Genomic DNA, 230,686 nt, shown 5'->3' on the forward strand with positions numbered 1-230,686 from the left:
TTCATATCAAAGTTTCTTTAGACACGATGCTAAGCCGAATCAAAAAACGTGGTCGTGATTATGAACAATTAGAAAGCGATGAAACATTGTACAATTATTATCAACAATTGAATGAACGTTATGATCAATGGTATGAAAACTTTGATGTTTGTCCAAAAATCCAAATTGATGGGGATCAATTTGACTTTGTCGAAGAACCAGAGCATGCGAAAGAAGTAATTGAACAAATTAAGCAAAAATTAGTTGAATTAGAAAAAGCGCCTGCTGGAAGTTATTACACAGATAACAACTTAGCAAAAGGGCAAGAATTAGGATAAATAAAAAAGGCGTCGTGAGAAAATCACGGCGCCTTTTAATGCAATTAATGTGGCTTACTGCTCACTGCTTGAATGTTATCTGTAACATAAGCATCAAAGGATTTAAACGAATCTTGAATCAGTTTATGGCAGTTATCACAAATGCTTAAACTTCCTTGATCGCTAAATTCCGTATGGATGTTTTTATTGCTGGTGCATGTACAATAGTCATGACTATCAAATATATTCATTTTTTTCTCCTTAGTAACCAATCTAACTTTCCCAATATAACAGAAAAAAAGAAAATAGGGAGAAAAATTAAGAGAATTTAACGTGTTCTGAGTCTTTTTGTTTATTACATAAAAAAGGACTGGGGCAAAAGAAGCTTAAATAGAAAAAAAGCCTAAAATTCGTTTTTGAAAACGTTGATTTTAGGCTTTTTTAAATTGAAAAACGTGTGAAGAACGACTGGATTTTTCGTTTTGTCCTAGTCTCAAATCATGTACTGGATCACAATTGTTTAAATACTATAAACGTTACCATCTTCATCTTTTATCTGATAGTTACCAATTTTAGTAAAGACAACGGAAACTTCTTTTTTGTCTGCCATTCCAGTAATTGTATAACTGTCACCTTTTGTGTCAATTTTAATGGAAGTTAAGGTAATGTTCTCACTGGTCTCAGAAGAAGTCGTACTGTCTTCGTTATAGGTACGCAACCATTCCATCTTATCATCGGTAAACGTAATTTTCCCACTAACTAAATTCATGTTCTTACGCATTTTCAAAGAATAAACACTATTTGAAATATCAGTTTTTTCTGCTTTAAGCGTAGAAGATTCGGTGGTTTCGTTTGTTGATTGGTTTGATCCACCCAGCATATTACAGCCAGTTAAGGTAAAAAGTACCAGTCCTAGAGTAAATATAGCTAATAGTTTCTTCAAAATCCTGCCTCCGTCTAATAGGATAAAGAAATTATACCATTTGAATGAACAACAGGAAACTAAGGATTGTAAAAATCTTTTTAAGGAAAACGCTTAAAAAGTAGTTGCAACTTGGAAAAGTGTTTGTTATATTATTTTTGAACCGGTTCAAAAATCGGTGAGCAACTAAAGATACTTCACTAAAAAAAGAGGTGAACAAGTTGAGTTCAATTCGTGAAGTAGCCAAATTAGCAGGCGTTTCTACAGGTAGTGTCTCACGTTACCTGAATGGTCAAACACTAAAAGTAGCCAATATGGAAAAAATCGCTACGGCAATCAATCAACTGAATTACAAAGAAAATATTATTGCTAAAGGGTTAAAGAATAATCGAAGCTTTTCAGTCGGACTGTTAATGAATAATTTGTCGAGTCGACTAAGTGCGGATATCGTAGCAAGTATTGAAGCATTGATGGAAGCAAACGGGTATAGTTTATTTTTAAGTTGTTTTAATGGTGAAGCGCAATTAGTTTCGCAAAAAATCGACTATCTACTTTCGCACTCAATTGATGGACTGATTCTTTTTGAAGCAGATGAAACTTGGCCAGAAATGGAAAAATTAGTAGAGCTAACGATTCCAATCATTTCTTTAAATACGCCTAATCGGTTGGGAAATGTCGATTCGATTTTAGTTAATGATCGCAAAAGTGTCCGCAAAACGATTGAGCAGATGATTGCGATGGGACATCAGTCAATTGGTGTTATCGCAGCGCCACAAACAGAATATGTGGCTAGAGAGCGATTAGCCGGGGCATTGGAAGCCAAGAAATACAGCGAAAAAGAAATAACTATTGACGTTTACACGGGTGATTACTCACGATTGAGTGGCTTTTATGGTGCGAAAGAATTATTAGCCAAAAACATAACAGCTTTATTTGTTTGTAACTATAACATGTCTATTGGAGCACTAGAATATTTTAACAAAAGTGATCAACAAATTGATCAAGAGATTTATTTTGCGCACTACGACTACTTAGATGAGTTACAGACGGTACTTCCTGAACGAATCATCATTCAACAACCCGCTGTGACAATTGGTGAATTGTGTGGGAAACGTTTGATTGAAAGAATGGAAAACCAGCATACAAGTGGTCAAACGATTCTTTTAGAAAATAAAATTTATGGAATGAAACAAAATAACTAAAAAAGAGGACGAGAAGATGACAAAGTATCAATTTCCTGAAAATTTCTGGTGGGGTTCAGCAGCAAGCGGCCCACAAACAGAAGGACGCGTAGCAAATGATGGCAAAGGTGATAATATTTTTGATTATTGGTATGCACAAGAGCCAGAAAAATTTTTTAATGAAGTAGGTCCAGGTAAAACATCACAAGTTTATACCAAGTACAAAGAAGATGTACAGTTAATGAAACAAACTGGACATAATTCTTTCCGTACATCGATTCAATGGAGTCGTTTGTTACCAGATGAATCTGGTGAAGTAAATCAAAAAGCGGTTGATTTTTATAATAGTTATTTTGACGAATTAATCGAAAATGGTATCGAACCGTTTGTAAATTTGTATCACTTTGACATGCCAATGTACCTTCAAGAAAAAGGTGGCTGGTTAAATCGTGAAACAGTTGAAGCTTATGAACGCTATGCAACGATTTGCTTTGAACTATTTGGACAAAAAATCAAAAAATGGTTTACTCATAACGAACCAATCGTTCCTGTTGAAGCTGGTTACTTGTATCGTTGGCACTATCCAGAAGAAGCAAATATGAAACATGCTGTTCAAGTTGGATATCACGAAGCTTTGTCGTCTGCGCTTGCAATCAAAGCATATCATTCTCTAGACTTATCTGGAAAAATTGGGATTATTTTGAATTTAACACCTAGTTATCCACGTGATGAAAATAACCCGGAAGATGTCAAGGCAGCAAAATTAGCAGATGCGTTCTTTAATCGCTCATTCCTTGATCCAGCAGTTAAGGGCGAGTTTCCGAAAGAACTGATTGAGGTATTAAAAGGCTTAGATTTGTTACCTGAAATCAAAGAGGGTGACAAGGAAATCATCAAAGAAAATACGGTTGATATTTTAGGAATCAATTATTACCAACCACGTCGAATCAAAGCAAAGGAAACACCAATTGACAAAGCTCTTTCGCCAATGCCTGAAGACTTCTTTGATAACTATGAAATGCCTGGCAGAAAGATGAATCCTTACCGTGGATGGGAAATCTATGAAAAAGGGATTTATGATATCTTGATCAACGTTCGTGACAATTACGGAAATATTGACTGTTTCATCTCTGAAAACGGAATGGGTGTTGAAGATGAAGCAAGATTTATTCAAGAAGATGGGATGATTCACGATGACTATCGAATTGAATTTGTAACAGATCACTTGAAGTATGTGCATCAAGCAATTCAAGAAGGAGCCAATTGTTTAGGGTATCATATGTGGACATGCATGGATAACTGGTCTTGGACGAACGCTTATAAAAATCGTTATGGTTTTATTTCAGTAAATTTAGCTAAAGATGGCGAGCGTACAATTAAAGAATCAGGTCATTGGTTCAAGCAAGTTTCTGACCAAAATGGATTTGATGCGTAATTAGCGCGAGCAAAATTTTTTAAATTTTACTCAGGTCATCAAAAATAAAATAAAAACTGTGTTTAAATCACGTAAAGATTTAAACACAGTTTTTTTTCGCTAGAAAAAAGTGTTATTGATTACTATGAAATTTTATAGTCAAGTTGTCTTTTCAACGATAGTTTGTTTATTAAAAAAAGCAGCTAGTTATTTATTGTTTTTTTACAGGTTTTTTACCTTTAGATTTCATTTTTTGTATATAATAGAACAGGTAAATTCAAATAGGAGTGGAAGAAGGTATGAGAAAGAAGCGTCCTGTTCTTCTCTTTTGGTTAATTGGTTTTTTCCTTTTGCTTATTCTATCTGTAACGATTTCTGGACGAATCACAACAGAAATAGTTCATACAAAAACGGAAAAAATCGTTGCAAGCAAAGAATCAGTAGATAAATTTAGAAAAGAATTCTCAACTTATTGGTGGGAGGACTATAAATTTGAAGCCGACTATGATCAAGGCGAATTAGTGATTTATTTACCAAAAGGAAAAGAAGACAACCAGTTTACAAATATCGACGATGTTTTAAGTGCGATTTCCTTGAGACAATATCAATTTAAAGATAAACGACTGACCGTTTTACTGTTATCAAATTCGGGAGAGAAGCTAGCCCGATTAAAAAATGGAAAAGTAACAAAAGGGTACTCTGACAAAGTAGATAAAAAAGTCGTGGCCAGTCGCTTAGCGGAATGGAAAAAGACAAATACGCCAACGAAAACAAGTGATTCCAGTCATCCGAAAACAACAACTGGCTCAACGACTGTACCACCGGCAACAAATTCGTCTGAAAGTTCATCCACAAGTAGTCATCTTTCTGGGACGAGCCAGTGATCAAAAAATAGTGAAAAGAAAAGTTGTGACAACTGTCACAGCTTTTTTTTGGAAAAGAGGGAGAAAATGATTTCTTATCGTGCAACGAAAAAACTAACACAACAGCAATTATTAGGGTTATATGAAGACGCTGGCTGGACAGCCTATACGAAAGATATCGAGCAACTACAGCAAGCCGTTCAACATTCCTTATCCGTTATCACTGCGTGGAAAGAGGACGAACTAGTTGGGTTGATTCGTGTCGTGGGCGATGGGCTAACGATTATTTATATTCAAGATATCTTAGTCAAAAAAGTAGTTCAAAATCAAGGAATCGGGTTTGAACTGATGCAGCAAATTTTGTTGAAATATCAAGCAGTTCGTCAAAAAGTATTACTGACGGAAGAGGCGCCAGCTATACGTCATTTTTATGAAAAATGTGGCTTTATTTCGGCAGATAAAGGTGATACAGTCGCTTTTGTTAAACTATCTTAAAATATAAAAATTTATTAAAAAAAATAGTCTTTTAGCTTATTCTCATTTTTTAAGTTCAAAATGTACGACAAAAGTGAATAGAGAGAAGTGATAATCGTGACTCCAATCAAAACGTGGTGTCAAAATCGTTTGTTTATTGTTATTTTGGCAGGTGTATTTTTTTGGTTAAAAACTCTTTTAGCCTACTATATTGATTTTTCCTTGGGTGTCGAGGGAATCATCCAAACATTTATTTTATGGATTAATCCAGTTGCAACGACGCTGTTATTATTTGGACTATCTTTGTATGTAAAAAAAACAAAGCCAGCGCTATTTCTACTATTGTTTTTAGATATTTTGAATACAGCTCTTTTATATTGCAATATTATTTTTTATCGAGAATTTACTGATTTTATTACAGTTAAATCAGTTTTAGGTTTTTCGAAAGTGTCACAAGGACTGTCAGGAAGTTCGTTTTCTTTAATAAAACCTCACGATATTTTATATTGGTTGGATATTCTGGTCTTTCTTGGTTTGCTCATTTGGGTAATTGTCAAAAATGTACCCATTAAAAGTCAACCAGTTAAGAAACCAATGGCGATTGCAATAAGTTGTTTGGCTGTGTTTATTTTTTCTGGAAACTTAGCGTTGAGTGAAGCGAACCGTCCTCAATTGTTACAAAGAACTTTCGATCGTTCTTATATTGTGAAGTATCTAGGAATTGATGCATATACGATTTACGATGGCATCAAAACGGGAATGACAAGCAGTGTTCGCGCGCATGCAAGTAGCAACGGAATCACTGAGGTCTTAGATTATACGAAAGAGCATTACGCAGAACCAGATAAAAGTATGTTTGGAATAGCAAAAGGGAAAAATATTATTGTGCTCCATTTGGAAAGCTTTCAACAATTTTTGATCAATATGAAGGTTGATGGTCAAGAAGTGACACCTTTTCTTAATAGTATTTTTGATAATCAAGCAACAATTAGTTTTGATAATTTCTTTCATGAAGTAGGCCAAGGAAAAACGAGTGATGCTGAAAATATGCTAGAAACGGGCACATTTGGTTTACCACAAGGGTCGTTATTTACTGAACTAGGTTCTGATAATGTTTTTCAAGCTGCACCAGCTATTTTAAAGCAAAGCCAAGGCTACACAAGTGCCGTGTTCCACGGAAATGTTGCTAGTTTTTGGAATCGAGATCATGTGTACAAAAACTTGGGTTATGATAATTTCTTTGACCGTTCTTACTTTGAAGAAGCGGATGAAACTTTAGGCTATGGTATTTTAGACAAAAATTTATTCAGTGAATCAGTCGGCTATCTTGAACATTTGCAACAGCCGTTTTATACAAAATTCTTATCTGTAACCAATCACACGCCTTATTATACTGATGATAAGAATTTTGATTTTCCAGGTTTAAATACTGGTAACAGTACAGTTGATAATTATGTGCGAACAGCCCATTATCTTGACCAATCATTGGAACAATTTTTCACTTATTTGAAAGCCTCAGGTATTTATCAAAATTCAATGTTTGTTATTTATGGTGATCATTTTGGGATTTCAAATTCAGATAACAAAGATTTAGCTACAGTATTAGGCAAAGATGAGAAGACTTGGAGCGAATTCGATGATGCACAGATGCAACGAGTGCCATTGATGCTTCACATTCCTGGATACACAAACGGGAAAGTCAGTCACGCGTATGGTGGCGAGATTGATGTTTTGCCAACGCTACTTCATTTGGTCGGTGTAGATGATAAAAATTATGTTCATTTTGGAACAGATTTATTGTCTGCTAAACATGACCAAGTAGTTGCTTTTAGAAATGGTAATTTTGTTACTCCAAATTACACTGTTTTGGGGAATAAAACGTATGATAATAAATCAGGGCAAATTCTAGATACTGAAGCTCTAGGTATTCAAAAAGAAATCACGAAAGATCAAGACAAAGTGAAGAAAGCTTTAAGCTTGTCAGATAAATTGAATCAAGAAAACTTATTACGTTTTTATGTGCCAGATGGATTTACAACAGTTGATCCACAAAAAATTGATTATCAAAAAGAAGCAGAAAAAAATGAAACAATTGAACAGCAAAAAGGAAAAGCTTCAACCAGCGTTTATTCAAAAAATGGAAATAAAACGACTAAGAACCTATATCCAAAAATTACAGATTCTACTGGGAATTGAATCAGCTACTTTAAACTTCTGAAAAACAAACTTTTGTTTTTCAGAAGTTTTTTTTATGTTTTGATATTTTTTTCCTTTTTTACGTATGTAAATAGTGAACCTAGTGATTTTTTCATTATACGCACCAGAAAAATTGCTAAACCTGTTGGTCATTCATTTAACCGACAGAATAATAATTTGAGGAGGAACAAAGCGATGCATGACGGGAGATTGATTAGGAGCCTTCGGATCAGTAAAAAATTAACTCAAGCTGAGTTAGCGGAGGGGATTTGTTCAAAGACATCATTAGTAGGTCTGGAAAAAGGAACAGTGAGAAAAATCGCATTTACGACATTACAAGCAATCTTGGCTCGCCTAAACGTTTCTTTGGCAGAGTATGAAGTGTTGCGACATAGATTGGAAGAACCAACAAAAAGCAAAAGAACCAGACGCCTGCTTAGTAAGGTACAAGAAGAAAATTTTGATCCGTACAAGGAAGTAGGGAACAATCGAAAACGGTTCAAGCAAACAGGAGATTTATATTACTTAGTTTTGAATATCCACATGTTTTTAAAAACAGATAGTCAACTCCAAAAAGAACTACAGTTTGAATTTTTACGCTATGAATGTAAAAAAATTGAGGATTACTTTATGCGAATACAAGAATACAGCCAATTTGAGATGACGATTCTAGCTGAATTACCCTTTTTATTTAGCGAGTCTTTCATCGAAAGTAATTATGTGAAAATCAAGAAAAGAATGCGGAATTTTTCTCTGACAAATAATCCTGATCAGTATATGGATTTGTTTTTGTTAAATTTGACTACGCATTACATTGCGAAAAAACGATTTAAAAAAGCGCGAAATGTCAATGATGATTTAGCAAGAAGCCTTGCAGCCAAAGCTAAGAACTTAATTATTTACGAAACATTAATGATGAATTATCAAAAACAACTGATTCTTGTTGGATTGGGTGAGTTGATTGATGAGGATGAATGCAATCAACTGTTTTCTGTTTTGGAGTATAGCTTGGGGAGAGAGCAACGTAGGCAGTTGGAAGAGCAATTTCGTGTGCTTTTGCCATAAAAAAGGTTGTGGCTCCAAGCGGTCAGCTTCAAGCAATAAGGATGCTTTTCTAAAAATAGTTTCTCATATTTTTATGAAAAGAGGACTTATTGCCGAAGGAGTTGCTAGGGAACACCGTGAATAGAGGTTGTGGCTTCAAGCGATCAGCTCCAAAAAAATAATGAGCAACTGACAAAAATAGCTTTTCATGTTTTTGGACAGTTATGAATTATTTTGAGGACATCTAGAAGAAGGTTGTGATGCAAAATACTTAGCCCAGAGAAGATAGTGAACAGGCACTCAAAATTGTACTTTATATTTTACAATAGGTTCAAGTTATCAGAAGAACGAATGATCGACTAACTGTAGGAGGGCGCAATTATTTAAGAAAATGTTACTTACATAGATTATTTTGAGAAGTCATTTTAATGGATTTTTATTGGAGAAAAAGCATTGTTGAATGACGCTAATCAGCAGTTAGTTGTGGAAAAATAAAAAAAGCTAGAAGTAGAATATCCTAGCTTTTGATAGCGTGTTTTAAGATGGTAAACTGCTGCTTTCTAGCACAGCTTCCTGTTCATATTGATAATGTGTTGGTGGGAAGAATCGAGCAATCTCATTTTTTGAAGCATCACGAGAATCAGAAGCATGGATAATGTTTGCTGTTCCAGGAACTGCAAAATCTCCGCGAATCGTTCCGGGCAGTGCATCCACAGCCTTGGTTGCGCCAACCATTTTCCGGACGATATCAATGACATCATCGCCCTCTAGTACAAGATAAACAACAGGTCCAGAGATCATGTAGTCGATTAACTCTTGAAAAAAGCTACGACCAGCTAAGTGTTGATAGTGTTCTTTGGCAAGTTCTGGAGTCATTGTTGCTAGTTTCATGTCAACGATTGTTAGCCCTTTTTCTTCAAATCGTTGAATAATGCGGCCAATTAGATGTCGACGGACACCATCTGGTTTGATAATCACAAGCGTGTGTTCCATAAAGATCACTCCTTTTGTCCATTACTATAATTTTATTATAGTAATGGAAAGCTTTTATGACAAATGAAATTCGAAAAAACATTTTTTTTGTTAAATAAATTAAAAAAATGAATACGCTTTATTTAGGGAAAAAGGAAAAATTTGAGAAATAGATTTGACATTTCTGTAAATCGTTGTTACAGTAACCACTGGAAAACTAAATAAGATTTGTTAGGTGAGGCTCCTATACAAACACAGGCTACTGCCCAAAAATGTCGAGAGACGCCAATGGGTAGAACAGGAATTGTCGATCTAAGGCTTTTCATAAGGTAGCTAAAGGCAGAGGTATTTGCTTTTTACGTTGTATAGTGTCAAAACTCAACGATGAGATCGAAATAGCTTCTTTTTGCTGTGCTTATTTCAACCTTTCGCTGAGTTTTTGGTGGAAGGTTTTTTTGTTGCCAACCTAACAGTTTAAATTTTAGTAATCCGGCAAAGTAAGGGAGCTGATTTTTGTTGGGATATTGATGCGACAAGTACGAGTGAATTTTTGTAAGGAAAAAGAACAGATTTATGAAAGCATAAAGGAGATGAGAACAAATGGATGACAGTTTACCGAAACCGAGGGGATTAGAGAAAAGTAAAAGTTTGCTGAAACTATTATCTATCTGTTTTCAGCCCACTTATGTAAAAATGCTTCTCTCTTGACCCAAAAAATACGAAAAACAAAATTGTAAAAGTTTGTTTTTCTGATACAAGGGAGAGAATACAATGGAAAAAAAGAAAGATACACAAAAATTATATGCAAATTTTGCACAAAAAAGCGAACGCGCATTATTTGACTTGTTCCATAGCAGTGAAAAAGGAATGAGCACAGAACAAATCGAACAATCAAAAGAAGTCTATGGAGATAACACGATTTCATATGGAAAGAAAACACCTTTTTTAATTGAAGTGTTGAAGGCTTATATTACACCATTTACCTTAGTATTGATTGCTTTAGGGATTATTTCGTTTATTACAGAGTATTTACTACCAGCTCCAGGTGAGAAGGATCTATTCGGTGTAATTATTATTTTTAGTATGGTAATTGTGAGTGGCACAATGACTTTGATTCAATCAGTTCGTTCAAATCAAGCAGCTGAAAAATTAAAATCATTAGTAAAAGTGACCGCTGCAGTAAAACGTCAAGGCAAATACGAAGAGATTCCAATGGAAGAAATCGTCTGTGGTGACTTGGTTCGATTATCTGCAGGCGATATGATTCCGGCAGATATGCGATTGCTTTCTGCAAAAGATTTATTTATTTCTCAAGCAGCTTTGACAGGTGAAAGCTATCCTGTTGAAAAGAATGCCGTAGTTGCGATAGATGGGAATAAGAATGAAACAAGCTATGAAAACCTAGCGTTTATGGGAAGTAATGTAATTAGCGGAAGTGCCACAGGAATTATCGTAGCTGTGGGAAATCAAACTTTGTTTGGTCATGTAGCACAAACGTTATCTGAAAAACCAATTAAATCCAACTTTGAATTAGGTATCCATAAAACATCTATGTTATTGATCAAGTTCATGGCTTTGATGGCACCCACAGTGATTGTCATTAATGGATTAACTAAAGGAGATTGGCTAGAAGCTTTCTTATTTGGATTGTCTGTTGCAGTCGGTCTAACGCCAGAAATGTTACCAATGATTGTTACGACGAACTTGGTTAAAGGCGCTAGTGTGATGGCAAAAAAAGGGACAGTTATCAAAAATTTGAGTGCGATTCAAAACTTTGGCGCAATTGATGTTTTATGTACTGATAAAACAGGAACGTTAACTCAAGATAAAATTATCTTAGAATACCACATGAATTGTGAAGGCGCTGAAGACAATCGGGTATTACGCCATGCGTATTTAAACAGTTATTATCAAACAGGTTTGAAAAATTTACTTGATGTCGCGATTATTGACGAAGCTGAAGAAACCCTTGATACAACCAACACGCGTTACAGAAAAATAGATGAGATTCCATTTGATTTTGAACGTCGTCGCATGAGTGTCGTTGTAGAAGATGTGACAGGCAAGACACAAATGATTACCAAAGGCGCGATTGAAGAAATGTTGAGCATTTCTAAGTTTATTGACTTAGAAGGAGAAGTTACACCTTTAACGAAGGAAAGAAAACAGGAAGTTTTAGAAAAGGTAACAGCGCTTAATGAAGATGGATTACGTGTAATTGGTGTAGCCCAAAAAACAAATCCTAGTGTAGTTGGAGAATTCTCAGTCAAAGATGAATCAGACATGGTGTTGATTGGTTACTTAGCGTTCCTTGATCCACCAAAAGAAACAACGAAACAAGCATTGCAAGCATTGAAAGATCACGGAGTGGCTGTTAAAGTGTTGACTGGAGATAACGAATTAGTAACACGTTCTGTTTGTCGTCAAGTTGGCTTAGAAATCGATGAGCTAATCACCGGAGAAAAAATTGCTTCTATGGATGATCACCAACTTTCACAGGTTGTTGATGAAAATGATGTTTTTGTAAAACTAAATCCACAACAAAAAGCACGCCTAACAACAGCTCTTAGAAATAATGGACACACAGTTGGGTTCTTGGGAGATGGAATCAATGATGCTCCTGCGATGAAAGTGGCCGATATCGGTATTTCGGTTGATACAGCTGTCGATATTGCAAAAGAATCAGCAGATGTCATCTTATTAGAAAAAGATTTGATGATTTTAGAGCGTGGACTATTAGCGGGTCGGGAAACATTCGGAAATATCATGAAATATATCAAAGCGACAGCTAGTTCAAACTTTGGAAACATGTTTTCCGTTTTGATAGCCAGCACCTTTTTGCCATTCTTGCCAATGTTGCCTTTACAAATTTTATTCTTGAATTTGATTTATGATGTGTCTTGCATTTCCTTACCATGGGATAAAATGGATCCAGAATATTTAGTAAAACCTAAAAAATGGGAAGCTTCAAGTATTGGCAAGTTTATGGTGTATTTTGGTCCAACAAGTTCTGTCTTTGATATTACAACGTATTTATTGATGTACTTTGTTATTTGTCCAGCGGTTATTGGAGGAGATTTCCACACGTTGAATGGCACACAACAAGTAGCATTTATTGCGTTGTTCCATGCAGGTTGGTTTGTGGAATCACTTTGGTCACAAACGTTAGTATTACATGCGTTACGCACACCAAAATTACCATTTATCCAAAGCAACGCAACCTTTGCTATGACAGCAATTACTACGTTAGGCATTGCTGTTGGTTCTGTTTTACCATTCACAAGTTTTGGTGCAGAGCTAGGTTTGATGCCATTACCAGGTAGTTATTGGGTTTGGTTAATCGTAACAGTTTTAGCTTATTTAACACTGGTTACGGTAGTTAAAAAATATTATATCCACAAATTTGGTGAACTGTTGTAATTTAAAGGTTAAGAAAAGCACAAGCATGCGGAGTAATTTTCTCAAGAAAAGTCTTCTGCATTTGCTTGTGTTTTTTAGTTTCAATCAAGTTACAAAACATTACTGGAATGTGTCATTTTTAAATTTCCCTTAAGGCGGATATGTTTTTTTGTTAAAATAAAAGATAGGTGATACATACATCCAATAAAAAATATGAGGAATAAAGGAGAAAAAATGAAAAAAACGAATTTTTTACTTAGTGTGATGGTACTAGGCGGAATCGTTTCAACTGCTGCTCCTGTGAGTTTTGCAGATGAAGTTGGCACAGGCAATGAAGCAATTGCGCAATCAACAGTTAGCACATATGAGAATCAAATAGCTGGAACTGAAACACAAGAGAGTGCACTTGAGACACAAAATAGCTCGACTATTAATACAACAGAGGCAACTGCTGTAGAATCAAGCGAAATAACAGAAGCAACTGGTTCAGCAGTGGAAGAAACAGCTCCTGAATCAGAGGAACAATCTACGGAAGCAACAGAAGCAACAAAGGCTACAGAAACAGTGGAGAATCAGTTGGATGACGGAGAGGTACTTGTTCACACAACGCAAACAGACCTTTCACAATTTGAAGTTTCTATTGCTTCACGCTTTGCACGTTCATCATCAAATACACAACAGCAATTCATTGACAGCGTGGCTCCCTCTGCAAGAACGCTAGCAAGCCAAAATGATTTGTATGCTTCTGTCATGATTGCTCAAGCGATTGTGGAAAGTGGTTGGGGAAAGAGTCAATTAGCTTCTGCACCAAATTATAATTTATTTGGAATTAAAGGTAGCTATAATGGACAATCGGTAACTTTTCCAACAGCGGAGTTTGTTAATGGTCAATGGATTACAGTAAATGCTGCGTTTAGAAAATATCCATCCTATAAACAATCTCTAGAAGATAATGTTCACATTTTAAAAACAACTTCATTCCAATCTGGCGTTTATTATTATTCGGGCGCATGGAAAAGTAACACAAAATCTTACAAAGATGCGACAGCCTGGTTAACGGGACGTTATGCGACAGCACCAAACTATGCAACAACTTTAAACAGTGTAATCGAAACCTATAATTTAACGCAGTATGACAGTCAACCTCAAGTACCTACATCACCAATGTATCGTTTATACAACCCAAATACTGGTGAACATTTGTATTCTCTAAATGAGGGTGAAAAAAATTATTTACCAAAAATTGGTTGGAAATATGAAGGTGTGGCTTGGTTAGCACCAAACAGCGGAACAAAAGTGTATCGGATGTATAATCCAAACAGTGGCGACCATCATTATACGGCAGCCCAATCAGAAATCAATTTCTTGAAAAAACTAGGCTGGCGTTATGAAGGACTAAGTTTTTACTCTGGCGGTTCAAAAGCGATCTTGCGTCTGTTCAATCCAAATGAACAAACAGGAACGCATCATTACACAATGAGTACAAAAGAAAGAGATTACTTAGTGAAATTAGGTTGGCGCTACGAAGGAATCGGTTTTTACGGCAACTAAGCGTTAGGTGTTCGAGCAGAAACTTCAAGAAGAACAAAGTTGCTTTGCAAACATCAAACAAGTAAAAAATGTCAGAAAATAACTACTTAGAGACAGAGTGCATAGGCGCTCTGTCTCTTTTTTGATTTGGAATGAAAAAAATAAAATAATTTTCGTGAAACTTCCATGCAGTCGATGATTTTATGACTGAATCATGCTAAACTAAGGATATTGTTTTTTGAAAGGAACCGTGGGGAAATGAAAGGCGCAATATTTGATTTAGATGGACTATTAGTTGATAGTGAAAGAGCTTATCGTGATGGTTGGGTCTGGGGCTTTGCACAATTTGGGATCGAGATTCCACAAGAAATCGTTAATACTTGGGGTGGAAAGAATTGGAAACAAAGTTTTGATATTTTAGTCCAATTAGCTGGCAGCCCAGAAAAAGTACAAGAAGTACGAGCAAAACGGGAAAAATTTTTTTATGAAAAACTAACGACCGGAGAAATCCAGCTTAAACCATATGCGAAAGAAGTACTGAGTTATTTAAAAGAACAGAATTTTAAACTTGGCTTAGCAACGACAACTGTTACTGAAAGAGCAACAGCCATTTTAAATCAGTTTGAATTAATGGACTATTTTGATACGTTTACTTTTGGGGATGAAGTATCTGAAAATAAGCCTTCACCAGTTCCTTATTTAACAGCATTAGAACGAACTGGATTAGTAGCAAACGAGGCTTTTGCAGTCGAAGATTCATTAGTGGGTGCAACTTCAGCTTCTCGCGCAGGCATGGGCGTATTTCTGATACCTGACTCAAGTTTTGAACGAAATTATTCGGAAAAAGACAAAGAAAACTTGCAAATTATCGAACAAGGAAAAGATTTGAAAATTGTTATTGATTTTGTGAATAAAAAAACAGCAAAAAATTCTTAGAAAAAAAGAATAAATTTTATGCTTGACTTTCATTTGTTCATCCTGTAAATTAATCGTCAACAACCAAATAATTTTTCGATGAAAAGGAAAGTAAACTTGGAGACTGCGTAGAGAGACTCTGGCTGGTGAAAAGAGTTCAGTATAAGAAAAGTTGAAAATGGCCTTGGAGAAAAATTTGTCGATAAGTAGGCAAATTCGGATTCGTTCGACCGTTAAAACGAACACCAATCTCTCATTACAGATGAGACGTTGGGCTGAGGGAAGGAAACTTCCGAATAAAGGTGGTAACACGATACGTCGTCCTTTTACTAGCATTTGCTAGTAAAAGGACTTTTTTTATATATTTTTCGCGATGAAATGGTAAGTACATTGGTAAAGTCTTTAACAGAGAGCTTCGAAATGCTGAGAAGAAGTAAGATTAAACTTTTGGAAAATGGCCATTGAGCGATTCACCCCGAGCAATTTGTAAGGCGGTGACGGCTGCGTCCGATAGCACGCTAGAGTATGTTTGTACTTGAAGAGGAATTGTGCGTGAGTACAGTTCGAACATGAGGTGGTAACACGCAAAAAGGCGTCCTCAAGTAAATGACACTAGTCGTTTGCTTGAGGATGCTTTTTTTTTAGTATCGATAAGGGAGGAGAAAGAATGATTGATTTACGAAATATATCTGTCACCTTTCAACAAAAGGGGCAGGAGATTCGCGCAGTAGATTCTGTGAATCTAACGATTGATGAGGGAGATGTTTTTGGAATTGTTGGTTATTCTGGAGCCGGGAAAAGTACATTGGTTCGAGTAATCAATTTACTTCAACCACCAAGTGATGGTGAAGTTTGGATCAACGATGTGGAACTAACCAAGCTCTCACCAAAAAAGTTACGTGAAAAAAGAAGAAAGATCGGAATGATTTTTCAACATTTTAATTTGATGAACAGTCGGTCAATTTTTGATAACGTTGATTTTTCATTGAAATACACAGGGAAATCTAAACAGGAACGTCAACAAAAAGTGACTGAATTATTGGATTTGGTAGGTCTTTCAGATAAAGCTAATGCGTATCCAAATCAATTATCCGGCGGGCAAAAACAACGCGTGGCAATTGCCCGAGCTTTAGCCAATGATCCTGAAATTTTATTATGTGATGAGGCAACTAGCGCTTTGGATCCAAAAACGACGCTTCAAATTTTAGCTTTATTGAAACAACTAAATCAAAAATTAGGCTTAACCATCGTGCTGATTACTCATGAAATGCAAGTAGTCAAAGAAGTTTGCAACAAAGTAGCGGTGATGGAGGAGGGAAAAATTATTGAACAAGGAAGTAGTATTCAGATATTTAGTCGTCCGAAACAAGCATTAACAAAAGATTTTATCCGAACAGCAACACATATCGATCAGGCGCTAGAAACAATTACTGCTTATCCGGATTTTGCTGAGCAAACCAATGATAAATGGTTAGTGGAACTGTCTTACGTTGGAGAGCAAACCAATGAGCCACTAATCGCCCAACTTTACAGTAAATATCAAGTAACGACCAACATTCTTTACGGAAACATTGAATTGCTTCAAGATGTCCCGCTGGGGAGTTTGATTGTGACTTTGGCGGGTGAATTAAATCAACGACAAAAAGCTTTAGACTTTTTATTTGAACAAGGTGTGACAGTTCAAGTATTGAAGAAGAGTGAACGTAATGAACAAATAAAAGTGATTGAAGGGGGAAGATAACATGACCAAATTCCTAGAAACATATTTACCAAATGCTTCTGCGATTCCTGATGAATTTATTGAAGCAACGAAGCAGACGCTATATATGTCATTTTGGACGGCATTAATTTCTGGAATTATTGGAATTGCGCTTGGTGTGATTCTAGTTGTGACTCGCCCAAATGGATTATTAGCACATCGGTTATTCTATGAAATTTTAGATAAAGCAATCAATATTATTCGTTCGATACCGTTTATTATTTTATTGTCGCTTTTAGCACTTACTACTCGCTTTTTTGTTGGGACGACAATCGGTGCCAAAGCAGCATTAGTTCCACTGATTGTGGGCGTCGTACCATTTTTTGCTAGGCAAATTGAAAATGCATTGTTAGAAGTTGATCCTGGAGTAATCGAAGCAGCAGAATCAATGGGAACGAGCCCATTTGGAATTATCGTACGAGTTTATTTATTAGAAGGATTACCAGGAATTGTCAGAGTATCTGCTTTGACGATTATCAATGTAATTGGTTTGACCACGATGGCAGGCGCGGTCGGTGCCGGAGGATTAGGAAATTTAGCTATTTCTCGAGGGTACAATCGATTCCAAACAGATGTCACGATTGTTGCGACCTTATTGATTTTACTTTTGGTATTTTTAAGTCAATTTATTAGTAATCAAATTATAAAAAAAATTAGTCATTAATTGGGGGAAAAAGAGATGAAAAAAATTATTCGTTTAGTAGCAGTTGCACTTATTGCCGTGGTTTGGTTAGCAGGATGTAGTAAAGGATCAGCTGAAACCACTGATAAATCAAAAGAAACAACCGTTAAACTAGGTGTGATTGGTGAAGATACAGATGTTTGGGATGACGTGAAAGATCGCTTGAAAAAAGAAAATATCAATTTGGAATATGTTAAATTTACCGACTACAACCAACCAAATGCGGCATTAGCAGATGGCTCAGTCGATTTGAATGCTTTTCAACATCAGTTCTTTTTAGATAACTATAATGAAGAACATGGAACAGATTTAGTTTCCATTGGAAATACAGTCAATGCGCCATTAGGTATTTACTCAAATTCACTCAAAAAAATAACAGAGCTGAAAGATGGTGCAAAGGTTGCCATTCCTAATGATGTGACTAATGGTGGCCGTGCCTTATTGTTATTACAAACGGCTGGCTTAATCAAAGTAGATGACTCAAAAGGACCAGCACCAACTGTTTCGGATATTACTGAAAACAAGAAAAATCTAGTGATTTCTGAATTGGATGCTTCACAAACAGCACGTGCATTATCTGATGTAGATATTTCCGTCATTAATAGTGGTGTCGCAGTCGATGCAGGATTTAATCCAACGAGCGATGCAATTTTCTTAGAACCTGTCGATGAAAATGCTCGTCCTTATGTCAACATCATTGTTGCAAGAAAAGAAGATGAAAAAAATAAAACATATCAAAAAATTGTCGACGCATATCAAACAGAAGATACAGCTAAAGTAATCGAAAAAACATCAAAAGGTTCAAGCATTCCTGCATGGGAAACATTTGGACGTAAATAAATCAGCCAAAACTAAGGGAGGAATTTTTTATGAGTACAACACAAACGACAACATCTGTAAAAGAATTTATTGCTGAAAGATTGCCAGAATATCAAGAGTTAGCATTAACGATCCACGATTATCCAGAAGTCAGTAACTATGAATTTTTCTCCTCAGAGGCATTGATTAAACAGCTGGAAAAAGAAGGGTTTACTGTTGAAAAAGAAGTTGCGGGTCATCGAACAGGTTTTGACGCTCGTTATGCTTCAGGAAAACCTGGTCCAACCCTCGTTTTTTTAGCCGAGTTTGACGCATTACCGGGCATTGGGCACGCATGTGGGCACAATTTATTTGGAACGTATTCAGTATTAGCGGCTAGCGCAGTGAAGGAATGGACCAATGAATTTGGTGGGGAGATTCGAGTCTATGGTACGCCTGGTGAAGAAGGTGGTGAAAATGGCTCAGCGAAGGGAAGTTTTGTTCGCGAAGGATTTTTTGAAGACGTGGATGCAGCACTTTGCGTTCATCCAGCCTATCGTTATGGAAAAACCACAGAATCTTTAGCAAATGATCCAGTAGATATCAAATTTTATGGAGTTGCCTCCCATGCTGCAGGAGCACCGGAAAAAGGAATCAATGCACTTGAAGCATTAATTCAAGTGTTCAATGGGATTAACGGATTACGCTTGCATTTACCAAAGGATGTCAATATCCATGGTATTATTACCGACGGTGGAGTTGCTGCTAATGTCATCCCTGAATATGCGGCTGGACGTTTCTACTTGCGGGCAGCTAACCGTGAAACGTTGGACGAAGTATCTCAAAAAGTTGAAAACATTGTGAAAGGTGCGGCACTCAGTACAGGTACCTCTTATGAATTTGGGTTGTTCCAAAATGCAGTCGATGATGTGGTTGTCACCCCAGCGTTTGATGAACTCTTTTTTGAACATCTTCAAGAACTTGGTATTCCAGACGAAGAAATTGAAACTCAACAGCGTACAAGTCTAGGTTCATCTGATGTTGGAAATGTTAGTCAGGTAATCCCGACGATTCAACCAACTGTCTCCATCTCTGATACGTATATTGCAGGTCATTCGACTGAATTCAAAGCAGCAGCAAGAAGCGAAAAGGGACTAGCATCAATTGCGATTGCAGCAGAGCTTTTGGCAAAAACAGCACTTGATTTGCTTCAACAACCAGAAACATTAACCACAATCAAAAAAGAGCATCAAGAACAGCTTGCTAAGAAGAAAGAACAGGGATCTTCTTTCTAAAATGTTATCTTTTATTTTGAGCACAGAAAAATAAATCAGATTTTTTTGTTGACAAATATTTCTTGAGGATGTAAGCTTCATGAAAGTCATCTTTTCAACAGTAGTAGCAGAGGTGTTTTGTTCAGAAAGTCGGTGGTTGCTGCGAACCGATCAAGCCATGCTAACGAATTACATGAAAAGTTCAAAAAATAAAATATGTTATTTAAAGTGAAAAACAGATCTGTTTTTAATTAAGGTGGTACCGCGGAGCAATTCGTCCTTAGTTGAAAACGGGTCTTTTTATTTTTAGCCAGAGGGGGAAGCCAAAATGAATTGTGGCGGGATGATTCGATATTATTTCTTTTTTAGTACCTAATATTTTTAACTAAAAAAGGAGATATTATCATGGAGAAAAAAGCAAATCCGAGTTTTGTAGAAGCAACATTAGTATTAGCAGTCGTCGTATTGAGCATTGCAGTTGGGGTAGTGGGATTGAAAATCTCACCAAATATTGCTATTTTAGCAGCTATCGGGATGGTTATGGTTTACGCTGTTGTAAAGAAATACCCTTCTGAATGGTTGCATGAGGGAATTATTAATGGAATCAAACCAGGAATTATTCCAATTTTTATTTTTATTTTAGTTGGTTCATTGATCGCAGTTTGGATTCAAGCGGGAATTATCCCAACCTTGATGGTGATTGGGTTTGATTTGATTAGTGTCCAATGGTTTGTCCCATCTGTCTTTGTTGTTTGTGCGATTGTAGGGAGTGCAGTTGGTAGTGCTTTTACAGTTATGTCAACAATTGGTATTGCCTTTTTCGGTATCGGAACAACGTTAGGTTTAAGTCCAGCTTTGGTAGTGGGTGCCATTGTTTCTGGTTCTGTCTTTGGAGATAAGATGTCTCCGTTGTCAGAGTCAACGAACTTGGCAGCAGCGATTGTCGATGCAGATTTATTTAAACATATCAAACATATGATGTGGTCAACTGTTCCGGCATTCGTACTTTCGTTTTTCTTATTCATGTTCTTAGGCCACACGGATAAAGGTGCAAGTCTTTCAGCTATCCGTGAAGTCACAAATACGTTAGAAGCCAATTTTACAATTTCATTTTGGTCATTGATTCCACTTGTTTTGATGTTAGTATGTGCATGGAGAAAGGTACCAGCCATCTTAACTATTTTATTGAATATTGCTGTAGCAGTCGGAATGATTTTTATTCAAAACCCGCAGACATCTGTGAATCAATTAGCTTCTGTAATTGAATCAGGATTTGTGGCAAATACTGGAAATGAACAAATTGATGCGTTACTAAGTCGTGGAGGAATCGAAAGTATGATGCCGACCGTTGCATTGATTATCTTGACTTTATCACTAGGTGGTTTGCTAATTGAGTTTGGGTTGATTTCAACTGTGATGGATGTTGTTTCTAAGCGGATGACCAGCACACCGAAGTTAATTTTTACAACATTGTTAACAAGTATCGGGGTCAACGTTTTCATTGGTGAACAATTCTTGTCAGTCATTTTGCCAGGAAATGCATTTAAAGACACGTTCAAAAAGGCTGGACTTGATCCAACTGTTCTAGGACGAACACTGGAAGATGGTGGTACAGTTATTAACTACTTAGTTCCTTGGGGGATTGCTGGTAGTTTCGTAGCAAGTACATTTGGTGTTCCAACATTAACGTACTTACCATTTGTTTTCTTTAGTTTGTTATCACCAGTCTTTTCAATGGTGAGTGCTTTCACTGGTTTAGGTATTTCAAAAATTGAATCAGAAGATGAATCAGAATTAGTTTCTGAATAAGAGCGGCGTATTTAAAAACAGGAAAAATATGCTGTAAAAATAAGATTAGAGGGTAAAATCAAACATCATTGATTTTACCCTCTAATTGTCTAGTAAGGTTGTGGCGCAAAACGTTCAGCTCCGAAAAAATAATGAGCAACTGATAAAAATAGCATTTCATATTTTAGACAGTTGTAAGTTATTTCGAGGAGTTGTTTTGGGAACACCGTGGATAAAGGTTGTGGCGCAAAACGCCTAGTTCCGACAAGATAGCAATCATTAAAATAGTTTTCCATGTTTTGAAATGGATGCAAGCTCTATTGAGGAATTGCTTCTTGAACACTAGTAATTAGAAAAAAGAGAGGTGTCAAAATTTTGTCACCTCTCTTTTTTGCTAGGACTGATCAGATAAGGCGAAGGGTTCTTTGGGTTTTCGATAACTAAAGAAGATAATTAGGTAAAGTAAAGCAGTCAATAAAGTAACACCAAGTATATTGGTCATTAAAATACCAATGAAAATTAAAGACAATGCAATTAGCGCAAATAGGTTGAGACTTTTATCGAACAAAGTACCTTTCTTTAGTGAAAGAACAAAAGCAGCAGAAACAATCATCAACCAAATAACTAATACGGTATAAGAAAGTGAACCTGCTAGATAACCAAATAACTCATCACCGACAAAGTAAGAAAGGATGACACCAAGGTAAAGAACACTGGTGCAAAAGAAAACTGAGCGTTGAGGTACTTGATGTTTATTTAGGACTGCAAAGGTTTTTGCAGCTCCTTTCTTATCTTTCAATCGGAAAAACAGCGTGCGCGAAGCAGCATAGACACCTGAATTGATGGAAGAAAACAAAGCTAGAACAATGACAAAATTGACAATATCTGCAGCAAATGGAATATTCATTTTTTCAAAAACCATTACGAAAGGACTCACGTTACTGTTAGCCAGTGTGTTCCAAGGGAAAATAATCAAAAGTAAAAACAAAGGAATAATATAGAAGGAAACGATTCGTCCCATCACACCTTTGACTGCTTTAGGAATAGCTTTTTTAGGATCATCTGCTTCACTAACTGTAATCGCAATCAGTTCAGAACCACCGTAAGAATAAATTACGACTAACAAAGAATTAATAATTCCTTTCATTCCATGCGGTGCAAAGCCACCATGATTTGTCATTTGTTGTAAGGTGGGAAAAACGCCATGGCCAAACATCTGTTGTCCAACTAAATAAAGACCAAAAAGAATAAGTGCAATAATTACACTGATTTTAGCAAAAGCTAACCAATATTCTGTCTCAGCAAAAAGTCTCACGGAATAGAGATTAATCAGTGTTGTGAGGACTGCTAAAATCAACACGAAGATCCACGCAGGGATATTAGGAAACCAAAGCTGTAAAAAAGATGCAGCTGCTACAGCTTCTGCAATAATGTTGATCATCCATAATGACCAGTAAACCCAATCAATAAAGTCAGCAGAGTGGTCACCAAGATAAGGGCGGATCAATCCAGAAAGGCCATGCTGGTTCTCACCATCTAAAACAAGTTTTCCTAATCCAGTCATAACAATAAATAAAACGATGCCGCCAATAGCAAATGCTAATAAGACGGAGGGACCTGCGATGTTAATTGCTTCACCACTCCCTTTAAATAAACCTGCACCAATCGCGCCACCTAATGCTAGCATCGTAATGTGACGCGAACTCATTTGTTTTTTTAGTTTTGTATTTTCCATAAGCAACCTCTTTTCTGTACGTGTTTCATGAATAAAAAATAACGTTGCTTAATAATACCAAATATTCTGACAATTTCAACTATTCTAAAAAATTTTTTGGATACTTTAATCAAATCGTCATAAAATTGAAAGATAAAAACGAAAAGAATGGATAAAAAGAGAGACTAATTTTATTCATTCAGAGCATAATATTCGCTTTTCTATTTCTATAAGAGCTATGATTAGGAAAATTCTTTATGGGAAAGTGAGGAGAATGAAATGGCTGATACTCATGAAATTTTACTCGTCGCAAAAGATAAAAACTTATATTTTTTTCCTTTCATCGACTCTTTCGAAGTGATTTCTGGAAAAGACTTATTTGATGAACAGTTTTTACGAATGAATGCTGCAAAGTTTCGCCAATATCAACTGATTATTTTTTTGGATTTTGGATTTGAAGTGGCGATGGCTACTCAAGTTCGTCCGTTGACTCAGGCAAAAATAGTTGTTTTCTTTTGGAATCACTTTAAAAAAGAACATTATGAATTATTGGAACAAGTACAAAAGGATTCAGCGATTGATGAAGTTTATCATTTTGATGCGCTGGAAGCACATGAGTTAGGTTTGAAGCACAATAGCTCCTTCTATTCTGTAAATGTCCAACTACCCAAGGAACAAATCACAACAGATTTATTTTTTGGTGCGACTGATAATGGACGAAAGAATCTTGCTGAACAGTACCGAGCAGATTTTTCAGCAAGAGGTGTAACGACTAATTATTTTATTTTACCATTGAGAGGTAACGAACAAGTTGGCTATTTAAGTTACTCGGAATATTTGAGATTAGTGGCAAAAAGCCGGGGAATTTTAGAGTTGCTTCGTGCAGGACAACAGGGCGTAACATTGCGGACATTTGAATCCATGTACTTCCAGAAGAAATTGGTGACTGGAAACGATGTGATTTTTGATTATCAATGTTACCATCCAGATAATATCTTTTTATTGTCGCAACGATCTTTGGATGAATTACCCGAATTTCTTAACCAGCCCTATCAGTCAGTTTCGCCAGAAATTCTTGATTTCTTTGATGCGCCAAACTGGGCTAAGCGCTTCTTGGCTACTGATGAACTACTTTTTGAGCGCTATGAGTACCGGGCAGATTTGCTGGAAAGATTGAAAAAGTGAGGACAACTACAAATAGCTGATACTTAGGGTGAAAATAAAAAGAAATTACGACTTAAATATATATAAGTCGTAATTTCTTTTTTTAAAGTTAGTAGAACTTGCTTTTTCATTCGGTAAGAGAACACTACAGGATAAAATCTTTTTTAGCTCCTTTTTAGAAACTTTATTAGTTATTGGTGCAAAAAGACACATAATAGCAGGATTATTTAAAAGTTGGTTTATTTTCATTGAAAAACATTAATAATGTTTTTTAATGAAAGGATAAGAGTTATTATATAAATATGGTAAGCGCTTGCTTTTGAGATTTATAATAACGATAACAATAGGAAGAAGGATGGTTATGAAATGGACTAAGTTTTTATTACTTTCCATATTTGCAAGTGTTGGATTATGTGTGAGTGTAAGTAAGGATGTTCATGCAGCTGAAAGAATTGGTAAACCATTATCGGGTCCTGTCACTCAAGAAGAAATCTATAATAGATATTCTGATGATGCAAGTATCCTACTGATACCTGATGGTGGATTTCTTCATGGAGAAATGATTGAAACTTCTGCTATCACAGGTGAAGTAGTTGCTTATTACAATAGTGAGACAGATTCCAGTGCTACTACATGGGGGAAATTAAAAGATAAAATGGACCAAGTGCTAGAATCAGATGATTTTGTTGCTCCCCTCAATCTTCAACCAAGAAGAGCTACCCCACCTTCAACAGTTAGAGGTCTTTCTTATGGAGCAAGTTACACATCAGATTACTTTTCAGGAAGTGGTTGGCGATTTGCAGGATATTTATTCAAAGCAATAAATTCTGCAGGACCATTATTACGTTGGGAATCTCATAATGATGGTGGAGTAATCGGAACTGGGACACAAGCTTGGAACACACTAGATTCAGGATTTGCTGAAGGAACATTAATAAACAAGAATGCTTATTTATACTTAAATGGCACACAGTGCTACTTTAATCATAATCCTCAAGACGGAACATATTATTGGGTTGGAAATGTTGATTAAATTCGGCAACTAAGCCACAATACGATTAAGCAATCTATGATAAATTTGTCATAGATTGTTTTTTTATTTGTGGAACTTTTAGCTACTTTATTTCCTCTAATAGAGTGTGTACATAAAGGGAAGGTGAATGTTAGTTGTTAAAGGAAACTTGGTTAGTAAAGAAAGCACAAAAAGGTGATGGAGAAGCATTTGTACAATTGGTTAAGCAATACGAAATAGTATTATATGGGGTTGCTAAACGTTACTTGAACATAGAAGATTCAGCAGATGCCTTACAAGAGACGATGCTCATTGCATTTAAAAAGATAAATGGGTTGCGACAGCCCAAATATTTTTATTCATGGATTACCAAAATTTTGATTAACGAATGCTATAAAATACTAAAGAAAAATAATGTATATTCGTTTCACGATCCAGATTATTCATATGAAAAATTTACGACAGAAAATACTGAAAATGATAAGTTGGGTGATTTAATTACAGAATTGAATCCAATTTATAAAACACCATTATTACTTTATTACTATAGCGGATTTTCTTATAAAGAAATCAGCACAATTATAGATGAGCCATTAGGAACTGTTAAATCACGTATTTATAGGGGAAAAGAGTTGCTAAAAAGAGAGTATTTGAAAGGAGAATAAAATCTAATGAGTCAGAAATTTGAAAAGAAATTGGAAAATTTGAAAAAAGAGGATATAGAAATTCCTTTTTTGGTAAGACATAAAGTAGATGTAGCTTATTCAAAAATCAAGCTTAGTAAAGGTATCAAACATAGATTTACCAAAAAGATTATGTTAAGTGTAGTTTTGCTAATCACCTTGTCAATAATTATTGGAATTTCTCCGATAACACAAGCCATAAATTACTTGAAATTTGGCTCATTCTCGTCCGAAAAATTGAGAGAAGAAAATTTTATTGTTGCTGACAACAGTCACTCGCAAAGTAAGGAAATAAAGATTAGTTTAGAAGAATCATATATGGATAAAAAGCAAATAGGTCTACATTTTAGTATTAGTTTTCCTAAAAATTCAAAGTTACTCTCACCTGAGATTAACTATTACAGTTTAGGATTTTCAGTCAAAGACAAGAGTAATATATTATTTTCCAATGACACGAATGACGGCTCTATGGTAGGGGCATACACTCAAAATCAATTTTTTGATAAAAAAAATCGGACTTTAGAAATTACTTATTTTTTAAATAATTATCAGACTGAATTTTTAGCTGCAGAGGATAAGCAAAAGATAGAAATTACTAAAATCACAGGAACGATTCAAGGAAATACTAAAAAAGTTAAGCAGGGATTTTCACATGTAGAAACTGTAACAACTGAAGGGAAATGGGAGTTACCGCTGAGCACAAGAAATGTAGAAAATTTTCCGGAAATAAGATATACGGGAACGATAGTAGAAAACGGTGAGTTAGTAAAAGGGCAAGCTTTTCCAACGATGTTTAGAGTAGAAATAGATCCTTTTGAGTTTGCTAAAAACACAACAGATATAAAACTTGTTTCAGTAAAAAAGGGAAAAGTGAACGAACACAAATTATTAAATAGCTCTTCAGAAAATGGTAAACTGATTTGGTATTTTGAGTATTCAGATTATGATGAACCGAATGAAGTAAGACTTCAAATAAATAATAACAATGTAGCTACTTTGAGTAAATCTAAAAGTTAGCTTATTCCAAAGTTTGTATAGATTTTTTATGAATAAAGTAAAAATAGAAAAGAGCTGCGACAAAATCAACTGATGTCACAGCTCTTTTTTCTATTTTGCCCCCAAAAGGCCTTCTTTTGCATGAACGAGTTGCGTTAAGAAAGCACAATAAGGTGTTTGAATACCATATTTTTGTCCTTTGCGCCAAACAGCACCATTTATATAATCAATTTCAGTCAAACGATGATTTTTGATTAAGTCTTGATACATTGAAGGGTAATGAAGACCGATATTTGCAGGATCATAAGTTGCTGCAATGTGCTCGTTGACTTCTGGTTGGTCAAGCTGAATCCCTTCTTCAGCAGCAACAGCAGCAAATTCTGCAACAATTGTCTCAACAATCTCATTTGCGACGGGTTGTTCCCCAAAGCCAGCGATGTTGCAGTCTAAAATCGTACATAAGCCATTTAGTGTACCGTTGACACAAGCTTTACGCCAAATCGAATAACGAACATTTCGACTATAGACCGGATTTAGGTTTGCTTCGTCAAAAACACGAACGACTTCATGCGCAAAAGTTTCGCCCTCAGGTTCAAGATTTTCTAATTCGATTTCACCATTTCCCAATAAGGTTACTTTCCCTGGTCCATCCAAACCGGCAGTCCACATTGTGATACCAAATAAAATGTTTTTCTTAGGAACATATTTTTCTAACACATCTTCATGTCCTAAACCATTCAATAAACAAAGAACATGGGTCTTTTCAGTAATAATTGATTGGATTGCGTGGAACATGTCGTCTAATTGATTTGCTTTAGTTAATGCAACGATCAAATCAACTTGTGTTTGACTTTCAATCAATTCTTCAGGTGAATAAATAGGAATTTTGGCAACAACTTCTTCTCCATTGAAGTCTGCAACCAAGCCATGTTCTCGAATAGCTTCAATATGTTCGGGCCAACGATCAATCAAAATCACGTCATTCCCACTTTGATGAAGCATTAGTCCGATTCGGCTACCCATTGCGCCTGCACCAGCGATAGCAATTTTCATGTCAGTTCTCTCCTTTAAAATTCGTTTCTTAAAACCGTTCTATTCTAGTATATAGAAAAAAAGAAAAAATTAGGATTGTTTTGTTTGATAAAAACGAAGAAAAGTGTCTAACTGAAAGAAAGAGAATCTAAAAAAGTATGTCAGGAGGCGAAGTAAATGAATATTTTGGTTGCAATTGATTCCTTTAAGGGAAGCGCGACTTCATTTGAATTAAATCAAGCGGTTGCTCGTGGCTGGCAAGCCGTTCATTCAACTGACCAGTTAATAAACGTCCCCATTGCAGATGGCGGAGAAGGGACAGCACAAGCTTTGTTCTATTCATTAGGTGGGAAATGGCAAAAATTTTCTGGGGGAGACTTGTTATTTAGAAAACATGAAAGTCGCTATTTGATTACCCAGTGGCAGGGGAAAAAAATCGCAGTGATTGAGTCTGCTGAAGTGATTGGTATTGATTTACTGGAACAAGCAACAGATCAAACAATTCGTTTAGCTTCTAGTTTTGCATTAGGAGAAATAATTAAGGATGCGTTAGCACAACGAGTTGATGAAATTATCGTTACACTAGGTGGCAGTGGTTGTTCGGATGGCGGGTTGGGCTTACTGCAATCTTTAGGTGCAAAGCTGGAAGGCGTAAAGGATGGCAACCCATTACTGACAACGGAAAAAGTCAATTTTCAGGCAAGTAAAGCCCACTTTTCTCATACAAAATTACGAATTGCTGCGGATGTAACTAGCCCGTATACTGGCGAAAAAGGAGCAGCAAAATTATTCGGTAAACAAAAAGGAGCATCACCTGAAACAATCGATTTTTTAGAGAAACAGGCAAAAAAACTAGCGAAACAATGGTCCAAAGAATATCAAATTGACCTTGAAAAAATTCCGGGAAGTGGAGCAGCTGGTGGCATAGGTGGTGCGTTATTTTTACTTGGGGCACAGATGATTAATGGCTTTGAATTGATTAGCCAAATGATCGAACTAGAAGCAAAAGTAAAACAAGCAGACTGGATTGTGACGGGTGAAGGGAAAATCGATCAGCAAACAATCCATGGAAAGGTTCCTTATGGTGTAGCCATGTTAGCGAAAAAATACGAGAAACCGATTATTGCTTTTTGCGGCAGTCGCCAGCCCGATTTAGGGGAATTAACCAACTATTTGCCAGCAGTTTTTAGTATTCAATTAGGACCAATTCGATTACGTGAGGCAATGGAGCATGAACGAACAATGGAAAATATTGCTATTTTGGCGGGAAATATTTGTCAACTTATCCGTCGTTAATTTTTTTGATTGACAAAAATTTTAAATCTGTGTTAACGTAATAGACAAATAAACCAAAGTGAGGGATCCGTGCATTGAAAAAATAAGTCAATTGATTGAAGCTGCATTCAGACTGTACCTTGATGAAACAAGGGAGCAGTGTGCAGATTTTCAGAATTGGCTAGTTTTTCAATGGAGGGGTCTTTTTTTGCGCCCGTACCTTTGTGACCAGTTCTGAAAATAGGACTGGTCTTTTTTTACGAGGTGAATTATTGATGTCTAAAATCGAAATAAAACAACTGACTTTTGGTTATGATAACCAAGAAACAACTATTTTTAATGAAGCAAACTTAAACTTTGATACACAATGGAAACTGGGATTGATTGGCCGAAATGGTCGTGGTAAAACAACACTCTTAACGATTTTACAAAACCAATTACCTTATCAAGGACAAATCGTCCATCAACAAGAATTTGTCTATTTTCCGCAAAAAACACAAGACACCAGTCGCTTGACTTATTATGTCTTGAATGATGTAACTGATTTTGAGATTTGGGAAATTGAACGCGAGTTGAACTTGATGGAAACAAATCCGGAGATCTTATGGCGTCCGTTTGATACTCTTTCTGGTGGCGAAAAAACAAAAGTTTTATTGGCATTGTTATTTGTGGACGAAGCCCATTTTCCTTTGATTGATGAGCCAACCAATCATTTAGACTTAGCTGGTCGGCAACAAGTAGCAAAATACTTGAAGAAGAAACAACAAGGATTTATTGTAGTTAGCCACGATCGGGCGTTTATCGATGAAGTGGTGGATCATGTATTAGCAATTGAAAAAACACAGTTAGAACTCTATCAAGGAAACTTTACTGTTTATGAAGAACAAAAACGTCTTCGTGATGAATTTGAACTAGCGCAGAATGAAAAAATCAAAAAAGAAGTTAGTCGGTTGAAGAAAACAGCTGCAGAAAAAGCAGAATGGTCTCGTTCGCGTGAAGGCGATAAAACGAAGAAACGTGTCGGATTTGTTGATACTGAAGATCGCCGAAAAAACCTCGGAGCAATTGGTGCAGACGCTGCTCGAACGATGAAACGCTCCAAGGCCATTGTTAATCGAATGGAAACCCAGATTGGGGAGAAAGAAAAATTGTTAAAGGATATTGAATATATTGATGCGTTGACAATGAATTATCAGCCTTCTTATCATAAACGCTTGTTGAGTGTAGAAGAGTTGCAATTGAGCTATGAGTCACCATTGTTTGAAAAAATTAATTTTACGGTTGAGCAAGGAGAACGAGTTGCATTAGCTGGTCAAAATGGTGCTGGAAAATCTTCAGTAATTTACTACTTGCTAAACCAATTTCAAGGAATAGCCGAAGGAAAAGTGGGCTATCCTCAGAATCTCCGAATTAGTTATGTTCGCCAAAATTATGAAGACAATCGTGGAACGCTTAGTGATTTTGCTGAAAAAAATCAAGTAGACTATCAAGCTTTCTTGAACAATTTGCGGAAACTGGGAATGGAACGTGAAGTTTTTCATAATAAAATTGAACAAATGAGTATGGGACAACGAAAAAAAGTTGAACTAGCTAAATCATTAGCACAACCTGCTGAATTATATATTTGGGATGAACCATTGAATTATTTGGATGTATTCAATCAAAAGCAGTTAGAACAACTATTGCTTACGGTCAAGCCAGCGATGCTTTTTGTTGAACATGATCAAACTTTCTTGAAGAAAGTCGCAAATCAAGTGATTACTTTAACGCCAGTCAACTAGTTTTTGCTTTCTTGAAAGGTGGACGTTGATGAAAGCTTTTGGTATGTTGTAGGTAGTTTATAAAAATCAAAGATGAAGAGCAAAGGGAGTTTTATGACATGTTATATGTAACTAGGCACGGAGAAACTACTTGGAATGTTCAAGGTCTTGTTTGCGGACGAGCAGATGTTCCTTTAACTGAGAAAGGTAGACAGCAAGCAGTCGCATTAGCAGAAAAAGTTGCGACACTCGAGGTACCAGTAACTAAAATTATTCATTCGCCATTACAACGAGCAAAAGATACTGCACAAGCTGTTGCAGATAAAGTGGAGTTACCGTTGACGGCTGACCCACGTTTGATGGAAATGGATTTTGGTGCATATGATGGCATGCCTAGCCATGAAACGATATTTCAAGAAGCACGTTTAGAATTTGGGGTACGATTTCCAGAAGGTGAGTCACTCTTTGACATGTATGCGCGTGTTGTGCCAGTTTTACAGGAATGTCTAGCAGATGAAGAAAATACTTATTTGTTGGTCTGCCACAATGCGTTGATTCGGGCAATCAATGCGTATTTTACGCCAATGCCAAACGAAACCTTTTTTGATTTTTTTGTAGAAAATACTGAACTATTATCTTATAACTAAATGATTGAAAATGGCGTGACCAGGTCAGAGTCACGCTATTTTTTTATCTATCTAAGAAATAAAATTTAATTATTTTTATAAAAGTGTTGAAATTTCATTTCTTAAGCGTTATACTCTGTTCATAGAAATGAAGACGGATACATAAAGCGAGGGATGAACATGTTTGGGTTTTCAATATTCATGAATGAGCCATTAACTCCACAAAAAAAAGCGTATATTCATAAAATGGCAACTAGTGGTTTTATTGGCATCTTTACTTCGATGCATATTCCAGAAGATGATGTCAGTGCTTATCAAGGACGACTAAGAGAACTGGGCGAAGAAGCAAAAAAAAATCAGCTCGAATTAATGGTTGATATTTCAGGAGATGCGTTGAAACGAGCTGGGTTTTCGTTGACCGATTTAACGCCACTAAAAGAAATCGGCGTGACGGGCTTACGAATGGACTATGAATTGTCTAACAAACAGATTGCTGTTTGGTCACATCAGCTGAAAATTAGTTTAAATGCTAGCACGATTACATCGGAAGATATTAGTGAGTTGAAAAAATATCAAGCGGATTTTTCTAATCTTGAAGCGTGGCACAATTACTATCCACGTCCAGAAACTGGCTTAGCCAAGTCATGGTATCAAGAAAAAAATCAATGGTTAGCGGATCAGGGCTTTACAATTCAAGGATTTGTTGCTGGTGACGCTGATTTAAGAGGCCCGTTATATCAAGGGTTACCTACTTTAGAAAAACATCGTGGTGTCCATCCATTAGCAGCAGCGCTAGAGTTAGCCGAGTGTAAAACTGATTTGATTTACATTGGTGATGCAGGTTTGTCAGAAAGAGTACAGCAACAATTCGCAACCTATCAAAATAACCGAATGATTTCATTACAAGTAGAAGTACTTGATGAGGAATTGATTGAATTAGTCTTAGGCACGCATGTCAATCGCCAAGATGAGGCGAGAGATGTCATTCGAAGTGCTGATGCACGATTTAAAAAAATTCCACAAATTTCACCTAAGCAAACGATTGAACGAACGGTCGGGAGCATTACGATCGACAATGAAAACTATCTTCGTTATATGGGTGAGATTCAATTAACCAAAAGAAATTTACCAGCTGATGAAAAAGTGAATGTCGTGGCTCAAGTGGTTACAGAAGACTTACCATTGATTCACCAAATTCATGCAGGCGTCAACTATCAACTAATTCGTAAAGAGGGAAGAAAAGATGAGCAAAATTAATTTAGATAACTTAACAACGGAACGTAGAAATCAAGAAACATTTGGACTAGACGAGATGAGTGTAACACAAGCTGTTGAGTTGATGAATCGTGAAGACCAAAAAGTCGCAGAGGCAGTTGCAAAAGAACTAGGAAGTATTGAACCAGTAATTGCGCACACGATTGACTCATTTAAAAAAGGTGGACGTTTGATTTACATGGGCGCAGGCACAAGTGGTCGTTTGGGCGTACTAGATGCAGCAGAGTGTGTACCAACATTTGGCGTTGAGCCAGAAATGGTGATTGGCTTAATCGCAGGTGGCGAGGCAGCAATGACTGTAGCTGTTGAAGGTGCGGAAGATTCATTCGAGCTCGGAGAAGAAGACTTGATTCATTTAAATTTAACAAAAAATGACATGGTCATCGGAATTGCCGCAAGCGGACGTACACCATATGTTATTGGTGGCTTAGATTATGCTCGCTCAATTGGTGCAGTGACCGCAACGATTTCTTGCAATAAAAATGCTGAAATCAGTAAACATGCTGATTTCCCAATCGAAGTTGATGCAGGCCCAGAATTTTTGACTGGTTCAACTCGCCTGAAGTCTGGTACAGCTCAAAAATTGATTTTGAATATGATTTCAACAATCAGCATGATTGGTATTGGAAAGGTCTTTAATAATTTGATGGTCGATGTTAAACCAACCAACGAAAAATTAGTGGAACGTTCAAAACGAATCATCATGCAAGCAACAGAGGTTGACTATGAAACAGCTGAGCGATACTTTAATGAAGCAGAGCAAAATGTGAAATTAGCAATTGTTATGATTTTAACAAATAGTGATAAAGAAACTGCACAGGATAAATTGGTTGAAGCAAATGGTTTTGTAAAAGGAACCTTATAAGGGGGAGCGACTGATGGCTAAAAATGAATTGACTTTAGAAGAATTAGCAAAACGGATTTATGAAGAAGCTGGTGGGATGGACAATGTTGAGAGCATTGTCCACTGCATGACACGCGTACGAATGAAAATCAAAAATGACGAACTAGTTGACACAGAAAAATTAAAAGCGATTCCAGGTGTCCTGGGTGTTGTTGAAGATGAACAACTACAAGTGATTATCGGCCCGGGGAAAGTAAACAAAGTTGCTCAGCAAATGGTTGATCTTGCGGGTGTAAAACTAGGCGAAAAATTGCCGGAACATGGGACAGCAGAACACTCAGCCAATTCTGGTAAGGATTTGGTAAATGAACGAGCACAAGCAGTGAAAGCAGCTCAAAAATCAAAACAAAAACCATCAAAAATCAAATCAATCTTAAAAGATATTTCTAATATCTTTGTTCCGATGATTCCAGCTTTTGTTGGTACAGGGATTGTTGCGGGGATTGCCGCTGTATTAGCTAACTTAGTCACAGCAGGAAATCTTGATGCAGCAACTTGGCAACAATATATCGATGTAATGAATATCCTGAAAAACGGAATGTTCAGTTACTTAGTTATCTACACAGGGATTAACGCAGCACAAGTTTTCGGTGCTACACCAACTCTTGGTGGGGTAATTGGTGCCGTTGTGATGCTAACGGGAATGAATCCAGAAGCACCATTGAAAAATTTATTTACTGGTGAAGCTTTGGCAGCTGGTCAAGGTGGGATTCTTGGCGTAATCTTTGCTGTTTGGTTACTTTCAATAGTAGAAAAGAAATTGCACAAAGTGATACCGGATTCAATTGATATTATCGTGACACCAACGTTATCTCTAATTGCAATTGGTTTAGTGGAAATCTTCTTGATTATGCCATTAGCTGGCTTTATTTCAGACGGCATGGTTGGTGGAATCGATTGGGTGCTAAATGTCGGCGGAGCATTTGCAGGGTTTGTTTTAGGAACATTATTCTTGCCAATGGTTATGTTTGGATTGCACCAAATTTTGACACCTATTCATGTTCAAATGATTGATGAAACAGGTCGCACACTATTGCTTCCGATTCTTGCGATGGCAGGTGCAGGGCAAGTTGGTGCAGCGCTAGCTTTATGGATTCGTTGCAAAAAAGATAAAGAATTGACAGAAATGATTAAGGGCGCTTTACCAGTTGGTATTTTAGGAATTGGTGAACCATTGATTTATGGTGTGACATTACCTCTTGGCCGTCCATTTATCACCGCATGTATTGGTGGTGGTATCGGTGGGGCAGTGATCGGAATGATTGGTAATGTTGGTGCGATTGCTATTGGTCCTTCAGGTGCTGCATTGATTCCATTAATTTCAGATGGTAAATGGTGGGGCTATGTTCTAGGTTTACTTGCAGCTTACGCAGGTGGATTTGTGGCAACATTCTTCTTCGGAATTCCGAAAGAACAATTAGAAAAAGAAGCGTTAGCAGAAGAAACAAGTGACAATGTAGCAACAACCAATGAAGTTGTCTTAACAGCTGTTGCTGATGGAACAGTAATGTCATTAGAAGAAGCAAGTGATCCTGTATTTGCGCAAAAAATGATGGGTGAAGGATTTTTCGTTGAACCAACAAACGGACAAATTTATTCTCCAGTTGCTGGTACAGTTCAATCTGTCTTTCCAACAAAACATGCAATTGGTATCACGACACAAAATGGTATCGAAGTATTACTTCATATGGGGATTAATACTGTTGACCTTGGCGGTGCGCCCTTTGACGTGAAGGTGACAGAGGGACAAAAAGTTACGACTGATACATTGGTAGCAAATGCAGATCTTGATGCAATCAAGGCTGCTGGAAAAGAAACGTCAATGATGGTTCTTTTAACTAATATGGATCATGTAGAAAATTTTGTTTTGGAAAAAACAGGCGAAATGAAGGCTAAGACGGCTGTGATGGATGTGAAAACTGTGTAAAAAAGGTTGTGGCGCAAAGCGGCTAGCTCCGAAAAGATAGTGAGCAGGCACTCAAAATAGCTTTCCATATTTTGAAGTGGATGCAAACTATCTTGAGGAGTTGCTTTGGGAGCACCGTGAAAAAGGTTGTGGCGCAAAGCAATCAGCTTCAAGTAATAAAAAATGTTTTTCTAAAAATAGTTTTCCATATTTTAAGAAAAGAGGACTTATTGCCGAAGTAGTTGCTTTGGGACGCCGTATATAAAGTTGTGAAAGAAATACTCAGCTCCAATAAATAAGAATAAATTACCAGGAATTACTTCTTGAATTTTTGAGTCATTTAGGCTTCACTCGATTCCTGATTAGAGGACATCAAGGAGTAAAAATGAGTTAGGCTGGAATATCAAGAAATACAACAAAAAGAAGAACTTAGATTCCCACTCGCTTAAAATAGCTAACCAAAAACACGTTGCCAAAATCTTAAGAAAGATTTTAGCAACGTGTTTTTCATTTTTTGAAATAGCAATTCCCCAATAAAGGAATTTTTTAATTGCTTCTGGAATTTCTTTATCAGTTGACTCGCGATTATCAATTTTTCCTAATGCAATCATGTCACTGTAAACATGACAAAATTCTGGGCTATTAAAGCTAAAATTGATTGAAAGTTATCTGTATCCTTATTTTTTAGATAACCGTTGCATTTTTTGTATAAAATGGACAAGTCATGGCGTATTCACAATTATGCTCAAAAATAAATTTTTTTAGATTGTTTTAAATAGCACAAAGTTTTTGAGATATAATTAAAAATGATACGGAAGTTTTTTTTAGAAGTGCAAGAATAAGAAAAAAATAGATCCTTTACCTGCATTACGAGGAGTAAAAAAACTCCTCTTTTTTCTATGAATCAAGAAAGGTAGCGGGCTATGAAAGGGGAATAATGACAATACTATTCAAAATCAAGAATCATAAATTATGGGAAAGAAAATACTCTGTATTTCTGACTGTATTCAGTTTTTTAATCATGCTGATATTTTCCAAATCTTCTCCGCTCTACTTCATAAATGACTGGGTAGATGCCAATGCTTTTTTCTCGGTCGGTAAAGGAATCGCTCATGGGCAAGTGCCGTATAAAGATCTATTTGAACAAAAAGGGATACTCTTATATTTCATTCATACGATGGCTTACAAGTTGAGTGCAACTTCTTTTTTCGGTGTTTATCTATTAGAAAGTATTTCGTTTGCCATTTCGATGATTTTATTTTTTAAAATTTGTAATTATTATTTCTCAGAGAAAATAGCCTTTGCAGTTACTTGTTTATCACCAATAATCTTGCTAAATAAGGATTATTTTCGTGCAGGAGATAGTGCAGAAGAGTTTGCTTTTCCTTTTGTTCTAGGGCTTTTATATTTAATCATATCTATCTCTAATACGGATGAAAGAATAAAAGGGAAGCAATATTTCATTCAAGGCTTACTGATGGGATGTGTATTTTGGATAAAATATACTATGATCAGTCCGTGGATTGCCTTTTTTCTCTTTTTTGGAATCTATTATCTAGTAAGGAAAGATTATCAGCAGTTACTTAAAGCAGTGATTTGTAGCTTGCTGGGATTTTTGTTAGTCAGCATTCCAATCATCATCTATTTTTTAGTCAACCATGCGTTACATGAAATGTATTTTGTTTATTTCAAATTCAATATGGTGTTGTATCCACAATTAGTTGACCAGGGAAATAATGTAAATATAGTTAGCCGCTTTTTTAATACATTAAAGATATTTTTTACTTTGATGTGGCCAAACAAAATTAGTTTAGTTGTCTTGATGATTGGGTCTGTCTACCTTTTATTTACAAAGGCAATCTTTAAGCAAACTCGTTTTAAAGTGTTGTGGCTGTTTATGTTTTTATGCACTAACTTTTTTGTTTTTTATGGTGGAATTCCATTGAACTATTATCTTTTGTTGGACTTAACCATATTATTAGTAGGATTTTTGGGTTTTTGTGTATTGTTGAAAAATTTAGTAATTCGATATAAATTGCAACGGCCTGAAGTAAGTAAATTTTTAATATCAGGGGGCATTATTTTTGGAATCCTATTGATGGTTATTTCAAATGATACTTTTAGAGATATGCGCTTTTTTACTAATCGACCAAGCATTCAAATAAAAAATGCTGCAAATACAAATCCAAATGCAAAAGTACCAGCGCAGTTAGAATTTGCTAAATACTTAAAAGGCAAGGAAGATGTGACTCTGCTAAACTATCGCTTTGTTGATTATGGATTTTCTGTAATCCCCAATATTGTTCCGAGCGTCAAGTATTTTATGAATGTCAATATCCCGTACGAAGTTTATCAAGAAAGTATGGATCAACAAAATAAATATGTAGAAAAAAAGAAAACCGACTACGTCATTGCTGGTCTTGATTTGAATGATGATGTGAATAATTTTGGTACGCCTTGGCTTCACGAGAACTATCATCCGATTGCTGTCCATGTCCAGGAACGTGAGGAAAATATCTTGAAATATGTGCTTTATGAAAAAAATAAAAAATGAATTGATTAAAAAAGAAAAGAGGATTACTTATGGAATTGAAACCAGAAATGCTACCGATTTACAGAGAAATAACGAAAATTGTAATGAACACTATTCCCAAAGAAAAAAAGAAGTAGAGAATCATGATTTAGTGATAAGAACTTTATATTTTGACCTAGTTACTAAAGCTGAAACAATTAGTTTTCTATATGAAAATAAAAAAAGCGATGATATTGGTATGATTTTTCGATCTTTTATAGAGTTATATATGTATCTAAAATATATACTTGAAAAAAATACCGTAAATAAAGCTAGGGCTTGTTTTTATTGGCAAAAACACCAGAACATAAAAATACTAAATAATAATTTGGAATTGATGGATTCTGAAGAAGAACAGTTAGCTTTGAAGGAAATTGATGACAGTCTACGAAATAGTAATAATTCCTACTATGATGATTTGTCTACATACAAGGATTATATTGAGGCACAAATAAATTCTTGTTACACAAATAATATTTCCCTCGGAAAAAGGCGAAATTGGTAGAATGAGTCAGGTGATCAAAAAAGTATCAAATCATTGTTTGAAAATCTCAGCGAATTACAAGTTTATGTTGTAATTTATGCTAAATATCCTGCTTCTTCATACGGATTAAGTGTTCTTGGAAATATGGATGTGACTAAAAATAGCATAGAGATAACAAAACCGTCAGATAAAGATACAGGGCTTACTATTATAAATGGATATCTCTTTGATATGACGCAAATTATTGTTGACTATCATGATATTAGGCAAGAAGTTCCGCCCTCAATATTAGAAATAAAAAATATATTTGGCCAACAGAATTAAAATGAAAATCTAAGTCCAACAGAGTATGCTTGGATAATCAAAAGACAAATTTAGTGTAGATTATTAATTGTACGAGGACATTTAAGTTGAGCATTTAAATTATTGATGCTATAATGTGATTGCGAAATGAGATAAGCTATACACGAATAGCACAAAAGCCAACCCTATTGCGAGTAGGGTTGGCTTTCTTTATGTTCGTTGCGACTCCGAACATGTGGGTTAGAGACAACTTGCTTTAGTTATCGTCTTTCTCGTCTAACCAGTGAGAAACTAGTTCGATGACCAGTCCAACAAAAATTGGTGCGATAACCAATGAGATAAGCTCTTTCACGAAAAACACCCCCAATCAGGGGCAAGTTGCCAAAAAAATTATACCATTAAAAAAGCATAGTACAAAAAAACTCAGCGAATTACTTTTAAATTACACTTATGCTCTAGATCGATTAAAATTTGTGATCAATAAATTATATGGAACTTAAAAAAATAATGCAGATAAAAAAGTTCAATAGGGTATACTCTGTTTCCCTTTAACTTAATCTGAGATTTAAACGAATTGCGGGGCGGTCTTTTGACCTAGGTATTAAAAGGAGAATAGTTGTTAGCAAAGTAATGCACTTATGTTTATAAAATAACTTTTTATGAACATAAATGTATACAAAACTTATTATGATAATCTATATGTGTAAATACATATATTACAAATAAATAAAAAGGAGATCTTAATGATGAATAACTCACTTAACGAAAGTAATCGCTATAAAAATGTGTGGCTTTGGTATTTGTTACTAATGATAGGTACATTGGTCTTATTGTTTTATCCTACAATGATAGCAAAAGCAGATGTTCAAGAATTTCTTACGTTAGATACAACAATATTAAATAAAGAAGATTTACCCTCTGATGTTCCTATAGAAAAAACATTGGAAAATATAACTAAACAAAATAGTAGGACTGTAGAAACAGGTATTTTAGAGTCTCAAAACGATGATCGATCATTAAGAGGAACAACTGTTGTTGGAGCCAACATTATTCGTATGAGTGGCACAACTTGCCAATTATATATTTCTTGGGCTGGAACAGATTCAATCGGTACTTGGCGTGCGAATAATATAAAAGCGACGAATTTGAATTTGATTAGTCCAGTAACATATCTAAATATAAATAACTATAGTAGGGAAACAACTGCTAGTCCAGTGGGAACTTGCTATGTAGGAATCATGTCCATTCCTACTGGAGAAACGAAAGCCAAAGTTTCTGCAACAAACTTACAAGCTTATTACCTTAGTTATGGATGGAGATCAGGTATAATTAATAATGGAACTGTAGTTATTAATTAGTGAGAGGAGAAAGCTTTGAGAAATTTTTCCGAGTTACTGAAAAAGTACCAAGATGCATTTATATATACTGACAAGCGAGAAAAAACAAGTGATATTTTGAAAAAAATTGTTGACGTAGAAGAAAAAAAAATTGACTTTCTTTCGCAAAAACGGATTAAGTTATTAGAAGAAAATATAGTAAATTCGATATATTTTGATGAATCGAATGAGCCTTCAGTAAAGTTGCTGTTTGTGATTAACAATGAAAGGAGTAAAAAATATTATCAACATCCATACTTTATTCAAAGTGTCACAGATCCATTATTGAAAGACGAGCGAATATATGTTTTTTATGATGAATCGGTGGGCATTCTTGAAACGAATAGTAGTCTTTTAGCTTTAGATGTTAGAATACTTACGGGTATTTCCAAAAAGAATGTTGAAAAAGAAGATATAATTTTTAAAGATTACATTTCTGCTTTTGAGCGGAAATTTGATTTAACTTAATTCATATTGATAGTTTTTTTATTATTTTTAATAAAAATCAAGTTAAAAATTCAGTGTGGTATAGATAACTATTAAATTACAATATCCTGTTTTATTCGATAAACTGTCTGTCTAGTAACATTGTAATTTTTCGCAATCTTTGAAATAGCGATACCCTCATTTAAATCCTTAACGATGTTTTCATAAACTAAACGTCGTTGAGGATTTTTTGTGTCTGCGCTATAAAGTTTTGGACGTCCCTTGTAGACACTATTCGCTTTGGCAATTTTTATTCCTTGTGCCTGACGTCGTTTAGATTCAGTACGTTATTGGTACTCTAGAAAAAAATATTCAATGAGATCCAGTTTTGGTTATATGAAAAAGATATATACATTACTGATAAATTTACATAAATAACTGAGTAAGATTCGAAGTATCTTTGATAAAGAATTATCCTGGTTAATCAACGGCAACTAGCTCGTGAATGTTTACACGATATAGAATGTAGTTAAGGAGAAACGAAATAATGAAAAATAAATATTTTAGTTGGGGGATATTAGTGTTAGTAGTCGTAGTCGCTGGTATTTTAGCTTTATTTAAAGCCGAAGAAGGTTGGCTTGGATTTTGGGATGGAATAATAGAATCTACTATAATCTGAAAAATATTATGATAGGTTACGCTTACTTTAGATTAATCCATAGAGTAGTAACAACGCTGCTATTACTCCAACTTTCATTTTTCAATCTCCTTTTCTGATTCTATTTCTCGGATCGCTTGCTTGATGATATCCATAAGCTTCTGATATTCTAAAATTTGATCTTCTATTTTGGATCGCTCGGCAAGCATTTCTCAATAGCCAGCTGAAAGCTGGGTAGAATACCTTTTAATAACACTTGCATGATTAGCTACATCAACTACAGGCTCAACACCTACTCCCAATACTAAGTCGCCGCCCTGAATTTCTCCAACAAACCCCTCATGAGGATTTCCGCGAAGACCATTGTTGTCAATAACAGGAACATAATTTAGGAATTTAACCAGATTATTTTTGTTTGATATCCATAATACTTTATCAGCATATCTGCTTTCACATTATAACAAGTACGGTAAAGAAAAAACTAAAAAAAAATCAAATCAACCCCAACTGCAAGAATAACCAATATATTTAAAACAGAAAGGAATACTCCTAAATATAAAAAACTGTGATATATTTTCAATTTTAGCCTCTTTTTAAACTCCAAAGTTAAATATATCAAAATAAATGCTGCTAATGGAGTAAAGAAAGAAGCAATTGCTACCAACAATAGAAAATAAAAATTTTGATTGTTTATGGCACCGTTCTCTTCCGGAGTAGATTGAAGCATCTCAACGGAATCATCTATAAAATAACTAATTGGAACTTCATAGAATTTACTAATTATCTTTAAGTTTTCTGTATCTGGAATAGAGTAACCTCTTTCCCAATTAGAAATGGTTTGTCTCGAGACATTAATTTTGGTAGCTAGTCCTTCTTGCGTATAGCCGGCTGCTTTCCTTAAATTCCTCAGTTTTTCTTCCATAAATTGCCCTCCAATATTAAATTTCAAAGGTTTGCAAAGTGATTTTGACAGATTATTTCCCGATATTACGCAATACTTATTGAGTAATCCCAATTACTTTATAAAAAACGCATAAGGAGCGATACAGATGAAAAAATCAATTTTTTTAAAAACGAGCATTGTTTTAACCACTATTTTAACACTAAGCACCAGCCTAACACCATTGACAACTTTCGCTGCAGAAAATCACAGCATAGACGAACAGACAGTACCAGCGTCAACCAGTTCAGATTTAAAAGAACAATTTGGTCTCACAGAAAAGGAGTTGAATTCTATTGATAAAACACAAAATTTTACACCAACCGCAGATCAATTAAAACAAATTGACAATTTATTAAACCGTAACCATAATGCCCGTATATTCGGACTTGATGATGTGTTAGAATTAATTGCAATTGTAGGAGTTGGTTATGCAGCTGGTCACTGGGCAGCAAGCGAGGCGCATAAACGCTTTGGCCTATCAGCTGCAAGCTATAAATCAAATAGATGGTGGTGGAGAGCAGGAATCGCTGCTGCTGCAGGAGTTCCAGCTGCGGTAGGATTCGATGATTATTTCTATGGAATCTAAAAGAAATACGAAAGCAAGATTAAAACGTCTTCAATATCTTTTCGTTATATTGATGATCGTAGCTTTAATTAGAGAAGTATACTTTTTAGCATTTAGCTTTGGGATTACATCAAGTATATTTTATCTATTCCAAAAGAACTACAAAGAGAATAATACATAGATCGAGTTATCTCGCTTCTACGTATAACAAAAAGAGCTTGGGACGTAAGTTCTAACAAAAATCCAGATGCCAGTCAAACTGATTGGCATCTGGATTTTTTGTATTAAAATAAAAACACCATTGCTAAAATAAAAGTGACTAAACAAATAAAAAAGCGAGGCGTTCTTATGTTTAAAGTTATACCACAAATCAAGTCGTTCCTCCTCTAGATTTTAGTTTTCAGTTAGAAAAAAATGATATTGCGTTCGCTATTGATGAGTTAATTGAAAGTATTCCTGAAGAGCGTTTCATTCCTTTTCATCCTCAAATGGGGCCGTCTTCCTATCATCAAAAAATGATGATGAAGATGATTTTATGTGCCTACGCACAATCCGTGTTTTCTGGTCGAAAGATTGAAGCATTGACGAAAGACAGTATTCGCATGATGCGGCTTACGCAAAGTTATCAGCCTAGTTATCGAACAATTAATCGGTTCCGTGTGAATCCTTTGGTGAACACACTCCTTCGAGCGTACTTCGTTCAGTTCCGTAGCCAATTGGTCAAGGAACAACTGATTGATGAAAAAGTCATTTTTATCGATGGGACAAAGATTGAAGCCACTGCCGATAAAAACACCTTTGTTTGGAGAAAATAAATTGATAACTTTGAGAAAAGGCTTACTGAAAAATCAGCTTTTCTTTATGATGAATTGGTAAAAAATCAAGTTATTCCTGAAATTGAGCGCGAGTCCACAAAGGAATTCAACTGATTAAGTAAGATTGAGGAACACCTTACTCCTGTTGTCGATAAATTGACAGAAAAAATCGAACAAGAAGATGGCGTGACTCGAAAACAGTTGCGTTCGAAACGAAAAATCCCCAAAAAAATCAGAAAACTATTTCATGATTTCAAAGAAAACTTGCCTATCAAAGACATAGACAAATTCTAGGAAACCGAAATAGTTATTCTAGAACCGACCTAGATGCTACGTTTACGCGCATGAAGGAGGATCACATGAAAAATGGTCAGTTGAAAGCTGACTACAATCTTCAAATCGCCACAAACAGTCAGTATATTTTAGGCTATGAGCTTTTCTCAAATCCAACAGATACACGAACACTGCGTCCTTTTTTACTACTTTAAAAGAGCGTTTCTTTGAACTACCAACCTACATTGTCGCAGATGCCGGTTACGGAGGAGAAGAAAACTATCAAGCCATTTTAGAAGCCCATGAGCGGACACCACTCATTACCTATTTGATGTATCATAAAGAACAAAAGAAAAAATTCAAACAAAACCCATTTCTTCCTGCAAACTGGTCGTATCAAGAATTAGATGATACGTTTCTTTGTCCTAATGGATGAAAAAGGAGGTTTCGCAATTACTCTATTCGTACAGATAAAGATGACTTTAAACGATAGTTAAAACAGTATGAATGTGAAGACTGTTCGAATTGTCTTCTTCAAAGCCAGTGTAAAAAGCAAAGAGTGACAAAAATCGTAAGATTAAAAAGAACATGAACTGGGAATACTTTAAAGCAAAGATTCAACAGCTACTTTCAGAAGAAAAAACTGGTAAAATCTATCGTCAACGAAAAATTGACGTTGAACCAGCTTTCGGACATTTGAAGGCTTGTTTAGGTTTTACTCGGTTCTCTGTTCGAGGAAAACAGCAGACACACAATGAGATTGGCTTTGCGTTAATGGCAGTAAATTTAAGAAAATATAGATTGAACATGCCCACAATCAAGGAAGATTCTTCCAATAATTTCAAAAACAGACGGCTGAAAATCCTTTTTACGATTTTCGGTCGTCTGTTTGATGGTTCTTAGGACTTATGTCCCAAGCTCAACGTGTTTTTGATTTTGGTAGGCCATTTACTGGTTTTGTCCCAGGCCCCGATTCATTTTTATCGTTAATTGGTTAAGATTTTTATATTAACCAATGTTTTTGTTTATTGATTGTCGTTAAACACTTGAGTCAATGTTTGATAAATTTGTGCCACATCAGTTGGCGTACCACGTAATTCATAATCAGCTAAGAAAGGAAAACCAAATTGTTGCGCATATTGTTTAGCAGTTAAGCAATACTGGTTGTTGAAATTTTTATTGCCACTACCAACAACACCTAAACAAAATTGATAATTATTTTGAAAATCCAGATATTCACGCATGGTTTCAGTCAGAATTTCAGTATCACCATTATCAATTCCGTTGCCACCTTCCAAATAAGTCGGAACAAATGTGAAGAAGGGTTCAGTTTCTTGTTCAAAATCACTATTTTCATGGATTTCTTTTAGCGTGATTTCAGGTAAAGTGTTATCTGCTTGATGCTGTTCTTGGGCGTATTCCATCAGATGATGAGCAAAAGCACGCGTGTTACCAGAGATTGATATATATAAAATGTTCATTTGAGTTCCTCCTATTCGTCTGTTTAGTATAGCATGTTTTTAAGGAAACGACAGAAGGAAAAAGGCGAATGTTTATATGGTGTTTTGTGAATAATTAGAAAAAAATGTATAAAATAATAATTTTGTGAGAGTTTTAGTGAAAAGGGTAAAAGCAACAGTGGTTTGTTATAATTTGATAAAAGCGGTTTTTTATTTGGAGGATACTTGCATGAATGAGATAGAGCGACAGAAAAAAGGGATTGGGCTAATTCCACTAGCAGCCATGGTCATTGGTTCAGCTATTGGAGGTGGCGTTTTCGGTATCATGACAGACATCTCTGGTTCAGCAGGAGGTGCAGCGCTCTTTAGTTGGTTACTTGTCGGCTCGGCAATGTTGATGTTATCTTTGTCTATTAACAATTTAAACAAAAAACGTCCGGATTTAGAGGGCGGAATCTTTAGTTATGCTGAAGCGGGATTTGGTCGATTTGCAGGATTTATCAGTGGTTGGGGCTATTGGCTGACTTGTTGGTTAGGAAATGTTGCTTTTGCAACGTTGCTGATGAGTGCATTGGGGTATTTTTTCCCAGTGTTTGCTGGTGGTCAAAATATTCCTTCTGTGATAATGAGTACTCTTTTACTTTGGGGATATGCTTGGTTAGTCAATCGCGGAGTAGAAAATGCAAGTATTGTGAATGCAATCGTGACGATTTGTAAATTAGTACCACTCTTTTTATTCATTGTGGTAGCAATCAGCACATTCTCGATTCAACAATTTATTGCAAACTTTTCAAGTGATATTATTTTAACAGCCAATGGACAAGTTGTTCCATTTTCGAGTCAAATTTTAAGTTGTATTATGGTGATGCTCTGGGTATTTGTTGGAATTGAAGGTGCATCAGTTGTTGGTTCGCGTGCAAAGAAAAAATCAGATGTTGGAAAAGCAACGATTTTAGGGATTCTTGGCTTGATTTTGATTTACGTGTTAGTTTCTATGCTTCCGTATGGAACGATGCCAATGAAAGAACTTCAATCGATTCAGACACAACCGGCTATGGGGTATGTATTTGAAAAAATGGTTGGTAAATGGGGCGCAGTAGTAATTAACGGAGGTTTGATTATTTCGTTATTTGGTGTGTGGCTTTCATGGACGATTTTACCAGTAGAAACGATGCGCAATATGGCACAAGATGGTTTGTTACCAAAAAGTTGGAGTAAGGTGAATGCACAAGGCGCACCAACTTTCGCGATTATTTTAACAACGTTGTGTACAAATGTGTTCTTGTTATCACTTTTATTTACAGACAGTGCGTATAACTTTGCGTATACTTTGGGAACGGCAGCGATTTTCTTTACGTGGTTATTTCTCGGATTGTATCAAATGAAATTATCCTATCAACGTCGTGAATGGGGACAGTTTTTGATTGGCCTGTTAGCCAGTGCCTTCCAAGTTTGGGCAATGTTTGTGGTTGCCTTTAACGAAGTAATGCTTGTCTTGGTTCTTTTCTTGCCAGGTATTTACTTCTATCTGCAAGCTAGAAAAGAGCAGGAACAGCCAGTCGATCATGTGAAAATCGATCGCTTCTTATTGATTTTGGTCACTTTAGTAGGAGTCGTAGCTTTAATCCTATTTGGAACAGGAAAACTGCATGTGTAGTTGATTGCAAGTTCTTTAAAGTAAATAAAATAGTTATTAGTAAAAAAGATAGCTTTAATTTCCAAACCTTCGGAAATTGAAGCTATCTTTTTATGTATATCAAGGTTCCTATTTATAATAAATTGGCACCAACGGCCTATCAAGGTCAACTAGAAGGAACAATGGTTCATTTTTGTGCTTGATAAAATAAGCCACTAATTTTATAGCCAAGCTTTTTGTACATTTCTTTTGGCGTATCGGAATAGTCAGCAACAATAACGATAGTCGTATCTTGATAAAAATTCGCTACATATTGTTGTAATGATTTAGCAACTGTTTGATTTCTAAAGTCTGGCGCAGTATAAATATCATAAATTTCAATATTTGTTGGATGCTTAATGACCGTCGCAAAGCCAATCACCGCTTGATTTGTTGAAGCAATAAATAGATCTAAGATGTCCTCTTTAAATAAAGTTAGGAGAAAGTGTTGATTGATTTTTGCAAATTCTTCACCGTAGATAAGGTCTTGCGTAAATTTGCTATTTAAAAATTCAGTGAGTGTAGCTGTATGTACCTTTGAAATCTCAAATTTGGGGAAGCTTGTTGAGGCTAACTGATTACTTGGAATAGTAAAAATCAACATTTTTTCTGTAGAGAATCCTTGCGTCTCTAAATGAGCTAAAAAAGAATCAGAAGGGGTGAAGTTAAATTTAAACATAGGTGCATCGTTCATCCAGTTTTCCATAAAGTTCTCTTCAATAGCAGCTAATTCATCAATAGAAGGTTCTTTTTTTAACCAAATAAAATTCTGGTCATATAGGTAATTGGAATACGCACTAAAATGTTTCTGAAATAAGTCTGTTTCATAAGAAATCTTAGATCCAGTAAAAAATTGTTTATTCATAAGCTGGTGCTCTCCTTTTAGTTGATAATATTTTTTTAATAGTTGTTCTGTTTTCTTTTTAAAAAAGCCGATTTGCTCGTACATCTATTAACAGCGTAATCCAAATCAGTGAAAATGACAGCTATTTTTTGACGTAACATACGCAAATCGACCCAATTCATTTTTCATTCTTGTTTAATGGCCACTTGTCATTTTGATACCAACGATGCTAATCAACAAAAGCCCGACAAAAAGCCAAGTTGCTGTATTCAGTTTGTCATGGAATAAGACAACTCCAATGATAACGGAACCTAGGGCACCAATCCCTGTCCAGATAGGGTAAGATAAACTCATTGGTAAGTGTTTGATCGCTTTTGATAAAAAATAGAAACTGGCAATCATACCAATAATCGTATAAATCGAATAATTAACTTTTGAAAAGCCATCACTCCATTTCATCATTGTTGACCAAAATACTTCTAGAACTCCTGCTACAATTAATTCTAACCATGCCATAGCCAAATGCTCCTTTCTAAAATTTTGAACACAAAAAAGAGGAGAACCATTCCTTCAAAGACCTAACGGAATGATTATCCTCATATGCTACCCGGTGGCAGCTTTGTATTCGATTAATAGAGTCAGTATAGCACATTTTAAATAGGTTGGCATTTCTAAAGATAAAAAAACACTATCCAACAAAATTGTAAGAGGAATAGTTGCTCTTAAAATGGTTTTGTTTCTTGCGAATTAGTATACTAAAGAAATGTTATTAAATAATGAAAAAGTTGAGGGTTTAAGAGTGAATTTTAAAGGAATAAATAGTTTTCAATTAAAGTGGTTAGCGATTGCTTTTATGGTTGTGGATCATGTGAATAGTTATTTTGGGTCACAGCTAGGTTTTCCTTCATGGGTAGCATGGTTAGGGAGATTTGTTGCACCTTTATTTGTTTTTTTATTAGTAGAAGGATTTAGACACACGCGAAGTCGAGCAAAATATGCAAAGCGTTTGGGGTTGGCTGCATTCGTTACGGTAATCGGTAATGTGGTTTACCAGTTGCTGACGGGAGCCTATATCAATCCTTTGACACATCAGCCTGATTACTTTTTATTTTTAGGCCCGCACAATATTTTTCTTACGCTATTTCTTTTATTTTGTATGATGTGGGTGCTAGCTACGATGAAACAAAGTAGTGTGGGACAAAAAATTATGTTGATCCTGACATTTTTGATTTTATTGGTGCTTACAGCAGCATCAGAAGGAGGCATCTATCTGATTCCAATGATGTTGCTGATGTTTGTTTTCAAAGAAGAGGGACAAAGAAACAAATTGTTAATTGGGATTTTTGTTTATACCATGATTTTACTTGCCCTAGCTATTTCTAGTTACATGCAGACGCCAGTGAATCAAAGTTTCTATGATTATTTAACTTTTGATAACGAGTTTATGATGGTGACAGTTATTCCATTAATTGCATTATACAATGGTCAATTAGGTGGGACTAATAGCAAGTGGAACAAATATTTCTTCTATCTTTTTTATCCTATTCACCTCTGGATCATTTATGTTATCTTCTATTTTGTACGTTAACGCTATCGTAAAAAATACTGTAATCGCTGGGTGACTGATTACAGTGTTTTTTTATTTTGTCGATTAATTGACAGAATTTTCGCACATTGATGTCTTTTCATTCGATTTCAACTATATTTTCATTCAAATTTGTTTTATAATTAAAAAATATCTTGTCATTTGGGGGAGGAAAACAAATGGAGAATTATCTAAGCCTTTTAGGCGTTTTAATTGTTATTATTGGTTTTGCACTAAAATTAGATTCAATTTTGATTGTGATGGTTGCTTTAGTCGTAACTGCTTTAACAGGTGGGCTAGGGATTAATGGCATGCTTGAGTTATTGGGTACCAGCTTTGTAAATAATCGAGGCATGGCTATCTTTATTATTATCATGTTAGCAACAGGAACGTTAGAAAGAAATGGATTGAAAGAGTCTGCTGCGACTTTGATTCAACGATTCAAAAAAGTTTCAGCTGGCATGATTATCGATATCTATGGAGTTTTCCGGATGATTTTTGCTGCGTTTAATGTGAGCTTTGGGGGCGTTGCAGGATTTGTTCGTCCAATTATTTTACCAATGGCATTAGGCACAGTTGAATCAAAAGGACTGAAAGTTCATCCAGAACATGAGGAAGAGCTTAAAGGAATGGCATCTGCTATGGAAAATATTTGTTGGTTCTTTGGACAAGTTTTATTTATCGGTGGTGCGGGCGCCTTGCTGGTACAGTCAACATTGAAAGACTTAGGTTATGAAGTGACCTTAGGACAGCTAGCGCTGGTTGAAGTACCAGTGGCACTGACTGCATTAGTTGTTTCTAGTATTTATTTCTATTTAAAAGAAAAGAAATTAGCAAAGAAATATTATTCTCAAGAAAAGGAGCAATAAGATGAATTTTTTTACGAATCCTGATATTTTATTAAGTGATAAATTACTTGAAATTTTATATATCATCATGGGTCTAGTCTTAGTTTATACAGGGCTACGAAATCTACTTGATAAAACGAATCCACATCGTTATGGCTCAGCCTTTTTTTGGGCAACGTTAGGTGTGGTGATTGCAGCCGGCCGATGGTTGCCACCACTAGTAAGTGGTATCTTGATTTTTGCTATGACGATTCCAGCAATTGCAAAAAGGGTGAGCAAGGGTGATAGTCGTTTGCCTTCAAAAGAATATATGGAAAAAATGTCAAGCAAACTAGGCATGAAGATTTTTATTCCAGCGTTAAGTATTGGGGTATTTGCAATTTTGTTTGCCTTATTCACCAAATTAGGTGCTTTAGTTGGAGTTGGAGTTGGTGTCTTTGCAGCGATGGCGATTTTGATGTTCTTTTCCCGCGACAATCAGCCTACAACGTTCTTAGACGACGCAGCTGATATGTTAGGAACAGTTGGTCCGTTGAGTATGTTACCAATGCTACTTGCTTCATTGGGAGCTGTGTTTACCAGTGCAGGAGTAGGAACGGTGATTTCAAATGCTGTTGGTACAATTGTTCCTGAAGGAAACGTGAATATTGGGATTATTATCTATGCAGTGGGAATGGTTGTCTTCACAGTAATTATGGGGAATGCCTTCGCAGCAATTACAGTCATGACTGTTGGGATTGGTGCACCGTTTGTCTTTAGTCAAGGAGCAAATCCAGCGCTGATTGGAATGGTTGCTTTAACTTGTGGTTTTTGTGGAACGCTCTTGACACCGATGGCTGCAAACTTTAATATTGTTCCAGTCGCTATGTTAGAAATGAAAGACAAGTATGGCGTAATCAAAAATCAATTATTTATTGCTTTATTTATGTTAGTATTCCAAATTGCTTATATGATTTTATTTAAATAATTAGGAGGAACAAAAGATGAAAGTATTAGTAACAGGTTTTGATCCATTTGGTGGCGACAAAGTAAATCCAGCTTATGAAGCTGTAAAAAAAATGCCTGCAGAAATTGCGGGAGCTGAGATTATCAAACTAGAAGTACCAACTGTTTTCGGAAAAAGTAGCCAAGTAGTCAGAGAAGCAATCAAAGAGCATCAACCGGAAATTGTCATTTGTGTTGGACAAGCAGGAGGTCGCTCAGCTGTTTCATTTGAACGAGTAGCAATCAATCTAGCAGAAGCACGTATTCCTGATAATGAAGGAAACCAACCGTTTGATACGGCATTGGAAGAAGACGGACCAGCTGCTTATTTCACTACGTTGCCAATCAAAGCAATGACTAAAAATGTTCACGATCATGGACTGCCAGCATATATTTCTTATACTGCAGGAACATTTGTCTGCAATGATATCATGTATCGTTTATTACATGTCCTTCATACAGAATTTCCAACAATTCGTGGTGGCTTTATCCATGTGCCATTTTCACCTGATCAAGTAATCGAACGTCCAGTGGGTACAGCATCTATGTCATTAGCTGATATTGCCGATTCACTAACGTATGCGGTCGAAGCTGCAATTGAAAATGAACAAGATATTTCTGGTAATGCAGGTACAACTCACTAATAATTAGCAATCAAATAGTAGAGGCTGGCAACTAACGACTCGTTAGATCCCAGCTTCTTTTTTTAGGAGGGAAACGTTATGGAAGAATGGAAAGCAGTATTTGAAGAATGGTTTCCCAAAGAACTAAATAAGAAAAGTTATCCAATCAAAGTATCAAAACAATATACCAGCAATCAACGCTTTGAAATTTATGAACGGTTGACGAAGCCACAACGCAAATTAGTTGATAAATACCGTCGTTACTTAATCAATTCACGTTTTATGGAAGAAAATTATTTGGCTGCTACGGATTGGGTATTTGCTGACTTTAAAATCAACCCTTTTTTTCGAACTTCTCGAAGACAAGAAAAGTTGTATTGTGATTGTGGACGAGAATTAAAGGTTCAATACATCGTTAAATCCCCAAAAACAGGAAAAATTCTAAAACTAGGAATCAATCACTTTGCCGAGCATCTGCATGTTTCACCAGCAATTGCAAATTCAATCCATCAAGGGATGACACAAGTTGATTTAGCATTGGATGAACTATTATGGTTAAAACAACAAAATATCGAATTTCCTGAAGTGTTATGGCAAGAATATCTTTTTTCTTTGTACCATAACCGACGATTGAAACGACCGTATTTACCAGACGTTCATTTGGCTAAACGAGTAGCAGATTTTCGACAAGCTCAGATGCCCATTTACTTAGCAGATTATCAGGCAATAGAACATGAAATCCAAAAAATCAGTGAGCAGATTGCTGATCAGCCAAAGAAAAGTCGAGCAAAGAAGGAATTATTTGAAGATTTTACAGAAGAGTTAACGAGGAACGTTGAAGAATTTTTGACAAATTACCGTACATTTTTACGAAAAGATTGGCAAGCTGTCTTGATGGATACAAAGGAAAAATTACCAAGCAGCTATTTCGACTTGTTGATTGCTGAATTACGTTCGTTCAATCGAGAACAGCCGACGCATCAGTTGACTGAAGCGAAGGTGCGCGCACAACAACAACGTTTTATCCAACCGGCTATTTACATCTTGATTTGGGAAAAATATGCCTATTATGGTTTTACAGAAGGCTTTTTTGATAGTTTGCCGAGAGTTATCCGTAATGGATTTTTAAGAGCCTTACGCCGAGAAAATACGAGTGAGCAACTGTCGAGCATTGAAATCAAATCAACTAGTAAAAAGCTAACTGAACAAGAATGGCAAAGCCTTGCTCACTCACTTCATGGCAAAAAAGTAGCCGAAGTGATTGTTGATTTTGAACAACGGCAGTATGTCTTTTCAGAAGAACAAAAAACAGCGTTAGATTATTATCAAAAATTAGAACACTCTCTTTATTTAGAAAAGCCAGAAGTTAAAGCATTATTGAAAGAATTGCTATAAAAAAAACTACTGTGACGAAAAGTCACAGTAGTTTTTTGTTCGTTGCTTTAAGCTGTTCTTGGTACAACCTTCGCCAATAAGAATTTCTTTTCTAAACTATTTTTAGAAAAATTTCCTTATTGGTTGAAGCTAACCATTTTGCGCCACAACCTTATTCACGGTGTTCCCAAAGCAACTCCTCAAGATAACTTGCATTCACTTCAAAATATAAAAAGCTATTTTGAGAGCCTGCTCGCTATCTTGTCGGAGCTAAACGTTTTGCGCCACAACCTTATTCACGGTGTTCCCAAAGCAACTCCTCAAGATAACTTGCATTCACTTCAAAATATAAAAAGCTATTTTGAGTGTTTGCTCATTATCTGTTCGGAGCTAAACGCTTTGCACCACAACCTTATTCACGGTGTTCCCAAAGCAACTCCTCAAGATAACTTGCATTCACTTCAAAATATGAAAAGCTATTTTGAGAGCCTGCTCGCTATCTTGTCGGAGCTAAACGCTTTGTGCCACAACCTTACGCGTGTTGATGTGTCTGATAATATTCTTCTTCCATTTTTTGCATTCTTTCACGTTCTTTCTGGTTGTACCAAGGAGAAACGGTGAAGGCCAATACATCGTTTAGCAAATAAACAGAGCTGTTAACAAACATTGCTAGACTCGCAGAACCATGTGTAAATGATACATACCAAAGAACCATTTGAGCCAAACCAGATGCTAACCACCAATAATATTGATTGTTGTATCGCAAGAAGCTGATGATACCAGCTGAAAGACTGATTGAAAAGGCAATCGCATCAATCCAAGGACGAGGATCATCAGTATAACGACCAATCAAGAAACCTGAAACAAAATAAACAAGAATAGTACCGATAATTGCGATGAACCAACTTTTACCAGTAAATTTACGAATTTTTGAAGCCATATTGTGATTCCATTCTTTACTTAATAAAACGGGAATATCCAAAGTTACCATATAAGCAATTTGTTCACCTATACTTAAATAATTTTTAGCTGAAAAGCCGACAATGATGAAACACATAGCAGATAAAATGCCCAAAACACCATTAACAGATTTCGCAGCGTTGATCGATAAAATACATAAAACACCTAAATTAGTCCCGATAAAAGCAACAATCGACAGCCAAGTAATGGGGCTATTTACGAGTGTCATGATTTGACAACCCAGACTAAAAAAGAAAAGATAATAATTTTGTTGAGGCCAACCTTTTAGCTGATGAGCTAGAAAATGAAAATATGATTTCATGTATAAGAACTCCTTTAGACACAAAATGTAGTGTCTCTAGATTTTTTTACCACAATCTATTGTATGCTTTTAAATGATAAAATCTAGTCTTACAATTTAAAAAAATCTGTGTTATGATATTTTTATTTCAAATTTCTGCAAAAAACAGAAAAGATTTCAAAGTGTAAATCAAACAAAAAAGCCATTAGTCAATTACCTGACTTTTGGCTTTTCTTTTTCATTGTAGAGAGAATGTCATCTGAACCGGATTATGATCTGAATAAGCAAATTTCGTATCAATTACTTGAATATCTTTAATTGAAAGATTATCAGAAACCAAAAATCCATCAATTAACGTGACGAAAGTTTTGTCTGGTTGATAAGCTTCGTTTAAATTGCGTACAGAAGGAACTGCTTTTTCTGCTAAATCTTTTCGAACGATGTGCATGCCTTTCGGTAAAAGTTCTTCAGGAAACGCATGTGTCCAACTCAAATCTTCTTTTGTTTCGCCAAAAATTTTCTCGCTATCCGGCAACAGAGTGTGATTATAATCACCACCTACAATGATATAATTTTTTTCTGCTTGATCTTTTTTGATTTGTGCGACTAATTTTTTGATTTGTGCTTTTTGAATCGCAGGATCTTTTGTATAAGCAGAGAGATGTAAATTATAAAGTGAAAGAAATCTGCCATTTGCAACAGGAATCTTACTTACCGTAAATGCACGGTCTAAGTCAAAAAACTTATTGAACCCAGTTTCGATGGGTAAAGAATAGCGTGTACTTTCAGCAATCGTTCCTTTACTAAAAGTGACCAACCCAGATTGTGATTTACCAATTGGTTGTGTGATTGGATAAAAAAGATAAGCCGAGTTATAATTTTGACCATAAACAGATGAATAGTCACTAAAATTTTGTGAAAGAGTGGCAACTTCATCAATGTTATATGAACGAGTTGCTTTCTTGTCAACTTCTTGAAAGAAGGCAAAGTCTGGTTGGTGTTCTTGGATAACACCTTGGATTTCCTGTAAGTTATGTTTAACATTTTGTTTACTAAATGCTCGTGACTCAGTGCCGCCATCCATAAAAAAACTATAATCGGGCGGATAGGCCGCATAACCAATATTATAGGTCATGATTTGATAGTCTTGAGCTGTCTGGAGATCTTTGGCTGAACTACTTGACTGAATAGTAAGATCCTGGTTGTCAGCTTCTCGGTGATAGCTTAGATACACGTAACCAACATAGCCTGCTATAATAAGTGCAAGAATTGCGAATATTGATAAAAGTATTTTTAGTAATTTTTTCATTTTCTCCTCCTTAAAATATCTATATCTTAGCAGTAATTTAATTAAGAAGCGAGGAGTTTGTGTTCATGACAACCGGATTAAATCATCAGAGTTCTAAAGATTGTACCAATAAATTTTTTTGAGTTAAGAAAGGGAAAAAGAATGAATTTATCAACCATCCACCATGTAGCAATCATTGTTTCTGATTATCAAAAATCGCGAGAGTTTTATGTCGAAAAACTAGGCTTTGAAGTAATTCGTGAGAACTATCGCACAGACAGAGGTGATTACAAACTAGACTTAAGACTAGGAGAGGCTGAATTGGAGATTTTTGGCATTGCTTCTGCACCAGCAAGACCAAACTATCCAGAAGCTTGTGGGTTGCGCCACTTAGCTTTTAAAGTCGATCAGATTGAAGAAGTTGTAGCTGAACTTCAGCAAATGGGTATTGAGACAGAGCCAATTAGAAAAGATACTTTTACAGGTGAAAAAATGACGTTTTTCTTTGATCCAGATGGCTTACCACTTGAATTACATGAATAGATAACAAAACTGTCACTTCTTTTTCACTTGCTTCGATTTTTCCAAAAACAGAGTCTTGGTATACTGAAAAAAATTGGGAAAAGGGAGTAGGCAAATGAAAAAAATCGTTCTTACTTTGGCTGCTTTAGTGTTTGTTGGCGTTGCGGGTGGAATGGGCTTGTTAAATGCAACTTTTCAACCAGATGATTTGAGTGAGCAAGATTATCAAATTTCTCTGGAAGAAGCAATTTCAATTTTTGAAGAGGAAGCACACAGTCAGAAAGTGACAAGCATTGGCTTTTTTTTACCTGATGAAGTTAAGAAAACTGCTAGTTCAGCTTATAGTTATTTATTTGTAGATAAAGAGCATGAAGTTGTTGTCAATCCAACGACGGGAAAAACGACGACCAAAGCTATCAGCCAACAAAAAAAGCAAAATCAGACACAATTGGAGACGAAAAAGCTGCGTAAAGCTAAGAAACCGCAAGTTGCTATGAAAGAAGCGGTTGCTGTTTCTGGAAACAAGCGGGCAAAAGTCCATGCTTGGGAAATTCTCGAAAAAGAAGGGAAACTTTACTACAATATCCATCTTTTAGCCGAGAAAAAAATCCAGCAATTTTTAATATCAGCATAGTCCAGAAAGAGAAGGTTATCACTTCTCTTTTTTTGTATATAAGAGTAATCTAAAGGTGTGAAAACCGAAAGGAAGTTGAGATTATGGAAAAGATGGTGTGCCCACATTGTGGTAAAAAATTTGCGTATCATGAAGTTAGAAATGTTGTTGAACACGTGGATAAAGAAGTACCAATTGTTTGTCCATATTGCCGTGAAGAAGCAGCAAAACGAGTCTCTCACGGTTACTTTGTTACTCAAAAAATTGAAAATTATTTAAAATAACGAATTTTGCACTTTCTTTTTCCAAATGCTACAATGGCAAGAAAAGGAGAGAGAATAAACATGATTCGTTTTGCAAGAAAAGAAGACGGACCTGAAATTGCACCGTTGATTTTGGTCATTTTAAAAGATATGGAATTACCATTTGTTCAAACCTTTGGCGAGCAAAAAACAATTGAGGTTTTAACTGATGCAATTGCTGATCCGGACTATCGTTATAGCTATACTCGTGGGATCGTTGAAGAAATAGATGGAAAAGTGGCAGGTGTTGCCTTTGGCTATACGGACGAAGAAGAACCTATGATTGATTTACCGTTAGCTGATATTTTAGAAAAACATGAACTTCCACGTGACCAATATTTATTTATAGATAAAGAAACCTTACCTAATGAATGGTATCTGGATACGATTTCTGTTTCTGAAAAATTTAGAGGAAAAGGAATTGGCTCTAAACTATTAGAAGCGTTACCGATGTTAGCAGAAAAAGCGAACCGAACAATCATCGGTTTGAGCGTCGATCAACAAAATCCACAAGCAAAAAAATTATATGAGCGTCATGGATTTGAAGTCGTTGAAGAAACGGAAATCAGCGGGCATCAATATGAGCATATGCAAAAGACAATATAAAAGTTGTTTGTAGATAGACTAAGGGTTAGCCAATAAAAAATGAAAAACAATTAAGCGCCTCAAAACAGCTGTTTTGGGGCGCTTAATGTTACGAAATGGCAAGATTTTCTGTTAAAGAATTAGTTATTCATGCATAACTTGAAATTTTGAATTAGCGAATGCCTATTTAGTCCATCATAAGTAAAAAGCAAAGTATATACCTTCACTTGAGGTCTTTTGCTTAAGTTTGGAGACTGTTTTTTTTACGATTATTTTGGTTCAACAACAACTAAATTACTCGTGGGATTCACGAATAAAATCATGTTTATAATCTCGGACATATTCTTGAATGGTTCGTGGTGGCCGATGTAATACTTGTTCAATTGTATTTGTCACCTTTTTAGCATTACCTAATTGAGTAATCAGATAAAGCATTACCATAACATTGACGTAGTCTTTTGGTATACCACGTTGGATCATCACCCGACGAAAGTTAAATAAAGTTGGCTTGCTGTAAGTAATTTTCGTGTCCAAAATCGTTGTCATCACTTCAGCTATCTCGTCATAAGTTAGTGCGCGTGCTCCAGTAAGTTCTAACTCTTGGTTCAAGTAAGCTGAATTTGTTAAACAAACAGCAGCTACCTCACCAATATCTCTGGTATCAATAAAACTTGTTTTTGAATGTCCTGCTGGAATAAACAAATCATGGTTGTTCTTGATATCATTTTGATGCGTTGTATTTAAATTTTGCATGAAGAAGCTAGGACGAATAAAAGTATAAGGGATCTTTGCTTCACGGATCATTTTTTCAATTTTATGATGAGGAGTCATCGGATTTTTTTCAACACCAATTAAAGAAACGAAAACGATTTGCTCGATAGTTTGTTGTTTGGCATATGCTAGAAAAGGTGCCATGTCTTCTTTTGGTTTAGATAACTGTGGTGGCCGAATAAAGAAGACTTTATTCACACCTTTAAAAGCTTTAGGAAAAGTTTTTGGGTCTAGAAAGTCAAATGGGACAAGTGTTAACTGTTGAAAATGTTGAAATGCTTCTTGAACCTTTGAAACAGTATGAACGCCTACTGTGAGTTTGATTTGATCATTTGTTGCTAAAATTTCAATCAAAGGATAACCAATATTTCCTGTACCACCGATAACAAGTATATGATCCACTATACGTTCCTCTTTTCTATTTGATTGTTTTCCTGATTTATTTTTGTTAGTAAAACATTCAAGGTTGTTTGCTCATCTGTTGATAAAACTGTTAAATAGTTTGCAAGAATTTGTTCGCTAAGTGCTTGGCATTCAGATAAAATTTCATGCCCAGTATCGGTCAATGAAATCAACTGAGAGCGAAGATCTGAAGGATTCTCCGTTTTGATAACTAATCCTTTCTTTTCTAGTCGTTTGATGATTCCGGAAATAGTGGGTTTGTCCATATCCAATGCTTCTGATAATAAGACAGCAGTCCGTTCGTTTTTGAGAAAGAGTTGTTGAATTACTGCCCATTGCTGGACGGTAATTCCTTTTTTATTCAGTACTTGATTTAAATTGTATTTTAATTGCTTTGAAATATTCATTAATAAATAGCCAGTATCCATTTAAGTGCGGCCTCCTTCAATAAAATAATCGATGAACGATATTTAGTTAGTATGCTAACTAAATAAGGGGAGTTGTCAACTTTTTTTGTTTTGGCTGTGGAAAACTACATGAAAATTTAAATTATGAGAGAAATTGATGATTTTTTATAGGTAATTAGTTATTTTAAATGGATTGAAAGTGGTTTTTTTGCTTATTTAAGTTATCTGTTGTTGAGATATGTGAATTAACATTTTTTATTTTTGTTATTTTATGCTAAGCTATTTTTGAAATCAGCTGAATTCAAAAAAATAATACTTACAGGGGGAACAATTATGTCAAAAAAAGTATTTGTACTATTTTCTGTACTGTTAGTTTTACTTAGTGTAGTAGTGCCTATATCGGTTTCAGCTCAAACCATTGAAAAAAATCAGCTATCAAAGGTAGAATTAAGCGGAAGTATGAATTTTCAAAAAGGAATTAAAAAATCAAAAATGGTTTTTGCTAATTTATCTAATCAGCAAAAAAAAGCAGAGATAGATAAAGTAGCCAGTGAATTAGAGTTTATGTTTACACAAGCTTTGTTAACAAATGAACAAGGAGAAATTGTTGGTATTGATTATGCGAAGCTAGAAGAAAAGTATGGGACAAAGTTAACTAGTTCTCAGGGATACTCCGAAATAAAAGATTTCAGTTTAGTACGACAAAATAATTTGGTTCGTGGTGCGTTTTTAGATTGTATGTCAAGCTCGATAAAAGATTTCATTGGTGCAACTTTATGGTCTGCAATTATTAGTGCTGGTGTTATGGGGTTCATTAAACAAATGGCATGGCGTGAAGTGGCTGCTTTAATTGTTGAATTCGCTGGTGCAGAATTTACAGTAATAGCATTGGTGGGAACATTATCCTGGATGGCAATAAACTGTGCATAAGAGTTTCTACTGCTTACCAGTCATCGTTTCGTTTGCTGTTATTTTCGGAGGTTATGGGGGATTTGATCTGATCACTTCTCATACTTATAACATCATCAGATACATAAACTTGTTTATCGCCATAAACATATTCATGACAATTTATATGCTAGCAAAATTATCGAAAGAAGAAAAACAGGAAAAAAAGTGGTTTTTATTTGGGTATCTTTTTATTCTAATTCTTTGTAGCGTATTTGCTTATGCAAAATATGACCATTCAATGGTTCCAGTAGAATCATTTACAAATCAACAGATGTTAATAAATGTAGATAAACGCGACTTGGAACTGACAAAAGAAAATAAACGATTTTATAAGAAACACACAGAGAAATTTACGAACATTTCTTCTGATTTATCTAACCTCAATAAAAAAACTGGCTATCTTTACGTTGGAAGAATCACTTGCGAGTTTTGTCGGTCCTTCATACGCTATACTGCTTATACGAACCAAAAGATAGACCAGCCTATCTTTTATATAGATACTGAGATGTTGACGTTTCAAGAAAAGCAGATAATGTATGCTAAGCTAAAGATTTCTGGCGTGCCATCTTTTTTTAAAATCGAAAAGGGGAGTTACACACGATTTCAGGGCAACACTATCGCTGATTTTAATTATTTTGTTCAGGCTAACTAATTTGTCAAGAATTCGATTTTGAAAGTAGTAGGTAAGGATACCTACTACTCAGACTGTAGACAAAGTCCCAAAAAAGGATGATGTCTGCAGTTTTTTACTCATGACTTTAGTCGGTTTCAATCGGTAAAGCGATTGAAACAAAAAAACCACGCGTACTGCGCGTGGAAGAAGTAGCTTTAGCGATAAAACTCCTTTCGATATACTAGATAAAGGCTACCAACCGTTATCAAATCGAAAGGAGTTTTTATGTCAAATGACGATAAAAGTTTAGCACATACTCGATGGAATTGTAAGTATCATATTGTGCTTACACCAAAATACAGACGAAAAGTCATTTATGGAAAGTTGAGACAAGACATTGGGAAAATATTGAGAAAACTGTGTGAAATGAAAAAGGTAGAAATTATCGAAGCCCATGTGATGCCAGATCATATTCATCTGTTAGTCAGAATCCCGCCTAAACTGAGTGTATCAAGTTTTATGGGCTATTTAAAAGGGAGAAGTGCTGTAATTATACATGAGCGTCATGGGAATCTGAAATATAATTATGGAAATCGATCGTTTTGGGCCAAAGGATATTACGTGAGTACTGTAGGATTCAATCAAAAAACAATTGCAAAATATATACGAGAACAAGAAGCGGAAGATCGAGTAAGAGATAGTATAAGTAAAAGAGAGTACAGCGATCTATTTAGCAAATAAAGACTAGAAAAAAATAGAGAGAGAGCGGTTGGCGGTCTTTTAAAAAAGCTCCCTTGAAGGGAGCAGCAAGTAGTGAGCCCTTCTAGGGTTTTTTACTGAGAGGCGTTAATTCAGATCCAATCGAAAATCAAGTGGATGTTCCTTATTTTTGTTTTTGTGGTAGAGCCAATAATCCAAAACAGCAGCAATACAAATGCAAAGTGGCGCATCTTCATCTTTGGTCACATCTAGTACATAGTAGTCACCAGTAAACAAAGTGGCTTTGTTCATCGCCATAATCGGCTGATTGAAATGATGGATGTGGTAACGGTGATTGTAAATATCCCCTTGAACTGTCCAATGAAGGTGACGAATATAATAAAAATCACCTGGCCAATTAAAAATCTTTTGCATGGTGCCAACTTTTTCAAAATCTTTGTAAAGTTCAAAGCGAGTACCAAATGTCAGGCTGATTTGCTTGATGTGCGCAACGAGTTTTCCATTCATTGAATAAAGCGAAAGTGCATCGCCTTTCGTTCCCCAACGACCAACCATTAAGAAAAGTGATTGACCATCCTCGTTTTTAACGATTGTCCGAGTCGCACGACTAAGCTGTTTTTCTTGAATGAAAAATTCTGACATCGTTATCCCTCTTTTCTAACTAAAAACTATAAGTCTTCAGCAATTGCACGTAAAATTGCCTTGCCAACGCCAGATTCTAAATTCGTCGCAGTTGTGTATTTTGCATATTCTTTCACGTCAATTTCTGCATTCCCCATAGCAAAGCTTACACCTGCTACCTGCAACATACTGACATCATTGAAATTATCTCCAATAGTCATGACGTCATCTAAAGAAATGCCACGGTCGTTTGCAACGTGTGCGACAGCAATTCCTTTTTGAGCATTTTTATGGTTGACTTCAATATTATTTTGACCAGAAGAAGTAACTGTTAGATTACCAAGTTCATCAATTTGTTTGCCGACAGGACCGAGAACACTTGGCCCTTCATTATGGAAACAAATAATTTTCAAAACTTCAATTTCCTCGTCTTGTTGCAAAAGATCACGAATACTATCAATGTAATTAATATGAAGTAATTCTAAATTTGCTGAAGCCATTGCGATGGCCATTTTGTAAGTCAAATGTGGTAAATGTGTAGCAACCATGGAGGCGAAGCTTTCTATTCTTTTTGCTTGGCTTTCAGAATACAAGCCTTTGTTGGTTGAAACTTCATAATAGATTTTATTTTGATCTAAAATATCTAGTACAAGCGCTGCTTCTTGGTGAGGGATGGCAACTGTAAAAAGAGAATTGCCTTCTTTGTCAAAAACTTGTGCACCGTTTAAAGTAATCATCGCACAATCGATACCAACTTCATCTAAAGCGGCACGCGCTTCTTGATAATTACGACCAGTAGCTACCATAAATTCGATTCCAGCTTGTGTAGCAAAGCGAATCGCTTCGGCGTTTTCCGGTGTCACGCTCATGTGTGAATCTAATAATGTACCATCCATGTCGGATGCAATTAGTTTGATCATAATTGTTTACCGTTCCTTTCTAATTCTTCTTCTTAGTTTACCATATTAAGGAGGCAACGCGAGGAAGATTGTCCCTTGTTTAAGAATAATTTGTAGGTTATCCTTTGAAAAGGAGGTGAAGGATTTTGAAAAAAATCATTCATAATAGCTGGCAAGAAATCTTAGCAGATGAATTTGAAAAACCTTATTATCAATCTTTACGTGAATTTTTAAAAACAGAATATCAAACACAAAAGATACATCCCGATATGTATCATATTTATGAAGCATTAGAATTAACGCCCTATGACAAAGTCAAAGTAGTCATTCTGGGCCAAGATCCTTATCATGGTGTGAATCAAGCACATGGCTTATCGTTTTCGGTGCAACCGGGTGTGAAGACACCACCGTCACTTGTGAACATTTATAAAGAAATGCAGTCAGATTTGGGCATCGTGCCAGTACAACATGGAAATCTGGTTTCTTGGGCAAAGCAAGGCGTTTTATTGTTAAATACTGTTTTGACTGTTCGAGAAGGACAAGCGTATTCACATCGTGGAAAAGGCTGGGAACAATTAACAGATCGAATCATTGAAAAATTAAATGAGCGGGAACAGCCAATCGTTTTTATTTTATGGGGCAAACCAGCTCAAGAAAAAATCAAAATGATTGATCGCAGTCGCCATGTCATTTTGGCTTCATCACATCCAAGTCCTCTGTCAGCACATCGTGGTTTTTTTGGCTCGAAACCATTTTCGAAAGCAAACGATGCATTGGTGGCTTTAGGCGAAACACCAATTGAATGGCAACTGCCTGAAACAGTGTAATAAAACAGCGCTTTCCTGTTATAGTGCAGATTTGCAGCTATGTGAAAAACTTCATTTTTATAGCATTTATGACTAATACAGATAAAATAAACTGTTCTTTTTTTTGAGAATAGTGTATGATTGGGTATATAAAATATCTGGAGGTCATCTCGTGGAATTGTTTGATAATTTAAGATTTAAAATTGTTCGTCGTGGTATTAAAATTGTTTTTCCAGAAGCAACTGATGCAAGAATTTTGGGCGCTGCTGCTCGTTTGAAAGCAGAAGAATTGATGGAACCAATTTTGATTGGTAACCCAGAAGAAATCAAAAATGCAGCCCATGCGCGTGGGATTAAAGCTTCAGGATTTACAGTCATTGACCCTGCTAATTATGCACAATGGGATGAAATGGTTGATGCTTTTGTTGAACGTCGTAATGGAAAGGCATCCAAAGAACAAGCACAAGAAATTTTAAAAGATGTCAACTATTTTGGTACAATGTTGACTTATATGGGTATTGCTGATGGCATGGTTTCTGGTGCTATTCACTCGACTGGTGATACAGTTCGTCCAGCTTTACAAATCATCAAGACAAAACCTGGTGTGAGTCGTACAAGTGGTGCGATGATTATGGTTCGCGGAAGAGATCAAGAAAAATATGTCTTTTCTGACTGTGCAATCAATGTCAATCCAACGGCGCAAGAATTAGCTGAAATCGCTGTTGACTCAGCTAAGACAGCTGAATTATTCGACATCGAGCCAAAAGTTGCGTTGATGAGTTTTTCAACAAAAGGTTCTGCAAAAGCAGCTGAAGTAGATAAAGTTGTAGAAGCAACAAAAATTGCGAAACAATTAGCACCTCAATACATGATTGATGGTGAATTACAATTTGATGCTTCATATGTGCCAGCAGTTGCACAATTGAAAGCACCTAATTCAGATGTAGCAGGCCAAGCAACTGTTTTTGTATTCCCAGAGCTTCAATCTGGAAACATTGGCTATAAAATTGCGCAACGTTTTGGTAACTTTGAAGCAATTGGTCCAATCTTACAAGGTCTAAACAAGCCAGTTTCTGATTTGTCACGTGGGGCAAATGAAGAAGATGTTTATAAATTGTCAATTATTACGGCAGCACAAACTTTGATGGACTAATAAGGTTGTGGCGCAAGGTGGTTAGCTTCAAGCGGTCATCTCAAACAAATAAACCAATAAACGTTTTATTTTTGAAAAGTTGATTTTTAGTAAGAGTGTATGGCTTCGGTCGACACTCTTATTTTTTCTTTAAAAATCGGTTGTTCCACGTTATACTTGCACATAGAAACAGGACGAATCATAGAAAGTAGTGAACCAAAAATGATTGAATTAACAGGATTAGACATGACAGAAAAACTTGCGAAGGTAATTGGGCAAGTTGCTGAAGCAGGCGACAATTTAATACTAACTGGTGATCTTGGTGCTGGAAAAACGACGATGACCAAGGGAATTGCTTTAGGATTAGGCATCGATCAAATGATTAAAAGCCCAACCTATACGATTATTCGCGAGTATGGACAAGGACGCTTACCGTTATATCACATGGATATCTACCGCGTGGCAGCAAGTGGTGCTGACTTGGGATTAGATGAGTATTTTGAAGGTGATGGGCTTTCTGTTGTTGAATGGGGAAATCTACTGGAAGAAGCTGTACCAGAAGATTATTTGGAACTGATTTTAGAAAAAAGTGATACAGATTTGGATAAACGCTATGTGAAGTTCCGCGCATATGGCAGTCAAGGAGCAGATTTTGAAAAAAGAATACGAAATGGATGGGAAGAAATCAATGGCTGAGGAAATTAGTGTGGTAATCCGTGAAGCTGCTCCAGAAGATGCCCAAGAAATTTTGACAATGAGTAAACAAGTTGGCAGCGAAACAGAATTTTTAGTGATGGATGAAGAAGGCTTGCAATTGTCACCAGAAGGACTTGCTTTAGAATTAGGTTATTTGGCTGAAAGTGCGAATAATTTGTTATTGGTTGCTTTAGTTGGGGATAAAATTGTTGGGACAGCTTCCGTAAAAGCTACTAGTGAATACCGAATCGCTCACATCGGAGAAATTGGAATTAGTTTACTAAAAGAGTATTGGGGCTTTGGTTTAGGAACATTGCTGATTGAAGAAATGATTGATTGGGCAAAGAACAGTGAAGAAATTTTTCGCTTGGAGTTACAAGTTCAAGTTCGAAATGAACGCGCAGTACATTTATATCAAAAATTGGGTTTTAAAATTGAATCAACGATGCCAAGAGGTGCGCGAAGTGATACGGGTGAATTTTTAGATGTGTATCAAATGAGTTATTTGAATTTATAAGTATAAGATGTGTTTCTAGTAAAATGATTAGGGAATTAAAAAAAGGAACGGCTCATAGTGTGCCCCAAAAGTTAGCTATTCTGGTCTAACTTTCGATGTACACTATAAACTGTGCCTCTTTTTTTGTCTTTAAGTGTTAAAAAATTGTTTGTTTTGATTGTGGTAGTTCAAAATATCAAAAGCTATTTTGAGTGACTGTTCGCTAGCTTGTTGGACTGAACGCTTGGCGCCACAACCTTTATCTACGGTGTTCCCCAAGCAACTCCTCGAAATAATTCATAACTGTCCAAAAACATAAGCAGCTATTTTTGTCAGTTATTCTTTATTTTTTCAGAGCTGAACGCTTGGCGCCACAACCTTATTCACGGTGTTCCAAAGTAGCTTCTTCGGTAATAAGCCCTCTTTTCATAAAAATAGGGAAAGCTATTTTTAGAAAAAATTCATTATTACTTGAAGCTAACCACTTTGCGCCACAACCTTATTCACGGTGTTCCCCAAGCAACTCCTCGAAATAATTCATAACTGTCCAAAAACATAAATAGCTATTTTTGTCAGTTATTCTTTATTTTTTCAGAGCTGAACGCTTGGCGCCACAACCTTATTTCAAAGTAGCCAATTTCTTAAGTGGCTCCGTCCCAAAATGCTTTTCTTGATAAAGCAAGATTTCAGCACAAGCTCGACTATCTTCTAGCGCATCGTGATGATGATCTAGTGAGATAGAGAGATTCTCACAAACCGTATTGAGTTTGTGGTTAGGGAATTCTGGAAATAGTTTGCGACTGCTTTTTACCGTACATAATGATAAATAATTTGGTTGAGTTAGTTGATAGTAGTCTAAACAGCCAGCTAAAACTTTAGTATCAAAAGCGGCATTATGTGCAACAACCAGCCGATTTTGTTGAAAATAATTTTGAATAGTTGACCAAACCTCTGGAAATTTTGGTGCATTTCGCACATCTTCTTGATGAATCCCATGAATTTGAACATTACGCCAGAAAAAAGGTGTTTCAGGCTGGATCAAGGTATAATATTCATCAACGATTTGACTATTTTGGACCATCACTAATGCCAACGAACAAGCACTATATGGTTGATGGTTAGCCGTTTCAAAGTCCATTGCAACGAAGTTCATTTTCATAAAACCTCCTTTTTAAAAAGTATTCTAACATAGATTATCGAAAAATAAACTGTTTCTAGTAATCAAAATAAATCTTTACATTTTTAAGTCTAATTCAACTGGGCAATGATCACTACCGAAAATTTCAGTGTGGATTTTGGCATCGATTAAGTTGCTATCCAAAGAACGACTTGTTAAAAAATAGTCAATGCGCCAACCAGCATTATTTTTCCGTGCATTAAAGCGATAGCTCCACCAAGAATAAATACCTTCTTGCGTTGGGTAAAAATGACGGAAAGTATCAGTAAATCCTGTAGCAAGTAAGTGTGAAAAGGCAGTTCGCTCTTCAATGGTAAAGCCAGCATTTTTTTGATTTGTTTTCCAATTTTTTAAGTCGATTTGTTCATGTGCCACATTTAGATCACCACAAATAATTACTGGTTTTTGTTTGTCTAACTCATTTAAGTAATTTTCAAAAGATTTTTCCCATTCAAGTCGATAAGCTAATCGCTTTAATTCGCTTTGTGAGTTGGGCGTGTAACAGGTAACTAAGAAGAAGTTTGGGTATTCCAATGTAATCAAACGACCTTCTTGATCGTGTTCATCAATGCCCATACCGTAAGAAACAGATAGAGCCTCTTCCTTAGCAAAAATGGCGGTACCTGAATAACCTTTTTTGACTGCATAATTCCAATATTGATGATAACCAGGCAAGTTTAACTCAATTTGTCCTTCTTGTAATTTAGTTTCTTGTAAACAAAAGAAATCTGCATCTAGTTCATGAAAGACCTCCATAAAATTTTTCTTCATAATCGCTCTAAGGCCGTTAACATTCCAAGAGATAAGTTTCAAAATAGACACTCCTTTTTACTTTAAGTACGTCTTTTTTTCTGTTCTCATTGTACTTCAATTTTATCGAAATGAAAAATAGTGTAAGATTGAGTTAAGAAACCGTTATTGGAGGAGAACAAATGAAGATTGGCGTAATCGGTGTTGGCAACATTGCAGAAAAAGCATATCTACCAACGTATGCAAAAAATCAAGGAACATTGACCTTTTATTTTGCAACTAGAAATGAACAAACTAAAAAAAGAATCAAAGAGATGTATGGATTTTCTCATTTGTATGAAACGATTGATGAATTGATTGCAGAAAAAATCGAAGCATGTATGATTCACGCAGCAACAAAAGTTCATTATGAACTCGCAAAAAGATGTTTAGAACAGGGAATCCATGTGTTTATTGACAAACCATTAAGTACTTCGTTGCATGAAGTAGCTGAGTTACAAGCCTTGGCAAAAAAACATCAGGTTGTGCTGATGATTGGGTTTAATCGCCGTTTTGCGCCAATGGTTGAAGAATTGAAGCAATTGCCAAATAAACGTCTGATCCAATTACAAAAAAATCGGATAGCTGCTCAAGAAACAACTGAATTTGTTGTGTATGATCTCTTTTTACATTTAGTCGATACAGCTGTTTATTTATTGGATGAACCAATTACCCAAGTGAACAGTAAAATTATTGAAAAGAATGACTACTTAGAACTTGCTATGTTGCATCTCGAAACGGCGAATCAAACGGCTATTTTAACAATGGACTTGAGAAGTGGTGCGAATACAGAACAGTATCAAGTAACAAGTGAACAAGGGACGTACGAAGTTCGTAATCTGACACAGATGACGATTCAACAGGAGGGACAAACACGCCAAAAGGAGTTTGGGGATTGGACGAACACTTTAGAAAAACGCGGATTTGAACCAATGATTATGGCATTTTTTGAACAGATCCAACACACGCAACCGAACAATCAACAGTTAAAACAAACAGGGGTTTATCAGAGTCATGAACTTTGTGAACAAATGATTCGGACACAGCTTCGTCACTTGCTTTAACATCGAGGGTAGTAACTTTGTTTTAAGCGTGATAGAATAATGTGGATGTTTTAATAGAAAGGAAAATCCTCAGTGAATAAAGAAGAAGTAATGAAGCACTTACCAGAGATAACTTTGCTCTTAGATGAACCGTTGATGAATTATACATTTACCAAGACTGGTGGACCAGCAGATGTTCTTGCTTTTCCAAAGAGAAAAGAAGAAGTCAAAGAAATCGTTGATTATTGCAGAGTAAACCAAATTCCTTGGATGGTTTTAGGAAATGCTAGTAATTTGATCGTTCGTGATGGCGGAATTCGTGGCGTAGTTATTATGTTGACTGAAATGAATGCTGTTCATGTAGAAGATATGGTTGTTGTAGCAGAAGCGGGTGCGAAACTAATTGATACAACTTACGCAGCTTTGGCAGAATCATTAACAGGTTTTGAATTTGCTTGTGGAATTCCAGGAAGTATCGGTGGCGCTGTTTATATGAACGCCGGAGCTTATGATGGTGAAATCAAGGATGTATTTGCAGAAGTAGATGTTTTGCTTGAAGATGGAACGATGCAAACATTGACTAATGAAGAAATGAATTTCTCTTACCGTCATAGCGAAATCCAAAAAATGAAGGCAATCGTGTTAGAAGCACGTTTTCAATTGAAAAAAGGGGATTACCCACAAATCAAAGCGCGAATGGATGAACTAACTGAACTGCGTCAGTCTAAACAACCACTTGAGTACCCTTCTTGTGGTAGTGTGTTTAAACGTCCTGTTGGGCATTACACTGGGCAATTAATCCAAGAAGCTGGATTGCAAGGCTTAAAATGGGGTGGCGCACAAATTTCTGAAAAGCATGCAGGATTTATTGTCAATATTGATCATGCAACAGCAACAGACTATGTGGAATTGATTGGCCATATTCAGCAAGTAATCAAAGAAACGTTTGATGTAAACTTAGAAACGGAAGTTCGAATCATTGGTGAATTGGCTCCAGAAAAAAATTTGACAAAATTTTAAAAGAAGGTTGTGGCTCCAAATGCTCAGCTTCGAAAAAATAATGAGAAACTGACAAAAATAGCTTTTCATATTTTTGGACAGTTATGAATTATTGAGAGAAGCTGCTTGGGGAACACCGTGGATAAGGTTGTGGCTTCAAGCATCCATCTTCGAGTAAATAAGAATAACCAAAAAAATAGTTTATTATCTGTTTGAGTAATTACCTGATAAAGACTTCAAAAAAAGTTGTGACGATTGTCACAACTTTTTTTGTCGATTAAAAATTATGTTATGTTTTTATTTATCAAATACTTGGTAGTGTCTGATTTTTTTAGATGACTTTTAAATTTTTCTCATAGCAGTTGTTATTGTGATTTTGTTCACTTATAATGGGCTTTGGGAAAAAGGAGGAAAAAAATGAAAAAATTATTAGCGAGTTTATTTATTGTTACATCTGTTATCACGATGAGCGCCTGTTCATCAGATAATTCAGCTTCAAAAGAATCATCAAACTCAAGTACAAAAGAGACAACAGATGTGTCTTCTGGTGCATCTGAGCAAGCATATACTGATCCAAAAGAAATGAAAGATTCCTATGATCTAGTGATTGTTGGTGCTGGTGGAGCTGGAATGACTGCTGCAATTGAGGCAAAAGATGCTGGTCTAAATCCCGTGATTTTAGAAAAAATGCCAGTTGCGGGCGGAAATACTTCAAAATCTTCAAGCGGAATGAATGCCTCTGAAACAAAATTCCAAAAAGCAGATGGCATTACAGATTCAAATGATGCGTTTTATGAAGAAACATTAAAAGGTGGCGGAGGAACGAACGACAAAGAAATGTTACGCTACTTTGTTGATCATTCAGCAGACGCTATTGATTGGTTAGACACAAATGGTATTACTTTAGATAACTTAACGATTACTGGTGGAATGAGTGAAAAACGTACACATCGTCCATCTGATGGTTCTGCAATTGGTGGGTACCTAGTTGAAGGTCTTTTGAAAAACGTTCATGAACGTGAGATTCCAATTTTTGTAAACACAGACGTAACAGATATCAAGAAAAATGACGGTACAGTGAATGAAGTAACTGTTCAAGTGCAAGGCGAAAAACCAAAAGAAATCACTGGAAAAGCAATTGTCGTAACAACTGGTGGTTTTGGTGCAAGTAAAGAGTTGATTGAAGAATATCGTCCAGACCTAAAAGGCTATGTAACAACTAACCAAGAAGGTTCAACTGGTGATGGAATCAAGATGATTGAAAAACTTGGCGGACAAGCAGTGGATATGGATAAAATTCAGATTCATCCAACTGTTCAGCAAGATAAAGGTGTTTTGATTGGCGAAGTTGTCCGTGGTGAGGGTGCAATTCTTGTCAATAACGATGGTGAACGTTTTGTAAATGAAATGGATACTCGTGATAAAGTATCAGCAGCAATTACTGCTTTACCAGACAAATCAGCTTACTTAATTTTTGACCAAGGTGTACGCGACCGCGCGAAAGCAATTGATTTCTATGATGAAAAAGGCTATGTTACAGCTGGTGACAGCATTGAAGAGTTAGCCAAAGCAATCAACGTTCCTGAAGAAACATTAGCAACTACAGTTAACACTTGGAATAGTGAAGTAGCAGATAAAAATGACACACAATTTAATCGTACAACTGCAATGGATAATGACCTATCAAAACCAAAATATTATGCAATCAAAATCGCACCAGGAATCCACTATACAATGGGTGGTGTGAAAATTAATACCAATACAGAAGTATTAAATGCAGATAATGAACCAATTAAAGGTTTATATGCAGCTGGTGAAGTAACTGGTGGCTTACATGGAGATAACCGAATTGGTGGAAATTCAGTAGCAGAAATTATTATTTTTGGACGTCAAGCTGGTCAACAAGCAGCTAAATTCGTTTCTGAAAATTAAAAATGAGCTTGGGGTAGCAGTTGCCCCAAGCTTTTTTGTTTAAAATGTTTTTTTATAATCTAGTAATCAGTAGGACAAACGAGACTGGGATAAACCTAAAAGTCCAGTCGTTCTTAACACATTTTTTAATTTAAAAAACGCCTAAAATCAACGTTTTCAAAAACGAATTTTAGGCGTTTTTTCTATTTAGGCGACTTTTGCCCCAGTTCCGTTTATTTTTTACAGGTCTTATAACTAAGTATGTGTGGATAGCTATTTAGAGTAACGGCTCGCTATCTGTTCGGAGCTAACCACTTTGCGCCACAACCTTTTACGGTGTTCCCAAAGTAGCTTCTTCGGTAATAAGTCCTCTTTTCATAAAAATATAGAAAGCTATTTTTAGAAAAGATTCCTTATTACTTGAAGCTAACCACTTTGCGCCACAACCTTTTTTACGATGTTCAAGAAGTAACTCCTTCAAAATAAGTCTAAACTATTCAAAAATGTGAGCAGCAATTTCTGGTAATTTATTCTTATTTATCGGGACTGGACACTTCTTTCACAATTTTTTTAAATGTACATCCAAAACAAACTTACTTTGATTGCTAATAAAATAGGATTTTGAAAATTCAAATGCTCGTCCTTTTTGATCGTAACCAATTTGCTCAATCACCAATACAGCATCATTTTTTTTGATTTTTAAAGAGGCACTAACTTCTTCATTTGCTTGGTCTGCATAAACAATTCGACGCGCATCAACCAGCTGCAACTTGGCTTCATGCCCTAGATAATCATAGACAGATCCTTGCAGTATTTCTTCGGTGATAGGTGCGATTGCAACAGGCATAACAACATGTTCAAAACTATAATACTGACCATTCAATAAACGGACACGCTTAAATTCATAGACAGGGTCTGTTTTATTTAAAGATAAATTTTGCTGTTCTTCTTCTGTAGGCAAACGCGCGTCAAAAAATAAAATATTACTTTTGATTTCTTGATCACGATGAGAGTAAGTTACCCCAACTGGCAGATCTAAAGGGAGTAATTCACTTGTATTATTTTCAATTGTTGGACGAATATATGTACCAGATCCTTGCTTACTAAATATTAATCCCTCGTTTTCTAATAAAGATAGTGCTTTTTTTAACGTAATACGAGAAACATCATATTTTTCTGCAAAAAATTCTTGGGTAGGCAATAAAGTCCCAGCACGATAATGATTTGTTAGAATATCACGCTTGATATCTGAATAAATTTCACGGTATTTATACAATTTGTAAACCTCACTTTTTATTATTTGTATACACATTTTAATATAAAATAGATAATTTGTATATATAATTATGAAATTAAATGTTTACAAATTATCTTAGTTGTATATAATTAAATCAGAAAACGTTTTCTCTAAAAAGTAGAAAAGGGAGTATTACTATGAAATTTGATGTACAAAAACTTCAAGAACCATTGTTAAAAGTTTCAGCTTGGGTTGAAGGCAATACTATTTTACAAGCTGTAAAAAATGCGTTTGTCCGCACCATCCCGTTTACTGTTGTTGGCTCATTTTCAAATTTAATTAAAATGCAGATCGATGCGTTGATTAAAAATCAAGGAATCGATAATGCGATTTTAACAAATATCAGTAATTTATTTGGTTACTTAGGAAATGCTACATTAGGAATCGTTGCTATTATTGTTGTTTTTTCTTCAGCTTATTCTTATGCAATTGAACTAAAACATAAAGAAAAAAATGAACGTTTAAATCCGATTATTGCAACATTACTTGCGTTATCTGCTTACTTTGTAATGGTACCAAATAATGTGAATTATCTCGACTCTAAGGCGGAAATTATCGAAGGATTTGCTTCTTCTTTCTTCAGTTATGAAGGAATGTTTACTGCGTTGATTGTTGGAATGATTGCCGTTGCTTTATTTGCTCGGTTTACACGAAGCAAATTTACAATCAAGATGCCTGGAAATGTCCCACAAAATGTTTTTGATTCCTTCTTCTCATTGATTCCAATCAGTGAAGTATTATTGATTTTTGGTGTTCTTCGCATTGTAATCCAATCATTAGGATATGTTTCATTGTTACAAATGATTTCTGAAGTATTGATTAAACCACTGTTGACTGTTGGAACAGGATTGCCTGCAATCATTATTGTCATTTTATTACAACAAATTTTATGGTTCTTAGGATTACATGGTTTTAATATTGTTTGGGGAGTTGTTTCCGCATTTTGGTTACCAGTTTTCTTAGAAAATGTTGCCAAATTTGCAGAAACACAAAGTTTTGCTGGCATTTCAATTGCACCAAACACAATGACGAATGTCTATGCAATGATTGGTGGTTCAGGGGCAACCTTTGGCTTGATCATCGCCATGTTGATTTTTACGAGAAAAGGTGAGAAAGAACGAGAAGTTGCTAAATTAGCATTGATTCCTGGATGCTTTGGTATTAATGAACCAGTTATTTTTGGATTACCAATTGTTTTAAATCCATTGATGTTTATTCCGTGGATTGTTGTACCAATTGTCAATGCAGTAATTGCCTATGTGGTGACTTCACTTGGCTGGGTCGTACCATTAGTTGTTTTGAATTCAGGAAATGAACCAATTTTTATTAGCACTTGGGTCTTAGGCGCATTCCATATCAGTCCAGTAATCTTGACTTTTGTATTGGTTGTCTTAGACATCATTATGTATGCACCTTTTGTCATTTTGAATCAACGACAAGAACGAGCAGCCGATCAATTAATGGCGCATTCAGCTGAATAATAACATGAATTGTAGAAGAATAGAGGAGTGGCACGCATGAAAGACATTTACACTGTCGCACATACCCATTGGGATTTTGAATGGTATTTTACCCGTCAAGAAGCACGCGTTCAATTTATTTTCCATATGGATGAAGTTTTGGAAGCTTTAGAAACGAATCAGTTAGATTATTATACGTTAGATGGTCAAATGTCGATCATCGAAGATTATTTAGCTTTATTTCCAGAAAAAGAAGTAGAAATCAAAAAATTTGTGACAGCAGGACGTTTATTTATTGGGCCATGGTTTACACAAATTGATGAAATGACTACCTCAGGTGAATCAATTGTTCGTAATCTAAAAATCGGAATTACAGAAGCAAAAGCACTAGGTGGCGTGATGCGAGTTGGTTATCTTCCAGATTCTTTTGGACAAGGACAAGATATGCCCAAAATTTATCAAGGATTTGATATTTCTCATGCATTATTTTGGCGAGGAATGCCAAGAGAAGCGAATACCCGTTATTTTTACTGGTCAAGTAATGATGGTTCAAAAGTCCTAACAGCTAATATTAAAAATGGTTACTATGCTGGTGTGGAATTGGTTGAGCAAAATCAATTTGATGAGCTTGCAGAAAAAATCAGTACACAGACACCGAGTGAGACCCATTTGTTACCTGTTGGTGGCGACCAACGAGCAGTTGACTTTGATTTGAAACAACGAATCAGTTTAGCCAATCAAGAAAGTGAAGAAGCTACTCGATTCATTGAAAGCAACTATCCGGTTTTCTTTAAATCTTTAGAAAACGAATCAGAAAAACTTCCTGAACTTTCTGGAGAATTTATTGAACCATCTGATTCAAAAATTCATCGTGGCATTTATTCTTCTAGATATGATTTGAAACAGGTTTATGATCGATTAGAACGTAGCTTGACTTACCAATTAGAACCACTATCTGTCGTAGCAGCAAATCACGGTATTCCTGTTAAACAAGGACTGATTACCAGTCTATGGAAAATCGTTGCTAGAGGACAAGCTCATGATAGCGCAGGCGGTTGTAATAGCGATAAAACAAATCAAGACATTTATTTGCGTGGGGTTAATGGATTGCAAGAAGCTCAGTCTTGTGTTGACTATTTATTGCGGAAACTAAGTATTTCTTTAAATCACGGACAAGACAATCAAGTTTTTCTTTGGAATCCGTTACCCTTTGAGTTAACAACAATTCGTAAAGTAGCACTTTCAACTAAAACAGCTACTTTTTCATTAGTCGATCAAAAGGGACAACCGGTTGAAGTTGAACTGTTAAGTCAAAAACGAGAAAATGCCGCACTCTTGAGAAGAGATCCTGAGGCAATGAGTGATGAACATTATTATGTAAGTGAAGTAGCAATCGAGTGTACATTACCTTCAATGGGCTGGCTTTGTTTTACGGTCGAAGAAACAACTGCAAGTGTACCACAGCTCACAAAAGCAACGGAGTTAGAAAATGACTGGTATGTTATCCAATTGAAAGAAGGAAAACTGAACCTTTATTCAAAAGAATTGAAGAAATGGTACCATGATTTCTTATGGTTTGAAGACAGTGGCGATGAAGGGGACACGTATGATTATTCGCCAGCGTTTAATGATTGGTTCTTAAAACTTGATTTTTCACAGCATAACCAAGCAATGGTTGAGCAAGGGGACTTGATTAGTCGAATGACGATTGAGGGAGAATGGGCATTACCTTTTGACCTATGTTCACGAAAAGAACAAGTAACAGATGGAACAGTCAGCTATACGATGGTTCTGGAATGCAATAAGCAAACGAACTTGATTGATGTGCATCTAACACTGGATAATCAAGTGCTTGATCATCGCTTACGTTTGATGATTGCAACAAAAACAAAGGCCGTGGTTTCTACAAGTGATACACCATTTGGCATAATAAAACGTCCAATAGAAGAAAAACATTTACCTGATTGGAAAGAAATCGGGTATAAAGAAGAACCGACAAGTATGCGACCAATGTTACATCTTGCCAATCTCCATGATGAAAAAGAAAGCTGGTCATTTTTAACTAGAGGTACGAAAGATTTTCAAGTAATCGACGGCGAAAGGCAGCAATTAGCAATCACTGTTTTCCGTGGTGTGGGCTACTTGGGACGTCCAGATACATTGCGAAGACCCGGAGATGCCTCTGGACTTCAAACAAAAGTTGTTCCAACACCAGATAGCCAATTAGTAGGTACAGTTGTGTTCGAAGGCAGCCTTGTTTTAGATGAATTTTTCGATAGCCAGAAGTTACAAACCAACTATTTAGAAACAACACAAGAAGCACTTGACTATCAGACGCAGGAACTGAATCGTTTTACAACACCAATCCAATATTTCCCAGTCAATCCAAAATCACTTATTGAAGACCCACGTGGAAAAGTAACCATCGATGAACTGACAGTTGTGTTTAGTAGTCTTCAAGCAACGATTGATGGAACAGGGATTGAATTACGTTTGTATAATCCAACAGATGTAGCACAAACAGCACCAGGTAAACTCTCTTTTGATGCACCTACTGAAGTAAAATTACTGAACTTGGAAGGGAAAGTAATTGATTCGGTAAGCGAAAATGTGACTACTTTACCGATGAGTGCTTTCAAGCCAGGTGAAATTCGAACGTATGGCATTTTTTTCAATCAAAAAGAAATGGAGTAGTGACGTGATCAATCAAACAGACTTAATCAATGAAATCCAACAATATGCAATGACTATCAATTTAAAAGATGCAAAAGCAACAAAGTTATTTCAACATGCACTCGTTGATACAATTACGAATACGGTTTCTGTGAGAGAAAATGGCGAAATCTTTGTTGCTACAGGTGATATTCCTGCCATGTGGCTAAGAGATTCAACTTTTCAAGTCTTGCCATATTTAGAAATTGTCCATGAGGTCCCGACAATCAAACAATTGATTCATGGCGTATTGAAGCAACAATTAACGTATATCAAACATGATCCTTATTCTAATGCGTTTAACAAAGAAGTTGGTGGTGGTCATTACAGTAATGACACGTCGAATATTCCAATTTCGCCATTAGTTTGGGAAAGAAAATTTGAAATTGATTCATTATGTGCACCATTTTTCTTAGCGTTTCATCTCTACAAAAAAACGGGTTATGAAGCACATTTGACTCCTGATTTTTGGGCGGTCGCTGAGTTGGCAATTGACACTTTTATTACGGAACAGCACCATGAATCATCAGATTATCTTTTCCAACGTACAAATTGTCCGCCATCAGATACTTTAGCGAGAGAAGGAAGAGGAACACCGATAAATTATACTGGAATGGTCTGGAGTGGCTTCCGTCCAAGTGATGATGCATGCACTTATGGTTACTTTGTTCCAGGAAATCTATTTATTCTAGTTATCTTGGATCAATTGCTGGAATTATTAGCAGTGAAACCGAAAGAAGACCAAGAAGTATTACGTCAAAAAATCCAGAAATTACAAGAAGACATCTCAAAAGGTGTCCAACAATTTGCTATTTTAAATGACGAAAATGGTGAAAGTTATTATGCATATGAGGTAGATGGTTTAGGAAATCATTTATTTATGGATGATGCAAATGTTCCTAGCTTATTATCTTTACCGTTTTTAGGTTACATGAAAGAAGACAATCCGCTTTATCAAACAACACGCCAGAAAATTTTAAGTAAAGAAAATCCTTATTATTATTCTGGAACCTACTTGGCAGGAATTGGCAGTCCACATACACCACCAAATTATGTCTGGCCAATTTCACTTGCGATGGAAGGCTTGACTTCAACGAATCGTAACTTTGTTGAAGAAAAAATTGATCAAATTGCTAAAAACGACGCTGGAACTTTGCAGTGTCATGAGGGAGTTGATGTGGATAATCCCGAGAATTATACGAGAGAATGGTTTTCTTGGGCGAATATGACGTATTGTGGGTTGGTTTTTCACTATTTGAATTTAGGTGGAAAATGAATAGTTAAATGCTGCTTGACGGAATGTTTTACAGAAAAAGAGGAGAAAACAAAATGAAGAAAATGAAGTTTGGATTTGCTGCACTCGTTTTTTTTGCTATGACACTTTTTATTCCTGTAACAGTTCATGGACAAGAACAAGAACATTCAACACAGACGATGGTTTACTATCGAGCTTGGCGCGATAAAACGATGCACGGTGTCAACACTAGTTTACCTGATGAAAATTGGCTGACAATGGATGACATTCCTTATGGGATCGACATTGTAAACATCTTTAGTTATGTACCAAAAGGGGAAGAAGAAAAAGCAGCACCTTTTTTTAAGGAATTGAAAGAACATTATGTACCTAACCTGCATGCACGCGGTGTGAAATTGACCAAGGCAATTGATTATTCAGAATTGCTAAAAGTCCCTTATGCTGGTTCGTTTCCAACAGAACAAGAATTTGATGCGTATGCGAATCAATTACTAGATGAACATGTACGCGCTTATGGTATTGATGGGCTTGATATTGATATGGAAACTTTCCCAAGCGCCACAGACATTGCTCTTTCAGATGGTGTAATCAAAGCATTAGCGAAATACATTGGGCCACTAGCGAATAATGGGACCGTTTTTGTTTACGACACAAATGGTTCCAACTTGGCACCTTTACAAGATGTTGCATCAAGTTTCACTTATTTAGGATACCAACAGTACGGCTCGGATGACACACGAACACAACGCGCAATCAATGATTATACCAATGTCATTGAAAAAGAGCGCTTTATGCCAGGTTTGACATTTCCTGAAGAGCAAGACAACAACCGTTGGTACGACACAAAAGAACCTTATGAAACAAGTAATATCTACAAAGTAGCAAAATTTACCGCAGACCATCAATTATATGGAATGTTTTTATATGCTTTGGATCGAGATGGGCGAACATATAATGAAGATGATTTGAATCATGTTGTGCCGTCAAACTTTTTATGGACAAAAACGGCTATTTTGCAAGCAAAAGGATTTACTTTAGAACAAGCGAAAAATATTGCGATTCATCATTGGAACCGAGTAAGTGAAGAAGGACCAATAAAAAATTCAGTCCTAGAAAAAATCAATTCTGCGCAATCTAATTATGAAGTGAACAAAGTATTACTAGGATCAAGTAATGATTTCGTAAATGACGGTGCAAGTATCACCTATGATCCAATTTATGAATTAACACTTATGAAATAAAAAATAAAGGTATGGCAACTACTCGCCATACCTTTATTTTTTTGCTATTTAGCTAGTGTCTTTGCAATTTCCTCAGTTCCTTCAGAAAGAACAATTGTCTTTCGCGAAAAAGCGGAAGTATCTACTAATTGGCTTAAAAATGCAGCAACTGTTTGGCGACTGATTGTTTTAGCAGCTTGTTCACCAGGCGCAGTTAATTGAATGTGTGAAACTTTTTCTTCGTTGGTCAAAGTAACTGGTTGAATAATCACATAATCTAAAGTCGTTTGATTTTTCAACCACTCATCAGCATAATGTTTTGTAATGTAGTAGTCAATCATTGAATCGGGCCAGTTTGCTGGATTATCTGCAAAAACAGCACTAATCATCAGGTAACGTTTCACTGCAGCTTGTTCTGCTGCACGAATAGTTTTGATTGCACCATCAAGGTCGACTTGTAATAAGTTCTTTCCTTGAGAGCCAGCTGCAAAAATAACTGTATCGATTTCTTTAAAAGTGTTGCTCATTTCTTCTACTGTCCAAGTCAAATCAAATGAAACGTAAGTAACGTTATTTGCTTCAACGAGTGATTGTTTGGCAACATTACGAACACCAGCAGTAACTTGGTGGTCAGTCTTTGCAAGGTCTTCGATTAAATGGCGACCAATTTGACCATTGGCACCGACAACAAAAATGTTCATAGGAATCTTCCTTTCAGTTCAATTTCTTTCGCACCCATAGTAACACGAAGTTATTTAAATGTTCAGTGTTAACCCTTGGAAGGGAATGAAAAAGAAAGATAATATATCAAAGTAGAAAATGAGTTGAATAGTCTAAGAATGTTAGTCTAGACTTAATTTGGAGCCAACAAACTAATAAACTGATATTTATATAAAGTCTAGCAAATTTTCAGTATCCTCTCTGCGTAATTTAATTCTTTCTGACTATGAAATATTACCTTATAATGTGAGTTATTTAATTATAGAAGTAATAGCTGTATGCTATATTTTTTTTGTAAACGTTTACGAAAAATATAGGGGAGTGTTAAAATGAAAAAAGTTAAACTAATTATTACGATGTTGTCTTGTATGTTGCTACTGAGTATATTAGCCCCAGGTACTTCTCAAGTTATCTATGCTTCAGAAAATGATGATAGTATAGAAACAAATAAAATGTTTCAACCAGAGAAGATAACCATACTTGACTCAAATAATTTTTACAAAGCATTTGTTAATGAAATCAATAGTCCAGAAATGAAAGAACAAATAGCTTTTCACGAAGAATCACAAAAAACGATAGACTTGATTCAATCACTTATAGTAAAATATGATGGTGCTGAAGTCAAAATGTGCTATGCAGTTCAAACTCTAGGTGATTATATAGTACCATTAGGTAATGGATGGTCAGAAAAATTTGTGAATGGTGGTATTAATGAGTACGCAACCACTAAGGCAGGTTTAGCAAACTTAAGAGATTATTTAGGCGGTGCCGCTGTAGGATTTGCTGTGAATGGGGCAGCCTATGGAGCGGTAATTGGTGGAGTTATGGGGGCTGTCGTCGGTGTTATTATTGGAGCTGGGATATTAAGTAATCGTTGTAATCAAGGACAGGCTGACATTAAAGTTATGATTAATAAAGGTAGAACAAAAGGTGGTGTTCGACTGACGTTAACAGCAGAATTTCCCATTTGTAGCCTTGATTCACAAACACAATGTGCTATCTGATAATGTAATGATTATAAGATAGATGATAGGAGTTTACGTATATGTTTCCGATGAGAAATTTTCTGATCTTTTCGACTGTTTTTGTAGTAATATTGCTGTTTATAAAATACTATAAAAATAATCGAAGAAAATAGTTTTCGACTATTTGGAAAGTAACTATTAAAAATCAAATACATAATGAACAATAAAAAAACGGGAGTAAAGTTAATCATCTTTGAGTTTCACCGCTAAAGACGGTGGCAAAGACATTCCTATATCAAAAAGAAATAGCTAGTCGTCTCGCTAAAGTGACGGCTATTTCTTTTTGTCGTTTTTAAGCACAGCCACAATCAAACCAATCAATGCGATGGTAAACATACCAAAGCCGAGAATGATTTGAATTGTTTCCTATGCGGACAAAAAGGTTACTCCTTTCGTAGCGTCCAGTACTTACATTCATAAGCACCACCACCTTTCGAAAAGTAACCACCGTCATTCAACTTCACTGTCAAATTTGATTATAGCATAAGCCTTCCTAAACATAAGTAAATGTTTGGGAAGGCTTTCTTTTTTATTGCTTTATTTTGTTTAATGAATGTGAGAAAAGCTAGACTAGTCATTCAGGGTGATCGTTTTCGAAGCTAAACGTTTGGAGCCACAACCTTAACCACGGTGTTCTCAAAATAACTCCTCAAGATAGTTTGCACCCACTTCAAAATATGGAAAGCTATTTTGAGTGTCTGCGCACTATCTTTTCAGAGCTAAACGTTTGGAGCCACAACCTTAATCACGGTGTTCCCCAAGCAACTTCTCGAAATAATTCATAACTGTCCAAAAATATGGAAAGCTATTTTTGTCAGTTGCTCATTATTTTTTCGAAGCTGAACGCTTGGAACCACAACCTTAATCACGGTGTTCCCCAAGCAGCTTCTTCGGCAATAAGTCCTCTTTTCATAAAAATATGAGAAGCTATTTTTAGAAAAGTATTCTTATTGCTTGAAGCTAAACGCTTGGAGCCACAACCTTTTTTTACAATTCTTGCGTAGGGTTCGTCTTAACCAATTTAAGCAATACGCTTGCTACACCAGCAGTAGCAAGTCCCGCAACAATTGCCTCAGGAACACCACTAGTAAAGATCACAGCCAGAATCGCTGAATAGACTGCATTGGTATTCGCACCAATTACTTGCGCATAATCTTGTTGGAATAAAAAATAAATCAAATTCATTACTAAAATCGTATTTGTAAGTGAACCGGCTAATCCTGCGATAAATAATGCGACAGGCGAAGTGTTTCTCTTAGAAAAACGTTTGAATCCCATATAAACAAAATAGGGAACGATTCCAATCAAAACTCGTGGAATAAACACAACTAACAATGCCTTCCAGCTACCTTGAGTAGTACCAATTACAGGGACTAAAGGTGAAAACACAAAGGAAAGTGGTGTTTGAATAATTGTGCTACGAATTAAGCTGATGAAGCCAAAAACGCCACCAAGGAATGCACCCAATCTTGGTCCTAAAACAATTGAAGCAATAATGACTGGGATGTGCATCGTTGTTGCGTTGATTGGGCCAATCGGAATAAATCCAAGTGGTGTGACTGCTAATAAAATCAGAATGGCTAAAAACATTGCGGTTAAAGTGAAATTTTTAGTGTTTTTCATCACTTTTCCTCCTCTACGTTGTTCGCTGATTCAAATGTAATAACACTTGATCAATAATTATTTGGACTTCTGCCAAGGCACCTTTACCAAAGTCACCACAAGCTAGTAGCGATTCTCTTGGTTCGATTTCTTGATAACCAACGGATTTCAAAGTAGCTAAGTTTCGCTGATTGATTGGATTTGTGTACATCGTTGTATTCATGGCTGGCGCAATCAATTTAGGTGTTTTTTCAGGCAAAGCAAGTGCAACAGTAGACAATAGATCATCTGCAATTCCATTTGCTAGCTTGCCGATGATATTCGCTGTTGCCGGAGCAACTAAAAAGAGGTCAGCTTGTTTTGCTAGTTCAATATGGTTGATTACTTTAGGATTTGCTTCTTGCATGACATCTGTATGGATTGGACGTTTGGCTAAAGATTGTAAAGTTAATGGTGTAATGAAATGGGTACTACTTTCAGTCATGATGACTTCGACTTGATAACCTAACTTCATTAATTGGTTAGTGATATCTGCACTTTTATAGGCAGAGATACTTCCAGAAATGCCAAGTAGAACAGTTTTCATTTAATCATCTCCTCTATTTTTTTGAACATTTGCGACAATCAGGTCTGCAATTTCTTTTTTCGTAAAAGCTTCAGCAATGGTTCCATCTGCTGCGAGTAAGTATCCATGATGATGTTCTTGTGAAATTTCGGTTAAGTCATTGGCTAAAATAAAATCAGTTTGATTTTTCACCAAGCTCTGTTGTGCAATCTTTAGTAAGTGTTCTTTTGAAACATCCACAAGTAGCTTAAACCCAACAATACACGCAGTAGGTTGCCAATCCCGCAAATAACTAATAATTTTAGGTGTTTTTTCTAAAACAATGACTAATTGATCTGTGTCAGAAGAAATTTTTTTGACTGAGTTGCTGTCAGCTTGTTTTGTTTGAGTCAACCAGTTATCAAAAGAAGTTTCAGTTACTTTATTTGTACCAAAACTTTCGATAAAATGCTCTTTTGACAAACTGAGGCTTGGAGTGAAATCACTGACGGCCATACTATGGATGATTGCGTCATAGGTTTTTGCTTGCAACAATGTTTCTAAAATCGTTAATAAATCATGGGTCGATTCAATCATATGGAGATGAATCGCGTCACTTGGTTCAGGTAACACACTGTTTTTGGTAGTGACATAATCAATGATTGCTTCGGGATTGTTCGAAAAAGCATCTGCAATTTGTTTGCCTAGTCGACCAGTCGAATGATTGGTTATCGCACGTACTTGATCAATTTTTTCCGTAGTGCCACCAGCAGTTATTAAAATGTTCATTCTTTTTCACCTACATGAACTAAAGTTCTTCCTTGATGTGTTCCAGCTAATAATTGAGCAATCGTTTCTGGTAATTGGGTAAGTGAAATTTCTGTGACCAGCAAGTCATCTGTAATTGCTAGTTCTGCCAAGGATTGCCAAATTTTTTCTCGTTGTTCATGGGGAACATTGACGGAGTCGATTCCAATCAACTGAATATTTCGCAAAATAAAAGGTAAGACGGTCGTATTCAATTCAATTCCGCTAGCATTGCCACACAGCGCAGCCGCACCATTATAAGAAATCAAAGGCAAAAGTTGACTCAATTGAGCGCCACCAACCGTGTCAATCACGTAATCAACTGTTTGTTTCGCTAACGGTTTTGTTTTTTCTGGTAAAAAAGTTGTAGGCTGAATAACCTGTGTTGCGCCTAATTTTGTTAGCCAAGATTCAGCAGTTGTTTTTCGAGAAAAAGCAGTGATAGTTGTAAAACCTAATTTATGCAGCAAAGCGATTGCCACACTACCCACACCACCTGAAGCACCGGTAACTAATACGTGATTCGTTGGTTTCATTCCTTGTTCTAACAACGCATTTACTGCAAGAGCAGCAGTAAATCCAGCTGTTCCTAAAATCATTGCTTGACGTGTACTTAATCGTTCAGGTAACTTAACTAGCCATTCACTTGGAACCGCTTGATATTGACTGTAACCACCGGGGTGAGTAACACCTAGTCCGTAACCAGTAACTAAAACTTTTTCACCGGGCGAGAATTGTTCAGTTGAACTTTTGATAACAGTTCCAGCTAAATCAATGCCAGGTGTCATCGGGTAAGTCCGAATCACATTTCCAGATTCGCTACTAGCCAAAGCATCTTTATAATTAACATCTGAATAAGCAACTTCAACAAGTACTTCATTGTCTGTTAGTTCAATGGGTTCTTGTTCAATAATCTTTGCTTGAAATGTTGGATCCTTTGTTACTTGAAAAGCTTTAAAAGTTTCCATAATAAAATGAAACCTCCCTCAAAATTTTCTTATATCATACCATAAACGCATCATTTTTTTTGGAGTTCTTTCTCTAAGCTTTTTATAAAAAATGAGGAATGCATTCTGAAAAAATTTTTCTATGCTGTAGTTGTAAAATTATTTTTTTCCCGCATTCTTTTTTCTCCAAAAAAATAAACAGAAAGGGTTGCGTTTTTTGTCAAAATTCGTATACTAATACAGGTGATTGTAAACTTTAAGTTTACTATTAGAAAACTTCTGATGGAGGAAAAAATGGAAATCGGGGAAAAGTTACGAAATTTACGAATTCAAAAGAACTTGACGCAAGAAGAACTTGGCGAGCGGACAGATTTATCAAAAGGCTATATTTCTCAATTAGAAAGAGACTTGAGTTCGCCATCAATGGAAACTTTTTTTTCCATACTTGAAGTCTTGGGTGTCTCACCAGAAGAATTTTTCCGCCAAGAAGCATCAAGTTTGCAAATCGTTTATTCAGCAGAAGATCATACGATTTATTTTGATGAAGAAAACGGTTATGAATTAGAATGGTTAGTTTCTGATTCAAATGAAAAAGAAATGGAACCAGTTCTCTTGACGTTTGAGTCAGCTGGTGAGTATAAGACATTTGAACCTTCTTTATCCGAAACGTTTATTTTTGTGTTAGAAGGGGAGTTAGAGTTAACCTTAGGTGAGAAGAGTTATTTTGCAAAAGCAGGTCAATCTGTTTATTATCAAGCGACAAAGCAACATCAGTTGAGAAATCATTTGACGACCAAGACGAAAGTATTGATTGTTGCGACAAAATCGTATTTATAAATTGGAGGTATGAAGAAGTGGGGAACCCAATTATTGCGTTTGATCGAGTAGTGAAACGCTATGACGATGAAACAATTTTAAAAAAGGTTAGTTTTGAAATTGAGCAAGGGAAATTTTATACATTGTTAGGGCCTTCGGGATGTGGGAAAACAACGATTTTACGAATTATCGCTGGTTTTACGGAAGCTACTGAAGGAGATATTTATTTTGAAGGGAAACGACTGAACGATCTTCCCGCAAACAAACGTCAAGTAAATACGGTTTTTCAAGACTATGCGTTATTTCCTCATATGAACGTCTTTGATAATGTTGCTTTTGGATTACAAATTAAAAAAATGCCTAAAAATGAAATTCGAAAAAAAGTGACGGATGCGTTAAGAATGGTTCAGCTTCCTGGGTACGAAACGAGAGAAATCAGTGAAATGTCTGGAGGACAAAGACAGCGTGTTGCGATCGCACGCGCTATTGTTAATGAGCCAAAAGTCTTGTTACTTGATGAGCCATTATCTGCTTTGGATTTAAAACTACGAACAGATATGCAATATGAATTGCGTGAATTGCAACAACGTTTAGGAATCACTTTTATTTTTGTAACACATGATCAAGAAGAAGCTTTGGCAATGAGTGACGAAATTTTTGTTATGAATAAAGGCAAAATTGTTCAAAGTGGTACACCAGTGGACATTTATGATGAGCCGATTAATCATTTTGTTGCTGATTTTGTTGGAGAAAGTAATATTGTTGATGGTGTGATGATTGAGGACAACTTAGTCGAATTTGTTGGGAAACAATTTGAGTGTGTAGATGGTGGAATGCGTCCCAATGAACCAGTTGAAGTCGTTTTACGCCCAGAAGATTTGAATATTACGACACCAGACAAAGGAAAATTAGTTGTTACCGTAGACACACAGCTGTTCCGTGGCGTACACTATGAAATTATTTGTTTTGATGAACAACACAATGAATGGATGGTTCATTCAACGAAGAAAGCCAAAGAAGGAAGTAAAGTAGGTCTTTCTTTTGAACCAGAAGATATCCATGTTATGCGTTTCAACGAATCAGAGGAAGACTTTGATGCACGATTAGAAAGCTATGAAGAGTAAGGGGGTTGTGTAATGAAAACAATGCGGAGAATTTATTCAGTCCCTTATATGTTGTGGCTAGGATTATTTGTAATTGCGCCAGTTATCATGATTATTTACCAATCGTTTTTTGACATGAATGGGCACTTCACCTTAGCCAACTACGCTACGTACTTTACCTCAGGAACGTATCTTTGGATGACCTTTAACTCTGTCTGGTATGCGTTTTTGATTACAGTTTTTGCGTTACTAATTAGTTATCCAACAGCTTATTTTTTGACCAAATTGAAACATAAACAATTGTGGCTGATGCTGATTATTTTGCCAACGTGGGTCAACTTACTGCTGAAAGCTTATGCATTTATTGGTATTTTTAGCATCAATGGAAGTATCAATCAGTTTTTTGACTTCATTGGTATTGGCACGAAACAAATTTTATTTACCGATGTGAGTTTCTTATTTGTTGCGACTTATATTGAGATTCCCTTTATGATCATGCCAATTTTTAACGCGCTAGAAGAGTTGAATCCATCGTTAATTAGTGCGAGCCGTGATTTAGGTGCAAATAATCTAGAAACATTTCGTCGCGTGATTTTTCCTTTATCTTTAAATGGTGTGAAAAGTGGGGTCCAAGCAGTCTTTATTCCTTCACTTTCTTTATTCATGTTAACGCGACTGATTGGAGGAAACCGTGTGATCACTTTGGGGACAGCAATTGAGCAACACTTTTTGGTCACCCAAAATTGGGGAATGGGTTCGACGATCGGTGTTATTTTGATTATTGCGATGTTCGTGGTCATGCTTTTAACCGGTGAAAAGAAAAAAGGAGGGCGATCTTAATGAAAAAATTCAAGTGGTCATATGTTTATCTAGCCATTGTTTTTTTATTGTTGTATTTGCCAATCTTTTATTTGATTTTCTACTCCTTTAATGATGGCGGCTCTATGACAAGTTTTACTGGCTTTACTTGGGAAAATTATCAAGCAGTTTTTGAAGACACGCGTTTGATTATTATTGTATTAAATACATTCATGCTTGCCTTTTTATCTGCATTGTTAGCTACGATTATCGGGACGTTTGGTGCAATGGGGATCTATTACACGAAAAAAAGAAGTTCACGCACAGCTTTGTTGAGTATGAATAATATTTTATTGGTTTCACCAGATGTAATTATTGGTGCCAGTTTTTTGATTTTTTTCACTTTACTGGGCTTTGGTTTAGGATTCCAAAGCGTGTTACTTTCGCATATTGCGTTTAGTATTCCGATTGTGGTACTGATGGTGCTACCAAAGTTACAAGAAATGAACGATTCGATGGTTGATGCCGCCCGCGATTTAGGCGCAAATAATTTTCAGGTAGTAAAAAATATCATTTTACCTTTTCTTTCTCCGGGAATTATTGCGGGGTATTTCATGGCGTTTACCTATTCATTAGATGATTTTGCTGTGACCTTCTTTGTTACAGGGAATGGGTTTACTACCTTATCAGTAGAGATTTATTCTCGTGCACGCCAAGGAATTAGCTTAGAAATCAATGCGTTGAGTGCCCTCGTTTTCTTGTTCTCGATGATTCTAGTGATTGGCTATTATTTTATTAGTAAAGAAAATAGTCCAAAACGGGGTAAAAAAAATCGTCGAGTACGTGAGGAGGTGGCAAAACTACAATGAAAAACTTGCAATCCTTATTTTTTGGTATCGTGATGATTATTGTTGTTTTGTTATTCGGCGTTCATCAATTGGAAAAATCAAGTGGCATGACCAATGCCAAAATTTTAACGATTTACAACTGGGGCGACTATATCGATCCTAGTTTGTTGACTAAATTTGAAAAAGAATATGGTTATAAAGTCAACTACGAAACATTTGACTCAAATGAAGCGATGTTTACGAAAATCCAACAAGGTGGAACGAATTACGATATCGCGATTCCAAGTGAATACATGATTCAAAAAATGATTAAGGAAGAATTACTGTTGCCACTGAATCACTCCAAAATCACAGGGTTGAACAATATCAATCCACGATTTTTAGATTTGGCTTTTGATGAAGGAAATAAATACTCGGTTCCTTATTTTTGGGGAACTTTGGGGATTGTTTACAATGATAAGTTTTTAAATGCAGGACAAATGCAACATTGGGACGATTTATGGCGACCAGAAGTGAAAGATAGCTTGATGTTGATTGATGGTGCCAGAGAAGTGATGGGACTTTCTTTAAATAGTTTGGGTTATTCCTTGAATAGTAAAAATCTTTCAGAGTTACAAGAAGCTGCAGACAAATTAAATCAGCTAACCCCAAATGTCAAAGCAATCGTAGCGGATGAAATCAAAATGTACATGATTAATGAAGAAGCATCCGTTGCTGTAACTTTCTCAGGAGAAGCAGCCGACATGATGTCAGAAAACGACCATTTGCATTATGTTATTCCCACAGAAGGTTCAAACTTATGGTTTGATAACATTGTGATGCCAAAGACCGCAAAGAATACGGAAGGTGCGTACGATTTTATCAATTTTATGCTTAAACCAGAAAATGCAGCACAAAATGCAGAATATATTGGCTATTCAACACCGAATGCTGCAGCAGAAAAATTATTACCAAAAGAAATTTCCGGGGATGAACAATTCTATCCATCAGATGAAACGATTGCCCATCTAGAAGTCTATGAAAATCTTGGTCCTAAATATTTGGGTATCTACAATGATTTATTTTTGGAATTCAAGATGTATCGCAAATGATGGCAAAACTCAGTAAAACTGGCGAAAACTCAAGGTTTAAAAGCCTTTGCTGACGTGCTTTTAAAAGCTCAGTTTTCCAATTTTCTACCAAAAGCGTCTTTTTAGGCGCTTTTTTTGTGTTATTTTATCTTTTCTACCAGTAATTTTATACCAGACAAATAGTGAGCAAAACACTTGGGGTGTCTGACTTTATTCCCTGTTTTTTAAATAGAAAAAAAGCAATAAAAAGGTAGTTAATAACCTAATTATTGCTTTTTAGAAGTTGGCTGATCTAAAAATATTTAATTGAATTTATAAGAACTGTGACAGTTAATCTTCCTCAATGAGTAATTCTTTTCTCAAAATTTTAATTGAATAATATCGTAATAATCATATGAATTATTCTATTTAATCATATACAGAATGAAAGAATTCTTCTAGCTCAATTGCTTTCTTTTTGTTGTCTAAAATATAGAAGATGTTAATCAATTTCTCTATCTTGTTAAAATCGATATTCATTGTTTTTCCTTCGCAAATTGGTGATAGTGTACTAAAAAATTTATAGTAAATTTGCTCATATGTATTTTTAGAATTTACTGCAAGCTTTTCTAAAGGAGATAAGAAAGTAGACAATAAATCTAATGTTTTTCTTTCAAAAGCCAAATAGCATCCATTTATTAAAAATGATGTGTAAAGTGATTGATAAACATTACTAGTATAAAATAATATCATTTTTTCCTCACTATCTTTAAAAAGAAATTTTATAGTTTCAGTTGGGAAAATAAACATTAGGTTATTAAACGTTGATAATTCAAAATAGCCCCAATTTTCTACTCTAAATAGCCTATCTTTAATATACATAATCTCTTTTTCAAATAATTTCAAGTTTAGTAAATTTTTCTCTTTGGCTAATAGGATATTGAACTGAATCAACAAAATATAGTAGTACTCATCATTTGTTTGTTTAAGTAGGAGAAGTAATTGTTCTCTAAAGGTTTCTGCTATTTTTTGTTTGGGTTTTTGATGAATAATTTCTAAAAATTTTTTTGCTGCAATTTCTTTTGTTGTAATTTTGTTGTCATGAAGGTAAAACATAAACTCTGGTAACTTCACATTCATTCTATCTAAATATTTATGGAGAGTTTCAGACGAAAGTTGTGTGTGACGGGTTTCGAATGAACTCAAAGTAGTTCTAGAAGAAATTTGCTCCGTTAAACTTGATTGAGATAGTCTACGTTCAACTCTTAATTTTTTTAATAAGTCAGCTTGATCCATACATACCTCCAAAAAAGAGACGCATTTTTGTTCATTTTATCATACCTCTATATATGCATAGTAAAATAATTTTAGAAAAAATAAAAAGGAGGAGCTATTTATGGATACATATACGTGGGAAATTGAACCACCACTATAAAAGTCAAGCAAACAATTATGAAGAAAATGGAGGAAAATATCATGTTAAAATTTTTTAGTGTAAAAAGAATGATAAAAATAGGATTGTTAGCTATTTTGTTAGCATTATTAGTACCTGTAGTAACTAATAGTGTATACGCTGAAACAGTTAAATACTCTAAAGAAACCATAGCAAATAATCCTGAAAACTTAAATAAATCTTTTAACAAGATGAAAGCAATTGCAAATAAATCACAAGTAATTACTACTCCAGTAATTACTAAAATGATAAAGAGTAAGGCGTTGAATTTCATCAAAGAAAATAAAATAGTTTTGAACGGAAAGAATGCTAACTTACTATGGAATAATTCAAAAATTTTATCTATAGAGGAAGAAAATGCAAACTATAAATCTATCTCTGTACCAATAGAAGGTGAAGAATATAGTTACTTTAGTAATTTAACAATTGTATTTGATGAAAGTGGAAACTTAACCACTTATTCTGAAACTTTGATCACCAAAAATCAATTAAATAAGTTTGTCATTACAAATTATAGTGATGGTGAAAAAGTAAATGAGTACAACACAAATATAGATTACGTAAATAATTCTACGTTAAAAGAAGCTTTAATTAGCCTTAAAAAGGGTGTGAAAGAAAATGTAAATGCTAGAGGAATTGGAGCAATAGCAGGTTGCATAGCTGCAATAGCAGGAATAAATGCTACAGTAGCATATTTGATTGCTGGAACGTGCATCGCAGCCTGCCCAGCTGTTGCCCCAATCTGTGCTGCATGTATAGCAGGTGTGTGTACAATAGGAGCCGCAGATATTGGTGGAATCATTGCTTGTTTCAAATTGTAAAAAGGAAGGAATATTTAAGTTGTGTTAGCAAAAAGAAGAAAGAGTGTTGTTTTATTATTTATTATCTTTTTAATTAGTAGCATAGTATATTTTTATGCTAATCAAAAAGAAAAAAATTTTAATCCTTTGACTAATGTAAATAATGATCAAATTCAAAAATTAATTACTAATGCTAATACTGAATATATTTATGTTGGCAGACCAACATGTGAAGAATGTCAGAATTTTCTTCCTAAATTAAAATCTGTCTTAATAAAAAAAGAACAAAAAATATTTTATTATAACATTGATAATGCACGTGAGGAAAATCAAGACAAATTAGTCCAAGAATTAAACAAATTAGACATAAAAATAGTGCCAACCATCCTTTATGTTGAAAATGGAAAAGTAAGCAAGAAATTGGAGGGGGACATCAATAAAAACAAACTAGAACAGTTTTTAACAGATGGATGAAGTTAATACTTGAGTGGAGGTGCTAGTTCTGAAGAAAATAAATAGCAAAACAACTATTTTAGTTAGCCTTGTGAATTTTTTATTAGCAATCTATTGGTTAGTTTTTCATTTCAATAACATGCATCTAGTAGATGTTTTTATCATTGGCTGGCTTATAGTAAATTTTATTTTACTTTTCAGTAGTGCTGTCAAAAAATAATAAAAATTTGGACATTAGATGTTCTACCAAAAGCGTCTTTTTAGGCGTTTTTTTCTTTTTTTTCCACAATAAAAATGGGTTCTAACATAAATTTTTCGAAGCATTTGCAATGGAAGTTTAAAAAATGAATTGTGATACAATGTGGATAAAATAAAATGGGATGGGAGAGAGTCAGATGAAAAAAGAAGAAAAAATTTCCATTTTGCAAGACCTTATTCGTATTAAATCAGTGAATGGCAATGAAGCTGAGGTAGCATCCTATTTGAAAAAACTTTTGGCTGAGCATGGAATGAAAAGCGAGATAGTTTCTTATGCTAAAGGACGAGATAATTTAGTTGCTACTTACCAAAGTGGCAATGCAGGAAAAGTTCTAGGTTTATCAGGACATATGGATGTTGTTTCTGTAGGTGATGAAGCTGCTTGGACTTATCCACCCTTTGAAGCAAAAATTGAAGGAAATCGTTTATATGGTCGTGGAGCAACAGATATGAAGAGTGGACTTGCAGCAATGGTTCTTGCGATGATCGAGTTAAAGGAAACTGGAAAACCATTTAATGGAAAAATCAAATTATTAGCTACGGTGGGTGAAGAAGTAGGGGAACTAGGTAGTGAACAATTAACCAAAGCAGGCTATGTCGACGACTTGAATGGATTGATTATTGGTGAACCAACCAATTACAATTTGCTGTATACTCATATGGGTTCAATCAATTATACTGTCGCATCTTATGGTAAAGAAGCACATAGTTCTATGCCACAAGAAGGATATAATGCAATTGATCACTTGAATGAATTCATGACAAAAGTTAATGCAGAGATGAAGTGCATTGCAGAAATAGTTGAAAATCCTGTTTTAGGTCGGACGATTCATAACGTAACAATTATTAACGGAGGGAATCAGGTTAACAGCATCCCTAGTTATGCACAGCTACAAGGAAATATTCGTTCGATTCCAGAATTTTCAAATGATAAAGTCATTGAAACGTTGCAAAAGATTGTCGATGTCTTGAATCAAGGGAATGAATATCAACTTAAATTAACAATTGATTTCAATAAAATTCCGGTAAAAGCGAATCCCAAGTCTTCTTTGATCCATAGTATTCAAAAACAGTTTGAAGAGCCATTACCATTATTTGGTGCTGCCGGAACAACTGATGCAGCTGAGTTTACCAAAGCAAGACAGCCATTTGATTTTGTTGTATTTGGGCCAGGTGTACCAACCTTGCCACATCAAGTGAATGAGTATGTTGAAATTGATAATTATTTAGCGATGATTGATAGCTACCAATCAATTATTCTTGATTATTTAGCATAACATCATTATTTTTTTGTGAAGTGTGCTTTGAATTTTTACGTTGTAGAAATTTTCTAGCAGTTTGTAAAGGCTTAGAGGCTGGTTAGTGAATGACTAACGAGCCTTTTTTGTGGCGCTCAGTTCAATTTTTTTCTTGTTAATAAATAGCTGATGTTGACACTCATTAATTTCATTAAAATCGTGATACTCTTGATGTAAAAATAAAGATCATTCAATTAGACAGCGTACATATAAAATGAGAAACTTATCAAAGCATGTAGAGGTGAGTGATAGTAAATGGCAAACAATTGATTTAATACGGTAGCTAGAGAGACTGTATCTTTTTTATTTCTTAGGAGCGCTGTTTTTGCAATGCTACTTGATCTGTTGAGTTAGCTATTTTTTTGCATAGGGAGGATGTTTACTTTTTCTTAAACAAATCCAAAAAAAAGACAAGGTTTCAATCATAATTTCTTCACAATTAAGTTCTATTATAAATACATACCAACAAACAACCCTATACTTTTTCATTTTTACTCCTCAAGTAAAAATAACTCCTAAGGCCGCGGCTACCCACCGCGGTCGTTTTTTTGCTATTTTGCTAGAAAACTGGTTTCATAATGAGAGTGGTTAAAAAAACATTGACAGCGTTTTCTTTATTTGCTATATTGGGCGTATAAATAAAGAGGGTGCAACTATTAAATTAGGCACGACCTAGGAAAAGTACTTTTCTTAGGTCGTTTTTTGTTGTTTTAATAGTAGATCACATAAAATTATTCTTTAGAGAGGATCCGTGCAGCAATGAAAGTTGTAAAAAAAATCAATCATAATGTGGTGCTAATTGATGATGAAGGAATAGAGAAAGTTGCGATGGGAAAAGGAATAGGTTTTTCTACTTCTGTCAATGAACTATTTGATCCGACTGTTGCAGATAAATTTTTTACTTTAGATTCTAAAGAAAAAACGAAGATGTTTACGGAAATGGCTGCTCAGATTCCAATCGAATTTATTGAGTTTTCTGAAGAGGTGATTCAATTTATTTCAAAAAATATCTCATCTCAGCTGGATTCAAATATTTATATCGCATTGACAGATCATATTTATTTTGCAATCCAAAGACAAAAGGAAGATAGTCAAGTAACAGCTATTATGTTGCCTGAGATGAAGTTGCTTTATCCTGATGAATATGAAACAGCAAAAGAAGTCGTTGCTCTTATCAATCAACGGTATGGGACACAATTAGGTGCTAATGAAGTTGGGTTTATTACAATGCATATTATCAATGCGGAATTGGGTGAGCCCAATAGTTTTAATAGCTTGAAAATATTGGAAATGACCAAAGAAATCAGCTTGGCATTGGAAGAAATTTATGGCTATCGCTTTGATACAGACTCCTTGATCTATTCCCGGATGATGATCCATATCAAATTTTTGGCAAAACGGTTAGTTTATCAAGAAGATTCTTCAAGTAAAAATATTGGTTTTTTTAGTAATGCTTTTAAGGAAAGCGAGCCATATCGAGTCGCTTTTGCAATCAAAAAAATGATTGAAGAAAAGTTTCATTTAAACGTTCAAGAAAATGAAGTGACTTATCTCGCAATCCATTTAGCAAGAATTCAATAATTAGGGCGTAACTATCAGGTAGGCGTAACCTTTTGAAACACAAAATTTTTTGTGGTCATGAGGTTGCGTCTATTTTTAGTGAAAAAGAAAGGAAGGAAGAAATGGGAAAAGTAATAATTAATTCAGATGATTTTGGTTATAGCAATGGCGTAAATTATGGAATTGTTGATGCTCATCAGCAAGGGATTCTAACTTCAACAACTTTAATGGCAAATATGCCAGGATTTGATCACGCAGTAAAGTTGAAAAAAGAATTACCAGATTTAGGGGTTGGCGTTCATTTAACGTTGACATGTGGAGAACCACTTTTGAAAAATGTAGATAGTTTGATGGATGGAGCAAACTTCAAAAAATTAGCTTTTTATCAACGGCCTTTTGAAATAGATGGTGACCAGTTATATGAAGAATGGAATGCACAAATTCAAAAGGTTTATCACGCTGGAATCATTCCGACTCATTTAGATAGTCATCATCATACGCATACTTTTGGAATGAATCAGGAAGTTGTTGTGGCATTAGCAAAAAAATATGGGTTACCTGTTCGTGGAAACTTTGAAAAAAGAACAGAAGTTCGGCACGTTGATTATTTTGAACCACATTTTGATGATGTTGGAGAAAGTATTGTAGAAAAACGTCAGATTAATTGTTCAGTAGAAGAGTATTTAGAAGGACTACTAGAAATTTTACGTGAAGAAAAAACTGTTGAAATCATGTGTCACACAGCTTATATTGACCAGTTGCTGTTAAATGGATCAAGTTTTATTTATCCACGAGTCAATCAAGTTGAATTTTTGATTCACTCAGCTTTTGCGAAACAAGTGAAAGAAGATGAATTGATTGAACAAATCACGTACCAAGAATTATAGATAAGGGGGAGAAAAAGTTGCAAAATTTTAAAGAAAGCGTACAAAAACTTGGTAGAGCAATGCTGTTACCGGTCGCTGCAATGCCGTTAGCTGGATTAATCATGCGTCTCTCAGCTGATGATATGTTAAATATCCCAGTGATTGGGGCTGCCGGAAATGCTGTATTTGGAAATTTGGATATTCTATTCGCAATTGGGGTAACGATTGGATTTGCGAAGACGAAAGACAAAGGGATTCCTGCACTTACAGGTTTCTTGGCAATTGCAACGTTGAAAAAAGGATTGGAAATCATGAATCCGGCAGTCAACATGGGGATATTTGGAGGGATTATTTCTGGTTTGATTGCGGCTTGGACGTATAACCGGTTTAAAGAGCAACGCTTACCAATGGTGTTTTCTTATTTTGCTGGTGAAAAATTTCCATTGACGATGATCATGATTTTTCAGACGATCACTGCAGTTATTTTTGGCATTTTATGGCCATTTGCACAAGCGGGGATCGACAGTTTTGCTCGATTATTGGTCAATATGGGTGCTTTTGGTGTCGGAATTTTCATGTTCTTGAATCGTCTACTGATTCCTTTTGGACTGCACCACGTGCTTAATACGTATGTCTATTATGATCTAGGTAGTTATACTGCGCCCAATGGCGAGGTTTTTCGAGGAGAAATGACCCGTTTTATCAATGGTGACCCACAAGCAGGCTTGTTTTTATCTGGATTTTTTGTGGTTATGATGTTTGGGGTACCAGCGATTTGTTTAGCTATTTATCGAGCTGCGTTTAAAGAAAATAAAAAGATGGTGAAAGGGATCATGGGGAGTGGAGCAGCTACTTCTTTTATCTCGAATATCACAGAACCAGTAGAATTTAGTTTTATGTTTATTTCACCAATGCTATACGTTGTTCATGCGGTATTTGCTGGTTTGGCTGGAATGGTTTGCTACTTGTTGAATATTAGGATTGGTTTTACATTTGGTGCTTGTATCGTAGACTATCTAATCAATTTTAAGATTGCGACGAATGCGATTTTGATTCTTCCAGTTGGCCTCGTATTTTTTGGATTATACTATTTTACTTTTTATTATTTAATCAAGAAACGGGACATTCCAACTTTAGGAAGAGAAGTGGCAACGGAATATGGCGCTGAGGCAGTAACTGAGGAAAATGAGTTGGTTTTAGCAAGTAAAAATTATGAATACATGGCAAAAAAAATGTTGCAAGCTTTTGGTGGTTCCGAAAATATTTCTGATGCGTTTAGTTGTAACACACGTTTAAGAGTTGAAGTGGAAAAACCAGAAATTGTTGATGAACAACGTATCAAACAGTTGGGCATCAGTGGCTTGATAAAACCAACAGAAAAAAATTATCAAGTCATTATTGGGTTAGAGGTTACGTATGTAATGGCGGAATTCAATAAATTATTAGAGCAATAGAAAGGAAGAAAAATATGACAAAAAAACAAATTATTACAATTGCTGGTGGAGGTAGCACTTATACACCAGGAATCATTCAAGCAGTATTAAATAATTCAGAACGCTTACCACTCTCAGAAATTCGGTTGTATGACATTGATGCACAAAGAAATGAGGACATGTACTTGATTATTCAGTATATGTTGGAGAAAGAAGGTTTTTCAGATGTCGTAATCTCATCAACAGAAGATCCAGAAGTAGCTTTTACTGGTTGCGACTTCATTTTCTCGCAAATTCGAGTTGGTGGTCTGAAAATGCGTGAAAAAGATGAAAAAATTCCTTTGAGTCATGGTTTGGTTGGTCAAGAAACTTGTGGTTTGGGTGGCTTTGCTTACGGGATGCGTTCAATGAGCGGGCTCTTGGAAATCGTAGGATATGTACAGAAATATGCACCTGAAGCATGGATTTTGAATTATACGAATCCTGAATCAATTGTTTCGGAGGCTGTTCGTCGACGCTATCCAAAAGCGAAAATGATTAATGCTTGTGATATGACAATCTCAATTGAAGAAACAATTGCGATCAACTATGGGTATGATCGTAAAAACTGGATTCCGACATATTATGGATTAAACCATTTTGGTTGGTACACAGCTATTTATGACAAGAAATTGAAGCGTGATGTTATGCCTGAAATCATCAAAAAGCTGAACGGTCAGGAAATGCAGGTTGCAGACTTTAATGCTGGAGATCAAACATGGCAAGAAGCATTTAGTATGATGTCTGTAATTACAAAGAACTTTCCACAAAATATTCCGAATAATTATTTAGAGTATTATTTATATCCGGATATGGTTATTGAGCATTCTGACAAAAACTATACTCGTGCTAATATGGTGATGGAAGGGCGAGAAAAAAATACCAAAGAAATGGCGAAAAAAATTCGGAATGGTGTGACCAAAGATGTTTTAAACTTTAACTTTGGTGAACATGGTCAATATATCGTTGACATGGCAACCTCTTTACTAAACGATGAGCGCCGACGTTTTATGTTGATTGTTCCGAATCAAGGTGCTATTCCTAATTTACGCCCGGACGCCGTGGTAGAAGTTCCTGCTTATGTCGGAGCAACAGGTGTGGAACCCATTTCCTTGAGAGAACCAATTTGTGATTTTCATAAAGGTATGATGGAAGCACAAGTAGCAGCAGAAAAACTATTAGTTGATGCTTATTTTGAAGGTTCATATCAAAAAGCATTACAGGCATTTACACTAAATCAAACAGTTCCTAATGCCAGAGTTGCGAAAAAAGTTTTGGATGAAATGATTGAAGCGAACAAAGAATACTGGCCAGAATTAGTTTAGGAGATGAAAGAATGCTTTTTTTTAAAACGAAGAAGATGTTGAAGTCTGTTGCGAACGGCTATGTTATCCCATTAGAAGAGGTTGATGATGAAGTTTTCTCTTCAAAAATGATGGGTGAAGGCTATGCCATAAAACAACATGATGGTAAGGTTTACGCACCGGTTGAAGGACGCGTGGAGAGTATTTTTCCAACGCTTCATGCACTCACGATTGCATGTAAAACGGGTGAGAAATTATTGATCCATATGGGAATAGATACTGTGGAATTAAAAGGTAAACCTTTTTCAATTCAAGTAACCAAAGACCAGAAAGTAAAGGCTGGAACATTGTTGGCTATTATCGATCTTCCACAATTAGAAAAAGCACAAAAAGAGGCTACACTTATGGTTGTTTTTCCGGGAATGACTAAGGGGAAAATTTTGAAAGAAAAACAAAAAGTTTCCTTACAAGATGAGTTGTTCCAATTTTAGAGCAAAAAGAATATCATTTATTTTTCTCTCATCCGAAGTAAGGAGCATCGTGTACTATAAGGAATTGATCCAACAAACTGAGACAAATTAAAAAAGCACCTCTTGTTGAATTCAAATAAAATGAATTTAACTAGGAGGTGTTTTTTTGGGGGGAATCGAGTCGCTTATCCGATTTCACCTCAAAGAAATGGCTATACAGATGAAACAAAATGAAATTCCTGTAAAAACGATAATGGGAGAATTAGGTATTAAGAACAAAACACAAATAGAAACGTGGCGGCGGTGGCTTACTTTTGTTTTTTTTAGGAATGTATTTTTATAAAAAAGTGGTATTTAAAAATATTGCAGAGTTAGAGGTATTAGAATATTTAAAAAAATCTGTCGTTATTGAATCAAGTGATCCATTTTAAAGCTGGAAATAATTATTTAGTATTAAGAATGAGAATTTTATATAAACTATCGAAATTATTCAGCAAAGAGATATGCTATAATTAAGAGGTAGAAAAGTGAAAAGATGGTGGCTAATCTCTTGAAAAAGGGGTGATGCCTATGGTTCATAGCTTTATCCCTAGAAGGGAGTAGGCACGTGTCAAGTTTTGAAGCAATTCAACTGATGATCGCTTTCGCGACGTTAGTTTTGCTGATTATTGACCATAAAGACCAAAAAAAATAACCATCTAAAACACTTTGGCGAGTAGTTAGATGGTTAAAAAATCAAAACAATAAAAGCATAAAAGCCACCGTCTTTTTAACGGTTCTACATTGGAGCTATGTTAGAGCATAGTTCCTTTTTCTTGTCTTTAGTATATCATAATTCTTTTGAAAAATACAAATACTAGATTGCTAGTAGAAAAAATGTCCGCTAGTATGTTTAATGATTATTTAGAAAAATGGTTGAAAGAACCTAGATTTAAAGTGATGTTTGAAGCTGAAAATGATAAATTGACTAGTGTACTTGATTCTCAAAAAGAATGGACAAAGACTCTGATTTAAGAGAACAGGGTCGAGTAGACACTGATTATTATATTAGGAAAAATGATAACAATATCATTAGTGATAAAGAATTTGAGAAATTGCTAAAAGATGATAGTAATAATTTTGAATTGATTTATGAAGTAAAATAATCAAAGACTAGTTAGCGTATGGAAGTGCAACTACTTTTTGATACAAAATAAAAAGAGCAACTCAATTTGATGGAACTGACCCAACAAACTGAGACAAATTAAAAAAGCACCTCTCGTTGAATTCAAATAAAATGAATTTAACTAGGAGGTGCTTTTTGGGAGAAAAATCGAGTCGCTTATCCGATTCACATCAAAGAAATGGCTATACAGATGAAACAAAATAAAATTCCTGTAAAAATGATAAGGAAGAATTAGGTATTAAGAACAAAACACAAATAGAGACATGGTGGCGGTGGTATCCTAACGATGAGAATCACCGACTGGTCCAATTGGGGCCACAACCTAATTCGCGGTGTTCCCAAAGCAACTCCTTCATATAGCTTACAGTCACTTCAAAATATGAAGAGCTATTTTAAGTGACTGCTTGCTATCATGTCGGAGCTGAACGCTTAGCGCCACAACCTTATTCCTCAATCATCATTGTCTTAATACCAAAACCTGCCAAAATTCGAGCAGAAGTATACGTATTCAACCCTTTTCTAAAAGTAAGAAAGACTTGTCGATCTTTAGGAATTTCATCAATTCGATCACGCAATTCGTTCATCGGAATATTTTTGGTTGCTTCGATACTACCAGATTTTGGCTTATCTGTTTCGCGGATATCTAAGAAGAAACCATTTTTTAATTCTTCTTGGGTTAATTCACTTGCTTTGATTGTTTCCACTGTATTATTCAGTTGATTGATTGCAACGTAACCAGCGATATTCAATGGATCTCTAGTAGTTGAATAAGGTGGAGAGTAGGGCAACTCAAGATCTGGTAAATCAAAGACAGTTAAGTTTCCTGTAATGGCAACAGATAATTCCCCAATTCGTTTATCGACACCATGTTCACCAACTGCCTGCCCACCCAAAATTTTACCAGTTTCTGCTTCAAAAATCAGTTTGAGATTTAGTCGAGTAGCACCTGGATAAAAATTAGCATGATCAAAAGGTGTAATGAAAATTGTTCTATAGTTAGTGATACCTGCGTCTTTTAATTGGTGTTCAGTAAGACCAACATAACTTGCAGTATAGTTAAAAATTTTTGCTACACCTGCACCAATATATCCACGATACGTAAATGGCGCACCATTTACGATATCTGCTAGTAGATGGCCTTGCCGATTTGCCGCACTTGACAACATGCTTGGTGTTGGCTGATGAGTAATAACACTAGTTGTTTCGATAATATCACCAATGGCAAAGATATCAGGAAGATTTGTTTTTAATTGATTATCAACGATAATTTGGCCATGCTCATTCATTGAAATACCAGCAGACTTAATGATTTCATTATTTGGTGCTACACCAGTGGCAAATAAAATCATGTCGGGATGCAGAAGAGCTCCATCTGATAAGTGGACTTCGCTTCCTTGTTGTCGAATTTCATTGATGTGCGTATTTAAATGAACCGTTAAGCCTTGTTCAATTAGTTTATCATAGACTAAATCGGCAATCTCATGATCGTAAGGAAAAGCAACTTGATCTAGCTGGTCGACTAAAGTCACTTCCATACCGCGATGCTTAAAGTTTTCAGCTAGTTCCAATCCCATGACTCCAGCACCTAAAACTAAAACATTTTTCGGAGCATTGTTTTGAATGAAGGATTGGATTTTGTCGGCGTCAGTCACACTACGCAAAACAAAACCATTTTCGGCTTGGTCTGCACCAGGGATTGATGGTAAAGTAGGACGAGCCCCCGCAGAAATAATTAGATAATCATAATTTGTTTGGCTGACTTGGCCAGTTGTTAAGTCATGGATGGTCAACTCTTTTTTATCTGGGTCAATCTTTGTGACTTCGTGTTTTGTAAAGACATCAATATTGTTTTTAACTTTTAAAATTTCAGGTGTCCGCTCGATCAATGAATCACGATCATCAATTACTTGTCCGAGATAATAAGGAAGTGCACAACTAGCATAGGAAATGTGTTCACCTCGTTCATAAATCACAATTTCATGTTCTTCATTTAATCGGCGTAAGCGAGTCGCAAAGGAAGGACCGCCAGCAACGCCACCAATGACTACAAATTTCATAAAAACAACTCCTTTTCTAATTTGAATAGTACTATTTTATTTGTAATCCAGCAAAGAATTGTGCCGGAAGCAAAGCAAGTAATGGAAATGAGCAAAAAGAAAAAAGCATGTGAGACGAAAAAAAGTCGCTACATGCTTTTTTGACAAGTAAATAATTGTTTTATTTTGTGGTGAAGATTTTTAATTTTTTTGTCAGCTTAATGTTGTGTGTCACAACTTTAGCTATAGTGTTCCCAAAGCAATTCCTCGAAATAATTCATAACTGTTCGAAAATATGAAAAGCTATTTTGAGTGCCCGCTGACTATCTTTTCGGAGCTAAACGTTTTGCGCCACAACCTTATTCACGGTTTTCCCAAAACGGCTTCTTCGGCAATAAGTCATTTTTCATAAAAATATGCGAAACTATTTTTAGAAAAATTTTCTTATTGCTTGAAGCTAAACGTTTTGCGCCACAACCTTATTCATACTCTTCCAACTCAATACTCAAGTTTTCCCAATCAACTAGCTTTTCTTCTTGCTCAACTCGCGCATTTTCCAACTGCTGGTTCAAGTCGTTTAATTTTACATGATCGTCAAGAACATCAGGACGAACCATTTCGGCCTCTAGCTGTGCAATTGTTTCGTCCAATTGTGCCATTTCTTCTTCGACTTGCGTAATTTTTCGACTTAAACTACGCATTAATTTTTGTTGTTCTTTACTTTGATAGTAATTTGATTTGCTAGTGGGTGTTTCAACGACTTCTGTTTGTTCTTCTTTTGCCAAGAGTTCTGCAATTTCTTCTTCTTCCTGTTTCTTTTCCAAATAATAATCATAGTCGCCAAGGTACATCTTGCTACCATTTTCAGATAACTCAACAACCTTTGTTGCGATACGATTGATAAAGTAACGGTCATGAGAAACAAAGAGCAGGGTACCATCGTAATCTATCAGAGCATTTTCTAGAACTTCTTTATTATCAATGTCCAAGTGGTTTGTTGGCTCATCAAGAATTAAAAAGTTTTCTTGATTCATCGCTAGTTTGGCTAAAGCAACTCGTGCTTTTTCGCCACCACTTAATAACGGAATCGTTTTTTCAACATCTTCGCCAGAAAATAAAAAAGCTCCTAGCGCACTACGAATTTCTTTTTCCGGTAAAGTAGGATGTTCATCCCATAATTCTGCCAAAATTGTTTTATTTGTGTGTAAGTCTGCTTGTCCTTGGTCATAGTAACCAATTGTTACATTCGTTCCAAGGTGCTGATTCCCTCGAATAAAAGGCAGCTGATGAATAATTGATTTAAGCAAAGTTGACTTCCCGATTCCATTTGGTCCAACGAGAGCAATCGCTTCTTGACGACGAACATCTAAATTAATTGGCTCAGATAATACTTCACCGTCGTAGCCAATTGCAGCATCTTCCACTTGTAAGACAACATTTCCAGAAGGTTTTTCTGCGTGGAAAAGAAAATGCGCTTGCTTTTCATCCCCTTGAGGACGATCTAGGCGGTCCATTTTTTCTAGCGCTTTCCGACGGCTTTGGGCACGCTTAGTTGTTGATGCTCGCACAAGATTCCGCGCAACAAAGTCTTCCAGTTTGTGAATTTCTGTTTGCTGTTTTTCGTATGCTTTCCAATCACTTGCAAGTTGTTCCGCTTTTAGGTCAAGATATTTGGAATAATTTCCTTTGTAATGACGCATCTTTTGACGGCTAAGCTCGTATACTTCAGTGACAACTTTGTCAAGAAAATAACGGTCATGTGAGACAATTAGTAAAGCACCTGTGTAGCCTTGTAAATAATTTTCTAACCATGAAAGTGTTTCAATGTCCAGGTGGTTAGTTGGTTCATCGAGAATCAAGATGTCTGGATGTTGCAAAAGCATCCGAGCTAGTGCAAGACGGGTTCGTTGGCCACCTGATAAAGTATCGATTGTTTGTTCATAAAAAGAAGGATCAAATTTGAATCCATGCAAGACGGAACGAATTTCGTTTTCATAACCATAGCCGTTTTTGTCGGAAAATTCGTGTTGTAATCGATCATATTCTTTTAAAAAAGAGTCGTAAGCAGGTGTTTCAGGGACTCCTTCACTGATTGCAATCTCTAGTTCGCGCATGCGTTGTTCCATTTTGCGAACTTCTGCAAAAGCTTTTAGCATTTCGTTCCAGACGGTTTCATTAGAAGACAAACCGGTATCTTGCGCTAAGTAACCGAGTGTAGCTGTTTTATTTTTGGTAATCGCGCCTTCATCCGGAGCTTCTAGACCTGCAATTATTTTTAGTAATGTTGATTTTCCAGCACCATTGCGACCAACTAAGGCAATTCGTGCGCCAGTGCTGATTTCTAAATGAATATTTTGAAACAAAACGTCCGCACCAAAATGGCGGGCGACTTGGTTGGCTTGTAATAAAATCATCGAATCCTCTTTTCTACTTTGTGAATTCTTCTAGGAATAAAAAGTAATTTTCAACTTGTAGTCTACCATAAATTCATTAAGACTGCGAGATTAGCGACAATGATAAAAAGATGAATAAAGAGTAAAAATTCACAATATCCGAGCAATCAAATTGATTTTTTCCTATAGATACTGCTATGATGGGTAAATCAAAGAAAAATTAGAAACTCGTGGAGGTAAGCAAGTGAAAGATCATATAATTCCAAAGGCAACAGCAAAGCGTTTGCCCTTATATTATCGTTATTTGAGAATTTTAAATAATGCTGGAAAGAAAAAAGTTTCTTCAACTGAATTAAGTGAGGCAGTCCAAGTCGACAGTGCAACTATTCGACGTGACTTTTCTTATTTTGGAGAACTAGGAAAACGTGGCTATGGGTATGACGTGGAAGATTTAATGCACTTCTTTGCTAAAACGCTAAATGATGATCAACTAACAAACGTTGCCTTGATTGGTGTCGGAAATCTTGGAAGCGCCTTGTTAAAATATAAATTCCATCAAAGTAATAGTATACGTGTTAGCTGTGCTTTTGATGTCAATGAAGAAATCGTTGGAAGAATTGTTGATGGAATCCCTGTCTATCCAATGGATGATATGATGGAACAAATCAAGATCCAACAAATCGAAGTAGCTATTTTGACTATCCCAGCTTCAAAAGCGCAAGAAGTAGTAAACCGTTTAACTGAAGCAGGAATCAAAGGGATTCTCAACTTTACCTCTGCGCGATTAAACGCGCCAGCAGATGTTTTGATTCAAAATGTTGACTTAACAAACGAATTACAGACATTGATTTATTTCTTGCATTCAGATGCAACTTTAAACACAATGGATGAAGAATAAGCTAAAGAAGGTTGTGGCGCAAAGCGTTTAGTTCCGACAAGATAGCGAGCAGGCACTAAAAATAGCTTTCCATAGTTTGAAGTGAATGTAAGTTATATGGAGGAGTTGCTTTGGGAACACCGCTGAAAAGGTTGTGGCGCAAAACGGTCAGCTCTGACAAAATAATGAGTAACTGACAAAAATAACCTTTCATATTTTTGGACAGTTGTGAATTATTTCAAGGAGTTGTTTTGGGAACACCGCTTATTCATAAAAAAGAACCTATGGTAGAACTAAAAATAAAACGTTTCTCAATTTAAAACCGCCTAAAATAATCGTTTATAAAAACGAATTTTAGGCGGCTTTTCTATTTGAGCTATTCTTGTCATTATCCCTTTTTTGTGTTGAAAATTTCTTCATAGTTTAGTGCGTCAGTAGTATGGGTTATTTGAGTTAAAAGGAACTCAATTTTTTCTAAGTCAATGAAACGTGCTTGACGTGCAATCTCTTTTCCTTTGTGAAAAATCAAAATCACTGGGACAGTCAAAACTTCAAATGTGCTAGCAACCTCAGGAATTTCGTGAGCATCCAAATGCAAGGCAGGAATATCGAATGAAGTGAGCAACTTCTGTAAACGTGGTTCAATTGCATGACAGACACTACAATGAGGCATGGAAAGAAAAAGGACAACCGTGTCTTCCGTGTCGATGAGTTGTAATGCTTCTGCTAGCTGAGTTGTTTTCTTCATTCAAACGACCTCGTTTCTCTTTTTTATTTTCTGTGACTAATGTAGTTGGGAACGAGTGAATTGTCAATCAAGTTGCTTTTACAAAAAACAAACTAAAAGATAAGAGAATAGTAAACTTTTTTTCTGAACTTGTAATTTTTTAAGGAAAAGCGTATATTATTTTGGCAAATGACGTTGTATTAGAAGGAGAGACAGTATGTTTTCTTGGATACCCAATTCGGTTTTGCAAATGAGCACGATTTTTTTATCCATCGTTATCGAAGCATTACCGTTCGTTTTATTAGGTTGCATCATTTCGGGAGCATTACAAGTTTTTTTGACGCCGGAACGTGTTCGACGTTGGCTTCCTAAAAATAAATTTTTATCTATTTTAGTTGGCTCTGGATTAGGATTCTTTTTTCCTTCATGTGAGTGTGGCATTGTGCCAATCGTCCATCAATTTGTAAAAAAAGATGTTCCCGTACCAACTGCGTTTGCTTTTATGTTGACTGCACCGATTATCAATCCAGTGGTGATCTTTTCAACTTATATCGCATTTGGCAATTCTTGGAAAATGGCGGGCTGGCGTGTACTAGGTGCTTTTTTGGTTGCCCTAGTAGTAGGCATTTGGTTGGCTTATTTTCAAAAGGAATCTGTTTTGAAAGAAAAATTGATTCAAAATCACTTAAATGAACAGCAAAAACATTCACATCATCATGAGTTGCCGATTGAAGACCAGAAGATGAAAGAAAAAAGATTTGCCAACATCCATCGATTAGGTCAGCAAGTATGGCATGTTTTGACTCATGCGATTGATGAATTTTTTGATACAGGTCGCTATTTGATCATTGGTGGACTGATTGCGGCAGCGATGCAAACGTATTTACCAACACGAGTAATGTTGACTTTAGGATCAACTAAAATCTTAGCAATTGTCATCATGTTGTTATTAGCATTTACGATGTCGTTATGTTCTGAAGCAGATGCATTTATCGGTTCTTCCCTATTAAGTTTATTTGGGACAGCACCTGTCGTCGCTTTTTTAGTTTTTGGACCAATGGTGGATATCAAAAACTTGTTGATGATGAAGCGTTACTTTAAAAGTCAATTTATCTTTGCATTGATTTGTGTCATTGCAGTGGTTGTTATAGGTTATACATTACTCATCTAGGAGGGAAAGTGATGATCCGTTTTTTAATTTTATCAGGTTATTTTGAACTGATGATGTATTTACAAGTTTCTGGCAAGTTAGACCAGTATATCAATGTTCATTATCGGTATTTAGCAATCCTTTCGATGATTTTATCTGCAGTACTAGCATTAGTTCAACTCTATTTATGGGGAAAAAATGACCCAGAAAAAGGAACAGATGAGCATCACGATCATGACCACGGATTGACAAAACCAAGCCAGCGTTTGGTTGCTTATGTACTACTAGCTTTACCAATCATAGTAGGAACATTGTTTCCAACGGTTAGTTTGGATACCACGATTGTTGAAGCAAAAGGATTTAATTTTCCTGTTAGTAAAGAATCTGTGGGTGATCCGGAAATGCAGACGCAATATCTGAAACCTGATACAAGTATTTATTTCAATCAGTCTGATTATCAAGAACAGATGAACGAGTTAAAAGCAAAATATGGAGATAAACAAACTATTCAAATCACAGATGAAAATTATTTGGAGATTATGGAGCTGATCTATAATTATCCAAGTGAATTTATTGGGAAAACAATTAGCTATGATGGGTTTGTTTATCAGACGCCAGATAAAGAAAAACAAGATATTTTCTTATTCCGTTTTGGCATCATTCACTGTGTAGCAGACTCAGGTGTTTTTGGGTTATTGACGCAGATGCCAGAAGGAATCACGGTCAAAAATGATGAATGGTATCATGTGGAAGGTGTGATTCAGTCTGAATATTACCAGCCATTCAAGCGGGATATTCCGACCGTACATGTGACGACAGCGAAAAAAGTGACTGCGCCAAAAAATCAGTATGTCTATCGTTCTTTTTAGGGAAGGAATATGAAAGGATTATTCCACTCTAAAAAGAAAAAAACTAGAAATGACTTCTCCCATTCTTGCGTAATTTGACTTTATTTTGAAGAATTACTGCTTGAACATTATAGACAAAGTCATGGCATAAAGCGCCTAACACTAAAAAAATAAGTGTAAAGGATTAAAGCAAAAGAAAACGTCGAGCCCAGTTACGCTCGACGTTTTCTTTATTTTTTTGTCAGGAATTTCTTTTTACGTTTGCTAATCATAGATTCACGCTTTAATTTAAAGTTTCGAATATTGTGATTAAAAACCTCAGATAAAACTAGTCCTAAAGCAATTGCACCAGCAATCATAATTGCTTGTACCGCGTATGTAATCGCGTCTTGATAAGAACTAGTGACTAAATTGCGGACAGCTTGATAAGCTAGCCCCCCAGGAACCAATGGAACCATTCCAGGAATATTAAAAATTGTGACCGGCATCTTGAATTTTTTTGAAAAAACATCGCTAATAAAGGCGACTCCCAGTGAACCAAGTAAGGAGCCAAATGCAGCATTACCACCAAAGGTAATCGTGACCCAGTAGATCATCCAGCCAAGTGCGCCAGAAAAACCACACCAAGCCAATGCGCTTCGTGGCACATTTGTGATAATAGCAAACGCGGCTGTTGCTAAAAAACTAAAAGAAAATTGTATCAGTATCGTCCACATGGGTAAGCTCCTTTTCGATTAAAAAAGTTGAAAGATAAAAGCAATGGCAAAGCCAATCATAGTGGCTGTCATCATAGCTTCTGTTCCGCGAGATACACCTGAAAGGTAATGGCCAGCTAACAAATCGCGAATGGCATTGGTAATTTGAACCCCAGGTACTAACGGCATGACACAACCGATAATAATCAAATCTTGATTGATTCCGATATTTAGTCGAACACTAAGAATAGCCGCTAATCCAATAAATAAAGAAGAAAAAAATTCTGAAAGAAATTTTATTCTGAAAAATTTCAAGCTATATAAATAAATGGCGTATCCTATGCCACCAATGAGTAATGCAATGGGAAGGTCAGCTAATTCGCCACCAAATAAAACCATAATAGTTGCACTGATGATAGCTGCGCTAAAAATTTGTAACCAAACAGGAAAAAAGAAGCGCTCTTTATAAATGCCTTGTAAGGCATCGTAGAGTTCAGTCAATGTTAATTCCTTAGCTACGTATCGTCGAGATAGATCATTGACCTTTACTACTTTTTCAAGATTGATGGAACGATTGGTAATTTGTTCCATTCGAATAGTTGAAGTTCGATCAAGTCCAATAAACAATCCTGTTTGTGTGACATAACTAACTAAACGATAATTGCCAGAAGCTAGAGCAATTCGACTCATTGTATCTTCTACTCGGTACATTTCGGCGTTGCTTTCCATCATGATTTTACCTGCAAGTAAACAAGTATCAAGTAATAAATTCAATTCTTTTTCCGACATACCATCTTCTCCAATAGTTCATTTGTTGTTTTCATTCTACTACAAAAAACAGAAATGAAGTAAAAAACTGAATGAAAAAACACTTGAGCAATGAAAAAAAGAGGCGTATACTTTTTTTAGTCATGCGGGTGTAGTTTAGTGGTAAAATCCCAGCTTCCCAAGCTGATGTCGCGAGTTCGATTCTCGTCACCCGCTTTTATACAAAGGACGTGCTTTTATTGTCGTATAGATGATAACTGCACGTTTTTTTTTGATTGAAGATAAAAAGGGAGTTTCTAAAAAGGGGAACATATGTTAAAGTTTAGAAGAATTGGCAAGAAGAGGAGTAGATAAATGAGTAAGAAAACCACTAAGACTATTATGGGTGTTGTCATCGCAATTTTAGCCGGAGCTTTTGGGATTTCGACAACGCAAAACGATTCGGATATCTTTCAACAGATTACTGCAATTTTCGATTCAGCACCACAAGCAGCAAAGTTAGCAGATGTTCCTGAATACGATGGTAAGCATCAAGAAATAGAAATCAATAATAATCAGCCTGATTTTTCTCAATCAGATCTTAGTTTGGCCAACGGTGTTTGGGAAAAATATTCTGAGGTTGATCGTTTAAATCGAGTAGGTTCAGCAAATGCGATGTTAGGAAAAGAGTTATTTCCAACAGAAAAAAGAGAACCTCTTTACGTAAATCCAACTGGATGGAAGCAAAAAAAACTAACTGATGGTCAATGGTTGTACAATCGTAGTCACTTAATTGGTTTTCAGCTAACTGGTCAAAATAATAACATCAAAAATTTGATGACAGGGACTCGTTCGCTAAACACACCTTATATGTTGGCGCATGAAAATGATATTGCTGCATACATCAAAGAAACAAATCATCACGTGCGTTATCGAGTGACACCTTACTTTGAAGATAGTGAGTTAGTAGCACGCGGTGTTCAATTAGAAGCGCAAAGTATCGAAGACTCTAAGTTGAAGTTCAATGTTTTTATTTACAACGTTCAAGACGGTTACACAATCAATTACCAAACAGGTCAAGCTGTTAAGAGTAAAAAATAAGTAAAATGATGGTAAAGTACAAACTCTCCAGAATGATTTTTTGTACTTTGCCATCACTTTTTTTATTTGAAACAGAAAAACGTACATTTTATCTAAAATAACGTATAATGAACAACGAATGTTTTATTAAAGAAGCTTGTACAAATAAAAAAAGAAACAAAAAACAAATGGTAAATTTCCAATTGTTAAATGTTTTATTATTACTGAAAAAAGTACATAAGATTTATTTGTAGTTTGAGCGTTCTTCTAGTAAAATGAATGTGGATAAGGTAGAATAAATACCTTGCGGGAAAGAGGTGTAGAATCATGGGTTTTACAGATGAAACCGTACGTTTTGATTTTGATGATAATCGCAAAAAAGAAGTCGGTGAAACATTAGCAATCGTTTATCGGGCTTTGGAAGAAAAGGGCTACAATCCTATTAACCAGATTGTTGGCTATTTACTTTCTGGAGACCCGGCCTACATTCCTCGTTATCGTGACGCACGAAATTTAATCAGACGTCATGAGCGCGACGAAATTATGGAAGTAATCGTGAAAGATTATCTTTCAAATCATGGAGTGAATTTATGAGAGTAATGGGCTTAGACGTTGGCTCAAAAACAGTTGGTATCGCAGTAAGTGATCCATTCGGTTGGACTGCCCAAGGTGTAGAAATTATTCGAATTGATGAGGCAGCTGGTGAATTTGGTTTTGACCGTCTAAAAGAATTGGTCGCTGAATATGAAGTGGATCGATTTGTTGTAGGATTGCCCAAAAACATGAATAACTCAATCGGACCAAGAGCAGAAGCTTCCATGGCTTATGGAGAAAAAATCAAAGAACTATTTTCTTTACCGGTCGAATTTCAAGATGAACGGCTAACAACAGTTCAAGCTGAACGCATGTTAGTGGAACAGGCAAATACGTCACGAGCAAAAAGAAAAAAAGTAATTGATAAATTAGCCGCAGTCATGATTTTACAAAACTATCTTGACGGCTCGGGTAAACAACTATTTTAGAAAACGAAAAGAGGAATTGATATGACAGAACATAATCATTCACACGATCATGACCATGAAGGACATGAGCACATCACATTAGTTGATGATCAAGGAAACGAAACACTTTACGAAATCTTATTGACTGTTGATGGGCAAGAAGAATTCGGTCGTAACTACGTACTATTATACCCAGCTGGGGCTTCTGAAGATGAAGATGTTGAGTTACAAGCTTATGCTTACATCGAAAACGAAGATGGTACAGAAGGCGAATTGCAACAAATTGAAACAGATGCTGAATGGGATATGATTGAAGAAGTTTTCAATACATTCATGGCGGAAGAAGAAGAATAGTCCTTTTAAAGAGCAGAATCCTTATTATATAAGGGTTCTGCTCTTTTTCTTCTTTTTTGAATGCCAATCTGAAGGACATTCTTTTGATCTTTAGCTTGATTTAGTGATATCTGTAGTTTTTTCCCTTCTCAAGTTGTTGTTATTCCATAGGTTAGTGTCTGTTGTACTGTAAGCAACATTCATGAATGGAATCAGATTAATTTTTTTGTAGTCTATGATTGTTTGTGTATTCATTTATTTGTTGTTATACTTCCCAATGTATGTCAAGGCATTATGTATGGTTTACCGTTAATATTCGTTCAGGCCTCTCAAATATTGCATCCAAAACAATGATATACTATGAAAAATTTAAAATAAGGAGTACAAGATGATTACACTAAAATCCAAAAGAGAGATTGACTTGATGACTCAATCTGGATCATTATTAGCAGACGTTCATATCCACTTACGAGACTTTATTCAGCCTGGAATTACCAGTTGGGACATTGAAGTTTTTGTACGTAATTACATTGAAACTCATGGCGGAATTGCCGCTCAAATTGGATTTGAAGGTTACGAATATGCTACGTGCATTAGCATCAATGATGAAATTTGCCACGGCTTTCCAAAAAAACAGGTCTTAAAATCAGGCGATTTAGTGAAAGTTGATATGTGTATTGACTTAAAAGGTGGCATTTCTGATTCTTGCTGGGCTTACGTCGTGGGAACAAGTACACCTGAAGTTGACAATTTGATGGAAGTAACCAAAAAAGCTCTCTATTTAGGAATTGAACAAGCACAAGTTGGGAAACGAACCGGAGATATTGGTCATGCAATCCAGACCTATGTAGAAGCTAAAGGATACAGTGTCGTACGAGATTTTATTGCTCACGGAATTGGTCCTAGTATTCATGAAGAACCTTTCTTTGCACATTATGGTGAAGCTGGAAAAGGTATCCGCCTGAGAGAAGGAATGATTATCACCATTGAACCCATGGTAAATGTTGGTGATTGGCGGATGAAGATGATGCCTAATGGCTGGGAAGCAAAAACTCTAGATGGTAGTTTAAGTTGTCAATACGAGCATAGTTTGGCAATCACTAAAGACGGCCCACTAATTTTAACTTCTCAAGGAGAAGAAGGGACTTACTAATACATGATTTACAAATGTTAAGTCCGTCTTAAGGCAGTAGCTTAGTTCCAATTAAATAAATTGAATGAAACAATATGTAATCATCCCTTTGCTTCTTCTGTTATCGCGGGAGTCGGCTTCATTCATGGCAGAAGAAGAATAGTCCAAAGTTGTTCCTGTTCTAGGAACAACTTTTTATTTTGCAAAAAATCAAAGGAAATTTAATAGCAAACCAATCATTGAACATTTAAGTTCCCTTTAAGCTTCACTTCTTACACTATCTGTAACGAGGTGAGTGAGAAGATGAAAAAAATATGTGGCTTATTTTTAGTAGTGGGTGTCTTGTTCATTGCTACAAATCATTTGGGAATCTTTGAACAAAAGACAACAGCTGAACAAACAGGAAGCACCCAAACAACTGAGATAAAAGCAACCAGCACAACGACAAGTAGTCATGAAACACGACAGCAAATCAAAATTGGTAAAGAAGATAGTACGTTATATGCCGATAAAGAATTAACGATAAAACTTGCAACGATTAATGGTGGGGAACTAACGGAATATCTTTCCGAAACAGACGACAGCTATCAAATAAAAACGAATGCAGGGACAACGGGTTATTTAGCCAAGACAGATGGAACAATGCTTGTGCAGAAAACACAAAATCAACCAGCTAGTTTGTCTGACGCAGTGATTGTACTTGATCCTGGACACGGTGGAGATGATGTCGGGGCATTGAGCAATGACGAACAGACGGAAGAAAAGACACTCACGCTGAGTACAGCTAAAAAACTAAAAGCAGCTTTAGAGGCGGAGGGAGCAACTGTTTATTTGACCCATACGACAGATGAATTTATCCAACTTGGTGACATTTGTACCTTCAGCAAAGAAAAATCAGCTGATGTCTTTATCAGTTTGCACGCTGATTCAACAGAAATTGCGAACGAAGCAACAGGAATCACTACTTATTATTATTATGAGAAAAATGAGGAGCTTGCACAAACAATTGCTGATGGCTTTTCTGAGTTGCCTCTGAATTCTCGCGGAATCATGTATGGCAACTATCAAGTGTTACGAGAAAATCTTCAACCAGCTATCTTGGTGGAGATGGGGTATATGAATAATGATTCTGACTTGGCTGAATTAGTAACGGATGATTACCAAGAAAAATTTGCAGAAAGTTTGACAAATTCATTAGTTGCTTATTTTAGTGAGTAACAATTATCAATAAATAAAAATCAAATATAAACTGATTCGTCGCGCGTTTGATTTAGACTGTAAACAAAGACTTTAGTTATCTTCGTTTTAAAAAAGATATCTGAAGCCTTTGTTTATTTTTTCATAAAAAAGCAACAGGAGTACACATTTACTATAGGATTAGATTTATTGTGAGAAAAATAAGTATCGTATGTATCTGATTTTTCAAGTTTTGATATGAGATCTATCGGATGCTGTTTTTTTATATCTGTCAAAAGCTGCTTAATCGTTTCTTCAGTTTTTGTATATCCTTAGACAAAAATTGTGCCTTGGATAAATCTACAAGTGTTGTTATTCTTTTTATATGTTTTCTATTTTGAAGTAGCATTGCTTTTGGTTTTTACAAAATTTGTCATTCACGTAAAAGGTGATACTTCATAATTGTTATACGCTATAATTTTTGTTCCTCTTACTTATTAGGAACAATAGGTTTGATAGACAGATGATATCGGTTTTTTTAGAAAAGTTTAGAGAGAGTCCCCTTTTCATGATACAATTATCTACTGCCACAATGACTTTAAATAAAAAATGAGGAGAAGAAAAACTATGACTAATCAAAGTTTGCTGAAGTTCGAGGACGCTTGGGAGGTTGTGAAGCAAGAACCAACGGTATGGGAATTTATAGAAATAAAAAATGATTCTTTCTACTACAAAATAAATCAGGAAGAATTGTTTCTAAGTAGTTTTAAAAGTAAAAATCTACCGTCATCTCCTTATACATTAACATTTTTGGGTGAAGTGCTAACAAAGTTGAGTCCTTTAGCTAATATCATGTCACGACGTCCAGGGACAGAAGAAGTTACTTTTTATGTTTTACTTAATACACCACAGTCGGGTTTTTTTGGGAAAAAAGTAGACAAAAAAATGTTAGAGGTTGCCGCTCCACCACTTGTTTGGAGGAGACAACAAATCCAAGAAGGAATAAGGCAAAAAATCAAAGAGTACATAGAAAAGAATGAATCTTTTTTCTTTCTTGATATTGGTTCAGGGGCAGGTTTTGATAGCCTTGAGATTGAGCGCCTAATACATAGAATCAACGACTTAACAAATAATTGCTTTAATAAACCTTATGAAAGTCTAAATATTGACATTGATTCAAAATGGTTGAAGAATAATCAACTATTAGCAGAAAAATTATTTGGTTTGAATCATTTTATCACAAGAGAAAATATTTCTTTTTTTGATTTTTTGGAAAAATATCCAAGGGCCACGCTCGGACAATATGATCATTTAATTATTTCTTGTAATGGATTTGCGGAATTTTTATCTGACGTAGAACTTCGAAATCTATATGAAAACATATTTCTGTTTACACAAACATTTGATGGGAATGTCGATATTATCTTGCCTTTTGCGAATAAAAATAAAAAACAAGAATCTCTTGGACATAAGATTGGCTTTAAATTCAAAGCAAAAGAAAAGCAGGAGATAATCAATATGATCAAAGAAATTTTTATAAATTACAAAGTGACGTATTGCGAGAAATATAGCCACATTGTAATGAATGTGCAAAAAGATAGTGATTAATTGAATACGTCAACAGCATAAAATTCAAATCATAACTTAACAGATATGATCTGGATTTTATGCTTTTCTCAATTGTTGTAGCCAATTTTTTACACTCAATCTCAAGGTGGAAAATATCAGTGAGAAACAAAGGATGAACTTTCACAAATGTTAAATACTAGTTTTCTGAACATTGTTATCTAGCAAGAGATGTAGCATTAAGCTCAAATAGCTTATACTTAAAGTAAGCATCAGAAACTCGCTTTAAGAAGAGGTGAAAAATTCAGTAGCTATAATAATTGCAAAAGGAAATATTTTTTGTGAAGGAGTGTTTGGATGAACTTATTACTTAAAGATGTTGACGAGTCTAATTGGCGGGACGTTATTGCGTTGTCTGTTTCAGATAATCAAGTAAATTTTATTGAAACGAATGCCACATCTTTGCTGGAAGCAGCCTATGATGTATCATTGAGGTGGCGACCATTAGCCATGTATGACGGTAAGAAACTTGTTGGTTTTTCGATGATTGGTGCTAAAAAGGAACAGGCTATGTGGTTAGACCGATTGATGATTGAAGCGAACTCGCAGGGAAAAGCATATGGCAGTTTATTTTTGCCTTTACTCATTCATTTGATGAAAGAACAATATGCCGTTGAACGAATTTATTTAAGTGTGCATGACGAAAATGAAAAAATCATACCTTATTATCAACGTTTTGGATTTGTTGATAGTCAAAGGTATGATCCAGAAAATGGTGAACGAATCATGTATTTAGATGTGTAGGTTAAGATCTTCGATTTTTATTTATTTTTTTGTTAGCTTTTTGATAACGAGTACCAATGTTAGAATCACTAACACAATTATCAGAAAGGCAAACAGCATTTCTGATAACACGCCTATCTTGACGATTAAATCACCCATGATTACTTTCCTCCTTTTGATAAGAAACGAATTGATAAATGAGTCTTCGTTTCTGTTCATATTTGAAATGCTAATATTATGTAAAAATCAAAAATTCTTGTTAAGTCAGTAGAAGACTACAAGGAAATTGATTTGTTTTTATCTTATCTTATCTTATCTTATCTTATCTATATTTTAGAAATTCAATCTATTTCGTTCTTTTTATTCTAAAGTTTCAATGTTGTCCCCGCAAAAGGCTGCTTAGTTAAAAGTAGTCATTGCGGGGATCTTTGTTTGTTCAGTATTTTTTCAACATTTTAAAAGGATAATCAAATGAGTTTTTGTGCTTTTTGCGTATTAGCAAAATGCAGCTTCGCATAATTGGCGAGTAGTGGTAGACCACCCTTTTTTAAGATGGTTGCTGCAACTGTATCTGATTTTGTGCCTGCACCAGATGGTAAAGTTATTCCAAGTTCAGCAGAAGCTTTATCAAGTTCTTCTAAAAAACTTGCACGGCTGATGATAGAAGCTGCAGCAACTGCTAGATGATATTGTTCACCCTTTGTCACAAAATAAAGTTTTTCTTGAATTTTATTTTTTTCTAGTCGTGCATACTTTTTGAAATTTGCTTCAGGGGTAAATTGATCAATTAAAATTGCTTCAGGCTTTGTTGGCGAAATTTTTTGTAAAAGTAAATGAATTGCTTGATTATGCAAAGCAACCTTCATCCTAACAGCATTATATTCAGGTTGTATTTCATTGTATTTTTTTGGTGTAAGTACTAACAATTGATAAGGAATCGTTTCCTTTAAAACTTTTGCTAATTGAATGATTTGAGTATCTTTCAGTTCTTTTGAATCTCTAACTCCTAAATTTTTCAAGGTTTTTAAGTGCTCTCGATCAACGTAAGCAGCGCAGACCGTAACAGGACCAAAGTAGCTTCCATTACCCACCTCATCACTACCTAGAACAGAAAGCTGACTAATATTATTAGGCAGTGAAGCAGAATTTTTTGCATTCACTTTTTTTGTAGGTGAGGATGTATTCGTGATTCCCCAGCGACTTGCTTCTTGTTCGGCATTGGCGCCTTGAAACATTACTTTTCCAGATGTATAGGCAGTGATTGTAGTACCATTTTTTTTAGCAGAAAAAGTTGTATAGGGCATTTTTTTTTGAAGCAAGTTTATTTGGTAAGCAGCTTTCATTTCATTCATTTTTGCTTCAGAAACTTTGATTATTACATTACTCATTTTAGGCCTCCATTATTTGCTGTGATCATGATAGTATGATTCGTTTGACAGAATCAAGGTGTCATTGATGGGACATAGCATTTTTTCAAAGTTTATCATATAATAGTAAAGTATGTTTAAGAAAAATGTGCGAAGTACACACGTATAAAAACTTCGTGGTACACTATATAGGAATTTTATTATGGGAAGGAAATGGTTCGTATGGCGCATGAAAAAACACGCTATAAAGCAGTGATTGCTAATCAGACGTATACGATTATTGGTCGCGAAACGAAGCATCATATGGATATCGTTACAAAATTAGTGAATGACCAATTGATGGAGCTAAAACAATTATCGCCACAAATGGATAATGAACAAGCCGCAATTTTAATGGCGGTCAACGCGCTTTCGGATCAGTTGAAAAAACAAGAGCAACTCTTGGAATTAAATGAAGAAGTCGCGCAATTAAAGAAAAAAATGATTAAGTTTACTGAACTAGAAAATCGTGTGAAACGGATGGAAGCCATCGAGAACGAAGCACGTGAAGTTTTGAAAGAAAATGGTCAACCTGATCGTGAAATCAAAAATCATGTTGAAGCACAACAGATTTTGAATGAGAAGCGTAAAGGCCAAATCAAGCAGAAATCTGCTACTTAATCAAACAAAGTTTTTTGACTAAAGCTAGAAGAGAAAGGAACATGGCATGCTAAGTCTATTGATTATTATTTTTTTACTGATTGCCTTTTTTTCTGGTGCGAAAAGAGGATTTGCTTTACAAGTTGTCTATACTGTTGGCTATTTGGTATCTTTTCTTGTCGCACAACATTTTTATAAGCAGTTAGCGAATCATTTGGAACTATACATTCCTTATCCGGCCGTAACGCCAACATCGGATTTGGTCTTTTTCGATCAAACTATTTCTTTTAGTTTAGATCAAGCATTTTATGCAGGTATCGCATTTCTTCTTATTTTAATGGCTGGTTGGTTGATTACTCGATTTGTTGGTATCTTTGTACACAGCTTAACGTACTTGCCTGTGCTGAAACAAGTTGATTGGCTAGCTGGTGGTCTTTTGTCAGTTGTCGTAACTTTTGTCATGATTTTCTTGCTGTTGAGTTTACTTTCATTTGTCCCTTCAGATTTTATCCAAAATCAATTTAGAAGTAGCGGACTTGCTCGATATATTGTTGAAAACACACCAATATTAACGAATAAAATTTATGATTTGTGGATTACGAGGGTGATTGGATAAGGTTGTGGCGCAAAGCGTTAACTCCGACAAGATAGCGAGTAGTCACTTCAAATAGTTCTTCATATTTTGAAGTGACTGCAAGCTATATCGAGGAGTTGCTTTGGGAACACCGTGGATAAGGTTGTGGCGCAAAGCGCTTAGCTTCAAGCAATAAGAATGCTTTTCTAAAAATAGTTTTCCATATTTTAAGAAAAGGGGATTTATTGCCGAAAGAGCTGCTTTGAGAACACCGTGTATGAGGTTGTAAAAGAAGTGCCCAGCTCCAATAAATAAGAATAAATTACCAGAAATTGCTTCTCAAATTTTTGAGTAATTTGGGCTTATTTTGCAGGAGTTACTTCTTGAACACCGTAAATAAGGTTGTAGCGCAAGGCGTTCAGCTTACATCAATAAAAATTTCCCTAAAACAGCATGCATAGTTTTGAACAATTCTGAGTTATTTCGAGAAAAAGATTGTGGTACAAGAACCATTCTTAAAGTGATAAGAAAATTACGAGTTTTTAATGTAGTTAGTAGTATGTGAGTTGAAAAATGTAAAAAGTCTGGGGTTTTTGTTTGATCCCAGACTCCTTTTTATAGTTAAAGTGAAGTAGGTGAAAAAATGAATAAACGAATTTTAGAAACATTAGAATTTGAAAAAGTAAAACAGATGATCCAACAATTTGTCGTGACGGCCCAAGGAAAAGAAGAACTTGCTCGACTAGTTCCAGACAATCAATTGCAAAAGATTACCAATGCTCTTCAGGAAACAGAAGACGGGTTAAAAGTGCAACGATTACGCGGAGGGATTCCAATCCCTAAACTAGAAAATATTCGTCCGCATATGAAACGGATTGAAATTGGCGCTGACTTAAATGGCGTGGAACTGGCGCAAGTTTCTCGAGTGTTATCTACAACAAGTGAATTAGCTCGTTTTATCGACGATTTAAAAGACAGTGAGATAGAGTTTAATCGTTTATACATGTGGGCGGAGCAATTAGTTACAATCCCTGTTTTGAGTCGTCGACTAAAAGAGGCAATTGATGAAGATGGGCGAGTAACAGATGATGCTTCGCCAGAATTAAAAATTATTCGTCAAAATATTCGTCGCAGTGAACAAACGGTTCGTGAACAATTGGATAGCATCGTACGTGGGAAAAATGCGAAATATCTAAGCGATGCAATTATTACTATGCGTAATGATCGTTATGTTATTCCTGTTAAGCAAGAGTACCGCGGTGTTTTTGGCGGTGTTGTACATGACCAAAGTGCTTCGGGGCAAACGTTATTTGTTGAACCAAAACAAATTGTGGATTTGAATAATCGTTTACGTCAATATCAGATTGCAGAACGAAATGAAGTGCAACGAATCTTAAGTGAATTATCTGCAGAATTAGTCCCACATCGACAAGAAATCATTCATAATGCGTATGTTATCGGACAGATGGACTTGATGAATGCAAAGGCTCGATTTGGGAAAGAAATCAAAGCAATCGTGCCAACGATCAGCGAAGAAAACTATGTTGTCTTGAAGCAAGCACGTCATCCTTTAATCGATCAAGAAAAAGTGGTGCCAAATGACATTTCCATTGGTGAAGGGTATCAGGCAATTGTTATCACTGGACCAAATACTGGTGGGAAAACAATCACGTTGAAAACACTTGGATTACTTCAATTAATGGGACAGGCAGGTCTTCCAATTCCAGTTGATGAGGAAAGCCAAATCGGTATTTTTGAAGAAGTTTTTGCGGATATTGGAGACGAACAATCAATTGAACAAAGTCTTTCTACTTTTTCTTCTCATATGACAAACACGGTAGAAATCTTGTCAAAAGTAAATGAAAAAAGTTTAGTGCTTTTTGATGAGTTAGGTGCTGGAACAGATCCACAAGAAGGTGCGGCCCTTGCGATCGCCATCTTGGATGACTTGGGTAAAAAATCGGCTTATGTTATGGCAACGACTCATTATCCTGAATTAAAAATTTATGGGTATAATCGAGCGAACACCATTAATGCTAGTATGGAATTCAACGTTGATACCTTGAGTCCAACCTATCATTTATTGATTGGTGTTCCAGGACGAAGTAACGCTTTTGAAATTTCCAGCCGGTTGGGGTTAGCACAAGAAGTAATTGATGAAGCAAAACAACTAATCGACGACGAAAGCCAAGATTTAAACGAAATGATTTCTGATTTAGAAACGCGTCGAAAAATGGCTGAAACAGAATATTTAGAGATGCGTCATTATGTTGAAGAAGCGGAAGCACTTCAAGCAAACTTGAAAGAAGCATATAGTTATTTCTTTGAAGAACGCGAAAAGGAATTAGAAAAAGCAAAGAAAAAAGCGAACGAAGTGGTTTCAGAAGCAGAGGAAAAGGCAGAAAAAATTATTGCTGACATTCGCAAAATGCAGCAACAAATCGGTCAAACGAACGTGAAAGAGCACCAGCTGATTGATGCCAAATCACAATTAGCTGACTTACATCAAGAAGAGACTCTTAGAAAAAATAAAGTGTTACAAAAAGCAAAACAACAAAAAATCTTAAAAGTAGGAGATGAAGTTTTAGTCACTACTTATGGTCAAAGAGGAACTTTGTTGAAGAAAAATGGGAATCAATGGCAAGTTCAAATTGGTATTTTGAAAATGAATGTGTCAGAAGATGACTTAACACCAGTAGCACCTGAAAAAGAACCAAAACAACGAGTGGTTCATGCTGTTCGTTCTGAATCAAGTAGCCATGTGGCGAATCAATTAGATTTGCGTGGGAAACGTTATGAAGAGGCACTAAATGAAGTAGATCAATACTTAGATTCGGCGATTTTAGCCGGCTACCCACAAGTGACGATTGTTCATGGAAAAGGAACTGGCGCGTTACGTCAGGGAATCACTGAGTATTTGAAAAAACATCGTAGCGTGAAAAGTTTTGAATTTGCACCTGCAAATCAAGGTGGAAATGGTGCAACGATTGTGAAATTTAAGTAAGACTTACTAATGGTAAGCAAATTGTTCGATGGATTGAGTTGAAGGTGTTATACTAGCCAGAGATTAATAAAAACGGAGGTCTTTTTTATGTCACGTGAAATTACAGATCAAACATTTAGCCAAGAAACAGATAAAGGATTAGTTTTAATCGATTTTTGGGCAACATGGTGTGGCCCTTGTCGAATGCAAGCACCAATTTTGGAACAATTACAAGAAGAATATGATGAAGACGAATTTCGTATTGTAAAAATGGATGTAGATGAAAATCCTGAAACACCACAACAATTCGGAATCATGAGCATTCCAACTTTACTTTTGAAAAAAGATGGTCAAGTAGTCGAAAAAGCTGTTGGTGTTCATTCAAAAGAACAATTGCGTCAAATGGTTGACCAATACCTATAAGAAATAAAAATCAAAGAGCGCAATTGCGAGAGGTCGGCAACTAGTCGACCTCTTCTTTTTGACGTTAATTAATAGAAGGGGAACTTTTGTTCTTGACAACCATGTTATAATAAATAAAAGAATAACGAAGAGGGGAGCACCCGATGAACGAAAGAATTAAGAACAAATTAGCTTTGCTTCCTGATCAACCGGGCTGTTACTTAATGAAAGATAAGAACGGGACGATCATTTATGTTGGTAAAGCAAAAATTTTGAAAAATCGAGTTCGTTCATATTTTACTGGTAGTCATAATACAAAAACAGAACGATTAGTCAGTGAAATTGAAGACTTTGAATATATCGTTACAGAATCAAATATTGAAGCATTACTTTTAGAAATTAATTTGATCAAGAAAAATGATCCTAAATATAATATTATGCTAAAGGATGACAAAACGTATCCTTTTATCAAAATCACAAATGAAAAGTATCCACGTTTGGTCATTACCCGAAAAGTTCTCAAAGATAAAGCAACGTATTTTGGTCCCTATCCAGATGTTGGTGCGGCTAATGAAACAAAAAAAATTTTAGATCGATTGTTTCCACTACGTAAATGTAAACCAAGTCAGACAAAGGAACCTTGCTTGTATTATCATCTAGGACAATGTTTATGTCCTTATTTCTTCCATGTTGATCCAGCTGTTTACACAGAAATTGTGGACGAAGTTAAACGATTTTTAGGTGGCGACTATGTAGCGATTGAGACAGAGATTCAACAAAAAATGGAAGTAGCAGCTGAAAATATGGAATTTGAAAAAGCTGCGGAGTATCGTGATCAAATTCGGGCAATTGATACCGTGATGACCCGCCAAAAAATGACAAATACCGACTTGAAGAATCGTGATGTTTTTGGTTATGCTGTTGATAAAGGCTGGATGTGTGTCCAAGTGTTTTTTGTTCGTCAAGGAAAGTTGATTGAACGTGATGTTTCCATGTTCCCTTTTTATAATGAACCTGAAGAAGATTTCTTAACTTATATCGGGCAATTTTATCAAGAAAATGAACACTTCATTCCACAAGAAGTGCTCATTCCAGATACGATTGATAAGCCAAGTGTGGAAGCCCTACTTTCAACTAAAGTTTTGCAACCGCAAAGAGGAGAAAAGAAAAAATTGGTTGAATTAGCCAATAAGAATGCTCGAGTGGCATTAAATGAGCGTTTTGATCTCATTGTTCGAAAACAAGAACGAACAATTGGTGCCGTAGAAAAATTAGGAAATGCAATGAACATTCCAACACCGATTCGTATCGAAGCGTTTGATAACTCAAATATTATGGGAACATCACCCGTTTCGGCAATGGTTGTATTTATTGATGGAAAACCTGCCAAAAAGGAGTATCGAAAATATAAAATCAAAACAGTTCAAGGTCCAGATGATTATGCGTCGATGAAAGAAGTGATCTATCGCCGTTATTCTCGCGTGTTAAAAGAAGGCTTACCACTCCCCGATTTAATTTTGATTGATGGTGGTAAAGGGCAAGTTGATGTTGCCAGAGAAGTGCTAGCAAATCAGTTGGGTGTCGATATCCCGATTGCTGGGCTGGCAAAAAATGATAAACATAAAACAAGTGAGCTTTTATTTGGTCCTGAACTTTCGGTGATTCCTTTAGAACGTAATTCTCAAGAATTCTTTTTACTTCAACGGATTCAAGACGAAGTGCATCGGTTTGCGATTACGTTTCATCGTCAATTACGTAGCAAAAACAGCTTTGCTTCTCGTTTGGATGGAATTGATGGGCTTGGACCTAAGCGAAAGAAAGCCTTACTTAAGGAGTTCAAGTCTTTAAAAAATATCACTGCAGCATCAATTGAAGACTTGCAAGCAATTGGTCTACCAAAGAATGTTGCACAAAATGTACACGATAAGCTAAGTCAAAACTAAGTTAGGGACACTTTACAAACCTTGTAAAGTGTCCTATTATTTTTTATATAAAGAAAAAATGGATTGAAACAAGTTTTTTTTGACCAATATCTTTAAGTCAAGAAAGCTTGTCTCTTTTTGTATCTGTTTCAACTATTTTTATGAATGAAATGAAGAGCAACAGTTTAGGGAAGAAAAGGAGTGAAGTGATGTTAGAGGTTACAGATTTAGTTAAGACATTTGGCGACTATACTGCAGTTGACCATGTATCTTTTCGAATACCAGATGGAAAAATCATGGGGTTGATTGGACAAAATGGTGCAGGAAAAACAACTACGTTTCGTTTGATTTTGGATTTCTTGACTCAAGATCAAGGAGAAATTTTGTGGAATGGTAAACCATTAGGGGAAAAAGAATATGATATTATTGGGTATTTGCCTGAAGAACGTGGGCTTTATCCAAAAGTTACGATTCAAGATCAATTGATTTATTTTGCAGAATTACGTGGGAAAACACGAAAAGAGATTGAGCCCAAGATTGATTTTTGGATGGAAAAGTTTCAAGTTAAAGGAAAGAAAACAGATAAGGTAAAGTCTTTGTCTAAAGGGAATCAGCAAAAGGTTCAATTGATTGCTACATTGATTCATGAACCAAAACTGATTATTTTAGATGAACCATTTAGCGGACTGGATCCAGTGAATGCAGAACTACTGAAAGATGGTATTCTTGAGCTGAAAGCAAAAGGATCATGTGTTATCTTTTCCAGTCATAATATGGATAACGTGGAGAAAATCTGCGATCATTTGATTATGTTGCGAAATGGGAAAATGGTACTTGATGGTAAGGTTCATGAAATTCGTGAGTCTTTTGGTCGAACAAAAATATTTTTAGAATCAGGTTTAACACAAGCTGAAGTTGCTGAAGTTGAAGGTGTTGAAAAAGTCGTTTCGCGTGAAGATGATTCACTTGAAATTACGTTGTCAGACCCCGAGGCAGGTAAAGAAATCTTTACTCGTGCAACACAATTTGGCTATATCCCAATGTTTAATCAACAGCCGCCAACTCTTGAAGAAATTTTCAAACTGAAGGCAGGTGAGTTCGATGCGTAAATTTTGGATTATTACAAAAGATGTTTATTTAAAAAATGTAAAATCAATTTCCTTTCTAGTGATGATTCTGGTTCCATTTATTATGATGGGAATCATGTATGTGGCGGGGAACTTTGCACAGAATAATAGTGAAGTAAATAAAATCGGTATTTTATCAGAGAATCCTCAACTGAGTGAACAGATGAGCCAACTAAAATCAGATGAATTTAGTTTTGAAAAAGTAGATTCTGAAAAATCAGCACAAAAGCAACTTGAAGATGAAAAAATTGATGCCTATCTAGTCGTTACAATGGCTAATAATGAAGTCAAAGGAACTTTATACAGTGAAAATTCACTGGGACAAAGTACTCAATTGTTGATTCAACAACAATTGACAGGTATTCAATCAACTGTTCGTGCTAGTCAACTTGGGCTTTCTGCACAAGAAGTGGCAAGTTTAAGTGAGATGGCTGGGTTGGATAGACAAAAAGTTAGCTTTGATGACCAAGGGAAGATGACTATTGGGGAAGATAATTCCCTTGTGCAATATGTGGTAAGTTATGTGGTCACTATTACGCTATTTATTATCATTTTGACGTATGCACAAATCATTGCTCAAGAAATTGCGTCGGAAAAAGGGACAAGAATCATGGAAGTTATTTTGTCTAGTACGACAGCACAAAAACATTTTTATGGGAAATTAACCGGTGTTTTGTTGGTCGCTTTGACACAGATGGGCTTATATGGCGTTATCTTTGGAGTAGGATATCAACAATTTAAGAATATGGACATGGTCAAAGAAATTTTGGCAGGTATTTCTTTGACGAATATCTTCGGTCCATTCTTGTGGTTCTCATTAGCGTTCATGATTTTAGGGATTCTGATTTTCTCTGTGTTGGCAGCTTTATGTGGCTCATTGGTCAATAAAGCAGAGGATACCGCAAAAGCTATTCTACCTGTAACTTATCTTTCATTAGGTGGTTATCTTTTGGGATTGATTCTTGGCGCATCAGATCCTAATAATATTGTGATTCGGATTACTTCTTATATCCCGTTCCTTTCTTCTTATGTTATGCCAATTCGTTTGGCGAATGATACAGTGGGATTGGGTGGTGCATGGATTTCGTTGATTCTCTTACTCTTGATTACTTTCTTCTTAACAGTCGTTTCAGCAAACATGTATAAATCGAATGTTCTTGTTTATAGTGAAGGTGGCATTTGGAGTTCATTGAAACAATCAATTTCGATTATGAGAAATGAACGGAAAAAAGGGTAAACTGCGTTTGTGAGAAAAAGCAGTTCATCTCTTTCTAACTGAATTTAAGTCAAAGACTCAGACAGTTTTGTCTGAGTCTTTTTTTGGATAGACCAATTATTTGTTTTTATCTATTTTGATTGTTTTAAACTTGTTTAAAAAGTTTATTGGTAATAGAATATGAACTATACCGATTAAGGAGGGTCATTGATGGATCCGTATTTAGAATTATTGTCAGAAAAATTTCCAACGACCGAAGCAGTTTTAACTGAAATCATTAATTTAGAAGCGATTTTACAATTGCCTAAAGGAACGGAATTATTTTTAAGCGATATTCATGGTGAATTTCCGGCTTTCGATCATATTTTGCGAATTGGTTCAGGAAACTTGAAGGAAAAAGTTCGCGAATTATTTGAAAATCAATTATCGGAAGAGGAAAGAAATCAGTTAACTTTGTTTGTTGCTTACCCAGAATATGTGCAACGAACAGCTTGGTACGCTCAACAAGAAAAGGAACAACTAGTCGTACAGTTGATTGATCTCTTGGGATTTACCTCAGTTAAATATACTCGGTCTAAAGTTAGAAAAAGTTTACCTAAAGAATACAGCTATATTATCGAAGAACTTTTGTACTTAGATAATCGGTTACAAGGAAAGAAAGCTTACGCACAAAAAGTGATTGAACAACTTGTACGGTTAGGAGAAGTCGATCGTTTTTTAGAAAAACTTGCGTTAACGATTCAAACGTTAGTGATCGATCATTTACACATTGTTGGTGATATTTTTGATCGCGGAACACAAGCGGCGAAAGTGATGGATCGATTGATGACACAATCATCAATTGATATTCAGTGGGGAAATCATGATATTTTATGGTTAGGTGCATTTTATGGTTCAAAAGCTTGCTTGTTGACTTTACTGCGTATTGCAACACGCTATAATTATTTGTTTGAGTTAGAAAAAGAATACGCGATTAATTTACGACCATTATTTTCGTTTGCCCATCAAACGTATAAAAAAAATGCTGTGTTTACACCAAAAAATAGCGAAACTATGACCGATTCTGAACAAAGTGAATTGGAACAAGTTCATCAAGCATTAGCGATTATGCAATTTAAAGTTGAAGAGCAGTTGCTCATGCGAAGATCAGAATTTGAAATGGACGAGCGCCAACTTCTACACAAAATTGATTATGAAAAAGAAATAATTACTTTAGAAGGAGCAAGCTATTCGATTAAAGGTGCCTGCTTTCAAACAATTTCTCCTGAAACACCTGAACAATTGACAAAAGAAGAGGAGCAAATAATTGATAGTTTGATGTATTCCTTTCAGCACTCGCTACGAATGAAGAATCACATGGAATTTTTATTGGAAAAAGGAGCGATGTATCTCGTTTACAATGACCATTTGTTATTCCATGGGTGTATTCCAGTGGATGAAAAGGGAAACTTTTTAGCGTTAGAGCAAGAGCAAGTTGTTGGAGGAGTTGAGCTGTTAACATTTTTTGAAGAAAAAATTCGTGAAAGTGCAAAGACACCAGATTCTGGTGAAGATTTAGCAACGGATTATATTTGGTATGCTTGGAGTGGGCGGGTTTCACCTTTATTTGGAAAAAGTAAAATGGCAACCTTTGAACGCTATTTTTTAGAAGAAACACAGACCCATGTGGAAAAAAGTAACGCCTACTATCGTTTGAGAAATGAGTTATGGTTTAGCCAAAAGGTCTTGTCCTCATTTGGTATAAAATCGACTGGTTCAGTGATTATCAATGGTCATACTCCTGTGAAAGTTTGTAAAGGTGAGTCACCAGTCAAAGCGGAGGGAACTGTTTTTGTGATTGATGGAGGACTGTCTAAAGCGTATCAGAAAACAACGGGGATTGCTGGCTATTCACTACTTTTGAATTCTTATGGTTTCCAGTTAGTCACTCATTATCCCTTTGTATCAATCGAACAGCAATTAGCGCAGACAGATGAGGGAACCTATGTTAAAAAGGTGATTGATCAACAGTTGCCACGTCGTTTAAATCGAACTACGACTAAGGGAAGAGTCCTTCAACGAGAGATTAATCATCTACATCAATTACTAGAGATTTATCCAACCAGATAATTGAATTAATTAGAAAAAGGAGATGTGACAAAAGTCTTGTCATATCTCCTTTTTTCTAACAAACGGTGTTCCCAAAGCAGCTCCTTCGGCAATAAGTCCTCTTTTCTTAAAATATGGAAAACTATTTTTAGAAAAGCATTCTTATTGCTTGAAGCTAAACGCATTGCGCCACAACCTTATTCACGGTGTTCAAGAAGTAACTCCTGCAAAATAAGCCCAAATTACTCAAAAATTTGAGAAGCAATTTCTGGTAATTTATTCTTATTTATTGGAGCTGGGCACTTCTTTTACAACCTCATACACGGTGTTCCCCAAGCAACTCCTCGAAATAATTCGTAACTGCCTAAAAATAAGGCATGCTATTTTTGTCAGTTGCTCATTATTTTTTCGGAGCTAAACGCTTTGCGCTACAACCTCTTTTTTATAGTTCATTGACAAAGTAATCGAAGAGACTTTGATCCAGTGGATTGACTTGGTGTGTCAACTCAGGGTGCCATTGAACACCAAAAATTTTTTCTTCGGGATTTTTACTTTCGACTGCCTCAATGATTCCGTCATTTGCAATGGCGATTGCTTTCAATGAAGGAGCCAAATCTTTGATTGCTTGATGATGGTAGGAATTAACAAAATAAGATTCTGGTAACAAAGAACCAAGTAGACTATTAGCAGAAACCTTTACTTCATGAGTAGCAAAAGTTGGCACAGTTGGTTGTTGTTCGTGTTTAACTGCCCAATTGGGATAGAGGGAAAGATCCTGATACAAGGTTCCACCTAGTACGACATTCACTAATTGTGTACCACGGCAAACAGAAAAAATGGGTTTCTTTTGTTTGATTGCTTCTTTGATCAATGCTTGTTCAAAAAGATCTCGGTTCAAGTTAGTTTCTTGTAGCTTTGGATGTGGATCTTGCTGATATAATTGAGGGCTGATATCTTGTCCCCCAGCTAATAATAATTTATCGACACGGCTGATAAAGGCAGCTGCGTAGCTTGGTTCAAGTATGGGAAAGACGAGTGGTAAACCACCTGCTTGTTTCACTGCTTGAACAAATCCTTGTGGGGTATAAGTAACTTCATTTCCTTGAAAAGTATCTGTTGCTTTATTTAAATGATTACCGGCAATTCCAATAATAGGTTGCATAGTTGTTCCTCCAGACTGTAACTAAACTGATTGTAACAACTTTTGAAAAAAAGTGGAAATACTTTGAATTTTTTGTGGTACTGAAACCCTGATGCCATTAGGGTTGGCTGGACTTTTTTCGTAAGGCGCCATTAAAAAGCGTCCGAAAATGGTTGAACATTTATCTCATTTTGCTATAATGAAAGACAAATTCAAATAAAAAAGGTTGGGCGCAAGCTTTCAAGGATCAAGTTCTTCAAGGGGTGAGAAGAACAGTTGTTGAAAGTAGCTCGATTACCAGACAGATATCGTTAGAGGTAGCTGCTTTCAATGAACTTGAAAGGCAGTTACCTCTTTTTTTTTATCGAAAGGATGTGAACGATTTGTTAGAAATTTTGGAACAGATTCGTAAAGCGGAAGAAAAAAATGAACAACAGATGCAAGTTTTGCGTACTGAGATGCAACAGTTAACAAAGAAAAAAGAAGATGAGATTCACGTGATTGAGGAAAGAAAAAGACAAGAATTGACTCAACTTCTTTCAGAGAAAAAACAAATCAAAGAAGCAACACTTCAGACCAAACAAAAACAGTTAGATGAGGAAATCCAACAGGTTCAACAAACACTAGCTGAACAATATGCCGAACATCAAGAACATGCAATAGATCTAATTATTGAAAGGGTGAAAGAATATGTCCGTCACTAAGATGGAAAAAGTCACACTCATTTCAGATCAGAAGAACCAAGAAGCTGTTTTACAAGCTATCCAAGGAATTCAACAAGTTGAATTCCGCAATTTATTTCAAGAAACGACTAATAATCATTGGGTCGATACCTACTTTCCACAGACCAAAACTTTTACTGAGAATACGAGTCAACATGAATTAGAACAACGGTTACAATCAATTCGTGAAGCGGTTCAATTTATTGAGCATCATGGTCATTCTCAACAAAAGCTGGTTCATTTAAAACGAACGGAACTTTCTTTGCATGAATTAGAAGCTGCTTATTCAGAAGCTGATTTTTTGAAAAAATTACAAGAAATCTTGGAATTAAAAAAACAGTGGCAGAAGCTAAGTGAACGACGTAAAGAACTAACGGAAGAAGAGGAATATCTTTCAAATTGGCAATACTTGGATGTGATTCCTGCAACTTTTCATAGTCAAAAGACAGTTCTAGTTTTGGGAAGTATGGGAACAACTAGTTTGGAGCCTTTTCAAACAGCTGTAGCACAATTACCTGTTTATTTGGAAGAGATTTATTCTACACCAAAATCTGTTTACTTGGCGTATATTACTTTGCAAGACGCAGCAGAACAGGTAGCAGAACTTGCAGGTCGGCATGGCTTAACGGTGTGTAATTATCCCTATGATGAAGTGCCAAGCAAAGCTTTAACCAAAATCAAACAGCAATTGCTAGAAGTGCAAACTAACCAAAAGGAACTAGCTGCCAAGATTGGTTTGTATCGTGAAAAGATTCGTGAATTTGAATGGGTGGAAGAAGTGACCTTAGCGCTGATTGAACGTGAAAGAGTCAAGCAACAATTTGTGCGTTCAAAGCAACTGATTGTTTTACAAGGCTGGATTGGAATAGATACAAAGGAAGATTTGATGACAGCTTTAGCAGAAAAACTTCCAGCTTCGGCTGTTCATGTTCAATTTGAGTCACCAACAGTCGAAGAAATTCAAATGGAAGTACCAACAAAATTAACCAATCATCCACTAGTCGAGCCATTTGAATTACTAACAGAGATGTATAGTTTACCAAAATACGAAGAAGTTGATCCAACGCCATGGTTCATGCCGTTTTATCTTGTCTTTTTCGGTATGATGGTTGCAGATGTTGGGTATGGGTTATTGTTATTGATTGGTTCGATCTTATTACAAAAATGGGTCACTTTACCACGTGGACTTACAAGATTTGTTAAGTTTTTTGAGATTTTATCTATCCCAACGATTATCTGGGGCTTGATTTACAGTTCATTTTTCGGCATGGCGTTACCAAAAACAATCTTTGGTCTACCACTACCATTTCCTATTTTATCAACAACAGAAGATGTTAATACGATTTTGATTTTATCAGTTATTTTTGGTTTGATTCAAATCTTAGTTGGTCTATTTGTTTCAGCAAAAGAAAACTTGAAGAGAAAAGCGTACTTAAATGCGATTAGCGAAGGATTTGCATGGCAAGGTATCTTAATCGGAATTGTCTTAGCTGTAGTCGGAGCAGTTGTGTTAAAACAAAAACAATTTTTGTATCTTGGAGGCAGTATTGCGATTTTATCGGCGCTTTGTATTGTGATTATTCCAATCATTCAGTCTACTTCGAAAGCGAAAGGGGCTGCCAAGGGCGTATACAATCTATACGGATTAACGAGTTATATCGGTGACCTAGTTAGTTATACTCGTTTGATGGCACTTGGGATTTCTGGTGGAAGTATCGCCGCCGCGTTTAATATGTTGGTAGCATTTATGCCACCAGTAGCGCGATTTAGTGCAGGTTTGTTTTTGATTGTTCTCTTACATGCATTAAATCTATTCTTAACATTATTGAGTGCATATGTTCATGGTGCTCGGTTACAATATGTCGAATTTTTTGGCAAGTTTTATACAGGTGGTGGGCGAGCATTTCAACCACTTAAAACCGCAGAAAAATATGTCAACATCAATCATCGAAAACAAAAAAAGTGAATAATGGAGGAGTTTTAACAAATGATGGATTACTTAATTACAAATAACGGTGGAATTGTTTTTGCAGTATTAGCGATGGGCGTGGCTACGATTTTTTCAGGAATTGGTTCAGCTAAAGGTGTGGGAATGACTGGTGAAGCAGCAGCAGCACTGACAACTAGCCAACCAGAAAAATTTGGTCAGGCACTGATTTTACAATTGTTACCAGGAACGCAAGGACTCTACGGCTTCGTAATTGCTTTCTTGATTTTCATCAACTTGAGTGGCGACCTATCTGTTGTTCAAGGAATGAGCTATCTAGGTGCATCTTTACCAATTGCATTTACAGGATTATTTTCTGGTATTGCACAAGGTAAAGTGGCGGCAGCAGGTATTCAAATTTTAGCGAAAAAACCGGAACATGCAACGAAAGGAATTATTTTTGCTGCGATGGTTGAAACCTATGCGATTTTAGGCTTCGTGATTTCTTTCTTATTAGTTTTAAACGCGTAAACGTAAAGGAGGAGAATCAATGGATGCCATTGAACAAATCATTAAGCAAATAAATGAAGACGCAGCAAATGAACGTGCTGCTTTTGAGACAGCTGAACGTAAAAAGATTGAGCAAGTGTTCAAACAAAAATCAGAACAAGTAACGACTACTTTTCAGCAACAAGAGCGTAAGCAACTCGAGTCATTAGAGCGACACTATCGTCAATTAGAAAATCGTCAGCAAGTCGAAGCTCGACAAGATATGCTAAATCAAAAACAAGCTTTTTTAGATAAGTTATTTGATGAAGCAATTGAGAAAATGGAAGCGTGGAAACCACAAGATGTTCTCGCATTTGTACAGACAGCTTTAAGTCCATTGGCATTAAAAGGAGAAGTAATCTTTCGCGTAGGTGAAAAATCGGCAGATATTTTTACGGAAGAGCAAATAAAAGATTTCTCTCAAAAACTGTCCTTTACATTAGTTAAAGATCCAAAGGTAATCCCAAATGAAGCTGGTTTTGTCTTGGACAGTAAAGGAATTCAATACAATTTTTTGTTTAGTCGGTTAGTGACGGAGTTAAGAGGCTCGATGGGGTATGAGCTAGCACAACAATTGTTTACTTAAGGAGGGGAACGATGAACTATCACGAATTAAATCCTTTGATTCGCGGGAGAGAGCTTGAATTATTGACGAATGAAGATTTTGAGCGTTTGATTCAAGCCCCTTCAATCGACGCATTTGGCGAACAATTGAAAACGACGATTTATCAACCTTATGTTTATGAGGGATTTGAATACGAATTGGAACAAAACTTAGCAAAGGAACAAAGTGAATTGTTTGCATGGCTAAAGGAACGAGTTCCTGAACCAGAGATTCTTTGGATTTATACGATGCGCTTTACTTTCCATAACTTGAAAGTTTTAACCAAGGCAGAGCTAACAGGCAAAAATCTGGATCAGTTATTTATTGATGACGGCTTCTATTCATTAGATATGATGAAAGAAGCGATTCGAACACAAGATTCTGTTGAACTACCGGAGACATTACTTGCCAGTATCCGTGAAGTGTTTGATTATTTTGAAGGGGCAACTATTTTACAGGGAATTGATGTGATTTATGATCGTCATTTTCTAAAAGAACAGCGCCGACTTGGCGAGAAACTCGGGTACAAGGAACTGTTAACGGAAATCATTGCATTGATTGATCTCACAAATATTATAACGATGGCACGTGGACTGAGTCAAAATCGAACGAAAGGATTTATGACAACTGTTCTTTCAAGTGCGGGTGGCATAGAAAAGGAAATCTTTTTGTCTTTTGTTGGTCAAGAATTAGAAGCATATACTCGCTTTTTATTAACAACTGATTATGCAGAAATTATTCGCCCTGCACTAAAAGAAACAGAAATTGATCTAATTACTTTGGAACGTTTGAAGGATGATTACCTTTCCTCCCTTTATCAAGAGGCGCAAACACAGGCTTTTGGTCCATTACCATTACTTGCTTTTTTAAATGCAAAAGAAGTAGAAGGAAAAAATTTGCGTTTGTTAGCAGTTGGTAAACGTAGCCAATTTAGTACAGAACAAATCAGAGAGCGGGTGAGGACAGTCTATGGGACATAAAATTGGTGTAATTGGTGACAAGGCATCTGTCTTACCTTTTCAGTTAGTTGGTTTTGATGTTCACTTTGAAACAAATCCACAGAATGTACGACGACTCGTGGAGCAAATGGCAAAAGAGGGCTATGGTGTAATCTATGTCACAGAACAATGTGCGACTTCCATCCCAGAAGTAATTGCTCGCTACCAAGAACAACTGATACCAGCAATCGTATTGATTCCTAATTATCAAGGAACAGAGAAGATTGGATTAACTGAAATTCAAAACAATGTTGAAAAAGCCGTAGGTCAAAATATTTTATAGTAGGGAAAAGGAGCGAATGATTTGCAAATTGGAAGAATTATCAAAGTGTCTGGACCACTTGTTATGGCTGAAAATATGAGTGATGCTAGCATTCAAGATATGTGTTTAGTAGGAGAACTTGGGGTTATTGGCGAAATCATTGAAATGCGTGGTGATGTAGCTTCAATCCAAGTTTATGAAGAAACATCAGGAATTGGACCAGGTGAACCAGTACGTTCAACGGGCGAAGCACTGTCTGTTGAACTGGGACCAGGAATTATTTCTCAAATGTTTGATGGTATCCAGCGCCCGTTGGATACCTTCATGGAAATCACCCAAAGTAATTTTTTAGGTCGGGGTGTACAACTACCAGCTTTAGATCATGAGAAAAAATGGTGGTTTGAAGCAACAGCTGAAGTAGGAGAGTTTGTCGTTGCGGGGGATGTAATTGGAACTGTGGCTGAAACGAAAGTAATCCAACATAAAATCATGGTTCCAAATGGAATCAGTGGGAAAATCAGCCAATTAGCGTCAGGAAATTTCACGATTGATGAAGCTGTATGTGTTCTTGAAACTGAACAAGGAAGTCAAGAATTAACGATGATGCAAAAATGGCCAGTGAGACGAAGTCGACCAATTAAGGAAAAACGCAACCCAGAAGCGCCTATGATTACTGGACAACGAGTGATTGATACTTTCTTCCCAGTGACAAAGGGAGGAGCAGCAGCTGTTCCCGGACCATTTGGAGCTGGAAAAACAGTTGTGCAGCATCAAATTGCTAAATGGGCAGATGTTGATATGGTTGTTTATGTTGGTTGTGGCGAGCGTGGAAACGAGATGACGGATGTCTTAAATGAATTTCCTGAATTGATTGATCCAAATACTGGTGAATCCATCATGGAACGTACAGTTTTAATTGCAAACACATCAAATATGCCAGTTGCGGCACGAGAAGCGTCGATTTATACAGGCATTACAATTGCTGAGTATTTCCGTGATATGGGCTATGATGTGGCAATCATGGCAGATTCTACTTCTCGTTGGGCGGAAGCTTTACGAGAAATGAGTGGTAGATTGGAAGAAATGCCGGGAGACGAGGGGTATCCAGCTTATCTGGGCTCGCGTTTAGCAGAATATTATGAGCGGTCAGGGCGAGTAATGACTCTTGGTTCAGTGCCCCGAGAAGGTAGCATTACAGCCATCAGTGCCGTTTCTCCTTCAGGTGGAGATATTTCTGAGCCTGTGACACAGAATACATTGCGTGTGGTGAAAGTTTTCTGGGGGTTAGATGCTAACCTAGCACAACGTCGTCATTTTCCATCAATCAACTGGATGCAAAGTTATTCTTTGTATTCGACGGAAGTTGGTCAATATTTGGATCAAGTATTGCAAGCAGACTGGTCAAAAATGGTTACAGAAGGCATGCGTATATTAAAAGAGGAAGAACAATTAAATGAAATCGTTCGTTTAGTTGGGATTGATTCACTTTCTGATAATGATCGTTTGACTTTGGAAGTTGCAAAGTCAATTCGAGAAGACTATCTTCAGCAAAATGCTTTTGATGATGTTGATACATTTACTTCAAGAGAAAAACAGTTCAAAATGTTGCAACTGATTTTAACGTTTGGACAAGAAGCGCGTCGTGCGCTGTCTGTAGGTTCATATTTAACTGAAATTATGGAAGGAACGGTTGTCCTTCGTGACCGAATTGCACGAAGTAAATATATACCAGAAACTGAAATCCAGCAGCTTGATGCACTATTGGTTGAAACGAAAGAAACAATCCAAAAAATCATTGTGGAAGGAGGAATGACTGTTGATTAAAGAATACCAAACGATTGGTGAAGTAGTTGGTCCTTTGATGGCGGTAGAAAAAGTAGCAGGTGTAAAGTACGAAGAGCTGATTGAAGTTCGTATGCAAAATGGTGAAATTCGCCGAGGACAAGTGTTAGAAGTTCAAGAAGACAAAGCAATGGTTCAGATTTTTGAAGGAACTAGTGGTATTAATCTGCGAGATTCTGCTGTACGATTTCTTGGGCATCCGTTAGAACTTGGTGTTTCTGAAGACATGATTGGCAGAGTCTTTGATGGTCTAGGTCGCCCGAAAGATCATGGTCCAGAAATTTTGGCAGAGAAAAAAGTCGATATTAATGGGGAAGTTATCAATCCAGTTGCACGAGATTATCCCGATGAATTTATTCAAACTGGTATTTCAGCAATCGATCATTTGAATACGTTAGTAAGAGGACAAAAATTACCTGTATTCTCTGGTTCAGGACTCCCACATAAAGAATTGGCCGCTCAAATTGCTCGACAAGCAACGGTGCTGAATGAAGCGGAAGATTTTGCTGTCGTCTTTGCCGCAATTGGGATTACATTTGAGGAAGCAGAATTTTTCATGGAAGACTTTCGTCAAACGGGTGCAATTGATCGAAGTGTCATGTTTATGAATCTGGCTAACGATCCTGCAATTGAGCGGATCGCTACACCACGAATGGCATTGACAGCAGCAGAGTATTTAGCTTATGAAAAAGGGATGCATGTCTTGGTCATTATGACAGACATGACCAATTATGCGGAAGCTTTGCGCGAAATTTCTGCGGCACGACGAGAGGTTCCAGGACGTCGTGGCTATCCAGGGTATCTATACACGAATCTAGCAACGTTATTTGAACGTGCTGGTCGAATTCGTGGCGTAAAGGGTTCTGTCACTCAGATTCCGATTTTGACGATGCCAGAAGATGACAAAACGCATCCGATTCCTGATTTGACAGGTTATATCACAGAAGGGCAGATTATTTTATCACGAGAATTGTATAAGAGTGGGATTCAGCCGCCGATTGATGTGTTACCTTCCTTATCTCGACTAAAGGATAAAGGAACGGGTGCCGGCAAAACAAGGGTCGATCACGCAGCTACGATGAATCAATTATTTGCAGCTTATGCGCAAGGAAAGCAAGCGAAAGAACTTGCAATCGTATTAGGTGAGTCGGCGTTGTCTGATGTGGATAAAATCTATGCAAAATTTGCGAACCGTTTTGAAGAAGAGTACATCAATCAAGGATTTACCACGAATCGCTCAATTTTTGAAACCCTTGACCTAGGTTGGGAATTACTTTCGATGTTACCAAGGACAGAGTTAAAGCGAATCAAAGAAGAGTTGCTAGAGGAATATTTACCTGAAAAGGAAGTGCGCTAATGGCAAGACTAACGGTGAATCCAACGCGTATGGAGTTTACTCGTTTAAAAAAACAGTTAACAACGGCTACTCGTGGACACAAATTACTGAAAGATAAGCAAGATGAATTGATGCGTCAGTTTATTCTATTCGTTCGCAAAAATCATCAGCTTCGTCAAGAAATGGAAGCTGAGTTACAGGCTGCCATGGCAAATGTGGTTCTTGCGAATGCATCAATCAATGAAGCCTTCATTGAAGAATTGTTTGTGCTACCTGCCGAAACGATGGAATTAGCAGTGACTGAAAAAAATATTATGAGCGTCAAGGTACCTGTGATGAACTTTCAATATGATGACCGACTGGGAGAAGCGCCGTTAGAATATGGCTACTTAAACTCCAATGCAGAACTAGATCAAGCAATTGAACAATTTACGAGTGTGTTGCCTAAACTGTTAGCATTAACGGAAATCGAAAAAACGTGTCAGTTGATGGCAAGCGAAATTGAAAAAACACGACGAAGAGTAAATGCTTTAGAGTATATGACGATTCCTCAGTTGGAAGAAACGATTTATTACATTCAAATGAAACTCGAAGAAAATGAACGTGCAGAAGTTACTCGTTTAATCAAAATCAAGGATATGGGAAGTAGCCATTCATAGTAGCTACAATTCCGCGTGAGCGAAAAAAGAGAGTTGAGGAAAATCAAGTCTCTTTTTCTCAAAAATGGACTAGCACAAGACGAACAGGAAGGCAGTGAACTTGCTTGAAGACACGATTGATTCAACTTTTTCAAAAATTATCAGCGGTACAATTATTAGCTTTCGGTTTTTTTGCGCTGATTTTTACTGGAGGAAGCTTATTATCCCTGCCATTTTTTAGTCGAAGTGGGGAGGCAACCAACTATCTGGATGCGCTGTTTACAGCGACATCGGCGATTTGTGTTACCGGACTGACTACTTTAAATACTGTCGAACATTGGAATGGTTTGGGACAACTGGTTTTGCTGATTTTAATTGAAATTGGTGGATTAGGCTTTATGATGGTGCCAATTTTATATTTCATGCTTGCTCGAAAAAAGATTAGTTTGAGTACACGTATTGTGTTAAAAGAAGCGTTGAATTTAGAAAAAATGGCTGGTGTAACCGATTTGATGCTTTATATTTTTAAGTTTGCTTTAGTAATCCAGCTAGTAGGTGCCGTGGCATTATCAATCGTGTTTGTTCCTGAATTTGGTTGGATTAAGGGAAGCTGGTATGGTATTTTTCATGCTATTTCTAGTTTTTGTAATGCTGGATTTGATTTGTTAGGCGAGAGCCTGGTTGCACATCAAGAAAATAATTATTTATTACTCGTGATTTCAATATTGATTATTGCTGGTGGATTAGGGTTCATTGTTTGGCGTGACTTGTTGACCTTTCATCAAACGAAAAAAATCAGTTTACACTCAAAAATTGCTTTAAGTATGACGAGTATTTTGTTAGTAGGTAGTTTTTTCGTTTTTCTTTTTACGGAAAAAAATGGAGCAAACTTTTTACAAGGCAATTTTAGTAATCGGATAGTTAATACATTCTTTTTAAGCGTGACACCTCGAACGGCAGGTTATTCGTCGATTGATTATTCTAAGATGAGCCATGCTGGTTTGATCCTAACCATGTTTTTGATGTACATCGGTGGAACTTCTGGTTCAACTGCGGGGGGACTTAAAACAACCACTTTGGGTGTGTTGCTAGCGCAAATGCGTTCAATGTTTAAAGGGAGAACAAGAGCTGAAATTTTTGGACGTACGATACGACAACCAACTATTTTGCGTGCGTTGACTTTATTTTTTTTAACACTGACTCTTTGTGTGGTGGCAGTAATGATTTTATCAATTACAGAATATGTACCAGAAAAAATGGGGCTTGAATATATCGCATTTGAGGTCTTCTCTGCTTTTGGCACGGTTGGTTTGACAATGGGATTGACGCCAGATTTATCAGTTGTTGGGAAAATTTTGATTATGGCATTGATGTATACTGGGCGCGTTGGCGTGTTGACGATTGCTTTTTCATTGATGAAAAAAGTTCATCAGCAAGAAATAAAAATCAAATATCCAGAAGAAAGTGTGATGATTGGGTAAGTCAAATAAAAATAGTACTTTTTTGACGATACTCCAAACAAAAAAGAAACTGGGAAAAAATAAAAAAACCGTCGTTCTTAACACATTTCAAAAAAAACGCCTAAAATCAACGTTTTCAAAACGAATTTTAGGCGTTTTTTCTATCTAGGTTAGCTCTTTTTAAGTGAGTGGATTATCCACGAATAACTTCAATTTTGTAACCATCAGGATCGATAACAAAGTAATAAGAAGGAGCAGTTCCCGGCAATCCTTTTAAGTCAGTTATATTTAAACCAGCAGCTTGGTGTTTCTCATGTAATGCTTCCAAATCATCTGCAGCAATTGCAATATGGCCATAACCGTTTCCTAGATCATATGCTTCATGATCGTAGTTGTACGTCAATTCTAGTTCGTAATCATCTCCCGGCAAAGTTAAGTAAACAAGAGTGAACTTATTTTCTGGAAAATCACGACGGCGACTTTCTTCAAAGCCAAACGCAGTTTGATAAAATTCAAGAGATGCGTCAAGGTCTTTTACGCGGACGCAAGTGTGTGCCATTTTCATAAATAAAAACTTCCTTTCTTTTTTATTCATGATAGCAAAGAATAACAAGAAAAATAAATATTGGTGCTTGTTCATGAGAAAACTCTCATGTAAAATAAAAAGAAAAAGGTGGGAAAATGAATGGATTATCCAGTTTTTGGAGAAAAGAAACAGTCAGCCAGCTATCAAACACGCTATGCTGCATATATCATTGTAGAAAAAGAAACAGAAATAGCTTTGGTTGAGGCACCAAATGGCGCATTTTTCCTACCCGGCGGAGAAATCGAGGGACAAGAAACCAAAGAAGAAGCCATTGCTCGTGAGATGATTGAAGAACTTGGTATCACGGTAGTCATTGATTGTTTCTTAGGACAAGCAGATGAATATTTTTATTCCAACTACCGCGCGACCTATTATTACAACCCTGGTTATTTTTATGTTGCTAAAAGTTGGGAAAAAATTGGGGAGCCTACTGAAACAACAAATCGTATTTGGTGGGTAACTCCTGCGGATGCGATTGTGAAGCTGAAGAGAGGTAGCCATCAATGGGCGGTTAAAAAATGGCTAGAGGACAAATATAAAGTTGAACAAGAAATTGAAACAAAAAATTAAAATCGTAAGTACAGAATTAAGTTGTTTAAAACTTCAACGTCTATTTTAGAAGATTTACTTAACAGATGGTTATTAAACGTTTAGTTCTGGTTTGTGATTCATTGAGGAAAGTAAAAAAGTTGTGGCACAAAGGAGTTAACTTCAAGTAATAAGAACGTCGTTTCTACAAACAACGTTACATAATTTTAGGAAGGGTAGATTTATTACTTGAAATTGCTTTAGGAACGCCATTTATTCAGCAAAAAAGGGCTGTGACAATCCATTTGTCACAGCCCTTTTTGCTGGTTCGACTTACTAATTTTTTGGAATAGTAGTTGCTCAAATAAGTGATGCAGCTGGCTTAGTTTAGCACATATTTTTTGATTGCTTCAGCTACGCCGTGTTCTTCATTTGAAGTGGTCAATGCATTGGCTGCTTCTTTTACGATGGGCAGAGCATTCTCCATAGCTACTCCAAGGCCAGCATATTCGATCATTGATAAATCATTTTCATTGTCGCCAATTGCCATGACTTCGTCTTGTGTGATGCCAAGATGTTGTGCCAAGTTTGCAACTGCGGCTCCTTTATTGGCTTCTTTATTCAAGACTTCAAAGTAAAAAGGTGCACTTTTAACCGTTGTATATTTATCACGAAATTCTTGAGGAAGACGCGCAATTGCTGCATCTAAAATTTCAGGTTCGTCGATCATCATCATTTTGACAATATTCATGTCAGGTGTCATTTCTTCAGGGGTACGATATTTCAACGGCATGTTTACAAGGCCAGACTCATGGACAGAGTAAGGGCTAATATCACGGTTTGGTGTGTAGATTGCTTTTTCATCAATTGAGTGTAAGTGGCTGCCAACTCGACGCGCCATCACTTCGATTTCTAAAAAGTCTTCGTGAGTCAATCCGTGACGCGCGATGATGTTTCCTGTTTTCGTTTGTTGAACTAAAGCACCATTATAAGTGATGACATAGTCTGTGTCTTTGAATAATTCTAATGCTTCGAGTTGTTCTCTGACACCAGGTAATGGACGACCTGTACATAAGACAATATTTACTCCTTGTTTGTCTGCTTGTTGAATTGCTTCTTTGACTTCCGTTGTTAATTCACGTTGATCATTTAACAACGTGCCATCGATGTCGATAGCGATTAATTTGATAGACATAATTTCCTCCAACATTTTTCTTACTTATTTTCAATTAGTGCGCCATTTTGAATGTGACTGGCAAATTCTTGATATGTTTCATCAAAGAGATCATAATGGTTTCTCAAAGTGGGATCAACCATTTCTTTTGGGAAGAAGAACCGTTCGTCACCTTGTTCTTGACCAGCTAAAGCAGCAACTAATTGGCTAACCTTGGATAATTCTATCAAAGTTCCGTCATTTCTCAAAATCTCAATTTGGGTACGATGTCGGTTTTGCTCTGGACGATAGAAATCATAAGGTAAATCATAACTAGAATTGATTGCGGTGTAGTACACAGGATTGTAGCCCACTTTTTCAACTAGTAGAGTGAGTTCTTCGATTAGTGGTGAGTTGCGATCACCGGAAAAAGTGGCAGATTTTAATGGTTTTCGATTTAAAAATCGTTTTGCTAAGTCATTTAAAATCGGATCAGTTGCTTCTGTCCATTGTGTAAAATAAGTACCTAATACGCCATCGTCAAGTTTCAAGTAATCATCTAACGTAAATGATTCAGCCAAGAAAGGAAGCAACAGTTGTGCATGCATTTCAAATGCAGCAGAGTCTTCCAAATAAAGTTCATGTGCCCGATGAAGTAGGTGTTCTAAAATGACTTCCATTCCACGAGAAACTGGATGGAAATAAACTTGAACGTACATTTGGTAACGACTAACAATGTAATCTTCCACAGCGTGCATCCCATTCATTGAAAAGGCGATACCACCTTCGTAGGGACGAATCACTCGTAAAATCCTAGTCAAATCAAAAGTTCCATATTCAGTCCCTGTGTAATAAGCATCTCTCAATAAATAATCCATACGATCGGCATCGATTTGACTAGAAATCATTTGAACAACCTGTGGATTGGGATACGTTTTTTGGATTACACTTGCAACTTTTTCGGGAAAGCCATCTTCCACTCGATTCAAGATTTGATAAACTTCTGTTTCTGGTGAAGTAATTATTTCTACGGTAATTGCTTCATGATCCGTATGGAAAATATGTTCAAAAGTATGTGAGTAAGGACCGTGACCGACATCATGAAGAAGTGCTGCGCAAAGCGTAACTAATCGTTCTTTGTCATCCCAACCATTTTCACCAATTTTTTCTTTCGAGTAGTTCCGTGAAAAGATATCACAAATTCGTCGGGAAATTTCATACACACCTAATGAATGTGTAAAGCGACTGTGTTCTGCACCATGAAAAGTAAATGAAGCTGTACCTAATTGCTTAATGCGTCGTAGTCGCTGGACTTCTTTTGAGTTGATTAAGTCCAAAATAACTTGATGCTGTACATGGACATAATTATGGACAGGATCACGAAATACCTTTTCAATAGGAAGAACTTGGTATTTATAAGGAATTGTCATACTGTTGCTCCTTTAAGATAGAATTTCTGTCAGCCATTCGTGCTAGCTGTGTTTCCCATTCATCTGCTGAAATATAGTTTTGTAACCAATCAGTAGAAGAAAGGGGAATGAGAGGCACAGATTGCCCCATAAGGTTTTGAAAAGCAGTTGCTAAGCGGATTTTAACCTCAGAGACGGTCAATTGTTGCTGTAAAAGGTCGCTAAGATTTGCCATTTTTTCTGGTTGGACAGCAGGATAGCCATCTGTACCAAAAGCTTCTTTTAGTGAGACTTGATAAAAGCTTCGCATCAATTCGCCGCGTGCCTGTTGATTCCCATTGACGCTTAGATACATCATGACGGCAATCCCGTTTTTGATTCGGCGTTGTGCAATTCCAGCAAATTTTTTCCCAGAGATACTTAAATCATACGTTCCAGGACAATAGGAGTCAGAAATTTCAAAAGCTTCAATGGCTGCTTCAGGAAAAGCTTTTCTGGTCAAAGCTAACATTCGTTCGTAACCATCATCAATTGAAATTTTTTTATCATCTGTTTGTGGAAATAGCAAGGAAACATTCAAAATACCAGTATCAGAAACGATACCTAAGCCTCCTGAATTTCGTACGACAGGCGTATATCCCGCTTTGCGAATGGATTGAACACCTTCAGTAAAGAAAGGTGTGCGGGTATCTTTCATTCCAAAAATCACTGTTTTGTTATATTGCCAGAAATGAAGAAATGTTTGTTGCTGTTTCTTCGTTTCAGCGGTTAATAAATCGGTCAATGCAAAAGGGGAAAAGTCATTGCCTTGATAGATGTCTTGATCCAATAAAATAGGAGGATTCATTTCATCAACTCCTTGTTCAGTTAGTTCCCTTATTTCTCTCCTAGTATACCTCAAAAACAGTCAGAAGTTTTTAGGTACGCTTCTTATTAGAAGAACTAACAGCGGCTAAAGAAGGGTGAAAAAAGCAAAAAGATAAAAAATATACAAGTTGGTTGACAAAATAGCAGAAACTGGGAACAATAAGCCTATGAGAAGTAAAGGAGAATGCGAGATGGATTTATCACAAGGAACACCGATTTCAATAAAACTACGTACAAAAGTGAAACAGCAAGGGGAAGTGCAAGACTTTTATTTTGATTTAACGGGTCAAATGGTAAAAATTGGTGATACGTTATACATACGGTATAAAGAAGTTCAAGAAGAAACAGGACAAGAAGTTCCTGTGACGATCAAAATCATTCCTGATGGTCATGTTCAGTTAATTCGTGCTGGGGAAATGCGAATGCGTCTAAAATTTGGCTACAAAGAACGTTTAGAAACAGCCTATAAGACACCTTACGGAATGATTTTGATTCAAACATTTACCAACGAACTGCATGTTAGTTTAAAAGATCGACCGGCCTCAGGAAATATTGTGATTGCTTACGATCTATTTATGGGCGAAGAAAAACTAGGTGAATATCATTTGACCTTAGATTTTACAGCATAATTTAAAAGAAAAGTTTGATTTTTTATCGTTGATTTTGTATGATAAGGGATAGACTGTGAAAGGACGTGTCCTGATTGGAAATTAGTGTATTTGAAGGTGCAAACAAAAACGAATTATCAATGATCGAAGTTGCACATGCGATTTTAGAACAACATGGTGATGTGATGGATTTTTCTGATTTAGTTAATCAAATCCAAAACTATCTTGGCAAAACAGATGGAGATATTCGTGATTCATTAGCACAGTTTTATACTGACTTAAATATTGACGGCAGCTTTATTTCTTTAGGTGACAACCGTTGGGGCTTGCGCTCATGGTATGCAATTGATTCAATTGATGAAGAAGTAAATCATGGAATTGACGAAGAAGATGAAGATAAACCTCGTCGCCGAAAACGCAAAAAAGTGAATGCCTTTATCAATGATGATGAAGATGCAATCGACTATAACGATGATGATCCAGAAGATACTGACTTGTCTGATGAAGATGACGATGATCTATTTGAAGATGATGATGACGACGATGAAGAAATCGCGGCGTACAACTCTGATTTACAAGAAATCGGTGCGGATGACAATAGCGACGATGAAGAAGTATTACCAGGAAACATTGAAGAAGACTTGAGCATTATCGAAGACGATGACGACGATGATGATGAAGAGTATGACAATGAAGAATTTTCTGAAAAAACAGAGTAACAAATCTTTCGCTTGAAGAGCAATGCATTCTAATTGTAGAAATGTATAGAAAGATCAGGACCAACTAGCTGGGAAATAGCTGGTTGGTTTTTTTGTCGATGGTAAAAGAGAACAAACAGAGGCTGTGACAATACTTTTGTCACAGCCTCTGTTTCAATACATGATGTTTCAGACGCGACTTCCTCGAAAGTAAGTCGAAACTCCACAAGAAAAGGAGAAGCCAACTGCTTCTGTCATAACCTCTTCTTTTAAATATAGAAAGCAAAGATGTTTAAATTATGCTAAAATGGCTATTGAACGCGTCCTGAGGGAATCGAACCCCCGTCTCAAGAACCGGAATCTTACGTGATATCCACTACACTAAGGACGCAAGCACTGGCATAATTGTAACCAACCAAAAAATAATTTACAAGGGGATAAGGCAAAAAAATGAAATTTCAACAGAATTTTTCACAAAAACAACAACAAACGCAAAAATTGGCTATGACTCAGCAATTGCAGCAATCAATCCAAATCCTCCAATATAATAGTGAAGAATTATTAGCCTTTGTTGAAAATCAGGCGCTAGAAAATCCTTTGGTTGAAGTAGTCGAGCCTGAATGGCAACCGGACTACAAAAAAACAAGTAACAATTATGATGGAGAAGAGACAAGCTATCTTAATCAAATTCCTGATACAAAAGGCTCGTTGTTTGAATCATTGATCGATCAAGTACATTTGAATTATCGTGACACATTTTTACGTAAAATGATTTTATATTTGATTGAATACATTGATTTAAATGGTTTTTTGACAATTGATTTGGCCGATGCGTCCGAAGACACGGGTGCATCAGCAATCCAACTATTAGATGCATTGACGTTAATTCAACAACTAGAGCCGGCAGGTGTAGGTGCTAGAAATCTTCAAGAATGTCTGATGTTACAAACTGAAAGAGATGATTTTGCTCCAGCTTTAGCTTACATTGTTTTGGAAGAATGCTTTGATGAACTAGTCCAACGAAAATGGAAAGACATCGCACAAAAATTTTCAATCGAACTTAGTGAAGTTCAAAAAATATTTGATTATCTTCAAACTTTATCACCAAGTCCAGGTAGGATCTTTGAAAACAGTAATGAACTGTATATCATTCCAGATGTGAAGGTTTTGGTTCATAGCAACAACGAAGTGCAGGTAGTTTCGAATCGAGCAAGTCAGCCGAATATTCGTTTTCAAGAAACCTATTTCAAACAAATGAATCAAAAAGCAGACAAAGAAACAGCTACGTATTTAAAAGAACGTAAGCAAGAATTTGATTGGCTAAAAAAAACAATGATGCAACGCGGTGATACTATTTTAAAAGTGGCACAAGTAATCGTTTCTCGCCAAAAAGAATTTTTCACCGATGTTAATCGACCAATCAAACCATTGACCTTAAAAGAAGTGGCTTCTGAAATCAATGTCCATGAATCAACTGTGAGTCGAGCTGTTCACGGAAAATATTTGGAAACAACTTTTGGCATTTTTGAACTTAAAAAGTTTTTTACAACCCGCATAGCAAACAACAATACGACTGGGTCGGAAGATTTATCCACAGAAATGGCAAAGAAAAAACTACAAGAGTTAGTTGATCTGGAAGATAAAGCAAAGCCATTATCGGATCAAAAGTTAGTCGAACTTCTAAAAAAAGAAGAAGTTGTGATTTCTAGAAGAACCGTTGCAAAATATCGAGATCTTTTAGGAATCCCGAGTTCATCAAAAAGAAAACGGTATGATAAATAAAAAAAAGAGGGCTAGTAAAAGTATTTTACTTTTCTAGTCTTTTTTAGTTGAAAAGTTAGGAAGAAACTGTTAGACTAACGCATGTGAGGTTGAGGTTTTCCTTTTCATAAAAAAGAAAGTAAAACAATCAATTTTATTTTTTTGTCGTACATGGGTCGTTTTGAGTCTACATTGGACGTTTATCGTCCAACTAAGGAGATCGCTATGCTAGATGAATTGAAAATGATTGAGTCCGTTGCACCAGATATTATCGAAGTTCTTCAAGAACGCTATAAAATTTTACGTAATATTTATTGGATGCAGCCGATTGGTCGACGTAGCTTATCTGAAAGTATGGGGATAACAGAGCGAGTTTTGCGAACAGAAACAGATCTTTTGAAAAATCTTCAACTAATCGATACGTCAAAAAGTGGCATGACGTTGACCACGAAAGGTGAGGAAGTTTATCAAAGTCTTGAAAACTTCATGGATCAGCTTTTAGGAATGCATCAGACAGAAAAAAAACTGGCTGAGTATTTTGGTAATCAACGTTGTATCGTTGTTTCGGGGAATAGTGACGCACAATCAAAAGTGACAGATGCTTTTGGTGAAGCTTTAAACGAATCCTTGAACTTATTACTTCCAGAAGGTGAAAATATCATTGCCGTAATGGGAGGAACCACAATGGCTGTGGTTGCTGAACAGTTGACGAATTTGGAAAACAAGAAACGACATAACTTGTTTGTTCCTGCAAGAGGGGGAATTGGTGAGGCGGTTACCGTACAAGCGAATTCAGTTAGTGCCAGAATGGCAGCTAACACAAATGGGGATCATCGGGCATTGTATGTTCCAGAGCAACTAAGTTTAGCTACCTACAATTCTTTACTCAATGAACCATCTATTCAAGAAGTGTTAAACTTGATAAGTCAGGCAAATTGTGTTATTCATAGTATTGGACGTGCGTTGCATATGGCAGCCCGTCGAAAAATGACTGAAGAAGAGTTAATCATGTTGAAGCAGGCGAATGCTGTAGCGGAATCCTTTGGTTATTTCTTTAACGAAAATGGAGAAGTTGTTTACAAGGTTCCAAGAATCGGCATCGAACTGAAAGATTTAACACGGGTACCAATCATCCTTGCGATTGCTGGCGGAAAAACAAAAGCCAAAGCAATCCGAGCGTATATGAAAAATGCACCAAAACAAACGTGGCTGATCACAGATGAGGCCGCAGCAAATGAGATTTTAAAAGGGGTAACCCTTTAAAATAAAAATTTTTTTGATTTTCATAAGGAGGAAATCTTAAATGACAGTTAAAGTAGGTATTAATGGTTTTGGACGTATCGGACGTCTAGCGTTCCGTCGTATCCAAGATGTAGATGGAATCGAAGTAGTAGCAATCAATGACTTAACAGATGCTAAAATGTTAGCACACTTGTTAAAATATGACACAACTCAAGGACGTTTCAACGGAACAGTTGAAGTTCATGAAGGTTCTTTCAACGTTAACGGTAAAGAAGTTAAAGTTTTAGCTAACCGTAACCCTGAAGAATTACCATGGGGCGAACTAGGCGTAGACATCGTTCTAGAATGTACTGGTTTCTTCACTTCTAAAGCAGCTGCTGAAAAACATTTAACAGCTGGTGCTAAACGTGTTGTTATCTCTGCTCCTGGTGGAGACGATGTTCCAACAATCGTTTATAACACTAACCACGAAACATTAACTGGTAAAGAAACAGTTATCTCAGGTGCTTCATGTACTACTAACTGTTTAGCTCCTATGGCTAAAACATTGAACGACAAATTTGGTGTTGTTGAAGGATTAATGACAACTATCCATGCTTACACAGGTGACCAAATGACTCTAGACGGACCACACCCTAAAGGTGACTTCCGCCGTGCACGCGCTGCTGCTGCAAACATCGTTCCTAACTCAACAGGTGCTGCTAAAGCTATCGGCTTAGTTATCCCTGAATTGAACGGTAAATTAGACGGAGCTGCTCAACGTGTTCCTGTTCCAACTGGTTCATTAACTGAATTAGTAACTGTTCTTAACGAAAAAGTAACAGTTGACGAAGTTAACGAAGCTATGAAAGAAGCTGCAAACGAATCTTACGGATACAACACTGACGAAATCGTTTCTTCAGATATCGTAGGTATGACTTTCGGTTCATTGTTTGATGCAACTCAAACTAAAGTAATGACAGTAGGCGACCAACAATTAGTTAAAACTGTTGCTTGGTACGACAACGAAATGTCTTACACTGCACAATTAGTACGTACTTTAGAATACTTCGCTAAACTATAAGAAACACGTACGAGTGTAAATTTAAACAAGTACACTTAAAAGCGGGGAAGCAATCGCGCTTCTCCGCTTTTTTTGATAACAAGTTTATTTAGGAGGAAACAAAATGGCTAAGAAAACAGTAAAAGATATCGACTTAAAAGATAAAAAAGTTCTTGTCCGTGTTGACTTTAATGTTCCTTTGAAAGATGGCGTGATCACTGATGATACACGTATCAAAGCTGCTTTACCAACAATCAACTACGTGCTTGAACAAGGCGGAAAAGCAATCCTTTTCTCTCATCTAGGACGTGTGAAAGCTGAAGAAGATAAAGCAGGTAAATCTTTAGCACCAGTTGCTAAACGTTTAGGCGAATTATTAGGTAAAGAAGTTACTTTCGTACCTGAAACTCGTGGAAAAGAATTAGAAGACGCAATCAGCAACATGAAAGACGGCGAAGTTGTTGTTTTTGAAAACACTCGTTTTGAAGATGTTGATGGTAAAAAAGAAAGCAAAAATGACCCAGAATTAGGTAAATATTGGGCTTCATTAGGTGATGTTTTTGTAAACGATGCTTTCGGTACAGCTCACCGCGCACATGCTTCTAACGTAGGAATCGCTTCAACTGGTATTCCAACAGTTGCTGGATTCTTAATGGACAAAGAAATCAAATTTATCGGTGAAGCTGTTGAAGAACCAAAACGCCCAATGATCGCAATCCTTGGTGGCGCTAAAGTTTCTGACAAAATCGGCGTTATCGAAAACTTGATTCCAAAAGCTGACAAAATCTTGATCGGTGGCGGAATGACTTATACATTCTACGCAGCAAAAGGAATTAAAATCGGTAGTTCTTTAGTTGAATCTGACAAAATCGAATTAGCAAAAGAATTGATTGAAAAAGCAGGCGACAAACTTGTATTACCAATCGACAACGTTTGTGCACCAGAATTCTCAAACGACGTAGAAACTCAAGTTATCGAAGGCGACATTCCTGATGGATTGATGGCTTTAGATATCGGACCTGCATCAGTTAAATTATTTGCTGATACATTAAAAGGTGCGAAAACTGTTGTTTGGAACGGACCAATGGGTGTGTTCGAAATGAGTAACTTCGCTAATGGTACAATCGGAGTTTGTGAAGCAATCGCAAACCTTGAAGATGCTACTACAATCATCGGTGGTGGGGATTCTGCAGCTGCAGCTGAACAACTTGGCTTTGCTGACAAATTTACTCACATCTCAACTGGTGGGGGCGCAAGTTTAGAATTGTTAGAAGGTAAAGAGTTACCTGGTCTAGCAGCAATTAACGACAAATAATTCACTTATATCTAGGTGTACACTTTGAAAAGAGTGTACGCTTAGCCTTGTGTTTTGAAAAAGAAAAAGGAGTGTGTGTTCATCATGCGTAAACCAATCATCGCTGGTAACTGGAAAATGAACAAAACTGCATCAGAAGCAAAAGCATTTGCTGAAGCAGTAAAAAACAAAATCCCTTCAAATGAAGTAGTTGATTCTGTTATCGGATCACCTTCATTATTCTTACAAGAATTAATGGCATCTGCTGAAGGTACTGAACTAAAAATTTCTGCACAAAACTGTTTCTGGGAAAACTCAGGTGCATTCACTGGTGAAACTTCACCAGCTGCATTAGCAGATCTTGGTGTTCAATATGTCATCATTGGTCACTCAGAACGTCGTGAATACTTCCATGAAACTGATGAAGATATCAACAAAAAAGCAAAAGCAATTTTTGCAAACGGCATGACACCTATCTTATGTTGTGGTGAAACTTTAGAAACATATGAAGCAGGAAAAACTGCTGAATGGATCGAAGGTCAAATCACTGAAGGTCTTAAAGACTTAACAGACGGTCAAGTAAGCAATATGGTAATTGCTTATGAACCAATCTGGGCAATCGGTACTGGTAAATCTGCTGATGCACAAATCGCTGATGAAATTTGTGGCGTTGTTCGTCAAACAGTTGAAAAATTATATGGTAAAGAAGTTTCAGAAGCTGTACGTATCCAATACGGTGGTTCTGTTAAACCAGAAAACATCGCTGAATACATGGCTAAAGAAAACGTTGATGGTGCTTTAGTTGGCGGAGCTAGCTTAGAAGCTGATTCATTCTTATCTTTATTAGACGCTGTAAAATAATTTTTGAAAATTTGTGAAAAAAAGCAATAAATGTTTGCACTTCATCACAAAATTAACTAAAATCGTATATGAGGGAAATCCCTTAGGATAAAAACAAACTCAAAGGAGAGACAAAACATGTCAATTATTACTGATGTTTACGCTCGCGAGATCTTAGACTCACGCGGTAACCCAACAATCGAAGTAGAAGTATACACAGAAAGCGGAGCTTTTGGCCGTGGAATGGTTCCTTCAGGTGCTTCAACTGGTGAATACGAAGCAGTTGAATTACGTGATGGCGACAAAGCTCGTTACGGTGGTAAAGGTGTTACTAAAGCTGTTGACAACGTAAACAACATCATTGCTGAAGCAATCATTGGCTACGATGTACGTGACCAAATGGCTATCGACAAAGCTATGATCGCTTTAGACGGAACTCCTAACAAAGGTAAATTAGGTGCGAACGCTATTTTAGGTGTATCTATTGCTGTTGCTCGTGCAGCTGCTGACTACCTAGAAGTACCTTTATACCACTACCTAGGCGGATTTAATACAAAAGTATTACCAACTCCAATGATGAACATCATCAATGGTGGATCACATGCTGATAACTCAATCGACTTCCAAGAATTCATGATTATGCCTGTAGGAGCTCCAACGTTTAAAGAAGCTCTACGTATGGGTGCTGAAGTATTCCACGCTTTAGCTGCAATCTTAAAAGGTCGCGGATTAGCAACTTCAGTTGGTGACGAAGGCGGATTTGCTCCTAACCTTGGTTCAAATGAAGAAGGTTTCGAAGTTATTATCGAAGCTATCGAAAAAGCTGGCTATGTACCTGGTAAAGACGTTGTTCTTGCTATGGATGCTGCTTCTTCAGAATTCTACGACAAAGAAAAAGGTGTTTACGTTTTAGCTGACTCAGGCGAAGGCGAAAAAACAACTGACGAAATGATCAAATTCTACGAAGAATTAGTTTCTAAATACCCAATCATCTCAATCGAAGATGGCCTAGACGAAAACGACTGGGACGGATTCAAGAAATTAACTGACGTATTAGGCGACAAAGTTCAATTAGTTGGTGACGACTTGTTCGTAACAAACACTCAAAAATTAGCTGAAGGTATCGAAAAAGGAATTGCTAACTCAATCCTTATCAAAGTTAACCAAATCGGTACTTTGACAGAAACTTTTGAAGCAATTGAAATGGCTAAAGAAGCTGGTTACACTGCAGTTGTATCTCACCGTTCTGGTGAAACAGAAGATTCAACAATCTCTGATATCGCTGTTGCAACAAACGCTGGCCAAATCAAAACTGGTTCTCTTTCACGTACTGACCGTATTGCTAAATACAATCAATTATTACGTATCGAAGACCAACTTGGTGAAGTTGCTGAATACAAAGGTTTGAAATCTTTCTACAACTTGAAAAATAAATAATTTTTATTAATTAACTATTTTTAGACGTGGGGCTTGCCCCACGTCTTTTTTTGTCCATAAAATACTAGGTAGTTAATTGTTTTACAAGCTGGTCGAATTTTTATATGATAAATAGCATCAATAAGTAGCTAAGGAGAGGAACAACATGCATCTTTTTTCAACGATCATCATCACATTAGTAGCAATCGAATTTTTTTATATTATGTATTTAGAGACGTTCGCAACGACATCAGCAACCACTGGACGAGTGTTTCATTTATCAAAAGAAGAATTAGCACGTCCGTCAGTAAATGTTTTATTCAAGAATCAAGGAATTTACAATGGATTGATTGGAGTAGGATTGCTTTATGCGACATATGTTTCTTCCGCAGGTAGTGAGTTAGCAAAGGTTTTGCTAGTCTATATTATTTTAGTGGCTTTGTATGGAAGCATAACGAGTGATAAAAAAATTATTATTACACAAGGCGGATTAGCGATTATTGCTTTTGTTTCACTCTTTTTTTAAGTTAAGTATTTAAAAATTCAACAGTTTTATTTATTAGAATGGTACAATAAAAATATAGTTTACTTGAATTTTCTTTAAAGAAAAAATCAGTCTTGGTTAATTGATTGCATAGTGAAAAATCAAGGATAGCTGAGTGGTGGAGGTGATTAATTGATTATTATGTTGTATTTTATTTTAGTAATCGTGATTCTTGCTATTATTTTTAACGTTATTTCTTATTCTTATGCAAAAAAGTTGATTACGGTTGGTGTACAACGAGGTCATAACTGGTATGAAACAACAGGACACCTTTTAATGGATCCTGCAGCGACTGAAATTGTCGAAGAAAAACGACAACAGTTAGAAGAAGCGGCAGAATCTTTTTGGCAAACAGGTGTAACAGAAACAATCAAAAGTCACGATGGATTAAAACTAACGGGAAAATGGTTTGTTACAGATCGAAGACAAAAAAATTGGGTGATTTGTATCCATGATTACCGAAGCACGGGCAAGCGTGACATGTCTTTTGTTGGGAAAAAATATGCAGAACAAGGGTTTAATGTTTTGATTCCAGATTTACGTGCCCATGGCGAAAGTGAAGGAGAAATCATCGGAATGGGCTGGTTGGATCGTCTGGATTTGATTGCTTGGATCAAGCAACTGATGAAAGAATATCCGGATGCTTCGATTGTTTTACATGGCGGTTCAATGGGCGCTTCGACGATTATGATGGCTAGTGGTGAGAAGCTGCCTTCTTCTGTGAAAGGCTTTATCTTGGATAGCGGGTATGTTTCTGTCTATGCAGAATTTCGTTATATGCTAAGCAAGTTAACTTCATTTCCAAAGTGGTTGATTATGAGATATGCAAATTCTTACGCCCAAAAATATGCTGGTTATTCTTTGAAGCAAGCATCTGCTACACGCCAACTAGGTAGTAATCATTTACCACTATTAATTATCCATGGTGAACACGATTATTTTGTGCCTGTTGAAGCAGCTTACACTGTGCAAAATGCAACAGCGGGGGAAAAAGAATTACTATTGGTTCCAAATGCAGAGCATCTAGCGGCAGTATTGAATGAGCCAAAGACTTATTGGACTGTTGTGTTTTCTTTTATCAATGAACGAATTTTAGCTGGGCAATAAATCGTGTTGCATTCTTGAATGATGAGTTGTCAAACTACTAATTAATATAGAAGAAAAAATTCGCAAAGTTTCCTATAAGCAATTTATATTTATAGTGAACTCCAAGTTGAAAATCTGACGGAGTAGTTACGTGTGATTTATTAAAAAAGAATACTTTATCTGATTACTCCTGTTTGCGAGGATAAATAGTTGCTGGTTTGAAGAGAGATTGTTAGAATGAATTGTACAAAAACACAAGTTATTTTAGGGGTGGTATGATGGGGCAACAGGTGAACAATGAACATTTTTCAACCGAAGAAGAATTGTTTGAAGCTGGTTATCGAAAATATTCGGGTGAAAAGATAGACATTTTTTATAACAAAGAGATTTGTATCCACAGTGGAAATTGTGTTCGTGGGAATGCAGCTGTTTTTGAAGTTGGTCGCAGACCGTGGATCATGCCGGATAATGCAAGTGCTGATGAAAGTAGTCGCGTTATTCAAACATGTCCGAGTGGCGCATTGAAGTTTATTCGAAAGGATGAAGTGTAAAATGGAAATCAAAGAAGAAAAAAATCGTTTTGCTTTATACAATGATGAACAACAAGAAATTGGAGAAATGACTTGGTCTGATGCTGGACCAGATATTATGATTATTGATCATACATTTGTCGAACCTACTTATCGTGGACAAAAATTAGCGGAAAAATTAGTGAATAGCGGTGTTGAATTAGCTCGTCGCGAAGGTAAAAAAATTATTCCACTATGCCCATTTGCTAAAAAAGAATTTGATACAAAACCTGAATATGGAGATGTATTACGCAAATAAATAGAAACAAGTAGAAGAGTTACGTTTGACGTGACTCTTTTTTTTTGAATAGATTGTTGAAAGTCGATTTTCATGAGGAGTCTAAACGTATGGAGCTAGCGTTGGAAAGAAAACATTGCTATTTGCGATGAAACATTGGAAGATAAAGTTTTTCGATGTTTTCCAAAAAATTCTCGCAACAAGCCATAGATCAATAAAGTAATGGGAGCTATTTTATCAGACTGTTCACTAGTTTGTAGGAACGAGATGCTTTGCGCCATAATTTTATTCACGGTGTCACCAAAGCAACTTCGCAAAATGATTTATAATTGTTCAAAAATATGAAAAAATACTTTTATCAGTTGCTTTTTATTTTTTCGAAGCTTGAAGCTACAACCTTCTTTTATAACCTTATTTTGAATTTATTTTCATTCTATGGTAAAGTTAAAGAGATGATATTTTTCAAAGAAGGAGGAGCTGAAGCGTATGTATAATTTAATTTTAGGAATCGTAATTGCCTTATCAATCGTCATGATTATCGCAATTATGATGCAGCCAAGTAAACAAAATAGTGCAGCGAGCGCATTTACTGGTGGAGCGGATCAGTTGTTTGGGAAGCAAAAAGCACGTGGCTTTGAAGCCGTGATGCAACGAACAACTGCTGTGCTGGGAGCCGTTTGGATGATTTTATTATTTGTCCTAGCGTTTTTATCTTCAAACTAATCAAGAAACCTCTCGCCGATTTGCGAGGGGCTTTTTTTATTGGTGGAGCAGGTGAAAACGAGAAGTTTCTGAGTGCAACTATGTTAAAATGAAGAGCGAGAGGTGATTGAATTGAAAGGAAGTTTACCAAAATCATTTTATGCGGAGCATGGAGAGAAAGCTGTTTTACTTTTGCACGCATATTCAGGTAGCTCAAACGATGTCCGAATGCTTTGCCGTTTTTTAGAAAAAGCAAATTATACTGTTTATGCACCGATGTTTTCGGGACATGGAACGTTGAATCCAGAAGATATTTTACATCAAGACGCCACAACTTGGTGGGAAGATGCGAAAGCAGCACTCGCGTTTTTAAAAGCAAATGGCTTTCATGAGATTGCTGTTTTTGGTTTGTCTATGGGTGGTATTTTTGCGACAAGACTACTTGAAGAAGAAAATGTGATTGGAGGCGGCTTTTTCTGTTCACCAATTTCACCAGTAGAAACGAATGTACCAGAAAACTTTCTCATTTATGCACAACAAGTATTGAATATCGCAGGACTGTCAGAAACAGAAATTCAGCAACAACTTGAAATTTATCGTCCCTTAGTTAAGGAACAATTAACAGATATACAAGAACAAGCAGCTTATGCAAATGAAAAGCTGTCAAAAATTCAAGCACCAATGTTCCTAGCTCAAGCAGGTCAAGATGAAATGATTGATCCAATGGGTGTTTATGAAACGGCTCGTCGTTTGAATAAACAGCGAGTAACGCTTCAATGGTATCCAACCAGTAAGCATGTGATTACGGTTGGAAACGCTCGGCGGGAGTTAGAACGAGATGTCTTAGAATTTTTAGAGAAATTACCCTGGAATGAGGAAAATAAATGACAAAAGAAACAATTAAAGAAAAAATTATTTTTTTTATGGAAAGTAGCCGTAAAAAAAGCTTTTCAATGGAAGAAATTGCAGAAGGCTTAGGCTTTCAAAAAAGTGAAGACTTTAAATTATTAGTTCAAACAATTGCACAAATGGAAAGAGAGCAGAGCATCGTTTTTAATAAGAAAGGTAAAGTGAAATTACCATTACAACCATTATTGATTGAAGGAACATTTCGTGGCAATGAACGTGGCTTTGGTTTTGTAACGATTGATCCCGAAGAAGATGACATCTATATCCCGAAAGAATCAACTGGTTATGCAATGGACGGAGACACTGTAGCAATCGATATTATTAAAACGGCAGATACGGCACTTGATCGAGGAGCTGAAGGAAAGATTGTTGAAATCCGAAAACGTGGAACAACACAACTCGTTGGTGAGTTCGTTGCTTATTCACCTGAGGAAGAAGCAGAAACGGATCTTTATGGTGTCGTGATCCCTAAAGATAAAAAATTAACAAAGTTTAAGGTGTATGCAGCTGCAGAAGGAATCCGCCCAGTAGATGGAAGTATCGTGATTGTAGAATTGACCCATTACCCAGAAAATGGCTATGCTACTAGTTTAGAAGGAATTGTCAAACAAGTAATTGGCCATAAAAATGACCCTGGTATGGATATTTTATCAATCGTTGTAGCAAACGGAATTCCAACAAAATTTCCTGATGATGTAGTGGCAGAAGCAGATAAAGTTCCTGATCATATCAATGAAAAAGATTTGGTTGGTCGACGTGATTTACGGGATCAATTGATTGTAACGATTGATGGTGAAGATGCAAAGGACTTAGATGATGCAGTAACTGTTCGCAAACTAGCAAATGGAAATTACTTTTTAGGCGTTCATATTGCAGATGTTTCTTATTATGTAACACAAGGAAGCCAGCTGGATCGAGAAGCTTATGATCGTGGAACAAGTGTCTATTTGACTGACCGTGTGATCCCAATGATTCCACAACGATTGTCAAACGGAATTTGTTCATTAAACCCACATGTGCCAAGATTGACGATGAGTTGTGAAATGGAAATTGATTCAAGTGGGCATGTCGTTAGTCATGAGATTTTCCAAAGTGTTATTCAAACAACCGAACGAATGACTTATACTGCCGTGAATGAAATTTTAGAAGATGAAGAACCTGAAACAATGAAACGTTATAAACAATTAGTGCCAATGTTTCAAGCCATGAAAGAACTACACGAGATTTTAGAGAGTATGCGAATTCGCCGTGGGGCTATTTCTTTTGAAGATCGCGAAGCGAAAGTGTTAGTGAATCCAGAAGGACATCCATTGGATATTTTGCTGCGAACACGTGGTGTAGGGGAACGCTTGATTGAATCATTTATGCTTGCTGCCAATGAGACAGTGGCGCAACATTATCATGATCTTCATTTACCATTCATCTATCGAATTCATGAACAACCTAAGGAAGAAAAAATGCAACGCTTCTTTGACTTTGCTTCAGCATTAGGAATCCTAGTTAGAGGGACAAAAGGTACGATTACGCCGAAAGACTTGCAAAAAGTAATCGAAGATGTGGAAGAAAAGCCTGAATCTGCGGTAATTAATACGATGTTGTTACGAAGCATGCAACAAGCTCGTTATTCAGAAGAAAACTACGGTCATTATGGCTTAGCAGCAGAGTACTACACACACTTTACTTCACCAATTCGCCGTTATCCAGACTTGATTGTTCACCGTTTGATTCGTTCTTATGGTGAAGATCGTAGTGAAGAAAAACAAGCAATCTGGTCTGCAGAACTTCCAGACATTGCTGAACACAGCTCAAAAATGGAACGCCGAGCAGTGGAAGCAGAACGTGAAGTTGATGCAATGAAAAAAGCAGAATACATGATGGATAAAGTCGGGGAAGAGTTTGATGGCATCATTAGCTCAGTGGTAAAATTCGGTTTGTTTATTGAACTACCTAATACAATCGAAGGTCTGATCCACATCAATGACTTGAAACAAGACTATTTCCACTTTATTGAAAATCATTTAGCATTAGTTGGCGAACGAACGGGGCTAACATTTAAAATTGGGCAAAAGGTCCGCGTCAAAGTGGTCAAAGCAAGTCCAGAAGAACGAGCAGTTGATTTTGAGTTAGTTTCGGCAGAAGAAGTGCCTCAACTTGAACGACCAAAAGCAAAGCAAAAAGGGAAAGCATCAGGCAAACAAAATCAAAATCGTGGACGCAAAGCAGCTCCACGAAATAAAAAAGTAGGCGGGAAGAGAAATGACTTCCAGCCTGCTAAGAAAAAAGGAAAAGGTGGTAAAAAACCTTTCTATAAAGGAATTAAGAAAAAGAAAAAATAAGATAGTTTGGGGGAAGTAGAATGCCAAAAGGCGAGGGAAAATTAATTGCACAAAATAAGAAGGCTCGCCATGACTACTCGATTATTGACACGATGGAAGCAGGCATGGTTTTACAAGGGACTGAGATCAAATCGATTCGAAATAGCCGAATCAATTTAAAAGATGGATTCGTACGTGTTCGAAATGGCGAAGCCTTCCTATATAATGTCCACATCAGTCCGTATGAACAGGGAAATATTTTTAACCACGATCCGTTGCGGACACGCAAACTACTTTTGCACAAAAAACAAATTGCCCGACTAGTTGGTGAAACAAAAAATGCAGGGGTAACAATCGTCCCATTAAAAGTGTACATCAAGAATGGGTACGCCAAAGTTTTGATTGGTTTAGCTAAAGGGAAAAAGTCCTACGACAAACGAGAAGATTTGAAGCGTAAAGATGTCGATCGTCAAATTGATCGAACGTTGAAAAATTTCTCCAGATAATTTCAATATCCTTTTTCGCATATTCGGTGCTTTTACTTTTACTTAGTGATAAAATTTGGTAGCATTTAATCTGATAAAGCACGATTACTAAAGGTTTTCCTAGAAAATCACCATCATAATTTAAGTGAAAACTTCATCAAATTAGACTGAAACGAAAAAGTGTCTAATTTTCATGAAAATGTTTTGTATTTTCTGTTTCATGGTGGTATGATACCGATTGGTTATGATCAGATTTTTTCAGAGAAACCAAATGCGCACTTGAAAGTTATTTCATGTGAATTTCAGGGAAAAGAGAAAAGAGGTGAAATGAATTGGATGAACGCTCGCTAACGTTCCACATTGGACCTGTGTGGTTTGATGGTACTGTTTGTATGATGGTGTTATTGACTTGTCTAATCGTTTTCTTTCTAGTGTACTTCTTTACGCGTAACTTAAAGATGAAACCAACTGGAAAACAAAATGCGATTGAATGGGTAATTGATTTTAGTCGAGGAATCGTTACAGATAACTTGCCTAGAAAAGAACTAAGTAATTTCCATTTACTTGCATTTACCTTATTCTTATTTGTATTTATTGCAAATAATATCGGTCTAATGACAAAAATCGTATTACCAGATGAAACGACACTTTGGAAAAGCCCAACAGCTGACCCATTTGTGACATTGACCTTGGCATTTATGATGATTTTACTTACACATTTGTTTGGGGTAAAACGATTTGGGTTGAAAGGCTATTTTGTAAATTCATTCTTGAAACCGTATAGTTTCATGTTACCAATGAAGATCATTGAAGAATTTACAAACTTATTAACACTTGCTTTACGTCTTTATGGGAATATTTTTGCGGGGGAAGTTTTGCTAACCTTGATTGCAAAAATGATGACAAGTCTAGGGTGGCTATCCTTGCCATTAGCGATTCCATTAGAGATGATCTGGATTGCATTTTCATTGTTTATCGGAAGCATCCAAGCATTTGTCTTTGTCACTTTATCGATGGTTTATATGAGCCATAAGATTGAAGTAGAAGAGTAATATTTATTTAAGTAATTTACTATTTATTTTAGGAGGAAAAAATATTATGAATTATATCGCAGCAGCAATCGCAATTTTAGGGGCAGCAATCGGTGCCGGTTATGGTAATGGTAAGGTAATCTCAAAAACAATCGAATCAATGGCTCGCCAACCTGAAATGTCTGGTCAATTACGTACAACAATGTTTATTGGGGTAGCCTTAGTTGAAGCTGTTCCTATTCTTGGTGTGGTTATCGCTTTAATTCTAGTATTCATGTAGAAAGAAGTTAAGTACTATATTATTCTCATTGAAACTAGAGAGACCTCAAAGAAAGGAAGGCTAGCTTATGCTGAATCAATTGGCAATTGCAGAAGTTGGCAATCCGATGTTAGGTAATATCATCGTTGTCAGCGGCTCATTTTTGATCCTACTTGCTCTTTTAAAGCATTTTGCTTGGGGACCAATTAGTGAAATTTTGAAGAAACGTGAAGATAAGATCGCCAATGATTTAGATTCTGCAGAACAATCTCGCATCAACTCAGCGAAAATGGAACAAGAACGCGAACAACAATTGTTAGCTTCTCGCTCTGACGCAGCTGAAATTATTAAAAATGCGAAAGAAAGTGGAGAACTTAGCCGCCAAAATATTTTGAAGGATACACAAGATGAAGTTATTCGTCTAAAAAACAAAGCTAAATCGGATATCACGTTAGAACGTGACAATGCGTTAAACTCTGTTAAAGACGATGTTGCTGATCTTTCACTTCAAATTGCGGAAAAAATCTTGAATAAAGAATTATCTCCAGAAATGCATGAATCATTAATCAATCAATATATCGAAGGTCTAGGTTCTTCAAATGAAACTAGATAAATATACTGTCGGTAGACGCTATGGAAAAGCTTTGTTTGAACTGGCGATCGATTCAAACAAGAGTGAAGAAATCTATCAAGAACTGTTGAGCTTGCGTAAAATTTATGAAAAAGTCCCTGAATTAGGGGAAGTGCTCAGTGATGCTCGTTTAGAACCACATGAAAAACGACTTATCATGGATAAGTTGATTAGTGGCTATGACGGTGTTGTTAAGAACTTTTTAGAAGTGGTCTACAATTACAATCGGATGGATGATCTGTTGTTCATGATTGACGAATATGAACATCGTTATAATGAGAATAATGGATTATTACTTGGAACAGTAAAAACTGCCGTTCCTTTATCTGATGAACAGTTAAAAAAATTAGAACAGAATGTAGCAAAAACAATGAACTATCAAACAGTTGAATTAGAAACAATCGTTGATTCTTCTATTCTTGGTGGCGCAATTGTTGAAGCCGACCATCGAGTGATCGACGGCAGCATTCGGACGCAATTGGAAACAATGCGTAATCAATTAAATAGATAGTACAAAGAGGTAGGTGAATCGAATGGCCATCAAAGCAGAAGAAATTAGTGCCTTGATTAAAGAACAAATTGAAAATTATCAAAGCGTGCTTTCAGTTGAAGAAATTGGTACTGTCACATACGTCGGTGACGGGATTGCTCGTGCGCATGGATTGGAAAATGCAATGAGTGGTGAGTTGCTTGAATTTTCAAACGGCTCATACGGAATGGCGCAAAACTTAGAATCAAATGATGTAGGGATTATTATCCTTGGTGATTTCGAATCCATTCGTGAAGGTGATAAAGTAAAACGTACAGGTAAAATCATGGAAGTTCCAGTTGGAGATTCTTTGATTGGACGTGTCGTGAATCCTTTAGGTCAACCGATTGATGGACTAGGAGAAATCGTTACCGATAAAGCTCGTCCCGTAGAAGCAATGGCACCAGGTGTTATGCAACGTAAATCAGTTAATGAACCAATGCAAACAGGTCTAAAAGCAATCGATGCTTTAGTACCAATTGGTCGTGGTCAACGTGAATTAGTTATCGGTGACCGTAAAACAGGTAAAACATCCATTGCAATTGATACAATTATCAACCAAAAAGGGCAAGATATGATTTGTATCTACGTTGCGATTGGACAAAAAGATTCAACTGTACGTACACAAGTTGAAACATTAAAAAAATATGGCGCTATGGACTATACAATCGTAGTCAATGCGGGTGCTTCTCAACCAGCACCATTACTTTACATTGCACCTTATGCTGGTACAGCGATGGGTGAAGAATTCATGTATAACGGCAAACATGTTTTGATTATCTTTGATGATTTATCAAAACAAGCTGTTGCTTATCGTGAACTTTCACTACTACTACGCCGTCCGCCAGGTCGTGAAGCATATCCAGGGGATGTTTTCTACTTGCATTCACGTTTGCTAGAACGCGCAGCAAAATTAAGTGATGAATTAGGTGGCGGTTCAATGACTGCTTTGCCATTCGTTGAAACACAAGCAGGAGATATCTCTGCATATATTCCAACAAATGTTATTTCAATCACTGATGGACAAATTTTCTTAGAAAGTGATTTGTTCTACGCAGGAACACGTCCAGCCGTTGATGCTGGGTTATCTGTATCCCGTGTTGGTGGTTCTGCACAAATCAAAGCAATGAAAAAAGTTGCCGGAACGCTACGTCTTGACTTAGCAAGTTACCGTGAACTTGAAGCATTTACGCAATTTGGTTCAGATTTGGATGCAGCGACACAAGCTAAATTAAATCGTGGTCGTCGTACTGTAGAAATCTTGAAACAAAAATTACATGCACCACTTGCTGTAGAAAAACAAGTAGTCATTTTATATGCATTGACGCATGGTTTCCTAGACAGCATCCCAGTGGATAGCATTCTTGACTTTGAAAGTGAATTATTTGAATACTTGGATACAAATCATCCAAATATCTTTGAAATTATCCGTACAACACAAGATCTTCCAGAAGAAGATGAGTTGAACAGCGTAATCAAAGAATATAAAGACATTTTCTTAGCTTCTAAAGGTAGTACATCCTCGACAGAAGACAAATTGAAATCCATTCAAAATGCATAGTGAGGTGAGATGAATGGGTGCTTCACTAAATGAAATTAAGACACGTATTGCTTCAACGAAAAAAACAAGTCAAATTACGCGTGCCATGCAAATGGTTTCTGCTTCAAAGTTAACGAAGTCGGAAGCTTCATCTAAGAAGTTTCAGGTCTACGCGAACAAAGTGAGAGAAATCGTTACGCATTTAACAGCAACCCAATTAAGTGATATTGCTTCTTCAAACACAAATAATGACATTAATTATAACTCAATGTTGATTAGTCGCCCTGTTAAAAAGACAGGCTATATTGTCATCACAGCTGACGGTGGTTTAGTTGGCGGTTATAATAGTTCAATTTTGAAACAAACGATGTCTATTTTGGAAGAAGATCACCAATCATCCGACGAGTATGTGATGATTGCAATTGGTGGTACTGGCGCAGACTTTTTCAAAGCTCGTGGCATTGACCTTGCGTATGAATTACGTAACTTATCTGACCAACCAAGTTTTGACGAAGTTAGAAAAATCGTAAACATGGCTACAACAATGTATCAAAATGAAGTTTTTGACGAATTATATGTGTGCTATAACCACCATATAAATTCATTAACTAGTCAATTTCGTGTAGAAAAGATGTTACCAATCTCAGATTTAGATCCAGAAGAAGCAACAAGCTTTGAGCAAGAATATATTTTTGAACCTTCAAAAGAAAAAATCTTAGCTCAATTATTGCCTCAATATGCTGAAAGTTTGATTTATGGTGCGATTGTAGATGCTAAAACTGCCGAACACGCAGCAGGCATGACTGCAATGAAAACAGCAACTGATAATGCTGCAAACATTATTGATGACTTGACGGTTTCTTATAACCGTGCAAGACAAGGGGCTATTACCCAAGAAATTACCGAAATTGTTGCCGGAGCTTCGGCACTAGAATAGTATTGAGATTGGAGGAAAAAAGATGAGTTCAGGCAAGATTGTTCAAGTAATCGGTCCCGTTGTCGACGTGGAATTTTCTTTAGACCAATCCTTACCAGATATCAACAACGCTTTAGTTGTTTATAAAAAAGATGAGAAAAAATCAAAAGTTGTTCTTGAAGCAACCCTAGAACTAGGTGACGGTGTAATCCGTACGATTGCGATGGAATCAACAGACGGTTTACAAAGAGGGATGGAAGTTGTCGATACAGGCAAAGCAATCTCTGTTCCAGTTGGTAAAGAAACATTAGGTCGCGTATTCAACGTATTAGGGGATACAATTGATTTAGAAAAACCTTTCCCAGAAGATGCTGAAAGAAGCGAAATTCATAAAAAAGCACCTAATTTTGATGAATTAAGCACAAGTACTGAGATTTTAGAAACAGGGATCAAAGTTATTGACTTATTAGCTCCTTACCTTAAAGGTGGGAAAGTTGGTTTGTTCGGTGGTGCCGGTGTTGGTAAAACCGTACTGATCCAAGAATTGATCCACAATATCGCACAAGAACATGGTGGTATTTCTGTGTTTACCGGTGTTGGTGAACGTACACGTGAAGGGAACGACCTTTACTATGAAATGAAAGATTCTGGCGTTATTGAAAAAACAGCGATGGTGTTTGGACAAATGAATGAGCCACCAGGTGCGCGTATGCGTGTTGCCTTGACTGGTTTAACAATTGCTGAATACTTCCGTGATGTTGAAGGTCAGGACGTATTACTATTTATTGATAATATTTTCCGTTTCACACAAGCTGGTTCAGAAGTATCTGCCTTACTTGGCCGTATGCCTTCTGCCGTTGGTTACCAACCAACTTTAGCAACAGAAATGGGTCAATTACAAGAACGTATTACTTCAACGAAAAAAGGTTCAATCACTTCCATCCAAGCAATCTATGTACCAGCCGATGACTATACTGACCCTGCGCCAGCTACAACATTTGCTCACTTAGATGCAACGACCAACTTGGAACGTAAATTAACTGAACAAGGGATTTATCCAGCGGTAGATCCACTTGCATCATCTTCAAGTGCACTTGCACCGGAAATCGTTGGGGAAGAACACTATAAAGTCGCTACTGAAGTCCAACACGTTTTACAACGTTACCGTGAATTGCAAGATATCATTGCAATCTTAGGGATGGATGAATTATCTGATCAAGAAAAAGTTTTAGTTTCTCGTGCACGTCGAATTCAATTCTTCTTGTCACAAAACTTTAACGTTGCAGAACAATTTACTGGTCTTCCAGGATCATACGTTCCTGTTGAAGAAACAGTTAAAGGTTTCCGTGAAATCTTGGAAGGTAAATATGACGATCTTCCTGAAGAAGCTTTCCGAAGCGTAGGTCGAATTGAAGATGTCGTTGAAAAAGCGAAAAAACTAGGCTACTAGAAAGGGGTGCCCCATGGATCAATTTTTAACAGTTAATGTGGTAACACCTGACGGCTTGGTCTATGATCACCATGCAGCAATTGTCGTTGCACGTACAACTGCTGGAGAATTGGGGATTTTACCGAAACATGCTCCAATTATCGTTCCTTTAGCCATTGATGAAGTTCGCATCAAAAGAACGGACTCTGATACGCACGTTGACTGGATTGCCGTTAACGGAGGAATCATGGAAGTTCGTGATAATCTAGTTTCAATCGTCGCAGATACTGCGGAACGTGAGCGCGATATTGATGTTTCTCGTGCTGAAAGAGCAAAACAACGAGCAGAACGCCAAATCGAAGAAGCAAAACAAAAAGAAGATACGAATGAATTGAAACGTGCAACTGTTGCATTACACCGTGCAATCAATCGGATTAATGTTTCTAAGCACACGTAGATTCAAATGAACTTATTTTTTGATAAAAACTGTGCCAAAGTCAGTCCTTGATTTTGGCACAGTTTTTTTAATTGCATTTATTTTATGTAGAAAAGGCACAGTTATTTTTCCTTTTAGAAAATTTATGGTATTATCGTTTTATTGAGTTTACAGTAAATAGATGCAAGAAAGGACGTTATGATGCAAGTCTATGGAATTGACGCGATTATTCGAATTGTGAGTCATTTAGCGTTTATTTATTTAGCTTTTTGGTCTTTGCGTTCTTTGCGTACAGAAACGTTTTTTAAATATATGCAGAATACTACGCAAATCAGAATGGTAATTGTCTTTTTTTCAATTTTTTTAGGATACACTGCCAGTAATTTTTTTCTAGAAATCATAGCGTTATGTCGGAATCTTTTTGTTAGTATCTAATTTCAAAAAAGGGTACTATTTTAAAAGAAGAAATGCTATAATAAAAAAGATTTTGAGTAAGAGTATGCTCATTGGAATTTTTTTGGGGGGAACAACATGGAAGAGATCATCGTACAAGGTGGCAATCAATTAACAGGAACTGTCAAAATTGAAGGAGCTAAAAATGCTGTATTACCAATTTTAGCTGCTAGTTTATTAGCGGAAGAAGGAACAACAACATTAACAAATGTTCCAATTCTTTCAGATGTATTTACAATGAATCAAGTGATTCGTCATTTGAATGTAGATGTTGACTTTGATGAAGATCAAAATCAAGTGACACTTAATGCGTCAAGACAATTAGAAATCGAAGCGCCTTATGAATATGTTAGTCAAATGCGCGCATCAATCGTTGTTATGGGCCCATTGTTAGCCAGAAATGGTCATGCAAAAGTGGCAATGCCTGGTGGCTGTGCCATTGGCAAACGCCCAATTGATTTGCATTTAAAAGGATTCCAAGCGCTAGGCGCGAAGATTATCCAAAAAAATGGTTATATCGAAGCAATCGCTGATGAATTGATTGGTAATACTATCTACCTAGACTTTCCAAGTGTAGGTGCAACACAAAATATCATGATGGCTGCTGTGAAAGCAAAAGGTACGACGATTATCGAAAACGTTGCTCGTGAACCCGAAATTGTTGACTTAGCAAATATCTTAAATAAAATGGGTGCCAATATTTATGGTGCTGGTACAGAAACAATGCGTATTGAAGGTGTGGAGCATTTACATGCAGTGACACATTCAATCGTTCAAGACCGTATTGAAGCAGGAACATTTATGGTCGCCGCAGCAATGACAGAAGGAAATGTTTTAATTGCTGATGCAATCTCTGAACACAATCGTCCTTTGATTTCTAAGTTAACAGAAATGGGTGCGACGATTACAGATGAAGAAGGCGGCGTTCGTGTTGTTGGACCAAAACATGTATTACCAACTGACGTGAAAACAATGCCTCATCCTGGCTTTCCAACAGATATGCAAGCACAAATGACAGCCATTCAAATGGTTGCTGAAGGCACAAGTGTCGTAACTGAAACAGTCTTTGAAAATCGTTTCCAACATTTAGAAGAAATGCGTCGTATGAATGCGCACGTTAAAATTGATGGGAATGTTGCAATGATTGAAGGGGCACATGAATTACAAGGTGCAGAAGTATATGCTACGGATCTACGTGCTGCTGCTGCGTTGATTTTAGCTGGATTAAAAGCAAATGGTGTGACACGTGTTCGTAATTTGAAATATTTAGATCGTGGCTATTATAATTTCCATTTGAAATTACAACAACTTGGTGCAAATGTTGAACGTGTTGAAATGGATCAAACACCAACAGAAAAAACTGCACAAACTATCGCTTAAGGACGTGTTTGAATGAGTAACCATCGTTATATTTTAGTCAGTTTGATGAAGATTTTAATTGTAATCATCTTACTTTTTCTTCTTTTTATTGCCGGTACAATGATTGGTTACGGCGTAATCGGTGGCGGAAATCCTTTCCGAGTTTTCCAACTTGATTTGTGGCTTCATATTCGAGACTTTTTTAACTGAGATCTAAGGGGGTGTGGCAAACTTTTGTCGCAGCTCCTTTTTACATAGAATGATTAGTGAGGCAGAGTAGATGAAAAAATTTCTGATTTATTTAGTAAGAGGCTATCAACGATTCATTTCGCCAGCATTTCCACCGAGCTGTCGGTATTATCCAACGTGTTCGAATTACATGATCCGTGCGATTCAAGTACATGGGGCTGTGAAAGGAACATTGATGGGAACAGCACGAATTTTACGTTGTCATCCTTTTGTAAGAGGGGGCATTGACTATGTGCCAAAGAACTTTAAATTAACAAGGAATACAGTCGACAAAGAACAGCCAGATTATGAAGGAAAAGAGTAAAAGGGAAAAGTTTACTCTTTTTTGTCGTTGAAAGGAGAAAGGTTACCGATGATCGAACAATTAAAACCAAATGAACTTCCTTGGGATTTGCTATTGGATGCAGATCCTGAAAAAGAAAAAGTTCTTGCTTATCTTGAGCAAGGAGAAGGAATTGTTTGGAAAGATAATGGAGAAACGCTAGGAGTCTTGATTTTTGTCGCAACAAAAAACGAATTTGAAATCATGAATGTTGCAGTAGCACCACAAAGTCAGGGAAAAGGAATCGGTGGCTTATTATTAGAAGCTGCATTCCGACAAATCATTGAAGAGGTAGATAGCCAAACACAAATCATCATTCGTACAGGCAGCATTACTTCTGCTGCTTTACATTTGTATCAAAAGAAGGGCTTTAGCGAAATTTCCCGAGAAAAGGATTATTTTATCAAAAACTACGTAGAGCCCATTTATGAAGAAGGTATTCGATTAAGAGATCAAGTGACCTTAGCCAGAACGATTCAATCGCTTCGCTAGAATTCCCTAACCATTTACGGAAAAGGCTTTCAAAAATATAAGGATTGTTTTACAATATTTTTAGGAAGCAAAAAGGAGCGAAAATAGTTATGGGAATTCTTGTATTTGATTTTGGTGGTTCGGCAGTAAAATATGGTTATTGGAATGGCCATCAGTTAGAAGCAACCAACCAATTTCCAACACCTGGTACTTGGGAAGAAATGAAACAAAAATTAAGTGAAACATACCAAGCGTTTGCTGAAACAAACGCAATTGAAGGCATTGGTATCAGCGCTCCCGGTGTGGTTAACAGTGAGCGTCAAATTATTGAGGGAATTAGTGCGATTCCTTATATTCACGGATTTAATATTTTTAAAGAATTAGAAGAATTATTTGGATTACCAATTACCATTGAAAATGATGCGAATTGTGCTGGAATGGCAGAATTTTATGAAGGTGCAGCGCGCAATTACCAAGATGTTGCATTTGTTGTTATTGGGACAGGAATTGGTGGTGCAATGTTTACGAAGGGACAAATGAACAAAGGTGCTCATCTTTATGGTGGCGAGTTTGGGATGATGTTTTTAGATGGTGATCAAACATTCAGCCGCTTAGGAACTGCTGTGCAGATGGCTTGGCGTTATTGTGAACGTTTAGGTTTAGACAAGATGACCTATTCTGGAAAAGAAGTATTTCAACTGGCTGAATCAGGTGATGTGATTGCACAAGAAGAAGTGGAAAAATTTTATGATTACTTGGCAAAAGGACTGTTCAGTATTCAGTTTTCATTTGATCCAGAAGTGATTGTGCTCGGTGGTGGGATCTCTGCAAAAGAGGGGCTGATTGACGAATTGAATCAACGTATTGAAAAATTAATGGACAAGTTGGATCTACACGATTTTGTTCCAGAAATCTTATTATGTGACTATCGAAATGATGCAAATTTAGTTGGCGCTGCTGCGAATTACTATGCTCGAAGTCAAAGAGAAGCATGAAAACGAAAAGAAATGAAACAAAAGAATGATTGTATGCCCTGTTGAGTAAACAGGGTATATTTTATTGTGGAGAGTATGCTAAAATAGGTGGGAGGTGAGAATGATGTCAAAAAAGAATAAAGATATTGAAGTACGAGTAGAAGAAATCCAAAAAGTAATTAATGGCAAAAATTATGAGGTTACTCAGTTATTTATTGGTAAAAAAAATATTGGTGAAATTTTAGCATATGGCCCAAAAGAATTCGAAATATTTTTCGGTGAAGAGGATTTTGGGAAAGAAAAAAGTCTTGAAAATGCGATAGAAACAGTAATTCGCCATTGGAATTTACAAGACTAAAAAAATATCAAAAAAGTTTTCAATAAAGGGTTGCAAAAATCTGTGAAATTAGGTATTATAACTAAGTCAGGTTGATACAGACCTTTCGGAGGAGTAGCGAAGTGGCTAAACGCGACGGACTGTAAATCCGTTCCTTAGGGTTCAGTGGTTCGAATCCACTCTCCTCCATTTTTTTATTGGGGTATAGCCAAGCGGTAAGGCAAGGGACTTTGACTCCCTCATGCGTTGGTTCGAATCCAGCTACCCCAGTTATGAAATGGACGTTTACGAGATAACAGTTTCTGTTATCTCGTTTTTTTTTTGCTTACAGTATCTTGCTTCTTGAAGTATTTGAAGAATTAGGCTAGAGTTAAATTAGGCACTTAAATGGAAAGGGTGAAGAGAATGAAATGGAAAGAAAAAGTCGATGAAACTGCTGAGAAAATATATGATTTGGTTAAATCCGGAAAATATGATGTAGAAGTCGGACTTCCAAAAAATGCAAAAAAAGCAGTCCAAATCAAGTCAAAACGTCCAACCAATCATACGAAAAAATGGTTAGCAAAAAACCGCTAATAATAACAAAAAACTGCCAAACGCTAAAAAAAGCGGCTTGGCAGTTTTTTGTTATCTTTCGACTTCGATTCCTAATACAGTTAGGTGACCGTTTCCTACTAATTTTACGACTAAAGCAGCCAATTGTTCTGCCGACATGTTCGTGTCACTAGTAATCCACCAGTGAAGAGTCCCGATAAAAATCGAAGTCATGTATTCGATGATAAAATCGATGGGCACTTCAAGTTCGTTTTCTGTAATTTTCAAGCGATTGAAGATGTTTGCGTATTTATTGTATAAAAGTTCTTCTAGTTTTTTACGCAAAAGCTCGTTGGATGAACCGTCCATGATGGTCAAAAAGAAAGCTTTTCTTTCTTGGATATTTTTGTAAATATTCGTCAGTGCAGCAATGATTTGTTTGACTTTGATCCGGTTGCCATGAACAAGTTGTTCCAAATCTAACACAGAGGTAAAGGCGTTGATCGCCATTTCAAAAATTTGTTCGTAGAGATCTTGTTTGTCTTTAAAATGAGCATAAAAGGTCGCACGATTAATCATTGCTTCATCGGCAATATCTTGCACGGTCACGTTATCATATCCTTTTTCTTCCACCAAGCGAATAAATGCCTCGATAATCATTTTGTGTGTTCGCTTCACTCGAAGATCAATTTTCTTAACCATAAAAAATTCCTCACTTGTTATTCGACATTTTTGATTTGTTTGTTGCTTATCTCACAAATAGGGGGTGTTTGCCAGTTGCAAAACCAATAAATTGTTCCTAAAATATACATAAGTAGTATAACAGACACTTTGTTAGATAATCAACAAACTGTCTGTTTGAGGAGGGTGAAGAACAGATGAACTTACGAGCGGGAATTGACGTTGGGTCTACGACTGTCAAATTAGTATTACTAGATGAACGAAATCAAACAATTTTTTCTAAATATGAACGTCATTATTCAGATGTCAAGAAAGCAACAGCTAAGACTTTACGTGAAGCACAAGCCTTGGTTCAAAACCAACCAATTGCAATGGCAATTACTGGATCAGGCGGTATGGGACTTGCCGATGTATTGAACATTCCTTTTGTTCAGGAGGTGATTGCGTGTACACGCACGGTCGAAGAAATAATTCCTGAAACAGATGTGGCGATTGAATTAGGTGGAGAAGATGCGAAAATTACTTTTTTTGAAGGTGCACTGGAACAACGTATGAATGGTAGCTGTGCTGGCGGGACAGGTGCATTTATTGACCAAATGGCTGTTTTGTTGAAAACTGATTCAAATGGTGTGAATGAGCTAGCCAAGGAATATCGGCAAATCTACCCGATTGCTTCACGGTGTGGCGTGTTCGCTAAAACGGATGTACAGCCATTGATCAATGAAGGAGCAGATAAAGCGGATATTGCAGCGAGTATTTTTCAAGCTGTAGTAAATCAAACAATTGCTGGATTGGCAGCTGGACGAAAAATTAAAGGCAAAGTGGCATTTTTAGGTGGTCCACTGTACTTTATGTCAGAATTACGCAAACGATTTGTTGAAACGTTAGACATTGCGCCAGAAAATGTCATTTTTCCAGAAAATCCGCAGTTATTTGTGGCAATGGGTGCCGCGTTTTACGCTGAAGAAGCACGAGTGACGACAATTGAGGCTTTACTTGCTGCTTTGGAAAATGGTAATCAAGCACAATTGACCCCGTCAACTACGTTAGCTCCGTTGTTCGAAGAAGAGGTAGATTTGACCGCTTTTCGCGAGCGTCATGCACAAGCGACTGCTTCAGAAAAATTACTTTCAGAACATCATGGTGTAGCATTTTTAGGAATCGATGCAGGTTCAACAACGACAAAAGTTACCTTGATTAATGAAGAAGGGGAGATTCTCTTTTCCTTCTATGGTAATAATGAAGGCCAGCCTTTAGAAACAACGATGAAAGTGCTAAAAGAATTATACAGTCAATTACCAGAAGACGTTTTTATCGGAAAAGCAGCAGCAACAGGTTATGGCGAATTATTGATTAAGAATGCTTTAAAAGTTGATATTGGTGAAGTGGAAACGATGGCGCATTACAAAGCGGCAAATTTTTTCCAACCTGGTGTTGATTTTATTTTAGATATTGGTGGTCAAGATATGAAAGCCATGACGATCAAAGATGGTGTGCTTTCTTCAATCCAATTAAATGAAGCCTGCTCTTCTGGCTGTGGTTCATTTATTGAAACATTTGCTAAATCATTGAATTATGATGTACGAGATTTTGCGAAAGCTGCAGTGGAATCCAAAGCACCAGTTGATTTAGGTTCTCGCTGTACAGTCTTTATGAATTCGAAAGTGAAGCAAGTTCAAAAAGAAGGTGCATCTGTAGGAGATATTTCTGCTGGGTTGTCTTATTCTGTTATCAAAAATGCTATTTATAAAGTAATTAAGATTCGTAGACCAGAAGATCTTGGCGAAAAAATTGTTTGCCAAGGTGGAACTTTTTATAACGAAGCGGTGTTACGCGCATTTGAATTGATTAGTGGACGCGAAGTTGTTCGTCCCTCAATTGCTGGACTGATGGGGGCTTACGGAGCAGCGCTGATTGCCATGGAAAATTATGCGTTAGGTGAAGAAAGCACCATTTTGTCAGAAGAAGAGCTTGATCACTTTACTGCAGAAAAGGAATTTACGCATTGCGGTTTGTGTGAAAATAACTGTATGTTAACAGTTACGTTATTTTCTGATGGTCGCCAATTTATCACGGGAAATCGCTGTGAACGTGGCGCTCGAATCAAGATCAAGAAGGAAGATAAAAAAGTTAACCTAGTCGATTATAAGTATCGTCGTTTGTTTAAATACCGTCCATTACGTAAGAAAGAAGCAGTCAATGGTGTGATTGGTATCCCTCGAGTCTTAAATATGTATGAAAACTATCCTTTGTGGCATACTTTCTTCACTGATTTAGGATTCAGAGTAGAATTATCCCCACGCTCAAACAAAGAATTATACGAGCAAGGAATGGAAACAATTCCAAGTGACACAGCGTGTTATCCAGCTAAAATCACACACGGGCATATTCAAGCAATGATTGATGCAGGTATTCCACGAATTTTCTATCCGGGCGTTGTCTTTGAACGACAAGAATCAACTGAAGCGGATAATCATTTCAACTGTCCTATTGTCCAAAGTTATCCAGATGTTATTAAAAATAATGTGGATGACATTCGCGATGGTAAAGTTGATTATCGGAATCCATTTATCAACTTAGCGAACGAATCGGCAGTAGCAAAAGTCTTACATCAAACTTTTGCGGATTTTGATTTTTCGGAAGAACAGATTGCGAAAGCGTTGCATCATGGGTATGAAGAATTAGCAACGTTTAAGGAAGATATTCAGAAAAAAGGTGAAGAAACCTTATTGATGTTGAATCAAAAAAATGAGCGGGGAATTGTTATCTCAGGTCGTCCCTATCATTTAGATCCAGAAATCAATCATGGAATCTCAGAAGTAATTACGCAAGAAGGTTTCCATGTCTTGACAGAAGACAGCATTTCTCATTTAGGTGACGTTGGGAATTTACGCGTCGTGAATCAATGGGTGTACCACTCACGGCTATATGCGGCTGCACGAGTTGTTGCAAAATCAAAAAATCTTGAATTAGTTCAATTGAATTCATTTGGTTGTGGCTTAGATGCCGTAACAACAGACCAAGTCGAAGAAATCATGGAGCAATATGGAAAAATCTATACAGTTCTAAAAATTGATGAAGGTGCAAACCTCGGAGCAATTCGTATTCGGTTACGATCCTTAAAAGCAGCAGTCAATGAACGAGCCAAGCAAAATTTTGTTCCAGTCAAACGATTTGAAGAACCAGAAAAAATCGTCTTTACAAAAGAAATGAAAGAAAAACATACTTTATTGTTGCCAATGCTTAGCCCAATTCACCAATCTGGCTTAGTTGATGTCGCGTTAAACGCTTCTGGTTACAATGTTGTCTGCTTACCAGCAGAGGATAATGAAGCAATCAATGTTGGACTGAAATACGTGAACAATGATGCGTGTTATCCAGCAATCATCTCCATTGGTCAACTAGTGGAAGCCTTGGAAAGTGGTAAGTACGATTTGGAAAATACAAGTGTGATGATGACTCAAACTGGTGGTGGCTGTCGTGCGACAAACTATATTCCATTACTTAGAAAAGCGTTGAATGATGCTGGATTTGGAAATATTCCAGTTGTTTCAGTCTCAATGGGGAACAAAGGGGTTGAATCAAACCCTGGATTTAAATTCACGTTTCCAATGTTGAAACGTTTGGCGATTGCCTTTTTATATGGTGATTTGTTTGAAAGAGTCGTCTATCGTACGCGCCCTTACGAGTTAGAAAAAGGGACAGTTGATCGGTTACATGAAGAATGGCTACAACGAGTTGAAAAAAATGTTCGGAATGGCTCCTTAACGTTGTTTAATAGCAATATGAAAAAAATTGTCAAAGCATTTGATACCTTACCGATTTCTGATGTGAAAAAGCCAAAAGTCGGAGTCGTTGGAGAAATATTAGTTAAGTATTCTCCAACTGCTAATAACGATATTGTTCGCTTACTCGAAGCAGAAGGTGCAGAAGCGGTCGTTCCTGATATTGTTGGTTTTATGAACTATTCCTTATACAACCAAATTTGGAAATATGAAAATCTTGGGATGGCTAAACAAAGTAAGTTGCTCGCGCAATTTGCGATTCGGATGATTGAAATGATTGAAAAACCAATGGATAAAGCCTTGAGAAAATCAGAACGATTTGATGGAATCCAGTCAATTCAAGACTTAGCAGAAGATGCAAGTAAAATTTTGTCCATTGGAAATCAGACAGGTGAAGGTTGGTTCTTAACAGGAGAAATGATTGAACTGTTGAAGCATGATGTGAATAACATTGTTTGTATGCAACCATTTGGCTGTTTGCCTAACCACGTAGTTGGGAAAGGAGTTATCAAAGAATTGCGTCGTCAATATCCTAAAGCAAATATTGCAGCGATTGATTATGATCCGGGCGTTTCGATTGTCAATCAATTAAATCGCATTCGTTTAATGATGGCAACAGCTAATAAAACATTAGCAAAAGAAACGATCTCCTAAACAACTTAACTGTACCAAAAATAAAAGAGGAAAGAGTAGGTTTAAAACTTACTTTTTCCTCTTTTTCTTAAGGAAAACAAGCTGAATGGTTTCAATTACCTAACGGAGAAAATCCTTTTTTTGTTGAGAATCAGGTATATACCAGTTATAATAAAGAAAACGAAAGGAAGGATGAAATCAGATGTCAAATCAGTTACCCGTATATATACAAATTCATGATCAATTAAAAAATGAGATTGAACAAGGGGTCTGGAAAATCGGTGACCGCCTTCCCTCTGAAAGAGAATTGGCTGTGAAATTTAATGTGAGTCGAATGACTTTGCGCCAAGCAATCCAAAATTTAGCAGATGAAGGGATCTTAGAGAGAAAAATTGGTTCTGGGACTTATGTTGCGCGTGAAAAAGTTCAAGAGAAAATGTCTGGAACAACTAGTTTCACCGAAATTATGGAGTCACAAAATCGAGTACCTTCTAGTCGAACGGTTTCTTATTTCTTAACATCACCTAGTTCAAGTGAGATGGAAAAATTACAATTAGAGAAAGAGGACGTGATTCTTCGAATGGAGCGCATTCGTTATGCAGATAACGTGCCAATCTGTTTTGAAGTTGCTAGTATTCCACAGAAAATCATTGACGGCTATAGCAAATCAGAAATTACAGAATCTTTGTATCGAACGTTAGAAGAAAAAGGTGGAAAGAAAATTGGGCATGCAAACCAAACGATTTCTGCTATGTTAGCTTCAGAGCAGATTTCTGAATACTTAGAAGTCAAACGTGGGGACGCAGTTCTACGATTACGACAAGTTTCTTATTTTGAAGAAGGAACACCGTTTGAATACGTACGTACGCAATATGTTGGTAACCGATTTGAATTTTACCTAGAAAAATAAAACAAGCTGAAACAATTCGTTGTTTCAGCTTGTTTTATTTTTGCTTATTTTTTATTTAGTGTGATGAGTTTTTCGTGATAAGAAATTGGTCCTTTTTCAAAAGTGACTTGTCCATTCAATAGTTCAGTGACAGTTGCTTTAAACTGTGAGATGTCTGTTTCATCAACCATACAAACAACAATTACTTGATCAGTATAACGAGTTTCCTTGACAGTCACTTGTTGTAGCTCAAGAAAATTTTCTAGCTTTCCTAATTGAGGATAGGTAATGGCAACGGCGAGTTCTTGTTGTAAGGTACCTTCAACAATACCAACCTCAGTTAGACCGTGAGAAACAGCCTGTGTGTAAGCACGAATCAGTCCACCAGCACCTAATTTGATACCACCAAAATAACGTGTGACAACGGCAACGACATTGATGAGTTCATTCTTTTTTAAAACTTCAAGCATGGGGATGCCAGCTGTTCCGCTTGGCTCTCCGTCATCACTACTGCGTTGAATCTCACTTTTGTCACCAATGACAAAAGCACTACAGTTATGATTTGCTTTCCAGTGTTCCTTCTTGACTGCTTGGATAAACGTTTTGGCTTCTTCTTCAGTCGTCACGCGTTTAAAGGAACAAATAAATCGGGATTTTTTTATTTCAATTTCACTTTGGCCATCTTCTTTGACCGTTAGATAACGTTCAATCATTGTTTTACCTCATTTCAAATGAAGAGTTACTTTCTTTAGTATATGAAAAATCTTTTGATGTTTCAACTTCCGAAATGGTTGCGCAAATGCTGGACTATGCGATAATAAAGGAAAGGTAGGTGAAGTTGGGAATGAAAGAACGTGTGAAAAAATATGATGCTATAACCCACTACATAAAAAATAATGGTGGTTCGCAAATTACTTTGACGTTTACTCAAATGGATGAGTTGTTATTTCCTAACAGTGGGCTTCCAAAGTCTGCCAGACAGACGACGGATTGGTGGGCAAATGATTACCGTCATCCGGAAAAAGGTGCTTACGGTTGGTTGAATGCAGGGTATGAAGTTGTTGTTGTTAATTTGGCAAAGGAATATATCGTGTTCAATCAATTAGTAAAATCAAGTTGGTTATTCGATTAGTTAACCGCATTCAGAAAACGTTGACAATTGTTATCTTTTAGCTATAATAGGTTCATAGGGACGAGAAAGCGGTTACGTTCCTTGGCTTAGAAAAGGGGAGATTAACAATGTCAAAAAAAACAATTATGCTTGTCTGTTCAGCTGGTATGAGTACGAGCTTATTAGTAACTAAAATGGAAAAAGCTGCGGAAGCACAAGGGTTAGATACAGACATCTTTGCAGTATCAGCTTCTGATGCAGATAATCATTTAGCAAGCAAAGACGTTGATGTTTTATTATTAGGCCCACAAGTTCGTTTTATGAAAGGCGATTTTGAAAAGCGCGTTGAGCCAAAAGGAATTCCATTAGATATCATCAACATGGCTGATTACGGTATGATGAATGGTGAAAAAGTGTTACAACAAGCTTTGACATTAATTGGTGATAAATAAAGAGTACTGACGAATTAAAAAGTGTGAGGTTTTTTCATTTTGAAAATGCCTCGCACTTTTTTTGCGTATCTTTTTTTAGGGAAGCAAAATGCCATATAAAACAGTTTGGGGAAGGCGACTATTAACGAGAGAAGTCGCCCAACTACCAAAAGAAATACTGAACCAAGCCACCTATCAACGAATTGCAGGTATAGTAAAACAAAATAAACAGATTGTTTGTCAACGATGTGGAAGAACTACGCAACAACAAGAAGCCAAGCTAAATGAAGAAGACTATTATTGCCCACATTGTTTGCTTTTGGGGCGAAACGATACGACCCAAGAATTATGGCTGTTTGAACAGCCATCACTGTTTCCACGCCAAATAGTTTTTACTTGGGAGAAAACATTGACGACAGAACAAGCCAAAATCGCTCATCGTTTGACTACGCAGGTAACGGATCATCATTTAATCTGGGCAGTGACCGGTGCTGGTAAAACAGAAATCCTGTATCCGCTTCTGCAATTGTTGCTAGCAACTGGGAAACGAGTTGCGATTGCTTCACCGCGAGTGGACGTGTGCCAGGAACTATGGCTACGTTTTACTGCAGTTTTTCCAGAAGAAAAAATCATTTTACTTCATGGCAAACAGCAGATTCCCTATGCGTTTAGTTCCTTCGTTATTTGTACGACTCATCAGTTGTATCGTTTTTACCATGCGTTTGATTTGCTAGTGGTTGATGAAATTGATGCGTTTCCTTATGTTATCGATCAAGGACTTCAGTATGCAACAGAAACAGCAAAGAAACCTGAGGGACAATTGATTTATTTGACGGCAACACCGGATGAACGTCTGTTAAAAGAAATCAAACGAACGTTTCAGATTCATTACTTACCTCTGCGTTTTCATCAACGATTGTTACCTGAGCCTCGACTCATTTTCTGGAATAATTGGCGCCGATGCTTAAACAAACGAAAAAAAATGGAACCATTAATCAAAGCAATCCAAAAACTAGTAAAAAAAAATCATGTCTTATTGTTTTGTCCAAGTATTGAGTTGATGAATGAGTTGCAAATGAAATTAACAGAATGGTTACCAACAATTAAAATTTCATCTGTATCTTCAAAAGATGAAAAGCGTCCAGAGAAAGTACAAGCGATGCGGCAGCAAAAATATGATGTGCTTTTAACTACTATGATTCTTGAACGAGGTGTTACCTTCGAAAATATTTCAGTTATTGTTTTAGGGGCAGAACATGAAGTTTTTACGAAATCTTCATTGGTCCAAATTGCTGGTCGAGCTGATCGCAAGGGAGAATTCAGTAATAGTCAAGTCTGTTTCTTTTATCATGAAAAAACGAGTGCAATCAAAAAAGCGGTGAAAGAAATCAAAAGGATGAACAAAGCGGGGAAACTCTTACAATGAAATGCTGCTATTGTCAAAAATCAATCATTAAAAATTTAACCATTAAGGAACTTCTTCAACCGAAAAAATCGAGTGAACTTTGTTGGCAATGTGCCAAACTATTTACTCCTTTGTCCACAGTAAACAGTTGTGATGGTTGCCAAAAAAGTTTGTTAGAGAGTGAGAAACAATTTGTACAAAGTCAAAAAACATTTTGCACGGATTGTCTTTACTGGAAAAATCGTTACCCGACATATGATTTTTGCCATAGAAGTTTTTTTCAATATGATGAAGCGATGCAAGCTTGGTTCCAACAATACAAGTTTATTGGAGATGTTCGCTTGGCTAAAACGTTTGAAAAGCAGTGGCAAAGTTTACCAAAAAGATTTCCGGATTATCTTTTTTGTCCGATTCCATTATCAAATGAGCGGTTGGCACAACGTGGATTTAATCAAGTGAGTCAGATGTTGACCGAGGCTAGGGTAACTTTTCAGTCATTGCTTGACCGGGTCAAGCATCAGTCCGCCCAAACACAACATTCTCGGGAAGAAAGACTGGCAATGCCTCAGCCGTTCGCTTTAGGTGTTGAGCCGGAGCAAATCAAGCAATGTAAAATTTTATTGATTGATGATGTGTATACAACAGGACAGACGTTATTTCATGCTGCGGCTTGTCTTGCAGAGCATCAACCAACCAAAATTCGGACGTTTTCTTTAGCACGATAAAAGAAAAACTAAAAAATACGTGAAATTGGTAGCGATTTAGTTTGCAAATAGATTAGAGTTCGATATAATATAAATAAGAAGAGGGAAAGAGTGGTCCTTCTCCTTCTTGATTGTGGTAGACGAAAGGGGTAATTTTTATGTTTAGATATAATGTACGCGGCGAAAATATCGAAGTAACTGAAGCGATTCGTGACTATGTTGAAAAAAAAGTAGGCAAGTTAGAACGTTATTTCAGTGATGCACCCGATGCTACAGCCCATGTAAACTTAAAAGTTTATACTGAAAAAACAGCAAAAGTGGAAGTAACGATTCCATTACCTTATCTTGTATTACGTGCGGAAGAAACTTCACCAGATTTATATGCAAGTATTGATTTGGTTGTTGATAAATTAGAACGTCAAATTCGCAAATTTAAAACAAAAATCAACCGCAAATCTCGTGAAACGGGCATGAATACTGCAAGTGCTGCAGTATTATTCAATGAAGAAAATGGTGAAGGCGAAAACGAATCTGAATTAGATATCGTTCGTACAAAACGTTTGTCATTGAAACCAATGGATAGTGAAGAAGCTGTCTTACAAATGAATATGTTAGGACACAATTTCTTTATCTTTGAAGATGCTGAAACCAATGGTACAAGTATCGTTTACCGTCGTAAAGATGGAAAATACGGTTTAATTGAAACTGACTAAAAATAACTATTTTTTAAACCCTTGTGGTGTCTGATTAGATACCACAAGGGTTTTTTTACATAAAGAAGCTGTATTTTTATTAAGAATAAAGAAGTTCAGAGAATAATATAGCTAAGATATTTCAATTATCTATAAGTAATGATAAAATGGATAGGAGAGTCTACATAAGCGAGATGGATACTGCAGAAAAAGGAGATTATACAACGAATGGCCAATTTTATACGTTCAATCATTGAAAATGATAAAAAAGAACTAAAACGTTTAGATAGCATTGCTAAAAAAGTTGAATTACACGCTGATAAAATGGCAGCTTTAACTGATGAGCAATTACAAGCAAAAACTGATGAATTTAAAGGTAGATATCAAAAAGGTGAAACTTTGGACCAACTATTGCCAGAAGCGTTCGCCGTTGTTCGCGAAGCAGCGAAACGTGTCTTGGGCTTATACCCTTATCACGTCCAATTGATGGGTGGGATCGTTCTTCATGATGGGAACATTCCAGAAATGCGTACTGGTGAAGGTAAAACGTTAACTGCGACTATGCCAGTGTATTTAAATGCATTGTCAGGTGAAGGGGTACACGTTGTTACAGTAAATGAATATTTAGCAACCCGTGACTCAACTGAAATGGGAGAACTTTATAACTTTTTGGGACTTAGCGTTGGTTTGAATATCAATTCTAAATCAGCTGATGAAAAACGTGAAGCGTATAACTGTGATATTACTTATAGTACAAATAATGAATTAGGATTTGACTATTTGCGTGACAACATGGTGGTTTATCGTAATCAAATGGTTCAACGACCATTGAACTATGCGATTGTCGATGAAGTGGATTCAATTTTGATTGATGAAGCAAGAACACCATTGATTATTTCAGGACAAGCAGAAAAATCAACTGCTTTATACACAAGAACAGATAACTTCGTTAAACGTTTGAAGGAAGAAGAAGATTATAAAATCGATGTTCAATCAAAAACCATTGGGCTAACTGAAGCGGGAATCGAAAAAGCAGAGGAAACTTTTGGATTAGAAAACTTATATGATCTTGAAAATACTGCTTTGACACATCACTTAGATCAAGCATTGCGTGCTAACTACATCATGTTACTTGATATTGATTATGTGGTTCAAGACGGAAAAGTCATGATCGTTGACCAATTTACTGGTCGTATCATGGATGGACGTCGTTACTCTGATGGGCTTCACCAAGCAATCGAAGCAAAAGAAGGCGTGGAAATCGAAGACGAAACAAAAACAATGGCTTCAATCACATTCCAAAACTATTTCCGTATGTACAAAAAACTTTCTGGGATGACTGGTACTGCGAAAACAGAAGAAGAAGAATTCAGAGAAATCTATAACATTCAAGTTATTCAAATTCCAACGAATCGCCCAGTTATTCGTGATGACCGTGCAGATTTACTTTATCCAACATTGGAAAGTAAATTCCACGCAGTTGTTCAGGATATCAAAGACCGTTATCGTAAAGGACAACCAGTCTTGGTAGGTACAGTTGCGGTTGAAACATCTGAATTACTATCAGATATGTTGAACCGTGAACGGATTCCACATGAAGTATTGAATGCTAAAAATCACTTTAAAGAAGCTGAAATTATTATGAATGCTGGTCAAAAAGGTGCAGTTACGATTGCTACCAATATGGCTGGTCGTGGGACAGATATCAAGCTAGGTCTTGGTGTACGTGAATTAGGTGGTTTAGCTGTTATTGGTACAGAACGTCATGAATCTCGTCGTATCGATAATCAGTTACGTGGACGTGCTGGACGTCAAGGAGACCCAGGTATGTCACAATTTTATCTTTCATTAGAAGATGATTTGATGAAACGTTTTGGTTCAGAACGAATCAAAGCTTTCTTGGATCGGATGAAAATTGGGGATGAAGATGCGGTTATCCAAAGTAAGATGCTAACGAAGCAAGTTGAGTCTGCTCAAAAACGCGTAGAAGGAAATAACTATGATACGCGTAAAAATGTCTTACAATATGACGATGTGATGCGTGAACAACGTGAAGTAATCTATAAACAACGTCAAGATGTAATCATGGAAGAAAATAGTTTGTCTCAACCATTGATGAATATGGTCAAACGAACAATTAGTCGAGTAGTAGATGCACACACACAACTAGAAAAAGAAAACTGGAACCTTGAAGGAATCGTCGATTTTGCGGGGAATGCAATTGTCCACGAAGACAGCATCAGCGTGAAAGATCTTGAAGGAAAAACACCAGATGAAATGAAAGTTTATTTAAATGAGTTAGCACAAGAGGTGTTTAATACAAAAGCCAACCATTTAAATGGGCCAGAACAACTCTTAGAATTTGAAAAAGTTGTTATCTTGCGTGTGGTTGATTCGAAATGGACAGATCATATTGATGCAATGGATCAATTACGTCAATCAATTGGGTTACGTGCGTATGGACAAAATAATCCGTTAGTTGAATATCAAACAGAAGGATATAAAATGTTTGGAGATATGGTCGGCGCAATTGAATATGAAGTAACTCGTTTATTCATGAAAGCTGAAATTCGCCAAAATGTTCAACGAGAACAAGTTTCTCAAGGTGAAGCTTCACATGCCACCGAAGCAAGTGCGGAAGAAAAAAGCAATACAAGTGCAAAAAAACAACCAGTTCAAGTGAATAAAGTTGGACGAAATGATCCTTGCCCTTGTGGAAGTGGAAAGAAATATAAAAACTGCCACGGAAAAAACGAAGCATAATCATTTTTAAATAGAAAGAAGCTGGTGAGAGAAGTTCTTTTTAGAAAGAATTTGTCTCACCTTCTTTCTGTTATCTTTAGATTCTGGTAGACTAGAAAAAGAAGTGAAAAGAAGACGAAAACGATTGTCCAGAGAAAGAAGGAAGCAAACATGGAAATTTTTGAGATTCGTAATTTGTTAGCTGACATGCAAGAGAAGGTCACAAGCTTTAGGGGGTCTCTTTGACTTAGATCAGCTGGAAGAATCGATTGCACAAGCTGAGTATAAAATGGCTGAACCGGGTTTTTGGGATGACAGTGTTGCTGCGCAACAAGTAATTAATGAAAATAATGCGAATAAAGAAGCTTACGACCAATTTCATTCTTTAGCAGGTGAATTGGAAGAGTTAGAACTTTTGACGGAGTTATTACAAGAAGAACCAGATGCAGAAATGCAAACGGAGCTGGAGACACGGTTACATGTATTAAATGAAAAAATGAATACGTATGAGTTAGCCATGTTACTTGATGGACCGTATGATCGAAACAATGCTATTCTGGAATTACATCCTGGAGCAGGCGGTACGGAATCACAAGATTGGGGCAGCATGTTGTTACGCATGTATACACGTTGGTCAGAACAGCATGGGTATCAAGTGGAAATCTTGGATTACCAAGCGGGAGACGAAGCTGGAATCAAGAGCGTCACTTTGTTAATCAAAGGGCATAATGCATTTGGTTATTTGAAATCTGAAAAAGGTGTTCACCGGTTAGTTCGAATTTCACCGTTTGATTCAGCTAAAAGACGTCATACTTCGTTTTGTTCGGTAGATGTCATGCCTGAACTGGATGAGACAATTGATATTGAGATCAATCCAGATGATTTAAAAATTGATACGTACCGTGCCAGTGGAGCTGGTGGACAACATATCAATAAAACAGAGTCTGCTGTGCGAATCACACATATCCCAACTGGAACGGTGGTTGCAAGCCAAGCACAACGTTCTCAGTTAAAAAATAGAGAGCAAGCTATGGGCATGTTGAAGGCGAAACTTTATCAACTTGAAGTAGAGAAAAAAGAACAAGAAGCTGCAGCTTTACGTGGTGAACAAAAAGAAATTGGCTGGGGTTCACAGATCCGTTCCTATGTATTCCATCCTTATTCAATGGTTAAAGATCACCGCACAAATGCAGAAACTGGGAATGTTCAAGCGGTCATGGACGGTGACTTAGACTTATTTATTGATGCTTATTTAAAAATGCATCTGGTATAACATTAGTGGATTATTATTTAATTGACATAAAATTGTAAAATTTTGCAAGCAACTTGAAACATTGCCATGCTATAATGGCTGAAGACTGAAAAAGATATGGAGAGAATGCCATGATTGAAATGAAGGATGTAATGAAGAAGTACTCCAATGGTACGACTGCCATCCGCAATCTCTCGGTCGTTATCGATCAAGGAGAATTCGTTTATGTAGTTGGACCATCAGGAGCAGGAAAATCTACATTTATCAAATTGATGTACCGAGAAGAAAAAGCAACTAAAGGAACATTGACTATTGCAGGACATGATTTGATGGCTATCAAAAATCGTGAAGTTCCTTATTTACGCAGAGAAATTGGAATCGTCTTCCAAGACTATAAATTATTGCCGCGAAAGACTGTTTATGAAAATGTAGCTTACGCTATGCAAGTAATTGGTCGTAAACCACGTGAAATTAAAAAACGTGTGATGGAAGTTTTGGATTTAGTTGGTTTAAAACATAAAGTACGTGTTTTTCCAAGTGAATTATCTGGTGGGGAACAGCAACGTGTTGCGATTGCGCGCGCGATTGTAAACACACCAAAGGTTTTGATTGCAGATGAACCAACAGGTAACTTAGATCCTGAAAATTCATGGGAAATCATGAAACTTCTTGACCGCATCAATGCACAAGGAACGACAGTTGTTATGGCAACACATAACAGTACGATCGTAAATACAATTCGTCATCGGGTAATCGCCATTGAAAACGGCCGAATTATTCGAGACCAAGCGGAAGGGGAATACGGATACGATGATTAGAACCTTTTTCCGCCACTTATTAGAAAGTATCAAAAGCTTGAAACGTAATGGCTGGATGACTGTTGCCTCAGTTAGTGCGGTAACAATCACTTTAGCACTTGTTGGTATTTTTATGGCTGTTATTATGAATGCAACTAAACTTGCACAAGATATTGAAGGAAACGTAGATGTTTCAGTTTTTGTTGATATTGGTACAAAAGAGGCGGATATCAAAAAATTAGGAACAGAATTAGAAAAGCTTGACCATGTTGAAAAAGTATCTTTTTCAAGTAAAGACCAAGAATTGAAAAAAATCCAAGCAGCAATGGGTGATTCATGGAATTTGTTTGAAGGAGATAGCAATCCTTTATATGATGTATACGTGGTAAGTGCAACAGAACCTTCTTACACCAAAGATGTCTCAAAAGAAGCGGCAAAATTGTCTAACGTTTACCGAGCAGATTACGGTGGCACTTCTTCAGACCGAATCTTTGAAATTGCGGGAGCTGTTCGTACATGGGGATTAGCAGCAGCAGCGTTGCTATTATTTGTTGCTATGTTCTTGATCTCTAACACGATTCGAATTACAATTTTATCTCGTCAAAGAGAGATTCAAATTATGCGATTAGTTGGAGCAAAAAATGGCTATATTCGTTGGCCGTTCTTCTTAGAAGGCGGTTGGATCGGTTTGATTGGAGCAATTATTCCAATGTTGATTTTAACATTTGGTTATCGTGAAATTTTCCAATTGGTTAATCCATCGTTACTACGCTCGAACTATTCCTTGTTGCAACCAGCTGATTTTGTTTGGAAAATCAATGTTTTGATGACTGGTATCGGCGTAATCATTGGTTCTTTAGGATCGACGATCTCAATGAGACGATTCTTGAAAATTTAATCAATCATTCAAAGTAAAAGAACATTGTACTCATGAAAAGTGGGTGCAATGTTTTTTTGTTGTGTCGAAAAGAATACTGAAAAATGGTGGATTGAAGCGTGTTCTTTTTTCTCTTTACTTTAAAAAAAAACTTGGTTATGCTTAGGAGGTTAGAAAATGAAGAGGTGAATCCATGAAGGTGATTGTTGATAATTTTTTTACGATCATTTTGATTGCGAACATTTTATTATCGTTAATCATTGTGTTTCGTGAAAGAAGAGAAACAGCACAGACATGGGCTTGGTTACTTGTGTTGATGTTTATCCCGATTTTAGGATTTATTCTATACATTTTTTTTGGTAGGGGAATTTCAAAAGACAAAATTTTTGATTTGAAGATGCAAGGAAAAATTGGGATGAATTTGGAAATTGAAGAAGATAAACGTGCATTAAAACGTGGATTGTATCCCCATCCACCAACAGGACAAGCCGATGTCAGGCAACTGATTTATATGTTGACTGTTTCAGAAGGAACATTATACACGACGCAAAACGAAGTTACGTTGTTTACAGATGGTCGTGAAAAATTTGATGCGTTGATTGATGATATCAATCATGCACAAAATCATATCCATCTTGAGTATTATATTTATCGAAGTGATGATTTAGGCGTAGAACTGCGAGATGCATTGATTGTTGCAGCACAACGAGGCGTAAAAGTGCGGGTTTTATTAGATGCTTGGGGATCGACGCAGGTTTCACTAAGTTTTTTTGATGAATTAAAGAAAAACGGCGGAGAAGTCGCATTCTTTTTTCCATTATTTGTTCCATACATCAATCCGCGAATCAATTATCGAAATCATCGAAAAATCGTTGTAATTGATGGACAGATTGGGTATACAGGTGGATTTAATGTGGGAAATGAGTACTTAGGTTTGGTCAAAAAATTTGGTTATTGGCGTGATAATCATTTAAGAATTTATGGCGAAGCTGTTTACAGTTTACAAAATCGATTTTTGATGGACTGGAATTCTCAACACACAAATGAAGTCAGCTATTCGCCCAATTTTTTCCCAATGATTGATTCAACAGGGGAGATGGCTGTTCAAATCGTGACCAGCGGGCCGGATTCGGAACACGAACAGATCAAGATGACCTATTTAAAAATGATTTCTTTAGCAAAACGAGAAATTTTGATTCAGACGCCTTATTACATTCCCGATGGTTCGATTCATGAAGCACTCAAGCTAGCTTTGCTGGCAGGCGTCAAAGTTCATTTGCAAATTCCAAATAAACCTGACCATCCATTGGTTTACTGGGCAACTTATTCTTTTGCAGCAGAACTGATTGAGTATGGGGCAATTGTTGAAACCTACGAGAACGGGTTTATTCATGCGAAGACGATGATTATTGATGGTGGTGTCGTTTCAGTTGGATCGGCAAATATTGATGTTCGCTCTTTCCGTTTGGATTTTGAAGTCAATACGCTAGTTTATGATGAACGAATGGCTTCACAAGTACGTAAAGCATTTTTTGATGACTCAAATGTATCGAAACAATTAACCAGAGAAATCTATGAAAATCGTGGAACGGTAATCAAACTTAAAGAAGGCTTAGCGAGATTAGTCTCACCGTTACTTTAAGAAGAATAAGCAAAAAGGACTTGAAGCATAAATCATTGATTTATGTTCCAGGTCCTTTTTTATCGGGGTCACTTCTGAATAAACTCAGAAATGAAGAAAACGTCTCAATCTACTTTCATGAACTTTGGGGTATTTCTTGTTTTTTGGGGAAAGCAAGAAATAAGTTCACTCAAGTCTTTATTCAAGAGACGCATTTCAGAAATAGTATAGCATAGTCAAAAATAATGAGATAGTTTTATTTTTATTTTATCAAGAATAACTCATCAATTCGTTATTTAATGATTTTGATTCATTTTCAATAAACAAGGAAAATGTTAGAATAAAATTACTTTATGACTAAAGGAGATTTTTAATGAAAAAATTAAAATTATTATTACCAGTATTGGGATTAGCCGTTCTTTTATCTGGATGTGCGAAATGGATTGATCGCGGGGAATCAATTACAGCGGTAGGTTCTTCTGCATTACAACCGCTAGTTGAAACGGTCGCAGAGAGCTATCAAACAGAAAATCCTGGAAAATTTGTTAATGTCCAAGGTGGCGGTAGCGGAACGGGATTATCTCAAGTTCAATCTGGTGCTGTGGATATCGGTAACTCTGACTTATTTGCGGAAGAAAAGTCTGGGATTGATGCAAAAGCTTTAGTAGATCACAAGGTTGCTGTCGTTGGAATAACACCGATTGTGAATAAAAAAGTGGGCGTTTCAGCTATTTCCATGGAAGAGTTAAAAAAACTATTTACTGGTGAAATCAAAAACTGGAAAGAACTTGGTGGAAAAGATCAAGCAGTGGTTATTTTAAACCGAGCTTCTGGAAGTGGAACCCGTAGTACGTTTGAAAAATGGGTATTGGATGGTGAGTCTGCAATCCAGGCACAGGAACAAGATTCAAGCGGCATGGTTCGCCAAATTGTTGCCGACACACCGGGGGCAATCAGTTATGTTGCCTTTTCTTATGTAACAGACGAAGTAGCAACGCTTAAAATCGATGGCGTGGAACCAACAGATGAAAATGTGACAACAAATGAATGGACCATTTGGGCATATGAACATATGTATACAAAAGGAAAACCAACGGAGTTAACGGATGAATTTTTAGCGTATATTCTTTCAGACGAAATTCAAAATAATATCGTTGGCGAATTAGGCTATATTCCAGTTTCACAGATGAAAGTGGAACGTGATTGGGAAGGAAATATCATTTCTGAATAACCTTTACAAAAAATTTACAAACTTAGCGAAACTTTTACATGTTATTAAAACCAAATTGATGTTTGTTTTGTACACTGAACAAGTATGTTAAACCTGAGCAAGGGGGAGTCATCTGTGGAGGATGTAAAAAAAGTATTATTAACAAAATCGAAGCGTTCAAAAATGGAGCAACGTGGAAAATTTATTAGTTTTCTTTGTATCGCTTTAATTGTTTTAGTGGTATTAGCTATTTTTTATTTTGTTGCAAGTAAAGGGTTAGCGACTTTCTTTGTCGATAAAGTGAATGTGTTCGACTTTTTATTTGGGACGAGTTGGAATCCAAGTCAAGTTGGTCCAGATGGAAAACCGATGGTTGGGGCATTGCCAATGATCACAGGTTCATTTATCGTGACATTTTTATCTGCCATCATCGCAACACCATTTGCTATTGGTGCTGCAGTTTTCATGACGGAAATTTCGCCGAAAAACGGAACAAAAATTTTACAGCCAGTAATTGAGCTGTTAGTTGGTATTCCATCAGTCGTTTATGGTTTTATCGGTTTATCTGTGATCGTGCCGTTTGTTCGTAACGTCTTTGGCGGTACAGGGTTCGGAATCTTAGCCGGAACATTTGTCTTGTTTGTTATGATTTTGCCAACAGTAACAACGATGACTGTAGATGCATTGAAGTCTGTTCCTCGACATTACCGAGAAGCATCATTAGCTTTGGGAGCAACGAGATGGCAAACGATTTATAAGGTAGTTCTTAGAGCAGCTGTACCTGGAATTTTGACAGCAGTTGTTTTCGGAATGGCACGTGCCTTCGGGGAAGCTTTGGCGATCCAAATGGTGATCGGGAATGCAGCGTTGATGCCAACTAGCTTAACAACACCAGCTTCAACTTTGACTTCGATTTTAACAATGGGAATCGGTAATACGATCATGGGCACGATTGAAAATAATGTGTTGTGGTCCTTAGCATTGATCCTATTATTGATGTCATTATTCTTTAATATTGTTATCCGCATGATTGGTAAGAAGGGAGCCTTAAAATAATATGAATGCAAAACGTTCCGATAAAATCGCAACTGGTATTTTATATACCGTTTCTGGAATCATTGTCTTGATTTTGGCTGCTTTGTTACTATATATTTTAGTGCGTGGAATTCCTCATATCTCTTGGTCTTTCTTGACTGAGCCATCAAAAGCTTATCAAGAAGGTGGCGGTGTAGGTATTCAATTATTCAACTCGATTTATTTATTATTGATTACAATGATTATTAGTTTCCCTTTATCACTTGGTGCGGGAATTTATCTATCCGAGTATGCAAGCAAGAACTGGATGACAGATGTGGTTCGTACTTCTATTGAAATTTTGAGTTCATTACCTTCTGTCGTAGTTGGTTTGTTTGGTTTCTTGGTCTTCGTTATTCAGTTTCAATATGGTTTTTCCATTTTGTCTGGTGCGTTAGCGTTGACTGTCTTTAATTTGCCACTTTTGACAAGAACAGTGGAAGAATCATTACAAGCTGTTCATTACACACAACGAGAAGCTGGTTTAGCTTTGGGCTTATCACGTTGGGAAACAGTTTTAAAAGTCGTAGTTCCAGAAGCAACACCTGGAATTCTAACTGGTGTAATCTTAAGTTCTGGAAGAATTTTTGGGGAAGCGGCTGCTTTGATTTACACAGCAGGACAAAGCGCGCCAGCTCTTGATTTTAGTAACTGGAATCCACTAAGTGTTTCAAGTCCGATTAGTATCTTCCGCCAAGCGGAAACATTGGCTGTTCATATTTGGAAAATCAATACTGAAGGAACGATGCCAGATGGCGCTGCTGTGTCAGCCGGAGCATCTGCCGTGTTGATCATTGCAGTCTTGCTCTTCAACTTTGGGGCACGTGCGATTGGGAAACGGTTATACCGTAAAATGACTTCAGCCTAAGGAGAAGAAGAAACTATGAAAGAATACAATTTGAATGATACAAATATCATCACGATGCCTCCTGAAAAGAACATTGCTTTACACACTGAAGATTTACATGTTTGGTATGGTGATAACGAAGCAATCAAAGGTGTTGACTTAGAATTTGAAAAAAATAAAATCACTGCATTAATTGGTCCTTCTGGTTGTGGTAAGTCAACTTATTTACGTTCGTTGAATCGAATGAATGATGGTATTGCAAACACAAAAATCACTGGGAAGATCATGTATAAGGATGTTGATGTCAACGCACCCCAAGTCGACGTTTATGAAATGCGTAAACGAATCGGTATGGTGTTCCAACGTCCGAACCCATTTAGTAAATCCATTTATGAAAATATCACGTTTGCTTTGAAGCAACATGGTGAAAAAGACAAAAAGAAGCTAGATGAAATCGTTGAAACTAGTTTAAAACAGGCTGCCCTGTGGGAACAGGTCAAAGATAACCTTGATAAAAGTGCTTTAGCCTTGTCAGGAGGGCAACAACAACGTTTATGTATTGCTCGTGCGATTGCAATGAAACCAGATATTTTATTACTGGACGAGCCAGCAAGTGCATTGGACCCTATTTCTACTGGGACAGTTGAGGAAACGTTGGTGAACTTAAAAGAAGATTTTACCATCATCATCGTGACACACAACATGCAACAGGCTGCGCGTATCAGTGACTACACGGCATTCTTTTACTTAGGAAAAGTAATCGAATATGATCAAACGAAGAAGATATTTACTAGACCGAAAATTCAAGCAACCGAAGATTATGTGTCCGGTCATTTTGGTTAAAACGGAGGCTTCATTATGACAAAAGAAATTATTTCATCAAAAGATCTTCATTTATATTATGGAAAAAAAGAAGCTTTAAAAGGAATTGACTTAAGTATCAACCAAGGTGAGATTACGGCGATGATTGGTCCTTCAGGTTGTGGAAAGTCAACTTACCTGCGTTCATTGAATCGAATGAATGACTTGATTCCTGGTGTAACGATCACCGGAAGTGTGCTGTATAAAGGAAAAGATATTTACGGTCCTAAAACTGATACCGTTGAACTACGCAAAGAAATCGGCATGGTATTCCAACAGCCTAATCCTTTTCCTTTTTCAATCTATGAGAACGTTATTTATGGATTGAAACTAAAAGGCGAAAAAGACAAAAAAGTGTTAGATCAAGTAGTTGAAGAAAGTCTAAAAGCCGCTTCAGTTTGGGATGATGTGAAGGATAAACTGCATAAGAGCGCTTTGTCTTTATCAGGTGGACAGCAACAACGAGTATGTATCGCACGTGTCTTAGCAGTCAACCCAGAAATTATTTTACTAGATGAACCAACAAGTGCACTTGACCCTGTTTCAACTGGAAAAATTGAAAGTATGTTGTTAGAATTGAAAGAGAACTATACGATGATTATGGTCACACATAACATGTCACAGGCTTCTCGTATTTCAGATAAGACAGCTTTCTTCTTAGATGGTCATTTAATTGAATTCAATGATACAAAGAAAATTTTTATGAATCCAGAAAAGCAAGAAACAGAAGATTACATCTCAGGACGATTCGGATAAGGGGGAAATAAAATGCTACGAACGCAATTTGAAGAGGAATTATTAAATCTTCATAATCAATTTTATGAAATGGGTATGATGGTAAGTAGTGCGGTGCATAAGTCTGTTCGCTCTTATGTGAAGCATGACAAAGCCCTGGCACAAGAAGTAATCGAAAACGATACAAATATCAATGATATGGAAATTCGTTTAGAAAAGAAAAGCTTTGAAATGATTGCTCTGCAACAACCAGTAACGACAGACTTGCGCATGATTATTACCGTTATGAAAGCAAGTTCTGATTTGGAAAGAATGGCGGATCACGCGGTATCTGTTGCAAAATCAACGATTCGTGTCAAAGGACAAACGAGAATTCCTGAAATCGAAAAAGAAATCTCGGACATGTCAGACTATGTGAAGAAAATGGTTGATAATGTGTTGGTTGCCTATGTTAAAACGGACGAAAAAGACGCTCGGACAATTGCCAACATGGATCAACGTGTAAATGAGTATTTCAATCGAATCTACAATGCAACAATCAAAAACATGGAAGCAAATCCAGAAACAGTCATTAGCGGAACAGACTATTTGAATGTTGCTAGTTACTTGGAGCGTATTGGTGACTATGTTACAAATATTTGTGAGTGGATTGTTTACTTGGCAACAGGTAAGATTACGGAATTGAATACGACCCATGATGAGATTTTTTAAAAAGGTTGTGGCGCAAAGCGGTCAGCTCCGAAAAAATAATGAGTAACTAACAAAAATAGCTTTTCATATTTTTTGACAGTTATGAATTATTTCGAGGAGTTGTTTTGGGAACACCGTGGATAAAATTTGTGACGCAAAGTGTTTAGCTCTGACAAGATAGCGAGTGTTCCAAAAAGTTAGTGTCAAACAATAAAAAATGAACTTACCTTTAAGAGATTGGGGGAAAACGCACTTTGTTTTCTTCCAATCTCTTTTTTTAGTATGATTAGAATAGTAGGGAATGACGGAAGGTGGAGAAAAAGTTACATCTTAAGTCCTATGACATTTTCTTCAAATGAAGGCATAATATGGATGTAAGGAAAAGTTGCAAACAATATTTGCTCAAGGAGGCAATTTCCATGAAAGAAAGAGAACGTATTTTAGACTTAGTAAAAAAAGGAATCCTTTCGACTGAAGAAGGCTTAGATTTGTTAGAAAGTATGGCAACTGAAAAAGACGAAAAGTCAATTAAAAAAGAAGCAGACAAAGTAACTGCTAGTCATAAAGAAAAAGATCAAGTAAGTCAATTGATGGATGATTTAGAAAATGATGCAGAGGAAACCTTCACTGATTCTGAAGTGGATCCAAAGGAAAAAGAAAAACAAGATCAAGAAAACTTAGAAAAAATTCTTGATGAATTAGCAACAGAAGCAAACAAAGCATCTGCACATTTAGATGAAGTGAATGCTGAATTACAAGAAAATCGACAAGCACGCAATGACAAACAGGAAGCATTGATGCAGTTGAATACAAAAGAAGAACTAGATGAGTTAACCGCAGAAGAACTTGAACAACGTCAAGCGTTGGAAAGTGAAATCCAAACGTTAGAAGCAGAAGGCAATAAGCTAGTTGAGCAACAATTGAAGCTCGAAGCAGAATTAAAAGATATTCGTAAAAACCAATGGTCAGAAACGAAAGATTCAATTGCTGAAAAATTTGACTTACCAGATGATTGGAAAGAACAAGCAACAGACACCTTGAACCAAGTTGGCGAAAAAATGTCTGAAGCGGGTAGCCAATTAGGCAAGTTCTTGAAGAAAACGTTCCAAACGGTTTCTGATTCTGTGAACGACAACATGGAATGGAAAGATGTTAATTTACGTGTTCCTGGTATTGCAACAACGAAATTCGAACATGAATTTTACTATGAAGCACCAGAAGCAAGTATCATCGATATCAAAGCGGCAAACGGAAACGTGCTTTTGAAAACGTGGGATAGTGAAGATGTCAAAGTAGAAGCCAAAATCAAACTCTACGGAAAAATGACAGCTGAACCATTTGATGCCTTTTTAGAAAGAAGCCAAATCGAAGTCAATGAAGACCACATTTCTTTCCAAATTCCGAATAAACGTGTACGAGCAGACCTTGTTTTCTACTTACCAACACGCTTATACGACCATGTAGCAATCAAATTGCTTAACGGAAATATCACAATTAAAGGTTTAGAAACAAAAGACACTTATGCGAAATCAACGAATGGAAATATCCTAATTAATGATTTGACAGCAACTATGTTAGAAATTGAAGGAGTCAATGGCAATATTGACGTGAATCGCGGTCAAATTTTAGACTCAATCATTGAAACGGTCAACGGAACAGTCACCATGGCAACAACGCCTGAAAATGTTTCGGTATCATTAGTCAATGGGGATGTTCGCTTGACATTAACAGAGAACTCATTAAGAAAAGTCGAAGCAAGCTCTGTCAATGGAAACGTGAAAGTAGCGTTACCGGAAACATTAGGTGTCGAAGGACATGCAAAAACAAGCTTAGGCAGTATCAATAGCCGCATGAGTGAGTATGATGTTGTCCGCGAAAAGAAAGAAAGAACCAATCAAATGTTACAATTCCGCCGTATTTCTGATACAGGAATTGCCCAAGTTCAATTATCAACCACAACAGGAAACATCTTTTTGAAAGATGCTGAGTAAGGGAACTCTTATTAAATAGAAAAACAAATGTGAGATGGACACAGGATAGCCCAAAAAAATGGGCTATTCTGGGTTGTTCATTCTAGTCTGTGTAGTCGCCAAAAAATACGTGGAACAGACTTTTGTTTCCCAATATTTTCGATTAAAATAGATAGGACAGAGGTGAAATAGAATGAAAAAAAAATTAACGAAATCAACTGATAATATTGTATTAACCGGTACACTTGCGGGAATTGCAGAGTTTATTGGTATTGATCCAACAATTGTTCGTGTGGTGTATGTCTTTTTGAGTCTTGTTGCATTTGGCAGTCCAATTATTTTGTACATTTTACTAGCTGTCATCATACCGTCTGGTAAATCTTCTCGTACAAACTATGGTCACAATAATGAATATTACCAAAAAAATAATTATCGCGAACAAACGAATAAACGCAAAGAAGCTGAAAAAATCGATGATGATGATTGGAGTGACTTCTAATGTCTTATTTCCAACGAATCGTTGTGAATACTTTGACATTCATTTCACTAGCAGTCCTTTTTCCCCAAATGATCCATGTGAGTAGCATTTGGACAGCGGTGTTAGCAAGTTTTGTTTTATCGGTGTTAAACATGTTCGTCAAACCGATTTTAACAATTTTATCTTTACCGCTGACCTTAGTTACTTTTGGATTGTTTAGCTTTGTAGTGAACGCAGCAATATTAAAATTGACTTCCTTCTTTGTTGGAGCAGCCAATTTTGGATTTGCATCATTTGGAGCAGCATTTCTAGTAGCAATTGTTATGTCATTAGTAAATGTTGTTGTTAGTGAGCATAATTTAAATCGTCAGTAACTACGAAAAGACACCAACTAAAAAATCATCATTTCTTTATTCAGCAAGAGAAAAAAGAGATTGCAGGAAAAGTTCAATAGACTTTTCTTGCAATCTTTTTTATTTGAAAAAGAAATAAACCGTTTTTTTTATTTGGTAGTAAGTTTGGGTAGACAATGATAAAATGAAAACGAACACCCTAATAGAAATGAGGTAGCATGAATATGGCAGAAGTAGTTAAAGTTAGCCAACTGGTTGAAAAATTATCTTTAGAAATCGTGACCGGCGATGAAAAAAGTTTAGAACGTGTCATAGTCACAGGTGACATTTCACGTCCAGGCTTAGAACTGACTGGTTATTTTAGTTATTATTCACATGATCGGCTTCAATTATTTGGAAGCAAAGAAATTAGTTTTGCAGAGCGCATGATTCCAGAGGAACGTTTGATGATTATGCGACGTTTATGCAGCGAAGATATGCCCGCGTTTATTATCTCCAGAGGTTTATCTGCACCAGAAGAAATGATTCAGGCTGCAAATGAACATGGGATGGCTGTCTTGCGCTCACCAATTTCAACATCACGTTTGTTAGGAGAACTTTCTAGCTATTTAGACGGACGATTAGCACCACGAACAAGTGTCCACGGTGTTTTAGTTGATGTCTATGGACTAGGTGTCTTGATCCAAGGAGATAGCGGAATTGGTAAGAGTGAAACAGCATTAGAATTGATCAAGCGTGGTCACCGTTTGATTGCAGATGACCGAGTGGATGTTTATCAACAAGATGAATTAACCGTGATTGGTGAGCCGCCAAAAATCTTGGAGCATTTGATTGAGATTCGTGGAATTGGCATCATCGATGTCATGAACTTATTTGGTGCAAGTGCGGTACGTGGTTCGATGCAAGTCCAACTGGCTGTCTATTTAGAAGCTTGGGCGAAAGATAAGAAATATGATCGATTAGGCTCAGAGGATACGTCGGTTGAAATTGCAGAAGTCGGCATCCCACAAATCAAAATTCCAGTTAAGACTGGACGAAATGTGGCTATCATCATTGAAGTTGCTGCGATGAACTTCCGTGCGAAAACAATGGGATTCGACGCAACAAAAACATTTGAAGAACGATTAAGTCGTTTAATCGAAGAAAATTCAGGAAATTAATAAATAAGGAGTGACAAAATGCTCGCACAAATCAATCGAGTAGCGTTTGAGCTTGCCGGAATCCCTATTTATTGGTATGCATTGATCATTGTTTCAGGGATCATTATTGCCATGTGGCTAAGCACTAGAGAAGCAGTCAGAGTCGGTATGAAAGCAGATGACGTGACGGATTTTATGCTATGGGGATTACCACTTTCAATCATCGGTGCTCGTTTATATTATATTCTTTTTGATTTACCTCAATATATTGCAGACCCAATCCAGATTTTTAATATTCGCTCGGGTGGGTTAGCTATTTATGGTGGATTGATTGCTGGTGGACTTACGATGTATTTCTTTACCAAGTATCACTTTATCTCACCGTGGACTTTTCTTGACATTGCAGCGCCTAGCGTGTTGCTTGCACAAGCCATTGGTCGCTGGGGGAACTTTATGAATCATGAGGCTTTTGGGCCGGAAACAACTCGTAGCTTTTTAGAAAGTCTACATTTACCACAGTTTATTATTGAAAATATGTACATTGATGGCGCGTTTCGTCAGCCGACTTTTCTCTACGAATCAGTATGGAGTTTGCTTGGCGTCATCTTATTATTGGTGTTGAGAAAACGACCACATTTGCTTAAAAAAGGAGAAGTTTTTCTTTTATATCTTATCTGGTACAGTTTCGGACGTTTCTTTATCGAAGGGCTTCGAACAGATAGCTTATACTTCCTAAATATCATTCGCATTTCTCAGTTACTCTCAGCAGTACTATTTATTGGAACCATCATCGTATTCATTTTACGTCGTAAAAAAGATAAAAATTTAACAGATTATGATCGAAGTTTTGGTGATAATCAATCAATTATTTAATGATCAAGCAAACAATGTTCCGTGCAAAGGAGTGGTTAAATGCAACAAAAAATCGCAGTGTTAGGTCCTGGTTCATGGGGGACGGCACTAGCCCAAGTGCTTGCAGAAAATGGTCATGATGTAAGAATCTGGGGACACCGAGCAGAACAAGTAGCTGAAATCAACACAAAGCATACGAATCAACGGTATTTACCAGAACTGAAATTAGCAACAGCTATTCGGGCGTTTACCGAAATGGCAGAAGCCTTAGCTGACGTAGACGCTATTTTATTTGTGGTGCCAACGAAAGCGATTCGTTCTGTAGCGCAAGAAGTTGTGATGAAAATGACGCCGAATACGAAACCTGTCATCATTCATGCCAGCAAAGGATTGGAACAAAAGACACATAAGCGTATTTCAGAAATCTTATTAGAAGAAATTCCAGTGGAACAAAGAAAAGCAGTCGTTGTCTTATCTGGTCCAAGTCATGCTGAAGAAGTAGCCAACCATGATATTACGACAGTTACAGCAGCAAGTACGAATACAGAAGCTGCAAAATATGTCCAACGATTATTTATGAATGACTATTTCCGAATTTACACCAACCCTGACGTCATTGGAGTTGAGATGGGGGCAGCGTTAAAAAACATTATTGCAATCGGCACAGGAGCAATTCATGGGCTTGGCTTTGGTGATAATGCAAAAGCTGCAATCATGACAAGAGGATTAGCTGAAATCAGTCGCTTAGGTGTTGCAATGGGTGCTAACCCTTTAACTTTCATTGGGTTAAGTGGTGTTGGTGATTTGATTGTCACAGGGACTAGTGTTCATTCTCGTAACTGGCGTGCCGGCAATTTATTAGGGCAAGGTCAAAAATTACCCGAAGTATTAGAAAACATGGGAATGGTAGTCGAAGGTGTTAATACGACGCAAGCAGCTATGGAATTGGCCAATAGTATGGGCGTGGAAATGCCAATAACACAAACGATTTATGAAGTCCTTTATGAGGGAAAAGACATCAAAAAAGCAGCAAAAGAAATTATGTTACGTGATGGAAAAGTTGAAAATGAATTTTCATTAACTATTTTTTAAAGGAGTCGTCAATCATGAAAGTAAAAAAAGCAGTTATTCCAGCAGCAGGATTAGGAACAAGATTTTTACCGGCTACGAAAGCAATGGCAAAAGAAATGTTACCAATCGTGGATAAACCAACGATTCAATTTATCGTCGAAGAGGCATTGAAATCTGGAATTGAAGATATTTTGATTGTTACTGGAAAAGCTAAACGTCCAATCGAAGATCATTTTGATGCCAATATTGAACTAGAAACAAATCTTCGTGAAAAAGGGAAAAATGATTTATTGAAATTGGTTGAAGAAACAACAGATGTCAATCTACATTTTATCCGACAATCTCATCCTAAAGGGTTAGGACATGCTGTTTTGCAAGCAAAAGCTTTTATTGGGAACGAACCATTTGTTGTAATGCTTGGTGACGACATCATGGAGGACGACATTCCATTAACACAACAACTAATCAATGACTACGAAGAAACCCATGCTTCAACCATTGCTGTAATGGAAGTCCCACATGAAGAAACATCAAAATACGGTATTATCAATCCTGGTGGCGAGCTAGAAAAAGGTCTTTACAATGTGAAAAATTTTGTAGAAAAACCAGATCCAAGCAAAGCACCAAGTGATTTAGCAATCATTGGTCGTTACTTATTGACTCCAGAAATTTTTGAAGTGTTAGAAAACCAAGAACCTGGTGCGGGAAATGAAATCCAATTAACGGATGCAATTGACACGCTGAATAAAACGCAACGTGTCTTCGCTCGTCAGTTTACTGGTCAACGTTTTGATGTAGGAGACAAATTTGGGTTTATGAAAACAAGTATTGAATATGGATTAAAACATCCAGAAGTCGGTGCACCATTAAAAGAATATATTATTGAGTTGAGCAAAACATTAGCAACTCCAGCAAAAGAAACAAAAAAAGTTGAATCAAAAGAAAAATAAGTTACTTTTGCGTAAGTAAGAAAAAGCTTCAACTACTCATAGTTTACTGGTAGTTGAGGCTTTCTTTTTTGATAAAAGTAAGAATTGGTAGTATTTTATTTGTCTAAAAAAAACGTAAATGCTATTCTTAAGAGGAGAGGCAAGGGAAGGAGATTGATTATGACAGGCGGAGAAATCGCAGGATTGATTGCAGCAATAGCTTTTGCAGTGTTAGTCGTGTTTTTAGTACGTATCTTGATGCAAGTATCAAAAACATTAGAAAAAGTTGATAAGACTGTTGCAGAAGCGAATACAACGATTGCAGTTGTAACAAAGGATGTAGATATCCTTTCAAGACAAGTAGAGGGACTACTTGTGAAGAGTAATGATTTGCTTGAAGATGTCAATGGAAAAGTTGCAACGATTGATCCATTGTTTACAGCTGTAGCTGATTTAAGTGAAAGTGTTTCAGAATTGAATTCTTCAAGTAAAAATTTGGTAACAAAAGTTGGCGGCTTAGGAAAAACAACTGCGCAAGCGACAGTTGCTGGTAAAGTCGGTGGAACAGCAATGAAATTTTTTAAAAATAAAAAACAGAATGAACAGACAGGAGGAAAATAAATATGGCTAAAAAAGGTGGATTTCTATTAGGTGCAGTGATTGGTGGAACAGCAGCGGCAGTTGCAGCATTATTGTTAGCACCAAAATCAGGAAAAGAGTTACGCGATGACTTAGCAGCACAAGCAGATGATCTATTAGACGCAGCTTCAGATTATACTGACCTTGCAAAAGAAAAATCTGCAGAGCTAACGGATATTGCAAAAGAAAAGGCTGCTGATCTTTCACAACAAGCTGGTGAGTTAGCCGGCAACATCAAAAACAAAGTTGACCAAACTGCGGAGCAAGCAAGCAATGAATCAGATGATATTTTATTGAATCTGAAAGAACAATCAGCAGATTTATCTGATCGTTTTAAAAAATCAGCAGATGAATTAAAAGAACAAACTGCAGATTTAGGTAGTCTTGCAAAAGACACAACAGCAGATATTGCAGAAGATGTGAAGGATTCTGCAGTGCAAGCAAAGGAAACAGTGAAAGATGGTGTTGCAGAAGCAAAACCTGTCGTTGAAGATACAAAAGATTTAGCAGACATGGCAAAAGAAGATGTGAAAGATGCTGCTAAAAAAGTTGTAGAAGAAAAGTAAGCTACACTGATAAAAAGACGGATCGGAAATTATTCCGACCCGTCTTTCTTGCTAGATATCGTGGTGTTCCCAAAGCAATTCCTCGACATAGCTTAGATTCACTTCAAAATATGGAAAGCTATTTTATGTTTCTACTCGACATAGCTCACACTCACTTCAAAATATGAAATGCTATTTTGAGTGCCTGCTCGCTATCTTTTCGGAGCTAATCGCTTGGTGTCACAACCTTATCCACGGTGTTCAAGAAGTAACTCCTTCAAAATAAGCCTAAATTTCACAAAAATTTGAAAAGCAATTTCCGAAAATTTATTCTTATTTATTGAAGTTGGGCACTTCTTTTACAACCTCATATACGGTGTTCCCCAAGCAGCTTCTTCGACAATAAGTTCTCTTTTCTTAAAAATATGGGGAACTATTTTTAGAAAAGCCTTCTTATTGCTTGAAGCCAATCGCTTGGTGCCACAACCTTATTCCAAAATCAACAATTCTTTTGGTGTTGTTGTAAATGGCACACAACCATCTTTTGTCACATAAACACAATCTTCAATACGCACACCCACTTGTTCAGGAATGTAAATACCTGGTTCAAGAGAGAAACACATACCTTCCTCAATAACCAAATCATTTCCTTCGACTAAAGATGGGTACTCATGAACAGTTGTACCAATCCCATGTCCTAAACGATGATTGAAGTATTCACCATAGCCATAGCTATCAATTACACCACGAGCAATCTGATCTAATTCGCCAGCCGTAATTCCAGGACGAACAGCATCATGAGCTGCTAGTTGAGCTTCTAATGTAATATTGTAGATTTTTTCTTGGAATTCAGTTGGTTTTTTGTAAGCAATTGTTCGAGTTGCATCACTACAGTAACCGTCCCAAACAACACCTAAATCAAATAGAACAAGTTCATTTGGTTTAACTTGTGTATTCCCTGGTGCACCATGAGGACTAGCCGCATTTTTTCCAGCTAAAACTAATGTATCAAAAGACATTTGTGAAACACCTTGTTTTTTCAATTGGTACTCAATTTCGGCAATGATTGCTTGTTCTGTAATGCCTTCCTTTACTGCTTTAAATCCAATTTCAAAAGCAACATCTGCCCATTTTCCAGCTGCAATTAATTTATCTTTTTCTTCCACTGTTTTGATCAATTGTAAACGTTGAATAACCGGAGTCAAGTCAGTAAAGAAATCTGTTCCAGATAAAATATCCGACATATAATCAAAACGTTCAACAGTCAAAGCATTTTTTTCAATTCCAACATTGCCGGGTTGACCATAACGCGTACGAATTTCTTTGCCAATGATTTCCCAAGGGTTTTCACTATCAAGGTAACCGCGAACATCAAAAGTCCAACCACTATTTTTGGCATCATCAACTTCTAAAGCTGGTGTGAATAAAAATGGGTCTTGTTCTAATGGAATAAATAACGCAAGCACACGTTCATGTGGATCACTTTCGTAACCTGAGAAATATGCGATGTGTCCAGGGTCGCTGATATAAGCAAGCTCAACCTGATTATTTGCCATCCATTGACGCAATTCATTGATTTTTACATTGTTCATTTAGCTTCCTTCTTTCTGATAATTCAAACTATTTATCATTGTAACATTAAATTTTTCGAAAGACCATTCCGATAAATTGAAAGAAAAACATAATTTTCATGAAAACACTGTTAAAACGGTTGCAATCCATAAAATAATTTGATATTCTAATTTAGAAATGTAAGTCGTATTTTCAGAAAAAATCAGATAAATAAGAACGGGAGAACACAAATGGAAAAACAAACAATTACTATCTACGATGTAGCTAGAGAAGCAAATGTGTCAATGGCAACTGTTTCACGCGTTGTGAACGGAAACCCAAATGTTAAACCTGCGACACGAAAGAAAGTTTTGGAAGTAATCGATCGTCTTGATTATCGACCAAATGCTGTTGCGCGTGGATTAGCAAGCAAGAAAACTACTACTGTTGGTGTAATCATTCCTGATGTCAGCAATATGTTTTTCGCTTCATTGGCTCGAGGAATCGATGATGTTGCGACAATGTACAAATACAATATTATTTTGGCTAACTCAGATGGTAATGACCAAAAAGAAGTAAACGTACTAAACAACTTGTTAGCAAAACAAGTTGATGGTGTAATTTTTATGGGACATCATATTACTGATGAAATCCGTGGCGAATTTTCTCGCTCAAAAACACCAGTTGTTTTAGCGGGCTCAATTGACCCAGATGAACAAGTAGGTAGCGTAAACATTGATTATACTTCTGCAACAAAAGATGCAGTGAATCAATTAGCAAAAAACGGCAACGAAAAAATCGCGTTTGTTAGTGGTGCACTAATTGACCCAATCAATGGTCAAAACCGTTTGAAAGGTTATAAAGATGCATTGAAAGAAAATAACTTACCTTATAGTGAAGGTCTGATTTTTGAAGCAAGTTATAACTTCAAAGATGGCTTGTCATTAGTTGATCGTATCCATAACAGTGGAGCAACTGCTGTATATGTTTCAGATGATGAACTAGCAATTGGTATCTTGGATGGCATGCTGGATAAAGGAATCAAAGTTCCTGAAGAATTTGAGATCATCACAAGCAACAACTCATTATTAACTGAAGTAGCTCGTCCTCGTTTGACAAGTATTACACAACCTTTATATGATATTGGTGCGGTTTCAATGCGTTTGTTGACAAAAATGATGAACAAAGAAGAAGTTGAAGAAAAAACAATTGTTTTACCTTATGGAATTGAAGAAAAAGGTTCAACAAAATAATTTTTGATTGAAAAAGTAGCCATGAGCAATCATTTTGATTGTTCGTGGCTTTTTTGATAAAAGGTTGTGGCGCAAAACGCTTAACGCCGACAAGGTAGCGAGCAAGTACTCAAAATAGTTTTACATATTTTGAAGTGAATGCAAGCTATATGGAGGAGTTGTTTTGGGAACACCGTGGATAAGGTTGTGGCGCCAAGCGTTTAGCTTCAAGCAATAAGAAGGCTTTTCTAAAAATAGTTCCCCATATTTTTAAGAAAAGAGAACTTATTGCCGAAGAAGTTGCTTTGGGAACACCGTGGATAAGGTTGTGGCGCTAAGCGTTTAGCTTCAAGTAATAAGAAGGCTTTTCTAAAAACAGTTCCCCATATTTTTAAGAAAAGAGAACTTATTGCCGAAGAAGTTGCTTTGGGAACACCGTGGATAAAGCTTGTAGCACAAAACACTGCACTCAAAAGATAGCGAACAAGCACTCAAAAAATAGTAAACAAACATAAAAAACACCCACTTTTGAGAGCACAGTAGTTAGGAATTAAAAATAAGGACCAAAAGAAAATAGAACCAAAAGAAAAGCCACAGCATATGCCGTGGCTTTTCTTTTAGTCATTGTTGTTTCGTGCATTTTTTGTCTTGGAAGTTGTACGTGCATAAGTAGAAGCTGTCTTCCAATAATCAGTATAATTGTCATCTGTTCCACCAATACCGAATTTAAAGGTACTCTTTTCTGGTTCATTTTTTGCCCAAAGAGATTCAACCGTATTACTTGGTGTTTGAATCGAACGCTTATTGACTGTGACTTTTCCAGGAAGTTGACCAGTAAAGGAAGCCACTTTTTCTTTTTTCACATCAGAGGAAAGTTCGAATTTTTCTTGTGTTGCAAAAACAGTTGGATTGGTCTGATAGACACGGTTAATTAAATAGGATAAATAGTTTGCGGAACGTTTTCCAGCCTGATTATCCATTGGCGTGTTATCATCGTGTCCCGACCAACTACTAATTGTAATTGATGGCGTTGAAACAATTAACCAAGAATCACGATATTCATTGGTCGAACCAGTTTTCCCAACCCAATCAGCATTTCCTAATGTACCATCTAAATTCGTAATCACTTCTTTAAATGGTGTAGTGATTTTTTGATCTAATACACTACGCATTAAGTTATTCATAATTGAAGCGGCTGCTTCTGAATAGACGCGAACAGGTTTTTCTTCATGTTGGTAAATAACGTTACCTTCGTTATCTGTAATCGAGTCGATTAGGTAACCTTCTTGGTAAACTCCATTATTAGCTAATGTTTGAAACCCATTTGTTTGCTGAAGGGTAGTCACTTCTACAGTTCCTAGTGGTGCAGATTCAACACCCCAATTATCATTTTTTGGATAATTCATTTTGGCTAAATAGTTATCATAAGCAGCTTGCTTTGAGCCACCTGAATCAAGTACATCTTGATATAAATGATAGGCAGGTATGTTATTTGACCAATCTAAAGATTCCCGAATCGTTTGGAAAGTGTTGAGATGTTGATTTGTCGCATTCACGATCTCTTCACCAGAGTTTGCGCCTTCTTTCCAAGTTGTGGTGTAGTTGGAAATTCGTGATTCGGAACCAACTAAGCCCATATCAATCGCGGGTCCATAAACCAATACTGGCTTGATTGACGAACCGGCTTGGCGCATCATATCAAAGGCATGATTATTTTGACTTTGCGCGTAATCACGACTGCCAACGAAGCCATAAATCCGACCCGTTCGATTGTCCATCAATACATTCCCAGTTTCGACACGAGTACCAGAAACGTCATCTAATAAATAACCGTAATTTGCAACGGCATCTTGCATAGCTGCATAAATATCTTTATCAATGGTTGAATGAACTGTATATCCTTTGTTTTGAATCGTTTGTTGCGCTTTTTGATAGTAAGCATCATACGTTTTGCTGTCGGCAAGATCCGCATTGTCTTTTTCGGCTAGTTGCTTCGTTACGATTTCAGTTGCGTTGTTCATAACAGTGTAGTAGAGAAAACCCCGATCATTTTGTTCAGCAATTTGCTGCGGTAAGAAATCTTTGGTCAAATCGTAAGCTTTCGCCGCTTCGTATTCATCTTTCGTAATTTTCTTTTCACGATACATACTAAACAAAACAAAATCTTTTCGGTCAAGTCCGTCTGAAACGTCTTCTTTCAAAGCACCAGTATTAGTGTAAGGGCTATAAGTAATTGGGCTTTGTGGCAGTCCAGCAATAAAGGCAGCCTGTGGTAAAGAAACATCTTTTGCATCTACCCCAAAAATCCCTTTCGATGCTTCTTGTACACCGGCGATGTTTTGTCCTTTGTTATTTCGGCCAAAAGGAGAGACATTCAAATAAGTTGAAATAATCTCGTCTTTAGAAAAATATTTCTCGACTTGTGCCGAAAGTAAAATTTCATTGGCTTTTCTTTTAAATGTTGTTTCGTCAGTTAAAATTTGTTGCTTAACTAATTGTTGTGTCAACGTTGATCCACCAGAAGAACCAATTCCAGTAGCTTCAGAAACTAAGGCACGTAAGACTGCTTTAGGTACAAAGCCGTCATGTTCATCAAAATACTCATCTTCTGTACTAATAATCGCTGTTTTTAATAAGGGAGAAATCTTGTCTGAAGCGACGGTTGTTCGCATCAAATCTGTTTGAATGGTTGAAATCTCACTGTTATCTGAATAGACAAGTTTGGATGTTTCTGTGATATTGCCTAAGTCAGCTTGCAATTCTTCTTTTGTTGGTGTCTGGGTGTCTTCAACAAGGTAAGCAAAATAACCAGCTCCAATCCCGAGACCAAGTGCACCAGCTAGTAATAAAAGTACGACAATCACGACTGCTAACGACTGAAAAACTCTAAAAATAATTTTAGGAATGAACCATCTTTCAGTGTTGGCGTGTTTCTTCCTTTTTTTAATATCTTTTTGTGGCAAAAGAGTCACCTCAACTATTGAATTATTTCGCTAATTATAGCAAAAAAACGGGCAAAAAAACAGACTACGCATTTTTTAGGTTAAAATTACCAGTTTTAATTGAAAATAAGCAATCATTTTGAAGAATTTCTCCAACAAACAATCCTTAAACTTTTCTTTATGTACAGTTTCGGTTAAGATGAAAAAAGGGCTCAAAAGGGATCGATCATCTGGAGCAAACGACTGAAATTAGGAGGAAAAATACATGTTACTAGGCTCACATGTTAGTATGAGTGGGAAAAAAATGCTTTTAGGCGCAGCTGAAGAAGCAGCAAGTTATGGCGCTTCAACTTTTATGATCTATACAGGTGCACCACAGAATACGAGAAGAAAAGCAATCGACGAAATGAATATTCCTGCAGGAAAAGAGTTTATGGCTGAAAACGGTCTTTCAAATATTGTGGTTCATGCACCGTATATCATTAATTTAGGAAATACGATAAAGCCGGAAATGTTTCCTTTTGCAATCCAATTTTTAAGAGAAGAAATCGAACGTGCTGAAGCATTAGGTGCGACTCAAATCACTTTACATCCAGGCGCACATGTTGGTGCTGGCCCTGAAGCCGGAATTGCGCGCATTGTCGAAGGATTGAATGAAGTATTGACGAAAGACCAAACTGCTCAGATTGCTTTAGAAACGATGGCAGGTAAAGGAACAGAGATTGGTCGCACATTTGAAGAGCTTGCAAAAATTATGGATGGGGTTACTTTGAATGAAAAATTATCTGTCACTTTCGATACTTGTCACACAAATGATGCAGGATACGATGTGAAAAATGATTTTGATGGTGTAATGACTGAATTTGATCGAGTAATCGGGCTGGATCGCTTAAAAGTGTTGCACATCAATGATTCTAAAAATCCACAGGGCTCACATAAAGATCGTCATGCAAATATTGGTTTTGGAACGATTGGCTTTGATGCGTTGAACACAATTGTTCACGATTCTCGCTTTGAACATGTATCAAAAATTTTAGAAACACCTTACGTTGGAAAAGATAAAAAGAAAGCTTATGCACCGTATGGTAAAGAAATCACAATGTTCAAAGAACAAAGATTTGAACCAACTCTCTTTCCAGAACTACTTGAAGAAGTATAAACTCAATTGTAAAATTATAAAATAGATAGTATGAAACAAAAAGAATCCGCAAAATCAAACGATTTTTGCGGATTCTTTTTTGTGATTTAAATGAAGCATTGTGACAAATTTCAAGATGTTGAAATTTGGTCGTACCTAAATGTTTTGTACAGTAACGCTTTGTGCTACAACCTCATTTACGGTGTTCCCCAAGCAACTCCTCGAAATAGCTTGCACTCACTTCAAAATGTGAAGAACTATTTGAGTGACTGCTCGCTATCTTGTCGGAGCTGAACGCTTGGCGCCACAACCTCATTTACGGTGTTCCTAAAGCAGCTTCTTCGGCAATAAGCCCACCTTTCATAAAAATATGCGAAACTATTTTTAGAAAAGTTTCCTTATTGCTTGAAGCTGAACGCTTTATACCACAGCCTTATTATCCTTCTTCTTGCATAACTTCTTTTAGATATTGTTCATGTTTCTTGTTTCCTTGATACAATTCAATGATGGTCCAAGCTAGCAATAACAGGACTGCCACAATAATTGCATAGGCAATATTGTCAGCCAACGAGATTTCTGAAATCGTTGCTTGGCTACCAAAGAAACTTTCGATTTGTCCGGGTAATCCTCGTAAATTGAGATAAGTCAGACTAATGACAGAAAACCAACCTAAAATTTTGATTACGAATGAATTTTTGAATTGTTTTCCCATTTCTACTTGACTATTAGTCATCATCAATAAAGGAATCATTGAGAATGGTAAAGCAAAAGCCAAGAAGACTTGTGATTCATTCATCAGATTATTTAATGCTTCATGTTCAGCAATGGCACTTTTTCCGCTAGTTAACATGACACAGATCAGAACAGGAATAACTGAAAGTAAACGAGTTACTAAACGACGCAACCAAACTGGAATACGCATATGGATAAAACCTTCCATAATAACTTGTCCAGTCAAAGTACCCGTAATCGTTGAGTTTTGACCAGAAGCAAGTAGGGCAACCGCAAATAAAGTAGAAAGTATTCCTGATTTTGCAACTTCACCCAAAATCCCATTACTCATCGTGGCCGGATTTGATAAGGCTTCATAAAGGCCAAAGAAAGAGGGATCTTCTACAGTTCCAGTTTTGAAAACAGCAACACCCATAATCAATAGAAGAGCGTTAACAAGAAAGGCCATGGATAATTGAATGTTAGAATCCCAAGTAGTAAAACGCACTGCACGAGCTACATCTGCGTTGTCATCATGGTTGATTTTTCTTGTTTGTGAAACAGCTGAATGGAGATATAAATTGTGTGGCATCACTGTTGCTCCAATGATACCTAAAGCACCAGTCAATGGTGTCTGTCCACCAATTGCAGGACTGTCAGCAAAAGTGTGACTGTTTGGAATGAAGCCTGCAAATAAAGCTTTCCAATCGGGATCAGACAAAGCAACTTGATAAACGAAAACGAATAAAATCACGAAAATCAAGCAAACAACAATTGCCTCAATTTTTCGAAAACCAACTTTCGTTAACAATAAAAGTAAGAAGACATCAAAAACAGTAATGAAAACAGCAACGACTAATGGAATCCCAAAGAGAAGATACAGAGCAATTGCTGCACCAATGACTTCAGCAATATCAGTTGCCATGATAGCTAATTCTGTCAGTACCCAGAGGATAATACCTAATGTTTTACTGGTACGAGCTCGAATGGCTTGTGCTAAGTCCATTTGGCTAACAATACCTAATTTGGCTGCCATGTATTGAAGAAGCATGGCAATCAAACTTGACATTAAAATGACTGACATGAGTAAATATTGAAAATTTTGTCCACCTGTAATAGAAGTTGACCAGTTACCTGGATCCATATAGCCAACAGCTACTAAAGCGCCAGGACCTGAATAAGCAAGTAAAGTTTTGAAAAAGCCTTTTCCCTTCGGCACTTCAACTGTACCATTGACTTCGGCCAAGGATAAGCCGTTTGTATGTTCAATTAAACGGTGTTTATGTTGGTTTGAATTTTCCACAATCAAACCACCTTTCTGTTTTGATTTTACGACTACATTTTACACCTAATTAAATAAAATTCAAGAAAAAAATTCGGTTAGCCTAAAATTAATAATAAGGCGCACCTTCTTAGGGGAGGATGGGAAAAATCCGAAAGAAAATGGGTGTACAAGGAATTTTTATCCAATTTTTTACGTATTATTCAGAAAACAGCTTTTCTTTTTATAAAATCTTTAGTAAAATGTTTTATTGAGAGCAATTCGGAAAAGGAAAGGAGAGATTTACATGGTATCAACAGGTATTGTCGTACTTATCGCTGTAATCGCGTTACTAATCGGCGCAATAGGTGGATTCTTTTTTGCGCGCAAATATATGCAAGACTATTTAGAAAAAAATCCTCCCGTTAATGAGGACATGTTACGATCAATGATGATGTCAATGGGGCAAAAACCATCTGAAAAGAAAATTCGTCAGATGATGCAGCAAATGAAGAACCAAGGCAAAAAATAGGTTCTCCTTCCAAAATGACACACGTTAAGCGGGCTGATTTTTTTCAGCCTGCTTTTTTTGATTGCAGTTGTTAGAAAATTCAGATAATTAAAACTGGATGCTCTTGAGAAAAAACAAAGGAGGCATAAAATGTCGATTTTTAGAAAACTTGGTTGGTTTTTTAAACAAGAAAAAAAGCATTATTTCGTAGGCGTATTCTCGTTGATGATTGTTGCACTTGTCCAACTAGTTCCACCAAAAGTCATCGGACTAATCATTGATGAAATCGCAGATAAAAAAATTTCATTGTCGACGATTGCCTTTTGGATTGCCATCTTATTAGTGGCAGCCGTTCTTCAATATCTTTTTCGTTACATTTGGCGTATGAACATTTGGGGAAGTGCCGCACGACTTGAGAAAGAGTTGCGTCAACGTTTATTCAAGCACTTTACTAAAATGGATACCCTCTTTTATCAAAAATATCGAACGGGTGACCTGATGGCACACGCAACAAATGATTTAAATGCAATCCAAAATGTGGCTGGTGCAGGAATTTTGACTTTTGCAGATTCAGTAATCACTGGAGGTGCGACAATCATTGCGATGATTTTATTTGTTGATTGGCGACTGACGCTGATTGCACTGATTCCGTTACCGTTGTTGGCTGTAACGTCGCGTGTATTGGGTACCAAGCTTCATGATGGATTTCGTGAAGCACAAGAAGCCTTTTCATCGATTAATGATAAAACACAAGAAAGTATCACGGGGATCAAAGTAATCAAAACGTTTGGTCAAGAACAAGAAGATTTGGTGGATTTTGAAACAAAGATTGCAGAGGCAATTGAAAAAAATAAACGAGTGAATTTTTTAGATGCCTTGTTTGATCCATTTATTACACTGATTATTGGTATTTCTTATGTTTTGACGATTATTCTTGGAGGAAAATATGTTTTAGAAGGAACGATTACAATTGGCCAGTTGGTTTCTTTCATTAGTTATATTGGGATGCTGGTGTGGCCAATGTTTGCGATTGGACGTTTATTCAATGTGTTGGAAAGAGGAAATGCTTCTTACGATCGTGTAAACGAGCTACTACATGAGAAAACGCATATTGTTGAGCAAATAGGCGCCATTCAAACACCAGCCAAAGGTGAGTTGACTGTTGCAATTGATTCATTCAGTTATCCTGAAGAACAAGGACCTGCATTAGAAAAAATTGATTTTACAGTTCATGAAGGGGACACTTTGGGGATTGTAGGAAAAACAGGTGCTGGGAAAACAACGATTCTTAAACTTTTGATGCGTGAGTACGACCAATATCAAGGAAAATTGATGATTGGTGGAAAGGATATCAAAGAGTACTCTTTGGATGCTTTATTGCAATCAATTGGCTATGTTCCACAGGATCATTTCTTATTCTCCATGACGATTCGTGAAAATATTCGTTTTTCTAATCCAGCATTGCCAGAAGATGCAGTAGAAAAAGCTGCAACTATGGCATTTATTAATAATGAAATCAAAGAGTTACCAAAAGGGTATGACACATTGGTTGGTGAACGTGGCGTGTCCTTGTCAGGAGGACAGAAGCAACGAATTTCCATTGCACGAGCATTAATTCAAAATCCAGAGTTGTTGATTTTAGATGATGCGTTATCGGCTGTCGATGCTAAAACAGAAGAAGCGATTCTTCAAAATTTAAAGTCGAATCGTAAAGAAAAAACGACAATCATTGCTGCCCATCGCTTAAGCAGTGTGATGCATGCCAAAGAAATCTTAGTTATCGATCAAGGAAAGATTGTAGAACGTGGAACACACGAGGAGCTATTAACGTTAGGTGGCTGGTATCAACAAATGTGGGACAAGCAACAACTAGAAGCAAAAATTGAGGGAGGTGAGGCGTAATGGACGAAAATTATCAATCGGAATGGACCAAATCCATTCCTTTAAAAGAACAGAAACAGATTATCAAGCGATTGCTGGTTTTTGCCAAACCATTTAAGCAAACATTCATTGTGGCTATCTTATTTGCGTTAGGTTTATCTGTTATTAATGTCATTTTGCCAAGGATCATCCAGTCGTTTATGGATAACCATTTAGCAAATCAATCAGCGACAACCCAAGTCATCTTGTTTTTTGCGGGGTTGTATTTATTCGGAGTTATTGTCAAAAGTATTATCTGGTTTTTCCAGTGGTATTTATATTCAATGGCTTCATTAAAGACCTTCCAGCATATTCGGGTAAAACTATTTGAAAAGCTTCATACATTAGGTATGCGCTATTTTGACCAGACACCAGCAGGTTCAATCGTGTCGCGTGTCACGAATGATACAGAAACATTATTTGAATTCTGGTATGTATTCTTGATGGTTCTGACGGGAATCTTTGCAGTGATTTCTTCATTAGTTGCAATGATTCAGATCAATGTGAAAATTACACTTTGGACATTAATCTTTTTACCAATTTTAGGTGTAGTTATTTGGTATTATCAAAAATTCAGTTCTCGGATTTATCGGAACATGCGTGAAAAACTGAGTCAGTTGAATACCAAGTTAAATGAATCAATTTCTGGAATGAAAATCATTCAGCAATTTCGGCAAGAAGCTCGTTTGGCCAATGAGTTTGAAGAAGTAAATGATGATTATTTGGCGACTCGCTATGCGATGATCAAAACGAATTCAATTTTGTTGAGTCCAATCATCAATTTTTTATATGCGTTAGCGATTGCGCTTGTCTTAACTTTATTTGGGATCGATGCCCTACACTCTCCAGTGGAAGTGGGATTGATTTATGCGTTTACGACATATGTTCAAGGTTTCTTTAATCCAATGTCACAAATGATGGACTTTTTAAGTGTCTTTACCGATGGAATCGTTGCTGGAAGTCGAATCTTAAAAATTATGGATACGACAGAATATGCGCCACAACAAGAGGAACATGCCAGCGGTGAAATTATCAATGGCAAAATCGAATTTAGAAATGTTAGTTTCTCTTATGATGGAAAAAACAATGTTTTAAATAATATTTCGTTTGTTGCAAATCCTGGTGAAACAGTGGCTTTAGTTGGACATACCGGTAGTGGGAAAAGCTCAATCATCAATGTTTTGATGCGCTTTTATGAATTTTATGAAGGTGAAATTTTGATTGATGATCGTGACATCCGATCTTATCCAATCAATGAACTTCGAGAAAAAATGGGGTTGGTTCTCCAAGACGCATTTTTATTCTACGGCGACATTGCTGGGAATATCCGAATGTTTAACGACAAGATCACAGATGAACAAATTCGCGAAGCGGCTGAGTTTGTCCAAGCGAATCGATTTATTGATGACTTGCCGCAAGGGTATCATTCGAAAGTGATTGAACGAGGCGCGAGTTACTCCAGCGGGCAACGCCAGTTGATTACTTTTGCACGGACGATTGTGACAGATCCTAAAATTCTTGTGTTGGATGAGGCGACAGCAAACATTGACACGGAAACAGAGGGTTTGATTCAAGAAGGTTTGGCTAAAATGAGGCAAGGACGAACAACAATCGCTATTGCTCACCGACTGTCGACCATTCGTGATGCAGAACTTATTTTAGTTTTAGATAAGGGAAAAATTGTTGAACGGGGAAATCATGAAGAACTGTTACAAATTGGCGGTTTATATGCAGATATGTATCAACTACAAAGCAGTTAACCAATAGTAAAAATAAAGCAAGCAATGAAGAAGGCCTAAACAGGTCCATTCATTACTTGCTTTTTTTATTGCAAAAAAGAAACATTTTTTGCGTAAAGGATCAATTGGGTAAAAAGGAATCCTTCACTTGAAAGTTTTCCCCGTGGTTCTCTTGCATGATCGCAGAGCTGATTGGACGTTTATCAACTTTTTGTCCAACAGCGATCAGATGGTTCAAGTTTTGTTGATAATTTTCAGCAAAGACACAGCCATAAAGTACATCTAGCAAATAGCAGATTGACGTATTGATTGTAAAATTCCCGATTTTTGAATAGAGTCGTTCCCGAGTTGTCAAACGTAGGACAACGGTACTTAAAGTGGAAAGACTGCACTCGCCGATGCTGGTCAAAGCTAAAATTGGCACATTTTTTTCGCGTAAAATGTGCGCGGTTTTTAAAATCATCTGATTCTCACCAGTATAAGAAATCAGTAAAGCACATGTGTCTTCATCACAGTTATACGCTTCATAAGATGATTCACCAAATGTGGTAACAATATGAACATCCATTTTGATACGTTTCATTTTTAAAATGAAGTCTTGGGAGATTAATGTATTGGCATTGCTGGCAAAAATGACGATTTTTTTTGCTTTGAGTAGTAACTGTTTTGCTTGTTGTAAGTCATCATGATGAATCAATGAAAGCGTATCTTGAATCGTTGTTTGTTCCAAAGAAGCTAATTTGTTTGCGATTGTCATGATTCCTTCCTCACCTGTAAAAGGCAGATTGGCATCAACTTCTTGAAAGTTTCTTTCTAAATATTCAGCTTCAGCTAAAAAAGTATCACGTAATTCAAGCCAGCCATTGAATTCCAGTTTTTTTGCCACGCGAATCAAAGTTGAAGGATGAACGAAAGATTGATTCGCAATTTCTTGAATCGTCAGTTGCGCAACTTGTTGCGTGTTCTCAAAGAGGAAGTGAACAACTTGTGTTTCGGCAGGTGAAAAAGTAGTTTGTTTGATTTTTTCTCGTAAAAGCATCGAACGCCTCCTTTTTACATGAATTATATCTTTTTTGTGAATGGATTGTAAACGTTTTTAAATTATTCTATAGAGAAATCAGTAAAGTTTAAGAAATATTAAGCGCTAGACAAAGTGGTATTTACAAAATAAACCAAAAAAACCTCGATTTTTGTAAATGATTCTGCAAAATCAAGGAGGTGTCTTGAGAATTTCTTTTACAAAAATGATAATGAAGATGTAAACAAAATTGAAGGAGTGAGCACATGACAAAAGGAATCAAGATTGCGACGATTGGCGGCGGCAGTAGTTACACCCCTGAATTAATGGAAGGCTTTATCAAACGCTATGAAGAATTACCAATACGTGAAATTTGGTTGGTTGATGTTGAAGCGGGGAAAGAAAAACTAGAAATTGTTAGTAAAATGGCCCAACGGATGTGGGATGCAACCCCTTATGATGTGAAAATCTATGCGACACTTGACCGTGAAGAAGCGTTAAAAGATGCCGATTTTGTAACAACTCAATTTCGAGTGGGTCAACTAGATGCACGTGTGAAGGATGAACGAATTCCTGCTTATTATGGCATGATTGGTCAAGAAACAAATGGCGCTGGTGGGATGTTTAAAGCTTTTCGTACCGTTCCTGTGATTTTGTCTGTGGTTGAAGACATGAAACGTTTATGTCCGAATGCATGGCTCATCAATTTTGCGAATCCAAGTGGTATGGTAACGGAAGCAGTTGTTCGTTATGGAAAATGGGATCGGGTCATTGGCTTATGTAATGTGCCTGTTATGGCGATGATGACTGAACCAGAAATGCTGGGTGAAAAGAAAGAAGATTTGATTTATAAATTTGCAGGTTTAAATCATTTCCACTGGCATAAAGTTGCAGATAAAACGGGGAAAGACATCACAGACCGCCTGATTGACCGACTTTATGATGAAGATAATGGTTTGCCAAAAAACATTTTCGATATTCCATTTTTCAAAGAACAATTAAAACAAATGCAAATGGTTCCTTGTGGCTATCACCGTTATTATTATCGCGAAGAAGAAATGCTAGCTCATGCACTGGAAGAATATCGGACAATCGGTACTCGTGCCCAACAAGTGAAAGAAACAGAGGCAGAGTTATTTGAGCTTTACAAAGATCCAAAACTTGACCATAAACCTGAGCAGTTACAAAAACGCGGAGGCGCTTATTATTCAGATGCGGCTTGTGAAACGATTGCCTCAATTTATGGAAACAAAGAGACTCAAATTGTCGTTTCCACGAAAAATGAAGGCGCTGTTCCTGATCTGCCAGCAGATTGTGTCGTAGAAGTAACTGCTTATGTTGGTGCTCAAGGTGCGCGAAATGTTGCCTTTGGTTCATTAGCGCCAGCTGAAAGAGGTTGGTTACAAGTAATGAAAAATATGGAATTGCTAACCATTGAAGCTGCCGTAACTGGCGACTATGGAACGGCATTGCAAGCATTTACAATCAATCCGTTGGTGCGTTCAGGAGAAACAGCGAAACGAATCATGGATGAACTGTTTATTGCACATCAAGAGTATTTACCACAATTTAGTGAAACAATTGAACGATTAAAACAAGAAGGCATTGAGGTACAAGATGAAGTAGCTCGTGAATTAGACGCAGTGAAAGTTTGAGGGGAATCGTCATGACGAAAAAAATCGTCTTTTTAGATGTAGATGGAACGCTAGTGAATTACGAAAATGATTTGCCTGAGTCAGCCATCAAAGCTATTCAAGAGACACGAAGAAAAGGAAATTTAGTTTTTACCGTAACGGGTCGCAGTAAAGCCGAGATGTATCAAGATATATTGGATATTGGCTTTGACGGGTATATTGGCGGTAATGGGAGCTATATTGAGTTTGAAGACAAAGTGCTAAAAGAAGCGACCTTGACCTTGGAAGACACAACTAAAATTGTTGATTGGCTAAAGCAAAAGGGCCTGGAATTTTATTTGGAAGCGAATAGCGGACTGTACGCTAGTGCCTTTTTTGAAGACCGTGGTGAAAAGACGATTCAAGAGTATTCACAACGAAAAGGGAAAGGACAGGCGACTGTTCGAGAAGTTTTTCCAGAGATGCTCTTTGGCGCAGACCTATACCGAGAAGATGTGAATAAAATCAGTTTTATCTTGGATAGCTATGAAGACTATTTAGAGGCAGTAGCAACCTTCCCAGAATATAAGCTTGGTACTTGGGGCGGCGCTGGTGAAACAGCTTTGTTTGGTGATATTGCACTAAGTGGTATCAACAAAGCAGTAGCAGTAGATGAACTATTAACTCATTTGCATATTGCTATAGAGAATAGTTTCGCATTTGGTGATGCGAAAGTTGATATTCCGATGCTAGAGCATTGCGGCACTGGGATAGCGATGGGGAATGGTGGCCCAGAAATCAAAGAAATGGCTGATTACATTACGGAATCTGTTGATAATGATGGCATTTGGTTAGCATTCAAGCATTTTGAACTGATCTGAGAACAAGAAGACAAGATGATGAATGGAATAGTTGAAAAGAAAAGGGGAAAGACAAATGGGTTTTAGAAAAGATTTTTTATGGGGTGGCGCAACAGCTGCCAATCAATGTGAGGGTGGCTACGATGAAGGTGGACGTGGCCTAGCTAATGTGGATGTGGTACCAATTGGTGAAGATCGTTTTCCAGTTATTACAGGTCAAAAATCAATGCTTGAATTTGACGAAGAACATTTTTATCCAGCAAAAGTAGCAATTGATATGTATCATCGTTATAAAGAAGATATTGCCTTATTTGCAGAAATGGGCTTTAAAACATATCGTTTATCAATTGCTTGGAGTCGGATTTTTCCAATGGGTGACGAAAAGGAGCCAAATGAAGAAGGACTAAAATTTTACGAAGATGTGTTTAAAGAATGTCAAAAGCATGGTATAGAACCACTAGTGACAATCACTCACTTTGACTGCCCAATGCATTTGATTAAAGAATATGGTGCATGGCGTTCACGTGAAGTAGTTGGTTTCTATGAAAATCTATGCCGAGTTATTTTTAACCGTTATAAAGGGTTGGTTAAATATTGGCTAACTTTTAATGAAATCAATATGATTTTACATGCACCGTTTATGGGCGCAGGTCTTGTTTTTGAAGAAGGCGAAAATGTTGAACAAGTAAAATATCAAGCAGCACATCACGAATTAGTAGCAAGTGCAATTGCAACAAAAATTGCGCACGAAGTGGATCCAAATAACCAAGTAGGTTGTATGTTAGCCGCAGGTGCAAATTATCCATACACATGTAAGCCAGAGGATGTGTGGGCATCACGCCAAGCAGACCGCGAAAATTATTTCTTTATTGATGTTCAGTCACGTGGAGAATATCCTGCTTACGCATTAAAAGAAATGGCACGTGAAGGTATCGAATTAAAAATGGAACCTGGTGATTTGGACTTACTTAAAGAACACACGGTGGACTTCATTTCCTTCTCTTATTACTCTTCTCGTGTATCGACAACAGATCCTAAATTATTAGAACAAACTGCAGGAAATATTTTTGCTTCTGTTAAAAACCCTTATTTAGAAGCAAGCGAATGGGGTTGGCAAATTGATCCATTAGGGTTAAGAATTACAATGAATGATATCTATGATCGTTACCAAAAGCCACTTTTTATTGTTGAAAATGGCTTAGGTGCGGTAGATGAACCTGATGAAAATGGGTATGTTGTTGATGATTATCGCATTTCTTATTTAGCAGCTCATATCCAAGCAATGAAAGATGCTGTTGAGTTAGATGGAGTAGATTTATTGGGCTACACGACTTGGGGCTGTATCGATTTAGTATCAGCCGGAACAGGTGAAATGAAAAAACGCTATGGCTTTATCTATGTAGATCGAGATAACTATGGTGAAGGAACGTTAGCCCGTACGAAGAAAAAATCATTTGATTGGTATAAAAAAGTAATTGCCTCAAATGGTGAAGACTTAGCGAATGAATAATTAACTGAAAAGTCTATTGTTTTTGCGCCTTTTGTTCGAGTATAATGTACATATTCGAAAAGGTAAGCAGAACAATAGACTTTTTTTGATGTTGGCTGTAAAGTAAGCTTACTTGATTTTAAACGGAGGAATGTACATATGTATGATGTAATTGTCATTGGCGCAGGCCCTGCTGGAATGACAGCTGCCTTGTATGCTTCACGCTCAAATTTATCAGTTGTGATGATTGAGCAAGGCGCGCCTGGTGGTCAAATGAATAACACAGCAGAAATCGAAAATTATCCAGGATTTGAGTCAATTATGGGCCCTGATCTTGCGTATAAAATGTATGAAGGCGTCTCAAAATTTGGTACAGAAAATGCCTATGGGATCGTCCAAGATATCAGAGATCATGGTACGTACAAAGAAGTCATCTGTGAAGATAAAACGTATGAAGGAAAAACAGTCATCATTGCTACTGGCTGTGTCCACCGTAAACTTGGTGTTTCTGGTGAAGAAGAGTATGCAGGTCGCGGCGTTTCTTACTGTGCAGTGTGTGACGGTGCGTTTTTCCGTAATAAACGATTAGTTGTGATCGGTGGTGGAGATTCTGCAGTTGAAGAAGCGATTTACTTAACGCAATTTGCTTCTGAAGTTGTGATCGTTCATCGTCGTGATGAATTACGTGCGCAAAAAATTATCCAAGAGCGTGCCTTTGCCAATGAAAAAATTTCATTTGTTTGGGACACAGTTGTTGATGAAATCATTGGAAATGAAATGGTGGTAACAGGTGTTAAAGCACATAATGTGAAAACAGGGAATGAAGTAGCTTTAGCAGCTGACGGTGTCTTTATCTATGTTGGTCTTGATCCACTAACAGATCCGTTCAAACAAGCTGGCTTAACCAATGCCGCTGGTTGGATTCCAACTGATCAAGAAATGAAAACGAATATGCCAGGTGTTTTTGCTGTAGGGGATGTGCGTGAAAAAGATTTACGACAAATCACGACAGCAGTTGGTGATGGTGGGATTGCTGGGCAACAAGTGTTCAAGTATTTAGAAACTTTAGCAGAATCCACTACACAAGCATAAACTTATTATGTTAACAAAATAAAAAAGCTCAATCAAAAGTGTATCCTCATTTTTGGTTGGGCTTTGTTTTTATTTATCCATTGAAAATCCTAACTGATATCATTTTTTCTCGTTGTGACTTTCATCTAATCTTAGTGAATGCTATACTAAAACAGAATTCATATTTTAGAAAGAGGTGTTATTTTCATGTCTTGGGAACAAGTTTATGAACAATGGGCAAATGAAGTGAACCTAGAAGAAAATTTAAAACAGCAATTAACTGTATTGAGTCAGGATTCTAAACAATTAGAAGATGCTTTTTATGCGCCTTTAGGATTTGGTACAGCAGGAATGCGTGGTATTTTAGGCCCTGGTATTAATCGTATGAATATTTACACAGTCCGCCAAGCAACTGAAGGACTCGCTCGTTTTATGGATGCACAAGATCCTGAAACAAAACGTCGTGGTGTAGCAATCGCATATGACTCACGTCATCAATCACCGGAATTTGCAATGGAGGCTGCGAAGACCTTAGCCAAGCACGATATTCCATCTTTTGTTTTTGAAAGTTTACGACCAACACCAGAATTATCTTTTGCTGTTCGTCACTTGAATGCGTTTACTGGCATCATGATTACGGCTTCTCATAATCCTGCTGCTTATAATGGTTATAAAGTTTATGGTGAAGATGGTGGACAAATGCCACCAGCAGATGCCGATGCATTGACTAAATATGTACGTGAAGTTAGCAATCCGCTGAAAGTCGAAGTGATGTCAGATGAAGAAGTGGAACACAGTGGTCTGATTTCAATTATTGGCGAAGAAGTAGACAACGCCTATTTAGCAGAAATGAAGGCTGTAACGATTGACCACGAATTGATTGAAGAAATGGGTAAAGACTTAAAATTGGTTTATACACCTCTTCACGGAACCGGGAAAATGTTAGGCGAAAAAGCCTTAAAACAAGCTGGTTTTGAGCAATTTGTTTTGGTGCCTGAACAAGCCATTCCAGATCCTGATTTTACAACGGTTAAATCTCCGAATCCGGAAGAACATTCTGCTTTTGAATATGCAATCCGTCTAGGTGAAAAAGAAGGCGCTGATTTGTTGATTGCAACAGATCCAGATGCCGATCGTCTTGGTGCTGCCGTTCGTTTACCTGATGGTTCGTACGAAGTATTAACAGGAAACCAACTTGGCGCAATCATGATTCAATACATCTTAGAAGCACATCAAGCAAGAAAGACGATGCCAGCGAATCCAGCGGTGTTGAAATCGATCGTATCAAGTGAATTACCAACTGCAATTGCAAAAAACTATGGTGCAACGATGTTCAATGTGCTAACTGGGTTCAAATTTATTGCTGAAAAAATCCAACAGTTTGAAGAAGACCATTCACATACATTTATGTTTGGCTTTGAAGAAAGCTATGGCTATTTAGTTAAACCATTTGTACGTGATAAAGACGCAATCCAAGCATTAGTTCTATTGGCAGAGGTTGCTGCTTTTTACAAGAAACAAGGAAAAACATTGTATGATGGGTTACAATCAATTTTTGAAACGTATGGTTACTATGCAGAAAAAACGATTTCTGTTACCATGAGTGGTCAAGAAGGATCAGCTAAAATCGCAGCGTTAATGGAGAAATTCCGTCAAGAAGCACCAACTGAATTTGCAGGTGCCAAAGTATTGCAGACAGAAGACTTCAAGAAATTAACAAGAACAGATGCAGCTGGAAATGTTGAAGCATTAACAACACCACCTTCTGATGTCTTGAAATATATGTTAGAAGAACAAGGTTGGGTAGCAATTCGACCTTCTGGTACAGAACCAAAGATCAAATTCTACATTGGAGTTAAAGGAAACTCGCAAGACGATGCTGAAGCAAAAATTGCAGCTTATGAAGCAAGCATCCAAGCAATTACAAAAGACTAAGGAATTTGAGACTGACGGAAAAAGTGGTAAACTTTAGAAGTCAGTCTTTTTGGATAGTTGGAGGTGAAGCCTTTGTCAGAGGTTCAAGGAACAAAAATTGAAAAGATCAGTCAGCTATTTAAAATGTTAAGCGATCCAACACGTTTAAAAATTTTATTGTATCTAAAAAATGGTGAACAAAATGTGACAGCTATCAGCCAAGCGGTGGAAATGGAACAATCAGCTGTTTCGCATCAGCTGCGATTACTCCGAGAAAATAAAATCGTTCGTTCTCGCCGTGAAGGAAAAGCAATCTTATATGTGCTGGATGACTCCCATGTTTTAGATATCTTAGAGCAGACTGTCAAGCATGTGGAGCATGACTAAGTCAGAAAACAAAAAGTATTTGAAACAGTAATCCAGTCTAAGAAATAAAAGCCAAATGATTTTGCTCGAAAAAAGGTGAGCCCAAACCGTTATCGGATGTGGGCTCACCTTTTTCGTTGGTGCGAATTAAAATAAGAATCAGGGAATCAATCGGAAGTTTCAGAAGACTCTGTTCCATAATAGCTGTGGTCTTCTAATTCAAGTGCATTTAAAATCAGAGAAGCAGTTTCTTCAATAGAAAGCGAGGCGACATTGATTACTACACAGCCCAGTTTTTGATAAAGATCATTTGCGAAGTCTAATTCTGCACGAATCTTTTCAATATCAGAATAAGCAGTATCTGGATTTAACCCATAAGAGCGCATGCGTTCCTTACGAATGCTGTTTAAAATATCGGGATCATTGGTTAGACCGACAATTTTTTTAGGATCTACTTCCCACAATTGCTTTGGAATATGTGCTTGTGGAATCAAAGGTAAATTTGCAACCTTTAAATTTTTGTTGGCTAAAAATAGACTCAAAGGTGTTTTGGAAGTACGAGAAACGCCAAGCAAAACAACATCTGCTTCTAAAAATCCTCGAGGGTCTTTACCATCGTCATATTTCACTGCAAATTCCATTGCTTTGATGCGTTTGAAATAGTTTTCATTCAACAAATGAAGTGCGCCGGGTTGACGCGTTGGTTGAATCCCGGTTCGTCGTTCGATTTCGGCTACAGGTGGCGTCATGATATCAAAGCTGAACAATTCGTTTTCGTCACAAAATGTTCGAGCTGTGTCGATCAATTCTTGATTGATCAAGGTGTGGAGAACGATGGCTTGTTCTGTCAAGGCATCATTTAATGCATTGAGTAAAGTTTCTTTGTCAGTGACAAATGTTCGACGAAATAAATTGAATTCGACACTTGGATACTGAGCCATTGTTGCTTGTGCTAATTTGGTTGCTGTTTCACCAGCAGAATCAGAGATGACAAAAAAAGTAACTAATTCAGTTGAATCTGAAGCCATAAGAAAAACCTCACTTGCTTTTTTTTTTGCTTTATTATACCATACTCTGGAATGCGTACTTCGTAATCGTTTTGATTTGGAGGAAGAGGAATGAAAAAGCAAACATTAATTGAACAATCTTTGGAAACACTCAAAAATAACGGATTTAAATACACGAAAAAAAGAGAAGCTTTGTTGACTTACTTGGTAAAGCGTAATCGCTATGTCTCTGCTAAAGAAGTCTTTGACTATATGAACGAAACATTCAAAGGTGTAAGTTACGATACGATTTACCGCAACTTGCATGATTTTGCTGAACTTGATTTATTGGAAGAAACCGACTTGAATGGGGAAATGAAATTCCGCTTTCATTGTTGTCAGGGCGAAATCGGTCACCATCATCATTTTATCTGCACTGTATGTGGGAAGACGAAAGAAATCCATATGTGCCCAATGAACTATTTTGAAGAACAACTTGGTGGGTGCACGATTGAAGGTCACCGATTTGAAATCTTTGGGCGTTGTGAAGATTGTCAATGATTCGATAAAATAAAATAACAACTAATAAATCAAAAAAAAAGAAAGAATCCCTTGACGGTCAAAAGAGCATTAGCTATAATGTTTAAAGGACAGTTTGTTTTTTGGGATAATTATTTCAATAGCACTACGGTTACTTTTTAAGCTCGGAGGGAGGGAATTAACATGTCAAAAACAGTCGTTCGCAAAAACGAATCACTTGACGATGCTCTTCGTCGCTTCAAACGTTCCGTGTCAAAAGCGGGTACTTTACAAGAATCTCGTAAACGTGAATTCTACGAAAAACCAAGCGTGAAACGTAAGAAAAAATCTGAAGCAGCTAGAAAACGCAAAAAATTCTAGTTCTTTGATGAATTGGAGCTGGTAGTGTGTCACTACTAAGTAGATTGAACGATGACATGAAAGCAGCGATGAAGGCAAAAGAGAAAGAAACTTTGCAAGTCATTCGTATGATTAAGTCATCAATACAAAACGAGCAAATCAAAGTAGGCCACGACTTGACGGAAGATGAAGAATTAACAGTGTTGTCTCGTGAGATGAAACAACGTCGTGATTCTTTACATGAGTTTGAGCAGGCAGGACGCGATGATTTAGCTGATAAAGTAAAAGGCGAAATTGTAATTGTCGAAAAGTATATGCCAGAACAACTTTCTGATGATGAAATTCGACAACTTGTTCAAGACGCTATTGCACAAACTGGTGCTTCATCTGTTAAAGAATTTGGCAAAGTAATGGGAGCTATCATGCCTAAAGTCAAAGGAAAAGCAGACGGAAATCAAGTAAATGCAATCGTAAAAGAACTATTACAAGCTTAATTTTGTAATCTGAACCGCAGACAGAAATGTTTGCGGTTTTTTTCTGTTGTTTGAGTTTGAAGAAAAAAGGTGTGTCAACGCCCCGCTTTTTATTTGCTATATAGTTTTCTATGAGTGTGGTAAAATAGACAAGAAATGAAAGAGATAAAGGAGATGTCTATTTTTGACAGAAGAGTCCATTTCTTTAGAGATTAGATTAACAGCGGCTGACGATGCCAGCTTACTTTTTGGTGCGCACGATAAACACATCAAACTCATAGAAGATGCAACCGACACCGTTATCAACACGCGTGGTGAAACAATTCAACTAATTGGAACAAATGAACAAGTGAAATTGGCTAGTTCAGTTATCCGCACACTACAAGAACTGATCAAACGCGGAATCCATATCAGTACACCAGATGTGGTAGCGGCGATAAATATGGGGCGAAAAGGTACCTTAGATTACTTCATCGAGATGTATGAAGAAGAAATTGTGAAAGACAGAAATGGTAAACCTATCCGGGTAAAAAATAGTGGACAAAAGAAATACGTTGAGTCCGTCAAACATCATGACGTCGTTTTTGGTATTGGACCTGCTGGAACTGGAAAGACTTTCTTAGCGGTTATGTTAGCAATTGCCGCATTAAAAAAAGGCGAAGTCCAAAAGATTATTTTGACTCGACCAGCTGTTGAAGCAGGAGAGAATCTGGGCTTTTTACCCGGGGATCTGAAAGAAAAAGTTGATCCTTATCTACGTCCTGTTTATGATGCACTTTACCAAATCTTCGGGTTGGAACATACGAACCGTTTAATGGAACGAGGCGTAATTGAAATTGCACCTTTGGCGTACATGCGTGGTCGAACATTGGATGACGCATTTGTTATTTTAGATGAGGCACAAAATACGACTGTGGCTCAAATGAAGATGTTTTTGACTCGTCTTGGTTACCAATCGAAAATGATCGTCAATGGAGACACTAGTCAAATTGACTTGCCAAGAGGGACAATGAGTGGCTTAGTTCATGCTGAACGTACGTTGAAGCAAATCAAAAAAATTGATTTTGTTAATTTCGAAGCCAGCGATGTTGTTCGACATCCAGTAGTTGCTGAAATTATTCAAGCGTACGAAAAAGCCGATCTTCATCAAGAATAAGCTTTGCTTAGGAGGATAAGCACATGTTGAATAAAACAATCCAGCAACTGCAAGCAAAATTAGGAAAAGCGTTTTTGCCCTTGCTGTTAGCTGTGTTTTTTGTGATCGTTTGTGGGGTGACTTTTAGTAGTGTCAAACAAAAAGCAAACGATTTTAGAGAAGGACAAGTAGCTGAAGAAAGTATTCGTGCAACCAAAACGATTGAGAATACAGAAGAGACCGAGCAAAAGAGAAAATTGGCAGCCGAAGCAGTCACACCAGAGTACACCTATCAACAAGATTTAGCAGCTGATCAAAATGACCGAATCAAGCAACTGTTTGATTTGATTAACAAAACAAATGATACAATCGACAAGGCGTATGATGAGAAAGTCAAAAAGGCCAGTGACGATGCTAATATTCCTAAACCAACGATTGATGAAAGAATTGCAGCACTGAAGAAGAATTTTGAAACAGTGAACGTAGAAGATGTCGCGTTTTACCAAAAGTTACCTAGCAATTTTTATACACTCATTTTCGGTATGACAGAGGATGAATTGTCGACTGTTCGTGATGAAAGTCTGAAATTAATCGATGAACAAATGAGTAAGCAAGTAAGAGAAAGCGATGTTGACACATTTAAGCAAGAGGCACAGGATAAAATCCAATATCTCAATGTTACCTCTGCGCAACAACAAGTACTGAACTACTTGGTGGATCAAGGAATCGTAGTGAATGATGTTCTTAATGAGAAGAAGACCGAAGAACTGAAAGCTACTGCACGGGAAGCTGT

The 230,686-nt window shown here is 36.6% G+C and carries 220 protein-coding genes, 4 tRNA genes, 3 pseudogenes, 1 riboswitch and 3 other annotated features (2 of these 231 only partly in view); of the genes and pseudogenes, 181 read left to right on the forward strand and 46 right to left on the reverse strand.

Features of this window, described 5'->3' with window-relative positions:
* Positions 1 to 317, forward strand: the end of a protein-coding gene (locus IGJ76_RS02260) for a deoxynucleoside kinase (RefSeq protein WP_071868782.1). Its footprint begins 385 nt before the window's first position; 317 of the gene's 702 nt are visible here — the last part of the coding sequence; its start codon lies beyond the left edge, outside the window; it ends in the stop codon at positions 315 to 317.
* A gap of 44 nt (positions 318 to 361) precedes the next feature.
* On the opposite strand, the gene IGJ76_RS02265 is transcribed toward IGJ76_RS02260, so the two are convergent.
* Together IGJ76_RS02265 and IGJ76_RS02270 are read right to left on the reverse strand one after the other, a co-directional pair.
* Entirely contained in the window at positions 362 to 541 is a 180-nt protein-coding gene (locus tag IGJ76_RS02265) for a hypothetical protein (RefSeq protein ID WP_172843738.1), read from the reverse strand.
* Positions 542 to 816: 275 nt separating this feature from the next.
* The gene (locus IGJ76_RS02270; protein ID WP_067485270.1) at positions 817 to 1,239 is read right to left on the reverse strand and encodes a hypothetical protein; all 423 of its coding nucleotides are present in this window, start codon (positions 1,237 to 1,239) and stop codon (positions 817 to 819) included.
* A 200-nt stretch (positions 1,240 to 1,439) separates the two neighbouring features.
* Here IGJ76_RS02270 and IGJ76_RS02275 point away from each other — a divergent pair, with 200 nt between their 5' ends.
* From IGJ76_RS02275 to IGJ76_RS02300, 6 genes are all read left to right on the forward strand, one after another.
* The gene (locus IGJ76_RS02275) at positions 1,440 to 2,420 is read left to right on the forward strand and encodes a LacI family DNA-binding transcriptional regulator (RefSeq protein WP_430596704.1); all 981 of its coding nucleotides are present in this window, start codon (positions 1,440 to 1,442) and stop codon (positions 2,418 to 2,420) included.
* Positions 2,421 to 2,436: 16 nt separating this feature from the next.
* Entirely contained in the window at positions 2,437 to 3,834 is a 1,398-nt protein-coding gene (locus IGJ76_RS02280; RefSeq protein ID WP_349703205.1) for a glycoside hydrolase family 1 protein, read from the forward strand.
* 278 nt (positions 3,835 to 4,112) lie between these two features.
* Positions 4,113 to 4,697 (forward strand): hypothetical protein, encoded by a 585-nt coding sequence (locus tag IGJ76_RS02285; RefSeq protein WP_071868786.1) that lies wholly within the window; start codon positions 4,113 to 4,115, stop codon positions 4,695 to 4,697.
* A 66-nt stretch (positions 4,698 to 4,763) separates the two neighbouring features.
* Positions 4,764 to 5,171, forward strand: a complete 408-nt coding sequence (locus IGJ76_RS02290; RefSeq protein ID WP_071868787.1) for a GNAT family N-acetyltransferase — start codon at positions 4,764 to 4,766, stop codon at positions 5,169 to 5,171.
* Positions 5,172 to 5,258: 87 nt separating this feature from the next.
* Complete coding sequence (locus IGJ76_RS02295) at positions 5,259 to 7,346, forward strand: LTA synthase family protein (protein WP_430596705.1); 2,088 nt, start codon at positions 5,259 to 5,261, stop codon at positions 7,344 to 7,346.
* 195 nt (positions 7,347 to 7,541) lie between these two features.
* Positions 7,542 to 8,411 carry a helix-turn-helix domain-containing protein gene (locus tag IGJ76_RS02300; protein WP_067485253.1) on the forward strand — a complete coding sequence of 290 codons (870 nt, stop codon included), beginning with the start codon at positions 7,542 to 7,544 and terminating at the stop codon, positions 8,409 to 8,411.
* Positions 8,412 to 8,927: 516 nt separating this feature from the next.
* On the opposite strand, the gene ndk is transcribed toward IGJ76_RS02300, so the two are convergent.
* Positions 8,928 to 9,383: a nucleoside-diphosphate kinase gene (ndk, locus tag IGJ76_RS02305; protein ID WP_067485251.1), complete on the reverse strand. Its 456-nt coding sequence runs from the start codon at positions 9,381 to 9,383 to the stop codon at positions 8,928 to 8,930.
* Between the two features lie 199 nt (positions 9,384 to 9,582).
* Positions 9,583 to 9,759, forward strand: a riboswitch (M-box (ykoK) riboswitch).
* A gap of 374 nt (positions 9,760 to 10,133) precedes the next feature.
* Between ndk and mgtA the strand changes: the two genes are divergently transcribed.
* The 8 genes from mgtA (at position 10,134) to nhaC (ending at position 21,528) form a co-directional block, all read left to right on the forward strand.
* Positions 10,134 to 12,782, forward strand: a complete 2,649-nt coding sequence (gene mgtA, locus IGJ76_RS02310) for a magnesium-translocating P-type ATPase (RefSeq protein WP_430596706.1) — start codon at positions 10,134 to 10,136, stop codon at positions 12,780 to 12,782.
* Between the two features lie 213 nt (positions 12,783 to 12,995).
* Positions 12,996 to 14,312: a glycoside hydrolase family 73 protein gene (locus IGJ76_RS02315; protein WP_075491875.1), complete on the forward strand. Its 1,317-nt coding sequence runs from the start codon at positions 12,996 to 12,998 to the stop codon at positions 14,310 to 14,312.
* Between the two features lie 237 nt (positions 14,313 to 14,549).
* Positions 14,550 to 15,227 carry an HAD family hydrolase gene (locus IGJ76_RS02320; RefSeq protein ID WP_071868790.1) on the forward strand — a complete coding sequence of 226 codons (678 nt, stop codon included), beginning with the start codon at positions 14,550 to 14,552 and terminating at the stop codon, positions 15,225 to 15,227.
* 69 nt (positions 15,228 to 15,296) lie between these two features.
* Positions 15,297 to 15,535: a binding site (T-box leader), on the forward strand.
* Between the two features lie 35 nt (positions 15,536 to 15,570).
* Positions 15,571 to 15,809: a binding site (T-box leader), on the forward strand.
* A 64-nt stretch (positions 15,810 to 15,873) separates the two neighbouring features.
* The gene (locus IGJ76_RS02325) at positions 15,874 to 16,947 is read left to right on the forward strand and encodes a methionine ABC transporter ATP-binding protein (RefSeq protein ID WP_067485239.1); all 1,074 of its coding nucleotides are present in this window, start codon (positions 15,874 to 15,876) and stop codon (positions 16,945 to 16,947) included.
* A gap of 1 nt (position 16,948) precedes the next feature.
* Positions 16,949 to 17,629, forward strand: a complete 681-nt coding sequence (locus tag IGJ76_RS02330) for a methionine ABC transporter permease (protein WP_067485236.1) — start codon at positions 16,949 to 16,951, stop codon at positions 17,627 to 17,629.
* A gap of 15 nt (positions 17,630 to 17,644) precedes the next feature.
* Positions 17,645 to 18,487 (forward strand): MetQ/NlpA family ABC transporter substrate-binding protein, encoded by an 843-nt coding sequence (locus IGJ76_RS02335; protein ID WP_430596707.1) that lies wholly within the window; start codon positions 17,645 to 17,647, stop codon positions 18,485 to 18,487.
* Between the two features lie 29 nt (positions 18,488 to 18,516).
* A complete protein-coding gene (locus tag IGJ76_RS02340) occupies positions 18,517 to 19,740 on the forward strand; it encodes a M20 family metallopeptidase (RefSeq protein ID WP_430596708.1) in 1,224 nt (407 codons plus the stop codon).
* Positions 19,741 to 20,124: 384 nt separating this feature from the next.
* Positions 20,125 to 21,528 (forward strand): Na+/H+ antiporter NhaC, encoded by a 1,404-nt coding sequence (gene nhaC / locus IGJ76_RS02345; RefSeq protein WP_067485226.1) that lies wholly within the window; start codon positions 20,125 to 20,127, stop codon positions 21,526 to 21,528.
* Between the two features lie 373 nt (positions 21,529 to 21,901).
* On the opposite strand, the gene IGJ76_RS02350 is transcribed toward nhaC, so the two are convergent.
* A complete protein-coding gene (locus IGJ76_RS02350; RefSeq protein WP_285603152.1) occupies positions 21,902 to 23,242 on the reverse strand; it encodes an amino acid permease in 1,341 nt (446 codons plus the stop codon).
* A gap of 258 nt (positions 23,243 to 23,500) precedes the next feature.
* Between IGJ76_RS02350 and IGJ76_RS02355 the strand changes: the two genes are divergently transcribed.
* The 4 genes from IGJ76_RS02355 (at position 23,501) to IGJ76_RS02370 (ending at position 27,097) form a co-directional block, all read left to right on the forward strand.
* A complete protein-coding gene (locus tag IGJ76_RS02355; protein ID WP_430596709.1) occupies positions 23,501 to 24,406 on the forward strand; it encodes an oligosaccharide biosynthesis protein Alg14 in 906 nt (301 codons plus the stop codon).
* Positions 24,407 to 24,746: 340 nt separating this feature from the next.
* Entirely contained in the window at positions 24,747 to 25,418 is a 672-nt protein-coding gene (locus tag IGJ76_RS02360; protein WP_430596710.1) for a hypothetical protein, read from the forward strand.
* Positions 25,419 to 25,552: 134 nt separating this feature from the next.
* Positions 25,553 to 26,062, forward strand: coding sequence for an RNA polymerase sigma factor (locus IGJ76_RS02365; RefSeq protein WP_270346328.1), 510 nt, complete (start codon positions 25,553 to 25,555; stop codon positions 26,060 to 26,062).
* Positions 26,063 to 26,068: 6 nt separating this feature from the next.
* The gene (locus IGJ76_RS02370) at positions 26,069 to 27,097 is read left to right on the forward strand and encodes a hypothetical protein (RefSeq protein ID WP_270346327.1); all 1,029 of its coding nucleotides are present in this window, start codon (positions 26,069 to 26,071) and stop codon (positions 27,095 to 27,097) included.
* 90 nt (positions 27,098 to 27,187) lie between these two features.
* On the opposite strand, the gene IGJ76_RS02375 is transcribed toward IGJ76_RS02370, so the two are convergent.
* Entirely contained in the window at positions 27,188 to 28,129 is a 942-nt protein-coding gene (locus IGJ76_RS02375) for a 2-dehydropantoate 2-reductase (protein ID WP_071868794.1), read from the reverse strand.
* Positions 28,130 to 28,285: 156 nt separating this feature from the next.
* On the opposite strand from IGJ76_RS02375, the gene IGJ76_RS02380 reads away from it, so the two are divergent.
* The 9 genes from IGJ76_RS02380 to IGJ76_RS02420 all read left to right on the forward strand — a co-directional run bounded on the left by IGJ76_RS02380 (position 28,286) and on the right by IGJ76_RS02420 (position 39,234).
* Positions 28,286 to 29,404: a glycerate kinase family protein gene (locus IGJ76_RS02380; RefSeq protein ID WP_271027338.1), complete on the forward strand. Its 1,119-nt coding sequence runs from the start codon at positions 28,286 to 28,288 to the stop codon at positions 29,402 to 29,404.
* 254 nt (positions 29,405 to 29,658) lie between these two features.
* Entirely contained in the window at positions 29,659 to 31,164 is a 1,506-nt protein-coding gene (locus IGJ76_RS02385) for an Lsa family ABC-F type ribosomal protection protein (RefSeq protein ID WP_285701603.1), read from the forward strand.
* A 98-nt stretch (positions 31,165 to 31,262) separates the two neighbouring features.
* Entirely contained in the window at positions 31,263 to 31,790 is a 528-nt protein-coding gene (locus IGJ76_RS02390; protein WP_067485209.1) for a histidine phosphatase family protein, read from the forward strand.
* A 159-nt stretch (positions 31,791 to 31,949) separates the two neighbouring features.
* Entirely contained in the window at positions 31,950 to 33,026 is a 1,077-nt protein-coding gene (locus tag IGJ76_RS02395; protein WP_270346321.1) for a DUF871 domain-containing protein, read from the forward strand.
* On the forward strand, positions 33,013 to 33,909 hold the full coding sequence (murQ, locus tag IGJ76_RS02400) for an N-acetylmuramic acid 6-phosphate etherase (protein WP_067485204.1): 897 nt from the start codon (positions 33,013 to 33,015) through the stop codon (positions 33,907 to 33,909). The genes IGJ76_RS02395 and murQ overlap by 14 nt, the downstream gene beginning before the upstream one ends.
* A 13-nt stretch (positions 33,910 to 33,922) precedes the next feature.
* The gene (locus IGJ76_RS02405) at positions 33,923 to 35,875 is read left to right on the forward strand and encodes a glucose PTS transporter subunit IIA (protein WP_095803428.1); all 1,953 of its coding nucleotides are present in this window, start codon (positions 33,923 to 33,925) and stop codon (positions 35,873 to 35,875) included.
* Between the two features lie 916 nt (positions 35,876 to 36,791).
* Entirely contained in the window at positions 36,792 to 38,408 is a 1,617-nt protein-coding gene (locus tag IGJ76_RS02410) for a glycosyltransferase family 39 protein (protein WP_430596711.1), read from the forward strand.
* Positions 38,389 to 38,931 carry a DUF5677 domain-containing protein gene (locus tag IGJ76_RS02415; protein WP_430596712.1) on the forward strand — a complete coding sequence of 181 codons (543 nt, stop codon included), beginning with the start codon at positions 38,389 to 38,391 and terminating at the stop codon, positions 38,929 to 38,931. Before IGJ76_RS02410 ends, IGJ76_RS02415 begins: the two co-directional genes overlap by 20 nt.
* 33 nt (positions 38,932 to 38,964) lie before the next feature.
* Complete coding sequence (locus IGJ76_RS02420) at positions 38,965 to 39,234, forward strand: hypothetical protein (protein ID WP_244897468.1); 270 nt, start codon at positions 38,965 to 38,967, stop codon at positions 39,232 to 39,234.
* Positions 39,235 to 39,469: 235 nt separating this feature from the next.
* Here IGJ76_RS02420 and IGJ76_RS02425 read toward each other — a convergent pair whose 3' ends face one another.
* Positions 39,470 to 39,565, reverse strand: a complete 96-nt coding sequence (locus IGJ76_RS02425; protein WP_140444174.1) for a type I toxin-antitoxin system Fst family toxin — start codon at positions 39,563 to 39,565, stop codon at positions 39,470 to 39,472.
* Between the two features lie 394 nt (positions 39,566 to 39,959).
* Between IGJ76_RS02425 and IGJ76_RS02430 the strand changes: the two genes are divergently transcribed.
* Entirely contained in the window at positions 39,960 to 40,571 is a 612-nt protein-coding gene (locus tag IGJ76_RS02430; protein WP_140444175.1) for a hypothetical protein, read from the forward strand.
* A 15-nt stretch (positions 40,572 to 40,586) separates the two neighbouring features.
* The gene (locus IGJ76_RS02435) at positions 40,587 to 41,057 is read left to right on the forward strand and encodes a hypothetical protein (protein WP_249024352.1); all 471 of its coding nucleotides are present in this window, start codon (positions 40,587 to 40,589) and stop codon (positions 41,055 to 41,057) included.
* A 71-nt stretch (positions 41,058 to 41,128) separates the two neighbouring features.
* On the opposite strand, the pseudogene IGJ76_RS02440 reads toward IGJ76_RS02435, so the two are convergent.
* Positions 41,129 to 41,362, reverse strand: a pseudogene (locus IGJ76_RS02440) (helix-turn-helix domain-containing protein); the annotation flags it as partial.
* Positions 41,363 to 41,562: 200 nt separating this feature from the next.
* Between IGJ76_RS02440 and IGJ76_RS02445 the strand changes: the two are divergent.
* Positions 41,563 to 41,694 carry a hypothetical protein gene (locus IGJ76_RS02445; RefSeq protein ID WP_256869209.1) on the forward strand — a complete coding sequence of 44 codons (132 nt, stop codon included), beginning with the start codon at positions 41,563 to 41,565 and terminating at the stop codon, positions 41,692 to 41,694.
* Between the two features lie 460 nt (positions 41,695 to 42,154).
* Here IGJ76_RS02445 and IGJ76_RS02450 read toward each other — a convergent pair whose 3' ends face one another.
* Positions 42,155 to 42,595, reverse strand: a complete 441-nt coding sequence (locus IGJ76_RS02450) for a helix-turn-helix domain-containing protein (RefSeq protein WP_095803431.1) — start codon at positions 42,593 to 42,595, stop codon at positions 42,155 to 42,157.
* Positions 42,596 to 42,722: 127 nt separating this feature from the next.
* Between IGJ76_RS02450 and IGJ76_RS02455 the strand changes: the two genes are divergently transcribed.
* Complete coding sequence (locus IGJ76_RS02455) at positions 42,723 to 43,202, forward strand: hypothetical protein (protein ID WP_095803432.1); 480 nt, start codon at positions 42,723 to 42,725, stop codon at positions 43,200 to 43,202.
* Positions 43,203 to 43,540: 338 nt separating this feature from the next.
* A pseudogene (locus tag IGJ76_RS02460) lies at positions 43,541 to 45,172 on the forward strand (IS1182 family transposase); the annotation flags it as partial.
* Positions 45,173 to 45,294: 122 nt separating this feature from the next.
* On the opposite strand, the gene nrdI reads toward IGJ76_RS02460, so the two are convergent.
* Positions 45,295 to 45,750, reverse strand: a complete 456-nt coding sequence (gene nrdI / locus IGJ76_RS02465) for a class Ib ribonucleoside-diphosphate reductase assembly flavoprotein NrdI (protein ID WP_071868803.1) — start codon at positions 45,748 to 45,750, stop codon at positions 45,295 to 45,297.
* A gap of 208 nt (positions 45,751 to 45,958) precedes the next feature.
* Between nrdI and IGJ76_RS02470 the strand changes: the two genes are divergently transcribed.
* A complete protein-coding gene (locus IGJ76_RS02470; RefSeq protein ID WP_067485169.1) occupies positions 45,959 to 47,386 on the forward strand; it encodes a basic amino acid/polyamine antiporter in 1,428 nt (475 codons plus the stop codon).
* Positions 47,387 to 47,552: 166 nt separating this feature from the next.
* Here IGJ76_RS02470 and IGJ76_RS02475 read toward each other — a convergent pair whose 3' ends face one another.
* On the reverse strand, positions 47,553 to 48,269 hold the full coding sequence (locus IGJ76_RS02475; protein ID WP_071868804.1) for a GNAT family N-acetyltransferase: 717 nt from the start codon (positions 48,267 to 48,269) through the stop codon (positions 47,553 to 47,555).
* A 174-nt stretch (positions 48,270 to 48,443) separates the two neighbouring features.
* Positions 48,444 to 48,764, reverse strand: coding sequence for a DMT family transporter (locus tag IGJ76_RS02480; protein ID WP_067485163.1), 321 nt, complete (start codon positions 48,762 to 48,764; stop codon positions 48,444 to 48,446).
* A 283-nt stretch (positions 48,765 to 49,047) separates the two neighbouring features.
* Here IGJ76_RS02480 and IGJ76_RS02485 point away from each other — a divergent pair, with 283 nt between their 5' ends.
* From IGJ76_RS02485 to IGJ76_RS02505, 5 genes are all read left to right on the forward strand, one after another.
* Positions 49,048 to 49,836, forward strand: coding sequence for a TraX family protein (locus IGJ76_RS02485; protein ID WP_430596713.1), 789 nt, complete (start codon positions 49,048 to 49,050; stop codon positions 49,834 to 49,836).
* A 176-nt stretch (positions 49,837 to 50,012) separates the two neighbouring features.
* Positions 50,013 to 50,702, forward strand: coding sequence for a DUF969 domain-containing protein (locus tag IGJ76_RS02490; protein WP_067485156.1), 690 nt, complete (start codon positions 50,013 to 50,015; stop codon positions 50,700 to 50,702).
* 1 nt (position 50,703) lies between these two features.
* Positions 50,704 to 51,648 carry a DUF979 domain-containing protein gene (locus tag IGJ76_RS02495; protein ID WP_067485154.1) on the forward strand — a complete coding sequence of 315 codons (945 nt, stop codon included), beginning with the start codon at positions 50,704 to 50,706 and terminating at the stop codon, positions 51,646 to 51,648.
* Positions 51,649 to 51,664: 16 nt separating this feature from the next.
* Positions 51,665 to 52,309, forward strand: a complete 645-nt coding sequence (pcp, locus tag IGJ76_RS02500) for a pyroglutamyl-peptidase I (protein WP_067485150.1) — start codon at positions 51,665 to 51,667, stop codon at positions 52,307 to 52,309.
* Between the two features lie 78 nt (positions 52,310 to 52,387).
* The gene (locus IGJ76_RS02505) at positions 52,388 to 53,683 is read left to right on the forward strand and encodes a hypothetical protein (RefSeq protein ID WP_349702603.1); all 1,296 of its coding nucleotides are present in this window, start codon (positions 52,388 to 52,390) and stop codon (positions 53,681 to 53,683) included.
* Between the two features lie 511 nt (positions 53,684 to 54,194).
* Here IGJ76_RS02505 and pnuC read toward each other — a convergent pair.
* Positions 54,195 to 54,944 (reverse strand): nicotinamide riboside transporter PnuC, encoded by a 750-nt coding sequence (gene pnuC / locus IGJ76_RS02510; protein WP_067485144.1) that lies wholly within the window; start codon positions 54,942 to 54,944, stop codon positions 54,195 to 54,197.
* Positions 54,945 to 55,161: 217 nt separating this feature from the next.
* Positions 55,162 to 56,232: an endonuclease/exonuclease/phosphatase family protein gene (locus tag IGJ76_RS02515; protein ID WP_067485141.1), complete on the reverse strand. Its 1,071-nt coding sequence runs from the start codon at positions 56,230 to 56,232 to the stop codon at positions 55,162 to 55,164.
* Positions 56,233 to 56,373: 141 nt separating this feature from the next.
* Between IGJ76_RS02515 and gloA2 the strand changes: the two genes are divergently transcribed.
* From gloA2 to IGJ76_RS02535, 4 genes are all read left to right on the forward strand, one after another.
* On the forward strand, positions 56,374 to 56,754 hold the full coding sequence (gene gloA2, locus IGJ76_RS02520) for an SMU1112c/YaeR family gloxylase I-like metalloprotein (RefSeq protein WP_071868808.1): 381 nt from the start codon (positions 56,374 to 56,376) through the stop codon (positions 56,752 to 56,754).
* Positions 56,755 to 56,848: 94 nt separating this feature from the next.
* Entirely contained in the window at positions 56,849 to 57,367 is a 519-nt protein-coding gene (locus tag IGJ76_RS02525; RefSeq protein WP_095803434.1) for a PepSY domain-containing protein, read from the forward strand.
* A gap of 83 nt (positions 57,368 to 57,450) precedes the next feature.
* Positions 57,451 to 57,630: a hypothetical protein gene (locus tag IGJ76_RS02530; protein ID WP_067485133.1), complete on the forward strand. Its 180-nt coding sequence runs from the start codon at positions 57,451 to 57,453 to the stop codon at positions 57,628 to 57,630.
* 60 nt (positions 57,631 to 57,690) lie between these two features.
* A complete protein-coding gene (locus tag IGJ76_RS02535; RefSeq protein ID WP_067485131.1) occupies positions 57,691 to 58,254 on the forward strand; it encodes a GNAT family N-acetyltransferase in 564 nt (187 codons plus the stop codon).
* Positions 58,255 to 58,527: 273 nt separating this feature from the next.
* Here IGJ76_RS02535 and IGJ76_RS02540 read toward each other — a convergent pair whose 3' ends face one another.
* The gene (locus tag IGJ76_RS02540; RefSeq protein WP_349702601.1) at positions 58,528 to 59,406 is read right to left on the reverse strand and encodes an SDR family oxidoreductase; all 879 of its coding nucleotides are present in this window, start codon (positions 59,404 to 59,406) and stop codon (positions 58,528 to 58,530) included.
* Positions 59,406 to 59,834 carry a MarR family winged helix-turn-helix transcriptional regulator gene (locus tag IGJ76_RS02545; RefSeq protein ID WP_086270603.1) on the reverse strand — a complete coding sequence of 143 codons (429 nt, stop codon included), beginning with the start codon at positions 59,832 to 59,834 and terminating at the stop codon, positions 59,406 to 59,408. Before IGJ76_RS02545 ends, IGJ76_RS02540 begins: the two co-directional genes overlap by 1 nt.
* Positions 59,835 to 60,146: 312 nt before the next feature.
* On the opposite strand from IGJ76_RS02545, the gene IGJ76_RS02550 reads away from it, so the two are divergent.
* The 3 genes from IGJ76_RS02550 (at position 60,147) to tnpA (ending at position 62,118) form a co-directional block, all read left to right on the forward strand.
* A complete protein-coding gene (locus IGJ76_RS02550; protein ID WP_071868810.1) occupies positions 60,147 to 60,743 on the forward strand; it encodes a hypothetical protein in 597 nt (198 codons plus the stop codon).
* 145 nt (positions 60,744 to 60,888) lie between these two features.
* The gene (locus IGJ76_RS02555) at positions 60,889 to 61,416 is read left to right on the forward strand and encodes a hypothetical protein (RefSeq protein ID WP_143139930.1); all 528 of its coding nucleotides are present in this window, start codon (positions 60,889 to 60,891) and stop codon (positions 61,414 to 61,416) included.
* 246 nt (positions 61,417 to 61,662) lie between these two features.
* Positions 61,663 to 62,118, forward strand: coding sequence for an IS200/IS605 family transposase (gene tnpA, locus IGJ76_RS02560; RefSeq protein WP_071868812.1), 456 nt, complete (start codon positions 61,663 to 61,665; stop codon positions 62,116 to 62,118).
* Between the two features lie 105 nt (positions 62,119 to 62,223).
* Here the strand turns inward: tnpA and IGJ76_RS02565 are convergent, their stop codons facing one another.
* The gene (locus tag IGJ76_RS02565) at positions 62,224 to 62,739 is read right to left on the reverse strand and encodes an LURP-one-related/scramblase family protein (RefSeq protein ID WP_067485120.1); all 516 of its coding nucleotides are present in this window, start codon (positions 62,737 to 62,739) and stop codon (positions 62,224 to 62,226) included.
* Between the two features lie 26 nt (positions 62,740 to 62,765).
* Positions 62,766 to 63,638 carry a Cof-type HAD-IIB family hydrolase gene (locus IGJ76_RS02570; RefSeq protein ID WP_067485117.1) on the reverse strand — a complete coding sequence of 291 codons (873 nt, stop codon included), beginning with the start codon at positions 63,636 to 63,638 and terminating at the stop codon, positions 62,766 to 62,768.
* A gap of 125 nt (positions 63,639 to 63,763) precedes the next feature.
* Here IGJ76_RS02570 and IGJ76_RS02575 point away from each other — a divergent pair, with 125 nt between their 5' ends.
* From IGJ76_RS02575 to IGJ76_RS02590, 4 genes are all read left to right on the forward strand, one after another.
* Positions 63,764 to 64,444, forward strand: a complete 681-nt coding sequence (locus IGJ76_RS02575; protein WP_270492771.1) for a uracil-DNA glycosylase — start codon at positions 63,764 to 63,766, stop codon at positions 64,442 to 64,444.
* Between the two features lie 151 nt (positions 64,445 to 64,595).
* Positions 64,596 to 65,576 (forward strand): phosphate acetyltransferase, encoded by a 981-nt coding sequence (gene pta, locus IGJ76_RS02580; RefSeq protein ID WP_071868813.1) that lies wholly within the window; start codon positions 64,596 to 64,598, stop codon positions 65,574 to 65,576.
* 201 nt (positions 65,577 to 65,777) lie between these two features.
* Positions 65,778 to 66,251 (forward strand): tRNA (adenosine(37)-N6)-threonylcarbamoyltransferase complex ATPase subunit type 1 TsaE, encoded by a 474-nt coding sequence (tsaE, locus tag IGJ76_RS02585; protein ID WP_067485401.1) that lies wholly within the window; start codon positions 65,778 to 65,780, stop codon positions 66,249 to 66,251.
* Positions 66,244 to 66,768 carry a GNAT family N-acetyltransferase gene (locus tag IGJ76_RS02590; RefSeq protein WP_067485403.1) on the forward strand — a complete coding sequence of 175 codons (525 nt, stop codon included), beginning with the start codon at positions 66,244 to 66,246 and terminating at the stop codon, positions 66,766 to 66,768. The genes tsaE and IGJ76_RS02590 overlap by 8 nt, the downstream gene beginning before the upstream one ends.
* A gap of 598 nt (positions 66,769 to 67,366) precedes the next feature.
* On the opposite strand, the gene IGJ76_RS02595 is transcribed toward IGJ76_RS02590, so the two are convergent.
* Both IGJ76_RS02595 and IGJ76_RS02600 read right to left on the reverse strand, forming a co-directional pair.
* Complete coding sequence (locus IGJ76_RS02595; protein WP_071868831.1) at positions 67,367 to 67,900, reverse strand: 3'-5' exonuclease; 534 nt, start codon at positions 67,898 to 67,900, stop codon at positions 67,367 to 67,369.
* A gap of 81 nt (positions 67,901 to 67,981) precedes the next feature.
* A complete protein-coding gene (locus IGJ76_RS02600; RefSeq protein ID WP_071868814.1) occupies positions 67,982 to 68,737 on the reverse strand; it encodes an exodeoxyribonuclease III in 756 nt (251 codons plus the stop codon).
* A 119-nt stretch (positions 68,738 to 68,856) separates the two neighbouring features.
* Here IGJ76_RS02600 and IGJ76_RS02605 point away from each other — a divergent pair, with 119 nt between their 5' ends.
* The 3 genes from IGJ76_RS02605 (at position 68,857) to IGJ76_RS02615 (ending at position 72,687) form a co-directional block, all read left to right on the forward strand.
* Positions 68,857 to 69,777 carry a Gfo/Idh/MocA family protein gene (locus tag IGJ76_RS02605; RefSeq protein ID WP_067481518.1) on the forward strand — a complete coding sequence of 307 codons (921 nt, stop codon included), beginning with the start codon at positions 68,857 to 68,859 and terminating at the stop codon, positions 69,775 to 69,777.
* Positions 69,778 to 69,849: 72 nt separating this feature from the next.
* The gene (gene murB / locus IGJ76_RS02610) at positions 69,850 to 70,776 is read left to right on the forward strand and encodes a UDP-N-acetylmuramate dehydrogenase (protein WP_067481519.1); all 927 of its coding nucleotides are present in this window, start codon (positions 69,850 to 69,852) and stop codon (positions 70,774 to 70,776) included.
* Between the two features lie 396 nt (positions 70,777 to 71,172).
* Positions 71,173 to 72,687: a flavocytochrome c gene (locus IGJ76_RS02615; protein ID WP_067481520.1), complete on the forward strand. Its 1,515-nt coding sequence runs from the start codon at positions 71,173 to 71,175 to the stop codon at positions 72,685 to 72,687.
* Between the two features lie 538 nt (positions 72,688 to 73,225).
* Here the strand turns inward: IGJ76_RS02615 and IGJ76_RS02620 are convergent.
* Positions 73,226 to 73,942, reverse strand: coding sequence for a GntR family transcriptional regulator (locus IGJ76_RS02620; protein ID WP_071868815.1), 717 nt, complete (start codon positions 73,940 to 73,942; stop codon positions 73,226 to 73,228).
* Positions 73,943 to 74,100: 158 nt separating this feature from the next.
* On the opposite strand from IGJ76_RS02620, the gene IGJ76_RS02625 reads away from it, so the two are divergent.
* From IGJ76_RS02625 to IGJ76_RS02640, 4 genes are read left to right on the forward strand one after another with little or no spacing between them, the layout of a single operon-like run.
* Positions 74,101 to 75,444: a PTS sugar transporter subunit IIC gene (locus IGJ76_RS02625; RefSeq protein ID WP_067481531.1), complete on the forward strand. Its 1,344-nt coding sequence runs from the start codon at positions 74,101 to 74,103 to the stop codon at positions 75,442 to 75,444.
* A gap of 36 nt (positions 75,445 to 75,480) precedes the next feature.
* Positions 75,481 to 78,117: a glycoside hydrolase family 38 C-terminal domain-containing protein gene (locus IGJ76_RS02630; RefSeq protein WP_071868816.1), complete on the forward strand. Its 2,637-nt coding sequence runs from the start codon at positions 75,481 to 75,483 to the stop codon at positions 78,115 to 78,117.
* The gene (locus tag IGJ76_RS02635; protein WP_086270606.1) at positions 78,083 to 79,411 is read left to right on the forward strand and encodes a glycoside hydrolase family 125 protein; all 1,329 of its coding nucleotides are present in this window, start codon (positions 78,083 to 78,085) and stop codon (positions 79,409 to 79,411) included. Before IGJ76_RS02630 ends, IGJ76_RS02635 begins: the two co-directional genes overlap by 35 nt.
* Before the next feature lie 53 nt (positions 79,412 to 79,464).
* Entirely contained in the window at positions 79,465 to 80,631 is a 1,167-nt protein-coding gene (locus IGJ76_RS02640; RefSeq protein ID WP_071868818.1) for an EndoS/ChiA family endoglycosidase, read from the forward strand.
* 44 nt (positions 80,632 to 80,675) lie between these two features.
* On the opposite strand, the gene IGJ76_RS02645 is transcribed toward IGJ76_RS02640, so the two are convergent.
* Positions 80,676 to 81,311 carry an SDR family oxidoreductase gene (locus IGJ76_RS02645; RefSeq protein ID WP_067481539.1) on the reverse strand — a complete coding sequence of 212 codons (636 nt, stop codon included), beginning with the start codon at positions 81,309 to 81,311 and terminating at the stop codon, positions 80,676 to 80,678.
* Positions 81,312 to 81,659: 348 nt separating this feature from the next.
* Here IGJ76_RS02645 and IGJ76_RS02650 point away from each other — a divergent pair, with 348 nt between their 5' ends.
* On the forward strand, positions 81,660 to 82,334 hold the full coding sequence (locus IGJ76_RS02650; protein ID WP_270344661.1) for a glycine zipper family protein: 675 nt from the start codon (positions 81,660 to 81,662) through the stop codon (positions 82,332 to 82,334).
* Positions 82,335 to 82,628: 294 nt separating this feature from the next.
* Here the strand turns inward: IGJ76_RS02650 and IGJ76_RS02655 are convergent.
* The 5 genes and pseudogenes from IGJ76_RS02655 to IGJ76_RS02675 form a co-directional block, all read right to left on the reverse strand.
* Positions 82,629 to 82,721, reverse strand: a pseudogene (locus IGJ76_RS02655) (putative holin-like toxin); the annotation flags it as partial.
* A gap of 621 nt (positions 82,722 to 83,342) precedes the next feature.
* A complete protein-coding gene (locus tag IGJ76_RS02660) occupies positions 83,343 to 83,978 on the reverse strand; it encodes an ECF transporter S component (protein ID WP_430596714.1) in 636 nt (211 codons plus the stop codon).
* A gap of 13 nt (positions 83,979 to 83,991) precedes the next feature.
* A complete protein-coding gene (gene coaC, locus IGJ76_RS02665; protein WP_067481544.1) occupies positions 83,992 to 84,543 on the reverse strand; it encodes a phosphopantothenoylcysteine decarboxylase in 552 nt (183 codons plus the stop codon).
* On the reverse strand, positions 84,544 to 85,290 hold the full coding sequence (locus IGJ76_RS02670; protein ID WP_067481546.1) for a phosphopantothenate--cysteine ligase: 747 nt from the start codon (positions 85,288 to 85,290) through the stop codon (positions 84,544 to 84,546).
* Positions 85,287 to 86,276: an acryloyl-CoA reductase gene (locus IGJ76_RS02675; RefSeq protein WP_285700947.1), complete on the reverse strand. Its 990-nt coding sequence runs from the start codon at positions 86,274 to 86,276 to the stop codon at positions 85,287 to 85,289. Before IGJ76_RS02675 ends, IGJ76_RS02670 begins: the two co-directional genes overlap by 4 nt.
* Positions 86,277 to 86,549: 273 nt before the next feature.
* Here IGJ76_RS02675 and IGJ76_RS02680 point away from each other — a divergent pair, with 273 nt between their 5' ends.
* The 5 genes from IGJ76_RS02680 to IGJ76_RS02700 are packed head-to-tail and all read left to right on the forward strand — an operon-like array spanning position 86,550 to position 90,911.
* Positions 86,550 to 87,092 (forward strand): helix-turn-helix domain-containing protein, encoded by a 543-nt coding sequence (locus IGJ76_RS02680; RefSeq protein WP_067481550.1) that lies wholly within the window; start codon positions 86,550 to 86,552, stop codon positions 87,090 to 87,092.
* A gap of 17 nt (positions 87,093 to 87,109) precedes the next feature.
* Complete coding sequence (locus IGJ76_RS02685) at positions 87,110 to 88,195, forward strand: ABC transporter ATP-binding protein (protein WP_067481551.1); 1,086 nt, start codon at positions 87,110 to 87,112, stop codon at positions 88,193 to 88,195.
* Between the two features lie 12 nt (positions 88,196 to 88,207).
* Positions 88,208 to 89,014 carry an ABC transporter permease gene (locus IGJ76_RS02690; protein WP_067481552.1) on the forward strand — a complete coding sequence of 269 codons (807 nt, stop codon included), beginning with the start codon at positions 88,208 to 88,210 and terminating at the stop codon, positions 89,012 to 89,014.
* Complete coding sequence (locus IGJ76_RS02695; protein WP_067481553.1) at positions 89,014 to 89,841, forward strand: ABC transporter permease; 828 nt, start codon at positions 89,014 to 89,016, stop codon at positions 89,839 to 89,841. Before IGJ76_RS02690 ends, IGJ76_RS02695 begins: the two co-directional genes overlap by 1 nt.
* On the forward strand, positions 89,838 to 90,911 hold the full coding sequence (locus tag IGJ76_RS02700) for an ABC transporter substrate-binding protein (protein ID WP_086270608.1): 1,074 nt from the start codon (positions 89,838 to 89,840) through the stop codon (positions 90,909 to 90,911). Before IGJ76_RS02695 ends, IGJ76_RS02700 begins: the two co-directional genes overlap by 4 nt.
* A 387-nt stretch (positions 90,912 to 91,298) precedes the next feature.
* Here IGJ76_RS02700 and IGJ76_RS02705 read toward each other — a convergent pair whose 3' ends face one another.
* Complete coding sequence (locus IGJ76_RS02705) at positions 91,299 to 92,165, reverse strand: helix-turn-helix domain-containing protein (protein ID WP_067481556.1); 867 nt, start codon at positions 92,163 to 92,165, stop codon at positions 91,299 to 91,301.
* 180 nt (positions 92,166 to 92,345) lie between these two features.
* Between IGJ76_RS02705 and IGJ76_RS02710 the strand changes: the two genes are divergently transcribed.
* The 10 genes from IGJ76_RS02710 to IGJ76_RS02755 all read left to right on the forward strand — a co-directional run bounded on the left by IGJ76_RS02710 (position 92,346) and on the right by IGJ76_RS02755 (position 101,497).
* Positions 92,346 to 93,143 (forward strand): hypothetical protein, encoded by a 798-nt coding sequence (locus IGJ76_RS02710; protein ID WP_368027139.1) that lies wholly within the window; start codon positions 92,346 to 92,348, stop codon positions 93,141 to 93,143.
* Between the two features lie 21 nt (positions 93,144 to 93,164).
* Positions 93,165 to 93,596 carry a thioredoxin family protein gene (locus IGJ76_RS02715; RefSeq protein WP_067481558.1) on the forward strand — a complete coding sequence of 144 codons (432 nt, stop codon included), beginning with the start codon at positions 93,165 to 93,167 and terminating at the stop codon, positions 93,594 to 93,596.
* Positions 93,597 to 93,970: 374 nt separating this feature from the next.
* Complete coding sequence (locus tag IGJ76_RS02720) at positions 93,971 to 95,110, forward strand: ArgE/DapE family deacylase (protein ID WP_067481560.1); 1,140 nt, start codon at positions 93,971 to 93,973, stop codon at positions 95,108 to 95,110.
* A 780-nt stretch (positions 95,111 to 95,890) separates the two neighbouring features.
* Complete coding sequence (locus tag IGJ76_RS02725) at positions 95,891 to 96,712, forward strand: PRD domain-containing protein (RefSeq protein WP_067481562.1); 822 nt, start codon at positions 95,891 to 95,893, stop codon at positions 96,710 to 96,712.
* Positions 96,713 to 96,813: 101 nt separating this feature from the next.
* Positions 96,814 to 97,578: a carbohydrate deacetylase gene (locus IGJ76_RS02730; protein WP_430596715.1), complete on the forward strand. Its 765-nt coding sequence runs from the start codon at positions 96,814 to 96,816 to the stop codon at positions 97,576 to 97,578.
* 59 nt (positions 97,579 to 97,637) lie between these two features.
* The gene (locus IGJ76_RS02735; RefSeq protein WP_244897524.1) at positions 97,638 to 99,011 is read left to right on the forward strand and encodes a PTS transporter subunit EIIC; all 1,374 of its coding nucleotides are present in this window, start codon (positions 97,638 to 97,640) and stop codon (positions 99,009 to 99,011) included.
* A 14-nt stretch (positions 99,012 to 99,025) separates the two neighbouring features.
* On the forward strand, positions 99,026 to 100,354 hold the full coding sequence (locus tag IGJ76_RS02740) for a maltose-6'-phosphate glucosidase (protein WP_071868641.1): 1,329 nt from the start codon (positions 99,026 to 99,028) through the stop codon (positions 100,352 to 100,354).
* Between the two features lie 11 nt (positions 100,355 to 100,365).
* The gene (locus IGJ76_RS02745; RefSeq protein ID WP_067481570.1) at positions 100,366 to 100,824 is read left to right on the forward strand and encodes a PTS sugar transporter subunit IIA; all 459 of its coding nucleotides are present in this window, start codon (positions 100,366 to 100,368) and stop codon (positions 100,822 to 100,824) included.
* Positions 100,825 to 100,969: 145 nt separating this feature from the next.
* Positions 100,970 to 101,146, forward strand: a complete 177-nt coding sequence (locus IGJ76_RS02750) for a hypothetical protein (protein ID WP_169819321.1) — start codon at positions 100,970 to 100,972, stop codon at positions 101,144 to 101,146.
* A gap of 264 nt (positions 101,147 to 101,410) precedes the next feature.
* Positions 101,411 to 101,497 carry a putative holin-like toxin gene (locus IGJ76_RS02755; protein ID WP_353879443.1) on the forward strand — a complete coding sequence of 29 codons (87 nt, stop codon included), beginning with the start codon at positions 101,411 to 101,413 and terminating at the stop codon, positions 101,495 to 101,497.
* A gap of 914 nt (positions 101,498 to 102,411) precedes the next feature.
* Here IGJ76_RS02755 and IGJ76_RS02760 read toward each other — a convergent pair.
* Complete coding sequence (locus tag IGJ76_RS02760) at positions 102,412 to 104,025, reverse strand: FAD-dependent oxidoreductase (RefSeq protein WP_270607272.1); 1,614 nt, start codon at positions 104,023 to 104,025, stop codon at positions 102,412 to 102,414.
* A 458-nt stretch (positions 104,026 to 104,483) separates the two neighbouring features.
* On the reverse strand, positions 104,484 to 106,418 hold the full coding sequence (locus IGJ76_RS02765) for an ABC-F family ATP-binding cassette domain-containing protein (RefSeq protein ID WP_067481574.1): 1,935 nt from the start codon (positions 106,416 to 106,418) through the stop codon (positions 104,484 to 104,486).
* 223 nt (positions 106,419 to 106,641) lie between these two features.
* Between IGJ76_RS02765 and IGJ76_RS02770 the strand changes: the two genes are divergently transcribed.
* Positions 106,642 to 107,295, forward strand: a complete 654-nt coding sequence (locus IGJ76_RS02770; RefSeq protein WP_067481576.1) for a redox-sensing transcriptional repressor Rex — start codon at positions 106,642 to 106,644, stop codon at positions 107,293 to 107,295.
* A gap of 367 nt (positions 107,296 to 107,662) precedes the next feature.
* Here IGJ76_RS02770 and IGJ76_RS02775 read toward each other — a convergent pair whose 3' ends face one another.
* Positions 107,663 to 108,022 (reverse strand): thioredoxin family protein, encoded by a 360-nt coding sequence (locus tag IGJ76_RS02775; protein ID WP_067481578.1) that lies wholly within the window; start codon positions 108,020 to 108,022, stop codon positions 107,663 to 107,665.
* A 196-nt stretch (positions 108,023 to 108,218) separates the two neighbouring features.
* Here IGJ76_RS02775 and IGJ76_RS02780 point away from each other — a divergent pair, with 196 nt between their 5' ends.
* Both IGJ76_RS02780 and IGJ76_RS02785 read left to right on the forward strand, forming a co-directional pair.
* Entirely contained in the window at positions 108,219 to 109,172 is a 954-nt protein-coding gene (locus IGJ76_RS02780; RefSeq protein WP_413124960.1) for a permease, read from the forward strand.
* Between the two features lie 11 nt (positions 109,173 to 109,183).
* Positions 109,184 to 110,020 (forward strand): TIGR03943 family putative permease subunit, encoded by an 837-nt coding sequence (locus IGJ76_RS02785; protein ID WP_075492160.1) that lies wholly within the window; start codon positions 109,184 to 109,186, stop codon positions 110,018 to 110,020.
* 209 nt (positions 110,021 to 110,229) lie between these two features.
* On the opposite strand, the gene IGJ76_RS02790 is transcribed toward IGJ76_RS02785, so the two are convergent.
* The gene (locus IGJ76_RS02790) at positions 110,230 to 110,715 is read right to left on the reverse strand and encodes a threonine/serine exporter family protein (RefSeq protein WP_430596716.1); all 486 of its coding nucleotides are present in this window, start codon (positions 110,713 to 110,715) and stop codon (positions 110,230 to 110,232) included.
* Between the two features lie 18 nt (positions 110,716 to 110,733).
* On the reverse strand, positions 110,734 to 111,483 hold the full coding sequence (locus tag IGJ76_RS02795; RefSeq protein ID WP_075492162.1) for a threonine/serine exporter family protein: 750 nt from the start codon (positions 111,481 to 111,483) through the stop codon (positions 110,734 to 110,736).
* A gap of 124 nt (positions 111,484 to 111,607) precedes the next feature.
* Here IGJ76_RS02795 and IGJ76_RS02800 point away from each other — a divergent pair.
* The 9 genes from IGJ76_RS02800 to IGJ76_RS02840 all read left to right on the forward strand — a co-directional run bounded on the left by IGJ76_RS02800 (position 111,608) and on the right by IGJ76_RS02840 (position 118,533).
* Positions 111,608 to 111,678 (forward strand) — tRNA-Gly (locus tag IGJ76_RS02800).
* A gap of 138 nt (positions 111,679 to 111,816) precedes the next feature.
* Entirely contained in the window at positions 111,817 to 112,542 is a 726-nt protein-coding gene (locus IGJ76_RS02805; protein ID WP_071868648.1) for a DNA/RNA non-specific endonuclease, read from the forward strand.
* 306 nt (positions 112,543 to 112,848) lie between these two features.
* On the forward strand, positions 112,849 to 113,115 hold the full coding sequence (locus tag IGJ76_RS02810; protein WP_067481587.1) for an IreB family regulatory phosphoprotein: 267 nt from the start codon (positions 112,849 to 112,851) through the stop codon (positions 113,113 to 113,115).
* On the forward strand, positions 113,112 to 113,543 hold the full coding sequence (gene ruvX, locus IGJ76_RS02815) for a Holliday junction resolvase RuvX (protein WP_067481589.1): 432 nt from the start codon (positions 113,112 to 113,114) through the stop codon (positions 113,541 to 113,543). Before IGJ76_RS02810 ends, ruvX begins: the two co-directional genes overlap by 4 nt.
* A gap of 21 nt (positions 113,544 to 113,564) precedes the next feature.
* Positions 113,565 to 113,876: a DUF1292 domain-containing protein gene (locus IGJ76_RS02820; protein WP_067481590.1), complete on the forward strand. Its 312-nt coding sequence runs from the start codon at positions 113,565 to 113,567 to the stop codon at positions 113,874 to 113,876.
* A gap of 367 nt (positions 113,877 to 114,243) precedes the next feature.
* On the forward strand, positions 114,244 to 115,008 hold the full coding sequence (gene map, locus IGJ76_RS02825; protein WP_067481630.1) for a type I methionyl aminopeptidase: 765 nt from the start codon (positions 114,244 to 114,246) through the stop codon (positions 115,006 to 115,008).
* Positions 115,009 to 115,290: 282 nt separating this feature from the next.
* The gene (locus IGJ76_RS02830; RefSeq protein WP_086270613.1) at positions 115,291 to 116,205 is read left to right on the forward strand and encodes an N-acetylmuramoyl-L-alanine amidase family protein; all 915 of its coding nucleotides are present in this window, start codon (positions 115,291 to 115,293) and stop codon (positions 116,203 to 116,205) included.
* Positions 116,206 to 116,790: 585 nt separating this feature from the next.
* On the forward strand, positions 116,791 to 117,771 hold the full coding sequence (locus IGJ76_RS02835) for a hypothetical protein (protein WP_430596717.1): 981 nt from the start codon (positions 116,791 to 116,793) through the stop codon (positions 117,769 to 117,771).
* A gap of 315 nt (positions 117,772 to 118,086) precedes the next feature.
* Positions 118,087 to 118,533 (forward strand): GNAT family N-acetyltransferase, encoded by a 447-nt coding sequence (locus IGJ76_RS02840; RefSeq protein WP_430596718.1) that lies wholly within the window; start codon positions 118,087 to 118,089, stop codon positions 118,531 to 118,533.
* Between the two features lie 446 nt (positions 118,534 to 118,979).
* Here IGJ76_RS02840 and rnhC read toward each other — a convergent pair whose 3' ends face one another.
* Positions 118,980 to 119,900, reverse strand: coding sequence for a ribonuclease HIII (rnhC, locus tag IGJ76_RS02845; protein ID WP_430596719.1), 921 nt, complete (start codon positions 119,898 to 119,900; stop codon positions 118,980 to 118,982).
* 201 nt (positions 119,901 to 120,101) lie between these two features.
* Here rnhC and zapA point away from each other — a divergent pair, with 201 nt between their 5' ends.
* From zapA to IGJ76_RS02885, 8 genes are all read left to right on the forward strand, one after another.
* A complete protein-coding gene (zapA, locus tag IGJ76_RS02850) occupies positions 120,102 to 120,539 on the forward strand; it encodes a cell division protein ZapA (protein WP_067481642.1) in 438 nt (145 codons plus the stop codon).
* A 46-nt stretch (positions 120,540 to 120,585) separates the two neighbouring features.
* Complete coding sequence (locus IGJ76_RS02855) at positions 120,586 to 121,134, forward strand: CvpA family protein (protein WP_067481644.1); 549 nt, start codon at positions 120,586 to 120,588, stop codon at positions 121,132 to 121,134.
* 601 nt (positions 121,135 to 121,735) lie between these two features.
* A complete protein-coding gene (locus IGJ76_RS02860; protein ID WP_067481708.1) occupies positions 121,736 to 124,096 on the forward strand; it encodes an endonuclease MutS2 in 2,361 nt (786 codons plus the stop codon).
* 87 nt (positions 124,097 to 124,183) lie between these two features.
* Entirely contained in the window at positions 124,184 to 124,498 is a 315-nt protein-coding gene (gene trxA / locus IGJ76_RS02865; RefSeq protein WP_067481710.1) for a thioredoxin, read from the forward strand.
* A 143-nt stretch (positions 124,499 to 124,641) separates the two neighbouring features.
* Complete coding sequence (gene uvrC, locus IGJ76_RS02870) at positions 124,642 to 126,420, forward strand: excinuclease ABC subunit UvrC (protein ID WP_067481712.1); 1,779 nt, start codon at positions 124,642 to 124,644, stop codon at positions 126,418 to 126,420.
* 188 nt (positions 126,421 to 126,608) lie between these two features.
* Positions 126,609 to 127,508: an ABC transporter ATP-binding protein gene (locus IGJ76_RS02875; protein ID WP_086270616.1), complete on the forward strand. Its 900-nt coding sequence runs from the start codon at positions 126,609 to 126,611 to the stop codon at positions 127,506 to 127,508.
* Positions 127,501 to 128,763, forward strand: coding sequence for an ABC transporter permease (locus IGJ76_RS02880; protein ID WP_067481716.1), 1,263 nt, complete (start codon positions 127,501 to 127,503; stop codon positions 128,761 to 128,763). Before IGJ76_RS02875 ends, IGJ76_RS02880 begins: the two co-directional genes overlap by 8 nt.
* A 189-nt stretch (positions 128,764 to 128,952) precedes the next feature.
* On the forward strand, positions 128,953 to 130,851 hold the full coding sequence (locus IGJ76_RS02885; RefSeq protein WP_218658107.1) for a fructose-1,6-bisphosphatase: 1,899 nt from the start codon (positions 128,953 to 128,955) through the stop codon (positions 130,849 to 130,851).
* A gap of 421 nt (positions 130,852 to 131,272) precedes the next feature.
* Here IGJ76_RS02885 and IGJ76_RS02890 read toward each other — a convergent pair whose 3' ends face one another.
* Positions 131,273 to 131,992: a gamma-glutamyl-gamma-aminobutyrate hydrolase family protein gene (locus IGJ76_RS02890; RefSeq protein WP_067483712.1), complete on the reverse strand. Its 720-nt coding sequence runs from the start codon at positions 131,990 to 131,992 to the stop codon at positions 131,273 to 131,275.
* A 203-nt stretch (positions 131,993 to 132,195) separates the two neighbouring features.
* Positions 132,196 to 132,244: a sequence feature (sodium ion sensor (DUF1646 type); this cis-regulatory element may regulate processes involved in with the transportation of sodium ions), on the forward strand.
* Positions 132,245 to 132,354: 110 nt separating this feature from the next.
* Here IGJ76_RS02890 and IGJ76_RS02895 point away from each other — a divergent pair.
* The 10 genes from IGJ76_RS02895 (at position 132,355) to IGJ76_RS02940 (ending at position 142,330) form a co-directional block, all read left to right on the forward strand.
* Positions 132,355 to 132,675: a hypothetical protein gene (locus IGJ76_RS02895; protein WP_067483714.1), complete on the forward strand. Its 321-nt coding sequence runs from the start codon at positions 132,355 to 132,357 to the stop codon at positions 132,673 to 132,675.
* A complete protein-coding gene (locus IGJ76_RS02900; RefSeq protein WP_067483715.1) occupies positions 132,662 to 134,659 on the forward strand; it encodes a V-type ATP synthase subunit I in 1,998 nt (665 codons plus the stop codon). The genes IGJ76_RS02895 and IGJ76_RS02900 overlap by 14 nt, the downstream gene beginning before the upstream one ends.
* A 21-nt stretch (positions 134,660 to 134,680) precedes the next feature.
* Entirely contained in the window at positions 134,681 to 135,151 is a 471-nt protein-coding gene (locus tag IGJ76_RS02905; RefSeq protein ID WP_067483716.1) for a V-type ATP synthase subunit K, read from the forward strand.
* Between the two features lie 19 nt (positions 135,152 to 135,170).
* A complete protein-coding gene (locus IGJ76_RS02910; protein ID WP_067483717.1) occupies positions 135,171 to 135,755 on the forward strand; it encodes an ATPase V in 585 nt (194 codons plus the stop codon).
* An 11-nt stretch (positions 135,756 to 135,766) separates the two neighbouring features.
* Entirely contained in the window at positions 135,767 to 136,753 is a 987-nt protein-coding gene (locus IGJ76_RS02915) for a V-type ATPase subunit (protein ID WP_067483718.1), read from the forward strand.
* Entirely contained in the window at positions 136,743 to 137,054 is a 312-nt protein-coding gene (locus IGJ76_RS02920; protein ID WP_071868660.1) for a V-type ATP synthase subunit F, read from the forward strand. Before IGJ76_RS02915 ends, IGJ76_RS02920 begins: the two co-directional genes overlap by 11 nt.
* Positions 137,055 to 137,075: 21 nt before the next feature.
* Positions 137,076 to 138,857 carry a V-type ATP synthase subunit A gene (locus IGJ76_RS02925; protein WP_071868661.1) on the forward strand — a complete coding sequence of 594 codons (1,782 nt, stop codon included), beginning with the start codon at positions 137,076 to 137,078 and terminating at the stop codon, positions 138,855 to 138,857.
* On the forward strand, positions 138,850 to 140,232 hold the full coding sequence (locus IGJ76_RS02930) for a V-type ATP synthase subunit B (RefSeq protein WP_067483724.1): 1,383 nt from the start codon (positions 138,850 to 138,852) through the stop codon (positions 140,230 to 140,232). The genes IGJ76_RS02925 and IGJ76_RS02930 overlap by 8 nt, the downstream gene beginning before the upstream one ends.
* The gene (locus IGJ76_RS02935; RefSeq protein ID WP_270607293.1) at positions 140,232 to 140,870 is read left to right on the forward strand and encodes a V-type ATP synthase subunit D; all 639 of its coding nucleotides are present in this window, start codon (positions 140,232 to 140,234) and stop codon (positions 140,868 to 140,870) included. Before IGJ76_RS02930 ends, IGJ76_RS02935 begins: the two co-directional genes overlap by 1 nt.
* A 104-nt stretch (positions 140,871 to 140,974) precedes the next feature.
* Positions 140,975 to 142,330, forward strand: a complete 1,356-nt coding sequence (locus tag IGJ76_RS02940; protein WP_071868662.1) for a TrkH family potassium uptake protein — start codon at positions 140,975 to 140,977, stop codon at positions 142,328 to 142,330.
* Positions 142,331 to 142,502: 172 nt separating this feature from the next.
* Here the strand turns inward: IGJ76_RS02940 and gloA are convergent, their stop codons facing one another.
* On the reverse strand, positions 142,503 to 142,874 hold the full coding sequence (gene gloA, locus IGJ76_RS02945; protein WP_067484141.1) for a lactoylglutathione lyase: 372 nt from the start codon (positions 142,872 to 142,874) through the stop codon (positions 142,503 to 142,505).
* A 120-nt stretch (positions 142,875 to 142,994) separates the two neighbouring features.
* Between gloA and IGJ76_RS02950 the strand changes: the two genes are divergently transcribed.
* Positions 142,995 to 143,465 carry an NUDIX hydrolase gene (locus IGJ76_RS02950; RefSeq protein WP_067483727.1) on the forward strand — a complete coding sequence of 157 codons (471 nt, stop codon included), beginning with the start codon at positions 142,995 to 142,997 and terminating at the stop codon, positions 143,463 to 143,465.
* Between the two features lie 340 nt (positions 143,466 to 143,805).
* On the opposite strand, the gene yidA is transcribed toward IGJ76_RS02950, so the two are convergent.
* The 3 genes from yidA to IGJ76_RS02965 are packed head-to-tail and all read right to left on the reverse strand — an operon-like array spanning position 143,806 to position 146,832.
* Positions 143,806 to 144,618, reverse strand: a complete 813-nt coding sequence (gene yidA / locus IGJ76_RS02955; protein WP_430596720.1) for a sugar-phosphatase — start codon at positions 144,616 to 144,618, stop codon at positions 143,806 to 143,808.
* Between the two features lie 20 nt (positions 144,619 to 144,638).
* A complete protein-coding gene (locus IGJ76_RS02960) occupies positions 144,639 to 146,006 on the reverse strand; it encodes an HD domain-containing protein (RefSeq protein ID WP_067483731.1) in 1,368 nt (455 codons plus the stop codon).
* Positions 145,990 to 146,832 carry a lipoate--protein ligase family protein gene (locus IGJ76_RS02965; RefSeq protein ID WP_067483733.1) on the reverse strand — a complete coding sequence of 281 codons (843 nt, stop codon included), beginning with the start codon at positions 146,830 to 146,832 and terminating at the stop codon, positions 145,990 to 145,992. The genes IGJ76_RS02960 and IGJ76_RS02965 overlap by 17 nt, the downstream gene beginning before the upstream one ends.
* A gap of 211 nt (positions 146,833 to 147,043) precedes the next feature.
* Between IGJ76_RS02965 and IGJ76_RS02970 the strand changes: the two genes are divergently transcribed.
* Together IGJ76_RS02970 and rpoE are read left to right on the forward strand one after the other, a co-directional pair.
* Positions 147,044 to 147,481: a DUF1934 domain-containing protein gene (locus tag IGJ76_RS02970; RefSeq protein WP_067483735.1), complete on the forward strand. Its 438-nt coding sequence runs from the start codon at positions 147,044 to 147,046 to the stop codon at positions 147,479 to 147,481.
* Between the two features lie 74 nt (positions 147,482 to 147,555).
* Positions 147,556 to 148,179, forward strand: coding sequence for a DNA-directed RNA polymerase subunit delta (rpoE, locus tag IGJ76_RS02975; RefSeq protein ID WP_067483737.1), 624 nt, complete (start codon positions 147,556 to 147,558; stop codon positions 148,177 to 148,179).
* Between the two features lie 298 nt (positions 148,180 to 148,477).
* Here the strand turns inward: rpoE and IGJ76_RS02980 are convergent.
* A tRNA-Arg gene (locus IGJ76_RS02980) sits at positions 148,478 to 148,549 on the reverse strand.
* Positions 148,550 to 148,608: 59 nt separating this feature from the next.
* Here IGJ76_RS02980 and rpoN point away from each other — a divergent pair.
* The 32 genes from rpoN (at position 148,609) to IGJ76_RS03140 (ending at position 174,113) form a co-directional block, all read left to right on the forward strand.
* Positions 148,609 to 149,940, forward strand: a complete 1,332-nt coding sequence (rpoN, locus tag IGJ76_RS02985) for an RNA polymerase factor sigma-54 (protein WP_430596721.1) — start codon at positions 148,609 to 148,611, stop codon at positions 149,938 to 149,940.
* A 150-nt stretch (positions 149,941 to 150,090) separates the two neighbouring features.
* The gene (locus tag IGJ76_RS02990) at positions 150,091 to 151,182 is read left to right on the forward strand and encodes a sugar-binding transcriptional regulator (RefSeq protein WP_172843718.1); all 1,092 of its coding nucleotides are present in this window, start codon (positions 150,091 to 150,093) and stop codon (positions 151,180 to 151,182) included.
* Between the two features lie 40 nt (positions 151,183 to 151,222).
* Positions 151,223 to 152,224, forward strand: coding sequence for a type I glyceraldehyde-3-phosphate dehydrogenase (gap, locus tag IGJ76_RS02995; RefSeq protein WP_067483741.1), 1,002 nt, complete (start codon positions 151,223 to 151,225; stop codon positions 152,222 to 152,224).
* 103 nt (positions 152,225 to 152,327) lie between these two features.
* Complete coding sequence (locus tag IGJ76_RS03000; RefSeq protein ID WP_067483742.1) at positions 152,328 to 153,518, forward strand: phosphoglycerate kinase; 1,191 nt, start codon at positions 152,328 to 152,330, stop codon at positions 153,516 to 153,518.
* 84 nt (positions 153,519 to 153,602) lie between these two features.
* Entirely contained in the window at positions 153,603 to 154,358 is a 756-nt protein-coding gene (gene tpiA, locus IGJ76_RS03005; RefSeq protein WP_067483743.1) for a triose-phosphate isomerase, read from the forward strand.
* 117 nt (positions 154,359 to 154,475) lie between these two features.
* Positions 154,476 to 155,774, forward strand: a complete 1,299-nt coding sequence (gene eno, locus IGJ76_RS03010; protein ID WP_067483744.1) for a phosphopyruvate hydratase — start codon at positions 154,476 to 154,478, stop codon at positions 155,772 to 155,774.
* A gap of 145 nt (positions 155,775 to 155,919) precedes the next feature.
* A complete protein-coding gene (locus tag IGJ76_RS03015) occupies positions 155,920 to 156,279 on the forward strand; it encodes a DUF1304 domain-containing protein (RefSeq protein ID WP_067483746.1) in 360 nt (119 codons plus the stop codon).
* Between the two features lie 153 nt (positions 156,280 to 156,432).
* The gene (locus IGJ76_RS03020; protein ID WP_067484142.1) at positions 156,433 to 157,404 is read left to right on the forward strand and encodes an alpha/beta hydrolase; all 972 of its coding nucleotides are present in this window, start codon (positions 156,433 to 156,435) and stop codon (positions 157,402 to 157,404) included.
* A 254-nt stretch (positions 157,405 to 157,658) separates the two neighbouring features.
* Positions 157,659 to 157,934 carry a (4Fe-4S)-binding protein gene (locus IGJ76_RS03025; RefSeq protein WP_067483748.1) on the forward strand — a complete coding sequence of 92 codons (276 nt, stop codon included), beginning with the start codon at positions 157,659 to 157,661 and terminating at the stop codon, positions 157,932 to 157,934.
* Position 157,935: 1 nt separating this feature from the next.
* Positions 157,936 to 158,211 carry a GNAT family N-acetyltransferase gene (locus tag IGJ76_RS03030; RefSeq protein WP_067483750.1) on the forward strand — a complete coding sequence of 92 codons (276 nt, stop codon included), beginning with the start codon at positions 157,936 to 157,938 and terminating at the stop codon, positions 158,209 to 158,211.
* A 465-nt stretch (positions 158,212 to 158,676) separates the two neighbouring features.
* Positions 158,677 to 158,913, forward strand: coding sequence for a preprotein translocase subunit SecG (gene secG, locus IGJ76_RS03035; RefSeq protein ID WP_067483752.1), 237 nt, complete (start codon positions 158,677 to 158,679; stop codon positions 158,911 to 158,913).
* 111 nt (positions 158,914 to 159,024) lie between these two features.
* The gene (locus tag IGJ76_RS03040) at positions 159,025 to 159,780 is read left to right on the forward strand and encodes an alpha/beta hydrolase (protein WP_067484143.1); all 756 of its coding nucleotides are present in this window, start codon (positions 159,025 to 159,027) and stop codon (positions 159,778 to 159,780) included.
* Positions 159,777 to 162,137: a ribonuclease R gene (gene rnr, locus IGJ76_RS03045; protein WP_067483754.1), complete on the forward strand. Its 2,361-nt coding sequence runs from the start codon at positions 159,777 to 159,779 to the stop codon at positions 162,135 to 162,137. The genes IGJ76_RS03040 and rnr overlap by 4 nt, the downstream gene beginning before the upstream one ends.
* A 20-nt stretch (positions 162,138 to 162,157) precedes the next feature.
* Positions 162,158 to 162,622, forward strand: coding sequence for an SsrA-binding protein SmpB (gene smpB / locus IGJ76_RS03050; RefSeq protein WP_067483756.1), 465 nt, complete (start codon positions 162,158 to 162,160; stop codon positions 162,620 to 162,622).
* A gap of 311 nt (positions 162,623 to 162,933) precedes the next feature.
* Complete coding sequence (atpB, locus tag IGJ76_RS03055) at positions 162,934 to 163,653, forward strand: F0F1 ATP synthase subunit A (RefSeq protein ID WP_067483758.1); 720 nt, start codon at positions 162,934 to 162,936, stop codon at positions 163,651 to 163,653.
* A gap of 46 nt (positions 163,654 to 163,699) precedes the next feature.
* On the forward strand, positions 163,700 to 163,912 hold the full coding sequence (gene atpE / locus IGJ76_RS03060) for an ATP synthase F0 subunit C (RefSeq protein ID WP_067483760.1): 213 nt from the start codon (positions 163,700 to 163,702) through the stop codon (positions 163,910 to 163,912).
* Positions 163,913 to 163,979: 67 nt separating this feature from the next.
* A complete protein-coding gene (atpF, locus tag IGJ76_RS03065; RefSeq protein WP_067483762.1) occupies positions 163,980 to 164,504 on the forward strand; it encodes a F0F1 ATP synthase subunit B in 525 nt (174 codons plus the stop codon).
* Positions 164,491 to 165,033, forward strand: a complete 543-nt coding sequence (gene atpH, locus IGJ76_RS03070; protein WP_067483764.1) for an ATP synthase F1 subunit delta — start codon at positions 164,491 to 164,493, stop codon at positions 165,031 to 165,033. The genes atpF and atpH overlap by 14 nt, the downstream gene beginning before the upstream one ends.
* A 22-nt stretch (positions 165,034 to 165,055) precedes the next feature.
* Positions 165,056 to 166,612, forward strand: a complete 1,557-nt coding sequence (gene atpA / locus IGJ76_RS03075) for a F0F1 ATP synthase subunit alpha (protein ID WP_067483766.1) — start codon at positions 165,056 to 165,058, stop codon at positions 166,610 to 166,612.
* Between the two features lie 13 nt (positions 166,613 to 166,625).
* Positions 166,626 to 167,528 carry a F0F1 ATP synthase subunit gamma gene (locus IGJ76_RS03080; protein ID WP_067483768.1) on the forward strand — a complete coding sequence of 301 codons (903 nt, stop codon included), beginning with the start codon at positions 166,626 to 166,628 and terminating at the stop codon, positions 167,526 to 167,528.
* Positions 167,529 to 167,550: 22 nt separating this feature from the next.
* Positions 167,551 to 168,957, forward strand: coding sequence for a F0F1 ATP synthase subunit beta (gene atpD, locus IGJ76_RS03085; protein WP_067483770.1), 1,407 nt, complete (start codon positions 167,551 to 167,553; stop codon positions 168,955 to 168,957).
* Between the two features lie 13 nt (positions 168,958 to 168,970).
* Positions 168,971 to 169,393 (forward strand): F0F1 ATP synthase subunit epsilon, encoded by a 423-nt coding sequence (locus IGJ76_RS03090; RefSeq protein WP_067483772.1) that lies wholly within the window; start codon positions 168,971 to 168,973, stop codon positions 169,391 to 169,393.
* Positions 169,394 to 169,573: 180 nt separating this feature from the next.
* Positions 169,574 to 169,807, forward strand: coding sequence for a DUF1146 family protein (locus IGJ76_RS03095; protein WP_067483774.1), 234 nt, complete (start codon positions 169,574 to 169,576; stop codon positions 169,805 to 169,807).
* Positions 169,808 to 169,903: 96 nt separating this feature from the next.
* Positions 169,904 to 171,205 carry a UDP-N-acetylglucosamine 1-carboxyvinyltransferase gene (gene murA / locus IGJ76_RS03100; protein WP_067483776.1) on the forward strand — a complete coding sequence of 434 codons (1,302 nt, stop codon included), beginning with the start codon at positions 169,904 to 169,906 and terminating at the stop codon, positions 171,203 to 171,205.
* A 12-nt stretch (positions 171,206 to 171,217) separates the two neighbouring features.
* The gene (locus IGJ76_RS03105) at positions 171,218 to 171,394 is read left to right on the forward strand and encodes a DNA-directed RNA polymerase subunit beta (protein ID WP_067483778.1); all 177 of its coding nucleotides are present in this window, start codon (positions 171,218 to 171,220) and stop codon (positions 171,392 to 171,394) included.
* 70 nt (positions 171,395 to 171,464) lie between these two features.
* The gene (yidD, locus tag IGJ76_RS03110) at positions 171,465 to 171,737 is read left to right on the forward strand and encodes a membrane protein insertion efficiency factor YidD (RefSeq protein WP_067483780.1); all 273 of its coding nucleotides are present in this window, start codon (positions 171,465 to 171,467) and stop codon (positions 171,735 to 171,737) included.
* A 48-nt stretch (positions 171,738 to 171,785) separates the two neighbouring features.
* Positions 171,786 to 172,247 (forward strand): GNAT family N-acetyltransferase, encoded by a 462-nt coding sequence (locus tag IGJ76_RS03115; RefSeq protein ID WP_086270627.1) that lies wholly within the window; start codon positions 171,786 to 171,788, stop codon positions 172,245 to 172,247.
* An 89-nt stretch (positions 172,248 to 172,336) separates the two neighbouring features.
* A complete protein-coding gene (locus IGJ76_RS03120; protein WP_071868685.1) occupies positions 172,337 to 173,221 on the forward strand; it encodes an ROK family protein in 885 nt (294 codons plus the stop codon).
* A 100-nt stretch (positions 173,222 to 173,321) separates the two neighbouring features.
* Complete coding sequence (locus tag IGJ76_RS03125; protein WP_172843719.1) at positions 173,322 to 173,558, forward strand: DUF2969 domain-containing protein; 237 nt, start codon at positions 173,322 to 173,324, stop codon at positions 173,556 to 173,558.
* Positions 173,559 to 173,645: 87 nt separating this feature from the next.
* Positions 173,646 to 173,726 (forward strand) — tRNA-Tyr (locus IGJ76_RS03130).
* Positions 173,727 to 173,735: 9 nt separating this feature from the next.
* Positions 173,736 to 173,807 (forward strand) — tRNA-Gln (locus IGJ76_RS03135).
* A gap of 135 nt (positions 173,808 to 173,942) precedes the next feature.
* Positions 173,943 to 174,113 (forward strand): hypothetical protein, encoded by a 171-nt coding sequence (locus IGJ76_RS03140; RefSeq protein ID WP_086270628.1) that lies wholly within the window; start codon positions 173,943 to 173,945, stop codon positions 174,111 to 174,113.
* A 51-nt stretch (positions 174,114 to 174,164) separates the two neighbouring features.
* On the opposite strand, the gene IGJ76_RS03145 is transcribed toward IGJ76_RS03140, so the two are convergent.
* Positions 174,165 to 174,773 carry a TetR/AcrR family transcriptional regulator gene (locus IGJ76_RS03145; protein ID WP_067483786.1) on the reverse strand — a complete coding sequence of 203 codons (609 nt, stop codon included), beginning with the start codon at positions 174,771 to 174,773 and terminating at the stop codon, positions 174,165 to 174,167.
* Positions 174,774 to 174,949: 176 nt separating this feature from the next.
* Between IGJ76_RS03145 and IGJ76_RS03150 the strand changes: the two genes are divergently transcribed.
* Together IGJ76_RS03150 and IGJ76_RS03155 are read left to right on the forward strand one after the other, a co-directional pair.
* A complete protein-coding gene (locus IGJ76_RS03150; protein ID WP_071868686.1) occupies positions 174,950 to 179,191 on the forward strand; it encodes a 2-hydroxyacyl-CoA dehydratase in 4,242 nt (1,413 codons plus the stop codon).
* Between the two features lie 181 nt (positions 179,192 to 179,372).
* On the forward strand, positions 179,373 to 180,080 hold the full coding sequence (locus tag IGJ76_RS03155) for a GntR family transcriptional regulator (protein WP_067483789.1): 708 nt from the start codon (positions 179,373 to 179,375) through the stop codon (positions 180,078 to 180,080).
* A 44-nt stretch (positions 180,081 to 180,124) separates the two neighbouring features.
* Here the strand turns inward: IGJ76_RS03155 and IGJ76_RS03160 are convergent, their stop codons facing one another.
* Positions 180,125 to 180,772: a YigZ family protein gene (locus tag IGJ76_RS03160; RefSeq protein WP_067483791.1), complete on the reverse strand. Its 648-nt coding sequence runs from the start codon at positions 180,770 to 180,772 to the stop codon at positions 180,125 to 180,127.
* 131 nt (positions 180,773 to 180,903) lie between these two features.
* Here IGJ76_RS03160 and IGJ76_RS03165 point away from each other — a divergent pair, with 131 nt between their 5' ends.
* From IGJ76_RS03165 to IGJ76_RS03285, 25 genes are all read left to right on the forward strand, one after another.
* Complete coding sequence (locus tag IGJ76_RS03165) at positions 180,904 to 181,191, forward strand: DUF7662 domain-containing protein (RefSeq protein ID WP_067483793.1); 288 nt, start codon at positions 180,904 to 180,906, stop codon at positions 181,189 to 181,191.
* A gap of 107 nt (positions 181,192 to 181,298) precedes the next feature.
* Positions 181,299 to 181,622, forward strand: coding sequence for a PTS sugar transporter subunit IIB (locus tag IGJ76_RS03170; RefSeq protein ID WP_067483795.1), 324 nt, complete (start codon positions 181,299 to 181,301; stop codon positions 181,620 to 181,622).
* Between the two features lie 88 nt (positions 181,623 to 181,710).
* Positions 181,711 to 183,027: a DEAD/DEAH box helicase gene (locus IGJ76_RS03175; protein ID WP_430596722.1), complete on the forward strand. Its 1,317-nt coding sequence runs from the start codon at positions 181,711 to 181,713 to the stop codon at positions 183,025 to 183,027.
* A 320-nt stretch (positions 183,028 to 183,347) separates the two neighbouring features.
* Entirely contained in the window at positions 183,348 to 183,731 is a 384-nt protein-coding gene (locus tag IGJ76_RS03180) for a ComF family protein (RefSeq protein ID WP_231885411.1), read from the forward strand.
* Between the two features lie 137 nt (positions 183,732 to 183,868).
* Positions 183,869 to 184,423 (forward strand): ribosome hibernation-promoting factor, HPF/YfiA family, encoded by a 555-nt coding sequence (hpf, locus tag IGJ76_RS03185; protein WP_067483801.1) that lies wholly within the window; start codon positions 183,869 to 183,871, stop codon positions 184,421 to 184,423.
* Positions 184,424 to 184,630: 207 nt separating this feature from the next.
* Positions 184,631 to 187,165, forward strand: a complete 2,535-nt coding sequence (gene secA / locus IGJ76_RS03190; protein ID WP_067483803.1) for a preprotein translocase subunit SecA — start codon at positions 184,631 to 184,633, stop codon at positions 187,163 to 187,165.
* A gap of 150 nt (positions 187,166 to 187,315) precedes the next feature.
* Positions 187,316 to 188,417, forward strand: a protein-coding gene (gene prfB / locus IGJ76_RS03195) for a peptide chain release factor 2 (RefSeq protein ID WP_197485208.1) whose coding sequence is annotated in 2 segments (ribosomal slippage) — positions 187,316 to 187,387 and positions 187,389 to 188,417 — 1,101 coding nt in all. Because the reading frame shifts where the segments join, the coding sequence is not laid out codon by codon here.
* 110 nt (positions 188,418 to 188,527) lie between these two features.
* Positions 188,528 to 189,214: a cell division ATP-binding protein FtsE gene (gene ftsE / locus IGJ76_RS03200; protein WP_067483807.1), complete on the forward strand. Its 687-nt coding sequence runs from the start codon at positions 188,528 to 188,530 to the stop codon at positions 189,212 to 189,214.
* The gene (gene ftsX / locus IGJ76_RS03205; protein WP_067483808.1) at positions 189,207 to 190,091 is read left to right on the forward strand and encodes a permease-like cell division protein FtsX; all 885 of its coding nucleotides are present in this window, start codon (positions 189,207 to 189,209) and stop codon (positions 190,089 to 190,091) included. Before ftsE ends, ftsX begins: the two co-directional genes overlap by 8 nt.
* Before the next feature lie 172 nt (positions 190,092 to 190,263).
* Positions 190,264 to 191,712, forward strand: coding sequence for a cardiolipin synthase (cls, locus tag IGJ76_RS03210; RefSeq protein WP_067483809.1), 1,449 nt, complete (start codon positions 190,264 to 190,266; stop codon positions 191,710 to 191,712).
* A 352-nt stretch (positions 191,713 to 192,064) separates the two neighbouring features.
* On the forward strand, positions 192,065 to 192,922 hold the full coding sequence (locus IGJ76_RS03215) for a phosphate ABC transporter substrate-binding protein PstS family protein (RefSeq protein ID WP_067483810.1): 858 nt from the start codon (positions 192,065 to 192,067) through the stop codon (positions 192,920 to 192,922).
* 114 nt (positions 192,923 to 193,036) lie between these two features.
* A complete protein-coding gene (gene pstC / locus IGJ76_RS03220) occupies positions 193,037 to 193,957 on the forward strand; it encodes a phosphate ABC transporter permease subunit PstC (RefSeq protein ID WP_067483811.1) in 921 nt (306 codons plus the stop codon).
* Position 193,958: 1 nt separating this feature from the next.
* Positions 193,959 to 194,843, forward strand: a complete 885-nt coding sequence (gene pstA / locus IGJ76_RS03225) for a phosphate ABC transporter permease PstA (protein ID WP_067483814.1) — start codon at positions 193,959 to 193,961, stop codon at positions 194,841 to 194,843.
* A 15-nt stretch (positions 194,844 to 194,858) separates the two neighbouring features.
* Positions 194,859 to 195,665, forward strand: coding sequence for a phosphate ABC transporter ATP-binding protein PstB (pstB, locus tag IGJ76_RS03230; RefSeq protein WP_075491427.1), 807 nt, complete (start codon positions 194,859 to 194,861; stop codon positions 195,663 to 195,665).
* A 15-nt stretch (positions 195,666 to 195,680) separates the two neighbouring features.
* Positions 195,681 to 196,439, forward strand: coding sequence for a phosphate ABC transporter ATP-binding protein PstB (pstB, locus tag IGJ76_RS03235; RefSeq protein WP_067483817.1), 759 nt, complete (start codon positions 195,681 to 195,683; stop codon positions 196,437 to 196,439).
* 12 nt (positions 196,440 to 196,451) lie between these two features.
* A complete protein-coding gene (gene phoU, locus IGJ76_RS03240; protein WP_067483819.1) occupies positions 196,452 to 197,129 on the forward strand; it encodes a phosphate signaling complex protein PhoU in 678 nt (225 codons plus the stop codon).
* Between the two features lie 398 nt (positions 197,130 to 197,527).
* The gene (gene liaX / locus IGJ76_RS03245) at positions 197,528 to 199,099 is read left to right on the forward strand and encodes a daptomycin-sensing surface protein LiaX (protein WP_067483821.1); all 1,572 of its coding nucleotides are present in this window, start codon (positions 197,528 to 197,530) and stop codon (positions 199,097 to 199,099) included.
* 172 nt (positions 199,100 to 199,271) lie between these two features.
* Positions 199,272 to 199,577, forward strand: a complete 306-nt coding sequence (locus tag IGJ76_RS03250) for a PspC domain-containing protein (protein WP_067483823.1) — start codon at positions 199,272 to 199,274, stop codon at positions 199,575 to 199,577.
* Positions 199,577 to 199,930 (forward strand): phage holin family protein, encoded by a 354-nt coding sequence (locus tag IGJ76_RS03255; protein WP_067483825.1) that lies wholly within the window; start codon positions 199,577 to 199,579, stop codon positions 199,928 to 199,930. Before IGJ76_RS03250 ends, IGJ76_RS03255 begins: the two co-directional genes overlap by 1 nt.
* A 203-nt stretch (positions 199,931 to 200,133) precedes the next feature.
* A complete protein-coding gene (gene hprK, locus IGJ76_RS03260; RefSeq protein ID WP_067483827.1) occupies positions 200,134 to 201,069 on the forward strand; it encodes an HPr(Ser) kinase/phosphatase in 936 nt (311 codons plus the stop codon).
* Between the two features lie 18 nt (positions 201,070 to 201,087).
* Positions 201,088 to 201,921: a prolipoprotein diacylglyceryl transferase gene (lgt, locus tag IGJ76_RS03265; protein ID WP_067483829.1), complete on the forward strand. Its 834-nt coding sequence runs from the start codon at positions 201,088 to 201,090 to the stop codon at positions 201,919 to 201,921.
* A 39-nt stretch (positions 201,922 to 201,960) separates the two neighbouring features.
* Entirely contained in the window at positions 201,961 to 202,992 is a 1,032-nt protein-coding gene (locus IGJ76_RS03270; protein ID WP_067483831.1) for an NAD(P)H-dependent glycerol-3-phosphate dehydrogenase, read from the forward strand.
* 14 nt (positions 202,993 to 203,006) lie between these two features.
* Positions 203,007 to 203,921, forward strand: a complete 915-nt coding sequence (gene galU / locus IGJ76_RS03275) for a UTP--glucose-1-phosphate uridylyltransferase GalU (protein ID WP_067483833.1) — start codon at positions 203,007 to 203,009, stop codon at positions 203,919 to 203,921.
* Between the two features lie 159 nt (positions 203,922 to 204,080).
* Positions 204,081 to 204,521, forward strand: a complete 441-nt coding sequence (locus IGJ76_RS03280; RefSeq protein ID WP_067483835.1) for a DUF948 domain-containing protein — start codon at positions 204,081 to 204,083, stop codon at positions 204,519 to 204,521.
* A 2-nt stretch (positions 204,522 to 204,523) separates the two neighbouring features.
* On the forward strand, positions 204,524 to 205,105 hold the full coding sequence (locus IGJ76_RS03285; RefSeq protein WP_430596723.1) for a YtxH domain-containing protein: 582 nt from the start codon (positions 204,524 to 204,526) through the stop codon (positions 205,103 to 205,105).
* A 467-nt stretch (positions 205,106 to 205,572) separates the two neighbouring features.
* Here IGJ76_RS03285 and IGJ76_RS03290 read toward each other — a convergent pair whose 3' ends face one another.
* A complete protein-coding gene (locus tag IGJ76_RS03290) occupies positions 205,573 to 206,676 on the reverse strand; it encodes an aminopeptidase P family protein (RefSeq protein WP_067483839.1) in 1,104 nt (367 codons plus the stop codon).
* 210 nt (positions 206,677 to 206,886) lie between these two features.
* Between IGJ76_RS03290 and ccpA the strand changes: the two genes are divergently transcribed.
* Entirely contained in the window at positions 206,887 to 207,888 is a 1,002-nt protein-coding gene (gene ccpA, locus IGJ76_RS03295; protein WP_067483841.1) for a catabolite control protein A, read from the forward strand.
* A 596-nt stretch (positions 207,889 to 208,484) separates the two neighbouring features.
* Here ccpA and IGJ76_RS03300 read toward each other — a convergent pair.
* On the reverse strand, positions 208,485 to 210,839 hold the full coding sequence (locus IGJ76_RS03300) for a transglycosylase domain-containing protein (protein WP_430596724.1): 2,355 nt from the start codon (positions 210,837 to 210,839) through the stop codon (positions 208,485 to 208,487).
* A 235-nt stretch (positions 210,840 to 211,074) separates the two neighbouring features.
* Here IGJ76_RS03300 and IGJ76_RS03305 point away from each other — a divergent pair, with 235 nt between their 5' ends.
* Entirely contained in the window at positions 211,075 to 211,968 is an 894-nt protein-coding gene (locus tag IGJ76_RS03305; RefSeq protein ID WP_067483845.1) for a deoxyribonuclease IV, read from the forward strand.
* A gap of 415 nt (positions 211,969 to 212,383) precedes the next feature.
* On the opposite strand, the gene IGJ76_RS03310 is transcribed toward IGJ76_RS03305, so the two are convergent.
* Positions 212,384 to 213,961 carry an Nramp family divalent metal transporter gene (locus IGJ76_RS03310; RefSeq protein WP_373270168.1) on the reverse strand — a complete coding sequence of 526 codons (1,578 nt, stop codon included), beginning with the start codon at positions 213,959 to 213,961 and terminating at the stop codon, positions 212,384 to 212,386.
* Positions 213,962 to 214,226: 265 nt separating this feature from the next.
* On the opposite strand from IGJ76_RS03310, the gene IGJ76_RS03315 reads away from it, so the two are divergent.
* The 3 genes from IGJ76_RS03315 to IGJ76_RS03325 all read left to right on the forward strand — a co-directional run bounded on the left by IGJ76_RS03315 (position 214,227) and on the right by IGJ76_RS03325 (position 218,110).
* Positions 214,227 to 214,451, forward strand: a complete 225-nt coding sequence (locus IGJ76_RS03315; RefSeq protein ID WP_071868695.1) for a YneF family protein — start codon at positions 214,227 to 214,229, stop codon at positions 214,449 to 214,451.
* A 129-nt stretch (positions 214,452 to 214,580) separates the two neighbouring features.
* A complete protein-coding gene (locus tag IGJ76_RS03320; protein WP_067483849.1) occupies positions 214,581 to 216,332 on the forward strand; it encodes an ABC transporter ATP-binding protein in 1,752 nt (583 codons plus the stop codon).
* Positions 216,332 to 218,110 carry an ABC transporter ATP-binding protein gene (locus IGJ76_RS03325; RefSeq protein WP_067483851.1) on the forward strand — a complete coding sequence of 593 codons (1,779 nt, stop codon included), beginning with the start codon at positions 216,332 to 216,334 and terminating at the stop codon, positions 218,108 to 218,110. Before IGJ76_RS03320 ends, IGJ76_RS03325 begins: the two co-directional genes overlap by 1 nt.
* 100 nt (positions 218,111 to 218,210) lie before the next feature.
* Here IGJ76_RS03325 and IGJ76_RS03330 read toward each other — a convergent pair whose 3' ends face one another.
* A complete protein-coding gene (locus IGJ76_RS03330) occupies positions 218,211 to 219,128 on the reverse strand; it encodes a MurR/RpiR family transcriptional regulator (protein WP_067483853.1) in 918 nt (305 codons plus the stop codon).
* 245 nt (positions 219,129 to 219,373) lie between these two features.
* Here IGJ76_RS03330 and IGJ76_RS03335 point away from each other — a divergent pair, with 245 nt between their 5' ends.
* The 6 genes from IGJ76_RS03335 (at position 219,374) to IGJ76_RS03360 (ending at position 226,441) form a co-directional block, all read left to right on the forward strand.
* The gene (locus IGJ76_RS03335) at positions 219,374 to 220,762 is read left to right on the forward strand and encodes a 6-phospho-beta-glucosidase (RefSeq protein WP_067483855.1); all 1,389 of its coding nucleotides are present in this window, start codon (positions 219,374 to 219,376) and stop codon (positions 220,760 to 220,762) included.
* Positions 220,763 to 220,773: 11 nt separating this feature from the next.
* A complete protein-coding gene (locus IGJ76_RS03340; protein ID WP_067483857.1) occupies positions 220,774 to 221,601 on the forward strand; it encodes a Cof-type HAD-IIB family hydrolase in 828 nt (275 codons plus the stop codon).
* A 55-nt stretch (positions 221,602 to 221,656) separates the two neighbouring features.
* The gene (locus tag IGJ76_RS03345) at positions 221,657 to 223,090 is read left to right on the forward strand and encodes a 6-phospho-beta-glucosidase (RefSeq protein ID WP_067483859.1); all 1,434 of its coding nucleotides are present in this window, start codon (positions 221,657 to 221,659) and stop codon (positions 223,088 to 223,090) included.
* A 138-nt stretch (positions 223,091 to 223,228) separates the two neighbouring features.
* Positions 223,229 to 224,161 carry a thioredoxin-disulfide reductase gene (gene trxB / locus IGJ76_RS03350; protein WP_067483861.1) on the forward strand — a complete coding sequence of 311 codons (933 nt, stop codon included), beginning with the start codon at positions 223,229 to 223,231 and terminating at the stop codon, positions 224,159 to 224,161.
* Positions 224,162 to 224,347: 186 nt separating this feature from the next.
* Complete coding sequence (locus IGJ76_RS03355) at positions 224,348 to 226,075, forward strand: phospho-sugar mutase (protein WP_067483863.1); 1,728 nt, start codon at positions 224,348 to 224,350, stop codon at positions 226,073 to 226,075.
* A gap of 123 nt (positions 226,076 to 226,198) precedes the next feature.
* Positions 226,199 to 226,441 carry an ArsR/SmtB family transcription factor gene (locus IGJ76_RS03360; RefSeq protein ID WP_370629926.1) on the forward strand — a complete coding sequence of 81 codons (243 nt, stop codon included), beginning with the start codon at positions 226,199 to 226,201 and terminating at the stop codon, positions 226,439 to 226,441.
* Between the two features lie 146 nt (positions 226,442 to 226,587).
* Here IGJ76_RS03360 and IGJ76_RS03365 read toward each other — a convergent pair whose 3' ends face one another.
* Positions 226,588 to 227,448, reverse strand: a complete 861-nt coding sequence (locus tag IGJ76_RS03365; protein WP_067483867.1) for a pyruvate, water dikinase regulatory protein — start codon at positions 227,446 to 227,448, stop codon at positions 226,588 to 226,590.
* A gap of 90 nt (positions 227,449 to 227,538) precedes the next feature.
* Here IGJ76_RS03365 and IGJ76_RS03370 point away from each other — a divergent pair, with 90 nt between their 5' ends.
* The 5 genes from IGJ76_RS03370 to IGJ76_RS03390 form a co-directional block, all read left to right on the forward strand.
* Positions 227,539 to 227,967: a Fur family transcriptional regulator gene (locus IGJ76_RS03370; protein WP_067483869.1), complete on the forward strand. Its 429-nt coding sequence runs from the start codon at positions 227,539 to 227,541 to the stop codon at positions 227,965 to 227,967.
* Positions 227,968 to 228,129: 162 nt separating this feature from the next.
* Positions 228,130 to 228,306, forward strand: coding sequence for a 30S ribosomal protein S21 (rpsU, locus tag IGJ76_RS03375; protein WP_002356740.1), 177 nt, complete (start codon positions 228,130 to 228,132; stop codon positions 228,304 to 228,306).
* Positions 228,307 to 228,332: 26 nt separating this feature from the next.
* A complete protein-coding gene (locus tag IGJ76_RS03380; RefSeq protein ID WP_067483871.1) occupies positions 228,333 to 228,779 on the forward strand; it encodes a GatB/YqeY domain-containing protein in 447 nt (148 codons plus the stop codon).
* A 163-nt stretch (positions 228,780 to 228,942) separates the two neighbouring features.
* Complete coding sequence (locus tag IGJ76_RS03385; protein WP_430596725.1) at positions 228,943 to 229,914, forward strand: PhoH family protein; 972 nt, start codon at positions 228,943 to 228,945, stop codon at positions 229,912 to 229,914.
* A gap of 23 nt (positions 229,915 to 229,937) precedes the next feature.
* Positions 229,938 to 230,686: the 5' end (the start) of an HD family phosphohydrolase gene (locus tag IGJ76_RS03390; protein WP_067483875.1), read on the forward strand. The gene runs 1,453 nt beyond the window's last position; the window shows 749 of its 2,202 coding nt (coding positions 1-749); it begins with the start codon at positions 229,938 to 229,940; its stop codon lies beyond the right edge, outside the window.

The sequence above is a fragment of the Enterococcus sp. DIV0175 genome (assembly GCF_050529075.1).
GTDB classification, from domain to species: domain Bacteria; phylum Bacillota; class Bacilli; order Lactobacillales; family Enterococcaceae; genus Enterococcus_B; species Enterococcus_B thailandicus.

Coding starts and splice junctions, on each gene's coding strand:
- IGJ76_RS02720 (WP_067481560.1), top strand. CDS start 93,971: ATGAAAAAAGAAGAAAAAATTTCCATTTTGCAAGACCTTATTCGTATT.
- IGJ76_RS03140 (WP_086270628.1), top strand. CDS start 173,943: ATGAAATGGAAAGAAAAAGTCGATGAAACTGCTGAGAAAATATATGAT.
- pstB (WP_067483817.1), top strand. CDS start 195,681: ATGACAAAAGAAATTATTTCATCAAAAGATCTTCATTTATATTATGGA.
- IGJ76_RS02360 (WP_430596710.1), top strand. CDS start 24,747: ATGAAATGGACTAAGTTTTTATTACTTTCCATATTTGCAAGTGTTGGA.
- IGJ76_RS03320 (WP_067483849.1), top strand. CDS start 214,581: ATGTCGATTTTTAGAAAACTTGGTTGGTTTTTTAAACAAGAAAAAAAG.
- coaC (WP_067481544.1), bottom strand. CDS start 84,543: ATGAAAACTGTTCTACTTGGCATTTCTGGAAGTATCTCTGCCTATAAA.
- IGJ76_RS02330 (WP_067485236.1), top strand. CDS start 16,949: ATGACCAAATTCCTAGAAACATATTTACCAAATGCTTCTGCGATTCCT.
- IGJ76_RS02320 (WP_071868790.1), top strand. CDS start 14,550: ATGAAAGGCGCAATATTTGATTTAGATGGACTATTAGTTGATAGTGAA.
- IGJ76_RS03365 (WP_067483867.1), bottom strand. CDS start 227,448: ATGGCTTCAGATTCAACTGAATTAGTTACTTTTTTTGTCATCTCTGAT.
- IGJ76_RS02525 (WP_095803434.1), top strand. CDS start 56,849: ATGAAAAAAATCGTTCTTACTTTGGCTGCTTTAGTGTTTGTTGGCGTT.
- IGJ76_RS03370 (WP_067483869.1), top strand. CDS start 227,539: ATGAAAAAGCAAACATTAATTGAACAATCTTTGGAAACACTCAAAAAT.
- ccpA (WP_067483841.1), top strand. CDS start 206,887: ATGGAAAAACAAACAATTACTATCTACGATGTAGCTAGAGAAGCAAAT.
- IGJ76_RS02300 (WP_067485253.1), top strand. CDS start 7,542: ATGCATGACGGGAGATTGATTAGGAGCCTTCGGATCAGTAAAAAATTA.
- IGJ76_RS02875 (WP_086270616.1), top strand. CDS start 126,609: ATGTTAGAGGTTACAGATTTAGTTAAGACATTTGGCGACTATACTGCA.
- IGJ76_RS03160 (WP_067483791.1), bottom strand. CDS start 180,772: ATGATTGAACGTTATCTAACGGTCAAAGAAGATGGCCAAAGTGAAATT.
- IGJ76_RS02290 (WP_071868787.1), top strand. CDS start 4,764: ATGATTTCTTATCGTGCAACGAAAAAACTAACACAACAGCAATTATTA.
- atpF (WP_067483762.1), top strand. CDS start 163,980: ATGCTGAATCAATTGGCAATTGCAGAAGTTGGCAATCCGATGTTAGGT.
- IGJ76_RS02775 (WP_067481578.1), bottom strand. CDS start 108,022: ATGAAGAAAACAACTCAGCTAGCAGAAGCATTACAACTCATCGACACG.
- nhaC (WP_067485226.1), top strand. CDS start 20,125: ATGGAGAAAAAAGCAAATCCGAGTTTTGTAGAAGCAACATTAGTATTA.
- ftsE (WP_067483807.1), top strand. CDS start 188,528: ATGATTGAAATGAAGGATGTAATGAAGAAGTACTCCAATGGTACGACT.
- IGJ76_RS02325 (WP_067485239.1), top strand. CDS start 15,874: ATGATTGATTTACGAAATATATCTGTCACCTTTCAACAAAAGGGGCAG.
- uvrC (WP_067481712.1), top strand. CDS start 124,642: ATGAACGAAAGAATTAAGAACAAATTAGCTTTGCTTCCTGATCAACCG.
- IGJ76_RS03120 (WP_071868685.1), top strand. CDS start 172,337: ATGGGAATTCTTGTATTTGATTTTGGTGGTTCGGCAGTAAAATATGGT.
- IGJ76_RS02905 (WP_067483716.1), top strand. CDS start 134,681: ATGATGGATTACTTAATTACAAATAACGGTGGAATTGTTTTTGCAGTA.
- IGJ76_RS03015 (WP_067483746.1), top strand. CDS start 155,920: ATGCATCTTTTTTCAACGATCATCATCACATTAGTAGCAATCGAATTT.
- IGJ76_RS02690 (WP_067481552.1), top strand. CDS start 88,208: ATGAAAACAATGCGGAGAATTTATTCAGTCCCTTATATGTTGTGGCTA.
- smpB (WP_067483756.1), top strand. CDS start 162,158: ATGCCAAAAGGCGAGGGAAAATTAATTGCACAAAATAAGAAGGCTCGC.
- IGJ76_RS02785 (WP_075492160.1), top strand. CDS start 109,184: ATGATCCGTTTTTTAATTTTATCAGGTTATTTTGAACTGATGATGTAT.
- IGJ76_RS03290 (WP_067483839.1), bottom strand. CDS start 206,676: ATGAACAATGTAAAAATCAATGAATTGCGTCAATGGATGGCAAATAAT.
- IGJ76_RS02630 (WP_071868816.1), top strand. CDS start 75,481: ATGAAAGACATTTACACTGTCGCACATACCCATTGGGATTTTGAATGG.
- IGJ76_RS02740 (WP_071868641.1), top strand. CDS start 99,026: ATGACAAAAAAACAAATTATTACAATTGCTGGTGGAGGTAGCACTTAT.
- IGJ76_RS03175 (WP_430596722.1), top strand. CDS start 181,711: ATGCCATATAAAACAGTTTGGGGAAGGCGACTATTAACGAGAGAAGTC.
- IGJ76_RS02970 (WP_067483735.1), top strand. CDS start 147,044: ATGGATTTATCACAAGGAACACCGATTTCAATAAAACTACGTACAAAA.
- zapA (WP_067481642.1), top strand. CDS start 120,102: ATGGCGCATGAAAAAACACGCTATAAAGCAGTGATTGCTAATCAGACG.
- IGJ76_RS03170 (WP_067483795.1), top strand. CDS start 181,299: ATGTCAAAAAAAACAATTATGCTTGTCTGTTCAGCTGGTATGAGTACG.
- IGJ76_RS02660 (WP_430596714.1), bottom strand. CDS start 83,978: ATGAAAAACACTAAAAATTTCACTTTAACCGCAATGTTTTTAGCCATT.
- pstA (WP_067483814.1), top strand. CDS start 193,959: ATGAATGCAAAACGTTCCGATAAAATCGCAACTGGTATTTTATATACC.
- IGJ76_RS03030 (WP_067483750.1), top strand. CDS start 157,936: ATGGAAATCAAAGAAGAAAAAAATCGTTTTGCTTTATACAATGATGAA.
- IGJ76_RS03025 (WP_067483748.1), top strand. CDS start 157,659: ATGATGGGGCAACAGGTGAACAATGAACATTTTTCAACCGAAGAAGAA.
- IGJ76_RS03270 (WP_067483831.1), top strand. CDS start 201,961: ATGCAACAAAAAATCGCAGTGTTAGGTCCTGGTTCATGGGGGACGGCA.
- IGJ76_RS02450 (WP_095803431.1), bottom strand. CDS start 42,595: ATGGAAGAAAAACTGAGGAATTTAAGGAAAGCAGCCGGCTATACGCAA.
- IGJ76_RS02920 (WP_071868660.1), top strand. CDS start 136,743: ATGGGACATAAAATTGGTGTAATTGGTGACAAGGCATCTGTCTTACCT.
- gloA2 (WP_071868808.1), top strand. CDS start 56,374: ATGAATTTATCAACCATCCACCATGTAGCAATCATTGTTTCTGATTAT.
- rnr (WP_067483754.1), top strand. CDS start 159,777: ATGACAAAAGAAACAATTAAAGAAAAAATTATTTTTTTTATGGAAAGT.
- IGJ76_RS02280 (WP_349703205.1), top strand. CDS start 2,437: ATGACAAAGTATCAATTTCCTGAAAATTTCTGGTGGGGTTCAGCAGCA.
- secG (WP_067483752.1), top strand. CDS start 158,677: ATGTATAATTTAATTTTAGGAATCGTAATTGCCTTATCAATCGTCATG.
- cls (WP_067483809.1), top strand. CDS start 190,264: ATGAAGGTGATTGTTGATAATTTTTTTACGATCATTTTGATTGCGAAC.
- IGJ76_RS03255 (WP_067483825.1), top strand. CDS start 199,577: ATGTCTTATTTCCAACGAATCGTTGTGAATACTTTGACATTCATTTCA.
- ruvX (WP_067481589.1), top strand. CDS start 113,112: ATGAGAGTAATGGGCTTAGACGTTGGCTCAAAAACAGTTGGTATCGCA.
- IGJ76_RS02470 (WP_067485169.1), top strand. CDS start 45,959: ATGAATGAGATAGAGCGACAGAAAAAAGGGATTGGGCTAATTCCACTA.
- IGJ76_RS02410 (WP_430596711.1), top strand. CDS start 36,792: ATGACAATACTATTCAAAATCAAGAATCATAAATTATGGGAAAGAAAA.
- IGJ76_RS03000 (WP_067483742.1), top strand. CDS start 152,328: ATGGCTAAGAAAACAGTAAAAGATATCGACTTAAAAGATAAAAAAGTT.
- trxA (WP_067481710.1), top strand. CDS start 124,184: ATGTCACGTGAAATTACAGATCAAACATTTAGCCAAGAAACAGATAAA.
- IGJ76_RS02670 (WP_067481546.1), bottom strand. CDS start 85,290: ATGAACATTTTAATAACTGCTGGTGGCACTACGGAAAAAATTGATCAA.
- map (WP_067481630.1), top strand. CDS start 114,244: ATGATTACACTAAAATCCAAAAGAGAGATTGACTTGATGACTCAATCT.
- IGJ76_RS02780 (WP_413124960.1), top strand. CDS start 108,219: ATGTTTTCTTGGATACCCAATTCGGTTTTGCAAATGAGCACGATTTTT.
- IGJ76_RS03125 (WP_172843719.1), top strand. CDS start 173,322: ATGATGTCAAAAAAGAATAAAGATATTGAAGTACGAGTAGAAGAAATC.
- IGJ76_RS02635 (WP_086270606.1), top strand. CDS start 78,083: ATGGCATTTTTTTCAATCAAAAAGAAATGGAGTAGTGACGTGATCAAT.
- IGJ76_RS02745 (WP_067481570.1), top strand. CDS start 100,366: ATGCTTTTTTTTAAAACGAAGAAGATGTTGAAGTCTGTTGCGAACGGC.
- yidA (WP_430596720.1), bottom strand. CDS start 144,618: ATGTCTATCAAATTAATCGCTATCGACATCGATGGCACGTTGTTAAAT.
- IGJ76_RS03325 (WP_067483851.1), top strand. CDS start 216,332: ATGGACGAAAATTATCAATCGGAATGGACCAAATCCATTCCTTTAAAA.
- IGJ76_RS02725 (WP_067481562.1), top strand. CDS start 95,891: ATGAAAGTTGTAAAAAAAATCAATCATAATGTGGTGCTAATTGATGAT.
- mgtA (WP_430596706.1), top strand. CDS start 10,134: ATGGAAAAAAAGAAAGATACACAAAAATTATATGCAAATTTTGCACAA.
- IGJ76_RS03360 (WP_370629926.1), top strand. CDS start 226,199: ATGTTAAGCGATCCAACACGTTTAAAAATTTTATTGTATCTAAAAAAT.
- rpsU (WP_002356740.1), top strand. CDS start 228,130: ATGTCAAAAACAGTCGTTCGCAAAAACGAATCACTTGACGATGCTCTT.
- IGJ76_RS03355 (WP_067483863.1), top strand. CDS start 224,348: ATGTCTTGGGAACAAGTTTATGAACAATGGGCAAATGAAGTGAACCTA.
- IGJ76_RS02615 (WP_067481520.1), top strand. CDS start 71,173: ATGAAAAAATTATTAGCGAGTTTATTTATTGTTACATCTGTTATCACG.
- ndk (WP_067485251.1), bottom strand. CDS start 9,383: ATGGAACACACGCTTGTGATTATCAAACCAGATGGTGTCCGTCGACAT.
- IGJ76_RS02405 (WP_095803428.1), top strand. CDS start 33,923: ATGGCTAAAAATGAATTGACTTTAGAAGAATTAGCAAAACGGATTTAT.
- hpf (WP_067483801.1), top strand. CDS start 183,869: ATGTTTAGATATAATGTACGCGGCGAAAATATCGAAGTAACTGAAGCG.
- liaX (WP_067483821.1), top strand. CDS start 197,528: ATGAAAGAAAGAGAACGTATTTTAGACTTAGTAAAAAAAGGAATCCTT.
- IGJ76_RS02805 (WP_071868648.1), top strand. CDS start 111,817: ATGAGTAAGAAAACCACTAAGACTATTATGGGTGTTGTCATCGCAATT.
- IGJ76_RS02680 (WP_067481550.1), top strand. CDS start 86,550: ATGGAAATCGGGGAAAAGTTACGAAATTTACGAATTCAAAAGAACTTG.
- IGJ76_RS02890 (WP_067483712.1), bottom strand. CDS start 131,992: ATGCAACCTATTATTGGAATTGCCGGTAATCATTTAAATAAAGCAACA.
- IGJ76_RS03330 (WP_067483853.1), bottom strand. CDS start 219,128: ATGCTTTTACGAGAAAAAATCAAACAAACTACTTTTTCACCTGCCGAA.
- IGJ76_RS02645 (WP_067481539.1), bottom strand. CDS start 81,311: ATGAACATTTTTGTTGTCGGTGCCAATGGTCAAATTGGTCGCCATTTA.
- IGJ76_RS02810 (WP_067481587.1), top strand. CDS start 112,849: ATGGGTTTTACAGATGAAACCGTACGTTTTGATTTTGATGATAATCGC.
- IGJ76_RS02885 (WP_218658107.1), top strand. CDS start 128,953: ATGGATCCGTATTTAGAATTATTGTCAGAAAAATTTCCAACGACCGAA.
- IGJ76_RS02860 (WP_067481708.1), top strand. CDS start 121,736: ATGAATAAACGAATTTTAGAAACATTAGAATTTGAAAAAGTAAAACAG.
- trxB (WP_067483861.1), top strand. CDS start 223,229: ATGTATGATGTAATTGTCATTGGCGCAGGCCCTGCTGGAATGACAGCT.
- IGJ76_RS02550 (WP_071868810.1), top strand. CDS start 60,147: ATGTCAAAAAAAGTATTTGTACTATTTTCTGTACTGTTAGTTTTACTT.
- murA (WP_067483776.1), top strand. CDS start 169,904: ATGGAAGAGATCATCGTACAAGGTGGCAATCAATTAACAGGAACTGTC.
- rpoN (WP_430596721.1), top strand. CDS start 148,609: ATGAAATTTCAACAGAATTTTTCACAAAAACAACAACAAACGCAAAAA.
- IGJ76_RS03285 (WP_430596723.1), top strand. CDS start 204,524: ATGGCTAAAAAAGGTGGATTTCTATTAGGTGCAGTGATTGGTGGAACA.
- IGJ76_RS03105 (WP_067483778.1), top strand. CDS start 171,218: ATGAGTAACCATCGTTATATTTTAGTCAGTTTGATGAAGATTTTAATT.
- IGJ76_RS03280 (WP_067483835.1), top strand. CDS start 204,081: ATGACAGGCGGAGAAATCGCAGGATTGATTGCAGCAATAGCTTTTGCA.
- IGJ76_RS02760 (WP_270607272.1), bottom strand. CDS start 104,025: ATGAAATTTGTAGTCATTGGTGGCGTTGCTGGCGGTCCTTCCTTTGCG.
- IGJ76_RS02340 (WP_430596708.1), top strand. CDS start 18,517: ATGAGTACAACACAAACGACAACATCTGTAAAAGAATTTATTGCTGAA.
- tnpA (WP_071868812.1), top strand. CDS start 61,663: ATGTCAAATGACGATAAAAGTTTAGCACATACTCGATGGAATTGTAAG.
- secA (WP_067483803.1), top strand. CDS start 184,631: ATGGCCAATTTTATACGTTCAATCATTGAAAATGATAAAAAAGAACTA.
- IGJ76_RS02455 (WP_095803432.1), top strand. CDS start 42,723: ATGAAAAAATCAATTTTTTTAAAAACGAGCATTGTTTTAACCACTATT.
- IGJ76_RS02855 (WP_067481644.1), top strand. CDS start 120,586: ATGCTAAGTCTATTGATTATTATTTTTTTACTGATTGCCTTTTTTTCT.
- tpiA (WP_067483743.1), top strand. CDS start 153,603: ATGCGTAAACCAATCATCGCTGGTAACTGGAAAATGAACAAAACTGCA.
- IGJ76_RS02515 (WP_067485141.1), bottom strand. CDS start 56,232: ATGAAAAAATTACTAAAAATACTTTTATCAATATTCGCAATTCTTGCA.
- eno (WP_067483744.1), top strand. CDS start 154,476: ATGTCAATTATTACTGATGTTTACGCTCGCGAGATCTTAGACTCACGC.
- IGJ76_RS02385 (WP_285701603.1), top strand. CDS start 29,659: ATGTCTAAAATCGAAATAAAACAACTGACTTTTGGTTATGATAACCAA.
- IGJ76_RS03315 (WP_071868695.1), top strand. CDS start 214,227: ATGGTATCAACAGGTATTGTCGTACTTATCGCTGTAATCGCGTTACTA.
- IGJ76_RS02910 (WP_067483717.1), top strand. CDS start 135,171: ATGGATGCCATTGAACAAATCATTAAGCAAATAAATGAAGACGCAGCA.
- IGJ76_RS02730 (WP_430596715.1), top strand. CDS start 96,814: ATGGGAAAAGTAATAATTAATTCAGATGATTTTGGTTATAGCAATGGC.
- IGJ76_RS02880 (WP_067481716.1), top strand. CDS start 127,501: ATGCGTAAATTTTGGATTATTACAAAAGATGTTTATTTAAAAAATGTA.
- IGJ76_RS02990 (WP_172843718.1), top strand. CDS start 150,091: ATGGGTCGTTTTGAGTCTACATTGGACGTTTATCGTCCAACTAAGGAG.
- pcp (WP_067485150.1), top strand. CDS start 51,665: ATGAAAGTATTAGTAACAGGTTTTGATCCATTTGGTGGCGACAAAGTA.
- IGJ76_RS02445 (WP_256869209.1), top strand. CDS start 41,563: ATGAAAAATAAATATTTTAGTTGGGGGATATTAGTGTTAGTAGTCGTA.
- lgt (WP_067483829.1), top strand. CDS start 201,088: ATGCTCGCACAAATCAATCGAGTAGCGTTTGAGCTTGCCGGAATCCCT.
- hprK (WP_067483827.1), top strand. CDS start 200,134: ATGGCAGAAGTAGTTAAAGTTAGCCAACTGGTTGAAAAATTATCTTTA.
- IGJ76_RS02705 (WP_067481556.1), bottom strand. CDS start 92,165: ATGGATCAAGCTGACTTATTAAAAAAATTAAGAGTTGAACGTAGACTA.
- IGJ76_RS02490 (WP_067485156.1), top strand. CDS start 50,013: ATGGAGAATTATCTAAGCCTTTTAGGCGTTTTAATTGTTATTATTGGT.
- murQ (WP_067485204.1), top strand. CDS start 33,013: ATGAGCAAAATTAATTTAGATAACTTAACAACGGAACGTAGAAATCAA.
- IGJ76_RS02950 (WP_067483727.1), top strand. CDS start 142,995: ATGGATTATCCAGTTTTTGGAGAAAAGAAACAGTCAGCCAGCTATCAA.
- IGJ76_RS02790 (WP_430596716.1), bottom strand. CDS start 110,715: ATGTGGACGATACTGATACAATTTTCTTTTAGTTTTTTAGCAACAGCC.
- IGJ76_RS02820 (WP_067481590.1), top strand. CDS start 113,565: ATGACAGAACATAATCATTCACACGATCATGACCATGAAGGACATGAG.
- IGJ76_RS02965 (WP_067483733.1), bottom strand. CDS start 146,832: ATGAATCCTCCTATTTTATTGGATCAAGACATCTATCAAGGCAATGAC.
- IGJ76_RS02395 (WP_270346321.1), top strand. CDS start 31,950: ATGTTTGGGTTTTCAATATTCATGAATGAGCCATTAACTCCACAAAAA.
- IGJ76_RS03095 (WP_067483774.1), top strand. CDS start 169,574: ATGCAAGTCTATGGAATTGACGCGATTATTCGAATTGTGAGTCATTTA.
- IGJ76_RS02595 (WP_071868831.1), bottom strand. CDS start 67,900: ATGAACTTCGTTGCAATGGACTTTGAAACGGCTAACCATCAACCATAT.
- IGJ76_RS02350 (WP_285603152.1), bottom strand. CDS start 23,242: ATGGAAAATACAAAACTAAAAAAACAAATGAGTTCGCGTCACATTACG.
- IGJ76_RS02415 (WP_430596712.1), top strand. CDS start 38,389: ATGAAAAAAATAAAAAATGAATTGATTAAAAAAGAAAAGAGGATTACT.
- IGJ76_RS02505 (WP_349702603.1), top strand. CDS start 52,388: ATGGAAGAATGGAAAGCAGTATTTGAAGAATGGTTTCCCAAAGAACTA.
- IGJ76_RS02765 (WP_067481574.1), bottom strand. CDS start 106,418: ATGATTTTATTACAAGCCAACCAAGTCGCCCGCCATTTTGGTGCGGAC.
- IGJ76_RS03250 (WP_067483823.1), top strand. CDS start 199,272: ATGAAAAAAAAATTAACGAAATCAACTGATAATATTGTATTAACCGGT.
- gap (WP_067483741.1), top strand. CDS start 151,223: ATGACAGTTAAAGTAGGTATTAATGGTTTTGGACGTATCGGACGTCTA.
- atpA (WP_067483766.1), top strand. CDS start 165,056: ATGGCCATCAAAGCAGAAGAAATTAGTGCCTTGATTAAAGAACAAATT.
- IGJ76_RS03150 (WP_071868686.1), top strand. CDS start 174,950: ATGAACTTACGAGCGGGAATTGACGTTGGGTCTACGACTGTCAAATTA.
- IGJ76_RS02840 (WP_430596718.1), top strand. CDS start 118,087: ATGAACTTATTACTTAAAGATGTTGACGAGTCTAATTGGCGGGACGTT.
- IGJ76_RS02695 (WP_067481553.1), top strand. CDS start 89,014: ATGAAAAAATTCAAGTGGTCATATGTTTATCTAGCCATTGTTTTTTTA.
- IGJ76_RS03335 (WP_067483855.1), top strand. CDS start 219,374: ATGACAAAAGGAATCAAGATTGCGACGATTGGCGGCGGCAGTAGTTAC.
- rnhC (WP_430596719.1), bottom strand. CDS start 119,900: ATGAGTAATGTAATAATCAAAGTTTCTGAAGCAAAAATGAATGAAATG.
- phoU (WP_067483819.1), top strand. CDS start 196,452: ATGCTACGAACGCAATTTGAAGAGGAATTATTAAATCTTCATAATCAA.
- IGJ76_RS02355 (WP_430596709.1), top strand. CDS start 23,501: ATGGCTGATACTCATGAAATTTTACTCGTCGCAAAAGATAAAAACTTA.
- IGJ76_RS02605 (WP_067481518.1), top strand. CDS start 68,857: ATGAAGATTGGCGTAATCGGTGTTGGCAACATTGCAGAAAAAGCATAT.
- IGJ76_RS03345 (WP_067483859.1), top strand. CDS start 221,657: ATGGGTTTTAGAAAAGATTTTTTATGGGGTGGCGCAACAGCTGCCAAT.
- IGJ76_RS02960 (WP_067483731.1), bottom strand. CDS start 146,006: ATGACAATTCCTTATAAATACCAAGTTCTTCCTATTGAAAAGGTATTT.
- nrdI (WP_071868803.1), bottom strand. CDS start 45,750: ATGAACATTTTATATATATCAATCTCTGGTAACACGCGTGCTTTTGCT.
- IGJ76_RS03155 (WP_067483789.1), top strand. CDS start 179,373: ATGTCAAATCAGTTACCCGTATATATACAAATTCATGATCAATTAAAA.
- IGJ76_RS02590 (WP_067485403.1), top strand. CDS start 66,244: ATGGCTGAGGAAATTAGTGTGGTAATCCGTGAAGCTGCTCCAGAAGAT.
- IGJ76_RS03090 (WP_067483772.1), top strand. CDS start 168,971: ATGGATCAATTTTTAACAGTTAATGTGGTAACACCTGACGGCTTGGTC.
- IGJ76_RS02375 (WP_071868794.1), bottom strand. CDS start 28,129: ATGAAAATTGCTATCGCTGGTGCAGGCGCAATGGGTAGCCGAATCGGA.
- IGJ76_RS02335 (WP_430596707.1), top strand. CDS start 17,645: ATGAAAAAAATTATTCGTTTAGTAGCAGTTGCACTTATTGCCGTGGTT.
- IGJ76_RS02530 (WP_067485133.1), top strand. CDS start 57,451: ATGGAAAAGATGGTGTGCCCACATTGTGGTAAAAAATTTGCGTATCAT.
- IGJ76_RS02475 (WP_071868804.1), bottom strand. CDS start 48,269: ATGAATAAACAATTTTTTACTGGATCTAAGATTTCTTATGAAACAGAC.
- IGJ76_RS02650 (WP_270344661.1), top strand. CDS start 81,660: ATGAAAAAAGTTAAACTAATTATTACGATGTTGTCTTGTATGTTGCTA.
- gloA (WP_067484141.1), bottom strand. CDS start 142,874: ATGAAAATGGCACACACTTGCGTCCGCGTAAAAGACCTTGACGCATCT.
- IGJ76_RS02370 (WP_270346327.1), top strand. CDS start 26,069: ATGAGTCAGAAATTTGAAAAGAAATTGGAAAATTTGAAAAAAGAGGAT.
- IGJ76_RS02625 (WP_067481531.1), top strand. CDS start 74,101: ATGAAATTTGATGTACAAAAACTTCAAGAACCATTGTTAAAAGTTTCA.
- IGJ76_RS02700 (WP_086270608.1), top strand. CDS start 89,838: ATGAAAAACTTGCAATCCTTATTTTTTGGTATCGTGATGATTATTGTT.
- IGJ76_RS02640 (WP_071868818.1), top strand. CDS start 79,465: ATGAAGAAAATGAAGTTTGGATTTGCTGCACTCGTTTTTTTTGCTATG.
- IGJ76_RS02710 (WP_368027139.1), top strand. CDS start 92,346: ATGTTAAAATTTTTTAGTGTAAAAAGAATGATAAAAATAGGATTGTTA.
- IGJ76_RS02795 (WP_075492162.1), bottom strand. CDS start 111,483: ATGTCGGAAAAAGAATTGAATTTATTACTTGATACTTGTTTACTTGCA.
- IGJ76_RS02735 (WP_244897524.1), top strand. CDS start 97,638: ATGCTGTTACCGGTCGCTGCAATGCCGTTAGCTGGATTAATCATGCGT.
- IGJ76_RS02570 (WP_067485117.1), bottom strand. CDS start 63,638: ATGATCAAACTAATTGCATCCGACATGGATGGTACATTATTAGATTCA.
- IGJ76_RS03215 (WP_067483810.1), top strand. CDS start 192,065: ATGAAAAAATTAAAATTATTATTACCAGTATTGGGATTAGCCGTTCTT.
- IGJ76_RS02900 (WP_067483715.1), top strand. CDS start 132,662: ATGTCCGTCACTAAGATGGAAAAAGTCACACTCATTTCAGATCAGAAG.
- IGJ76_RS02495 (WP_067485154.1), top strand. CDS start 50,704: ATGAATTTTTTTACGAATCCTGATATTTTATTAAGTGATAAATTACTT.
- IGJ76_RS02380 (WP_271027338.1), top strand. CDS start 28,286: ATGAATATTTTGGTTGCAATTGATTCCTTTAAGGGAAGCGCGACTTCA.
- yidD (WP_067483780.1), top strand. CDS start 171,465: ATGAAAAAATTTCTGATTTATTTAGTAAGAGGCTATCAACGATTCATT.
- pstB (WP_075491427.1), top strand. CDS start 194,859: ATGAAAGAATACAATTTGAATGATACAAATATCATCACGATGCCTCCT.
- IGJ76_RS02535 (WP_067485131.1), top strand. CDS start 57,691: ATGATTCGTTTTGCAAGAAAAGAAGACGGACCTGAAATTGCACCGTTG.
- IGJ76_RS03115 (WP_086270627.1), top strand. CDS start 171,786: ATGATCGAACAATTAAAACCAAATGAACTTCCTTGGGATTTGCTATTG.
- IGJ76_RS02545 (WP_086270603.1), bottom strand. CDS start 59,834: ATGGATACTGGCTATTTATTAATGAATATTTCAAAGCAATTAAAATAC.
- IGJ76_RS02935 (WP_270607293.1), top strand. CDS start 140,232: ATGGCAAGACTAACGGTGAATCCAACGCGTATGGAGTTTACTCGTTTA.
- IGJ76_RS03340 (WP_067483857.1), top strand. CDS start 220,774: ATGACGAAAAAAATCGTCTTTTTAGATGTAGATGGAACGCTAGTGAAT.
- IGJ76_RS02390 (WP_067485209.1), top strand. CDS start 31,263: ATGTTATATGTAACTAGGCACGGAGAAACTACTTGGAATGTTCAAGGT.
- atpE (WP_067483760.1), top strand. CDS start 163,700: ATGAATTATATCGCAGCAGCAATCGCAATTTTAGGGGCAGCAATCGGT.
- ftsX (WP_067483808.1), top strand. CDS start 189,207: ATGATTAGAACCTTTTTCCGCCACTTATTAGAAAGTATCAAAAGCTTG.
- IGJ76_RS02835 (WP_430596717.1), top strand. CDS start 116,791: ATGACTAATCAAAGTTTGCTGAAGTTCGAGGACGCTTGGGAGGTTGTG.
- IGJ76_RS02315 (WP_075491875.1), top strand. CDS start 12,996: ATGAAAAAAACGAATTTTTTACTTAGTGTGATGGTACTAGGCGGAATC.
- IGJ76_RS03165 (WP_067483793.1), top strand. CDS start 180,904: ATGAAAGAACGTGTGAAAAAATATGATGCTATAACCCACTACATAAAA.
- IGJ76_RS02830 (WP_086270613.1), top strand. CDS start 115,291: ATGAAAAAAATATGTGGCTTATTTTTAGTAGTGGGTGTCTTGTTCATT.
- IGJ76_RS02430 (WP_140444175.1), top strand. CDS start 39,960: ATGAATAACTCACTTAACGAAAGTAATCGCTATAAAAATGTGTGGCTT.
- atpD (WP_067483770.1), top strand. CDS start 167,551: ATGAGTTCAGGCAAGATTGTTCAAGTAATCGGTCCCGTTGTCGACGTG.
- IGJ76_RS03305 (WP_067483845.1), top strand. CDS start 211,075: ATGTTACTAGGCTCACATGTTAGTATGAGTGGGAAAAAAATGCTTTTA.
- IGJ76_RS02480 (WP_067485163.1), bottom strand. CDS start 48,764: ATGGCATGGTTAGAATTAATTGTAGCAGGAGTTCTAGAAGTATTTTGG.
- galU (WP_067483833.1), top strand. CDS start 203,007: ATGAAAGTAAAAAAAGCAGTTATTCCAGCAGCAGGATTAGGAACAAGA.
- IGJ76_RS02565 (WP_067485120.1), bottom strand. CDS start 62,739: ATGTCAGAATTTTTCATTCAAGAAAAACAGCTTAGTCGTGCGACTCGG.
- IGJ76_RS02675 (WP_285700947.1), bottom strand. CDS start 86,276: ATGGAAACTTTTAAAGCTTTTCAAGTAACAAAGGATCCAACATTTCAA.
- IGJ76_RS02555 (WP_143139930.1), top strand. CDS start 60,889: ATGCTAGCAAAATTATCGAAAGAAGAAAAACAGGAAAAAAAGTGGTTT.
- tsaE (WP_067485401.1), top strand. CDS start 65,778: ATGATTGAATTAACAGGATTAGACATGACAGAAAAACTTGCGAAGGTA.
- IGJ76_RS02285 (WP_071868786.1), top strand. CDS start 4,113: ATGAGAAAGAAGCGTCCTGTTCTTCTCTTTTGGTTAATTGGTTTTTTC.
- atpH (WP_067483764.1), top strand. CDS start 164,491: ATGAAACTAGATAAATATACTGTCGGTAGACGCTATGGAAAAGCTTTG.
- IGJ76_RS03080 (WP_067483768.1), top strand. CDS start 166,626: ATGGGTGCTTCACTAAATGAAATTAAGACACGTATTGCTTCAACGAAA.
- IGJ76_RS03145 (WP_067483786.1), bottom strand. CDS start 174,773: ATGGTTAAGAAAATTGATCTTCGAGTGAAGCGAACACACAAAATGATT.
- IGJ76_RS02915 (WP_067483718.1), top strand. CDS start 135,767: ATGAACTATCACGAATTAAATCCTTTGATTCGCGGGAGAGAGCTTGAA.
- pnuC (WP_067485144.1), bottom strand. CDS start 54,944: ATGAAATCATATTTTCATTTTCTAGCTCATCAGCTAAAAGGTTGGCCT.